Genomic DNA, 230686 nt, shown 5'->3' with positions numbered 1-230686 from the left:
CGCTGGCAAGCCAGCTCCTACAGGGTTTTCACCCGCCAACCAAGCCGCCGTCACCGCAGAAATGATCAAAGCTCGAACCGCAGCTCCGGCCAGATCGGCGACGTGCCGCGCTTCTGCGACTCGAGAATGGCCCGGCACAACGAGCACAGGCGCTGGTCCTGGAATACCCGGCGATCGACGTTCGACCAACGTGGCTGAGCCGGCAGCAGGCTGCCGCACAGCGTCCGGTCGGCCGAGCCGCCCAGCTCCAGTTGTCGGGTCACCAGGTGTACCCGCACTTCCTGGCAGGCGAACAGATCCAGCTGTTCGTCAGGCTCGATCAGTTGATAGGCATATAGTGACCAGGCAGAACGCGGCATCGGGGGCTCCAAATCGGGGGCGCCACCTTAGCCGAAAGCCTGCTCCTAGAAAAGTGTCATAACAGCGGTTTTAGCGTAGGCCAGACATTTTCCAGCAACTTGTCCTGGGCCCCGGGTGTCGGGTGTATGCCATCGGCCTGCATCAAGTCCGGATGACCGCCCACGCCCTCGAGGAAAAACGGCACCAGCGGGATTTTTTTCTCATCGGCCAGGTTGCTGTAAACCTCGGTGAAGGCCTTGGTGTATCGAGCGCCGTAATTGGGCGGCAATTGCATGCCGAGCAGCAGCACCTTGGCGCCCGCCTGCTGGGATTGCTGAATCATCGACGCAAGATTTTGTTGCAATTGTGATGGGAGCAAACCGCGCAGGCCGTCATTGCCCCCCAATTCAAGGATCACCAGATCAGGCTTATGCTCTGCAAGCAGCGCCGGCAGGCGCGCCTGGCCTCCGGCACTGGTGTCGCCATTGATGGACGCATTGACCACCTTATCGTCGAAACCTTCGCGCTTGAGCCGTTGCTCAAGCAGCGACACCCACCCTAACCGGGTATCCAGCCCGAAACCGGCGCTGATACTATCGCCAACGATCAGGACTGTACCCGCCGCTGCGTTCTGGGCCATGCACATCATGGCCAGGCCAGCACTCAAAAACCACACACGCATCGGATTCTCCATGGGCGCAAGCATTCTCACCGCGAAGAACCTCAGCAAAGTGGTCGCCAGCGCGGAAGGTGAACTGACTATCCTGCACGAACTCAGCCTGGAACTGAACAAGGGCGACAGCCTCGCCATCGTCGGCGCCTCCGGTTCCGGCAAATCCACCCTCCTCGGCCTGCTGGCCGGACTTGACCTGCCGAGCAGCGGCGAAGTCACCCTGGCTGGACAAGGCCTGAGCAACCTTGATGAAGACCAGCGCGCACGCATCCGTGCCGAGCATGTGGGCTTCGTCTTCCAGTCATTCCAGCTGCTCGACAGTCTCAACGCCCTGGAAAACGTCATGCTGCCGCTGGAGCTTGATGGCCGCCAGGATGCCCGCGTCCGCGCCACCGAGCTGTTACAGCGGGTCGGTCTTGGGCAACGCCTGACCCACTCGCCACGCCAGCTCTCCGGCGGTGAACAACAGCGCGTGGCGATTGCCCGCGCGTTTGCCGCCGAACCCGATGTGCTGTTCGCCGACGAGCCCACCGGCAACCTCGACAGTCATACCGGCGAGCGCATCAGCGACCTGCTGTTCGAACTCAACCAGGAGCGCGGCACGACCCTGGTGCTGGTGACCCATGATGAACGCCTGGCACACCGCTGCCGGCGCCTGATCCGTCTTGAAGCCGGCCTGCTGGTCGCCCCCCTGGAGCCTTGATGGCACGCCTGCCGCTGTTGCGCCTGTTCAGTCTCGCCATCCGCCAGTTGCTGCGCGACGCCCGCGCCGGTGAACTGCGCGTGTTGTTCTTCGCCCTGGTCGTGGCCGTGGCGGCGAGTACCGCCATCGGTTACTTCGGTTCCCGCCTGAATGGCGCGATGATGCTGCGCGCCACCGAGTTCCTCGGTGCTGACCTGCTGCTCGAAGGCAGTTCGCCGCCGCGACCCGAACAGATCAGAAGCGGCACCGAGTTGGGCCTGCAGCATGCGCAAGTGGTGGAGTTCTCCAGCGTCATCGCCACCGATAACGCCATCCAGCTCTCCAGCATCAAGGCGGCCGACGACGTCTACCCACTGCGCGGTGAACTGAAAAGCGCCCCTGCGCCTTTCGCCCCGGAAGAAATCGGCGGCGGGCCGAAACCCGGTGAGGCCTGGGTCGAGGCACGGTTGCTGACGGCGCTGGACTTGAAGATTGGCGACAGCATCGATGTCGGCATGAAAACCCTAAAGCTGGCGCGGGTGCTGACCTACGAGCCCGACCGCGCCGGCAACTTCTACAGCCTGACGCCGCGGGTATTGATCAATCTCAGTGACCTGCAGGCAACTGGCGTGGTGCAACCGGGCAGTCGGGTCAGCTACCGCGAACTCTGGCGCGGCGATGCCCCGGCGCTGGAAACCTATCGCCAATTGATCAAACCCGGCCTGGCAGCCAACCAGCGGATCCAGGATGCCCGCGATGGCAACCGGCAGATCGGCGGCGCCCTGGGCAAGGCCGAGCGCTACCTGAACATGGCCAGCCTGGTGGCAGTGCTGCTGGCCGGGGTGGCCGTGGCGTTGTCGGCGACCCGCTTCGCCACTCGCCGTTTCGACGCCAGCGCGCTGTTGCGTTGCCTTGGCCTGTCCCGTCGGGAAACCATGGTGCTGTTCAGCCTGCAACTGACCGTACTCGGCCTGCTCGCCAGCCTCAGTGGCGCCGTCATTGGCTGGCTGGCGCAGCTGGGACTGTTTGCCCTGCTGCATGACTTGCTGCCGAGCGACGTACCACCGGGCGGCCTGTTTCCGGCCATCGCCGGAATCGGCACCGGGCTGGTGGCCCTGGCTGGTTTTGCCCTGCCGCCGCTGGCCGCGCTGGGTCGGGTTCCACCCTTGCGCGTATTGCGCCGGGACCTGCTGCCGATTCCCTCCAGTACCTGGATGGTCTACGGCGCCGCGTTGGGCGCCCTCGGGCTGATCATGTGGCGCCTGAGCCTGGACCTGGTATTGACCTTCGCCCTGCTCGGCGGCGGCGTGGTCGCGGCACTGGTACTGGGCGGCCTGCTGTTGCTGTTGTTGAAAAGCCTGCGCCGCCTGCTGGCCCGTGCTTCCCTGCCGTGGCGCCTGGGGCTGGGCCAATTGCTGCGCCATCCGCTGGCAGCCGCGGGGCAGGCCCTGGCATTCGGCCTGATCCTGCTGTCGATGGCGTTGATCGCCCTGCTACGCGGCGAGTTGCTGGACACCTGGCAGAATCAGTTGCCGAAGAACGCACCGAACTACTTTGCCCTGAACATCCTGCCCGCGGACAAGCAGGCGTTCACCGACCGCCTGTTCTCGTTGTCGGCGCAATCGGCGCCACTGTATCCAGTGGTCCCGGGACGGCTGATCAGCATCAACGGCGAACCGGTGCAGCAAATCGTCACCAAGGAATCCGCGGGGGACCGGGCAATCCAGCGTGACCTGAGCCTGACCTGGGCGGCCGACCTGCCTGAGGGCAACACGATCACCGCAGGCAACTGGTGGCCTGCGCAACCGCCGGATGAAACCCCCGGCGTATCGGTGGAGGGCAAGGTTGCCGAAAGCCTGAAACTCAAGCTCGGCGACCATCTGGTGTTTACCGTGGGCGGGGCCAATCGCGAGGCGAAAGTCACCAGCCTGCGGGAGATCAACTGGGACAACTTCCAGCCGAACTTCTTCATGATCTTCCAGCCCGGCACCTTGAAGGATCTGCCGACCACCTACCTCACCAGCTTCTATCTGGCGGCGGGCCATGACCAGCAGATCGTCGACCTGTCGCGCAGTTTTCCGGCGGTGACGATCCTGCAGGTCGAGGCGTTGCTGGCGCAACTGCGCAGCATCCTCGCCCAGGTCACCCTGGCGGTGGAGTACGTGTTGCTGTTCGTCCTGGCGGCGGGCATGGCGGTGCTGTTCTCAGGCCTGCAAGCGACACTGGACGAACGCATCCGCCAGGGCGCACTGCTACGCGCGCTGGGGGCCGAACGGCAATTGCTGGTGAAGGCGCGACGAATCGAGTTCGGCTTGCTGGGTGCGGTCAGCGGCTTGCTGGCGGCGCTGGGCTCGGAAGTGGTGAGCCTGGTGCTCTACCGATACGCCTTTGACCTGCCCTGGCATCCGCATCCATGGCTACTGGTGCTGCCGTTGATCGGCGCCGTGCTGATCGGCGGCGCCGGCGTGTTCGGCACCCGGCGCGCCTTGAACGCCAGCCCCCTGACAGTCTTGCGCGAGGGTTGATAGACTCAGGCGCTCCTGATTCGAAGAAAAGTTGCCATGAGCCGTTATCGCCCTCCCCGTACTGCCGGCACCGCACTGATCACCCCCGAAGGTGAAGCGCGGATGCGCGCCGAGTTTCATGAACTGTGGCACGTACGCCGCCCCCAGGTGACGCAAGCGGTCAGTGAAGCGGCAGCCCAGGGCGATCGTTCGGAAAACGCCGAGTACACCTACGGCAAAAAGATGCTGCGCGAGATCGACAGCCGCGTGCGTTTCCTGACCAAACGCCTGGAGGCGCTCAAGGTGGTCAGTGAAAAACCCAGCGACCCGAACAAGGTTTACTTCGGCGCCTGGGTCACGATCGAGGACGAGGACGGCAAGGAGTCGCGCTATCGCATCATCGGGCCGGATGAGCTGGACTTGAAACAGGGCCTGATCAGCATCGACTCGCCATTGGCCCGCGCGCTGATCGGCAAGGCACTGGACGCCGAAGTACGGGTCCAGACACCGACGGGTGAGCAGTGTGTGTATATCGTGGCGATCGATTATCCGTAAGTTTCAGCGACGGGTAATCAAGCCTTGCCGGGCAACGCGGGTCAGTTGGCGGATCATTTCCGGGGCGTCTTCGACGCTTGGCGACTGAATCACTGCCAGGTCGAAACTGTCCGTGGCAAAGCGCGCCAGGGATTCACCGTCTTCGACAAACTGGATCAGGAAGGCGGCGGGCCCACCGGTACGCCGTGGCCAACCATCGAGGTAACGCAGGAGCGTCGGCTGATGTTTGCCGCCAAGCAGGATTTTTGGATTGCGCTGGGTGAGATGTGCCGTGATCGGCGCGGGACGTACAACGGGGCTTAGTGCATTCATCGTGTCGTGTCTCTGCCTCAAAAAGTCTGCATGGCAGGTGAGAGGCAACACCGAACCAGCGCTTTAGCGGTATTTCGAAGCTTGCTTCAAGCTTCTGTCGGCAACTGAATGAAGTCACCTGGCGCCCCGCAAGTAGCTGTTTAAATCGGCGCATGGGCAGCATCCTAGAGAAGCTGACCGGACAGTGTCAAGAATGACGCCCAACAAAAAAGGCTCGTCCAATCCAGCGACGAGCCTCGTTCCAAACCAGCCTGGCCCCTGACAGGCCCTGCATCAGAGGCGATCGCGAGCGATCCCGCTGCGAATTCGCAGGATATCGGCGAGCACCGCCAGGGCGATTTCCGCCGGAGTCTTGCTGCCAAGGTTGAGCCCGATAGGCGCATGGATCCGCGCCAGATCCGCCTCCCCCAGCCCACCAATACGCCGCAGCCGCTCGAAGCGCTTTTGCGAGGTCTGCAGGGAACCCATCACGCCGATGTAGAACGCGTCGGTGCGCACCGCTTCCATCATCGCCAGGTCATCGATGCGCGGATCGTGGGTCAGCGCCACCACCGCCGTGTCGCTGTGGCAGCCGCCGTCGGCGATAAACACCGACGGCAGTTGACGACGAATCTCCACGTTATCCAGCACCACGCCTTCGAGCACTTCGTCCCGCGGATCGCACAGAATCACCTCGAAGCCCAGGGTCACGGCAAACTCCGCACAGGCCTGCGCCACACTGGAATACCCGGCCAGCAACAGGCGCTGCGCCGCGCCGATGCGCAGCCTGACCCGATCGATCTCGCGTTCGACACGCACGCCCTGCTCGCGATCATCCAACAGGCTGCGCGCGCCGCTGGCCAGGTCGACTTCACGGATCAGCCGACGCCGGCCCAATAGCGCCGATTCCAGCTCCCGCAGATGCGCCTGCACCTCACAAACCGGCTCCAGCTTCTCCACCAGCACATCGAGCACGCCGCCGCAGGGCAGGCTGACCCGCGAGCGCGGGTCATCGCCTTCGCCGTAGCGCACGACGCAGACCGCTTGCTCGAATGCACCTTCGGCGACGCGCGCGAGGAAGTCCTCCTCGACACAGCCGCCGGACAGCGAGCCGATCCACTGCCCGCCGGCATTCACCGCCAGCAACGAACCCGGCGCGCGAGGCGCCGAGCCGTAGGTGGCCAGCACAGTGCACAGCCAGACACGCTGCCCGCCCGTCGACCACGCCAGCGCCCGCCGCACCACTTGCAGATCCAGATGCTGCATGTCAGTGCGCCTTGTGCTCGAGCGGCGGCGCATCGGCCCGCAGCTTCTGCACATCGCCCAAGGCCAGGTCACCCGGTTGACCGCCCCAACCCTGGCGCAGGTAATTCAACAGATTGGTCAGCTGCTCATCACTAAGCTTCTGCGCGAAACCCGGCATCGGCTGCATGTGTTCGAAGCCGGAGAATTTCTGCTCGCCAATGCCATCGTCGATCACCCGCACCAGGTTGCGCGGATCTTCCAGGCGCAAAGTGGTATTGCCGCGCATGGCCACGGCGATGTGCGGCTTGCCTTCGCCACCTGGCGCGTGGCAACCGGCGCAGACGTTCAGGTAGTCCTGACGGCCGCGCTGGGCACTGGCGCTGAGCTGGTCCAGCGGCACGTCGGTCAAGACTTTCGCCGCCGGTGGTTGATCACCGAGCAGGAAGGTCGCCATCGCCGACAGGTCCGGGTCGTTGAGGCCCTGGGTGCTGTTGTGGAACACCGGGAACATCTCGTTGAACATGGTGCCCTGGGCGCTCATGCCGTGCTTGAGGAACGAGCTCAGGTCCTGGTGATTCCAGCCACGGGCAGCCAGGTCAGTGGCCAGCAGGCTCGGCGCCAGATAACCGTTGAGAATGCCGCCGGTCATGCGCTTGTCCTGTTGCATCGCGCCAGGCAAGCCGCGCGGTGTGTGGCATTCGCCGCAGTGACCGAGCACGTCGACCATGTACTGGCCGCGCTTCCAGGCATCGCTCTTGCCTTCGGCCGGTTCCAGCTTCATGTCCTTGCCGTACATCATGTTCCAGCCCATCAGGCCCAGACGCACATTGAACGGAAAGCTCAGGCTGGTGATAGGCGCGGCGCGTTCGATCGGCGCGACGGTTTTCAGGTAGGCGTGGATCGCGTCGGAATCCTCACGCGGCATCAGGTGATACGAAGTATACGGCATCGCCGGGTACAGGTTGGCGCCGTCACGACGCTTGCCTTCGGTGAGTGCCGCGAAGAATTCGTCATCGTTGTACAGGCCGATGCCGTGTTCTTTGCTCGGGGTGATGTTGGTGCCGTAGATCGTGCCGAACGGCGAAACGATCGGCAGGCCACCTGCGTACGGCGCGCCACCCGGTGCGGTGTGGCAGGCCATGCAGTCGGCGGCGCGGGCCAGGTAAGCCCCACGAGCCACCTGGTCGTCCGCCTGCGCCAGCAACACAGGCGCAGCCAGGCCGACCGCCAGCGCCAGGCGGGTAAGAAGATGCTTCATGCTCAACCCTCCTTGACCAGGCCGAGATCGGTCAGCACGTTGCGCGTGGCGCTGTAGTAGCGCACGTATCCAGTGCAACGGCAGATGTGATGACCGAGGCTGTCCTCGATGACTTTTTCCAGCTGGCTCTTGACGATCGGCTGACGCTGCAACTTCTCAACCAGCACCGTCGCGGCATTCACGAAACCTGGCGCGCAGTAGCTGCACTGGAAGGCGAATTCATCGACGAAGCGCTGCTGGATCGGGTTCAGTTCGGTGACCTTGCCCTGCTCGTCACGGGTCGCATGCCCTTCGATCGTCCGCACTTTCTTGCCTTCGAAATAGTGCGCGCCGGTGATGCAGGTGCGCACTTCTTCGCTGGTGCCGTCGGGGTTGTCGACGATCACCACGCAGGCATGACAGATGCCCTGGCCGCAGCCCAGGCGCGAACCGGTGAGGTTCTTGTACTCGTGCAGGTAGTCGATCATCGGCAGGTCATCAGGGATGTCCACCGGGCCGACGGATTGACCGTTGAGGGTCAGTTGAAGCGGACGGTTAGCCATTGAGGGCCTCCTTGATGCGTGCAGAAGTGATAGGCAGGTCGCGAACGCGCTTGCCGATGGCGTGGGCCACGGCGTTGCCGATGGCGCCGACCACCGGGATCATCACCACCTCGGCGATGCCCTTGGACGGGTCGCTCGGCGACAATGGCGGGAGGATTTCCGCGGTTTGTTTCCACACCGCCACGTGCCGCGCCATCGGCAAGCGGTAACGGTTGAAGTTCCAGTCGCCCTCCCCCGGCCCGCCTTCGTACAGCGGCATTTCTTCCATCAAGGCATGCCCGATGCCCATGGCGATGCCGCCTTCGAGTTGGCCCTTGACCAGTTCCGGCACCAGCACGCGGCCGCACTCGACCCACGAGTGGTGATTGAGCACCGACACTTCGTGTGACCCCTTGTTGACCTTCACTTCCACCAGCGTCGCCACCGGGCTGTAGTAAGTCACCGCCGCGTTGTTCAACTGGGTCGCCGGGTAGGCGATGTTCTGCCGATCCAGCAAATGGAAACCGGCACTGCTCATCTGCGCTTTCTTCGCATTGGGCGCGCCGTCGCCGTACTTGACCGCCAGGCCATCGAGCGGCAGGCGTTCACGCACGCCATCGATGCTGTACTCGGCCTCGGCCCAGCTCCAGCGGTTGAAGCCATGCACCGTGGCACCGGTGACCAGGCCGCGTTCGTGGGCACGTTTGGCCAACACTTCGAAGGGCAGCGGTTCCATGCCGTTGGCGGTGAGTTTGCCGTCGACCCAATGGGCGTCTTCGCGGCGCACCACGTAAGGGTTGGCCTGACCGCCGTAGGGGCCTTGTCGCCAGATCTCCAGCGCCGCCGGCCACAAACCGTGGTTGAACAGCACGCGCGCCGCTTCACGGGTGGCGTGGCTGAAGTAGTAGGCGGAGTTGGTCGCCGACGACGCCGACGCGACCTTGCCGACCCAGCGCGGGTTACGCAGGAAGTTGTCCTGTTCGGCCTGGCTCATGATGTACGGGTTGCCGCCGCTGATCAGCTGCAGCTCTTTCCATTCGGTTTCGCCGGTCTTCACTTCGTGCGCCGGGCTGCCGAGGAAATCGGCCACCACCATCGCCTGGGAAGTGGACATGCCGGTACCGATTTCGATACCGATGTGGCGCAGGGTGATGCGACCATCAGCGGTGTATTCGATGCTGGCCATCGGCGCTTCGGAACCGGTGCCGAAGTCTTTCTGGCAGATGGCGAAACCGACGCCATACCAGTGGTCCGGGTCGGCCGCTTCGCGTTGCTGTTTGATCGCGTTGCGATTTTTCCAGACTTCGTTGACCGCGGCCTTGTCGAGAATTTCGTGCAGGCGCAAGGCACCGGCCGGGACCGCGCCCTGGGTGTTTTTCATGCCCGAACGCAGGGCGTTCTTGCGGCGCAATTCAATGGCATCGACGCCCAGGCGATCGGCGATTTCGTCGACCATCATCTCGGTCGACGCCATGCTCTGCAGGGTGCCGTAGCCACGCATCGACCCGGCTTCAACGGCACGCGAGTGATAGGCGGTGACCTGCAGGTCGTTCTGCGGCATGTAGTAGATCGACTGCGCCGCCGTGGCGCCTACTGCCGCCACCGACGGGCTGTAGTTGATCCGTCCGCCGCCGTCGACGCTCATCTCGGCGCGGAAGATCTTGAAGCTGTGATCGGTCTTGTCCACGGCCAACTGGTAGCGGATGTCGAACGGGTGACGCTTGATGCCGCTCTGGAACTGCTCGTAGCGGTCGTTGGCCAGGCGCACCGGCACACCGGCGCCGTACAACGCCGCCAAGGCTGCGTAGTAGACGAAAATGTTGTGGTCTTTCGAGCCGTAGCCAACGGTGTAACCGGGGTGCATGTTCAGGTTGGCCAGGCCGAAACGCGACGGCGCGATCATCTTCGCGGTCTCGGTCGCAGCTTCCAGCGGGCACTGGGTCGCCACCACAAAGTGCAGGGTCTTGGTCGCCGGGTCGTACCAGCCGTTGCCGTTGTCCGGCTCCATCGCCGCCGGCTCGATCGACGGGGTCTTGTAACGCTCGTCGAACACCAGCCAGTTGTCCGGCGGCGTATCGATCTGCTGCTTCATGCGGTCGGCATAGAAAAGACCGCGCTCGGTCAGGTTGCCGTGCAGGTTCGGCTGGGAATTCCACACCGGGCGACGGTTCTTCAGCATCGGGAACAGGATCGAGTCCTTGAGGCTGGCGAACTCGTCTTCGTCGGCCGAGGTCGGGCCGCCGACGCGCACGTAGCGGAAGCTGCCATAGGGGTCGCCTTCGTAATACGGCACTTGCGCACCGTAACGAATCGCCTTGTCATTGAATTTGAGTTTGTTCTTGGCCTGGCGGAAACGCTCGAAATCGTTCCAGATCAGGATCGCCACCGGGTGGCCGATGAACATCGGCACTTTGCCTTCAGGCAGCAACGGATCCGGCGCGTGCTCTTCCGGGAAAACAATACCGTCCTTGACCAGGTCGTCGGCGGTGACGATGCGGTCGGGCTGCAGGTCGGCGCCGAGCCACGACAGGTCATAGCCTGCGTAGATGCGGTCGGCCTTGATGGTTTTCAGCAGCATGGCGTGGCCTTGCTGCTGCGGCCAGCCCGGCATGTCCTTGGCACGGATGTCGCGGGCGAAGACCTTGCTGCCGCAGACCTTGGACAAGGCATCGTTACGAGCGCGCGCCTTGCCGTTGTTGCCCAGCCACTGCTCGGACGGCACGGTCACGCTATTTTCCATCAAGGCTGCCAGCGCCTGACTGCTGAGCGGTGCAAGCGTCACGCTCACACCCGCCACCAGCCCGCCCTGAAGGAACGAGCGCCGGGATATTTCACGGTTGGACATGGATCATCCTATGGGCGGTCATGGGGTCCGCCCTTCTGGTTATGTTCTGGAAATCTCGAGTCTTGCAGAAGCCCTTCTTGACGATGCAAAAGGCTGTGATGACAGTGCAAAGCTGACCGAAAGGTTAACTTTAAAGGTTTATGCGCTCGCGGAAAACAAAAAACTGACCAGGGAATCAAAAAACCGCGGCTTTTCGACGCAGCAGATCGATGAACAGGCCCAGCTCCCGACTGATGTGTTCGCCCTTGCGCAACAACATCCCGAACGGCGCCAATTGCACATCCAGCTCAACCGGCAACGCCACCACCAACCCCATTTTAAGATAGTCGCGCAATGCAGTTTCCGACAGGACCATGATCGCGTCGGTCAGTTGAATCAGCTGCTGCATGGAGTACACCGAACTGCACTCGATAATGTCCGCCGGCAGCGGCAAGGCCAGGCGCTGCAAGGCTTGATCCAGGCCGATGCGCGCCGGGCTGGTTTCTGGTTGCAGGATCCACGGCCAGCCGTTGACCAGTTCGGTCATTTCCAGTGTGTCTCGCCGGGCCAGCGGGTGGCCGGCGTGGACCACCACCAGCAGGCGCTCGTTGCCCAGTTGTTCGAACTCATAGTGCTCGCTGTCGGTGGCGGCATTGCGCCGGGCAATGGCCAGGTCGATGCGGCCCTGTTCCAGCAACTGGATCACCTGGTCGCTGGTGTCGCCCATGATGCGAATCCGCAACTGTGGGTTGAGCGCCTTGATCTCGGCAATCGAATCCATCACCAGGTCCGGTGCCGCGCCCATGATGGTGCCGATCGACAGATAGCCGTAACCGCCCTGTTGCCGCGCGATCAGGTCCTCGGCGCAGCGGTCAAGGCCACTGATGGCCGACTCGGCAAAACGAATCAACTCCTGACCCAGCGCGGTCGGGCGCATGCCCCGGGGTAACCGCTCGAACAGGTCGCAGCCAAACATGTCTTCAATTTCATGGAGCATGCGGGTGGCGGCCGGTTGCGACATGTTCAGGCTTTGCGAAGCGCGGTGCAGGTTCTGGCTGGAATTGAGCGTTACCAGCATGTGCAGGTGCTTGTAGCGCAGGCGGTTGAGCAGGCTGCGGGAGATGATGGGCGTGGTCATGAGGGGCCTTGTCATCGATACCCTGAGGGTATCAGTTGTTAGCTAGATTCGATTTGTAACGCATCGATCAGCAGCCGTACAGTCTTTCCCATAAGAACAAATGCCCTACCAAAGGAAAACCGCGATGAAGACTCTACCCGCGCCTCTGCTCGCCAAGATTTCCTGGCGGCTGCTCCCGTTTCTCCTGCTGATGTACATCATGGCCTTCCTCGACCGCGCCAACGTCGGGTTCGCCAAGCAAGCCTTCCAAGCCGATACCAACATCAGTGACGCCGCCTTCGCCTTCGGCGCCGGGGTGTTCTTCGTCGGTTACGCGCTGCTCGAAGTGCCGAGTAACCTGATCCTGCACCGCGTCGGCGCTCGTCTGTGGATGTGCCGCATCATGGTCACCTGGGGCCTGGTCTCCGCGGCCATGGTCTTCGCCCACACTGAAACCAGCTTCTACGTCCTGCGCTTCCTGCTGGGTGTGGCCGAAGCCGGATTCTTCCCCGGCGTGATCCTGTACCTCACCTACTGGTTCCCCAGCGCCGTGCGCGGCAAGGCCATGGGTTTCTTCTACTTCGGTGCGCCGCTGGCGTTCATCTTCGGCAGTCCGTTGTCGGGGCTGCTGCTGGAGCTGGACGGCTTTGCCGGTTTCCACGGCTGGCAGTGGCTATTCGCCGTTGAAGGCCTGATGGCCACGGCGGTGGGCATCTGGGCTTACTTTTACCTGGACAACCGCCCGGCGGACGCCAAGTGGCTGACGATCGAAGAACGCGAGCAAGTGCAGAGCCTGCTCGATCAGGAAGACAGCCACAAACAGAATCACGGGCGCAGCCTGCTCAACGTGCTCTGCCAGCCCTCGGTGCTGTACCTGTGCCTGATTTATTTGCTGATCCAGGCCAGCGTCTACGGCGTGGTGTTCTACCTGCCGACCCAGGTAGGCGGATTGCTCGGCACCAAGGTCGGGCTGATGGTCGGGCTGGTCACGGCGATCCCATGGATTTGCGCGCTGGTGGCGGCTTACCTGATTCCAGGCTACAGCGACCGCACCGGCGAACGCCGCCGCACCGCCAGCCTGACCCTGCTGATGGCCGCCGCCGGTATCGCCTGTTCGGTGACCTTCAGCAGTCCGTTCCTGGGCATCGTCGCCCTGTGCTTCGCCGCCTCCGGTTTCATCGCCGTGCAACCGGTGTTCTGGACCTTCCCTTCCAGTTACCTCGCCGGCAGCGCCGCGGCGGCCGGCATTGCCCTGATCAACTCATTCGGCGCCCTCGGCGGCTTCATCGCCCCGGTGCTGAAGAACTGGGCCGAAGGCGCCTTCCATTCTCCGGCAGCCGGCCTGTACCTGCTGTCCGCCACCACCGTCATCGCCGCGTTGCTGGTCCTGGGCGTGCGTTCGCCCGGCCATAAAGCTTCGAACAAACCGGCCACCGTTTAAACCTGACCGCCGTTAAAAAAAGGAATCACACCATGGGCATTCCAACCATCAAGCACGTCCGCGCTTTCACTCTGCGAGGCGGCGGCGCGGATTACCACGACCAGGCCGATGGCCACTGGATCGACGATCACATTGCCACGCCAATGAGCAAATACCCGGAGTACCGCCAAAGCCGCCGCACCTTCGGCATCAACGTGCTCGGCACCCTGGTGGTGGAGATTGAAGCCAGCGACGGCACGGTCGGTTTCGCGGTGACCACGGGCGGCGAACCGGCCGCCTACATCGTCGAGAAACACCTGGCACGATTCCTCGAAGGCGCGAAAGTCACCGACATCGAAAAGATCTGGGATCAGATGTACCAATCGACCCTGTACTACGGGCGCAAAGGCATCGTGATCAATACGATTTCCGGGGTCGACCTGGCGCTGTGGGACCTGCTCGGCAAGATCCGCCAGGAGCCGGTGCACCAGTTGCTCGGCGGCGCCGTGCGCGATGAATTGCAGTTCTACGCCACCGGCGCCCGCCCGGACCTGGCACAGAAAATGGGTTTCATCGGCGGCAAGATGCCGCTGCACCACGGGCCCGCCGAAGGCGAAGAAGGCCTGCGCAAGAACCTCGAAGAGCTGGCCGCCATGCGTGAGCGTGTCGGCCCGGACTTCTGGCTGATGCTCGATTGCTGGATGAGCCTGGACCTCAACTACGCCACCAAACTGGCGGTCGGCGCCCACGAACATGGCTTGAAGTGGATCGAAGAAGCCCTGCCGCCCGACGATTACTGGGGCTACGCGGCCCTGCGCAACAACGTGCCCAAAGGCATGCTGGTGACCACCGGCGAACATGAAGCCACCCGCTGGGGCTTCCGCATGCTGCTGGAGATGGGTTGCTGCGACATTATCCAGCCGGATGTCGGCTGGTGCGGCGGCCTCACCGAACTGGTGAAGATCTCGGCCCTGGCCGACGCCCACAACGCCCTGGTCATTCCCCACGGCTCGTCGGTGTACAGCTATCACTTCGTGGCCACCCGGCATAACAGCCCGTTCGCCGAATTCCTGATGATGGCGCCGAAAGCCGACGAGGTGGTGCCGATGTTCCATCCGCAATTGCTCGGCGAACCGGTACCGGTGAACGGCCGCATGCGCCTGTCGGCCCTCGACCAGCCAGGATTCGGCGTGACCCTCAACCCGGAATGCCAACTGCATCGGCCGTATAGCCGCTGAGCCAGGAGTTCGTGATGAACATGCCGCACAATGCTTTCAAGGCCGCCCTGAAAAAAACAGCGCCGCAATACGGCATCTGGGCCGGGTTCGCCACCGGCTACGCCGCCGAGATCGTCGCCACCACCGGTTATGACTGGATGCTGATCGACGGTGAGCACGCGCCGAACACAGTGCCCGGCGTACTCGCCCAATTGCAGGCCGTGGCGCCCTACCCCACAGCCCCCATCGTGCGCGCCGTGAATGGCGACACCAACCTGATCAAGCAGCTGCTGGATATCGGCGCGCAGACGCTGATGATCCCCATGGTCGAAACCGCCGAACAGGCCCAGGCCCTGGTCCGCGCCATGCGTTACCCACCCCATGGCATCCGTGGCGTCGGCGGCGGCCTGACCCGCGCCACGCGCTGGGACGGCGTGCCGGACTATCTGAACACCGCCCATGAACAGCTGTGCCTGATCGTGCAGGTGGAATCGCGGCTCGGCGTGGAAAACGTCGCCGCGATTGCCGCCGTCGAAGGTGTCGATGCGGTGTTTATCGGGCCGGCGGATCTGTCCATCGGTCTGGGCCACGCCGGCAATCCCGGTCATCCAGAAGTTCAGGAACGGATTCAACATGCGGTCAACGCGACACTGGCGGCCGGCAAGGCCTGCGGCATCCTCGCACCCAACGAAGAAGACGCGCGGCGTTATCAGGGCTGGGGCTGCCAGTTCATCGCAGTGGCGATCGATATCAGCCTGTTGCGCCAGAGCGCCATGGCCACTCTCGCCCGCTACCGCACACCGGCCACCGAACACGCACCGTCGCGTACCTACTGATCAGCCAAGGAGTCGTTCCATGTCATCCGTGCCTGTCTACGAAAACTTCATCAACGGCCAGTTCGTGGCCAGCGCTGCCCACATCGACGTGATCAACCCGGCCACCGGGGTCGCGCTGTCAAAAGTCCCGGCCTCGACCACCGACGACGTCGAACGCGCCCTCGAGGCTGCGCGCTCCGCGCAAAAGGACTGGTCGCGCAAACCGGCAAATGACCGCGCCGGCTACCTGCGGCGCATCGCCGCCAAACTGCGGGAAAACGTTGCGCACCTGGCGCGCACCATCACCCTGGAACAAGGCAAGATCAGCGGCCTGGCCGAAGTCGAAGTCAACTTCACCGCCGACTACCTCGACTACATGGCCGAGTGGGCACGGCGCATCGAAGGTGAAATCATCACCAGCGACCGCCAGAACGAAAACATCTTCCTGTTCCGCAAACCCCTGGGGGTGGTGGCCGGTATCCTGCCGTGGAATTTCCCGTTCTTCCTGATCGCCCGCAAGATGGCCCCGGCCCTGCTGACCGGCAACACCATCGTCATCAAACCGAGCGAAGAAACGCCGAACAACTGCTTCGAATTCGCCCGGCTCGTCGCTGAAACCGACCTGCCGCCCGGCGTGTTCAATGTGGTGTGCGGTGACGGCCAGGTTGGCGCGGCGCTCAGTGGGCACAAAGGCGTGGACATGATCAGCTTCACCGGCAGCGTCGCCACCGGCTCACGGATCATGGCCGCCGCCGCACCGAACATCACCAAGCTCAATCTGGAACTGGGTGGCAAGGCCCCGGCCATCGTGCTGGCGGATGCCGACCTCGACCTGGCGGTGAAGGCCATTCGCGATTCGCGGATCATCAACAGCGGCCAGGTGTGCAATTGCGCCGAGCGGGTGTATGTCGAACGCAAGGTGGCGGATCAATTCATCGACCGCATCGCCGCCGCCATGAATGCCACCCGTTATGGCGACCCGATTGCGCAACCTGACGTGGAGATGGGGCCGTTGATCAATCGCCAGGGTCTGGAGAGCGTCAACCGTAAAGTCCGCACGGCGTTGAGCCAGGGTGCCACCCTGATCAGCGGCGGGCAGATTGCCGACCTGCCGAACGGCTTTCATTTCCAGCCCACCGTCCTGGCCGGCTGCCGCGCCGACATGGAGATCATGCGCGAGGAGATCTTCGGCCCCGTGCTGCCGATCCAGATCGTCGATGACCTGGAAGAAGCCATCGCCCTGGCCAACGACTGCGACTATGGCCTGACCTCGTCGATCTACACCCGCGACCTGAGCAAGACCCTGCACGCCATGCGCGAGCTGGATTTTGGCGAAACCTACGTCAACCGCGAGAACTTCGAAGCGATGCAGGGGTTCCATGCCGGGGTGCGTAAATCGGGGATTGGCGGGGCGGATGGCAAGCATGGTTTGTATGAGTACACCCATACTCATGTGGTGTATCTGCAAGGCTGAATATCTGCGGTGTAGCTGATGCCGCCTTCGCGAGCAAGCCCGCTCCCACACTGGTTTTGTGTCGAACACACGATCAAATGTGTGCGGGCTTGCTCGCGAAGATGTCAGATCAGTCAACACAAGACCATCAGAAGTCCACAGTCGCCGACAGCAAATAGGTGCGCGGCGTCGACAGCGTCAACCCAGGCTCGCTGTCATCCGAAGCCCCCGCCGAACTCCAGTAGCGCTTGTCCGCCACGTTCTCGATATTGCCGCGCACCGTAATGGTTTTTTCATCAACCCTGAACGCATACCGCGCGCCCACATCGAAACGCTCCCAGGAATCGATTTCCTTGTTATTGGACTGGTCCAGATACTGCGAGCTGGAGTAGATGCCGCGACTGGTCAGGGTCAGGCCCTGGACGTTCGGCACGTCCCACTCGGCGCCAAGGTTGACGTTGTATTTCGGCGTGGCCGGCGCGCGGTTGCCGTCAAAGGTGCCATTGGTGGTATTGGTCAACTCGCTGTCGATGTACATCACCCCACCGAGCAGCCGGAAACCGTTGAGCGGCTCACCGAACACACTGACTTCCACACCGGTGTTTTCGCGCTTGCCGTTCGGGCCGAACACTCGCGTCGTGGCGTTGGTTTCATAGGCCGGCTGCTTGATCCGGAACACCGCGGTGGTGATGGCGAACGCACCCGCGTCATACTTGGCACCGACCTCGATCTGCCGACTGATGAACGGCGGGAAGATTTCGTCTTCGTTCACCGAGGTCGACGGGGCGATCTTGCCCTGGCTCAGGCCTTCCATGTAGTTGGCATACAACGAGAGTTTATCGGTGGCCTTGAACAGGATGCCGCCCGAGGGCGAAACCTTTTCTTCATCGTAACCCGTGTCGCCTTTGACATTATCCGTCCAGTCGTCAACCTGCACTCGCTGCCAGCGGGCGCCGATGGTCAGCAGTACCCGATCATCGAAGAACCCCAATGTGTCGGACAACGCCACGCTGCTGGAACGGTTCTCGGTATACACCTGCGAATCGAGGCGCGCAGGAGTGATGGGCGTCGGTGTTTGCACCGGGTTGTAGATGTTGCTCGGGGCAGCGGCATAACGGGCGCCGCCGTTTTCGAAGTCCATATAGAAATAGCTGGCAGCCAGGTTGACCTCATGGCTCACCGCACCGGTATGGAACCAGTTGCGCACCCCGGCGTTGGCCGTCCGAACATTTTCGTCACGGGTGAAGTCACGTGGCTGAACGCTGAAATCGCCCGCGTCATTGGTGACCGCTACGGCGTGCCGAAGGAAGTCATGATTACTTTTACGCGCGCCCGCACCAGCGTACACCATGACGGAATCACTGACATCGTACTCGCCGGTCACCGTACCGAAAGTGTCCTTGGTACGCGCCTTGCTCCACGACTGCGCATAGTTGTGGCGAACATCGCTGGCGTGCGGAACCTGAGCGTTGACGCCCACCTGCACACGCTCCTGCGGGGCGTCGGTGTCACGCTCGTTATGTCCGATGTCCGTCGAGAGCCGCAGGCGTTCACCGCTGAAATCCAGGCCCAGCACAGCCATCTCGCGGTCAACACTCTGGTGATCCCATTCGGTGTCGCCGGACTGCTTCACGCCGTTGAAACGAACACCGAACATGTCACCTTCACCAAAACGCCGACCGATATCCACCGCCCCGCCGACCTGGCTGTCGGAAGCATAGTTGCCGGTAAACGAAGTAATCGGCACGTCGGTGGCGCGCTTTGGCACTACGTTTATCCCGCCCCCCACGCTGCCCCGCGGCGAGATGCCATTGATCAGCTGGCTCGGGCCTTTGAGGATGTCGACGCGGTCGGCCATCTCCATGTCGATGGTGTACGTCGGCAGAATGCCGTACAGACCGTTGTAGGAGACATCACTGTTGAACAGGCTAAGTCCGCGAATGGTGAACTGCTCATACCGCCCACCCGCCGGGTTGGTGGCGCGAACCGAGGGATCGCTGGCGACGAGGTCGCCCAAGGTACGAGCTTGCAGGTTTTTCACCAACTCACTGGTGTAGGTGGTCTCGCTGAACGGCGTCTCCATGAAATCTTTCGAGCCCAACAAGCCTTGCGATCCACGGCGTGCGACCTGCCCGCCGACATACGGATCACCGTGCGCCGTGTCCGCCGTCGCGTAAATCGAGGTGGCACCCAGTTGCAGGCTGCTGCCCGAGGGCACGGGAATCAGGATGTACGCCTGCTCGCCCACCGGTTGCAATTGCAGGCCGGAATTTTGCAGCAGGCGCACGAAGCCCTCCTCAACCCCATAGTCACCGGAAAGTCCCGCACTGCTGCGACCGCTGACCAACGCCGGATCCACCGACAGGTTGACCCCGGCCAGGCCGGCGAACCGGGTCAGCGCATCGCTGAGGCTGCCGGCCGGCACCTGGTAACTGCGACGGGTGGCGTCTTCGGCCCAGGCATGGGTGATTAACATCGGGCTGACACTCAGGCTCAACAACAGGCTCAGGCGCAACAACGGGCGCAGACCGGACGACGCCGGGCGTGGACGGCAAGACTTTACGGCGGGCATTGAAAAGGCTCTCTTGTGCGTTCAGTTGCCTTGAATGACAAGCGAGTCGAAAAAAGGGGACAGGCTTCACGCAACTTTTTTGCGCGGCGTCAGCGTCACCCAGTAACGCGTACGCATTTGCACCTCCAGCGGCAGGCTGGCCGCGAGCAGCGCGAGGATGCGATCGGTGTCGTCCAGGCGGAAACTGCCGGTCACCCGCAGCGCTTCCAGCTCCGACGACCAACGCAGGACACCGGGCCGATAGCTGTCGAGTTCGCGCAGGAATTCTCCCAGTGGTTGATTGCTGGCCATCAGCACGCCTTCGCGCCAGCCGGGTTGCAACTCGTCAAAGGCCTGTATCGCGCTGACGCCTGTCACTTGCAGATTGACCTGCTGCCCCGCGCGCAGCGTCAGCGCCGCGCCCTGCAAGGGTTGCAACTGCACGGCACCGCCAAACACCGACACCCGGCATCCGCGGCTGTCCTGGCGCACGCAGGCTTCGCCTTGGCTGACGGTGACCTGACCGAACCGGGTCTGGATCATCAATGGCGATGCACCCGGCACCTTCAGCGACATCTCGCCCTCCACCAGCTTCACCCGACGATTCGGCAAATCCACATCGACGGCGCTGGCCGTATTGAGTTGCAGGACGCTGCCATCGGCCAGGCGTACTTGCTTGCGCTCGCCGGTGGCGGTGTGCAGGTCGGCACGCCAGACGTCCAGCGGCAATTGCCGGCTGATCAGCCAGGCTGTTGGCACCAGCGCCACCGCGCCCAAAGCGCGCTTGAGCATGACCCGTCGCGCCGGATCGGGGCGATCGAGGCTGCTCAGGGCCAGCGCTGGAGGCAGGTCGGCAAAGCGTTGGCGCAAGGCCTGGGCCTTTTGCCAGGCGAGTTCATGACTGCGGCAGCTGTCGCGCCAGCGTTGCAGGTTCGCCCGGTCCTGTTCGGTGGCACCTCCCGACTCGAGCAGTGCCAGCCACTGCGCAGCGGCCCGCACGGCCTGGCGAACATCGGGCGCCGGGCTGTTCACAGTTCCACCAACAGGCAATGCTCATAGGCTTGCGCCATGTAGCGTTTGATCGTGCGTTCCGACACCGACAAACGCTCGGCGATTTGCTGGTAGCTCAAGCCTTCGAGCTGGCTCCAGAGAAACGCCCGGCGCACCGCCGTGGGCAAGCCATCGAGCAGTTCGTCCAGTGCTTGCAGGGTTTCCAGCAGCAGCCAGCGCTGTTCCGGGGACGGCGCACATTCCTCGGGCAAGGTCGCCAAGGCACTCAGGTAGGCCTGCTCAAGACTGCGCCGCTGGTAGAAATTGCTCAGCAGGCGTTTGCCCACCGTCAGCAGATAGGCACGGGGCTCTTGCAGGTCGGCAATGCGCTGAGAGCTGGCGAGCAAACGCAAGAACGTATCCTGGCTCAGGTCCGCCGCATCGCAGGCGTTGCCCATGCGTCGCCTCAGCCAGCTCTCAAGCCAGCTACGGTGATCGCGGTACAGGTCGTGAAGGGTTTGCTCCCTCGCCATCGCTGCATCACTCATCTGAAAAAACCCTGTGCCAGGCGTTATCGTAAATGAGAGTGATTCTAATTAATGTCGCGATACAGCACCAAGTGCTTTATGCAGCGGATGCGCAGAAAGATTGGACGGCAAGCGTCATCGAGGAGAAAAAGGCATATTCCAGAAACAAAAAACCCCGGTCTTTCGACCAGGGTCTTTGCTATCGACTCGAAGTAAACCAATGGCTTTCTTCGTAGCTCCAAGGCGTTCAGTGGCCTCGGGGCAGATATGGCGCAGCGGACGGGACTCGAACCCGCGACCCCCGGCGTGACAGGCCGGTATTCTAACCGACTGAACTACCGCTGCGTATCGCTTTGAGCTTTCGCTCTTGTAACTCGTGTGATTGAAATCTTCGGTACTTTTCAGTCACCAAATCATTCAATCGCGAACCAGACCAAAATCTGCTTCGTAAATAATGGCGCAGCGGACGGGACTCGAACCCGCGACCCCCGGCGTGACAGGCCGGTATTCTAACCGACTGAACTACCGCTGCGCGTCGGTGCAGGCATTTCAGCCTACGGCTTGCTTTCGCAAGTTTCTCGGGAGTGGTGGGTGATGACGGGATCGAACCGCCGACATTCTGCTTGTAAGGCAGACGCTCTCCCAGCTGAGCTAATCACCCGTTTGCATCTCCGAGGCCGCGAAATTTACGCAGGTAGCGAACCTAAGTCAATAGCAGGATTGAAGTTTTTCTGAAAAAGACAAAATCCACATAAAACCTGTAGGAGCTGGCTTGCCAGCGATGGCGGCCTGCCAGCCAACCTGGGTGCTGAATGTTCCGACCCGATCGCGAGCAGGCTCGCTCATACAGTTGATCGGATCCGCCAGTGTCACTCGCTGTAGATCATCTTCTTGGTCATTCCGCCATCGACCACAAACTCCTGGCCAGTGACAAAACCTGCGTTCTTCGACAACAGCCAGGCCACCATCGCCGCCACATCCTCGACCGTCCCTACCCTGCCCGCCGGATGCTGGGCATGGTCGGCGTCGGTCAGCGGCTCGGCACGGCGTACCGAAGGGTCCCGCGCATCGATCCAGCCGGGGCTGACCGCATTGACCCGGATCTCCGGGCCAAGGCTGATCGCCAGCGCGTGAGTCAGGGCCAACAAACCGCCCTTGCTCGCCGCATAGGCCTCGGTGTCGGGTTCCGACTGCCCGGCGCGGGTCGAGGCCAGGTTGACGATCGCCCCGCTATGGGCCCGCAGGTACGGCGCACAGTGCTTGGCCAACAGCATCGGCCCACTGAGGTTCACCGCCAGCACCCGGTTCCAGTAAGCCAGGTCGAGGCTTTCCAGGGTGATGTTATGCGGATCGGCAACCGCCGCATTACACACCAGCGCATCCAGGCGCCCGAACTGCCCCAGCACCTCGGCAACACCCAGCGCCACCTGCCCTTCGTTCGACACGTCCATGGCGATGAACCAGGCGTTGTCGCCCAGTACCTTCGCCACTTTCGAACCACGCTCGCGATCCAGGTCCGTCAGCACCACTTGCCAGCCTTCGCTGATCAACCAGGCCGCAATTCCCAGGCCAATGCCCCGCGCTGCACCGGTCACCAGTGCAACGCGGCCATTGGATCCCGGTGGCGTCGACAACTCGATCACAAGGCAGCCAACCCGCGCGCCAGGTCGGCTTGCAGGTCTGCCACGTCTTCCAGGCCGACCGCAATGCGGATCAGGCTGTCACGAATGCCCGCGGCCTCACGTTCCTGCGGCGCCAGGCGGCCGTGGGAGGTAGTACTCGGGTGGGTGATGGTGGTCTTGCTGTCGCCCAGGTTGGCCGTGATCGAAATCAGGCGGGTCGCATCGATAAAGCGCCAGGCGCCCTCTTTGCCGCCCTTGACCTCGAAACTCACCACCGCACCGAAGCCCTTCTGCTGACGCAGGGCGAGCTCGTACTGCGGATGGCTCTTGAGACCGGCGTAATGGACTTTCTCGATGCCGTCCTGCTGCTCCAGCCACTCGGCCAGCTCCTGGGCGTTGGCGCAATGGGCCTTCATCCGCAGGTTGAGCGTTTCCAGGCCCTTGAGGAAGATCCAGGCGTTGAACGGGCTCAGGGTCGGCCCGGCGGTGCGCAGAAAGCCGACCACTTCTTTCATCTGCTCGCTGCGCCCGGCCACGACACCGCCCATGCAACGGCCCTGGCCGTCGATGAACTTGGTCGCCGAGTGCACGACGATGTCCGCACCCAGTTTCAGCGGCTGTTGCAGCGCCGGGGTGCAGAAGCAGTTGTCGACCACCAGCATCGCGCCCTTGGCGTGCGCGATGTTCGCCAGTTCGGCGATATCCACCAGCTCAGCCAGCGGGTTGGACGGTGATTCGACGAACAGCAGTTTGGTATTGGCCTTGATCGCCGCATCCCAGCCGGACAGGTCCGCCAGGGGCACGTAGTCGACTTCGACGCCGAAGCGCTTGAAGTACTTCTCGAACAGGCTGATGGTCGAGCCGAATACGCTGCGTGACACCAGTACGTGATCGCCAGCGCTGCACAGGCTCATCACCACCGCCATGATTGCGGCCATGCCGGTGGCGGTGGCCACGGCTTGCTCGGCGCTTTCCAGGGCGGCAATGCGCTCTTCGAAGGCGCGTACGGTCGGGTTGGTGTAGCGCGAGTAGACGTTGCCCGGCACTTCGCCGGCAAAACGCGCGGCGGCGTCGCCAGCGGTGCGGAATACATAGCTGGAAGTGAAGAACATCGGATCACCGTGTTCGCCTTCCGGCGTCCGGTGCTGACCGGCACGTACGGCCAGGGTATCGAACGCTACGCCTTCGAGGTCGCTGTCCAACCGACCGGCATCCCAATCCTGACTCATGCTGTCACTCCTTGCCTTATTCGGTAGTAGATACGAAACCGGCCCTGTAGGAGCGTGGCTTGCCCGCGAAGGGTCCTTTGGATACGCCAAAAGCTTCGCGGGCAAGCCTCGCTCCTACAAGGCCGGCTTTACTCAGTTGTTGTACAGATCGATGATCGCGCTGACCGCCTGGGTCTTGACCTTGGAGGCGTCGTTGCGTGCCTGCTCGATCTTGTTCAGGTATGCCTCGTCGACGTCGCCGGTAACGTACTTGCCGTCGAACACCGCGCAATCGAAGTTCTCGATCTTGATCTTGCCGCCACCGACCGCTTCGATCAAGTCAGGCAGGTCCTGATAGATCAGCCAGTCAGCGCCGATCAGGTCCGCAACGTCCTGGGTCGAACGGTTATGGGCGATCAGCTCGTGGGCGCTCGGCATGTCGATGCCGTAGACGTTCGGGAAACGCACGGCCGGGGCTGCGGAGCAGAAGTAGACGTTCTTGGCGCCCGCTTCGCGTGCCATCTGGATGATCTGCTTGCAGGTGGTACCGCGCACGATCGAGTCGTCCACCAGCATCACGTTCTTGCCGCGGAATTCCAACTCGATGGCATTGAGCTTCTGGCGCACGGATTTTTTCCGTGCAGCCTGGCCCGGCATGATGAAGGTCCGGCCGATGTAGCGGTTCTTCACGAAACCTTCGCGGAATTTCACGCCCAGGTGGTTCGCCAGCTCCAGGGCCGCGGTGCGGCTGGTGTCCGGGATCGGGATGACCACGTCGATGTCGTGATCAGGACGCTCGCGCAGGATCTTCTCGGCGAGCTTCTCACCCATGCGCAGGCGGGCCTTGTACACCGACACGCCATCGATGATGGAGTCCGGACGCGCCAGGTAGACGTGTTCGAAGATGCACGGAGTCAGGGACGGGTTGGTCGCGCACTGACGGGTGTGCAGCTTGCCGTCTTCAGTGATGTAGACCGCTTCGCCCGGCGCCAGGTCGCGGATCAGGGTGAAACCGAGCACGTCAAGGGACACGCTCTCGGAGGCGATCATGTACTCGACACCTTCGTCGGTGTGACGCTGGCCGAATACGATCGGACGGATGCCGTGCGGGTCGCGGAAACCGACGATACCGTAGCCGGTCACCATGGCCACTACCGCGTAGCCACCGACGCAACGGTTGTGCACGTCGGTGACGGCAGCAAACACGTCTTCTTCGGTTGGCTGCAGCTTGCCGCGCTGGGCCAGTTCGTGTGCGAACACGTTCAGCAGCACTTCCGAATCGGAGCTGGTGTTGACGTGGCGCAGGTCAGATTCGTAAATCTCCTTGGCCAGTTGTTCAACGTTGGTCAGGTTACCGTTGTGCGCCAGGGTGATGCCGTAAGGCGAGTTGACGTAAAACGGTTGAGCTTCGGCCGAGGTCGAGCTGCCCGCGGTCGGGTAGCGCACATGGCCAATGCCCATGTGGCCGACCAGGCGCTGCATGTGACGCTGCTGGAACACGTCACGCACCAGGCCGTTGTCCTTGCGCAGGAATAACCGGCCATCATGGCTGGTCACGATACCGGCAGCGTCCTGGCCGCGGTGCTGGAGGACGGTTAGCGCGTCATACAGCGCCTGATTGACGTTCGACTTACCGACGATACCGACGATGCCACACATGCGACGCAACCCCTACTTAATGGATCTGAACTGAACAACACTCACTGAGGCGTTTTGGCCATCGGCAAGAGCTGCTCCTTGAACGGTATATCAGCGGGTACGCTGATACCGCTGGCAAGCCACTGACTGCTCCACCCGAGAATCAGGTTCTTGGACCAGTCGGCGACCAATAAAAATCTTGGCACGAGTTGGGACTCTTTCCACCACCCGTCCTGCTGTACCGGCCCCAGGCTCAACAGCCCGACCGCCACGACCACCAGCAATACGCCACGCGCCGCGCCGAAGGCCATGCCGAGGAATCGATCGGTCCCGGACAACCCGGTGACGCGAACCAACTCGCCGATAAGATAATTGATCATTGCGCCCACGATCAGCGTGGCGACGAACATGATGGCACAGCCCGTTATTATACGAGCCGATGGGGTCTGGATGTATCCGGCGAGGTACTCGGACAATGAGCCACCAAACATCCAGGCAACGGCTCCTGCGATGATCCAGGTCACGAGCGACAGTGCTTCCTTGACGAAGCCGCGGCTCAGACTGATCAATGCGGAGATGGCGACGATTGCAACGATCGCCCAGTCAACCCAGGTAAATGGCACAGTGCAGCCTACAGACGGATAAGGCGGCGCATTTTAGCAGAGCCCATGCTTATCGGTAAGCTGCGATTGTCAGTGCATTTCAAATCGTGACGATAGATTTAGCCACGCTCTGGCTGAAAGCGCACGACAAACCCCTTGAGGTTCTGCTGACGGTTCAGCAAGTCACGCAGCCGATCGGCCTCTGCCCGCTCGATCAGCGGCCCGACAAACACCCGATTCTTGCCGTCGGCAGTGCGGATATAGGCATTGTAACCCTGGCTGCGCAGGGTTTTCTGCAGCTTTTCGGCGCTTTCACGGTTGGCCAGGCTGGCCAGTTGCACCGACCAACTGACCGACAGGCCGTTGGCGTCGATACGGCTTTGGCTGGTATCCGGCTTGCCCGGTGCGGCGCTGATCGGTTGCGACGGCGCCGTGGCGGGCTTGGCAGCCAGCGCCGGGACAGGTGCAGGTACCGGAGGCGGCGTGACCGGCTTGACGGCAGGTGCCGGAGCGGCAGGCGCAACCGGTGCAACCGGCGCTTCCTGCTGGGCGATTTCTTCGTCGCTCGGCACGGGTTCCTGCGGCAGGGCCTGGGGCTCAGGCACCACCACGGGCTCCACCTGCACTTGTGGCATCGCCGGCGCTTGCGGCGCGGCCGGGGCCTGGACCGTCACCTGGCGCTGTTCGTCCTGGCGGGAGAACAGCATCGGCAGGAAAATCACGGCCAGCGCCACCAGAACCAGGGCGCCGACCATGCGCTGCTTGTAAGCCTTATCCAGCAATGCCATTTGCCGCTTCCTCCGTGGAGCGCCGGGCCAGCCACTCGAGGGCCTCGGCAACACAATAGAATGATCCGAACAACACAATCTCGTCGTCGCTCGTCGCCTGCGCGCACTGCCCTTCCAGGGCGGCGGCCACGCTGTCATAGGCCGTCACCGCGGCACCGCGCTTGGCCAGCGCCTCACGCAAATCGGCCACCGGTCGCGCTCGAGGCGAATCCAGCGGTGCGACGGCCCAGTGCTCGACACTAGCACTCAATTCGCCAATAACACCATCCAGATCCTTGTCCGCCAGCAATCCGAACACCGCCAGGCGCTTGCCGACCGGTGGCTGGCTGGCCAGGCGACGGGCCAGGTACTCGGCGGCGTGGGGGTTGTGCCCCACATCCAGCAGCAGACTCAGGCGCTTGCCCTGCCAGTCGACCTGCCGGCGATCGAGGCGACCGACCATGCGCGTCGCCTGCAGCGCCTGGACAATCTGCGCCTGCTCCCAAGGCAAACCGAGCAGCAGATAGGCCTGCAGCGCCAGGGCGGCGTTTTCCATCGGCAGGTCGAGCAACGGCAGGTCGCGCAGCTCAACCGCACGCCCTTGAGCGTCAACACCACGCCATAACCAGCCGTGATCGGTCACACCCTGGTCAAAATCGCGTCCACGCAGGAAAAACGGGCAATTGAGCTCGCGCGCTTTGTCCAGCAGGGGTTGCGGGGGATTCAGGTCACCGCAGAGCGCAGGTGCGCCCTGGCGGAAGATGCCGGCTTTTTCGAAGGCCACGGACTCTCGGGTATCGCCCAGGTAATCCGCATGATCAACGCCAATGCTGGTAACCAGCGCCATGTCGGCGTCTACCACGTTGACCGTGTCCAGGCGCCCGCCCAGGCCGACTTCCAGCACCACGGCGTCGAGCCCGGACTGTTGAAACAGCCAGAACGCCGCCAGGGTGCCCATCTCGAAATAGGTCAGGGACGTGTCGCCGCGACCGGCTTCGACCGCCGCGAAAGCCCGGCACAGCTCGCCGTCAGTGGCTTCGACGCCATTGACCTTCACCCGCTCGTTGTAACGCAGCAGGTGCGGAGAACTGTAGACACCGACGCTCAGGCCCTGCGCTCGCAGCAATGAAGCCACGAACGCACAGGTCGAGCCTTTGCCATTGGTGCCGGTGACCGTGATCACCCGAGGCGCCGGCTTGCCCAGTCCCATGCGGGACGCTACCTGCTGCGAGCGCTCAAGGCCCATGTCGATGGCCGAAGGGTGCAACTGCTCAAGGTAGGCGAGCCACTCGCCAAGGGTACGCTCGGTCATATGTTGGCAGGTACCGGTGGAACCACGATTGGCTCGATGGGTGCAGCGACGAATTTCGGCGTCGGCAGGCCCATCATTTGCGCCAGCAGGTTACCCAGGCGCGGGCGCAGTTCCTGACGGTGAACGATCATGTCGATCGCACCGTGCTCCAGCAGGAACTCGCTGCGCTGGAAGCCTTCCGGCAGTTTTTCGCGCACGGTCTGCTCGATAACGCGCGGACCGGCAAAGCCGATCAGGGCTTTTGGCTCGCCGACAATTACGTCGCCCAGCATCGCCAGGCTGGCGGAAACACCGCCGTAGACCGGGTCGGTCAGCACGGAGATAAACGGAATGCCTTCTTCACGCAGACGCGCCAGGACCGCCGAGGTCTTGGCCATTTGCATCAGGGAGATCAGGGCTTCCTGCATCCGTGCGCCACCGGAGGCGGAGAAGCAGATCATCGGGCAGCGTTTTTCCAGCGCGTAGTTGGCGGCGCGCACGAAGCGCTCGCCGACGATGGCGCCCATCGAACCACCCATGAACGAGAATTCGAATGCCGACACCACCACAGGCATGCCCAGGAGGGTACCGCTCATCGAGATCAGCGCGTCTTTTTCGCCGGTCTGCTTCTGCGCCGCGGTCAGGCGGTCCTTGTACTTCTTGCCGTCGCGGAACTTCAGGCGGTCAACCGGCTCCAGGTCAGCACCCAGCTCGGTACGACCTTCGGCATCGAGGAAAATGTCGATGCGCGCGCGTGCGCCGATACGCATGTGGTGATTGCACTTGGGGCAAACGTCCAGGGTCTTTTCCAGCTCCGGACGATACAGCACAGCCTCGCAAGACGGGCATTTGTGCCAAAGACCTTCAGGCACCGAGCTCTTCTTGACCTCGGAACGCATGATCGAAGGGATCAGTTTGTCTACTAACCAGTTGCTCATGCTTTCTTTCTCCAGTACCGGCGGCCCGAACGCTCTGGTTCGCAGCCCCGCGTATGCCCTTGAGCTAAATTCATGTGTGCGGCGATGTTCGATGGATGCCGGGTCAGTGAAGCGTGACCTGCGTACAGCCCATCAATCCTCAGCCGTTTTGTACAGTGCAGTGGACGGCGGCAGTCTGCCAGCCGTCACATCAGGGTGCCACGGACTGCCTTGATGAACGCCTGAACCTTTGCGTGATCCTTGATACCCTTGCTCGCCTCTACCCCACCGCTGACATCCACGGCATAAGGACGAACCCGCGCCACCGCCTCGGCGACGTTTTGCGGAGTCAGGCCGCCCGCCAGGATGATCGGCTTGCTCAAGCCTTGCGGTATCAATGACCAGTCGAATGCCTGGCCGGTTCCACCGGGAACGCCTTCGACATAGGCATCGAGCAAAATACCGCTGGCACTCGGATAAGCGTCGCAAGCCGCCGCGATGTCGTCCCCCGCCTTGACCCGCAGCGCCTTGATGTACGGACGATGCCAGCCCTCGCAGTCCGCCGCGCTTTCATCGCCATGGAACTGCAACAGGTCCAGCGGCACCGCGTCGAGGATTTCTCCCAGCTCGCAACGGCTGGCGTTGACGAACAAGCCCACAGTGGTGACGAACGGCGGCAACGCCTTGATGATCGCGCGCGCCTGCTGGAACGTCACGTTCCGCGGGCTCTTGGCGTAGAACACAAAGCCGATGGCATCGGCCCCGGCCTCGACCGCCGCCAACGCATCCTCTATGCGGGTAATCCCGCAAATCTTGCTGCGAACGGCTGACATGTCGATAAATCCCCACGGCAAATCCGAGAAAGTCCCGGATGGTAACAAAAGCGCTCGAAGGCGTCAGCCGTCAAGTTCGCTGAAACCTGTGAGGAAATGTGGGCCGATATAACGCTCGGGCAACTGGAACTCGTCACGGTACTCGACCTGCACCAGATACAGGCCGAACGGGTGCGCCGTCACCCCGCCGGAACGGCGAATACGGCTCTCCAGCACTTCCTTCATCCACTCCACTGGACGCTCACCAGCACCGATGGTCATCAGCACCCCGGCAATGTTGCGCACCATGTGGTGCAGGAAGGCGCTGGCACGGATATCCAGCACGATCATCTTGCCGTGGCGCGTGACGCGCAGGTGATGAAGCTCCTTGATCGGCGACTTGGCCTGGCACTGGCCGGCACGGAAGGCACTGAAATCATGGGTGCCCACCAGATACCGGGCCGCCTCCGCCATGCGTTCGACATCCAGTGGGCGGTGGTTCCAGGTGATTTCTTCGTTCAGGTGCGCCGGACGGATCTGGTCGTTGTAGATCACGTAGCGATAGCGCCGGGCAATGGCCTTGAACCGGGCGTGAAAATGCGCCGGCATGACCTTGGCCCAACTGACGCTGACATCGTGGGGCAAATTGATATTGGCGCCCATGACCCAGGCCTTCATCGACCGCTCGACCTGCGTGTCGAAGTGCACCACTTGGCCACAGGCGTGCACGCCGGCATCGGTGCGCCCGGCGCAGAGCAGCGAAACGGGCGAGTCGGCCACCTTGGACAAGGCGTTTTCGAGGGTTTCCTGCACCGTGAGCACGCCAGAGGCCTGGCGCTGCCAGCCACGGTAACGCGAGCCCTTGTATTCAACGCCCAAGGCGATCCGGAAAAAGCCGTCGGCCGCCATTTCGGCGGCCGGGTTATCTATGTTTGCCAAGGAGTGACAGCCTGCTGATGTGCGCAAAGGGGGGCATTATAAGGCCGTAGGAGGAGGACGCCAGTACAACAGACGGGACTGTGGCGAATGGAATGGCCCCATCGCCAGCAGGCTGGCTCCCACAGGGGATGGGTGTCGCCGGCTTGAATGTGGGAGCCAGCCTGCTGGCGATAGCGGCACCACAGACACCATCACATCACCCGCAAACAAAAACGGCAGCCTCAATGGGCTGCCGTTCTGCTTGCAACAAATGACTCAAGCCAGACGCGCCAGCATCTCCCTGGCTTCGCTCTTCTGGCCGTCGTCACCTTCGGTCACCACCTCGTTGAGGATGTCGCGGGCGCCATCGTTGTCGCCCATGTCGATGTAGGCCTGGGCCAGGTCGAGCTTGGTGGCGACTTCGTCGGTGCCGGACAGGAAATCGAATTCCGGCTCATCATCCACGGTGGCCAGGGCGTCATCTACCGTGAAGCTCGGCTCGCTGATGCTCCGGGACAGGTCGTCCAGTTCGGCGCTGACGTCATCCAGCTCAGTGCTGAACGCCTGCGCAGGCGGCGTTTCGTCCATTTCATCGGCCAGCGACAAGTCGAAATCGGCCGGCAAGTCCAGATCGTCCAGGGCCACTTGTGGCACTTGCGGCGCTGGAGCGGCCGGCAGGTCCTTGACGTCTTCATCCAGGCTCAGCAGGAAATCGTCCTCGGCCAGGATCGCCGGCGAAGGCTCGCCACCGAGGTCCATGTCCAGGTCGAACTCCGACAGGTCATCAAGGTTTTCCTTGATTTCAGTCTGCTGCTGCAGGACCGACTCGAAACTCAGGTCATCGTCCTGCGGGAAGTCTTCCAGATCGGCCAGGGTTGCTTCCGGCTCCGGCTCCGGCTCCGGTGCTGGCTCCGGCGCTGGCGCAACCGTTACAGGCGTGACATTTTCCAGGTCATCCAGGCTCAGGTCGAAGGCGCTGTCGAAATCGTCATCGACCGCGGCCGGCGCCTGCGGCTCGTCGAGCAACAGGTCCTTGACGTACTGCGCGTCCAGCTCGGCTGCGGCGGCTGCAGCGGCAATACCGCCGACAGCGACCATGGCCATGGCCGGGAAACGGCTCTTGAGTTTTTCGACCTGGGCATAGTTGTCGCCATTGGCCACCAACTGCCGCTCCTGGACCACGAACGCGTCGCGGTCACCCTGCAAACCGTAGACTTCCATCAGCTTGAGGCGCAAATCGCTGCGTTGCGGCTCCTGCTTGACGCCCTCCTCCAGCAGCGCGGCAGCCTGATTCAGGCGACCGCCGTCGATGTGCGACTGCGCCCGACCCAGCACGTCATCGCAATGCTCGGCGGCGGGCGATACCAGCGGCGCGGCAATCGGCGGCGTGACCACGACCGGGGCAATCACCGGGGCAGGTTCTGGCGCTGGAGCAGGTGCCGTGGCCAGTTTCGGGGTCGGCGGCTCGACGTCCAGGTCCTCGAAGATGCCTTTAGACAGGTCAAGCTCGCTGGAGAACTCCTGCTCTTCGGCCAGGGCGCGGGCCATGCGCAGATGTTTCTCGGCTTCCTGCTGGGCTTTGCGGCGACGGGCCAGCAACAGCAGCAACAGCAGCACCACCACGGCCCCGCCACCCGCCAGCCCCAGCAGCCACGGATTGGTCAGCAGCTCATTGAACTTCTGATCGTCGGAGGCCGCAGGCGTCGGTTCGATCGGGGTTTCGGCGGGAGCCGGGGCCGCAGCCGCTTCAGGCGTCGCCGCAGCCGGGGCCGGCGTTTCGGCTGGGACGGAGGCCGGTGCTTCGACAGGCGTTGCCGCAGGATCGGTCGCCAGCTCAGCCGGGATCGCCGCGGCGGTCGCCGTCTCCGCTGGTGCGCCAGCCGCGCCTTCGGCCTGCAATTTGGCCAGCTGGTTGTTCTTCAGCTCGATGAGGCGTTGCAGCTTGTCCATCTGGCTTTGCAGATCGGTCATGCGGCTTTTCAGTTCAGCGCTGTCACGGCGCTTGGTATCGAGGCTTTCCTGGGTCACCGCCAGCTGGTTGTTCAAGGCCTTGGCGTCGCCCGCGGCGCCCTTGCCCCGGGCTTTACCGGACTCGGCGGAAACCAGGCTCAGCTTGTCCTGGGCGGCTTGCGCCGATGGTGCGTCACCGCGACCGCGATTGGTCGCATCGAGCTGCTGCTGGCCAGTACCGGGCTTGGCGACATAACGACGCCCCTGGCGCCAGGCGGTGTTTTGTGCAGCCACTTCGGCGACGGCCTTGGCTTGCGGCAAGTTCGTGGTTTGTGCCTGATCCGGCAGACGCAGCACCTGGCCGGTCTTGAGCCGGTTGATGTTGCCATCGATGAAGGCATCCGGGTTCAGGGCCTGGATGGCCAGCATGGTTTGCTGGATCGAACCGCCATTGCGCGCCTTCGCGGCGATTTCCCACAGGGTATCGCGCTTTGTGGTGGTGTATTCGGCCGGCTTGGTCGCACCGGTGACGGGCGTCGTACCGGTTTGAACTGGTGCAGACTGCGCAGCCGCGTCAGCGGTCTGCGGCGAGAATTTGGACGGATCGAGCAGCACGCTGTAATCGCGCAGCAGGCGACCGTTGGGCCACATCACCTGAACCAGGAATTTCACCATCGGTTCGGTCAGGGGCTTGCTGGAGGTCACGCGCAGGATGCTTTTACCGCTGGCGTTAAGCACCGGAGTAAAGGTCAGGTCGTTGAGAAACGCCTGGCGGTCAACACCGGCCTTGGCGAAATCTTCAGGCGAAGCCAGGCTCGGCACCACTTCGGCAGCGGTGAGTTCCTTGACGTCGAGCAACTCGATTTCCGCCACCAGCGGCTGGTTCAGCGTCGATTTCAGGGTCAGTTCCCCGAGCCCGAGGGCATGCGCCATACCGGAGGACAGCGCCGAGGCGGCCGCTATTGCTAACACCAGTTTGCGAACTTGAACCATAGCTTATCCTTAGTTTTTACATTCCTCGGCCAGCGAGGTAGATAGCCGCTGCCGTAAGGCATTGCGCGCGGGCGAAGGTCGCCGCGCGCGATCGTTTCATGCATGCCCTGCAATGCCCTGCAGGGTGGCTCGCCTTCGGCAATACGGCCAAGCATGGCGCTCGTTTGGAAGTATCTTTTACAGCAGGTCTTTTATCAACAACTCGGCCAGCTGCACAGCATTGAGGGCCGCGCCTTTGCGTACGTTATCTGACGTCAGCCACAGATTAAGTTCCGACGGTTCGTCGATCCCCAAGCGCACCCGACCAACGTAGACCACATCCTGCCCCACCGCGTCACCGACCGCTGTCGGGTAGTCACCGGCTTCCACCAGCTCAATACCGGGAGCATCTTCGAGCGCAGCGTTGACCTTTGCCAGGTCGATGTCGCTCGCGGACTGCAGGGTCACGCTATAGCTATCGCCAAAAAACACCGGGGCTTGAATGCAAGTCACGGAAATCTTCAAAGAAGGCAGCGCCATGACTTGACGCAGCTCACGCACCAGGCGCTTTTCCAGCACGGTATGGCCCTGCTCGTCCGGCTTGCCGACCTGGGCCAGCAGGTTGAATGCCATCTGCCGGTCAAAGAAGGTCGGCTCCAGAGGGCGCACATTCAGCAGTTCGGCGGTTTGCCGGGCCAGCTCGGTCACGGCTTCACGCCCCTGGGCAGACACCGCCAGGCTGGCGGTCAGGTTGATGCGCTGCAGATCGAGCAAACCCAGCAAGGGGGCGAGCACCACCGCCAAGGTGGTGGCCGACGGGCTCGGACTGCTGACCTGGAACGGCTTTTTCAGGCCGGCCAGCACTTGCGCATTCGCTTCCGGGACCACCTGGGGCGCCTGGTTGGCCGGCAAGGCGCCGGAGAGGTCGATCAGCGAGCAACCGGCGGCGGTGGCACGGGCGGCATAACTCAATGTCACGGCGGGACCGGCGGCAAAAAACACTAGCTGAACCTTGCTGAAATCGAACTCATCGACTTCGCGCACCCGCACGTTCTTGCCGCGATAGGGCACCGAACTGCCGGCGGATTCGCTGCTGGCCAGTAAATGCAGGGTGCCGATCGGGAAATCGCGCTCTTCGAGAATCTGCACCAGCGTTTCGCCGACAGTACCGGTGGCGCCGATCACGGCAATATCAATGGTCTGGCTCATGGGTTTTACCTCTGGCGAAACGGGGGGAGCGGCACTTTACCGGGTGGTGGATGTACAGGCAATTCGGGCGAGCCCTTCGGCGCCTGTTATGGCCCCTTCGCTGGCAAGCCAGCTCCTACAGGGATTGCGGCTGGCTTGCCAGCGATGGGGCCAGACCAGACAACCGAGAAACCCGGCATGAAAAAACCCGCGCCTCTTGCAAGGCGCGGGTTTTTTCATTGCCTCAACCGATCAACGCTCGAGCAGGATCCGCAGCATGCGACGCAGCGGTTCGGCCGCGCCCCACAGCAACTGGTCGCCAACGGTGAACGCGCCGACGAACTGCGAGCCCATGTTCAGCTTGCGCAGACGGCCTACCGGGATGTTCAGGGTGCCGGTGACCTTGTTCGGGCTCAGCTCCTGAATGCTGGTTTCGCGGTTGTTCGGCACCAGCTTGACCCAAGGGTTGTGCTGGCTGATCAGCCCTTCGATATCGGCGATCGGCACGTCCTTGTTCAGCTTGATGGTCAGCGCCTGGCTGTGGCAGCGCATGGCGCCGATGCGCACACAGATGCCATCCACCGGGATCGGACTCTTGAAGCGACCGAGGATCTTGTTGGTTTCGGCCTGGGCCTTCCACTCTTCGCGGCTCTGACCGTTCGGCAGCTCCTTGTCGATCCACGGGATCAGGCTGCCGGCCAGCGGTACACCGAAGTTTTCGGTCGGGTACGCGTCACTGCGCATGGCTTCGGCCACACGACGGTCGATGTCGAGGATCGCGCTGGCCGGATCGGCCAGTTGATCGGCGACAGCGGCATGGGTCGCGCCCATCTGCTTGATCAGCTCACGCATGTTCTGCGCGCCGGCACCGGATGCCGCCTGATAGGTCATGGCGCTCATCCACTCCACCAGGCCGGCCTCGAACAGACCACCCAGGCCCATCAGCATCAGGCTGACGGTGCAGTTGCCGCCGATGTAGTTCTTGGTACCCGCGTCCAGCTGCTGGTCGATGACCTTACGGTTGACCGGGTCCAGCACGATGACCGCGTCATCCTGCATGCGCAGGCTGGAAGCGGCGTCGATCCAGTAACCCTGCCAGCCGGCTTCGCGCAGTTTCGGGAACACTTCGCTGGTGTAGTCGCCACCCTGGCAGGTCAGGATCACGTCGAGGGTTTTCAGCTCTTCAATGCTGTAAGCGTCCTTGAGCGGAGCAATGTCCTTGCCCACGGACGGGCCTTGGCCACCGACATTGGAAGTGGTGAAAAACACCGGCTCGATAAGATCGAAATCCTGCTCTTCCAGCATCCGCTGCATGAGCACGGAACCGACCATACCGCGCCAACCGATCAGACCTACACGTTTCATCGCAACTACACCTTCTTGAAAAGTGGGCCGCTGCTTCCGGGGGTAAAAAGTGGCAGCGGGCCCGAGAGATTACAGATTCCGCAGCGCGGCGACTACTGCGTCGCCCATTTCCTGCGTACCGACTTTAGTGCAACCGGTCGACCAGATGTCACCGGTGCGCAAGCCCTGGTCCAGTACCAGGCTGACGGCTTTCTCGATGGCATCGGCCGCGGCCTGCTGGTTGAAGCTGTAGCGCAGCATCATCGAGACCGACAAAATGGTCGCCAACGGGTTGGCGATGCCTTTGCCCGCGATGTCCGGCGCCGAACCGTGGCACGGCTCGTACATGCCCTTGTTATTGGTGTCCAGGGACGCCGACGGCAGCATGCCGATGGAACCGGTGAGCATCGACGCCTGGTCGGACAGGATATCGCCAAACATGTTGTCGGTGACGATCACGTCGAACTGCTTCGGTGCGCGCACCAGTTGCATGGCGGCGTTGTCGACGTACATGTGGCTCAATTCGACCTGCGGGTAGTCCTTGGCCACTTCCTCGACGATTTCACGCCACAGCTGGCTGGAGGCCAGTACGTTGGCCTTGTCCACCGAGCAGAGCTTCTTGCCGCGGACCATGGCCATGTCGAAACCGACACGGGCGATGCGGCGGATTTCGCTTTCGCTGTACGGCAGGGTGTCGTAGGACTGACGCTCGCCGTTTTCCAGAGTGCGGGTGCCGCGTGGCGCGCCGAAGTAGATACCGCCGGTCAGCTCGCGAACGATCAGGATGTCCAGGCCGGCAACGATTTCCGGCTTCAGGCTGGAGGCATCGGCCAGTTGCGGGTACAGGATCGCCGGACGCAGGTTGCCGAACAGGCCCAGTTGCGCACGGATTTTCAGCAGGCCGCGCTCAGGGCGGATGTCACGCTCGATGGTGTCCCATTTCGGGCCGCCCACCGCGCCCAGCAGCACGGCGTCGGCGGCGCGGGCACGTTCCAGGGTTTCATCGGCCAAAGGCACGCCGTGCTTGTCGATGGCCGCGCCGCCGATTACGTCGTGGCTCAGTTCGAAGCCCAGGGCGAACTTGTCACTGGCCAATTCCAGCACCTTGACCGCTTCGGCCATGATTTCCGGGCCAATACCGTCACCTGGGAGAATCAGAATCTGCTTGCTCATGCGTTCCTCATGTCATCAGTCGGTGCGCCCTCAGGCGCACCCGGAAAATTCTATCGTTCAGCCATCAGGACCAGAACATCGGTACTGAACGAACCATCGGCTTCAATCTCAAAATATTCGCGTACTTCGTTGCCCATCGACTGCTGTAATTCGCGGATCGCCGCGCGCATCACCTGTGGCGTGCGCATGCGCTCGACCCAGGAGTTGTATTCCAGGCGCAGCCGCTGGCGGGTGGTGCTGCGGGTATGCAGCCCGGCCTCACTGACCTGGCGCAGCCACTCACCGGCGCTATAGTCGCGCACATGGCTGGTGTCGCGCAGCACTTCAACGCTTTGCAGGTAAGTGTCGAACAATGGACTGCCCGGTGACAACACATCGACGAATGCCGCGACACCGCCCGGCTTCAATACCCGCCGCACTTCCCGCAGGGCCAGGCCGAGATCGCTCCAGTGGTGCGCCGAATAACGGCTGAATACGAAGTCGAACTCGCCATCGGCGAACGGCAGGCGCTCGGCGGCGCCGTTGACCGTGGTGACGTTGTTCAAACCCCGATCGATGGCAGCGGTCGCCACCACATCGAGCATCTGCTGCGACAGGTCGTAGGCCACCACTTCCTTGACCAGCGAGGCGACGTGAAAACTCACGTGCCCGGCGCCGCAGCCCAGGTCCAGGACTCGCGCATCGCCCTGCCCGGCCAACTCAGCCTGTAGCAGCGCGAACTCAGTGCCTTGAGCATGTACGGCGCTGCTCAGGTAGGCCGAAGCCTGTTCACCGAATTGCTTCTGGACTACCTGGGTGTGCTGGGCGGTGCTGGTCATGGGGACTTCCTTTTGTGGGGTAGCCTTGTGGTGTTTGCCCGGCCCTCATCGCTGGCAAGCCAGCTCCTACAGGGATTTGCGGCGTACACAATACCTGTGGGAGCTGGCCTGCCGGCGATGGGGCCGGCTCGGCCTAAATCAATTCTTACGCGTCGCGAAACAACCACGGCTGGCTCGCCCGATGCTTGGCTTCAAACGCTGCAATCGCTTCATGGTCCTGCAAAGTCAGGCCGATATCGTCCAGGCCATTGAGCAGGCAGTGCTTGCGGAAGGCATCGATTTCAAAGTTCAAGACCTTGCCGTCCGGGCGGGTCACGGTCTGGGCCTGCAGATCGATCTGCAACTGGTAGCCCGGATTGGCCTCGACCTGCTGGAACAGCTCATCGACTTCGGCATCGCTCAAGATGATCGGCAGCAAGCCGTTCTTGAAGCTGTTGTTGAAGAAGATGTCGGCATAGCTCGGCGCGATGATGCTGCGAAAACCGTATTCTTCCAGCGCCCATGGCGCGTGCTCGCGGCTGGAGCCGCATCCGAAGTTCTCGCGGGCCAGCAGCACGCTGGCGCCTTGGTAACGCTCGGCGTTGAGGACGAAGTCCTGGTTCAGCGGGCGCTTGGAGTTGTCCTGATAAGGCTGGCCCACATCCAGGTAGCGCCACTCATCGAACAGGTTCGGGCCGAAACCGGTGCGCTTGATCGACTTCAGGAACTGCTTCGGGATGATCTGGTCGGTGTCGACGTTGGCACGATCCAGAGGCGCGACAAGTCCAGTGTGCTGGGTAAAAGCTTTCATGCTGCGCTCCTTTAGATCAATTCACGGACGTCGACGAAACGACCGTTCACAGCGGCGGCCGCGGCCATGGCCGGGCTGACGAGGTGGGTACGGCCACCAGCGCCCTGACGGCCTTCGAAGTTACGGTTCGAAGTGGAAGCGCAATGCTCGCCACTTTCCAAACGGTCCGGGTTCATCGCCAGGCACATCGAGCAACCCGGCTCGCGCCACTCAAAACCGGCTTCAAGGAAGATTTTGTCCAGACCTTCGGCTTCGGCCTGCGCCTTCACCAGGCCCGAGCCCGGTACCACGATCGCCTGCTTGATGGTCGAGGCCACTTTGCGGCCCTTGGCGATCACCGCCGCGGCGCGCAAGTCTTCGATCCGCGAGTTGGTGCAGGAGCCGATGAACACGCGATCAAGCTGAATGTCTGTGATCGCCTGATTGGCGGTCAAACCCATGTATTTCAAGGCGCGCACGATCGAATCGCGTTTGACCAGGTCCATTTCCTTCGCCGGGTCCGGCACGTTCTGATCCACCGCCAACACCATCTCAGGCGAAGTGCCCCAGCTGACTTGCGGCTTGATCTGGGTCGCGTCGAGCTCAACGATGGTGTCGAACTTGGCGTCTTTATCAGAAACCAGGTCTTTCCACGCCTCGACAGCCAGGTCCCATTCCGCGCCTTTCGGGGCGAATGGACGACCCTTCACGTAAGCCACGGTTTTTTCATCGGCGGCCACCAGGCCAACGCGGGCACCGGCCTCGATGGACATGTTGCAGATGGTCATGCGGCCTTCGACGGACAGGTCGCGAATCGCGCTGCCGGCAAACTCGATGGCGTGGCCGTTACCGCCAGCGGTGCCGATCTTGCCGATCACGGCGAGGACGATGTCCTTGGCGGTCACGCCGAACGGCAATTGGCCTTCGACCAACACCAGCATGTTCTTCATTTTCTTGGCGACCAGGCACTGGGTAGCGAGCACGTGCTCGACCTCGGAGGTGCCGATACCGTGGGCCAGGGCACCAAACGCGCCGTGGGTCGAAGTATGGGAGTCGCCGCAGACCACGGTCATGCCCGGCAAGGTTGCCCCCTGCTCCGGGCCGATGACGTGCACGATGCCTTGGCGGACGTCGTTCATCTTGAATTCGACGATGCCGTATTCATCGCAGTTATCGTCGAGGGTCTGGACCTGCAAACGCGAAACCTCGTCGGCAATGGCAGCGATGCCGCCCTTGCGCTCAGGGGTGGTCGGTACGTTGTGGTCCGGGGTCGCGATATTGGCATCGATGCGCCATGGCTTGCGCCCGGCCAGCCGCAGGCCTTCGAAGGCTTGTGGCGAGGTCACTTCATGGATGATGTGACGATCGATGTAGATCAGCGCGGAGCCATCGTCGCGCTGCTTGACCAAATGCGAATCCCAGAGCTTGTCGTAGAGCGTTTTGCCGGCCATCAGACGGTTTCCTCATCAGCTTCTTTCTATGCCCTGGGTCTTGAGCGATTCAATAACCCCTTGGCTTGTGAGGCTGATCCTATGGGGTTACATTAAATAACTCAAATTCATATTTTTTATGCTTTGGATAACCAACTGGAATACGAGTATGGACCTGGCCAACCTCAACGCTTTTATAGCCATCGCCGAGACGGGAAGCTTCTCCGGCGCGGGAGAACGGTTGCACCTGACTCAGCCGGCGATCAGCAAGCGCATCGCCGGGCTGGAGCAGCAACTGAAGGTGCGGCTATTCGATCGGCTGGGCCGTGAAGTCGGCCTGACCGAAGCCGGCCGCGCCCTGCTGCCCCGGGCCTACCAGATTTTGAATGTCCTCGATGATACGCGCCGCGCCCTGACCAACCTCACCGGGGAGGTGAGCGGTCGTCTGACCCTGGCCACCAGTCACCACATCGGCCTGCACCGTTTGCCGCCCTTATTAAGGGAGTTCACCCGACGCTATCCCGAGGTGGCGCTGGACATCCAGTTTCTCGACTCGGAAGTGGCCTACGAAGAAATCCTCCACGGAAGGGCCGAACTGGCGGTGATCACCCTGGCGCCGGAACCCCACGCCCTGGTCAAGGCGACGCCCGTGTGGGACGACCCGCTGGACTTCGTGGTCGCCCCCGAGCATTCGTTGCTCAACAATGGCAAGGTCAGCCTCGCGGACATCGCCCGCCACCCGGCGGTGTTTCCCGGCGGCAATACCTTTACCCACCACATCGTCCAGCGCCTGTTCGAAGCCCAGGGCCTGACACCGAATATCGCCATGAGCACCAATTACCTGGAAACCATCAAGATGATGGTGTCGATCGGCCTGGCCTGGAGTGTCCTGCCTCGCACCATGCTCGATGACCAGGTTGCGCGAATACCTTTGCCGGGCATACAACTGACTCGCCAGCTAGGCTATATCCTGCACACTGAAAGGACGCTATCGAATGCAGCACGGGCTTTCATGGCCTTGCTGGATGGCCAGATCGATCTGCCAGGGACTCAAGGCTAACTTGTGCTACTCCTATAGAGCCGCGAATTCCTGTACCCGAGACCCAATTCAGCCCAAGGCTTGCCAATGCCGAAATCTGTTGACCGTATTCCGCCGATGCCGCGCATCCAGGCGCTCGACCCAAAAAGCTCCGAACAGAGCTGGGAAAGTGCCTCGCAACTGCTGGCCGCGCTCAACGGCGCGCGCCTGGGTGCCTGGTATTGGGACATCGAGCGTGGGCAGATCAGCTGGTCCCGGGGCACCCAGGCGCTGTTCGGCTTCGATCCCCGGCAACCGTTGCCGGCCGACCTGGAATACCTTGATTTGTTGCCTGTGGAAGATCGGGCCAAGACCCTTCGCGCCTTCCATGCCGTGATCGGCGGCGCGCCGCTGGAGCAAGCGATGCACCATCGCGTTCGCTGGCCCGACGGCAGCCTGCACTGGCTGGAGATCAGCGGCAGCCTGCTGCCGGACAAGCACGGCCGCCCACGAATGATTGGCGTGATCCGCGAAATCACCCATCAACGCCAGCGCGAACAGGCGCTGAGCAGTTCGGAGAAACGATTCGCCACGCTGTTTCACCTGTGCCCGAACATGGTCCTGCTGACGCGCCAGGAAGACGGCCTGATCACCGAAGCCAACCAGTATTTCGAAAGCCTGTTCGGCTGGCCGGTCCAGGACGCGATCGGCCGGACCACGCTGGAACTGGGTCTGTGGGTGCACCCCGAACAACGTGCGCAACTGGTCAAGGCCACCAAGGCCAAGGGCGAACTGACCAGCATGGAGGTGCAGTTTCGCGCCAGCAACGGGCAGATCCACGATGGCATCCTCAGTGCGCAAAAAGTCGAACTCGAAGGCCAGCCTTATCTACTCAGCACCTTCCTCGACACCACCGAACGCAAGGCCGCCGAACACGCTCTCAAGGACAGCCAGGAGCGTCTCGACCTGGCCCTGGACTCGGCGCAACTGGGCACCTGGGACTGGCACATTCCCAGCGGCATGCTGTATGGCTCGGCCCGCGCCGCCCAGTTGCATGGCATGGAGGCCAAGCCTTTCCATGAATCCTTCGACGAGTTTTTCGAAGGCGTGCCCGGCGAAGAACGCAACAGCATGCGCGATGCCTACCGCAGCCTGCGTGAAGGCCCGGCCGGCAACTATCAGCTGACCTATCGAGTGCAACTGGCGGACGGCACTTCACGCTACCTGGAAAGCCGCGCCCGCCTCTACCGCGATGAAAACGGCGTGCCCTTGCGCATGGCCGGCACCCTGCTCGACATCACCGACCAGGTCGAGCGCGAACAGCGCCTGGTGGCCTCCGAAGAGAAATTCGCCACCCTGTTCCAGGTCAGCCCGGACCCGATCTGCGTGACACGCCAGGACACCGGGCAGTTCATCGAGATCAACTCCAGCTTCACCCAGACCTTCGGCTGGAGCGCCGCCGATGTGATCGGACGCAGCGCCGACGAAATCGGCCTGTGGGACGCCTCGGCAAAAAGCCTGCAGCGGATCGAACAGGTGATCCGCGAGCAAGGCCTGAACAATGTCGCGATCCTCGTCCAGCACAAGGACGGGCAGTCGCTGACCTGCGTGATTTCCAGCCGCCAGATCAGCGTCAGCGAGCAGCCGTGCGTCGTCACCACCTTGCGCGACATCACCCAACAGCAACGCTCGGAAGCGGCGCTCAAGGCCAGCGAAGAGAAGTTCGCCAAGGCCTTCCACTCCAGCCCCGACGCCATCACCATCACTGAACGCGATACCGGACGCTATCTGGAGGTCAACGACGGTTTCTGCCGCCTGACCGGCTACCGCGCCGACGAAGTGATCGGCCGTACGGTGTACCAGGTGGGAATCTGGGCCGAAGAGAAACAACGCTCGACGTTGCTGGCCGAACTGCAGATCAAGGGCCGGGTGCATCACCTGGAGATGCTCGGACGCAACAAGCGCGGCGAGTTGCTGACGGTCGAGGTCTCGGTAGAACCGATCACTCTCAACGAAACCGCGTGCCTGCTGTTGACCGCACGGGACGTCAGCCTGCTGAAAAACGCCGAGGCGCAGATCCGCCACCTGGCCTACCACGACCCCTTGACCAACTTGCCCAACCGCGCCCTGCTGATGGATCGCCTGAGCCAGCAAATTGCCCTGCTCAAACGCCACAACCTGCGCGGCGCCTTGATGTTCCTCGACCTCGACCACTTCAAGCACATCAACGATTCCCTCGGCCATCCGGTGGGCGATACGGTGCTGAAAATCATCACCGCGCGCCTGGAAGCCAGCGTGCGCATGGAAGACACCGTCGCGCGCCTGGGCGGTGATGAATTCGTGGTGTTGCTCAGCGGCCTCGAAGGCACGCGCAACGAGGTCAGCGATCAGGTCCGCGAGCTGGCCGATACCATTCGTGAGCTGCTGTCCGAGCCGATGTTCCTCGACGGCCAGCGCCTGCAGGTGACGCCGAGTATCGGCATTGCCTTGATTCCCGACCACGGCTCGACGCCGACGGACTTGCTCAAGCGCGCCGACATCGCTCTTTATCGGGCCAAGGATTCGGGGCGCAATACCGCGCAGATGTACCACAACACCATGCAGAAGGCCGCGAGCGAACGCCTGCGCATGGAAACCGACCTGCGCTTGGCGCTGTCGCGCGGTGAGTTTCGCGTGCATTACCAACCGCAGGTGGACGCCCGGGACAACCGCATCGTCGGTGCCGAAGCGCTGGTGCGCTGGAACCATCCGGAGCTCGGCGCACAGTCGCCCACCGAATTCATCAAGGTCCTGGAAGACAGCGGACTGATCCTCGAGGTCGGCACCTGGATCGTCGACGAAGCCTGCCAGGCCTTCAAGAAACTGATCGCCGATGGCCTGGTGGACCCATTGGAATTCAGCCTGTGCGTCAACATCAGCCCGCGCCAGTTCCGCCAGAACGACTTCGTCGAGCGCATCGAAAGCAGCCTCGCCACCTACGGCCTGCCCTGCTCGCTGCTGAAACTGGAAATCACCGAAGGCATCGTCATCCAGAACCTGGAAGACACCATCAACAAGATGCTGCGCCTGAAAAAGCTCGGCGTGAGCTTTGCCATGGATGATTTCGGCACCGGTTACTCCTCGCTGACCTACCTCAAGCGCCTGCCGGTCGACACCCTGAAAATCGACCAGTCATTCATCCGCGACGCCACCACCGACCCCAACGACGCCGAGATCATCCGCGCCATCGTCGCCATGGCACGCAGCCTGGAACTGAAGATCATCGCCGAAGGGGTGGAGACCCTGGAACAACTGGAGTTCCTGCAAGGCCTGGGCTGCCATCTCTACCAGGGTTACCTGCATAGCCGGCCGCTGCCGGTGGAGGATTTGCAGAAGCTCCTGTAGGAACGAACTCACTGGTTGAATACCCCTTTCCTACACGCATTCCGGAAACGTCCGATTTACGCCTGACTGCCTCATATAGAACCCTTGCGCTGCACTTTGCCCTGTCTCCAATCCTTCGGAGGCAGGCGCAATTTGATGGTCAACAGACAAGGAGTTGCAGCCATGGCCAAGGGGTATTTCATTCGCAAGGGCGACAAGACCAGTTGCGGTGGCGAGGTGCTGGACAGCGATACCCGCATCATGATGTTTGGCTTCGCCCACGCTCGCGAGGGGGATCCGGTTTCCTGTGGCAAGAACGACGAAACCTACAAGATTGTCGGTGGTATTTCGTCCTTTGACAGTCACGGTAGGCTGGCAGCTGGCTCGCTGGATAGCCGCAGCAGCTGTCCCTGCAAGGCCGGGCTTCACCCCTCGTTTACCAACATCAGCTATGAGTCCACACAGGATGCAGCGCCGCAAGCCGTGAGGAGCGACCCTCAACAGGAAGCCGCGCCGGTTGCGCCCAACCACCCGGTCGCGCCGCGACAAACCGCTTCCACTTCCTCAGCACGGGCGCCCACTCCGACGCTCAGCGAACGGCCGGGGACTATCTGTGAAAACCTTTGGCGTGGGTATCAGCAGCGGGTCGAAAACGTCGTGGCACCAGGCGGCAAACTGATTGCCGACCCGAAGGCGCGCAACAAGGCAATCAATGCCGCCTACGCCCAGTTGTGGCGCCTCGATCCGCGATTCCAGTGGGCAGGCCTTGCGGCCTTCGCCTCGAAACAGGTGGGCTGTGGATTGCTGCACGCGGCCGATACGCTTGAAAAGATGCAGGCGGAAGAGCACGCGATTCAGCAACTGAGGGACAGTGCCAGACAAGGACTGGGTGGGTTGTTCAGCAGCAGTGAGCGGGAAAAGCGCGCGAAAATTCGCGAGTTCGAGCAACGCCAGCACGAGTACGAACAGGCCAACCGCGACAACCCGGTGTGGGGCTTCACTCACTGGGGTGCCGACATGCCCTTGTCGTACTCGCAATGGATGTACAGATTTGTGTACGAGATGTTGGCCATGGGGAATACCACGCTGTTCCTGGATGTGTATCCGTTGCATGTGTTCTACAGGGAACGTGGGTTGGAGGCGCTGAAGGATTGCCTGCCTTCACGGAAAAACATCTATGGGAGTGGGCAGTATCCGGTGCTGTGGCCAGTCGGCGAGAAAACACTGAAGTTCGGGATTGACCATAAGGAAATCCTGCTAGCCTTTGAGGCGATAGAAGCGGGCAACATCGCCAAAAGCGTTGAACATTTGGCTTGGCACGAACAACAAAATATTCTGCAACCAGCGATGTACAACGACTGGCGATTCAGCTCATTGCTGTACAGCAATCATCTTTCCTACCTGAGCAGTATCCCGTCTGGCGCCGCCGAAGCCATCGAACTGACGTTGGCCAGTCAATGCCGCCGTATCGACGATGGACGTACCGTTGGTTTCAGCAACAGCCTCACTGCCAACCTGGCCGATATCAATCAGCGCATGCCCTTCGTGCTCAGAGCCGCAGATCAGTTTGATGATCTATTACGCAGCAACCAGCGCGGGCAGATTGAGCAGTCGATTAGGGATATCGCCTGGGGTGGAGGCGTGCGATGAGCCTGTTGCAACGCGTGGGGTGGAGGCGTGCGATGAGCCTGTTGCAACGCGTGGGCTGGCGTCGTGGTGCGTTGGCACTGGCGGTCGCGGCCCTCCTGACATTGACAGCGATCGAGGCCCTATCGGATGAGCCGGAAATTGCCCTGTTGATTGGCGAACCTTGGGAGGATATGCGCCGTCGCTCCAGTGCGGCCATTGATCCAGCCATTCCCGGACACTATTGGGGGCGGCAGGCCAAGTCTGATGCTCGCCTGCGCTTCGCACACCCTCAATACGGCTTTGTGACCCCATTGGCCCGTTTCTTTACCGTGAGTTTCGATGATGAGCGGGTCAGCAGTGTCCGCATGTCCCCACAAATCGAGCCGCTGCTGCTCGACGACACACTCAAGGTCGTGCTGGATCTACAGGAGCAATGGCGCAATGCTGGCTGGGTACCCATCAGGGTCAATGACTTCCCACCGTTCGCGGACATGCCGCATTGGCGTGCCCAATTACGCGATGCAAACAAAGGCGGCACATCCTACTGGCATGCAGGCACCCAGTATCAGGTGATGATGGTGGTCAATCGCTTCACGGATTACAGGCACCCCACCGAGGAGCGTTACCTCATCACGCTGTCATTGGCCACGCCATGGACGAATCCCTGACTCTTCCTCATCGCGACAAGATCACGCTTTCAGCATTAAACCCATGCACCAGACGTTGTCGCCAAATTCATCCCAAGATGCCATCTACACTCAGTAACCATATCGCCTCCCCCGAGACCTCTCCAACGTGCCCAGCATCTACCAGATCAAACCCGCCTTCCAAAACCTCCTGCGCCCCCTGGTCCGGCGCCTGTTCGACAAGGGCACCACCGCCAACCAGATCACCCTGATCGCGGGCATCGGCTCAATCCTGGTAGGCATGACCATCGCGGGCTTCGTGCATCACCCCTGGGTCTTTGTACTGGTACCCATCTGGATGATCGTGCGCATGGCGCTCAACGCCATCGACGGCATGCTGGCTCGGGAATTCAACCAGCAGTCCCGCTTGGGCGCCTATCTCAATGAGCTGTGCGACATCACCGCCGACTGCGCCCTGATCCTGCCCTTCGCCCTGCTGCCCGGCGTCAGCCTGTGGCTGGTGCTGCTGGTGGCGCTGCTCGCCTTGTTCAGCGAGTACAGCGGCGTGCTGGGGCCGATGGTCGGGGCTTCGCGGCGCTATGACGGGCCCATGGGCAAAAGTGACCGGGCTTTTGTATTGGGGGTCGTGGCCGCCGGGATCGTACCGGGCTGGGTCGGCCCATTCTGGATCAACGCGGTGTTCGCGATCATCGCGATGCTGCTGGTCTGCACCTTGGTCAACCGAGTCCGCCAGGGCCTCAGGGAAACACAAATCGACAGCTCTTCAGCCGAAGGAAATGGCAATGCGTGAAGCACAACAACAGCCATTCACTACCCACGACAGCGTGCAACTGTTCTACCGACACTGGCCCGGCACCCCGGAACCGGGAGAGCCGCGCAAGGCCGTGCTGCTGTTTCACCGCGGCCACGAACACTCCGGGCGCATTGCCCATCTGGTGGATGAACTGGATCTACCCGATTTTGATGTCTTCGCCTGGGATGCCAGGGGCCATGGCCTCTCACCGGGCGCCCGGGGCGACAGCCCCAGCTTCGCCACCAGCGTGCGCGACGTGCAGAGCTTCTGTGAGCACCTGAGCGCGACCTACCAGATCGACGAAGAGAATATCGCGGTGATTGCGCAAAGCGTCGGCGCGGTGATCGTGGCTACCTGGGCCCACGATTACGCGCCGCGAATACGAGCGCTGGTGCTGGCGTCCCCGGCGTTCAAGGTCAAGCTCTATATGCCGTTCGCCCGTCAGGGGCTGGCGTTGATGCGCCAGTGGCGCGGCAACTTTTTCGTCAACAGCTACGTCAAGGCGCGCTTTCTCAGCCATGACCCGCAGCGCGTCGCCAGCTACGACAGCGATCCGTTGATCACCAAGGCCATTTCAGTCAATGTCCTGCTCGGTCTCTACGAGGCTGCCGAGCGTGTAGTGGCCGATGCCCAAGCCATCACGATACCCACTCAGCTGTTGATCTCCGGTGCCGACTTCGTCGTGCATCGCCAACCCCAGGAACAGTTCTTCGAGCGCCTGGGCAGCCTGCGCAAGGAAAAACATGTGCTGCCGGGGTTCTTCCACGACACCCTGGGCGAAAAGAACCGTGGGCACGCCGTCGCCAGCGCACGGCGCTTCATCCTGCAGAATTTCGCCCAGCCCAGCGAACGCCCCAGCCTGCTGGCCGCCGATCGCCTGGGCCTGACCTGTGCCGAATCCGAATCACTGGCCGCGCCGCTGCCGCACAACTCCCTGCGCGATCTGTATTGGCGCATGACCCGCGCCAGCATGCGCCTGGGCAGCCAACTGTCGTCCGGGATCAAGCTGGGGTTCGACACCGGGTTCGATTCCGGCAGCACCCTGGACTACGTCTATCGCAACACCCCCACGGGCAAGTCGGGCGTCGGTCGCCTGATCGACCGCAATTACCTCGATTCCATCGGCTGGCGCGGCATTCGCCAACGCAAGCTGCACGTCGAAGAACTGCTGCGCCTGGCGATGCAACAGTTACGCGACCAGGGCCGCGAAGTGCGCATCGTCGACATCGCCGCCGGACACGGGCGCTACATTCTCGAAGCCTTGCAGGGCGTCAGTCCGCTACCCGAGTCGATCCTGTTGCGCGATTACAGCGACATCAACGTGCGCGACGGCAGCGCGCTGATCCGCGAGAAAGGCCTGGAGGGGATCGCACAATTCGTCAAGGGCGACGCCTTCGACCGTGCCGACCTGGCTGCGCTGCAACCCAAGCCGACCCTGGCGGTGGTCTCCGGACTGTACGAGCTGTTCGCCGACAACCAAATGGTCGCTGGTTCCCTCGCCGGCCTGGCCGAAGCCGTGGAGCCTGGCGGATACCTGGTCTACACCGGCCAACCCTGGCACCCGCAGCTGGAACTGATCGCCCGCGCCTTGACCAGCCACCGTGAAGGCCAGGCCTGGGTCATGCGCCGACGCACCCAGGTGGAAATGGACCAACTGGTGGAGGCCGCCGGCTTTCGCAAAGTCAGCATGCGCGTCGACCAGTGGGGCATTTTCAGCGTGGCGCTCGCGCAACGGGTGTCTTGATGTTGCGCAGCGCAACCACGGCACGCGAGCCCGGCCTGCTCAAACCAGCGGTGCTTTGGCTGCTGCTCCTGGCGCCGTTGTTCTTCGGCACCTACGGCTTCGCCACCTGGTTCACCACCCAGCGCGACGATGTCGGCAGCCTGGTGTTCGGCTGGGAACACCACATGCCGTTCTGGGCCTGGACCATCGTCCCGTACTGGTCCATCGACTTGCTGTACGGGCTGTCGCTGCTGCTACCCGACAGTCGCCAGGAACTCAAGCGCCACGCCTTGCGCCTGCTCACCGCGCAGCTCATTGCGGTCAGTTGTTTCCTGATCTGGCCGTTGCGCTTCACCTTCGCCCGGCCGGAACTGGACGGTATATTCGGCTGGCTGTTCGATGTCCTGGCAGGTTTCGACAAGCCGTTCAATCAGGCGCCATCGCTGCACATTGCGTTGCTGGTGATCCTGTGGACCTGCTATCACAGGCACTTGCAGGGCCTTTGGCGCGGATTGATGCATGCCTGGTTTGCCCTGATCGGAATCTCGGTGCTGACCACCTACCAGCACCACTTCATTGATCTGCCGACCGGTGCGCTGCTTGGCTGGCTGTGTGTGTGGCTGTGGCCTCTGGAGGGGCCCAGCCCGCTGCGGGGTGCCCGGCTGGCAAAGGGAAAAAAACCCTGGCAACTGACGCTGTATTACCTCGTGGGCGCTGCTGCTTTCGCGGTTCCGGCCTTTTGCTTCGGGGGCATCTGGCTGTGGCTGACCTGGCCGGCGTCGGCCTTGCTGCTGGTGGCGCTCAATTACTCCGTACTAGGCGCAGAAGGTTTTCAGAAGCGCGCTGATGGACGCCTGTCCCCTGCCGCACGCTGGCTGCTGGCACCCTATCTGGCTGCCGCCTGGCTGAACTCGCGCCTGTGGACGCGCAACAATCCGCAGCCGGACCAGGTGCTCGATGACGTCTGGCTCGGGCGCATACCGACTGGCCGGGAACTCAAAGACAGCCCCTTCAGCGCCGTGTTCGACCTGTGCGCCGAACTGTCGATTGATCCTGGCACCGTCGCCTATCGCACGCTGCCAGTCCTGGACTTGACCGCCCCCACCCCCTTGCAATGCCGGGAAGCCGCGCTGGCCATCGAAAGCCTGCGTCAGCACGGGCCGCTACTGGTCTGCTGCGCCCTGGGCTATTCGCGCAGCGCCACCGCCGTCGCCGCCTGGTTGTTGCACACCGGGCGGGCCAGCAGTGTCGCCGAAGCCTTTTTAGTGATCCAGCGCGCACGCCCGGGGATTGTCCTGGGGCCCTTGCACCGAGGGGCGCTGGAGCCGCTGGCGACCCACATGGAGAAGAACGGTGTCCATTGATATGCAACTGCAGGTGACAGCCAGTCTGTTACGTCGTGGCGACTTGCTGGATCGACTGTCCAACGGGCTTACCCTGTTGGGCGCCTTGTTCGGCCTGAGCCAGTCCCTCCTGGCCGACCAGGGGTTCTGGAGCGCGACCTGCAGCTGTGGGTTGTTAATCCTCGGCCTGGGGCAAAAATACTGGGCGGTGCGGGTGGCATTCGATGCCGATCTGTTCCAACACCTTGCCGAGCGAGCTGAAAATCTTCCCAAACACACCCTGTCCCTGGATCAAGCCCTGACAACGCTGAATCTGCAGCCCGCCGAGCATGGCGGGCGCCCCTGGAGCGAACGTATCACCGGCGCCCTGAAGCTGTTGCGCCGCCAGGCGCTGCTGGTCGCGGCACAGGTGCTGTTGACCCTGGTTTTCATCCTGGTCGGCCCCTGGCTGACCTTTGCTGGATAAGGAGCTCTCATGCTGGAACCCGTGGTTGCCACCCTCATCACCTCGGCCGCGCGCCTGCTCACCGGGGCACGCAGCCTCTGGCTCGGTTGTGCGCCGCAACCGGTACAGCGCATCTATTTCGCCAACCACAGCAGTCACGGCGATTTCGTGCTGTTGTGGGCCTCCCTGCCGCCAACCTTGCGCCGCATCACCCGCCCGGTGGCCGGTGCGGATTACTGGCTCAAGAGCCCCCTGCGTCGGTACATCATCAACCGGGTATTCAACGGCGTGCTGATTGACCGCGAGCGCAAGGAAAGCACCGACAATCCCTTGCAGCCGATGCTAGACGCCCTGGCACGCGGCGATTCGCTCATCCTCTTTCCGGAAGGCACACGCAACCCCGAAGACGGCCTGCTGCCCTTCAAGAGCGGGCTGTATCACCTGGCGAAACAATATCCCCAGGCGCAGGTGATCCCGGTGTGGATCGCCAACCTCAACCGCGTCATGCCCAAGGGGCGTGTGCTGCCGTTGCCGCTGTTATGCACCATCAGCTTTGGCGCCGCGCTGGCCATCGACGAAGACGAAAGCAAGGCGCAGTTCCTCGAGCGCAGTCGCGAAGCGCTGCTGAGCCTGGCCGGGGAGCATGCCTGACATGGACAGACAGACCTTGATGTTGTTTGCCGGGATTGGCGCGTTCCTGCTGCTGGCCTCGATCATCGGCCTGGTGCTCAAGCGCCGTACCCACGGCACCCCAAACCCGGTGATCGACAACCTCAACGCACGGATCAACGCCTGGTGGGTGATGGTACTGGTGATCGGGATCGCCTTCTGGCTCGGCACCGGCGCGGTGATCCTGCTGTTCTACACCGTGTCGTTCTACGCCCTGCGCGAATTCCTGACCCTCACGCCCACCCGCCGCAGCGACTACCCGGCATTGGTCGCGGCCTTCTACCTGGCGCTGCCGCTGCAGTACCTGTTGATCTACTACGACTGGTACGGACTGTTTTCGATCTTCATTCCGGTCTACGTGTTCTTGCTCCTGCCGATCCTGGCGTCCCTGGGCGGCGACAGCACGCACTTCCTCGAGCGGGCCTCGAAAGTCCAGTGGGGCCTGATGATCGCGGTGTTCTGCGTATCCCATGTACCCGCCCTGCTGACTTTGGACATCGCAGGTTTCGAGGGGCGAAACCTGCTGTTGATCGCCTATCTGGTGATCGTGGTGCAGATGTCGGATGTGCTGCAGTACGTGTGTGGCAAATTGTTCGGCAAACGCAAGATCGCCCCGAACCTGTCGCCGTCCAAGACCGTGGAAGGTTTTGTCGGCGGCATCCTGCTGGCCTCGCTGATTGGTTGCGCCTTGTGGTGGATCACGCCGTTCAGCGCCTGGCAGTCACTGCTCATCGCCCTGCTGATCAACCTGCTGGGCTTCGCCGGCGGCATCGTGATGTCGGCGATCAAGCGCGACCGGGGGGTGAAGGATTGGGGGCATATGATCGAAGGCCATGGCGGCATGCTCGACCGACTGGATTCGGTGTGTTTTGCGGCGCCGATCTTCTTTCATCTGGTTCGGTATGGGTGGACCTGATTGCATTGCCCCCAGCCACATGAGCGGACTAGCAACTCTGATAGTGGGCGAAAACTGAAAATGCGCCGATGCTTTAGGTCCAGCCTTACGGACTTTGATCGGAGCTCAGCCAATGCCCATATCACCTCGCCAGAATCTGCTGTGCAGTTACCGCTACGATGCGCTGGATCGATCGATAAGTTGGGCGCCAGTTCTGCAGGCCGATATTCAGCGTTTTTATTGCAAAGACCATTTGGTCACCGAATTTCAGGATGTGGCGAAACGCAGCATTTTTCAGTATGACGACCACGTGTTGGCGCAACGTCAGCAGATTGACGACAAGATCGACATCATTCTTCTGACAACCGACCTGCAAGGGTCGGTATTGAACACTCTCGACGCGCACCGAGTACATCCCATTGCCTACACGCCCTATGGCCATAGTTTCCTCGGTAATTGCTTGCTTAATCTACTCGGATTTAACGGCGAGCGACCGGATCTAGTGACTGGGCACTATCATTTGGGGCACGGGTATCGGCAGTTCAATCCGGTGCTTATGAGGTTCAACAGCCCAGACAGTTTGAGTCCGTTTGGGAAGGGAGGGTTGAATGCGTATGCGTATTGCGTTGGGGATCCAGTAAATCGAACCGATCCGACGGGGCATATTTCACAATTCGTGAAGAACGCACTTAAGAGCGGATCATTATCCAAATGGCCTCGACACGTATCACCCAAGAAAACGCAAGCACGTAGTGCCTATCAACAAACGCCTATTCTAAATATAAAAGAACACCCGACTCCTTTGAATCGACCATCAAATACGACTAGAAATGCTTCTGAACCACCGCCGCCACTAAAAACGGATATAAATATATTAGATTATGTTGGCACACATGGATCCACGGAAGCACACCGCAAGAGTTTGACAGCCGGGCTGCACTCCAATTTCATGAATAGCGCTGGCGGTCTCAGCAGTGGCCCAGGTTTCTATGTGTCCCCTACTAGAAGAACAGCAGTAGATTTTTCGGAGGCAGCGGCCAGTCACAACAATGGAACACCACGAGTTTATGAAGTATATGTCGATGGTTTTAGATCCATGATTCCTGGTCACCATTATCGGTTTGGCACAATGGGTGAGGGTGGTTTAATTTATAGATCGTTAAACGAAATGGAAATAGTTTTGCGCACACGTATTTATAGACGAATCTCAGTACATGCTAATGAAATCAGAGGTACCCAGGTACTTCCCAGAGCCTCCGAGGCACCGTTCTGAATTCTACCAATGATAGAAAAGGGTACAAAAAAACTGAGTACAGGGGACATATTTTTTCACAAAAAAGGGCGCCGGATGGCGCCCTTTTCCTGCTCTGGCTTAGTGTTGCAGAGCCGGTTTTTGCGTCCCGTTGATCGGGATGCGCTTGGCTTTCGCCTCTTCCGGAACCACCCGCAACAGGTCGATGCTCAACAGACCGTTGCGCAGGTCCGCGGCCTTGATCTCGATATGATCGGCCAGGCGGAACGACAGCTTGAACGCACGCTGGGCGATGCCCTGGTGCAGGAAGGTCACGCCTTCATTGGCGTCGCGCTTGCCACCACTGATGGTCAGCACACCCTTCTCGACTTGCAGGTCCAGGTCTTCTTCCTGGAAACCGGCCGCCGCCACGACGATGCGGTATTGGTCGTCACCGTGTTTCTCGACGTTGTAAGGTGGGTAGGTGCTGCCTGGCTCGTTGCGCAGGGCGGTTTCGAACAGATCGTTGAAACGGTCGAAGCCTACCGAGGAACGGAACAGTGGGGCCAGGGAAAATGCAGTACTCATGGTTCAAATCTCCTGAAAACAATCAGCAAGGTTTTTTGTCTCCGCGACCCGAGTTCGGCATCGCGTAACCCTTAGATAGGGACCGCTGATTGCATTTCAAGAGATTTTTTGAAGATTTTTTTCAGGCCGCTTCGGCCACCGGCAAACCCAACAGATGTGAAACCTGGTCCAGTTCGGTCTCCCGGCGCAGCACGCTGAACAACTCGACCGCCTCGGGATAATTGCGGGTCAGCATGGCCAGCCACTGCTTCAGGCGACCTGGCGATTGACGCGCGGTCATCTGCGCCTTGGCCTGCAACCAGAAATCCTGGATCAATGGCAACAGCTCGGCCCAGGTCATCTCGACGACCTCTTCACCGGCCTTGGCCGCGACAATCTGCCGGGCCAGGTCGGGGCGCGACACCAGGCCGCGGCCGAGCATGATGTCCTCCACGCCGCTGATTTCCCGGCAACGGCGCCAGTCTTCGACACTCCAGATATCGCCGTTGGCAAACACTGGCACCTTGACCACTTCCTGTACGCGTGGGATCCACTCCCAATGGGCAGGTGGCTTGTAGCCGTCGGTCTTGGTTCGTGCGTGGACCACGATATGCTCGGCGCCGCCTTCAGCCAGCGCCGTGGCGCACACCAGCGATCCGTCCGGGCTATCAAAACCCAGGCGCATCTTGGCCGTTACCGGAATGTGCGCCGGAACGGCGCGACGGACATGCTCGACGATCTGGTTGAGCAGCTCAGGCTCCTTGAGCAGCACAGCACCGCCCCGGGATTTGTTGACCGTCTTGGCCGGGCAGCCGAAATTGAGGTCGATCACCTCAGAGCCCAGCTCGCACGCCAGCGCGGCGTTTTCCGCCAGGCACACCGGATCGGAACCCAGCAGCTGTACGCGCAGCGGCACGCCGGAGGCAGTCCGGGCACCGTTGAGCAGCTCCGGGCCGAATTTATGGAAATAGGCAGGCGTGAGCAGTTGGTCGTTGACCCGAATGAACTCGGTCACGCACCAATCGATACCGCCCACCCGGGTCAGCACGTCGCGCAGGATATCGTCGACCAACCCCTCCATGGGTGCCAATGCAATTTGCATGAAAAACACACTCAACGAAAAACGTGCGGCAGTTTACTGGTTTCGGCGGAAATCTGCAGATTCCTTGTAGGAGCGAGCATGCTCGCGAAAAACCCGAGAGCGCCGCGGGGTGTCAGGCTGGTCGCGTCTTCGTTGACGACCATCGCGAGCATGCTCGCTCCTACAGGGGGTATCAGGCGGGGGCTTGCAGCGCCGGGCCATAACCTTCGATGAACTCGGCCGGCATGCGCTTGGGCTTGCCTGTGGACAACTCAATGCAGACGAAAGTGGTTTGCGCACGCAGCAGGGTTGAATTGTCGCTTGGGCGCTTCAACTGGAAATGACGGGTCATTCTCAGGCGCTGGTCCCAATCGACGATCCAGGTCGCCAATTGCAACTCGTCGCCTTCATAGGCGGCTGCCAGGTAATCGATCTCGTGGCGCACCACCGCCATCGCCCGGTCCAGCCGCCGATACTCGACCAGATCCAGGCCCAGGCGCTGGGAGTGACGCCACGCACAGCGTTCGAGCCAGGTCACGTACACCGCGTTATTGGCGTGCCCCAGCCCATCGATATCCTCGGCGCCCACTTGCAGATCAATGATAAATGGCGTTGCCCGATCCCAGCCCATGCCCCACTCCCCGATCAGATTGATTCGACCGAGGCAGTGTAACGGATGCTCAGGCCGATTGGCGCGATTGCAGGCTGCGACCGGCCAGCAGTGATAACACGCCATCAATCACCCGCGGGTCGGCCAGCACCCGCTGATGACCGCCCTCCTGCAGGCGCAGCAGGCGACTGTCGAACCAGGCTTCGTGGATCAGCTGCGATTCCTTGACAGGGACGTGGGTGTCGTCTTCGGCATGCACGATCAGGCCAGGCATGTCGAGTTGGTAGTGCGCGACGTCCAGCATCGAAGCGCGCATGCCGACGTCGGTCTCGACCTGACGGATGAACGCCGAACGGGCTTTCGGTGGCAACCCTACATAGCGGGCGAAACCGCGCAGTACCCCGAGAATCCGCGCCGGGGCGGCAATGCTGACCAGGGTTTCGGTGCGCAGGCCCAGTTGCACGGCAAGCATCGCACTGGCGCCGCCCATGGAGTGACCGATGACCGCTTGCAGCGGCGGCAACTCGGCGGCGGCTTCGAGCATGGCACGGGCGAACAGCACCACATTCGCCTCGCGCCCAGGGGAGCGACCATGGGCCGGGCCGTCCAGGGCGACCACCGAATAACCGGCATCGACCAGCGCCGTGATCAGGCTGGCGAACTGCGTGGGTCGACCCTCCCAGCCGTGCATCAGCAATACCGCTGGGCCCTGTCCCCAACGCAATGCCGACAGACCGAAGCGCAAGGTGATGCGTTCCGACTTCGCCAGCAGTGGCAGTTCCCAGTCACGGGGCGGGAAGTCGCGCGGCGTCATGAACGCCAGACGCATTTTGCTCGCCACCAGCTTCGGGGCGAACCAGCCCAAGGTGCCATTAACGCCACGAACCCACTTCAACGTGCTCATCGCATTCTCCCCAGGCCGCAGCCTTCAGATCAACGCACCGCCGACTTGGCCGCGCGCAGCAATCGATCGGATAAATCACCGGGGCCCAGCGCCCGTGCCAGCGCCAGGCCGCCCACCATCAAGGCCAGGTCGGCCAGGGTTTTGTCGGTGTCTTCAGGACTGGCCGCCAACTGCGCGACCATCAGCTCCATGTGTTCATTCAGAGCGATTCGAAACGCCTCGGGCAGGCGTCCAAGCTCACCGATCGAGGCCGGGATCGGGCACGCCGACTCGCTGGAATCGCGGTGTTTGCGCGACAGATAAAACGCAGCGACCAGGGTGCGTCGCTCTTCACCGGTCAAGTCGGCATCCATGTCGGCAATCAGGTCACGGCGGTGACCCAGCAACTGCTTGAACGCCTCAAGCATCATGGCGTCCTTGCTTTCGAAGTGCGCATAAAAGCCGCCGACCGTCAGGCCGGCTGCGCCCATCACTTCGCCAACGCTCGGCTCGGCCGGACCACGCTGAATAAGCGCGGCGCTGGCAGCCTTGAGGATGCGTTCGCGGGTTTGAGCTTTTTTATCGTTCATCGTTGCCTCCGAATATTACGACTAGAATATTATTCTCATAATAATTTTCTGCAAGTCGTGGATGTGACCGCTGGTCTGAAGAACAGTTTGAGAGGAAGAGGGAGATTTGGCCAAACGCCAGACAAACAAAAGGGCCATTCAATAATTGAATGACCCTTATAAAATCCCGCAGAGCGGGTAATCGTGGCGTCCCCTAGGGGACTCGAACCCCTGTTACCGCCGTGAAAGGGCGGTGTCCTAGGCCACTAGACGAAGGGGACACAAACCCTTCTATACAACTGATCAGTGCTGAGAGCTGATCGATTCAAGGCCGGTGTGGCCAGACCTTGAACTTGTAAAATTGGTGGAGCTAAGCGGGATCGAACCGCTGACCTCCTGCATGCCATGCAGGCGCTCTCCCAGCTGAGCTATAGCCCCGGATTTTTCGCCTCGCGGCGGAACGACATCTTGCAACATCGTTTCTGTAAAACTGGCGTCCCCTAGGGGACTCGAACCCCTGTTACCGCCGTGAAAGGGCGGTGTCCTAGGCCACTAGACGAAGGGGACGCAAACCCTTCTATACAACTGATCAACGCTGAGTGTTGATCGCTTCAAGGCCGGTGTGGCCAGACCTTGAAGTGTAAATTGGTGGAGCTAGACGGGATCGAACCGTCGACCTCTTGCATGCCATGCAAGCGCTCTCCCAGCTGAGCTATAGCCCCTCATCGTTGATGTCATCGCTGAGGACGGGGCGAATCTTAAGGGCGTATCGAAAGTCTGTCAAACTTATTTTTCAAAAAATTTAAAATTTTTTGCCGACATAACAACCACTTACCGCCCTCGCCCGTAAATCCGGGGGGTTTTCCCCTCTGTAGGAGCTGGCTTGCCAGCGAAGGCGGCCGCAAGATCGACGCAAGCTTCGAGGTCGCCTTCGCCGACAAGCCGGCTCCTACAAGGTCAGGTACGCGGGATCAGGCGATCGCGCCCAACAGCTTTTCCCACTCCTTGTTTTCTTTCTTCGACACGCCGCCCAGCAGGTCGATCGCCTGGCGCAGACGGAAACGGGTCAGGTCCGGCCCGAGGATTTCCATCGCATCGAGCACCGACACCGAACTCACCTGGCCGGTGATCGCGGCGAACATCAGCGGCATGGCATCACGCAGCTTCAGTTCCAGGGATTCGACCACCGCCTGGATGGTCGCGGTGATGTGGTCCTTCTCCCACTGGCGCAGGCTTTCGAGCTTCCACAGGATCAACTGCATCAACTGGCGGACCTGGTCACCCGACAGCTTCTTCGATTCGAACAGCTTGGCATCGGGATTCACGCCACCGGCAAAGAAGAACCCGGCCAGCGGTGCCACCTGGCTGAAGGTCTCGACGCGGCCCTGGACGTGCGGCGCGATCTTCATCATGTATTCGCTGTTGAACGCCCACTTCTGTACGCGCGCGGCGAATTCTTCCACCGGCAGGTCACGCAGCCACTGGCCGTTGAGCCATGACAGCTTCTCGATGTCGAAAATCGGCCCGCCGAGGGAGACGCGCTTGAGGTCGAAGTTGTCGACCATTTCCTGCAGCGAGAACTTCTCGCGCTCGTCCGGCATCGACCAGCCCATGCGACCCAGGTAGTTGAGCATGGCTTCGGGCATGAAGCCCATGCGCTCGTAGAAGGTCACCGACGTCGGGTTCTTGCGCTTGGACAGCTTGCTCTTGTCCGGGTTACGCAGCAGCGGCATGTAGCACAGCTCCGGTTGTTCCCAACCGAAGTATTCGTACAGGAGGATCAGTTTCGGTGCCGATGGCAGCCACTCTTCGCCGCGCAATACGTGGGTGATGCCCATCAGGTGGTCGTCGACCACGTTGGCCAGGAAGTACGTCGGCAGGCCATCGGTCTTCATCAGGACTTGCATGTCCATGCGGTCCCACGGGATTTCCACGTCGCCACGCAGCATGTCCGGCACCACGCAGACGCCTTCGCTCGGCACCTTCATGCGGATTACGTGGGGTTCGCCAGCGGCCAGGCGGCGCGCCACTTCTTCCTTGGACAGCAACAGCGCGCGGCCGTCGTAACGCGGGGTTTCGCCACGGGCCATTTGTTCGGCGCGCATCTGGTCCAGTTCTTCAGCGGTGCAGAAGCACGGGAAGGCATGGCCCATTTCGACCAGCTGCTGGCAATACTTCTGGTAGATATCGCCGCGCTCGCTTTGTCGGTACGGACCGTGCGGGCCGCCAACGTCCGGGCCTTCGCTCCAGTCGATGCCCAGCCAGCGCAGGGCGTCGAAAATCTGCTGTTCCGATTCGCGGGTCGAGCGCAGCTGGTCGGTGTCTTCGATCCGCAGGATGAACTCACCGCCGTGCTGCTTGGCAAAGCAGTAGTTGAACAATGCGATGTAAGCGGTACCTACGTGGGGGTCCCCGGTAGGCGATGGCGCGATGCGCGTGCGGACGGTGGTCATGGCAAGTCTCGACAAGAATAAAAGCGAAGATCAAAGCGAACTTCAAACAAGAGCCGAATGGTAACAGGCGACGTACGCCATGCTCCAGTGAACAGGGCATTTAAGCCAAGGTTGCGCCTACAACGCCCGTATGGCGTGGTGAATGGCCGAATATCAGCCGATGGCATTTACCGTTTATCGGCTGTATGCCAGATTCACCTGCTGATAACTTTCCTTACATATTCTCGACTACAGTTTGCCCCATGCCTGCCCAACTCAAGCGTCGCCTGTCCATCTTCCTGTTGATTGTCCTGCTGATCGCCGGGGGCTTTTTTGCCCATTGGTTTTTCAATGGACGCTTTTATGAAAGCACCGACAACGCCTATGTCCAGGGCGAGATCACCCGCGTGTCGAGCCAGCTGGGTGCGCGCATCGATCAGGTGCTGGTGCAGGACAACCAGCACGTCGAGAAAGGCCAGTTGCTGATCAGGCTCGAAGGCGACGATTTCCGCCTCGCCGTCGACCGCGCCAACGCGACCCTCGCCACCCGCCAGGCCGAACGTCTGCAAGCCCAGAGCAAACTGACCCAGCAGGCCAGCCTGATCGCCGCCAGCGACGCGCAAGTGGCGTCCAGCCAGGCGAGCCTGGGCCGCTCCCAGATCGACCTGACCCGCGCCGAGACCTTGCGCAAGCCCGGTTATGTCTCCGAAGAGCGCGTGACCACCCTCTCCGCCGACAACCACATCGCCCGCTCGCAACTGACCAAGGCCCAGGCGGATGCCCAGGGACAACGCCAGCAAGTCAACGCATTGACCGCTGAAATCAAACGTCTCGACGCGCAGATCGCCAATGCCAAGGCTGATTTGGCCCAGGCCGAGCTGAACCTCACCCGCAGTGAAATCCATGCGCCGATCAGCGGCCTGATCGGCCAACGTGCCGCCCGTGAAGGCCAGTACGTGCAGGCCGGCGCCTACCTGCTGTCGGTGGTGCCCGATGAAGACATCTGGATCCAGGCCAACTTCAAGGAAACCCAGATTGGCCACATGCAGCCCGGGCAGAAGGCCGAGCTGACCTTCGACGCCTACGGCGACACGCCGATCGAAGCGCGGGTCGACAGCCTGTTCGCCGCCTCTGGCGCACAGTTCAGCCTGTTGCCGCCGGACAATGCCACCGGCAACTTCACCAAAGTCGTGCAACGGATCCCGGTGAAACTGACTTTCGCCGCCGACAATCCGCTGCGCGGCAAGATCCGCCCGGGCATGTCGGTCACCGCCAAGGTGAACATCAAGGACGCACCGCAAGACGTCAGCGCCAAATTGAGCAGCAAAGACAACCCTGACGATGGCCGGTGATCAACTGATCCGCCCCGTCGGCGAGCCGACCCGGCGGGACTGGATCGCGGTGATGAGCGTGATGCTCGGCGCCTTCATGGCGGTGCTCGACATCCAGATCACCAACTCCTCGCTCAAGGATATCCAGGGCGCGCTGTCGGCAACCCTGGAAGAAGGTTCGTGGATTTCCACCTCGTACCTGGTGGCGGAAATCATCATGATCCCGCTCACCGCCTGGCTCGTGCAGTTATTGTCAGCGCGACGTTTGGCGGTGTGGGTATCCCTCGGTTTCCTCGTCGCCTCCTTGCTGTGCTCCATGGCCTGGAGCCTGGAGAGCATGATCGTCTTTCGCGCACTCCAGGGTTTTACCGGCGGCGCGCTGATTCCGCTGGCGTTCACCCTGACGCTGATCAAACTCCCGGAGCATCACCGTGCAAAAGGCATGGCCATGTTCGCCATGACCGCCACCTTCGCGCCCTCCATCGGCCCGACGCTGGGCGGCTGGCTGACGGAAAACTGGGGCTGGGAATACATCTTCTACATCAACATTCCGCCCGGCCTGATCATGATCGCCGGCCTGATGTACGGCCTGGAGAAGAAGGAAGCACACTGGGAACTGCTGAAAAGCACCGACTACGCCGGGATTGTGACCCTGGGCGTGGGCCTGGGCTGTTTGCAGGTGTTTCTCGAAGAAGGCCATCGCAAGGACTGGCTGGAGTCGGACCTGATCGTGACCTTGGGCAGCATCGCCCTGATCAGCCTGATCACCTTCGTGATCGTGCAGTTTTCCAAACCCAATCCGCTGATCAACCTCGGCATCCTGGGCAATCGCAACTTCGGCCTGTCGAGCATTTCCAGCATCGGGATGGGGGTTGGCCTCTACGGCTCGATCTACCTGTTGCCGTTGTATCTGGCGCAGATCCAGAACTACAACGCCCTGCAGATCGGCGAAGTGATCATGTGGATGGGCGTGCCGCAGCTGTTCCTGATTCCGCTGGTGCCCAAGCTGATGAAGTATGTCTCGCCCAAATGGCTGTGCACGGTGGGCTTCGGACTATTCGGGCTGGCGAGCTTTTCTTCGGGCGTGCTCAACCCGGACTTCGCCGGGCCGCAGTTCAATCAGATCCAGATCATTCGCGCGCTGGGCCAGCCGCTGATCATGGTCACCATTTCCCTGATCGCCACGGCGTACATCCTGCCCCAGGATGCGGGGTCGGCGTCGAGCCTGTTCAACATCCTGCGCAACCTCGGTGGCGCCATCGGCATCGCCCTGCTCGCCACGCTGCTGGATGCGCGGACCAAGACCTACTTCGATTATTTGCGCGAAGCGATAGTGCCGACCAATCCGCAGGTGGCGGAACGGATGGCGTCACTGACGGATCGGTTTGGCAGCGAGGCCGCAGCCCTGGGCAAGCTCAGTGAGATCGCTCACCAGCAGGCGTCGATCATGGCTTATAACGATGCCTTTCATTTTGTCGGGATAGCGCTGGGGATCAGCATGCTGGCGGTGTTGTTGACCCGCAAATTGCCGGCTGGACTCAAGGCTGGTGAAGCTCACTGAGACGCTGCAATCCCTGTAGGAGCTGGCTTGCCAGCGAAGGCGGCATCAGGGCCACCATCGATTCGCTGGCAAGCCAGCTCCTACAGGTCAACGGTGTCCCTGCTCTTTCAGACGGTGATCAACCGCTCGCGCAACTTGGCAATCTCGTCGCGCATCTGCGCCGCCGCTTCGAATTCCAGGTCACGCGCCAGCTGGTACATCTTCTCTTCCAATGCCTTGATGCGCTTGGCAATCTCGCCCGGCGAGCGCAATTGCGCTTCGTATTTGGCGTTCTCTTCGGCGGCCTTGGCCATGCCCTTGCGCTTCTTGCTGCGCGAACCCGGCACGGTGGCGCCTTCCATGATGTCGGCCACGTCCTTGAACACGCCCTTGGGCGTGATGCCGTTCGCCAGGTTGAAGGCGATCTGCTTGTCGCGGCGACGCTCAGTTTCACCGATCGCCCGCTCCATGGAGCCAGTGATCCGGTCGGCATACAGGATCGCCCGCCCATTGAGGTTACGCGCCGCCCGGCCAATGGTCTGGATCAGCGAGCGTTCGGAACGCAGGAAACCTTCCTTGTCGGCATCGAGGATCGCCACCAGCGACACCTCCGGCATGTCCAGGCCCTCGCGCAGCAGGTTGATCCCCACCAGCACATCGAAGGTGCCCAGGCGCAAGTCGCGGATGATTTCCACCCGCTCCACGGTGTCGATGTCCGAGTGCAGGTAGCGCACGCGCACGCCGTGATCGGCCAGGTAGTCCGTCAGGTCTTCGGCCATGCGCTTGGTCAGCGTCGTCACCAGCACCCTCTCTTCCAGGGCGACGCGCTTGGTGATTTCCGACAGCAAGTCGTCGACCTGGGTCAGTGCCGGACGGATCTCGATTTGCGGGTCCACCAACCCCGTCGGACGCACCACCATGTCAATGACGCGCCCGGCGTGCTCGGCTTCATAGTTGCCCGGCGTCGCCGAGACGAAAATCGTCTGCGGGCTGATGCTTTCCCACTCGTCGAAACGCATCGGCCGGTTGTCCAGCGCCGACGGCAGGCGGAAGCCATATTCCACCAGCGTCTCCTTGCGCGACCTGTCGCCTTTGTACATCGCGCCGACTTGCGGCACGCTGACGTGGGACTCGTCAATCACCAGCAAGGCATCGGCCGGCAGGTAATCGTACAGGGTCGGCGGCGGCGCCCCGGCTTCGCGACCCGACAGATAGCGCGAGTAGTTCTCGATGCCGTTGCAATAACCCAGCTCGAGAATCATCTCCAGGTCAAACCGGGTGCGCTGTTCCAGACGCTGGGCTTCCACCAGCTTGTTGTTGGAACGCAGGTATTCCAGGCGTTCCTGCAACTCGACCTTGATCCCTTCGACGGCACCCATCAGGGTTTCCCGGGGCGTCACGTAGTGGCTTTTCGGGTAGAAGGTGAAGCGCGGCAGCTTGCGGATGACTTCGCCGGTCAGCGGATCGAACGCCGACAGACTTTCCACTTCATCGTCGAAGAGTTCGATGCGGATCGCTTCGAAGTCCGATTCCGCCGGGTGGATATCAATCACGTCACCGCGCACACGGAAGGTCGCACGGGCAAATTCCATGTCGTTGCGGGTGTATTGCAGGTCGGCCAGGCGCCGCAGCAACTCACGCTGGTCGAGCTTGTCGCCGCGATCCACGTGCAACACCATCTTCAGATAGGTTTCCGGGCTGCCCAGGCCGTAGATGCACGACACCGTGGTGACGATGATCGCGTCCTTGCGCTCCAGCAATGCCTTGGTCGCAGAAAGGCGCATCTGTTCGATGTGATCGTTGATCGAGGCGTCTTTCTCGATGAAGGTGTCCGAAGAAGGCACGTAGGCTTCAGGCTGGTAGTAGTCGTAGTAGGAAACGAAGTACTCGACGGCGTTGTTCGGGAAAAACGCCTTGAACTCGCCGTACAACTGCGCGGCCAGGGTCTTGTTCGGCGCCAGCACCAGGGTCGGGCGCTGCACTTGGGCAATCACATTGGCGATACTGAAGGTCTTGCCCGAACCGGTCACACCGAGCAACGTCTGGTGCGCCAGCCCGGCTTCGATGCCCTCGACCATCAGGCGGATGGCTTCCGGTTGATCGCCGGCGGGCTCGAAACGGGTGACTAGCTGGAATTCAGACATGTAGAACCTCTGGGATCACTCTTGCCGGTAAAACCGACACGAACGAGAAAGACCACAAACGACCGATGTCGCCCGAGGAAAAAACTGGATTGCGCTCAATGTGGAGTCGATTGCCAGCGCTTTCAAGGCAAACGTCCTACAACGCGTAAAGACTTAGACGACGCCAATCGACTAACGGTCGAAAAATAATCGGAAAAACTTACCTCAAAAGCCGATTCGTCTGTCGCCATCACTCGCGGATGGCCTCTATACTAGCTCCCCGTTTGTGCACCGCTCTAGTGCATTCGGCTGGAGCGCGACACGTCCCTCCACTCTCCATTCAGAGCCGCCGCAAAAATGAGCCTGTTCTCCGCTGTCGAAATGGCACCACGCGATCCAATCCTGGGCCTCAACGAAGCATTCAACGCCGATACCCGTACCAACAAGGTCAACCTGGGCGTCGGTGTTTACTGCAACGAGGAGGGGAAAATTCCACTCCTGCGCGCCGTTGTCGAAGCCGAAACCATTCGCGTCGCTCAACACGCTTCCCGGGGCTACCTGCCAATCGACGGCATCGCCGCCTACGACCAGGCCGTGCAAAAACTGCTATTCGGCAATGATTCGCCGCTTATCGCCGCCGGCCGCGTCATCACCACCCAGGCCGTTGGCGGCACTGGCGCGCTGAAAATCGGTGCCGACTTCCTCAAGCAACTGCTGCCAAACGCCGTCGTGGCCATCAGCGACCCGAGCTGGGAAAACCACCGCGCGCTGTTCGAAACCGCCGGTTTCCCGGTGCAGAACTATCGCTACTATGATGCCGCGACCCATGACGTGAACCGCACCGGCCTGCTGGAAGACCTGAACGCCCTGCCGTCCGGCTCGATCATTGTCCTGCACGCCTGCTGCCACAACCCGACCGGTGTGGACCTGAGCCCGGCGGACTGGAACAACGTCCTGGAAGTGGTAAAAGCCAAAGGTCACGTGCCGTTCCTCGACATGGCATATCAAGGTTTCGGCGATGGCATCGACGAAGACGCCGCTGCCGTGCGCCTGTTCGCCGAGTCGGGCCTGACCTTCTTCGTCTCCAGCTCGTTCTCCAAATCGTTCTCGCTGTACGGCGAGCGCGTTGGCGCCTTGTCGATCGTCAGCGAATCGAAAGAAGAAAGCGCGCGCGTCCTGTCGCAGGTCAAACGCGTGATCCGCACCAACTACTCCAACCCGCCGACCCACGGCGCAAGCATCGTCGCTGCCGTGCTCAACAGCCCGGAACTGCGCGCCCAGTGGGAAGCCGAGCTGGCCGAAATGCGCCTGCGCATTCGTGGCATGCGTACGCAAATGGTCGACACCCTGGCGAAAAACGCGCCGCAGCGCGATTTCAGCTTCGTTGGCCGTCAGCGCGGCATGTTCTCCTACTCCGGCCTGTCCGTTGAACAAGTGCATCGCCTGCGCAACGAGTTCGGTATCTACGCCCTGGACACCGGCCGTATCTGCGTGGCTGCGTTGAACCAGAGCAACATCAAGGTTGTGACGGATGCGATCGTTCAGGTGATCTGACGTTCGCGTGGTACGAAAAACGGGAAGCCTTTGGGCTTCCCGTTTTTTATTTGTCGTAGATAATTCTCAAACCGCTAACCAGCCCCCCTAGACTGCACACATCTACCCTGTAGGAGCTGGCTTGCCAGCGAAGAGGTACCAACCGAAATGAATATTGCCCGTGATGGCCTCTTCGCCGGCAAGCCGGCTCCTACAGGTTGTGTCCCACCCGGATTTTCGAGAGCCCACATGAAAAACGATGACCTACGCGCCGACCGCGACGACCTGGATGACTTCATCCCCCGCACCCCGGCCAAACAACGCGGCAACAATCTGGTGATGCAAGTCGCTGCCGGCGTGTTTCTCGGCGGCCTGGCCCTGTGGCTGGTGCAACTGGGTGCCACGGCGCTCTACGCCAAACTGATGCTTGGCACCATTACTTTCGGCGGCTAGGCCAGTTCGCTCGCGCGCTGGCTGGCAGCGTCGTCATAAACGACATACAGTGATTCAGCGACCTGGCTCTTGATCGCCTTGGTGCTTTCAAGGCCCAGGACAAACCCCTCGGCCTTACCCCCCGCACGGTTCAACTCATCAGCGTTGCTGGCCTGAGTAATTGCATCGAACAGTTTTTCGGCGTGCGGGCCGACCCCCTTGGGCAGGCTGATTTGCGCGATGCTCATGGGAACACCCCGCTGATTCGAGGTTTCGTAACGGTCAAGCAAGTCATGGCGCGTACCTTATCGGCGAATGGCCGGCAGCGCGTGGAACCACTTCCGGGCCGCCATGTTAGCCCCCACAGGCGATTCCGGTAACCGCCAATCACCGATAAACCACCGTCCGTCCCCAGAAAACCCTCCCGCAGCAATCAAATGCTTGACTTCTCTTTTTGAATCAGTAACATAGACGCCATTCCGCGATAGCTCAGTTGGTAGAGCAAGTGACTGTTAATCACTGGGTCCCTGGTTCGAGTCCAGGTCGTGGAGCCAGACAGCAATATCAAAAAGCCCCTGAATCGAAAGATTCAGGGGCTTTTTTGTGCCCGATGGAAAAGTCAAAAGATCGCAGCCTGCGGCAGCTCCTTGGATTCATGTTCGTCCGACAATTACCGGATGGACGCGATTCCCTTGAGCTGCCGCAGGCTGCGATCTTTTGACCTTACGCTTTTAAACCGTCAGACATGCTCACCGCTTTTGGCATGCACCGCCCGTGGCTCGCCATGCCCGTGATCCACCTCAACCACCGGAATCTCCTTGCCATCACAGTCGTGCAACTTGCCGTCGCTGAAGTAATCCCCTTCGCGCAACGCCGCCAGGTCCTGGTAGCGCAACACCCGCTCGGTACCGGCCGCAAACACCGACTGCTGGTCGGAGTTACCAGCGGTGAGGTGGTTGAAGGTCAGGTTGAGCACGATGGCCATGATGGCGGAAGAGCTGATGCCCGAGTGGAAGATCGTCGCGAACCAGCTTGGGAAGTGATCGTAGAAGTTCGGCGCGGCAATCGGGATCATGCCGAAACCGATGGAGGTCGCGACAATGATCAGGTTGACGTTGTTGCGGTAATCAACCTTGGACAGCGTACGAATACCGCTGGCCGCGACGGTGCCGAACAGCACGATACCGGCCCCGCCGAGGACGGAGGTCGGCACGGCGGCGATGACGCGCCCCATGAACGGCAGCAGGCCGAGGATCACCAGGAACACGCCGCCGGTGGCTACCACATAACGGCTCTTGATACCGGTCACCGCCACCAGCCCGACGTTCTGGGCGAAGGCACTTTGGGTGAAGGAGCCGAAGATCGGCGCGATCATGCTCGACAGCATGTCCGCGCGCAGACCATTGCCAAGGCGCTTGGAGTCGACCTTGGTGTCGATGATTTCACCGACGGCCAGGATATCGGCTGACGTCTCCACCAGGGTCACCATGACCACGATGCACATCGACAGGATCGCCGCGAAGTGAAAGGTCGGCATGCCGAAGTGGAAAGGTGTCGGGAAACCAAACATTGGCCCCTGGCTGACGGACGAGAAATCCGCCATGCCGAGGAACACCGCGATGATCGTACCGATGACCATCGCCAACAGGATCGACAACCGGGAAATGGTAGCGCTGCCGATCTTGCTCAACATCAGCACCAGCACCAGCGTCACCGCAGCCAGGCCGATGTTGGCCATGCTGCCAAAGTCAGGCGCGTGACTGTTGCCCCCCATGGCCCAGCGTGCCGCCACCGGCATCAGCGTCAGGCCGATGGTGGTGATCACGATGCCCGTGACCAACGGCGGGAAGAACTTGGTAATTCGCGAGAACACCGGTGTGATCAGCAACCCGATCAAGGACGCCGCAATTACCGCCCCCAGGATCGACTGAAACCCGCCCTCGCCTCCACTGCTGACAATTGCCACCATGGTCGCGACGCCGGAAAACGACACACCCTGTACCAGCGGCAGCTGACAACCGAAAAACGGTAGACCCAGGGTTTGCAGCAACGTGGCCAACCCCCCCGCAAACAATGAAGCAGCAATCAACAATCCAATGTCCGCCGGCGAGAGGCCGGCCGCCTGACCAACGATCAAAGGCACCGCGACGATGCCACCGTACATGGTCAGAACATGTTGCAGGCCGTAAGCCATATTCGCGCCGATCCCGAGATTTTCATCTTCAGGCCGTTGGTGTGAAACATGGGGCGTTTTCATGTTAGGGGGTTCCCTGGTTTTTGTTATGAGCACACTGTATTCAATACTCAGGACAAATGTCTATAGAGTTGTATACAACTTGCCAGTCAGATTATGAACGGTCGTTCATGCAGACTGTGTGCCACCGCGCGCCACCTCGCAAAAAACCTTGAAATACATCCGTCCGGGCCCATTCTCCCGCGCCCACTAGTCTTTTGAATTCCTGGTGACCATCGGTAGTGATCGCTGCCTTCCATATACATATAAAGTATGCATAATGAAGCCATTCGAAATTCAGTATCACAAGGCGAAGAACGCGGCCAACAAACTCAAGCATCTGGGCATCAGCCTCGCAGAGACGGAGCCAGTCTTCCATGATGAACGCGCCCTGACGCTTGAGGACGATGACCATGATGAACAGCGCTGGATCACCATGGGGCTGGATGGCAAAGGGCGTTTGCTGGTCGTTGCGTACACCTACCGTGAGCCGAATTTCGTTCGAATCATTTCCGCGCGCCTCGCCAGCAAAAACGAGCGCCGCCAGTATCTGGAGGCTTAACCCATGAAAGACGAGTACGACTTCAGCCATGCCAGGCGCGGGGCAGTTGCCCCACCCAAAGGCAAGACCCGCATCACCATCATGCTCGACGATGTCGTCATCGAGGCGGCACGCGCGCTCGCGGAAAGCGAGGGTTATGGCTACCAGACCGCGATCAACAACACGCTGCGTCGGGCGTTGCTGAGCGAGCACGACAAGGCAAAGACCAGTACGGTGAAGCACCTGAAAAAGGGGATCACCAGCTCTGAGCTCAAAAGCCTGGAAAAGAAGCTTGCGCAAGCGCTCGACGAAATTCACCGGGTGATGGAGTCCGAAGCCCGGCCGTAGACAAGCACGAAAAAAGGGCAGAATTATCCAATCCGCCCCTTTTTTGTGTGCACGATGATCCGCCTATTGCGGCACTATCAATCGCTCAAGTGTGCGCATCAACGTCGCATGGGGCGGTACCCGAATCTCGAACTCACTTTCCAGGACGCCGATCAGCTCCTGCACATTGGCCACTTGCCGGCGTTCGCTGTCACGCCCCATTCGATGAATCGCAAAGTTGCCGTTATTGAGGGTACGGCGCCAGCCCTCCCCTGTCCGTGCCACCATCAGCTGCCGGGCAAAGGATGATTCGGGGTGGGTCGAGACATACCAGTTGCCAACGGCGTAATCGATGTCCTCCTGGCGTTGCAGGTCGAAGATGTACATCGGTCGCCATTCATCCGCGACCTTGGCGCGCAGGGTGTAGCCGTCGGCGTGCTGCTCGATGCGATACGACTCGTGAGGCGTCGACTGCTCCTCAAGGCTGTCGAGCAACAGCGGTGCGGTGGGCACCATGCCGCCGAAACCGACATCAGTGATATAGCGCACGCCATCGAGCGTCACCAGGCTCAAGCGGTGCGTGCGAGCGGTCCAGGCGCCCTCCGGCTGGCCCATCACCACGCGCCCGCTGATACCGCGCGCGTCGTAGCCAAGCGCCTGCAGCAAGGCCAGGAACAGATAATTGAGTTCGTAGCAGTAGCCGCCGCGTCCGTCCTGCAGGACCTTTTGCTCGATCGACGACATGTCGATGCGTACCGGCTCGCCCGACAGCGTGGTGAGGTTTTCAAACGCAAAGACGCCGGTGTGGCGCAGTTGAAGCAGGCGCAGGGTCTCAAGGGTCGGCGTCGGTGGGGCGTCGAAGCCCAGACGTTGCAGGTATGACGCAAGGTTTGTCAGACGTGGCTCGCTCATCGCTTGATCCTTATGCACGCAAGCTGCGGATTGCTCCGCCAGGGTTGCCATGTATAAAGGATGAAGGGCCACGACCGACAATTGATTTAGCCAATCGGCCAGCAAGACGATTCAACGGCGCTTGCGCGAGCCCAATTGTATCCAGGTGGGCGCATGGTCGCTGGCATGGGGTTCGTTGCGCACCCAGGCATCGACCCCGGCTTCTTCGAGATAAGGACTCAAGGCCGGGTTGAGCAACAGGTGATCGATGCGTAAGCCGGAATTCTTCTGCCAGTGCTGGCGAAAATAGTCCCAGAAGGTATAGACCCGTTCCTGCGGATACAGATGACGCACGGCATCGGTCCAGCCCTGGTCCAGCAGACGCTGATAACACTCGCGGCTCTCAGGTTGCAGCAAGGCATCCTTGAGCCAGGAACGCGGGTTATAGATATCGAGGTCGGTGGGCACCACATTGTAGTCACCCGCCAGCACCACCGGATGCTCGCTGCCCTGAAGAGATTGCGCGTAGCGTATCAGGCGCTCGAACCAGGCCAGTTTGTAGTCGAACTTCGGCCCCGGCTGCGGATTGCCGTTGGGCAAGTACAGGCATCCCACCAGCACCCCGTGGACGGCAGCTTCCAGATACCGGCTGTGACTATCGTCGTCATCGCCTGGCAGACCCCGGCGACTTTCCAACGGCTGCGCATCCCGCGCCAGAATCGCCACCCCGTTCCACGACGCCTGCCCCTGCCAGACCGCCCCGTAGCCGATAGCCTCCAGCTGCGCGGCGGGAAACGCACTGTCGACCGACTTCAATTCCTGCAGACAGGCGATGTCCGGTTGTTCGCGCTCAAGCCAGGCCAACAGGTTCGGCAGGCGCGCGCGCATGCCGTTGACGTTGAACGTCGCGATTCGCAACTTTTTCATGACCACCGTCCCGTTTGGATCTCTTGGCTGTGACCGCGCCGCCTGCGAGGTGTTCGGTCCACCTTAGCCTGTGCCACTCGTCATCCAGCTGGCACCAACCGCCCTGCCCTTCACACCAACTTCAGGTAACGACTCACCTTTTGGAGACGGACCATGATGAACACCAAAATCACTTCGCTGCTCCTCGCTGGATTGCTCTGCGCGGCCCCCTTGGTCACCTTCGCAGAATCCGGCGATGGCGCTGATGCGACAGGCACCAAATCCGGTGCCACCAGTGGCCCGGTCATGCCACCCGACAACACGCCAAGCTCGCCCTCGGGCGGCAACGCTGGTGACGGTGGAGCAACCGGCTCTTCGAGCGGGAGTGCGGGTGGCAGCAGCAGCTCGGGCGCCGGCGGGGGTACCGGGGCCGGTGGTGGGACCGGCGGGGCTGGCGGTGGGACAGGCAGCTGAACGCGAAAAGGCAGCCGATGGTGATTCAACATCGGCTGCCTTGATCGCCCGCGCTACATCTGCTTGATCGCCGGTGGATTCCACTTGCCGTTCAACGCCTCGGCCTTCGGACCGTACAAGCGCATGGTCAGGTTGAACGGTCCTTTGGGTGCCGGTAGCCAATTGGCTTCCAGCTCCTTGCCGGGGCTTTCGTTCTGGAAGTAGATATCCAGCGAACCATCGGCGTTGCTCTTGAAGGGCATCCAGCTGCTGACTGCGAAGCGGTTGAGCCCGTTGCCCACCTGGAAACCTTCGGGGTCGTACAGCGTGATCGACCAGAAGGCGTTCACCGGAGGCGCCTCGTCCTTGGGGAAATGCAGCACGTACTTGTGCGTGCCGTCGAGGGTCTTGCCGTTTTCATCGCCCATATTCAACGGATAAATCGCGTCTTCGGGCAAGTTGGCGCCGAGCCCCATCTGCGCCACGATTGCGCGTTTGAGGTAGTAGTTGCCGTAGACGCCCATGGTGTCGGTGTTCATCGACCAGCCGTTGACCACTCGAGCAAGGGTCGGCACCTTCCACGCCATCAGCGCTTGCGCGTCCTTGGGCGCCGTTTCAAGGGCAGCTTTGATTTCAGGGTCCAGCGCATTCATGTCGAACGACTTGCCTGGCTCGATGCCAATACGCTTGAGCTGCGCCAGTAGCGGCTGATCGGTGCTGTGGGCCGGATGTACCTTGAGCAGTTCGGCGGCATAGGCGAAGTAGTCGGCTGCCGAAAGGGTATCGACCTGGATTTTCGGTGGGGTCGTCATGTCCACGGCCGGGTCGATCTTGACAGTGACCGGCTCGGCGCCTTTGCCAAGGCGCGACAGCGGCGTCACGGTGTAGCCGGCCTGGATCTTGTGCACCGCCGCGTAGTCCACCGCGCCATCAGTCTTGGTGCGCCCGATGACCCAGACAAAGGGCGTCGGCGCCGGCAGGTGGCTGAGTCCCGCCGGCACGGTACCGATCCAGCCCGGCGGCGTCACCAGGAACTGCGCGGCATCGGTACCCGTTGTGCGCCATCCCGGCGAAGCGAATACGTCACTCCACATGTCGAGCATCGGCAGCAAGTAAAAGCGTCCAGCGGTGTCCGGGGCGGCGATGACCAGCGGTTCCTTGGTCAGGTCGAGCCAGGCGATGGAATACAAGGTGTCGAAATTCGCGCGCACCACCCCTTTGAAATTCGCCGGCGGGTACTCGGGCACACTCACGAACATGTTCATCGGGCCCTTGCCGAATTCCTTGCCCGGTTCGATGTTGGTGAATTGCTTGCGGGTGATGTCCATGGTCAACAGCGGGTAAAAATAAACGTAGGCATCCACGCCGATGGCGTGAGCTTCTTCGGCGCTGAGTTTCGCTTGCGCATGACTGACCAGCGGTAGGACTGCGCTGGACACAACGGTAAGGGCAATGGCGGTCAATGTTTGGGTTATCGACATGGTGGCGATCGTCCGTGCGATGGGGAGATCTGCCGGGAGCGGCAGAGCTATCGGAACTCTAGACGATCAATTGCCCCCGTTCTGACAGGCGGACAGTCGGGCAGCCGAACCCCGCATCAACGATCCGAGCGCATCAGCGCCTCGACCCCGCCCTCCATCGACAATACCGCCGAACGGTTTCTGCCCGAATGCTTGGCCTGGTACAGCGCAGCGTCCGCACGCTGGATGAATACTTCCATGCTGTCACGTCCGGTCGGCATGAACGAATAGCAGCCGAGGCTGACGGTCACGTATCCGGCAGGCGAACCGGTATGGCTGATGTTCTTGCCCATGACGCTGCGGCGAATTTGTTCGGCGAGGGTCATGGCACCGTGGATATCGGTGTCAGGCAGCAACACCGCAAACTCCTCTCCACCGTAACGTACTGCCAGATCGGCCTTGCGATGGCAGCAGCTTTTCACGGCACGCGCCACCTCGGCCAGACAGTGATCGCCCACCACGTGACCGTAGGTGTCGTTGTAGCGCTTGAAGAAATCGATATCGAGCATGATCAGGCTCAGCGGGCTGTTTTGCCGGGCGCCGCGGCCGAATTCGATATCGAGGGCCCGCTCGAACAGCCTCCGATTGGCCAGGCCGGTCAAGCTGTCGTGGGTGGCAATCAGCTCCAGCGCTTGCTGCGCCTTGCGTAAATCCGCCTCGACCTGCTCACCGACACGCACCTGGCGAATGAACACCCAGCCGATCAGCCCCACGCCCAGCATCACCAGCACGACAATGGCGCTGGAGCGAAACGCCGTGTCGTACCAATCCGCCAGAATCGAGTCCCGGGACGATGCCGCCGAGACCACCAGCGGGTAGGCCTCCAGTTGCCGATAGCCATACAGCCGGACAATGCCGTCCACCTCGGAGGCAAGCATCGCGTTGCCGGAAGTCGCCTGGGGCAGGAGGTTGCGGAAGATTTCCCCCTTGGCCAATGACGTACCGATCTGCGCCTGCACATAGGGTCGACGGGCCAGCAGCGTGCCATCGGTCAACGCCAGGAACATCGCGCCGTTGTCGTCGATACTGAAGCTTTTGAAGAACTGCTCGAAGTACGACATCTTGATCCCGGCCAGCAACACCCCCTGGAACTGGCCATTGCGGTCATTGACCCTCCTGGAGATCGGAATGATCCATTCGCCATTTTCCCGGCTGCGGATAGCCGGGCCGATGTGCGCCACGGTCGAGACGTTCTGCTGGTGAAACCTGAAGTATTCGCGATCTGCCACGCCATTGCCTCGCGGCAGTGCGGCAAATGAGGTGACGACCCACTGGCCCTTTTGGTCGAACAGCAGGATGCCGTGCAATTGATTGAGCGCCTGCACCCGCCGGACGAAGGTTTTCTGCAAGCGCGGACGCTGGGCCGGACCGAATCCGTCGACCTGGATCCAGTCCACCAGGCTGGTCAGCACCAGATCGGCTTGCATGAAGGTGTCTTCGGCCTGTTGTGCCATGGCCCGCGTCAGGTTCGACGAAGCCACCTGGGCCTGGCTCAGGTCGTGGCGCCGGGATTGTTCCAGTTGCAAATAAAGCAGGGCGCACAGGCACAGGCACACCGTGCCAATAAACCACACCGCAGCCTTGCGCAGCGGTATGCGTTTCAGGGCGACGCCGGGGGCGTGGTAAAGGTCATCAAGGCGTGTTGGCAAAAAGCGCTCCCTGAAAGGGTAAGGCATGAGCGACGCCCCATGCCCCCTGGTTCTGGGCGCCAAGTCTACGGTGTTACCAACGGGAAAAGGGCACCAGACGCCAAATGGTTGCCCTGCCCGCCTGGAAAGCATCAGGGGCATGACGCAGGACAACAGCCGCATCGCCGTCAAGCAGCTACGATGTGTCTTACACCACGTCAGGGAATTGAACATGAGCAAGGCAGACGAGCTCGCGGAAAAACTGAAACAGACCCGACCTACCAGCATTGATCAGGCCATCGACAGCTGGCCGGGCCAGGTCTACGAGCTGTATCACCGGATCGAGGCCTGGCTGCAGCCCCTTACCGAGGCCGGCCTGGTCCTGCGGCGCAACCCCACGCACGTATTCGAGAGCCACCCGTTGGGTGACACGTTCGACTATGCGATCGACCAATTGGTAATCAGCGCCAATCGCCACAGCCTCACGCTCGACCCGGTTGCGCGATTTACGGCGGATGGCGAGGGGCGTGTCGAAATTCACTGCCACGGCAACGAACTTGCCCTGTTGCGCACCGTGGACGAACACGGCGCAACACATTGGTGGCTGCAAGGGATCGAGCAAGCCGCGACGCGACCGGATGCGGTGGCGCTGACGGAAAACAATCTGCTGTCGGTGGTACAGGCAGGCCTGGTGCTCTGATCAGCGCAAAGGTGGAACCCGGATATCCCCGGCGCGGCATTGTGTCTTCACGCCTTTGCCGCAAGAGGCAAACCCCAGGTCCTTGTCCATGCAGACCCGAACCTCAGACAATTGCGGCCCGTTGCAGATCACCACAACGCCATCCGCCGGGATCCCCGGATTGCTCTCGCGAAACATCTTCGCGATGTCCGCGACTGCAAAATAATGCGTGGTGCTCAACGGTTGCAGTTGCTCGGGAATCCTGACCGCGCCCAGGGCCTTGTCGGAGGCCTCCAGGTATCCGTCGGCGCCCAGGCCGCTGCACGTGCCGTGCTTGGCCCATTCGTGCTCGAGCAACTTCCTTGACGGGAACAGCGTCAAGCCCTTGGCCCGCTCCTCTGGCGAGAGTTTCACCCTCGGCGCGCAAGACTTCGGCCAACCGCCCCGGGTGTATTGCGGCCAGAGGCCATGAAGCACAAAGCCATAACCTTTGCCGGAACATTGCGCGTCGTCAGCATGGGTCAAGCAATAGGTGGGTGACCAGGACAGCGCCAACAGGTAGTAATCGAACACCCCCGCCACAGACTCCGGCCCGCCATTTCGCGAATCCCGGGCACTGCTCGTGCCGACGCTGGCGAACGTCAACAGGATCAGCGCGAACACGGCGTAAAGTCTGTTCATCGGCACGCTCCCGCGCAGTGGCTTGACCGACGATGGGTCGATCAAAGGCCACTACTTTGGCATAGCCGCAAGCGCTTTCGCACCACGAGAGTGAGTCGAAATGATTAATGTCGCGTGATCCGTCAGAGCAACCTGTCGAGCTCTTGCAGCGTCATCCGCGGGATCAGCCGCGATGGAATTTTCGAGATGTCGGACAGGTTGTGGACCTGAAAATCCTCATTCACCACCCGCTGCGACAGGATCTTGAACGACGGCAGGATTCTCTTGTGAAAATGCTCGTCGAGCACACACGGAGAAACGAAACTGCCTGACTTTTCATAGAAGCGCCCCGTCTTCGGATCCAAGTCGACGCCCACCAGAAACACTCGGGTAAATCCCAGGTGGTAGGCAAGCTGCAAAGCCAGGTAGGCGACGGTACGGGCGTCAAAAAAACCACGTTTCAGATTCTTGCTGAAACCGAGTGTTTTGTTGCGGCCACTGCCGAGCCGGCGGCTCCTGACAAGGTCCTTGTCTGTCCTGAAAAACTCGCTCCACGAAAGCCTGGGTGCCCGGCTCAGCAGATACAGCTTGCCCTGAGGTTTTAACGACGTGTGCCAGATATGTTTTTCCCACAACGCAACCCGCTCGCTGATGCGCATGGCTTCGGTGAACAATTCCGGTTGTTGCTCGGAAAAGCCCTGATCCGTACAGACGTAGAAGTACGGCTTGATCCCCGTTCCGGTGAATTTCGAAATGGCACCATTCATGGTGATCATTGGAACGCCGGCATATTTGTGCAATGGGAAGTTTTTTGCCGATGCACCCGACGCCACGATGAACACGGGACCCGTTTGAGTGTTGCGACACTCATCCAGGTCATGCACCCGAAGCGAATCTGTGCTGTGTGTCATTTTTTTTTCGGCAACATCCATCGTCAATGACCCTGTCCCTGTTTATTGAGCAACTGTGACCCACTTCCATGTCGATAGTTTTCAACGGGTGAAACTTAGGTTTGGCCTCTCTAGAGGACGCCAGGGGCTACGACTTGTCTTGACCCGTTACCACCATTGGCGGCTCTGCACGCTGCAACTCCAGGGCGGGCAACTTGGACGGCTGGTTCAGGAGTCGCAGCACCGGGGAATCGTAACCGTAAACGTCGGGTTTGAACGTCACCCGTCCGTCGGTATTCAGGTCCACCGTCCAATAGGCCAACAGCACTGGCACCTTGACGGGAAGCTTGATGTTTTCAGTTCTGCCGTTGGCCAGTTGCTTTTGAATACCCGCCGAATTCCAGCGCACAGGGTCGTTGAACAGCAACTCGACCAACTGCAACGGATTCTCCACCCGGATGCAGCCTGAACTGGTGGCACGCACTGATTTGGCGAACAACTCGCGATGGGGGGTGTCGTGGAGGTAGATCGCATAGTCGTTGGGGAACCGGATGACCACCTGCCCGAGCGAGTTTTCCGGGCCGGCGTCCTGGCGCAGCGTGATGCCGCGCGCATTGGACCAGTCGACGGTCGACGGATCGAGCGTGTTGCCTTCGCGATCCAGGGCGCGAATCCGGTTGGCCGCGAGGTAGCCCGGATTCTGCTGGATCTTGGGCAGCATATCCTTGACCAGGATCGTCGGCGGGACGGTCCAGGTGGGGTTGAACGTGACGTAGGTGATTTCAGACTGGAACACCGGCGTGCTGCGAAACGGTTTGCCCACCTGCACCCGGGAACGCCAGACCGGCTGGCCGTCGCGGTACAGGGCGACTTTGTAGCCGGCGATATCGACGATGACAAAAGTGCCTTGCAGCTTATAGAGCAACCAGCGCGCCCGCTCCATGTTCACCCGCACCTGGTCGATTCGCGCCTCGACCGGCACATTCAGTGCCGCCAGCGTCGCCGCCCCCGCCACGCCATCGGCTCCGAGGTATTGTTCGAGCTGATACTTCTTCACCGCGGCAATGACGCTGTCGTCGTAATCGGTGCGCTTGGATTTGTGCGGGTCCAGGTAACCGGCCGCCACCAGGCGTGCGCGCAGTTGCCTGACCGCAGGATTGTCCATGCCGGGCTTGAGCGACTCGCCTTCGGCGACTTTCGGCCAGCCACCGGCGTCACGAATCCGGCGCAACTGCGCAAGGCTCTCGCGCAGGCTGCGATAAACCGCCTCCTGGGGCGGCGCCTGGGCGAACGCACGAGCAACGTCGTGATCATCCAGGGCGGTAAAGAAGCTGTTCATGTCCTCGCGGGGATCGATGCCATCGGGTTCGAAGTTCCAGTGAAAATCCAGCCGCGCCGGATCCACCTTGCCACGGCGCAACTGCAGCAGCGCCGTGATGTAGGTACGGGTGGCCGCGATGTCGAAAGACGCCGATTGCGCCGGTGTCGGCGCCGTGGCCTGCAGGGCCAGTTGCGCCTGGGCCAGCTCGCCCGCCCGGTAATCCTCGGGCACCAGGCCATCGGCCTGGGTGTCATCCAGGCCCTTGAGCAATTGGCTGACATCCCGCCCGTTGGTCCAGGCCGCGCGGAAATTGCGGTGCGAATAGAAATCCAGAACCACCCGGGCGACATCCACCCGTTGATGTTTGCGAGAGGTCAACAGTGGGGGGAACGATGATTGCAGAGGTTCGAGCTGCGCCTGGATGGCCTGACCAATGACGTCATCGGGCGCAGCACTGAGCACACTCACAGGCGCCGGAGATACCGGCACGATCGGCGAAGTTTCACCCATCGCAGTGCCGCTGATCAGACAGACCATAAAAAATACGCGGCTTATGACGAATAACCTTGTTAATTGACCCATGGATAATCCTTAATCGCCTGTAATCAAAGGGCTAGCGTCCAACTCACTGCTAGACTCGAAATATTCCTGAAGAGACATTTTTATGGCGCTACATCGCTTTGGCCTGACAGCCCTTTTGCTGACGTCGGCTATCCTCCCATCAGCCTACGCCGATTCGCTCGAAGTCGCGCTGGCCAAAGCTGCTCCAAACGCCAATGCCAAGGTCATTGCCCTGGCGGTTCGCGCAACACAGTGTACCCGCGCCCAAGGCGCAGTTCCGGCACAGAGACTAGCAGTGATCGATTATTCCCTGCCTTCGACCGAACAACGCCTGTGGGTGTTCGATCTGAAAAAACGCAAGCTGCTGTTCCACGAACTCGTCGCCCATGGCCGTAACAGCGGCGAAAACATGACCACCCAGTTTTCCAACCAGAATGAAAGTTTCGCCACCAGCCTGGGCCTGTATCGCACCCAACAGAGTTACGTCGGCAAGAACGGCTATTCCTTGCGCATGGAAGGCCTGGAGCCCGGCTTCAACGATAACGCCTTTGACCGCGCCATCGTCATTCACGGCGCGCCCTATGTCAGCCCGGTACTGGCTCGCGCGAACGGCCGGATCGGCAGGAGCCTCGGCTGCCCGGCGGTCCGGCCGGCCATCGCGCATCGCCTGATTGACTCGATGAAGGATGGACAGCTGCTGTTTTCCTACTATCCGGATCAGCGCTGGCTGAAGTCGTCTTCATACATCAATTGCGGCAGCGGTACAGTGGCCTCGTCGGATAAGCCCACTTCACGCCAATAAACCGCCCGCGCAAGCGGTTATCGGCCAAAGACGGGAACGACGTCAGGGAATTTGCGTCTGACACACGCTTATAATCCGCTGGTTCGCCCGCATTCGAGACCGGTATGACCGCTATCCATATCAAGTTCCCCTCCCTGACCCTCAAGGCCGGCGCCCGGGCACTGGCGCGCATTCGCCAGAACGGCTTGAGCGCCTCCGATGTCGGCACGCTGCCCGGAGCCGCTGGCGGTCCCAAGGCCCTGGGGATTCAGGGGCTGGACCTGGCCTTGTTCGGCGAATGGCTGCCGGCGGCACCGCGCGAGCGTTCGTTGATTGGCGCCTCGGTGGGTTCCTGGCGCTTTGCCAGTGCCTGCCTGCCGGATGCCGTCGAAGGCCTGCGGCGCCTCGGCCAGCTCTACACCGAGCAGAACTTCGCCAAAGGCGTGACCATGGCGCAGATCAGCGAAAGCTCCCGGCGCATGCTCGATAATCTGCTCGATGGCCGTGACGCGACCTTGCTCGACAACCCCCATTACCGCTTGAACATCATGGTGGTCAAAAGCCACGGCCTGCTCGCGGACGACCATCGTGGCCGCCTGGGCCTGGGCCTGTCGTCGGTGATCGCCGACAACCTGCGCGGTCGTGCGCGGCTGTCCCGGCACTTCGAGCGGCTGATCATCCACGATCCACGCCTCGCCCCGCCGGTCAATGCACTGAACGACTTCCCGTCACGCTTCGTCGCTCTGGACAGCGCCAATCTGCGCCAGGCCCTGCTCGCCTCGGGTTCGATCCCGATGGTGATGGAAGGCGTGCGTCATCTTCCTGGCGCCGGTGCGGGCACGTTCCGCGATGGAGGTTTGCTGGACTATCACCTGGACCTGCCCTACAGCGGCAACGACATCGTGCTCTATCCGCACTTCACCGACCGGGTAATTCCCGGCTGGTTCGACAAGACCCTGCCATGGCGTCGCGCCTGTCCCAAGCGCTTGCAGGACGTACTGCTGCTGGCGCCCTCGAAGGAATACCTGGCGCGCCTGCCCTACGGCAAATTGCCAGACCGCAATGACTTCAAGCGCTTCATGGGCGATGCCCCGAGCCGCCAGAAATACTGGCGCACGACCATGGATGAAAGTCGCCGCCTGGGTGACGAGTTTCTTGAGCTGGCGGCCAACGGTCGTCTCGCCGAGCGCTTGCTGACCCTTTAGTCAGGACAAGCTGTTAAACTCGCCACCTGCCCACATCGCCACGGCGATCGCCACCTGAACAGAGCTGAAACCACTGTGGAAATCTTCAAAGAATTTACCTTCGAATCCGCCCACCGCCTGCCCCACGTCCCGGACGGCCACAAGTGCGGCCGCCTGCACGGTCACTCGTTCAAAGTGGCGATTCACCTCAGTGGCGACCTCGATCCGCACACCGGCTGGATTCGTGACTTCTCGGAAATCAAGGCGATCTTCAAGCCGTTGTACGAGCGTCTGGACCACAACTACCTGAACGATATTCCTGGCCTGGAGAATCCGACCAGCGAAGTGCTGGCCAAATTCATCTGGGCTGAACTCAAGCCGCTGCTGCCGGAATTGAGTGCGATCCGGATTCACGAGACCTGCACCAGCGGGTGCATCTATCGCGGCGAGTGAGCCAATCGATCAAAAAAACCACCGAGACCGGTGGTTTTTTTATGCCTATGCTTTTTGCCTCGCATCCGCCAAGAGGACACGCAAATGACTGACTGGCCGCTGGCTCAGAGCTATCGTTTCAATGGACATTCCGTGCGTTACGCCGTGCGCGGCGATGGCCCGCCGCTGGTATTCGTGCATGGCACGCCCTTCTCTTCCCATGTATGGCACCGGATTGCGCCGCACTTCATCACCACACACCGGGTCCACTACTTCGACTTGTTGGGCTACGGGCAATCGGAAAAGGTCGATGGCGACGTGTCCCTGGGTGTGCAGAACCAGCTAATGGCGCAGTTGCTGGAACACTGGGGCCTGGATCGCCCGGACGTGGTGGCCCACGACTTCGGCGGGGCCACGGCCCTGCGCTGCCATTTGCTCAACGGCAAGGATTACCGCAGCCTGACGCTGATCGATCCGGTGGCGCTGACGCCCTGGGGTTCGCCGTTCGTGCAGCATGTACGCCAGCATGAAGCCGCCTTCAGCGGTGTGCCGGACTACATTCAGCAGGCCATCGTGCCGGCCTATATTCGAGGAGCAATCAAGCGCGACATTCCGGACGAAGAACTCGCACCGTATGTGCAACCGTGGCTGGGTGATCCGGGGCAAGCGGCGTTCTATCGACAGATAGCGCAAATGGACGAACGCTACACCCGCGAGGCCGAGGGGTTGTACCCGACGATTCGCTGCCCGGTGCAGATTCTCTGGGGCGAGGACGACCAGTGGATTCCCATCGAACGCGGGCGGGCCTTGCAGGGCATGATTCCGGGGGCGCAGTTTCATGCGGTGGCCAAGGCAGGGCATCTGGTGCAGGAGGATGCGCCTGAAGCCATCGTTGCGGCGTTGATGCGTTTTTTGCCGTTGAACATGACTGTCTGATAGCGCCCGCGAAAAGACCGCTGGCGGCATTTGCCGCTGCCGAGCTAACGTAGAGATATCGTCCCAACGGTTCTCTGAAAGGATCTGCCCGATGCACATCATCAACGCCCGGCTGCGCAACCAGGAAGGCCTGCATGAACTGCACCTGGAAAACGGCCTGATCAGCAACATCGCCCGGCAGACCGAAGCGCCGACCCTGGGCCCCGACGATCTGGACGCCGGTGGCAACCTGGTGGTGCCGCCCTTCGTCGAACCGCACATTCACCTCGACGCCACCCTGACTGCTGGCGAGCCGCGCTGGAACATGAGTGGCACGCTGTTCGAAGGCATCGAATGCTGGGGCGAGCGCAAGGTCACCATCACCGAAGAAGACACCAAGGTGCGCGCCAGGAAAACAATCCAGGCCCTTGCCGCCCACGGCATCCAGCACGTGCGCACCCACGTCGACGTCACCGACCCGCAGCTCACCGCGCTCAAGGCCATGCTCGAGGTGCGCGAAGAAAGCCGGCATCTGGTCGACATGCAGATCGTTGCATTCCCCCAGGAAGGCATCGAGTCGTACCGCAATGGCCGCGAGCTGATGCAAGAAGCCATCCAGATGGGGGCCGATGTGGTGGGCGGCATTCCGCATTTCGAGTACACCCGCGACCAGGGCGTCAGCTCGATAAAATTCCTCATGGACCTGGCCGAACGCACCGGTTGCCTGGTGGACGTGCATTGCGACGAAACCGACGACCCGCAGTCACGCTTCCTCGAAGTGCTGGCCGAAGAAGCCCGCAGCCGCGACATGGGTTCGCGGGTAACCGCCAGCCATACCACGGCCATGGGCTCGTATGACAACGCCTACTGCGCCAAGCTGTTTCGCCTGCTCGGGCATGCCGGGATCAGCTTCGTCTCCTGCCCCACCGAAAGCATTCACCTGCAAGGGCGTTTCGACAATTTCCCGAAACGCCGGGGCGTGACCCGGGTCAATGAGCTGCTGGAAGCTGGCATGAATGTATGTTTCGGCCAGGACTCGATCGTCGACCCCTGGTATCCGCTGGGCAACGGCAACATCCTGCGGGTACTCGAAGCCGGTCTGCACATCTGTCACATGCTCGGTTATCGCAACCTGCAAAACGCCCTGGACCTGGTCACCGTCAACAGCGCCAGGGCCATGGCGTTGGGTGAGCGCTACGGGCTTGAACCCGGACGGCCGGCGAACCTGCTGATCCTGTCCGCGGAGAACGATTACGAGGTCATTCGCAGCCAGGGCTTGCCGCTGTATTCGGTGCGTGGCGGCAAGGTGTTGATGAAGCGGACGATGCCGGTGGTGGAGTTCTTCGGCGAGCAGATCTGAAAGTTGCGGTGACTGGGCTGGCCCCTTCGCGGGCAAGCCCGCTCCTACAGGTTTTGTGTACGACAGAAAACCACTGTAGGAGCAGGCTTGCCTGCGAAGGCGATTTCGAATTCACCCCATCAACCGGGCCGTACCAAACAGGCTGACCCGACTCAGCTCCCCCTGCTCTTCTTCCAGCAAAATCGGCGCCGTACCACCGGGCATCGTCACCTTCACCTCGCCGGCGTCGACCCAACCTACCCGCCACGCCGCGCAAGCCACCGCCGAGGCGCTGGTGCCGGAAGACGCCGTCGGCCCTTCGCCCCGCTCGAACACCCGCGCAGTGATATGCCCTTCAGATTCACGCATCGCCCATTGCAAATTGATCCCCGCCGCACAAGGCTGCCCGGCCCCCGTGGGCATGGCGAAAGCGATACGCGTCAGCCCTTCGCCCAACGCTGGCTGGCGCATCTGCTCATTACTCGGCAAGGCCTCGGCGCTGTCCACCAGCGTTACGCAATGGGGGTTGCCGACCCGGGCGAACTGGCTGCGGGACCAGGCGCCATTGAGCGCCGACAATGGCCGCACGTGGCTGAGCTCACGGCCGTTCAACTGCGCTGTTTCAACGCCAACGGCGCTGACCGCCGACGGCCCGAAGCCAGGCTGTCCCAGGTCGAGCCAGAAACCTTGTACACCCTCGACCTGCGCGGATTTCACCGCTGTCTGCCCTGGTGAAGGCGTATCGGATTTGTCGTGATGCACCCTGAGCATGCAGGCTTCGTCGTCGGGAAAAAGGCCCTGGTCGCTCAACGCCTGGGAAAAAATCGTCAACCCATTGCCACTGCGCTCGGCCAAGGTGCCATCGGTGTTGACGATCAACAGATCAAAGGGTGGCGATGACTGAAAGGGCCCGACCAGCAAACCGTCGCTGCGATGTTCCTTGCTGCCCGGCGGTTGCGTGCCGGGCGCCCAGGCACAGCACGCCTCGATGGCCGCCAGCGCCCAGTCCTCGCGGGTTTGCGCGGCGTGGCCGGCCTGATCCGGCACCTCGATGCCCTGCTGACGCAGTGCCTCTGGTGCCACCACGCCGTAGATATTGCCCCTTGCATCGTACATCCGCGCCATCGCGCCCTCCCTGCTGGAAATTTGACTCTGGCACAACATATCGCGAAACACGGTCCGGCTGTGCAAGGATGTCAGCCTGTCGGCGTGCAGGACGCTACGGCCGCTGAACGAACCCTCGGGGCAAGATCATTGTCCCTTGCAGACGCGACGTTTTTTGCCAAGGATCGATATGACCAACCTCAACACCCGGACCTCATTCGTGCCAGGACGCCTGCAACAGATGTCCACGCGCATCGCCTTCTTCATCGCCGGTTTCGGCATCGCCGCGTGGGCGCCGCTGGTGCCCTATGCCAAGGCGCGGGCCGGGCTGGATGAGGGCACCCTGGGTCTGTTGCTACTGTGCCTGGGCGTCGGCTCGATACTGGCCATGCCCGTGGCCGGCATCCTGGCCTCGCGCTTCGGTTGTCGCAAGGTGGCGACCGGCGGCACCCTGTTGATCTGCGCGGCGCTGCCGCTGCTGGCCACGGTCTCGTCGATTCCGGCCTTGATTGGGGCCTTGTTCATGTTCGGCGCGGGCCTGGGCACCGTGGATTCGACGGTGAACCTGCAAGCGGTGATCGTCGAACGGGCCAGCGGCAAAAACATGATGTCGGGGTTTCACGGGCTGTTCAGCCTGGGCGGAATCGTCGGCGCGGCGGGCGTCAGCGCGCTGCTCGGCCTGGGGCTTGCGCCGCTGGGCGCGATGCTGGTGGTCATTGTCCTGCTGCTGGTTGCGCTGTTGAAGGCTGCACCGCACATGTTGCCCTATGGCAGCGAAAGTTCGGGGCCGGCGTTCGCCGTTCCCCACGGCATCGTGCTGTTCATCGGCGGGATGTGTTTCATCGTGTTCCTCGCCGAAGGGGCCGCGCTGGACTGGAGCGCGGTGTTCCTGGCGCAGGAACGCGGCATCGACAAGGCTTATGCCGGATTGGGCTACGCGGCATTTGCCTTGACCATGACGGTGGGCCGGTTGACCGGTGATTCAATCGTGCGTCGCCTGGGTGCGACCCGGGTGATTGTCTTCGGTGGGGTGACAGCGGCGGCCGGGCTGTCCCTGGCCACATTCGCCCCCAGCTGGGAAGCGGCGCTGGCGGGCTATGCACTGCTGGGCGTCGGCTGCTCGAACATCGTGCCGGTGCTGTACACCGCGGTGGGCAAGCAAACCGTGATGCCGGAAAGCATCGCCGTGCCGGCCATTACCACCCTGGGTTACGCGGGGATACTCGCCGGGCCTGCGGTGATCGGATTTGTCGCCCACGCCGCCAGCTTGAGTTTTGCCTTCGGGCTGATGGCGCTGTTGCTACTGGCGGTGGCGATTGGCGGGAAGGTGTTGAAGGTTTAAAAACTTCGCTGGCAAGCCAGCTCCTACAGGGTTTGCGCCGCCCTTGCAGGAGCTGGCTTGCCAGCGAATGCATCAGAACCCGACGCTGGCCTGCACAAAGAACGTGCGCGGCGTACCGACGTACATGCCCGCGTTGTTGTCGCTGGAGCGGGTGAAGTACTGCTTGTCGAAGATGTTTTTCACCCCGGCCCCAAGCTTCAGGTTCGATACCTGCGGGCCGAAATCGTAGCCCGCACGCGCGTTCCAGGTGACGTAGCCCGGAATGTCGCCGTACTGCCCATCCGCCGTGCCTTCGGTGATGTAGTTATTGCTGAAGCTGCCATCGGCGTTCACCGCCACGCCCGGCGAGCGTTGTTTGGACTGGGCAAAGGCATCGAGGTTGTAGGTCCAGCGATTGATGTCGTAACGCAGGCCGGCGGTCGCCACCTGGCGCGAGTAGAACGGCAGGTCCCGGCCCTTGAAGTCCGGAATCTCGCCTTCATACACAGCGCGGGTGTAGGTGTAGCCGGCGTTCGCGGTCAGGCCGGCCAGGCGCGGGTCGAGTGCCGCCATGTCGTAGTGCACCGAAGCCTCGATCCCCCGGTGCGTGGTGGCGCCGAGATTGGTCCAGCCGGCATCGTTGCTGATGTATTGCAGCTCTTTATCGAAATCGATGTAGAACAGCGTCACTTCACCGCCCCACACCTCATCGTTGTAGCGCGTACCGAGCTCGTAGGTCTTGGCCTTTTCCGGCTCCAGGCCATTGGCGGTGTCGTCACCCGTGCCGCCCTGACCGAGCTGGAAGTACTGCAGGCTGCCGAACGAGGTCTCGTAGTTGGCGAACAGTTTCCAGGCATCGGAGATGTGATACATCACGCTCAGGGCCGGCAGCGGCTCGTTGCTTTCGATACTGCGGTTCTTCTCCGGCACCGGCCTGCCGGCGGTGTCGAGCACCGGGCGGTCATGCCAGTCGGTGCTGATGTGTTCGAAACGGATGCCCGGGGTGACGGTCCAGTTGCCGACGTCGATCTTGTCGTCGATATACACCGAGTTGGCCTCAGTGCCACCGGTACGATCCTGATAGACGTGGCCGTCCGAACCCGGACGCACCACCGGCTCGTTGTTGACCAGTGCCAGGCGGCTGGCTTCTTCGTGCATGGCTTCTTTCAGGTAGCGATAACCGACGCTGACTTCCTGGGTGCTCGGGCCGACATCGAACACATGGGAGACCCGTGGTTCGATACCGAAGGTGTAGTAGGTGCGAGGGAACGAGCCGAGGGTTTTCTGATCGCGAGCGGCGATGTTGCTGCCACGAAAACTGTCGGTGTAGTAGGTCAGCACTTCGGCCTGGGTACGGTCGTCGAGTTGCCGAACCCACTTGAACGACACGTCCTTGCGCCGGCCGCTGAAGTTGTCGTGGTCGCGGTCGGACTGGAACGGATCGGCGTCGTACTGGGCCTGGGTCAGTCCGCCGGGCATGTCGGCGCTAGCGTCGTAATAGTGGAAATTGAGACTGAAATCATCCACATCGGTCGGCGCCCAGTGAGTCTTGAGGATTACGTCGTCGATGTCATTGCCATTGTTGCTTTTGCGATAACCGTTGCCGTTTACCGCGGAATACAGCAGCGCCACGCCCATGCCGTTGTCGGCGGTGCCGCCGGCGAACAGCGTATCGATGTGCTTCCAGCCACCATGCTGGGAGGTTTCCAGCGTGCTGCCGATTTCCGCCGAGGCTGTTTCCGGGATCGCCCGCGTCACGAAGTTGATCACCCCGCCGACGTTCTGTGGCCCGTAACGTACGGAGCCGGCGCCGCGCACCACGTCGATGCTGTCGAGGTTGCCCGAGGAAATCGGCGCCATGGACAACTGCGGCTGGCCATAGGGGGCAAAGGCCGCTGGCACGCCATCGATCAACACGGTTGAGCGTGGCGACAGGCGCGAGGTCAGTCCGCGCACGCCGACGTTCAACGAAATATCACTGCCACCGGTGCCGTTGGCCTCCTGCACTTGCACACCCGGCACGCGCTTCAAGACGTCGCCGACGTTCATCGCGCCTTGCTCGACCATGGCCTCGCGGCGAACCACGGTACGGGCGCCGGGGTGGTTCTGCACCACCGCGGCATCGGCATCACCAAGCCAGTCGCCCACCACCTTGATGTCGGTCACGCCAAGTTCCAGCGGGCCGTTTGCCGCGGAGGTCGGGGCTGGCAGCAGAGTCACCGAGCCTTCATCGATCTGGTATTGCAGGCCGCTGCCTTGCAGTAACTGGCGCAGCGCTTCTTCCGGCGCGATATTGCCTTCCACCGCCGGGGCCTGTTTGCCGGCCACCAGTTCAGGACTGAAAAAAACCTGCAGCGAGGTTTGCTGGCCCAGCTGGCTCAGCGCCTGCCCCAGGGGTTGCGCCGGGATGTGGATAGCGTCGGCCGCGAAGGCCTGGGGCAGCACCAGGTTGACCGCCAGTGCGAGGGCCAGCGGCAACCAGGGGGAATTGTTGTTTTTAGCGGTGGTCTTTTTCACGTCGAACGTAATCCTGAAGATCGCAAGAGTGTGCGCTTGTTAATGCAAACCAGTTGCAGTTGAACAGGAAGACGATGAACTCGAAAAAAACCTGAATTTTATTTTGAAATTATTTCCTGGCTGCCGTCGCCGAGGGTGCGCACGGCCACCGGAAGGATGCTCGGCAAGGCCTTGAGCAAGGCGTCGGTGTTGTCGGACTTGAACACGCTGGTCAGGCGCAGATTACCCACGGCGGCACTGCCGACCTTGAGCGGCCGCTCCCGATAGCGCGAGACTTGCTCGGCAACGTCGGCCAGGCTGGCGTTGTTGAACACCAATTTACCGCTGCGCCAGGCCGTTTGTTCGGCGGGATTGACCGCGTAGGCCGGCGCGACCTTGCCCGCGGCATCGACATGGCTGCCAAGACCGGCGGTCAGGCTGATGAAATCGTCGGCGGCGGCGTCGCGTCCCTGCACCTTAACCGTGCCCTGCTCCACCACCACCCGGGTGTCGCTGCTGCCCCGGCGCACATCGAAGCGGGTCCCAGTGACGGTGACCTTGCCACTGCCCGCCTCAACCACAAAGGGTCGGCTGCTGTCGTGTTCGACGCTGAACAGCGCTTCGCCTTCGCTCAACTCAATGGCCCTACGACCCTTTTCAAAGCGCACCTGAATGCGGCTGCGGCTATCCAGATCGACCGTCGAACCGTCGGGCAAGGCCACCTGGCGACGCTCGCCCAGCGCCGTGGAAAACTCCGCCGTGTAGGGAGCCGGTTGCTGCAAGACGCTGGACAGCCCCAGGCCGACGGCCACCGCCAGCACACTGGCGGCCACCGCGTAGCGCACCAGCGGGCGTCGCTTGCTACGACTCGGCGCTGGCTCGCACAACGCCTGCAGACGCGCCGCTGGCACCAGGTCGACAGCGCTCCACAGGCCCTGGAGCAATTCGAATTCGTTGCGGTGTTGAGGATGCTGGTTCAGCCAGCTGTCGAATTGGCGATACGCCTGGACATCAACCGCGGGTTCCTGCAAACGCACAAACCACCGCGCCGCTTCATCGCGAACCGCTGTTTGCCCGCACGCACAATCACGAGTATCCATCATGGAAGTTCCTGTTTGGCCGGGGATGAAAAAACGCTGCCGCTCATGGGTACAATCCGTCCAGGCGGTCACGCAGATGCCGCAGCGTGCGGATCATATACTTTTCCACCATGTTCTTGGACAGTCCCAGGCGTTCGGCGATTTCAGCCTGGGTCAGGCCTTCGATTTTCTGCCAGACAAACACCTTGCGGCAGTTGACCGGCAGCTCGGTGAGCGCCTGTTCGATGGAATCAGCCAACTGGATCGCTTGCATGAAATGCTCCGGGTCGCCGGATGACGACACACTGAGATCGATCGCCTCCGACTCCATGGCGCCCCGCCGATCCTCCCGCCGATAACCGTCCACCGCAATGTTGCGCGCCGTCTGGTGCAGATAGGCCCGGGGTTGCTGCACCGCCGCCGAATCCGACTCGAGCACCCGCACGAAGGTATCGTGGGCCAGGTCCTCGGCCTGCTGACGGTTTCTCAGGCGACGGGTCCAGGTGCCAACCAACTCTTCATAGTGCTCGAAAAAGCCGTGTCTGTGGGGCAGCTTGGGGGTCATTGCGGCGTGCTGTGGGTGCGAGGGCGTGAATAGTAATGCTTCCTATTAACCCAAGGCAACGGTTTGCGGCCGGGTGGACGAACGGTCGACTACCCACTACCGCTCGCTAGCCTTGGCGCCGCGAACGCCCGGCAGTTCCACACGCGCCACCAGCCCAGCGCCGCTGCGGTTGCGCAGCGTCAGTTCACCGCCCTGCTCACGCACGATCGCCCGCGCAGCGGACAGTCCCAGGCCCACGCCACCGGTATCGCGGTTACGTGAGGTCTCCAGGCGGTAGAAGGGATCGAACACTCGATCGAGGGCGGACTCGGGGATCCCGGGGCCTTCGTCACTGACCTCGATGCAAACCCTGCGCCCGTCCCCCGTCAGCTCGATGCCCGGTTTCTGGCCGTACTTCACGGCGTTTTCCAGCAAGTTGACGATCACGCGCTTGATCCCGAGCGGACGACCGTCGTACACCAGGTGGGCAGGACCGCTGAAGTCGACGACGATGCCCTGGTCGCGAAAATCGTCGACGATCGTTTGCAATAGTTCCGAAAGGTCGAAGGCGGTGCTGTGTTCCCGATGGCTTTCATCGCGGAAAAAACCCAGCGCCGCGTTGATCATCGTCTGCATTTCCTCGATGTCGCGGACCATTTTGCGCTGCTGCTCCAGGTCTTCCATGAATTCGCTGCGCAGACGCATCCGCGTCAGGGGGGCGCGCAAGTCGTGGGAGATCGCCGCGAGCATCTGCGTACGCTCGCCGAGAAAGTGGCGGATCTGTGCCTGCATGGTGTTGAAGGCAATGATTGCCTGGCGTATCTCATGCGGGCCTTCGATCTTGATCGGCGGCGCGCGCAGGTCATCACCAAAGCGCCGTGCGGCGCTGGCAAAACGTTGCAGCGGGTTGGCCAGTTGCCGTGTGGCAATCCAGGCGACCAGCAGGGTTGCCACCAGCCCCAGGGCGATGATGATCGGGATCCGGACATTGGCGTCGAGCCCCCAGCTGCGTTCCGGTGGGGTGAACGACAGCCAGCTGCCGTCGCGTAGCTGAACCAGGGCCACGTAGTGTGCCTGGGGGCTGTCGTCCGGCCAGTCGCCGGGGTTGAACACCTGGATGTCCCGGGGAACATCACCGAGCAACTCCTGCAGCGGCGAATGCTCGGTCCCCACCTGCGTACCACCCGCGGGCAGATGGAAGTCGGCCCGCCGTTCGTGCCAGGCCACCTCCAGCAGCGGATGGCTCGCCGCGCTCGCCAATGACGAGCGCAAGGGGACAGGCGCCGCCTCGATCACCCGGACATTCGCGGCGATTTGCTCCAGCAGGCCGGTGCGGTCGATCGGCGGGCGGCCCCAGGTACCGGCAAGCTGTATGAACAGACCATTGAGGGCCAGCGACGCGAGCATGGCCGCGACGATGGTCAGCGCAATCCGCGACCTGAGGGTATCGAGGCGTCGAATCACGAGCGGGTCACCCTGGCGCAGAACATATACCCGCCGTTACGCACCGTGCGAATGAGGTCCGGGCGCTTGCTGTCCGGCTCGATCTTGCGCCGCAGCCGACTGACCTGCACATCAATGCTGCGGTCGTAGGCCTCGTGGCCCTGGCCACGCGCCAGGTCGATCAGTTGCTCGCGGGTGAGAATGCGCTGCGGATGCTCGAGAAACACCAGCAGCAGATCGAACTCGCCAGCGGACAACGGAATCATCACGCCCTCGGGCGAGCGCAGTTCGCGGCAGGTGATATCCAGCTGCCAATCGGCGAACGTGATGATCGGTCGCGTCGTCTCGCGCCCCGGACTTTTCTCGCCGGCGCGACGCTGCACGGCGCGCAGTCGAGCGAGCAATTCCCGCGGATCGAAAGGTTTGGTCAGGTAATCGTCGGCGCCCAGTTCCAGGCCGACGATGCGGTCACTCAGTTCACCCATCGCGGTCAGCATGACAATCGCGATGTCCGTCTGCGCGCGTAATTTCTGGCACAGGCTCAGGCCACCTTCGCCGGGCAGCATCAGGTCAAGGATGATGATGTCCGGACGGTTTTTTTCGATCATCGCCCACATGGCCTCGCCATGGGTGGCCAGGTCCACCTCGTAGGCATGCTGGACAAAAAACTGCTTCAGCAGGGACAGGATTTCCACATCGTCGTCGACGATCAGCAGTCTGCTCACGTTCAGGGGATCCAGGGTCAAAAAAAGAGCGTATCTAAAACCATTCCGGGGCCAGGGTCATATATTTCAACCCGGAAACATTCCTGCCCGCCTGACATCAATCGGACATACGGTCGTTACCCTCCTGCGGCACCCTGCGCGCCTTCCAATTCATGAGGTCTTCCATGCAGGGATCGAACACCACCTACGCGACCGAGACCACCGATAGCGCTCATACGGTGATCCTCAACCAGCGCACCAGTGCGCCGGGGCACGACGAGCCGATTCTATTCCAGCAGGCGTGCCTGGGACTGACCGACGATCGGACCCACGTCGTGCTGCGCCGCTATTTCGAGCAATACAGCCCGAGCACCGGCACATGGGTGGAATACATCCACCGCGTTCCGATCGCCGAGTTTACCCAGTGGATCATGGCCAATGGCGATCTGCACATCGAATGCTCGGAAGACCCGCCAGGCTCCCCCCTCCACCCAGGAACTCCTTGATGAGAAAGCTCTTCTCGCTGCCCCTATTGGCCGCCGTAAGCATCGTCCTCTCGGCATGCAGCAGCAAAACCGTCGCGCCGGACAACTATTCAGGCTTTTTGAACGACTACAGCACCTTGACGGAGCACCAGTCGCCCTCAGGACAACCGGTGCTGAGCTGGGTCAACCCGAAGCTTGAGCTCGACCGCTACACCCAGGTCTACATCGAACCGACCCGCTACTACCCGCAGCCCAAGCCGAGCGAGCGCCTGCCACAGACCACCCTTGGCGACACCACCTGGTACTACGATGCGGTGCTCAAGCATGAGTTGGGCAAGGTCTTGACCGTGGTCTCCACTCCAGGCCCCAAAACCCTGATCGTGCGACCGGCAATCACGCGGGTGACGGCCAGCACCCAGGGCCTGCGCTATTATGAATGGCTACCAATCACGCTGGTTGCCGCAGGCGTCAGCACCGCCACCGGGATCCGTGACCAGGACAGTGAAATTGCCACTGAGGTCGCCTTTCTTGATGGCGGGACCAAAACCCTCGTCGCCACGGTAGTGCGCAAGGGCACGGGAATACCGCTGGAAAACGACAAGCAGGTCATCACCACGGCGAACGTCAAGGGCGTGCTCGATGGCTGGGCCAGCGACCTGCGCAATTCGTATGTGGCGATGCGCAAATAAAAGGCTGTAGGAGCGAGCTTGCTCGCGATGGTCGTTAACGATAGCGCTTGCTGACTGGCAAAACGCAGCGCTCTTGAGTTTATCGCGAGCAAGCTCGCTCCTACAGTGGGCTGCGCCTGCTTGCCAATTCGGATCATTGGGATTATTCAGGCAGGCAGTCAAAGCAATCTGGCAGGAATACAAAGGCAGGCATCGACTGGCTGTAGCAAAGTGCAACAATGCCAGTCACCGGCTTTTCCCCAGGAATGCACCCATGTCCAGCGCCAAAGTATCGCCCAAAAGATCACCGCTCGCCCGGCTCGCCCTGGCCATTTCCCTGAGCGCCCTCGGCCTGTCTTTGTGCATGAACAATGCACAGGCCCACGGTGGTCACGCCGAAATGGTGCCGCTGCAAGCGGGCCTCGAGGAGTTTGGTGCCTCCGTCAAATGGGACGACTACTCGAACCTGTTCACCATTGCCAAGGACGGGGTCTACCTCAAGGTCAAGCCGGACAGCAAAGTAGCCATGCTCAACGGCAAGCGCATGGAGCTGACGGTGCCAGTGGTGTTCAAGGGCAAGACGGCGTACATGCCCAAGGACTTCATCAACCAGGTCTTCCAGTCCGGCCTGGACACGACCTTCGTCGTCGAAACCCGCCCCAGCCCGCTCAACCCCCTGAGTGCGGCTGAAATCACCACGGCGGTGGACATCATCAAGCAATCGGAACACTACAAGCCAGGGTTTCGCTTCACTGAAGTCTCGGTCAAGGAACCGCCGAAGGATCAGGTGTGGAACTTCGTCTTCACCGGGCAAAACGTCACCCAGCCGCGCCAGGCCAACATCGTGGTGCTCGACGGCAAGCATGTGATCGAGGCGCTGGTGGACCTCGACAGCAAGACGCTCAACTCATGGAAGCCGATCGAAGGCGCCCACGGCATGGTGCTGCTGGATGATTTCGCCACGGTGCAAACCGCTGTCGAGACCAGCCCCGAATACGCCCAGGCCCTGGCCAAGCGCGGCATCAACGATGTGAAGAAGGTCGTCGCGACGCCGCTGACCGTCGGTTACTTCGACGGCAAGGACGGGCTGGCCCAGGACAAGCGCCTGCTGAAGATCGTCAGCTACCTCAACGTCGATGACGGCAACTATTGGGCGCACCCGATCGAAGGCCTGGTGGCGATCGTCGATCTGGAGCAGAAAAAACTCATCAAGATCGAAGACGACGCGCTGATTCCGGTGCCGATGAAACCCACACCCTACGACGGACGCGGGCGCAAGGGCGTGGCGGTCAAGCCGCTGGAAATCATCGAGCCCGAAGGCAAGAACTACACCATCACTGGCAACAGCATTCACTGGCAGAACTGGGATTTCCACGTTCGCCTCGACTCGCGAGTTGGCCCGATCCTGTCCACGGTCACCTATGACGACCAGGGCAAGAAGCGCAAGGTCATGTACGAAGGCTCCCTGGGCGGGATGATCGTGCCTTACGGCGACCCGGATGTCGGCTGGTACTTCAAGGCTTACCTCGACTCGGGCGACTACGGCATGGGCACCCTGACCTCGCCAATCGCCCGCGGCAAAGACGCCCCGGAGAACGCCGTGCTGCTGGACGCCACCATCGCCGACTACACCGGCGCACCGACCGCGATCCCGCGGGCCATGGCGGTGTTCGAACGCTACGCCGGGCCGGAATACAAACACCAGGAAATGGGCCAGCCCAACCTCAGCACCGAGCGGCGTGAACTGGTGGTGCGCTGGATCAGCACCGTCGGCAACTACGACTACATCTTCGACTGGGTCTTCCAGCAGAACGGCACCATCGGCATCGACGCCGGTGCCACCGGTATCGAAGCGGTCAAGGGCGTGAAGTCCAGGACCATGCACGAAGACACCGCCAAGGAAGACACGCGCTTCGGCACCCTGCTCGACCACAACATCGTCGGCACCACGCACCAGCACATCTATAACTTCCGCCTTGACATGGACGTGGACGGCGAGCAGAACTCCCTGGTGGAAGTGAACCCGGTGGTGCTACCGAACGACCGTGGCGGCCCGCGCACCAGCACCATGCAGACCGAAACTCGCGTGGTCAGCACCGAGCAGCAAGCGGCGCAGAAGTTCGACCCATCGACCGTGCGCCTGCTGACCAACTTCAGCAAGGAAAACAAGGTCGGCAACCCGGTGTCCTACCAGCTGATTCCCTATGCCGGTGGCACCCATCCGGTGGCCAAGGGCGCCAACTTCGGCACCGACGAATGGCTGTACCACCGCCTGAGCTTCATGGACAAGCAACTGTGGGTGACGCAATACAACCCGGAGGAAAAGTACCCGGAAGGCAAGTACCCGAACCGCTCGGACAAAGACTCGGGACTGGGACAATTCACCCAGGATAACCATTCGATCGAGAACACCGACGATGTGGTCTGGCTGACCACCGGCACCACCCACATCGCCCGGGCCGAAGAATGGCCGATCATGCCGACCGAATGGGTGCATGTGCTGCTCAAGCCGTGGAATTTCTTCGATGAAACGCCGACGCTGAACCTCAACTCACCGAAATAATGTAGGAGCGAGCTTGCTCGCGATGGGCGTCAACGATGACGCGGGCTGTCTGAATGCCCGCGTTGTCCTGACGTCCATCGCGAGCAAGCTCGCTCCTACAGGGTTATGCGTCTTCAGGCGTATTGCTTGCGATATTCCCCCGGCGCTATGCCGAAGCGCGATTTGAACGCCGTGGAAAAGTAGCTCGAATCGGAAAAACCCCAGGAATACCCCAGCACCGACAACTTCTCTTCCTTGCGCGATTGGCGCAGGGATTCGGCGCACAGGTCCAGCCGGCGGTTCTTGATGTAGCGCGCCACCACCAGGCCCTTCTTGGCGAACATCCGGTACAGGCCACGGGTCGACATGCCGACTTCCCGCGCCAGCCATTCCGGGCACAGTTCTTCGGAGCGGATATTCGCATCGATGAAATTCAGGGTCTTGCGGAAGGTTCGTTCGTGCAGGTCGGTGCAATCGTCGTTCTGGCTGATGGCCGGACGCAACAGACTGACGATTGCCTCCAAAGTCGCTTCGCTTTCCTGGCGGGTCAGGTGCTGCTGGCGGGTGGCGTCGAGGATCAGCCGATGCGAGAGCATGGCGATGGGCGACGACGCAGCGATGCGGTGGCCGCACTTGACCTGGTTGAAGCGCAGGGTCTGCTCGACCAGTTGATACGGCAGGATCAGCGACAACTGTCGGGAGTTTTCGCTGTAGGTGAAGTCACTGGGCCGCGCAGCATCTATCAAGGTGATGTCCCCGGCGGACAGTAGCACCCGGTCGTCACCCTGGGCCATGCCCGCGGAGCCATCGAGCTGGAAGACCGCAAAGTATTTGCCACCCTCGCCCGCCGCCACTTCCTGCGGCGTGCGGTAGAGCCGCGCCTGGCAGGCGTCGACGAAGCTGAGCTTGAGGGCATCGCTGTGGTATTCACGGATCTGGCCAGCAAACTCGCTGCCCAGGGGTTGTGCGTTGAAGGCGCCACAGATCTGGTTGATCTGATGGATCCACTGATCGAACCCATCCTGGCGCTGTGCGGTTGTAGAAATCATGTCAGGCCTCACGCAGGCTTATTTTTATTGTCTACGTCAATCAACAGGTTCTCCTGAACAGCGACTCTCCAGAGCGTCGACGGGTTATTTCAACCCGCCAAAGCGTCGATAAAAGCTCTCGCCCACATCCGGCAACGGACCGTCGGCGGTTTCCAGTGCACTGTTCAGCCATTCCTCGGCCTTGGCGTAGATCAAACGGTAAATGTTGCGGCACAACTGTCGGGCCGCGCGTCCTTCCCAATCGCCGGGCAACAGCTCGTCCGGCAGTTGCGGGTCACGCAGCAGCAGCTTGCGGTATTCGTGGATAAGCAGGATCCGCGCCAGGAAGCAGTCCGAAGGTTGCAGGTTTTCCTGCTCGCGAAGCGCTTGCCAGAGCGGCCGGAACAGCTGGATGAACTCGCTGTAATGGGTCGCCAGTTCCTCGATGTTCCAGCTCTCGCGCACCTGCAGGCGCAGGGCCTTGGAGGCGAGAACGTCCTGGGCGGTGGTTTCGAAGACGATGGTTTCTTCCTGGGCGCCGAGGTCGAGCAGCGTGGCGTTGACATCGGTGCGGTCACTGCGCGGACAGGCCAGTACCGCCGGCGAAATCGCACCAAAACCTTGCCATTCCAGCTCTTCGCGCACTTGTTTGCGCTTGTCCTGGGTCAGTTGCGACAGCATCACCAGGCACCAGGATCCGTCCCAGGCCGGCATTGTGGTGCTGTAGACCCGCTTGAACGCCTTGTCGAAACGCCGGCGACCAGTGCCGGTGAGGCTGTAGTAACTGCGCCGACCGACCTTTTCGGCGGTCAGCCAGCCTTCCTTGGTCAGGCGGAAAATCGAGGTGCGGATCAGCCGTTCGTTAATGCCGATCGGTTCGAGCAACTGGATCAGGCTGCCCAGCCAGACAGTCCCGCCGTGGGGTTCGATGGCGTCACCATAAAGGGTGATGATCAAGGAACTGGCGCGGATCGGCGTCTGCTCTTGAAAGCGGGTAATCAGATGGTTCAAGGGTGTCAGGGACGACATGGGCGTACCGAGCAAAAAAAGAAAAGGAATATACCGAAAGTCCGTCTGTTAATCGCAAATCCCTGTAGGAGCGAGCTTGCTCGCGATGGTGTGTCAGTCGACACCAAGGTAGCTGACACACCTTCGCGAGCAAGCTCGCTCCTACAACGGGCCTGCGTTCACAGGCTATTACCCTTGGGTCGATGACTGCTGTCGCTGATACGCGGCCGATCCGGCTCCGGCTCTGCCAACGGTTCACACACATGCATCTGCTCCAGGCACCGCCTGGCCAGTTGCTGATACTCGCGGGTGCCCGCCTGTTTCCACGCCACTTCCTGATCGCTGAGGGTGCGTTTGACGCTGGCCGGTGCGCCCATCACCAGTGACTGCCCGGGGCATTCGAAGCCGGCCTTGACAAAGGCCGCCGCCGAGACGAAGGAGCGCGGGCCGATGCGCGCGTTGTCCATCACCACCGCATTCATCCCCACCAGCGCATCGGCGCCGATCCGGCAACCGTGCAGCACCGCCCCGTGGCCGATGTGCCCGTTGCGTTCGACCACTGTGTCGCTGTCGGGGAAGCCGTGCATCACGCAGGTGTCCTGGATATTGGCGCCCTCCTCCAGCACGATCCGCCCGAAGTCACCGCGCAGGCTGGCCAGCGGCCCTACATAACAGTGGGGGCCGATGATCACGTCGCCGATCAACACGGCGGACGGATGCACATAGGCGCTCGGATCAACCACCGGGGTCAGGCCATCAAGGCTGTAGCAGGTCATGGCAGCTTCCTTCGCAAAGCGATGCAAATATTTACTTGTTTTGTATCATATCGCTTTTACATTCACAAAGACAAAAAAGCGTATCACTTGAACCAGGCCTTTCCGACGACCTGCACGGCGGCGCAAAAACAGCCATGAAACCCAATAAAATAAAGGACAAACCCACCATCCACGGCGATACAGCGTGGCAATGTCACAGCTGACAGAGCACCAATAAGACACATTAAATCAATTTTGTTATTGCATTTGCGTATCACGTTGCAGGTATACTCCAGCAAAACCGGCCCCTGCGGTCGATCCAATAACAAGCCGGCATCACCGCCGAGCGTTCACCGTGAGGGCATCCGCCATGCCTCAAACCCTTGCCGTCGAATTCATCGAGCCTGGCGTACGCCTGATTACCCTGCAGCGCCCGCAAGCGCTGAACGCCCTGAACACCCAATTGCTGGGCGAACTGGCTGACGAACTGAGCGTTGCCCAAGCCGACCCCGAAACCCGTGCCGTGGTCCTGACCGGTAGTCGCAAGGCCTTCGCCGCCGGTGCCGACATCAAGGAAATGGCCGAGCGCGACCTGGTCGGCATCCTCGACGACCCGCGCCAGGCCTCATGGCAGGCCATCACCCGCTTCAACAAACCGCTGATCGCCGCGGTCAACGGCTTCGCCCTTGGCGGCGGCTGCGAACTGGCGATGCACGCCGACATCATCGTGGCCGGTGAAGATGCCCGCTTCGGCCAGCCGGAAATCAATCTCGGGATCATGCCCGGCGCGGGTGGCACCCAACGCCTGCTGCGCGCCGTCGGCAAATCCATGGCCATGCAGATGGTCCTGACCGGCGAGCCGATCGACGCCCGCCAGGCCCAGCGCGCCGGCCTGGTCAGCGAAGTCACCCAGCCGGAATTCACCGTCGATCGTGCCCTGCAGATCGCTCGCAACATTGCTGGCAAGGCCCCGCTGGCTGTGCGCCTGGCCAAGGAAGCGCTGCTCAAGGCGATGGACACGGACCTCGCCAGCGGCCTGCGTTTCGAGCGTCACGCGTTCACCGTGCTGGCCGGCACCCGCGACCGCGACGAAGGCATCGCCGCCTTCCAGGAAAAACGCACGCCGACCTTCACCGGCCAGTAATCACCGAATTCGAGATCGCCAAGAGAGCGCCAAGACCATGAACTTCGAACACATCCTGTTTTCCATCGAGGCCGGCGTCGCCCTGCTCAGCCTCAATCGCCCGGATCAGCTCAACAGCTTCAACACCCAGATGCATGGCGAAGTGAAGGAAGCGCTCAAGCAAGTGCGGCAGAACCCCGACGTGCGCGTGCTGCTGCTGACCGGCGAAGGACGTGGCTTCTGCGCGGGCCAGGACCTCAGCGACCGCAATGTCGCGCCGGGCAGCGCCGTGCCGGACCTGGGCGAGTCGATCGAAAAGTTCTACAACCCGCTGATCCGTCAGTTGCGCGACCTGCCGATGCCGGTGATCTGCGCGGTCAACGGCGTGGCCGCCGGTGCCGGCGCGAACATTGCGCTGGCTTGCGACCTGGTGCTGGCAGCGCGTTCGGCCAGTTTCATCCAGGCGTTCTGCAAGATCGGCCTGATCCCCGATTCTGGTGGCACCTGGACCCTGCCGCGCCTGGTCGGCATGGCCCGGGCCAAGGCCCTGACAATGCTGGGCAATCGTCTGACCGCCGAACAAGCCGAGCAATGGGGCTTGATTTATCAATGCGTGGACGACGCGCAATTGCGCGATGAAGCACTGAAACTGGCCCGCCACCTGGCCACCCAGCCGACCTACGGCCTGGCCCTGATCAAGCGCAGCCTGAACGCCAGCCTGAGCAACAGCTTCGATGAACAGCTGGAGCTGGAGCGTGACCTGCAACGCCTGGCCGGGCGCAGCGAGGACTATCGCGAAGGCGTCGGCGCCTTCATGGAAAAACGCACCCCAAGCTTCAAGGGACGCTGAGTCATGACCGCACTGAACACTTCTGCACGTATCGCCGTAATCGGCGCCGGTGCCATGGGCGCCGGCATTGCCCAGGTCGCGGCGCAGGCCGGGCATCCGGTGCTGCTGCTGGACAATCGCCCCGGCGCTGCCGCCCAGGCCATTGGCGGCATCGATCGGCAACTGGGCAAACGGGTCGAGAACGGCAAACTGTCCGCCGAATCGCGCAGCGCGACGATTGCACGCCTGTACGCCGTGGAAGCGATCGAAGCCCTGGCCGATTGCGATCTGATCATCGAAGCCATCGTCGAGAACCTTGAGGTCAAGCGCGCGCTGTTCCGCCAGTTGGAAGAGATCTGCGGCAAGCACTGCATCCTGGCCAGCAACACCTCGTCGCTGTCGATCACCAGCATCGCCGCGCAACTCGATCACCCGCAACGCCTGCTCGGCCTGCACTTCTTCAACCCGGCGCCGGTCATGCCGCTGGTGGAAGTGGTCTGCGGCCTGGCCAGCGATCCGGCCTTGGCCGAGTGCCTGTACGACACCGCCAAGGCCTGGGGCAAGAAACCGGTGCACACCCGTTCCACCCCGGGTTTCATCGTCAACCGCGTGGCCCGGCCGTTCTATGCCGAGAGCCTGCGCATGCTCCAGGAAGGCGCCGCCGATTGCGCCACGCTGGATGCGCTGATGCGCGAGGCCGGTGGCTTTGCCATGGGTGCGTTCGAGCTGACCGACCTGATCGGCCATGACGTCAACCATGCCGTGACCTGCTCGGTGTTCGATGCCTATTACCAGGACACGCGTTTCCTGCCTTCGCTGATCCAGAAAGAGCTGGTGGACGGCGGGCGCCTGGGGCGTAAAAGCGGCCAGGGTTTCTACAGCTACGCCCAAGGGGCCGAGCGTCCGCCCGCTGCCGAGATCAGCAGTGATGCGGCCGTCGAAACGTGCATTGCCGAAGGCGACCTGGGCATTGTCCAAGGCTTGCTTGCACGTCTGCGCGAGCAAGGCGTCGACGTCATCCAGCGCGATGGTCGCGGCTTGCTGCGGGTCGGTGACGCGGTACTGGCCTTGAGCGACGGGCGCATGGCCTGTCAGCGCGCCAGGGAAGACGGGCTGCGCAACCTGATCCTGCTGGACCTGACCCTCGATTACACCAAGGCCCAACGCATCGCCATCAGCCATGCGGCAGGCATTGATCCGCTGGCCCTGGAACAAGGTATCGCCCTGCTGCAACGCGCCGGCTTCAAGGTCAGCCTGCTCAGCGACAGCCCGGCACTGGCCGTCCTGCGCACCGTCGCGATGCTGGCCAACGAGGCGGCCGATGCCCTGCTGCAAGGCGTGGCGTCGGCGGCTGACATCGACCTGGCGATGCGCGCCGGGGTCAATTATCCACAGGGGCCGCTGGCCTGGGCCGATGCCATTGGCCTGGCGCACATCCTGAACGTGCTGGAAAACCTGCAAGCCAGTTATGGCGAAGAACGCTACCGGCCGTCGCTACTGCTGCGCCGTCGCGTCGCCGAAGGGAGAACATTGCATGACTAACCACGAAGCGATGAACCTGGCCGTCAACTGTGCACAAACGCTGCTCCAGCGTGACGCCGCCAGCCAGGCGATGGGCATCCGTCTGCTGTCCGCGGCCCCCGGTTGCGCCCGAGTGGGCATGACGGTGCGTGCCGACATGGTGCAGGGCCACGGCACCTGCCACGGCGGCTATCTGTTTGCCTTGGCCGACTCGGCGTTCGCCTTTGCCTGCAACAGCTACAACGAAGCCACCGTGGCCATCGGCTGCAGCATCGACTACATCGCCCCGGCGCACCTGGGCGACACGCTGACTGCCGATTGCATCGAGCAAAGCCGCTCCGGTCGCACCGGCAACTACGACGTACGCATCGAAAACCAGCAGGGCCAGCTGATCGCCCTGTTCCACGGCAAATCCTACAAAGTGCGCGGCTCGGTGCTGGCGCAGGAGACCCCCAATGAATGACGCCCTGATCATCGACGCGGTGCGCACCCCGATCGGTCGCTACGCCGGAGTCCTGAGCAGCGTACGCGCCGACGACCTCGGCGCGGTGCCCCTGCGCGAACTGCTGCGCCGCCACCCGCAAGTGGACTGGAGCAGCGTGGACGATGTGATCTACGGCTGCGCCAACCAGGCCGGCGAAGACAACCGCAACGTCGCGCGCATGTCGGCGCTGCTGGCCGGTTTGCCGGTGAGCGTGCCGGGCACCACCCTCAACCGCCTGTGCGGTTCCGGGCTGGATGCCATCGGCACCGCCGCCCGGGCGATTCGCAGCGGCGAAACCGGGTTGATGCTGGTCGGTGGCGTCGAATCGATGTCCCGCGCGCCACTGGTGATGGGCAAGGCGGAGCAGGCGTTTTCCCGTGCAGCCGAGATTTTCGACACCACCATCGGCTGGCGTTTCGTCAATCCGCTGATGAAAAAGGCCTACGGCATCGATTCCATGCCGGAAACGGCAGAGAACGTCGCTGAACAGTTCAACATCTCCCGGGCTGACCAGGACGCCTTCGCCCTGCGCAGTCAGCAGCGCGCCGCTGCGGCCCAGGCCAATGGTCGCCTGGCCAAGGAAATCGTCGCGGTGGAAATTCCCCAGCGCAAAGGCCCGGCCAAAGTGGTCGAGCACGACGAGCATCCGCGCGGCGACACCACCCTTGAGCAACTGGCCAAACTGGGCACGCCGTTCCGTGAAGGCGGCAGCATCACCGCCGGCAACGCCTCCGGGGTCAACGACGGTGCCTGCGCACTGTTGCTGGCCAGCCCCGAAGTCGCCAAGCGCCACGGCCTGACCGCTCGTGGCCGGGTCGTGGCGATGGCCACTGCCGGTGTCGAACCACGCATCATGGGCATCGGCCCGGTACCGGCCACGCGCAAGGTATTGGAAGTGGCCAACCTGAGCCTGGCGGACATGGACGTGATCGAGCTCAACGAAGCCTTTGCCGCGCAGGGCCTGGCGGTACTGCGCGAATTGGGCTTGAGCGACACCGACCCACGGGTCAACCCCAACGGCGGCGCCATCGCCCTGGGTCACCCGTTGGGCATGAGCGGCGCACGCCTGGTCACCACCGCCCTGCATGAACTTGAGGAACGCAATGGCCGCTACGCCCTGTGCACCATGTGCATTGGCGTCGGCCAGGGGATCGCGCTGATCATCGAGCGTCTATCCCACTAAAGAATCGCGATTCCCAAGGAGCCGAGAGGTATCCTTGGGGCATGCACTCAAAGCCCTTGCGCAAAAGGGCTGGAACACAAAAACAATTCGAGTGAACACATGAACATGCCAATAGCCAATGCCGCCCTGGGCCCAATGCTGGACCCGCTGGAAACCGCCAGCATCGACGAGCTGCGCCAGCATCAGCTGGAGCGCCTGCGCTGGAGCCTGAACCACGCCTACAACAATGTGCCGTTGTATCGTCAGCGCTTCGATGCGCTGGGCGTGCACCCGGACGACATCAAGTCCCTCGACGACCTGGCGAAGTTCCCCTTCACCACCAAGTCCGACCTGCGCGACAACTACCCCTACGGCATGTTTGCCGTGCCGATGCATGACATCGTGCGCTTGCACGCGTCCAGCGGCACCACCGGCAAACCGACCGTCGTCGGCTACACCCAGAACGACATCGACACCTGGGCCAACGTGGTGGCGCGCTCGATCCGCGCGGCCGGTGGCCGGCGTGGCGACAAGGTGCACATCTCCTACGGCTACGGCCTGTTCACCGGCGGCCTCGGCGCGCACTACGGCGCCGAACGCCTGGGCTGCACGGTGATCCCGATGTCCGGCGGCCAGACCGAAAAACAAGTGCAGCTGATCAAGGATTTCCAGCCGGATATCATCATGGTCACGCCGTCCTACATGCTCAACATCGCCGACGAGATCGAGCGCCAGGGCATCGACCCGCACAAGCTGGCCCTGCGCCTGGGCATCTTCGGCGCCGAGCCATGGACTGCCGAACTGCGCAGCGCCATCGAAGCCCGCATGGGCATCACCGCCCTGGACATCTATGGCCTCTCGGAAATCATGGGCCCGGGCGTGGCGATGGAATGCGCCGAAACCAAGGACGGCCCGACCATCTGGGAAGACCACTTCTACCCGGAAATCATCGACCCGGTCACCGGCGAAGTGCTGCCGGACGGGCAGATGGGCGAACTGGTGTTCACCTCATTGAGCAAAGAAGCCCTGCCGATGATCCGCTATCGCACCCGCGACCTGACGCGCCTGCTGCCGGGCACCGCGCGGCCGATGCGGCGCATCGACAAGATCACCGGACGCAGCGACGACATGCTGATCATCCGCGGGGTCAACGTGTTCCCTACGCAGATCGAGGAGCAGGTGCTCAAAGTCAAACAGCTTGCCGAGTGCTACGAGATCCATCTGTATCGCAATGGCAACCTGGACAGCGTGGATGTGCATGTTGAATTGAAAGCTGAACATCAGCACCTGAGTGACGAACAGCAGAAGGCTGTTTGTGGTGAGTTGAGCAAGCACATCAAGACGTACATCGGGATCAGTTCGCGGATCGTGTTGCAGCCGTTCCACTCGATCAAGCGTTCCGAGGGCAAGGCTTGCCACGTAGTGGACAAACGCCCTAAAGCATGACTGCTGCACCCCTTATGGCCCCGCTTTTGCGGGGCTTTTTTTTGGGTTTTTTCATGAAAAACAGACACCCCTCTCTGTAGGAGCTGGCTTGCCAGCGAAGGCATCCGTCCAGTCGATAAATTTGCCAACTGAGCCACCGCTTTCGCTGGCAAGCCAGCTCCTACAGGGGAACGGTGTTTCATGAAGGACCGCTCAACCTGAAAGCGATACAAAAAATAAATACGACACGTCATTTTATGTTTGATATTAAATTCTGTATCGCTTATAAAGTTCTCCATGCCTTCAACAGATTCACGGCGGGAGACCCCCAATGTACGCACAGCTCGTAGAAACAGGCGTAAAGCGCATAAAAGACCTCTCGGAGATGTCCGAACAGGAACGCGCCTTCCAGGAAAAAATCGATTCAGAAATCAAGATCGAAGCGAAGAACTGGATGCCAGATGCCTACCGCCAGACCCTGATCCGGCAGATTTCCCAGCACGCCCACTCGGAAATCGTCGGCATGCTCCCGGAAGGCAACTGGGTCACCCGCGCGCCAAGCCTCAAACGCAAACTGCAGTTGATGGCCAAGATCCAGGACGAAGCCGGTCACGGCCTGTACCTTTACAGCGCCATGGAAACCCTGGGCGCCGACCGTGATGAAGAAATCGCCAAGCTGCACAGCGGCAAGGCCAAGTACTCGAGCATCTTCAATTACCCAACGCTGAACTGGGCCGACATGGGCGCGGTGGGCTGGCTGGTGGATGGTGCGGCGATCGTCAACCAGGTGGTGCTGCAGCGCACCTCCTACGGCCCCTACTCCCGGGCCATGGTGCGTATCTGCAAGGAAGAGAGCTTCCACCAGCGCCAGGGCTACGAAATCCTCCTGACCATGATGCGCCACGGTACGCAGGCGCAAAAAGACATGGTCCAGGACGCGATCAACCGCCTGTGGTGGCCATCGCTGATGATGTTCGGCCCGAGCGACGAACACTCGCCGAACAGCGCGCAATCCATGGCCTGGAAAATCAAGCGCCAGAGCAACGACGAACTGCGCCAGCGCTTCATCGACCAGACCATCCCGCAACTGGAACTGCTGGGCTGCACCTGCCCCGACCCGGACTTGAAGTGGAACGCCGAACGCGGTCACTACGACTTCGGTGAAATCCAGTGGAGCGAATTCTACGAAGTGCTCAAGGGTAACGGCCCGTGCAACACCGAACGCGTCGCCACCCGCCGCAAGGCGATTGAAGACGGCGCCTGGGTTCGCGAAGCCGCCGTCGCCCACGCCCGCAAAAAACAAAACAAGAACGCCGCCTGAGTCGGCCACCTGATGTGGAGTAACTGAAATGTCCGAGTGGACCCTCTTCGAAGTTTTCGTGCGCAGCAAGCACGGCCTCAACCACAAACACGTCGGCAGCGTACATGCCGCCGACACCACCATGGCCATCGAGAACGCGCGCGAGCTCTACACCCGTCGCAGCGAAGGCGTGAGCCTGTGGGTGGTGCCTTCGGCGTTGATCACCGCTTCGTCGCCGGATGAAAAAGACCCGCTGTTCGATCCGTCGGACGACAAGGTCTACCGCCACGCCAGCTTCTATGAGTTGCCGGCCGAAGTCGGGCACATGTGAGGTCGACCATGAACAATAAGACTGATCTGATCGAATACCTCCTGCGCCTCGGCGACAGCGCCCTGATCCAGGGCCAGCGCCTGTGCCAATGGTGTGGCAAGGCGCCGGCGCTGGAAGAGGAGCTGGCGCTGATGAACGTCGGCCTCGACCTGGTAGGCCAGGCGCGCAACTGGCTGGACTACGCCGCCGAACTGCTGGACGACGGCCGCGACGCCGATCACCTGGCATTTCGCCGCGACGAGCGCGCCTATCGCAACCTGCTGCTGGTGGAACAACCCAACGGCGACTTCGCGGTGACCATGCTCAAGCAGTTCCTCTATGACGCCTGGCATTTGCCGGTGCTGCAGGGTCTGAGCCAGTCCAGCGACGAGCGCATTGCCGGGATCGCCGCCAAGGCGGTGAAGGAAGTGACCTATCACCTGCGCCGCTCCGGCGAATGGATTGAGCGCATGGGCGACGGCACCGAGGAAAGCCACCAGCGCATGCTCGCGGCCATCCCCGAAGTCTGGCGTTTCACCGTGGAACTGATCGCCGCCGATGACAGCGAGCAGCGCCTGTGCGAAGCCGGCATCACCCCGGACATCGCCAGCGTCGCCGCCCAGTGGCAAGCCAAGGTCGACCAGATCTTCACCAGCGCCACCCTGCCCGTGCCCGCTGCGCCAAGCTATTTCTACCTGAACGCACGCAAGGGCCTGCACACCGAACACCTGGGCATCCTGCTGGCGGAAATGCAGTTCCTGCCCCGAGCGTACCCCGATGCAACCTGGTGAGCTGATCGCCAGCGACCTCGGCGCCCGGCCGGTTCAACCGACCGACCTGGCCGCCGCGTGGGCGATCCTGTGCGAAGTCATGGACCCGGAAGTGCCGGTGGTCAGCGTGGTGGACCTGGGCATCGTCCGCGACCTGGACTGGCAGGCTGGTCACTTGCACGTGGTGGTCACGCCGACCTATTCCGGCTGCCCGGCCACCGAAGTGATCGAGGGCGATATCCGCCAGGCCCTGGAACTCGCCGGATTCAAGGCGCCGCAACTTGAGCGCAAATTGACCCCGGCCTGGACCACCGACTGGATCAGCGACAGCGGCCGCGAACGCCTGCGCGCCTACGGCATCGCGCCGCCCGAGGGCAGTACCAGCAAGCGCAGCCTGCTCGGCGAGAGCCCGGTGATCCTTTGCCCGCAATGCGGCAGCGCCCACACCGAAGTGCTCAGCGAGTTTGGTTCAACCGCGTGCAAGGCGTTGTACCGCTGCGTCGATTGCCGGGAACCGTTCGACTATTTCAAGTGCATCTGAGCGGCGAATCGGCCGACCCAGCTGGAGAACAACAATGAGCAAATTTCATAGCCTGACCATCAAGGACGTGCGCACCGAGACCCGTGACGCGGTGTCCATCGCCTTCGAGATTCCGCAGGACCTGCAAGACAGCTTTCATTACACCCAGGGCCAGCACCTGGTGATGCGCACCCAACTGGACGGCGAAGAAGTGCGCCGCTCGTACTCGATCTGCACCGGCGTCAACGACGGCGAACTGCGCGTCGCCATCAAGCGTGTGGCGGGCGGGCGTTTTTCCGCGTTTGCCAACGAACAACTCAAGGCCGGGCACAGCCTGGAAGTGATGCCGCCCGCCGGGCATTTCAGCGTGGAACTCGATCCTGCTCGCCACGGCAACTACCTGGCCGTCGCGGCCGGCAGCGGCATCACGCCGATCCTGTCGATCATCAAGACCACCCTGCAAACCGAGCCCAACAGCCGCGTCACCCTGCTCTACGGCAATCGCTCCAGCTCCGGCGCACTGTTCCGCGAACAGCTTGAAGACCTGAAAAACCGCTACCTGCAGCGCTTGAACCTGATCTTCGTGTTCAGCCGCGAGCAGCAGGATGTCGACCTGTACAACGGCCGGATCAACGCCGAGAAATGCGAGCAACTGTTCAGCCGCTGGCTCGACGTCAAGGCCCTCGACGCCGCCTTCATCTGCGGCCCGCAGGAAATGACCGAGACCGTGCGCGATAGCCTCAAGGCCAAGGGCATGCAACCTGAGCGCATCCACTTCGAACTCTTCGCCGCTGCCGGCAGCCAGCAGAAACGCGAGGCCCGCGAGGCGGCGCGCCAGGTGGATGCGGCGGTCAGCCAGATCACCGTGATCAGCGACGGCCGCGCCCTGGCCTTCGACCTGCCGCGCAACAGCCAGAGCATCCTCGACGCCGGCAACGCCCAGGGCGCCGAACTGCCCTACTCGTGCAAGGCTGGCGTGTGCTCGACCTGCAAATGCAAAGTCATCGAAGGCGAAGTGGAAATGGACAGCAACCACGCCCTGGAAGACTACGAAGTAGCCGCCGGCTATGTGCTGTCGTGCCAGGCCTTCCCGATCAGCGACAAGGTGGTGCTGGATTTCGACCAGCTCTGAAACAACGCGAAACCCTGTAGGAGCTGGCTTGCCAGCGAAGAGGCCCTTGAGATCCCTGTATGTTTTCAGGCCGCCTTCGCTGGCAAGCCAGCTCCTACAGGGGTCAGTGATCGACCCGAATACACTGTTTCACCCAAAACAAAAACAACAAAGGAGCGCGCGTCATGACACCCCAGGAAGTAGAACTCATCCGCCAGCACCCCGACTTCATCCAGCTGGTACGCCGCAAGCAGGCGCTGTACTGGTCGCTGTCGCTGATCATGCTGGTGATCTATTTCGGCTTCGTCCTGCTGGTGGCGTTCTCCCCCGCAACCCTCGGCCAATCCCTGAGCGGCGGCGTGACTACCGTGGGCATGCTGGTGGGTGTGGTGATCGTGGTGCTGGCCTTTGCCTTGACCGGTTTCTATGTCTATCGCGCCAACAACGTGATCGACCCGCTGAATGAAAAACTCAAGCAGGAGTGCGCCCGATGAGCCGCCTTCTCGCGTTGTTCCTGCTGCCGTTGGCGTTGGTCACTGACCTTGCGGTGGCCGCCGAGGGCGCGTCCCGTCCATTGAACTGGAACGCCATCGGCATGTTCATGGTGTTCGTCCTGTTCACCCTCGGTGTGACGCGCTGGGCCGCGTTGCGCACCCGCTCGACCAGTGATTTCTACACCGCCGGTGGCGGTATGACCGGCTTGCAGAACGGTCTGGCGATTGCTGGCGACATGATTTCGGCAGCCTCCTTCCTCGGCATTTCCGCGATGATGTTCCTCAACGGCTACGACGGTTTGCTCTACGCCTTGGGCGTGTTGGCCGGCTGGCCGATCATCCTGTTCCTGATCGCCGAACGCCTGCGCAACCTCGGCAAATACACCTTTGCCGATGTGGTTTCCTATCGCCTGGAACAGACGCCCGTGCGCCTGACTTCGGCGTTCGGCACGCTGACCGTGGCGCTGATGTACCTGGTGGCGCAGATGGTCGGTGCCGGCAAGCTGATCGAATTGCTGTTCGGCATCGACTACCTCTATGCGGTGATGCTGGTCGGCGTGCTGATGGTGTTCTACGTCACCTTCGGCGGCATGCTCGCCACCACCTGGGTGCAGATCATCAAGGCAGTGATGCTGTTGTTCGGCACCAGTTTCATGGCGTTCATGGTGCTCAAGTATTTCGGTTTCAGTACCGAAGCGATGTTCGCCGGCGCCACCGCCGTGCATGCCAAGGGCAGCGCGATCATGGCCCCCGGCGGCTTGCTGTCCAACCCGATCGATGCGATTTCCCTGGGGATGGGCATGATCTTTGGCACCGCCGGCCTGCCGCACATCCTGATGCGTTTCTTTACCGTCAGCGATGCCAGGGAAGCGCGTAAAAGCGTGTTCTACGCCACCGGTTTCATCGGCTACTTCTACTTGCTGCTGATCATCGTCGGCTTCGGCGCAATCGTCATGGTCGGCACCGATCCAGCGTTCCGTGACACCAACGGCGCAATCATCGGCGGCGGCAACATGGTCGCCGTGCACCTGGCCCAGGCCGTGGGCGGCAACCTGTTCCTCGGCTTCATCTCGGCGGTCGCCTTCGCCACCATTCTGGCGGTGGTCGCCGGGCTGGCGCTGTCCGGCGCCTCGGCGGTGTCCCATGACCTGTATGCCTGCGTGATGCGCAAGGGCCAGGCCACGGAACAGCAGGAGATGCGCGTGTCGCGAATCGCCACCCTGTGCATTGGCGTGCTGGCGATCATCCTCGGCCTGCTGTTCGAATCGCAGAACATTGCTTTCCTGTCCGGCCTGGTGCTGGCCATCGCCGCGTCGGTGAATTTCCCGGTGCTGTTCCTTTCGATGTACTGGAAAGGCCTGACCACCCGTGGCGCGGTCATCGGCAGTCTGATGGGGCTGGTATCGGCCATTGTCCTGCTGGTGCTGAGCCCGGCGGTGTGGGTCAACGTGCTGCATCACGACAAGGCGCTGTTCCCCTACTCCAATCCGGCGCTGTTTTCCATGAGCCTGGCCTTTTTCAGCGCGTGGCTGTTTTCCGTCACTGACCGATCGTCCCGTGCAGCCCTTGAGCGCGGTCGTTACCTGGCGCAGTTCATTCGTTCCATGACCGGCATCGGCGCCTCGGGCGCCAGCCAGCACTGACCCTCAATTTGAAGGGCGCGGTTGCGGCCGCGCCAGACACTGACCAAACCTGGAGCAATCCTGATGTCCTCTTCACCTAAACTGCATGCCCCTACTCTGCAGAGCTTCATCGCCGGTCGCTGGATCGGTCAACAAGGCGCACAAGTGCTGCGCAGCGCACTCGACGGCCATGAAATCTTCCGTACCCACGAAGAGCGTCCGGACTTCGCCGAAGCCATCGAACACGGTCGCCGCCAAGGCGTCAGCGGCCTGATGGCGCTGGACTTCCAGCAACGCGCCCAGCGCCTCAAGGCCCTGGCCCTGTACCTGAGCGAACGCAAGGAACAGCTCTACGCGATTTCCCACCACAGCGGCGCGACCCGTGCCGACAGCTGGATCGACATCGAGGGCGGCAACAGCACCCTGTTCACCTACGCCAGCCTCGGCGCGCGCGAGCTGCCATCGGGTAACGTGGTCCACGAAGGCCCGGCGCTGCAACTGAGTAAAATGGGCACCTTCGCCGGCACCCATATCCTGGTGCCGCGCGGTGGCGTGGCCGTGCACATCAACGCCTTCAACTTCCCGATCTGGGGCATGCTGGAAAAATTCGCCCCGAGCTTCCTCGCCGGCATGCCATGCATCGTCAAACCGGCCAGCGCCACCAGCTATCTGACCGAAGCCGTGGTGCGCCTGATGGACGAATCCGGCCTGCTCCCGGCGGGCAGCCTGCAACTGATCATCGGCGGCACCGGCGACCTGCTCGACCGCCTGCAAGGCCAGGACGTGGTGACCTTCACCGGTTCCGCCGACACCGCGGCCAAGCTGCGGGTCAACCCGAACCTGATCCGCAACTCGGTGCCGTTCACCGCCGAAGCCGACTCGCTGAACTGCGCGATCCTCGCGCCGGACGTCACACCGGACGACGAAGAATTCGAGCTGTTCATCAAGGAAGTCGCCCGGGAAATGACCACCAAGGCCGGGCAGAAATGCACCGCCATCCGTCGCGCCATCGTCCCGGCCAAACACATCGACGCCGTTGCTACCCGCTTGCGTGATCGCCTGGCCAAAGTGGTGGTCGGTGACCCGTCGGTGGAAGGTGTGCGCATGGGCGCGCTGGCCTCCCACGACCAGCAGAAAGACGTGGCCGAACGTTTGGAAGCCCTGTTGCAGAGCAGCGACATGCTGTTCGGCGCCCGCGACGGCTTTGAACCGCGCGGTGAAAATGTCGATAAGGGCGCGTTCTTCGCCCCGACCCTGCTGCAAGCTCGCGACCCGCACGCCGAAGGCGGAGCCCACGACATCGAAGCGTTCGGTCCGGTCAGTACTTTGATGGCCTATGACGATCTCGACGAAGCATTGGCGCTGGCCGCACGCGGTAAAGGCAGCCTCGTGGCCAGCCTGATCACCAAAGATCCACAAATCGCCGCCAAAGCCGTTCCGGTCGCGGCAGCCTTGCACGGACGTCTGCTGGTTCTGGATCGCAACTGCGCCGGCGAATCCACCGGCCACGGCTCGCCACTGCCGCAACTCAAGCACGGCGGCCCGGGTCGTGCCGGCGGCGGTGAAGAACTCGGCGGCCTGCGCGCGGTGAAACACTACCTGCAACGCGCGGCGGTACAAGGTTCGCCAACCATGCTGGCTGCGGTCACAGGCGAATACGTGCGCGGCGCCAAGGTCATCGAAACCGAGGTGCATCCGTTCCGCCGCTACTTCCAGGACCTGCAGATCGGCGAATCGCTGCTGACTCACCGTCGTACCGTCACCGAGGCGGACCTGGTGAACTTCGGCTGCCTGTCGGGCGATCACTTCTACATGCACTTCGATGACATCGCCGCCAAGGAATCGCAGTTCGGCAAGCGCATCGCCCACGGTTACTTCGTGCTGTCGGCGGCCGCCGGGCTGTTCGTATCCCCTGGTGTCGGCCCGGTCCTGGCCAACTACGGCCTGGACACCCTGCGCTTCATCAACCCGGTGGGCATCGGCGACACCATCCAGGCGCGCCTGACCTGCAAACGCAAGATCGACCAGGGCAAGAAAAGCCCGCAAGGCATCCCGCAAGGGGTGGTGGCGTGGGATGTGGAAGTGACCAACCAGCTGGGTGAGCTGGTGGCCAGTTATGACATTCTGACGCTGGTGGTCAAACGCGAAGACTGACCTTGAACAGGGTTATTGGCTGACCAAATGTCTGTGGGCAACCACCAACCCTGTGGGAGCGGGCTTGCTCGCGAAGGCGGATTGACATTCAACATTACTGTTGCCTGATACACCGCATTCGCGAGCAAGCCCGCACACATTTGAACTCGCCGGCCCACAGGTCTGTGGTCAACCGCCAGAGCTACATTCTCCTTTCAAAAGTGCTGATGCTGGCATCAACACCGTACCCCACAGCCCAGCCGCACTGCCGCCACTGAAGATGAATTGCGGTCCGACACCCCGCGCAATCGCCTGTGTCCCAGCCGCGATGGCTACCCAAGGTGACGCGCCGCCTGGATGACCCAACATTGCATCCAGATCACCCAACCCCGTCTTCTTGGCTGGCATGGGGACCTTACTCAATACGCTCGCGACAGCGACAGCCCGTTGCGCGTCGATACCCACTCGCCAAACTCTCTCGATGGATGTCGATTCAAGCGGCACCCAATCAAGGGCCTGGCGCGTAGCGTAAAGCAGGTCATCGGAGGTGGATTTGCGCTCCTGCTCCGGGCGGTGAAGATAGGCTAGTGGCGCTAATGTGGTTTGTGTCATGCGGTTGCCAAACAACAAGCCGACGGCGGCTTCCGCCGTGCCTTCAGGTTGCTGTGGCGCAAACTGCACGGCCAACACCATCAGCATCGCCCGATCGTCAATAAGCTGGTCGAGCCACTGGTCCAGCGCAGCCAGACCGCTGCCATCGACAGAGGTAACGGGCTGACGAATACCGGATTCACGCCATGCCTGTCGCCAGACTCGGCGCCATTGGTCCTCGGGCAAACTGCTGTTGACGTCCAGCAACAAGGCCAGCGGCTGATTATCAGGCAACCGCGCCAAAGTGGGCGCCAGATCGGCGAGCGTCTGCGCCCATATACTCAGCAAATCCGCTTCCGGATTTTCATCCGCGTCGCAGGATAAACAACTATGGCGCAGTGTTGCTCCATCCATCCTGGACGCTTGTGACTGCATCGCCATCGTCCCACTCAACAGAGCTTCCAGTTGTATTGCAGGTGTATCCTCTGGTTTTCGAAGCGCAGTTTGCAAGCTCACTGCCAACACCTGCTGCGAGCGACGCCCCCGACGAAGCTTGCGGCTCATGTCTTCTTCGCGAGCTTCATCCCAACCATCGGCAGCACCTTGTTCGCCGACGTACAGCATCACTCGCACGAAACCCAGCACGCACCAAGCCAGGAGTGGAATGCTCAAGGCCTCACGCCATAAATCCGGAGGCCGCTCGCGTAGCGTTTCATCGCCGAACAACAGCGTCCCTCCTGTACCCAGCAAACAAAACAGCAACAACAGGCCGAGCCAAAGTAAAAATCGTGGTCGTTGAGGGCGCAAAGCTAGAGGAGGTATTTTATCCAGTCTGATTGGCATGATTTCACCTAACTCTCCAAAAAATTAATTGACTTGCACTGTGTCCATTTTGTGATTTTCTTTATTGTTGTTTGATATGAAATCCTACACCATCCACCCCACGAATCTTCCGCTAAAATTTTGTCCCCCTTAATTAAATACATCTTTGGTGCATACTGCAGCAACGGCTCCGAACCGCCATCATAAAGAAATGTTTTTTCCATAATGGAGCCGGTGATTACTTTGCTAGTAAGGATGGCGTGAAACAAAGGTGAACTTACCGCTTTCTCAATGCTTTTTTTGTCTTTATACGGATACACATACGTTGTTCTCCCTTGCTTATCCATATCATCTCCACCCAAATGAAAAAAACGAGTGAGCTTTTTATCCAGAAGTAGAGTATCCGCCTCCAATCTAAAAACACTAACATCGTAAATATCGCTTGCCGGATCCCACACCCTTGGAATCTCCATTCGATGTACGACGAATAAAAGGTCTTCTCCCCCCTCCCCAACGGGCAGAAAAAATGCGTCAGTGATTACTCCTTCCGTACCCAAGTATGGAAACTCGTAAACAAGCTTTGGGCTTTTAGATGGAACAACTGAATAAAGGGATATTCCATTCGGGTCTCGGGAATGCTTCTCTTCATTTTCCGTACTTGCCATAGTATAGACAAAACATGCCTTGGCCCCATGTATATCTAAAGAGCTATAGGCTTCCCGAAGACCAATGCCGCTACATTCTACATTGCCCGCAATAGCTGTCGACCCAAGCAAGCAGCCAATAAACAGCCCGGTTATTCTTATTAGCCACATAAGTTTCCCCTCACCTAAGTTTGCGCAAGCTCAATTATCCGTATTTGATATTTTTGTCTTGTTGAACTCTATCGTTTGTATGCCTTGATATGCATCATCTGTTAAGTAGTTTATGCCGGGAAGCTTGCAGTTTTTATTGAGAACCTTCTCATCTTGTTTTCTGGCGACAACTCTGTAGCCAAAGGATGTCAAATTCTCGAATGAATAAGTGTATTTGCCGTTTGTAAAACGCAGCGCGCTTCCAATAGTTTCAGGATTTACCGATGTGTAAATAGTAAATATTCCTTTTGGAGGAATTTTTTTTTCGGGGAACTGCATCTCTATTTCTGCCCGACCAGCACCGTAAGACGGTAGTCCATAGCGATACTGAACATAACCGCTGTCTGGTGATGAATTCGATTTTGCGCAGATTGAAGCAACTTTTCCAACGTAGCTATACTCATCCGTATTGGTATTAAATGCGCAGCTGATATAAATATTCTCGCCTTTTTCGCACATAGTTGAATTTATGTCTACGTATGGGTCTTTTGCCCAGCTCTTAACTTGTACGAGGGCTATTACAGCCAAGCAGATCGTCAATATTTTTTTCATTCCAAAACCTCATAACTCCAAAGTTTTCTAAAATGACTTCTTCTGTCAGAGTGGCTTTTGGTATGCTTATTTACAACGGCAGTTATTAAGTCAACAATCTCCGGAGCGCTGCCTTTGTCTGCCACCTCATACAGTTTATTACTTAGCCAGAAACTTGCAGCAGATCTGACTGCATATTTCATTTCAATTAACAACTCGGGGTTCGCAACGAAGTCAATCTTTTCGTTTGGCCAGTGCGTTGAGAATGCTGAGTGCCAACGTTGAAATGCGGTGTAATTGTGCAGTCCTGTCAACTGCTTCAGACCGCGGCCTCTATACTTCCATCCATCACCGCTTGAAATCCCTCGATTGCCGAGATCGGTGCGTCCCCCATATGCCCCGTTGGCGATAGCCTCATAATCGGATCGGGTCATAGGCAGGCCGCTTTCTTTGATTTTTCCTGCCTTGGTTTTGTACCCGTATCGCATTGCTTCTTCCGGGTTGTTCTTGAAATAACTGAATAGGTCGATCAACGCGCCGGCCTCATAGACAAACTTCTCATCTATCGATAAATCCTCACCTGTTTCTTGTTTTATCTGCGCAAAAAAGTGAGTTCTTCTCAGCGGAGTATCTAATTTGAAGAAGTCGATATTTCCATTTAGCTCGTCAGCGATTTTTTGCAAGTCGCCGTAACGGCTTTCACTGAGTTCCGGATAAATACGTTTCATAACCTCAAGGGTGAACTTAAATCGGTTGCAGCTAAAAATCCCCATCAACCCAATCGGGTGAAAGTGATACGCACTCCCCCAAGAAGGCAACCCCACCTGTTCCGCGACTTCCTTCCACCACCCCATCTCTGCAATCCGCTGCTTCTCCGCCAACCAGTTCAAGTGCGGCGTCGAGCCGCTATGGCCGAGCAAGTCATCCAATGCGTCCCATATCTTCGGCTGGTGAAACCACTCGCTTTCCTTGTACAGGATCATCTGCGAAATCGACTGCGCATGAGCCGGCAGTTCAAGAGCTGCCTGCAATTCAGTGGCTGTCAGCTTGCCATCGCGATTGCGATCGATGATCTCGTACAACCGGCTTTTCATCGGGCCCTTGTCGTCTTTTTCGGCAATGGGACGATAACGCTCGCGTTGTGCTTCGGTGAAACGGTCGACGGCGCTGAGAAAAGAGGCCATCAAGTGTTTGGGTCGGCTGTAGTCGATGATGACGTCGTAGCCTTCCCAAGCCCACGGACTGACCCAAGGCGTTACGCCTGGCTCTTCACAGACCCAGCCATCGAGAGGTTTGTTATTGGCGTCGTGCAGCAAATTTGCCAGGCGATACCAGGTGTGAGCCTCGCGCGTCGGGGTCGCGGGCACCTGGATTTTTCGGTCTGTTGGCAGATCATCGAGCAACTTCTTCGGGACCAGCAAGTCGGCAGCACTGAGTGGGCTGGAAGCACTCGCCATCTGTAGTTTCGCAGCGGTGTTATTGCTTTCAGGCGGCACTACGGGTGTGCCCTTGGCGAGTTTCAGCCAGGTTCGGTCTTTTTCCGGCAGGCGATCGGCCCAAACCCGACTGGCGTCGATGAACGCCTCGACGTCATCACCACTGAACGTTTCCAGGTGCAGCTTCTTTTCCGGCTGGCTCGCGCCACCGTCCTGATACAGGCCGACGTGACCGATCAAGTCTCCCGCCTTGATCGCGACGGGGGTGTCGAGGACTACGATCCGGTCCGTCGCCAGCGGTTCCAGTACGCTTTGCAGCGCAGCGAACTGTACCAACTGCGTGACCCGTTCCAGCTTGCAAAATTCCCCTTTACCGCTGACGGTGACGATCGTGCCTTTGGGCAACTCGCTGATTTCCTTGCTGTGCAGGCTGGCTTCCCGGCGCACCTTGAGTGCTCCCCTAGCCGTTTCGATGCGATGCTGGCCGTCCACCACCGATTGCAGGAACTGGGACGCGAGGTAGCCGCGCAGCGAGCCATCGGCGTTGCTCAGGCTGGTCGGGCCCATGCGATTTTCCAGGCGGCGGTACTCGCCGTCGCCGCTGATGATCACTTCGGCGCCGCGGGGCAAGAAGTCTGCGACCTTGTCGGACCAGGGGCGATAGTAAACGTACACGCCGCGTTGTTCGGGATCGTCAGGATGGGGATCGTTCGCCGTGGCCTTGACCCGATGCACTTCGGGCCAGAATCCCGGGCGCGCCAGGGTCGGATCTTCGTCATACTTCTCCCTATCCTGCAGGTGCATGTACAGGCTGTAGAAGATCAGGCTTGGGGGTGTCTCCTTGCTGTCCTGAATCGCGGGTGGCTGCAGGTGATGGCGGATCAGCACGAAGTTGCGCGAGAAGGGTTTTTCAACTTCTTCATTGTCGAAGTACGTCGTTGTCGGCGAGTACGTATCGATGCGGTAAGCCACCACTTCGCCGTCGGCCAGGCAGTGCATGCTGGATTGCTTCAGGCCCAAGGCGGTACCGCTGTCGAAATGTACGCCGCCGTGCCACAGGCCATTGCGGCCCAGAGGGTAGTAACCGGCGGCAGCGTTGGCCAGGTGGGTCAGTTGCTGCAATGGGTCGCGCGTGTCCTTGAACGGGTGGCACCAGTTTTTCAGCGGCGGCAAGTCGTCGGTTTTTGGGGCCGTCGTTGGGGATATGGGTTGGAGTTCGCGCGTTGACCCGACCGGGGGCATGGTCCTGGGGGTGGTTGAGTCGTAGTGACGTCCAAAAATCCAGTCGAGCAGCTTTGCCATGGCGTGTACGTTCCTTGTAACGGAAGGGAATCGGGCAGCGAAACTGTCAGCATCGGAGGGCCGGCAGACGCTTAGGCAGCAGAGGATTTTTGTAACCATCCGCGTGCCGACGCTCGCCAGCTTTTACGAAGTCGGTCGAGGTGGAAATAGGGCGTTTCTGATGGGTGCGTAGGACGCGTCTGAGCGCATGCAAGAAGGCCCTCACGTTACTTTGCGAAAGCCACAGCGCCGAAGAAAGAAGCATTGCCCAGGTCAAGCGCTGGGCGAACTGGCATTGAATCGGGCGCTGGATCGGATTGATCCGTCTAAATAGGATCGACCAGGGCAAGAAAAGCCCGCAAGGCATCCCGCAAGGGGTGGTGGCGTGGGATGTGGAAGTGACCAACCAGCTGGGTGAGCTGGTGGCCAGTTATGACATTCTGACGCTGGTAGTTAAGCGCGAAGATTGATCAGCTATCTGGTTGACCGCAGATCTTGCGGTCAACCACAGATCAAATGTGGGGGCGGACTAGCTCCCATAAAATTTCCTCGCTGTACCACACAGTCCTACTCATTTCGCGGAAAAACCGTCGGCAATCCAAGAAGTGTCTGACTGCGCAGCTGTATCCACTTGGATACAGTCGCGCAATGAATTATCTTGTCCGGATGTGGGTGCCGGATACCGGGTTTACTTCACGATACGCATGAGTGTCGTCATCGTCCTGCTCGCCGGGGGCGACAAATCATCACAAAACGCTGATATCAAACGTGCAAAAAAAATGGCAAAGGAGGTTTAACCGTGAGCCAGACCTTGACGACTTTCGACATGGCGACTCTGCTCGACAGCGATGAGGCCATCAGCGAATACCTGTCCCAGGTGCTAGCGGACGGTGACAATGAGGAATTTCTTCGTGCCGTCGGGTATGTGGTAAAGGCCCGTGGCATGACACAGGTAGCCAAAGATTCCGGAATGGGTCGCGAAAGTCTGTACAAGGCCTTCGCTCCAGGCGCAAAACCACGCTTTAATACGGTTTTGAAAGTGATTCACGCACTGGGTATCGATCTATACGCGCAGCCGGGTCATGTCATCAATCACTCGAACCCTTGAATGAATCACAGGGTTTGAGGTGGTTCGGGCCGCGTTCCGACGAGCTTTTGACTTTCAATGCCCGCGCAGCCACTCGATAAACAACGCAAACAACTCCGACTGCGACCCCACCTCCAGCTTCAAATACAGATTCTTGCGGTGCATGCGCACGGTTTCCGGGGAGATGTTCATCTGGCTGGCCGTGGATTTCACCGAGTGGCCCCGAAGCACCATGTGCGCCACTTCGCGCTCGCGCTCGGTGAGCAGGTCGCTACCGAAATGCTCGAACGCCAATTGCACCCGATGCTTGAGATCATCGCGCAGGCCTTGATCGTCATTGCCCTGGATCTCGCTACTGCGCTGCAGGCCACGCCGGCTGAACTCGCTGATGAATTCGCGCACCAGCGGTTCGACGGCGCGCAGCAGGTTCAACTGCTCGACGCCCAGGCATGCACCGCCAAAACCTTGAAACAGGCTCACGGAGATTTTCGTGTCATTGCCCGTATCGACGATGTAGTAGCTGTCTTCCGAACAGTTGGCCTTCAGGTAATAGGTCTTGTAATAGTCGCTGTCGAAGAAGTTGTCCGGCGCAATGTCCGCAAGGTGATAGAAGCCCTGCGCCAGTCCCTGCTCCACCGCCAGGCAGAACGGATCGAGCAGATAGCCCCCGGCGAAATAGCGCTCGAGAATCGAGACTTGGTACTCCTGCGCAATGCCGCGCTGATGCAGCAACTGCGGTGCACGGTCCTTGCGTTCCAGGCTGATCATCACCGACTCGATGGACACCAGTTGGCCCAGCGCCGACACCAGGTATTGCAATGCGTCAGGCTCATCGACATGGGCGAAGGCCTCGCGCATGCCCCCATGCCATTTATGCAATGCCCCGAAGGGCACCGCGATCAGCGTATCGTCGTTTGGTCTGCTCATGCCCCGCAGTCTAGCGGCTGGGCAAGTCCTTGGTAACAGCCTGGCCGACGAAATCATTGGCCGGCGTACTGTCCGCTCGCCTCAAGCTCGGCCGCCACTTCGAGAATGCACAGCCGCAGGATCTCGACGATTTCATCGACCTGGGTATAGGTGAGGATCAGCGGCGGCGACATCACGTTCAGGTGCATGATCGGCCGCACCAACAGGCCCCGGGCCTGGGCGCGTACATGAATTTTCTCGCCGATGTTGATTTCGTCAGCAAACAACGCCTTGGTGCGTTTGTCGGCGACGAACTCCACGCACGCCATCAGTTTCAGGCAGCGCACATCACCCACCAGGGGCAGATCGCGCAACGTCGCCAGGCGTTGTTCCAGATAGCCACCGACATCGTCGACGTGGGCCAGCAGGTTTTCCCGTTCGATGATCTCGATGTTTTTCAGCGCCGCCGTGCAGCACACCGGATGCCCGCTGTAGGTGAAGCCGTGGGTAAAGCAACGGCCCTTGCCTGGCTCGGCGATGACTTTCCAGATACGGTCGGAAAAGATGCACGCCCCCAGCGGCAGGTAAGCCGAGGTCAGGCCCTTGGCGGTGGTGATGATGTCGGGCTGCATGTCGAACACATCCAGGGAGGCGAAGAACTTGCCCAGGCGCCCGAACGACGTCACCACCTCGTCGGCCACGAACAGGATGTCGTAGCGCTGGCAGACTTCCCACATGCGCTTGAGGTAACCCTTCGGTGGAATGATCACCCCGCCCGAGCCCATCACCGGCTCGGCGAAGAAGCCGGCGACCTTGTCTGCGCCGATCGAGAGGATCTTGTCTTCGAACTCTTTGACCAGGAACTCGAGGAACTGCGCCTCGTCCATACCATCCGGCGCGCGGTAGGGGTTGGGATTGGACACGTGGTGGATCAGCGGGTTGGCGTAATCGAACTCCGGCACCCGGTCGGCGGCCTTGTTGCCGATCGACATGGTCAGCGTGGTGGAGCCGTGGTACGCGTTGAAACGGGCGATGACGTGCTTCTTTTCAGGCAGGCCACGGCAGTTCTGGTAGTACTGGATCAGCCGGTAAGCGGTGTCCACGGCGGTCGAGCCGCCGGTGGTCAGGAACACGTGGTCGAGGTCGCCCGGGGCCAGGCTGGCGAGTTTTTCACACAGCTCGATGGCGACGTTATTGGACATGTCGGAAAACGGGTTGGAATAAGCCAGTTGCCGCACCTGATCGGCGATGGCCTCGGCCATTTCCTCCCGACCCAAGCCAATGTTGGTGCACCACATGCCGCCCACGGCATCGAGAAAGCGATTGCCCTGGGTGTCGTAGATATAGGCGCCGTCGCCAGCGACGATGTTCAAGGAACCCTGTTCGGCATGCTCGTCGAACACGTGATAGCCGTGCATATGATGGGCCTTGTCGGCCTTGACCAGCCGGGACTCGTCCGCCGGGGAAAAAACGCTGCGTGTTGGCGTCGCCATAACAATAAACCTCTAACCGGATTGACTAACGATCGAACGAATCAGATGCCGCTTTTCACGGTGCTCCAGACCCGGGTCATGGCCCGCATGTCCTTGGCGTCCTGGGTCTTCTGCGGGAACAGCCGTTCGCGGGTGGCTTCATCGGGGTAAATCGCCGGGTTGTTGCGCACGTCGGCGTTCAACAGCGGCGTGGCTGCCGCGTTGCTGTTGGCGTAATGGATGTAGTCGGTGACGTCCGCCATCACCTGCGGCTGCATCAGGTATTCAAGGAACTTGTGGGCATTGGCGACATGGGGCGCGTCGGCCGGGATGTACATGTTGTCGAACCAGATCAACGAGCCTTCCTTGGGAATGAAATAGGACAGGTTGATGTTCAACTTGGCTTCTTCGGCGCGGGCCATGGCGGTGGCGTAGTCGCCGGACCAGGTCATGGCCATGCATACGTCGCCGTTGGGCAGGCTGGTCAGGTAGTTGACCGAGTCGAATTTGCGGATGTACGGCCGCACCGACAACAGCAATTCCTGCGCTGCCTTCAGGTCCTCAGGCTTGGCGCTACGTGGATCGCGACCGAGGTACTTGAGGGCCAGGGGGATCACTTCCGTGGGCGCATCGACCAGGGTCACACCGCAGTCGGCGAAGCGCGAGACGATCTTCGGATCGAAAATCATCGCCAGCGAGCCGATCGGCGCATCCGGCATGCGCTCCTTGATCTTGTCGACGTTGTAGGTGATGCCGTTGCTGCCCCAGGTATAAGGCGCAGAGTAGGTCGGGCCCGGGTCGAACCCTTGCAGGTCGTGCAGGACTTTCGGGTCCAGGTTGCTCCAGCCCGGCAGCAGCTTTTTATCCAGTGGCTGGAACACCTTGGCCTGGATCAGCGGCGGCGCGAGGGACGCATTGAGCACGATCAGGTCGTACCCGGAGTGACCGGTGAGCAACTTGGCCTGCACCGTTTCATAGGCATCGAAGGTGTCGTAGATCACCTTGATACCGGTGGCCTTCTCGAAATCGGCCAGGGTTTTCTCGCCGATGTAGTCCGCCCAGTTATATAGCCGCAGCGTATTGCTGTCGTTCACCTCGCCAGCGTGGGCACTCAGGGTCAGGGGTACAACAAACAGACTGGAAATCACCTTAAGCAGTGTCTTGCCCATAGCAAATGCACCTTATCAAGCGAGTTCGGCTCTGGATGAGCGGATGACCCTACTATTGGTGGATTAGCCCGACGGCACCATACCCCGAATGGGTGTGTGGGCCGCTTTGACGGCACGATATGGCAAAAAGCATCAGGTCGGTTGACCCGTTTTGTCATAGCTGCGGGGCTAACCTGACGCTTAAAGTGGCCGTCGAACCGACTCTGCAAGAGCCAGCAATGACCGACCTGATCAAGCAAGACCATCGCGATGGCGTGCTGACACTGACCATCGATCGCCCGGACAAGCTCAATGCCCTGACCAACGGCATGTACACGCGCTTGGCCGACCTGCTGTTTGCGGCTGACGAGAACGACGAAATCCGCGTAGTCATCGTGACCGGTGGCCCGAATTGCTTTACCAGTGGCAACGACCTGGTGGACTTCCTGCAAGATCCGCCGACGCACCTGGACAGCCCGGCCTTCCGCCTGATGCGCGCCGTGACCCACCTGCAAAAGCCGTTGATTGCGGCGGTGTGCGGCGCTGCCATCGGCATCGGCACCACCCTGCTGCTGCATTGCGACCAGGTGCTGGTGACCCGCAACGCCAAGCTGCGCACGCCGTTCGTCAACCTGGGCCTGTGCCCCGAGTTCGGCGCCAGCCTGCTGCTGCCACGGCGCCTGGGCCACGCCCGCGCCGCGAGTTTGCTACTGTTGGGCGACAGCCTCGATGGCAGCGAAGCGGTGGCCTGGGGCCTGGCCAACGCTGTCTTCGATGACGGCGAACAATGCCTGGCCGCGGCGGCCAGGATCGCCCAGCGCTTTCTGGCGATGCCCCCGCAAGCCTTGCGCGAGTCCCGGCAACTGATGACGCAGGCCGGCATGGCCGAACTGCAAGCCACCCTGCGCGAAGAAAATTTGCTGTTCATTCAGCGGCTGAACACCGCTGAGGCGAAAACCGCCTTGAACGCCCTGCTCAATCGCAGTACAGATAAGAATCCACCGAAAGGAACACAGCCATGAACACTCCGGAAATTTTCGTCGTCAGCGCCGCCCGTACCGCCATTGGCACCTTCGGCGGTGCCCTCAAGGACGTGCCACCGGCCGAGCTCGCGACCACCGCCGTGAAAGCCGCCCTGGAACGGGCCGCCGTCGATCCAGCGCTGGTCGGCCATCTGGTGATGGGCCACGTGATCCCGACCGAAACCCGTGACGCCTACATCTCCCGGGTCGCCGCGATGAACGCCGGCATCCCGAAAGAAACCCCGGCCTACAACGTCAACCGCCTCTGCGGCTCCGGCCTGCAAGCAATCATCAGCGCGGCTCAGACCTTGATGCTGGGCGATGCCGACATCGCCGTCGGCGCCGGTGCCGAATCCATGAGCCGCGGGCCCTACCTGCTGCCATCCGCCCGTTGGGGCGCGCGCATGGGCAATGTCCAGGCCGTCGACTACATGCTGGGCATCCTGCATGACCCGTTCCACAACATCCACATGGGCATCACTGCGGAAAACGTCGCTGAACACAACGGCATCACCCGCGAAATGCAGGATGCCCTGGCTTTCGAAGACCAGAAACGCGCCGCCCATGCGATTGCCAACGGCTACTTCGTTGATCAGATCGCGACCGTGGAAATCGCGGATCGCAAGGGCACCAAACTGTTCAGCGTCGACGAACACCCACGCGCCACGTCCCTGGAGCAGTTGGCTGCAATGAAGCCAGCCTTCAAGAAGGACGGCTCGGTCACCGCCGGCAACGCCTCCGGCCTGAACGACGGTGCTGCCGCCCTGGTGATGGCCACCGGCGCTGCAGTACAGGTCAACAACCTGCGCCCACTCGCCCGCCTGGTCAGCTACGCCCACGCCGGCGTCGAACCGACACTGATGGGCCTGGGCCCGATCCCGGCCACCCGCCTGGCACTCAAGCGCGCCGGCCTGACCGTCGCCGACATGGACGTGGTCGAAGCCAACATCGCGTTCGCCGCGCAAGCCTGCGCAGTCAGCCAGGAACTGGATCTGGACCCGGCCAAGGTCAACCCGAACGGCTCGGGCATCGCCCTGGGTCACCCGGTAGGCGCGACCGGCGCCATCATCGCCACCAAGGCCATCCACGAACTGCACCGCACTGGCGGCCGTTACGCCCTGGTGACCATGTGCATCGGCGGCGGCCAGGGCATCGCGGCGATCTTCGAACGCGCCTGACCCCTACCCTGCAGGACCTGTAGGACCTGTAGGACCTGTAGGAGCTGTCGAGTGAAACGAGGCTGCGATCTTTTGATCTTGAAAATCAAAAGATCGCAGCCGGCGGCAGCTCCACCCATCCCATCTCCCCTTGATGTTTTTGCCTGGCAACTGGTCGCTTTTCGTCAATCCGTCCCCCTTCGTGCCCCCTAGATTAGGACCCAGAACACGAAGCCGTGCCGTGCGGCCAGTCAGCGAGGAGATCATCCCCATGCAAAGTTTTCAGAACCGCAAGCAGCAGAGCCCTGTCGACGGTTGGGATCATCAGGACCCGGAAGAAGCCTTTACCCTGCCCTCGCGTTACTTCTACGACGAGACTCTGTTCAAGGCCGAGCGCGACAACATCTTCATGCACGCCTGGCATGTGGCCGGCCACGTCAGCGAGTTCGCCGAGCCGGGGCAGTACGTGGTGACGGATCTGTTCGACCAGAGCGTGGTGGTGGCGAAAAATCGTCAGGGGCAAATTCATGCGTTCCACAACGTTTGCCAGCATCGCGGCAATCGCCTGCTCGAAGAACGGCGCGGCACCACCGGTGGCGTGGTGCGTTGCGCCTATCACTCGTGGTGCTACGAAATGGACGGCAGCCTGCGCAGCGCGCCCCGTTGCGAAAAGATGAAAAACTTCGAGTTGCAGCAGTTCAACATCCCGCAGATCCGTACCGAAGAATTGGGCGGCTTCATCTACTTCAACCTCGACCCGGCCGCACCTTCGCTGCGCGACCTGTGCCCCGGTGCCGATGAGGAAATGCGCCGGGTATTTCCAGACCTGGCCAACATGCGCTTGATCGAAGAGCAGGACGTGATCGTACCGGCCAACTGGAAAGTGATCATGGACAACTCGATCGAAGGCTATCACTTCAAGCTGTCGGGCCCCTGCCACATCGACCTGGCCAGACTCATCGACTTCAAGGGCTATCAGTTGAGCAAACGCGACAATTGGTGGACCTACATCGCCCCGGCCAACCTCACCGTGACCGAAGCCTATGGCGTGCCACTGCGCAAAGACCTCAACCCGCATGAATGCTTCTTCAACATCGGCATGTGGCCGAACAATACCTTCTACACCTTCCCGTTCTCGGAGTTCCTGGGCTCGTTCATCATGATTCCGCTGGACGCCGAGCGCTCGTTGCTGCGCTTTGGTTACTACTCCAACAATGCCGAAACCGCGGCGGTCAGCCAGGCGTGCATGAAGTGGATGAACGAGGACCTGGGACCTGAAGACATCGCGCTGAACATCTCGGTGCAAAAAGGCCTGCATTCGCTGGGCTACGACCAGGGCCGCTACATGATCGATGCCCAGCGCAGCAATGAAAGCGAGCACCTGGTGCATCACTTTCATCGGTTGGTGTTCAACGGGATTCATAAATCGTCGTCGATCTGAAACGCGGTCCCACAGGGTTTTGGGTCATGACCTTTTCATTGATGGAGCACAACGAACCATGGACAACCATGCGTTTGATTACCTGATTGTGGGCGCGGGATCAGCCGGCTGCGTGCTGGCCAACCGCTTGAGCGAAGATCCGGCGGTGCAAATCCTGCTGCTGGAGGCCGGACCTGCGGACAAGAGCTGGACCATCGACATGCCGTCCGCCGTCGGGATCGTGGTCGGTGGCACGCGCTACAACTGGAGCTACACCTCCGAGCCGGAACCGTATCTGGACGGCCGTCGGATCGGCACGCCGCGCGGCCGGACCCTCGGTGGTTCGTCGTCGATCAACGGCATGGTCTACATCCGCGGCCATGCCCGGGATTACGACGGCTGGGCCGAGCAAGGCTGCACAGGCTGGCGTTACCAGGAGGTGCTGCCCTACTTTAAACGCGCACAAACCCATGCGGATGGCGGGGATGATTACCGTGGGGCGGCGGGTCATCTGCATGTCACTCCCGGCGACACCCAGACGCCATTGTGTGCGGCGTTTCTGGCAGCCGGTGCCGAGGCCGGCTACGGCTTGAGCAGCGACTTGAACGGTTATCGCCAGGAAGCCTTCGGTCCCGTGGATCGCACCACCCGCGGCGGACGGCGCTGGAGTACGTCGCGCGGCTATCTGCGCGAGGCGCTGGCGCGTGGCAATGTGCGGGTGGCCACCGATGCGTTGGCGTTGCGTATCCTGTTCGACGGTCAGCGCGCCATCGGCATCGAATATGAACAGAACGGTGAAGTCCATCAGGTCCACGCCCGGCGTGAATTGTTGCTGACGGCTGGGGCGATCAATTCGCCACAGTTGTTGTTGCTCTCAGGCGTGGGGCCGGCGGCGGAACTGCGCGACTTGGGCATCAGGGTCAAGCATGACCTGCCCGGTGTCGGCCGGCGGCTCAACGACCACCCGGACACGGTCGTGCAATACCTGTGCAAGAAACCGGTGTCGCTCTACCCCTGGACCACCGCACCGGGCAAATGGTGGATCGGTGCCCGCTGGTTCGTCACCCACGATGGCTTGGCGGCCAGCAACCATTTCGAAGCCGGGGCGTTTATCCGCTCCCGGGCCGGGGTCGAACATCCCGACCTGCAACTGACTTTCATGCCGCTGGCGGTGAAACCCGGCAGTGTCGACCTGGTGCCGGCCCACGCCTTCCAGATTCACATCGACCTGATGCGCCCCACCAGCCTGGGCAGCGTCACGCTGAACAGCGCCGACCCCAGGCAGCCGCCGCGCATCCTGTTCAATTACCTGGAAACCGAGCAGGATCGCGCCGACATGCGCGCCGCTGCGCGACTGGTGCGCGAGATCATCAACCAACCGGCGATGGCCGCGTTCAAGGGCGAAGAACGGGTGCCCGGCCCCCACGCCCAGAGCGACGAAGCGCTGGATGCCTGGGCCCGGCAAGTCACGGAAACCGGCTACCATGCCAGCGGTACCTGCAAGATGGGGCCGATCGGCGACCCGCAAGCGGTGGTCGATCCGCAGTTGCGGGTACATGGCCTCGAAGGTTTACGCGTGGTGGACGCTTCGATCATGCCGACTATTGTCAGTGGCAATACCAACGCGCCGACGGTGATGATCGCGGAAAAGGCCAGTGACATGATTCGCGGCAGGCCATCACTTCCAGGCAGCGATGCACCCGTATGGATTCACCCGCAATGGCAGACGCAGCAACGATAGAGGGTCCGCATGAACGATCAGGCACCTGACAACGCTACGCAAACCCGCTTCACCTGGCAGCGCGGCGAGGTTGCGCCGTTGCGGGTCGCGGTGTTGCTGTTGCCATCGTTTTCCAACTTCGGCCTGGCCGCCGTACTGGAACCGCTGGCCATTGCCAACTGGCTGACCCAGCGCACGTTATTCCAGTGGTCGCTGCTGTCGCTGGACGGCGAACCGGTGCAGGCCAGCAACGGGCTGACCACCGTCGCCAGCGACGGCTTGAAGGCCGATCAAGGGTTCGATGTGTGCCTGGTGATCGCCAGTTTCGATGTGCACAAACACAGCCGCAATCTGGCGCTCAAGAGCTGGCTGCGCAAACAGGCGCTGTTCGGTGCGGTGCTGATGGGGGTGGAAACCGGCACCGAATTGCTGGCGGCTGCCGGGGTACTCGACGGTTATGAAGCGGCGGTGCATTGGGACAATTTGCAGGGGTTCCAGGAAAGCTATCCACGGGTCCATGCAAAGCCGCAGCTGTATACCCTGGAACGCCAGCGCATGACCTGTGCGGGCGCCACCACCACCCTGGACATGCTGCTCGGCTGGATCGGCCAGAGCATCGACAGCGATCTGGCACGGGAAATCGGCCTGCACTTGTTGATGGGCCAGGTGCGTGCACCTGCAGACAACCAGCTCGACGGCGGCCTGACCAACACCGGCCTGTATGGCAACAAGATTCGCCGCGCCATTGCGTTGATGGAGCAAGCGCTGGAGGAACCGCTGGAGTGCGAAGCGATTGCAACCCAGGTCGGGCTGTCGCGACGGCAACTGGAGCGGCAATTCAAGCATCAGACCGGCCTCTCGCCGCTCAAGTACTACATCACGCTACGGCTGGCCAGGGCCCATAGCCTGCTGCAACAGACGCGCCTGAGTGTCGCGCAAGTGGCAGCCTGCTCGGGGTTTGGCTCGCTGGAACATTTCTCCCGCACCTACCGCGCCCGCTTCGGCTGCCCGCCCAGCGAAGACCGCAGTCAGATCTGGGCCGCCCCGGTGATGCGCCAGCCGCTGCGCAAGGAGCAGCGGCCGGTCGAGGCGGACTGATTTCACAGGCGATAACCCGGCTCCTCCTCGTCGAGAATCGCCATCAGCGCATCGAAATGCTTGTCGGCAAAGCCCGGATAATCGAGCCATTGGCGGCAGGTCTTGCGCGCAATGTCAGCACTGGCGATGCGCAACTCGCGGCCGGTGGACAGCGCGGTGATGTAGGTCTCGCAGGCCCGTTCGAAGTAATACAGGTCGTCGAACGCCTGGGCGATGCTCGGCGCCGCCACCAGCAGGCCATGGTTGCCCATCAACAGAATCGGTTTGTCCCCCAGCAAGCGACTGACCCGCTGCGCCTCATCCCCCAGGCCCATGCCGTCGAAACCGTCGTCAATGACCATGCGCTCGAAAAAGCGCATGCAGTTCTGTTCGATCGGCGGCAGCCGCGAGTCTTTCAAACAGGCCAGTGCCGTCGCGTACTTCGAATGGGTGTGCAGGATGCAACGGGCGTGGGGCTGGTTGCGGTGCAAGGCGCTGTGCAAGGCCCACGCGGTGATGTCCGGGGCATCCGGGCGATCGAGGCTGGCGGGGTCATCGGCATTGACCCGCAGCAAGTCGCTGGCCTTGATTTGCGAGAAGTGTTTGCCATAAGGATTGATCAAGAACTCACGACCGTCCGCCGACACCGCCACGCTGAAATGATTGGCGATGGACTCATGCAGGTTCAGCCGTGCGGCCCAGCGGAACGCGCAGGCCAGGCGCACTCTCAATTGTTCAACAGATTGATTCATCCCGTGCTCCCAGAGGTTGATCGGTTGCCTGGCAGTGTAGAGAGTCGCCGTGACTGCACTTGACGGGGAACGGCATGCCTTGCCGTTATTCAACGGCACCTGACCCGAGAGAAAACGGCGTGGTTATGCCGCGTTTGATCAAGAGCGACCTTGCGCTGGCCGCCATAGTGAGCAGCACGACCCACTTGGCTGGAGAGGCATATGCTGCAGATTCGTTTGTTCATCGCGGGTGATTGGCAGGCGTCGCACACGGCCCGTTACCGCGACGTGATCAACCCGGCGAACGAGGAAGTCCTGGCGCAGGTAGCCGTTGCCGGACCGCTGGATGCACAATCGGCAATCAGTGCCGCGCGCCAGGCTTTTGATCAAGGGCCATGGCCAACCATGCCGGTCACCGAACGCGCTCGACTGTTGCAGCGCATCGCCGGACTGATCGAGCAGGACGCCGAACACCTGGCGCGCCTGGAAACCCTCAATGCCGGCAAAACCCTGGGAGAAAGCCTCGCTGACATCGGCAACGTGACGGCGACGTTCCGCTACTACGCAGCCTTGCTGGAAAGCGAGAGCGCCAGCGTCAACAGCCACGCGCCGGCCCATGTCATCAGCTTCAACCAGCGTGAACCGGTGGGTGTGTGCGCCTTGATCGCACCGTGGAATTACCCGTTGCTGCAAGCCGTGTGGAAAATCGCCCCGGCCCTGGCCGCCGGCAACACCGTGGTATTCAAACCCAGCAGTCTGACGCCGATGACGGCCCATCGCTTGACGGCACTGCTGGCGCAAGCTGGCTTACCCAAAGGAGTATTCAACCTGCTGTGCGGTCCCGGCGATGTCGGTGAGTTGCTCGCCGCCAGCGATGCGGTGGATCTGGTTTCACTCACGGGTGGCGCGGGTGCCGGCGGCAAAGTGATGCGCGCCGCCACGGGTAATTTCAAGCGCGTGGCGCTGGAGCTGGGCGGCAAGAATTCGAACATCGTGTTCGCCGATGCCGATTTCGAGGTAGCGCTGGATCAGGCGTTGAACGCGGTGTTTTTCAATGCCGGGCAGATCTGCTCCGCAGGCTCGCGACTGTTGGTCGAGGACAGCCTCCATGACCGGTTTGTCGAGGCGTTGCAGCAGCGGATCGTAAAGATTCGCCTGGGCAATGGCCTCGATCAGTCGACGCAAATGGGCCCGCTGATCAGCGCCGGCCAGCGCGACCAGATCCTGACGATGATCGCCGGCGCCGTAGAGCAGGGCGCGACGTTGCTGGCAGGCGGGACGATTGCGGAACAATTCGAACGCGGTTTCTGGTTGCGTCCCACCCTGCTCACCAATGTCACCGCCGACATGCGCATCGCCCGGGAAGAAATCTTCGGCCCGGTCATTACCGTCGAGCGCTTCAGCGGCGAAACCCACGCCCTGCAACTGGCCAATGACACACCTTACGGCCTGGCCGCCGGCGTCTGGACCCGGGACATCGGCAAGGCTTATCGCATGGCCAAGCGGCTGCGGGTCGGCACCCTGTGGATCAACGACTACAACGCCGCCTTCCCCCAGGCGCCGTGGGGCGGCTACAAGTCCAGCGGCATCGGTCGCGAACTGTCGCGCGCCGGGCTCGATGAGTTCACCGAGCTCAAGCACATCTACCTCAATACCGAACCAGCGGCGCTGAACTGGTTCGGGATCGATCAGCCCTGACCGGGCCGGATCAACGCGTTAAAGCAGGTTTTGCCGCCTCTACAACAACAAGAAGACCCACACCCAAACCGCTGCCGACGTTTACCTTCGAGGAGTTGATCCATGAAAGCCTTGCTCTTGCTTGCATCCATCAGTTTGCCCCTGCTCGCCCAGGCAGCGGAACCAGAGTCCTGCGCCACGGTGCGCTTCTCCGATGTCGGCTGGACCGACATCAGCGTCACCACGGCCGTCGCCAGCGAAGTCCTGGAATCGCTCGGCTACAAAACCAAAACCACGCTGTTGTCGATTCCGGTGACCTACCGCGCCTTGTCCTCGGGCAAGGAGCTGGATGTGTTCCTCGGCAACTGGATGCCCACCACCGAAAACGACATCAAACCCTACCGCGACGCCGGCACCGTGGAGACGGTGCGCGCCAACCTGCACGGCGCCAAGTACACCCTGGCGGTGCCCGATTATGTGTACGACGCCGGGCTGCACGACTTCGCCGACATCGCCAGGTTCAAGGACAAGCTCAACGGCCAGCTTTACGGCATCGAACCGGGCAACGACGGCAATCGATTGATCCAGAGCATGATCAACAAGAACGCCTTCGGCCTGAAGGACTTCAAGATCGTCGAATCCAGCGAAGCGGCGATGCTCTCGCAACTCAAGCGTGCCACGCGCAAGCACGAATGGATGGTGTTCCTTGGCTGGGAACCGCACCCGATGAACACCCGCAATAACATGAAGTACCTCAGCGGCGGCGACGAGTACTTCGGAGCCAACTTCGGCCAAGCCACGGTCTACACCAACGTGCGCAAAGACTACCTCAAGGAATGCAGCAACGTCGGCAAACTGCTGCAGAACATGGAGTTCAGCCTGGCCATGGAGAACCAGTTGATGGATGCGGTGTTGAACCAGAACCAGAAGCCACGGGCAGCGGCCAAGGCATGGTTGAAGGCCAATCCGGCGGTGCTGGAGGCCTGGCTTTCCGGGGTAAGCAGCCGCGATGGACAAGACGGGTTGAAGGTCGTGAGTAATCGGTTGGTCAGTCAGTAATCGTTGACTCGAAACATCTCTGTCGTTTGAAAGGCCGTCATCGCGGGCAAGCCCGCTCCCACAGGGATCTATGTCGTTAGCAGAATATCCGTTCAACACATAAACCTGTGGGAGCGGGCTTGCCCGCGAATGCGCCAGATCAACCACCACAACTTCAACGATCCTGAGCGAAGCATCCACCTGACGACCGGCAGGGAAAATAAATTGCCAGCAAATATGACATGCGTCATATTACGTACGTAATTAAGTGCCGTTTCCTACAGGAAGTCTCCATGACCAGCATGCCCACCGTTGAACCTGACCTGGCTGCCCCGGTGACCACCGCCAAACCGTCCCTGCGCAAACGCCTGCTCCTGCCGACCCTGGGCATAGCGGCACTGGTTTTGGCCGGTGTGTACACCGCGCATTGGTGGACCGCCGGCCGTTTCATCGAGGAAACCGACGACGCCTACATCGGCGGCGACGTGACGGTGATCGGCCCGAAAGTGGCGGGTTACATCGAAGCAGTGCTGGTGACCGACAACCAACCGGTCAAGGCCGGCGATGTGCTTGTGCGTCTCGATTCGCGGGACTACCGCGCCAACCTGGCCAAGGCCGAAGGCGCGGTGGCGGCTGAAGAAGCCCTGCTCGCCAACCTCGACGCCACCGAACAACTGCAACAGGCCGTGATCGGCCAGGCCCGCGCCGGCATCGATGCCGCCGGTGCCGAAACCGCCCGCTCGCGCGATGACGATGCACGCTACAAAAAACTGGTGAGCACCAACGCCGTCTCGGTGGAAAGCGCGCAACGGGCCAACGCCACGTTCAAGACTGCCCAGGCCCAAAGCAACCGCGCCCAGGCAGAGTTGCTGGCGGCGCAGCGGCAGTTGAACGTGATCGCCACGCAGAAACAACAGGCCCGCGCCGCTCTGATTCAGGCGCGGGCCGAGCGCGACCTGGCGCAGTTGAACGTTGGCTATACCGAATTGAAAGCCCCGGTGGATGGCGTGATCGGCAACCGCCGCGCCCGAACAGGCGCGTATGCCCAGGCCGGTTCGCAACTGCTGTCGGTAGTACCGGCCAGCGGCCTGTGGGTCGATGCCAACTTCAAGGAAGACCAACTGGCGCACATGGTTCCTGGGCAACGGGTGACCATCCGCGCCGACGTGCTCTCGGGCCAGGAATTCCATGGTCATCTGGACAGCCTGGCGCCGGCCAGTGGTTCGCAGTTCAGCGTATTGCCGCCGGAAAACGCCACGGGCAACTTCACCAAGATCGTCCAGCGGGTGCCGGTGCGCATCCATCTCGACCCGGCCGACAGCGTGCTTGGCCACCTGCGCCCCGGCCTGTCGGTCACCGCCGAAGTGGATACGCGCAAACCGCCTGAAACACCAGCCGTGGCCAGCGCGCCATGAGCCGCACCCTCGCCGCCCCGGCCCAACCGTTCGATGCCGCGAGCTTGGCGACGGCGACCAAGGTGTTCGCCTTCGCCAGCATGTGCATCGGCATGTTCATTGCGCTGCTGGATATCCAGATCGTCTCGGCGTCGCTGCGTGACATTGGCGGCGGGCTCTCCGCCGGCACCGACGAAACCGCCTGGGTGCAAACCAGCTACCTGATCGCCGAAATCATCGTGATACCCCTCTCCGGCTGGCTGTCCCGGGTGTTTTCCACACGCTGGTTGTTCTGCGCCTCGGCGGTGGGTTTTACCCTGACCAGCCTGCTCTGCGGTGCGGCCTGGAACATCCAGAGCATGATCGCCTTCCGCGCCCTGCAAGGCTTTCTCGGCGGCTCGATGATCCCACTGGTGTTCACCACGGCGTTCGTTTTCTTCACCGGCAAGCAACGGGTGATCGCCGCAGCAACCATCGGTGCGGTGGCGTCCCTGGCCCCTACCCTGGGGCCGGTGATCGGTGGCTGGATCACCGATATCTCGTCCTGGCACTGGTTGTTCTACATCAACCTGGTGCCGGGGATATTCGTCGCCGTGGCCGTGCCGATGCTGGTCAAGATCGACCAGCCGGAACTGTCACTGCTCAAGGGCGCCGACTACATAAGCATGGTGTTCCTCGCGCTGTTCCTCGGCTGCCTGGAATACACCCTCGAAGAAGGCCCGCGCTGGAACTGGTTCAGCGACCGCACGATCCTGACCACGGCATGGATCAGCGGCCTCGCGGGCCTGGCGTTCATCGGCCGCACCTTGCACGTGGCCAACCCGATCGTCGACCTGCGTGCCCTGAAAGACCGCAACTTCGCCCTCGGCTGTTTCTTCTCCTTCGTCACCGGCATCGGCCTGTTCGCGACCATTTACCTGACACCGCTGTTCCTCGGCCGGGTCCGGGGTTATGGCGCGCTGGACATTGGCCTGGCGGTTTTCTCCACTGGCGTGTTCCAGATCATGGCGATTCCGCTGTACGCCTTCCTGGCCAACCGCGTCGACCTGCGCTGGATCATGATGACCGGCCTTGGCCTGTTCGCCCTGTCGATGTGGGATTTCAGCCCGATCACCCATGACTGGGGGGCCAGGGAATTGATGCTGCCGCAAGCCTTGCGCGGGATAGCCCAGCAATTGGCGGTGCCGCCCGCCGTGACCTTGACCCTCGGCGGCCTGGCGCCGGCGCGACTCAAGCATGCTTCGGGGTTGTTCAACCTGATGCGCAACCTCGGCGGGGCCATCGGCATCGCCGCGTGCGCGACCATCCTCAATGACCGCACCAACCTGCATTTCACAAGGTTGGCGGAGAACCTCAACAGCACCAACGAAGCGCTCAACCAGTGGCTGTCCCAGGTCGGCAACAACTTCGCCGCCCTGGGCCAGAGCGGCGATGTCGGTGTGACGGCCAGCCTGCGTCAGCTCTGGCTGCTGACCTACCGCGAAGCGCAGACACAAACCTACGGAGATGCATTCCTGATGATCATGGTCTGCTTCATCGTCGCCACGGCAATGGTGCCCTTGATGCGCAAAGTGCAACCACCGGCTGCGCCAAGTGCCGATGCCCATTGAGGCTCGGCACGGGCCTGGGACGAAAATTCAGACCTGAGGCGTCTTGCGAAAGCCCACCGCCAGACGATTCCAGCCGTTGATGGTGTTGATCGCCACGGTCAGGTCGACCATTTCCTTGGGTGAGAACTGGGCGCTGACCACTTCATAGTCTTCATCCGGCGCGTGGGTCAGGCTCAGTTGAGTCAGCGTTTCGGTCCAGAGCAGCGCGGCGCGTTCGCGATCGGTGAAGAATGGCGCCTCGCGCCAGGCCGTCACGGCGAACAGACGGCGTGGGGTTTCGCCGTCCTTGATCGCGTCGGCGGTGTGCATGTCGATGCAGAAGGCGCAGCCGTTGATTTGCGAAGAGCGCAGCTTGACCAATTCGAGCAGATTCTTTTCCAACCCCAGTTTGGAAACAGCGGTTTCCAGGGCGATCATGGCCTTGAGGGCGTCAGGGGAAGCGGTGTAGAAATCGATACGCTGTTGCATGGCATGTTCCTGGGCAAGTGGGTGTGGCACTAAGTTAGTCCCCGGGCCGTCGCACATAAATAGCCAATCCTGCAGAAGTCGAGGAGGCCAATGGCCCCTCGCATCCATCAAACCCGACTACGCAACCACTGCAAAAACCCTTTTTTCGGCACAACCACGGGCACATCCGCGATCAGCGACTGTGCCTTGTTCAGGCGGAACTCCATCAAGGATTTCATCGCATCGTTGATGTCCTGGCGGGCATCCAGGCAGGGCTTCAAATATTGCTTTTCGATGCGATAAAGCGTGCAAGCGGTTTTCGCGGCGAATTGGGCGGGCAACGCGCTGTCGGTCAGGATACCGGCCTCGCCGATCACTTCCCCCGGCCCCATGCGCCCGGATTCGATGGGTATACCGTTGCGGTGCAGCGTGACCGAAACCACCCCGGACTCGATGATGAACAGATGATCGCTGATCTCTCCCGCCTCCAGGATCGTCTCGCCGGTGCGGAAGGTTTGCAGGGCCATGTTCTGGCTGAAGGTTTCTTTCTCTTCGTGACGCAGGGTGGAGAACAGCGGGGAGCTGTCGAGCAACGCCCGTGGCCGTGTGATGTCGCTCGACGGGTTGGGTTCGACGCTTGACAGCAGATGGATCCCGGATGCCCGCAAATGCCGGTACGCCAGGTCGAACAGTTGATTGCGTGCCGAGCGTTTTTCGCTCATGGAGGCGACGAATCCGCTGATTTCATATTCGTTGCCAGCAGCGCTGGAGCTTTTGAGCGCGACTTTGGGGCCGGGTGAAGTCAGCATGTTCCGGCAGCCCTGCATCGCTCGTTCAAGTGCATCGATCACGGTCTGCGGACGGACATGGGGGCTGACCTGCAGGCTGATCGATAGGCCGAACATATCGCTGGGCCGGCTGAAGTTGGTGATCTTGGCCTTGGCCGCCAGCGAGTTGGGAATCACGATCATGCTGCCCTGGGAGGTCTGCAATCGCGTGGCCCGCCAGTCGATATCGATGACCCGGCCTTCGGTGCCGTCGATGGCGATCCAGTCATCCAGTTGATAGGGTTTGGTGGTGTTGAGCACGATCCCGGAAAACACGTCGCTGAGGGTGCTTTGCAAGGCCAGGCCGACGATGATCGCCAGGGCGCCGGAGGTGGCCAATACGCCCTTGACCGGCAGGTCGAGCACATAAGCCAGAGCGGCGATCACCGCAATCAGGAAAATCAGTGCGCCGAGCAGGTCCTGGAGCAAGCGCCCCGTGTGCCCGACCCGCTGCATCATGGCCGCGCCGATCAGCACCGTCAGGGTCCGCGCGCCGAACAGCCACCAGCCGATCTGCAACCCGGTGGCCGCCAGGTGCAGCGGCACGTTGTCCTCCCAGGGCGGGGGCTGCAGCGGGTTCAGGCCTTCATTGAACAGCAGCACGCTGTACAGCGAAAAAATCACCAGCCGCACGAGCAACTTCCAGTTGTGGCCGCGGGTTCCGATCAGGCGCCACAACGCCAGGTCGATGACGATCAGGACCATGGCGCAAATCAACGGGTGTTCGGTGAGCAATGACAGCATCAAGCAGCTCCGGCACAGGACAATGAGCAAAAGATCTCACGGATTGGCCAGAGTGTAGGAGCAATTGATGCCTTCGGAACACCACAAACTACTGTGGGAGCGGGCTTGCTCGCGAATGCAGTGCATCAGGCGATATTGATGTGCCTGACACACCGCCTTCGCGAGCAAGCCCGCTCCCACAGGGGTATGAGTGTTGCCCGTTTATTTGCTGTTGGTCAGGGTGCTGTAGCTGGTCATCAGGTTGCGATAGTCCGGGATATGGTTGGAGAACAGCGTGCCCAGGCCTTCGATATCGTTGCGCCAGTCGCGGTGCAGCTCACAGGCCAGGCCGAACCAGGTCATCAATTGCGCACCGGAGGCCGACATGCGGTCCCAGGCCGAATGACGGGTCAGTTCATTGAAGGTGCCGGATGCGTCAGTCACCACGAATACGTCAAAGCCTTCGGCCAGGGCCGACAGCGCCGGGAACGCCACGCACACTTCAGTGACCACGCCGGCAATGATCAGTTGTTTCTTGCCGGTGGCCTTGATCGCCTTGACGAAGTCTTCGTTGTCCCAGGCATTGATCTGGCCAGGACGCGCGATGTAGGGAGCATCCGGAAACAACGCCTTGAGCTCGGGCACCAGCGGGCCGTTGGGGCCGGTTTCGAAACTGGTGGTGAGGATGGTCGGCAGCTTGAAGTACTTGGCCAGGTCGGCAAGGGCCAGCACGTTGTTCTTGAACCGGTCCGGTTCGATGTCGCGCACCAGCGACAGCAGGCCTGTCTGATGATCCACCAACAGAACGGCGGCGTTGTCCTTGTCGAGACGTTTGTAGGAAGTTGTCATGGCAGTAGTCCTCGCGTGTTATCGATGCCGAAAAAATCGGCGTGGGTGTCCCGGTTAGCGCTGGGAATCCAGCGTTTCATGTTCGTTCGCCACTTGTTGAGCCTTGAGATAGCTCTCGATCAACAATTGATAATGCGGCATGGCCTGGGCGTAGACAGCGGCCCACTGCTCGGCGTCCGGACGGTTCCACGAGCCTTGCAGCTCTGAGAGCGTAGCCATGATGTCGATCGGCACCACCCCGGCCTGGGCCAGACGGGCAACTGTCAGATCAGTGGCCAACTTGGAGTGGTTGCCCGAGGCATCGACCACGGCAAACACTTTGTAGCCTTCATGCACCGCGGCGATGGACGGAAACGCCAGGCACACGCTGGTCAGGGTGCCGGCGATCACCAGGGTTTTCTTGCCGGTGGCTTTGACCGCCGCGTGAAACTCTGGATTGTCCCAGGCATTGATTTCGCCCTTGCGCGCCACGTATTGGGCATGCGGCGCGGCCTCGTGGATTTCCGGAATCAGCGGCCCGTTCGGCCCTTGCGGCACGGACGCGGTGGTGATCACCGGCATCTTCAGCAAGGTGGCCGCCTTGGCCAGGGCAATGGCGTTGGCGCGCAGTTGCGGTACATCCATGTCCTTGACGATCTGGAACAGTCCACTCTGGTGATCAATCAACAGCATGGCGCTGTCATTGGCGTCGATCGTCGGTTTCTGGCCATTGAAGTTGGCCGCATTGACGGTGTTCATCAGTGTTTCCTCTTTTTGACAGGCAACAGCCATCCCTGGCCTTGGAACCGGCCTACTCATCCTGTGTAGAGCGGGTTGTTGTAGCGAACCGGATTAACCGTGCATCCGGCCGAAGCGACCGGACTGGAAGTCGGCGAACGCCTGGTGAATTTCCTGCTCGGTGTTCATCACGAACGGGCCGTGACCGACGATCGGTTCGTCGATCGGCTCGCCGCTGAGCAGCAGCACCACCGCGTCCTCGCTGGCTTGGAGGGTCATCTGATCGCCCTTGCGGTCGAACAAGGCCAACTGCCCTTGACGCACCGACTCCAGGCCGTTGACCTCGATCGTGCCGCGCAACACCACCAGTGCGGTGTTGCGTCCTTCATGCAGATCCAGCGTGAGCAATTTGCCGACATTCAGCCGCAGGTCCCAAACGTCGATGGGGGTAAAGGTGCGCGATGGCCCTTTGTGGCCTTGGAATTCACCGGCGATCAAGCGCAAGGTGCCGGCGTTGTTCTTCAAGGCAATGCTCGGGATGTCGCCATCGAGAATGGTCTGGTAACCGGCGTCGGCCATCTTGTCCTTGGCTGGCAGGTTGACCCACAACTGGACCATTTCCAGGGTGCCGCCGCTCTTGGCAAAACCTTCGGAGTGAAACTCTTCATGGAGAATCCCCGAGGCCGCGGTCATCCATTGCACGTCGCCGGGCCCGATCTTGCCGCCACTGCCGGTGGAGTCGCGATGTTCCAGTTCGCCCTTGTAAACGATAGTCACGGTTTCGAAACCCCGGTGCGGATGCTGACCAACGCCACGTCGAGCGGTGGTCGGGGTGAATTCAGCGGGGCCTGCGTGATCGAGCAGCAGGAACGGGCTGATGTGCTTGCCCAGGTTGTCGTAGGAAAACAGCGTGCGAACCGGAAAACCGTCGCCGACCCAATGGGCCCGTGGGCTGGTGTAGATACCGATGATGTTTTTCATGGTGTCTCCTGAAGAGGTGAGTGAAGCCATGGACAGAGCTTAAAACCGCGACCTTTGTTGCGCTAGACTGCAAAAATCAGCTTTAGCGTTCTATCTGGAGAACGATGGTGGAAGACCTCAACACCCTCTACTACTTCACCCAAGTGGTGGAACATCAGGGTTTCGCAGCGGCCGGTCGGGCACTGGACATGCCCAAGTCGAAGCTCAGCCGACGCATTGCCGAACTTGAAGAACGCCTCGGCGTACGCTTGCTGCATCGCAGCAGTCGGCATTGTTCGCTGACGGAAATCGGCCAGGCGTATTACCAGCGTTGCCTGGCGATGCGGGTGGAGGCGGAAAGCGCCGCCGAGCTGATCGAACGAAACCGCTCCGAGCCCCAGGGCGTGGTGCGCGTCAGTTGTCCGACGGCGTTGCTCAACACCTGGGTCGGGCCGATGCTGACCCGCTATTTACTCAAATATCCGCTGGTGGAGTTGTTCATCGAGAGCACCAACCGCCGGGTCGACCTGATCCACGAAGGATTGGACATCGCCTTGCGCGTGCGTTTTCCACCGTTGGAAGACACCGACATGGTGATGAAGGTGCTGGGCAACAGCACCCAGAGCGTGGTTGGCAGCCCGGCCTTTTTGTCACGCCTGTCAACGCCCGCCTCCCCGGCCGACCTCAGTGGTTTGCCGAGTCTGCACTGGGGGGCGGCGCAACGGGAGTACCAGTGGGAATTGTTCGGTGCCGATGGCAGCAGCGCGGTGATCAGGCACGCGCCGCGAATGGTCACCGATGACCTGTTGGCCTTGCGTCACGCGGCGGTGGCTGGCATCGGGATTGTCCACCTGCCCAGTGTGGTGGTGCGGGATGAGATCAAAGCCGGCCAGTTGATCGAACTGGTGCCGGGCTGGGCGCCCAGGAGTGGCGTCATCCACGCGATCTTTCCGTCGCGCCGTGGCCTGCTGCCGTCGGTGCGCAGCTTGATCGACTTTCTGGGTGAGGAGTTCAGCCGCAGCGACATCGCCTGAAGACAGCGGCCGCGATCTTTTGATCTTTGACCTGCGGTAAACATTGCTTTGCCCATCCAGCGGTTTTTCTCACGGATGCAGGCGCGGATACTCGCGGCCATTCCCACTGCAACCTCTGGAGTCATTCATGTCTATCCCCGCTTTCGGCCTGGGTACGTTTCGCTTGCAAGGCCAGGTGGTCATCGATTCGGTGAGCAGCGCCCTGGACCTGGGTTACCGGGTCATCGACACCGCGCAGATCTACGAAAACGAAGCCGAAGTCGGCCAGGCCATCGTCGCCAGCGGCGTTGCCCGTGAAGACCTGTTCATCACCAGCAAGATCTGGGTCGCCAACTTCGCCGGGGATCGTCTGATCGACAGCCTCAAGGAAAGCCTGCGCAAACTGCAGACCGACTACCTGGACCTGACCCTGATCCACTGGCCGTCGCCGGAAGACCAGGTGCCGGTCGAAGCATTCATGGGCGCCCTGCTCGAGGCCAAGCGTCTGGGCCTGACCCGCCGGATCGGTGTCTCCAACTTCACCGTCGACCTGATGAAACAGGCGATTGCCGCGGTCGGCGTCGAGAACATCGTCACCAACCAGATCGAACTGCACCCCTACCTGCAAAACCGCCAGGTCGTCGAGTTCGCACAAAGCCAGGGTATCCAGATCACCTCGTACATGACCCTGGCCTACGGCGAAGTGCTCAAGGACCCGGTCATTACGCAGATCGCCGAGCGTCTTCAAGCGACCCCGGCACAAGTCACCCTGGCCTGGGCCATGCAACTGGGCTATGCGGTGATTCCTTCATCGACCAAGCGCGCCAACCTCGCCAGCAACCTCAAGGCCAGCGCCATCACCTTGAGCGATGCCGACATGGCAGCGATCGCCAGCCTGGATCGCGGCCATCGCCTGACCAGCCCCAAAGGCCTGGCGCCGGCCTGGGATTAATCCGCCGGGTTCAAGCCTCAGCCTCGCTCAAGACTGTGGTCCAGGCGCGTCATGGCGTGGTGCAGCTGATCGACGGCGGCGTCGATCAGTGAGGCATCGCCCTCGCCACAGGCACGCTCCAGTTGTTCGCAACAGGCCACCAGCGCCTGCGCCCGGACCATCTGCGCGCCACCCTTGATGCGGTGCGCCAGGTCCTTCAAGCCGTGGTAATTACCACTGGCATGTTCTTGCAGCAGACGTTCGCGATCATCACGGTTGGTCACGGCCAGGTCATGCAACAGTTGAATGATCAGTTCATTGTCGGTCCCGGTGAAGCGTTGCAACCCGCTTAAATCGATTTCAGAGCTGGAAGACGCTTCGCTCAGGCCTGGGGATTCGCTGGAGAATCTCGTGGCCAACCAGGCGCTCAGGTCGACCAGTCGAATGGGCTTGAACAGACAATCGTCCATGCCCGCTTCGATACAACGAATTTTCTCCTCGGGTTGCGCGTTGGCGGTGAAGCCCAGGATCACCGTCGGCGGCCCCACCTGGAAGCGCTCCTCATCGCGGATCGCACCCGCCAGTTCATAACCGCTGACCACCGGCATATTGCAGTCGGTGACGACCAGATCGCAGGCATGCTCTCGCCATTGCTCGAACCCTTGCTGGCCATCTTCTGCGAGCAGCACCTGATGCCCCAGGCAGCTCAGTTGCCGCGACAGCAGCAACCGGTTGGCCGGGTAATCGTCCACCACCAGAATCGTCAGCGGCCGGGTCCTTGCCGGCGATTCGCTCGACGCCATTTCAGTGGCGGGCAACGGCTGCAATGCCAGCAATTCAATATCGATGTCCAAACGGGTACCGCGCCCCAGGACGCTGACGAGCTGCAAGCGCCCTCCCATCATTTCGCACAGCGTGCGGCTGATCACCAGCCCCAGGCCGGAACCCTGTCGGCTTGATGCCTGGCGGTTGCCGGCCTGCACGAACGGGCTGAACAGGCGTTGCTGGTCAAAAGCGCTGATACCGCTGCCGCTGTCCTCGATACACACACTCACCGCCAGACGGTCCAGCGGTGCGGGCACGACCCGCACCCGCAGGCTGACCTCGCCTTTATGGGTGAACTTGATGGCATTGCTCAGCAGATTTGACAGCACCTGTTTGAAACGCGTGGGGTCGATCAACACATCGCGGTCGCTGTGCTCGTCCAGTTCAACCCGCCACTGCAGGTTCTTCTGCCGGGCCAGGCCTTCGAAAACCCGGCACACCGACAGCACCAGCGCCTGCAGATTGGCCCGCTCCGGCATCAGCGACAAATGCCCGGACTCGATGCGGGCAATGTCCAGGATGTCACCAATCAAGGCCAGCAACTGTTGCCCGGCATTTGACGCCACCTCGATGGCCCCGCGGTCGGTAACCCCCTCATCAGCGCTTTTCAGCGCCAGTTCAAGCATGCCGATCAGGGCATTCATCGGCGTGCGGATCTCATGGCTCATGGTCGCCAGGAACGTGGTCTTGGCCCGGTTGGCGTCGTCGGCGGCGTCCTTGGCCTCCTGCAATCGAGCCAGCCATTGCTGGCGCTGGCGAATCTGCCGACGCTGCCAGGCGATCCAGGCCAGGGCCAGCAAGAGCAAGGCACCGGCCGCCGCGAACGCCTGGAAAATGCTCTGGCGATGGCGCAGCCAATAACTCTGCTCCACCATCAAGTCATTGCGCCAAGGCAGTATCAGTTCGTCGATTTCTTCCGGGGGGATACTGAGCAAGGCCTTGTCCAGGATCGAATGCAACTCGATGGCGTCGCGACCGGTGGCCAGGGTACTGCGCGCGGGGTCGATGCCCACCGTGCTGGTGATCTGGAGGCGATCACGGTATTGCCGGGAGATCAGGTAACGGGCACTGATCAACGAGTTGATGGCACCTTGTGCCTTGCCTTGGGCGACCATTTCCATGGCATCGGCCGACAAGGGCGCATCCACAAACCGGATCAACGGGAAGTGTTGGCGAACGAACTCGCCTGCGATATTGCCCTGGGTCAGCGCCAGGGTTTGCCCGGCCAGATCGTCCAGGGTCCTGGGACTGTCCGGCGCCAGGCGCGTCACCAGCACCGATGGGCTGGTCAGGAACGCCCGGGTAAACAGCAGGTCTTCCTCACGCAAGGCACTCAGGCCAATACCCGCCAGCACATCGACCTCGCCACCCTTGATCGCTTGCACCATCTGCGCCACTGACGGCATCGCGCGAACATCGAACTGCAAGCCGGTGCGCAAACTGATTTTCGCCAGCACATCGACACCGATGCCGCGAAACCTGCCTTCACTGTCCACGAACGTAATCGGCGGGATGTTCTCGTTGATCGCCACCCTCACTCGTGGGTTCCGGTCGAGCCAGCGCTGCTCGGCCACGCTCAATTGCAGGGACTGCGTGCCCGGCATGGACACCCCGCTCGCTCCCCAGCGGCGCAGGATGTTCATCTGTTCATTGGCCGTTATCAAAGCCAGGGCCTTGTCGACAATGCGCAGCAGCGCCGGGTTGTCGCGGGTCATGGCAAAGGCGAAGCGCCCGGATTCCAGGGGCGAGAAATCCGCCAGCTGGACATTGTTCAGGTAGTTTTTGCTGATCAGGTAATGGGCGCTGATCGCATCGCCCAGGTACACGTCCGCCTGGCCGAAGGCGACGGCCCCGACCGCCGCCAGTGTCGAGGGGAACAGCTGAACCTGGGCTTCGGGATAGAACCTTCGCACGTTTTGTTCAGGCAAGTAGTGGTAGAGCATTGCCAGACGCTTGCCGGCCAGCGTCGGGTCCAGTACCTCTGATGAATCAACGCGGGTCACCAATACCGGCTGATCCACCGCATAGGCGCGGGACATTTGTAATTGCGGGTCCTGGGACTCGTAGCTGTTGGACGTTCCCAGCAGGTCCGCCGCGCCTTGCTTGACAGCTAGAACGGCGTCTTCGCGGGATGGATAGCGCCGGACGTCGATCTCCACCTGCAGCAGCTGTCGGAGCAGATCGACGTAGTCGGCCGTCACCCCCTCGAGCGCATGATCGGTGGTGATGTCAAAAGGTGGATAATCCGGGGCCGAAACGGCGAGCACCAGCCGGGCTTTTTGCTGCAACCAGCGCGAATCCGCGGCCGACAACCGCAGCACTTGACCTTCCACGCTGGAACGGCCCAGCAAGGTCAATGTTTGCGGCTGCGCACAGACACTCGATACCCCAAGGCAAAGGGCCAACAGCAGGTATCGAATGGCGTTCATTCAGATCAAGTGATGACGTTGGGCAAGATCTCGCAGGTGTACCGACGACTCCACGTTGAGCTTTTCAGTCAAACGGGTTTTGTAGGTACTGACGGTCTTGTGGCTCAGGTGCATGATTTCGGCGATTGCCTTGTTGCTCGTGCCCCGGGCCAGATGCTGGAAAATCGACAACTCGCGATCCGAAAGCCTGTCGATCATCTGTTTTTCACTGCGTTGCGCCTGGCTCAGGGACACTGAGCTGTTGGGCAACCGGGTGAAATAGGTGTAGCCGGCCATCACGGCGTGCACGGCTTTGTGCAAATGCTGCAGATCGTTGGTCTTGGCAACGTAGGCCACGGCACCGGCGCGCATGCATCGGTCCTGGAAAAAGCCCGGCTCCTGGGCGGTGAACACCACCACCCGGCAGTGCACCTCGTCTGCCTGGATCCTTGCCAGTACATCCAGGCCGTCGAGCGACGGCAGGTTGAGGTCCAGCACTACCAGTTCAGGTTTATGCTCGCGGATCATCGGCAAGACTTCGTTACCGCAAGCCGCTTCGTGGATGCGCTTGTAGCCCTCCAGTTTGAGTACGATTTTGACCGCACCGCGAATCACCGGATGATCGTCCACAACCAACGCTGACTTCATGGCAACTCCCTATGCATAAACACGACATTCGGACACGGACGGTCCATGGGCAAGAACCCGGGTTGGACACAGTAGCTGCGCATAGACTCTTGCATGTAAAACCCGATCGAACTACCTGACAGAAATGACAGTTGCGACGAACGGTAGGGGTCGATCGATGATCGCCATCAACCGCTGGATCGTCACCAAATCTGGCAGCAAGGCATGGCTCACTTGAACTTTTTTCCGTTCACAGGCCGCTATCGGGCGCAGTTGCGCACCCTTTGCGTGGAATATCAGTGCGTGCGCCACCTGCCGGTTGTCGAGACAAAAATCCAGAAGGTCGAGCTTGCCTTCGGCCATGCCCGCATTGATGACCAGCAGATCGAAGGGCTCGCAACCATACTCGACCAGGTTCAAGAGTTCTTCGAGGCTTTGCACAGGCGCCACCCGAAAATAATCGAGCTGGTTGAACAGCCGCTCGATTTTCATCCGGTTGAAGTGTTGTGGGTCAGCGATCAGGATGCGTAAGGACTTGTTGGGCAACGTGCCCCCCCGGGTCAGATTAGTGAGGGGGGAAGGCTACGGAAGTCCCGGGTCGCGTTCTGTAGGAAAAATCCGAAATACCGCCCGCTTAGTCCGACGCTGGTGATTTCCTGCGCCAGCGAGGAAATCACCCTCTGCTATTGCCAACCAAACCGACGAATATAGAACCCTTTCACCGCCTGGGTCAGGCCCATGTACGCCAGCAGGATGACCGGCAGGAACAGGAAATACAGCGATGGCAACGCCTGCAGCTTGAAGTAGTGCGCCAGCGGCCCCATCGGCAGGAAAATCCCCACGGCCATGATGACCAAGGTCATCACCATCAGCGGCATCGCCGCGCGGCTTTGCAGGAACGGGATCTTCGGCGTACGGATCAGGTGCACGACCAATGTCTGGGTCAGCAATCCGACCACGAACCAGCCGGACTGGAACAAGGTCTGGTGTTCCGGGGTATTGGCGTCGAACACGTACCACATCAGCGCGAAGGTGCTGATGTCGAAGATCGAGCTGATCGGCCCGAAAAACAGCATGAACCGCCCGACATCCGCCGGCTGCCAGCGCTGCGGCTGCCTGAGCATTTGCTCATCGACGTTATCGAACGCAATGGCGGTCTGCGAAATGTCATAGAGCAGGTTCTGCACCAACAGGTGCATCGGCAGCATCGGCAGGAACGGAATGAACGCGCTGGCCACCAGCACCGAGAAGACGTTGCCGAAGTTGGAACTGGCGGTCATCTTGATGTACTTGAGCATGTTGGCGAAGGTCCGCCGTCCCTCCAGCACGCCCTCCTCCAGCACCATCAGGCTTTTTTCCAGGAGGATGATGTCTGCCGCTTCCTTGGCGATGTCCACGGCGCTGTCCACTGAAATGCCGATATCGGCGGTGCGCAGGGCCGCAGCGTCGTTGATGCCGTCGCCCATGAAACCGACCACATGGCCATTGCCCTTGAGCAGGCGCACAATGCGTTCCTTGTGCGACGGCGTCAGTCTGGCGAAGACGTTCGTGTGCTCCACGACTACCGCCAGTTCGGCGTCGCTCATGCGTTCGACATCGTTGCCCAGCAGCAGGCCTTGTTGCTCCAGGCCGACTTCGCGGCAGATTTTCGCCGTCACCAGTTCGTTATCGCCGGTGAGCACTTTTACCGCTACGCCATGGGCCGCCAGCGCCTTGAGGGCCGGGGCCGTGCTTTCTTTCGGCGGATCGAGGAACGCGACGTAACCGATCAGCGTCAGCGCCTGTTCATCAACCAGACTGTAGGTGCCTGCCCCCTCGAGCATCGGCCGTGCCGCTACCGCCACGACGCGCAAGCCCTCGGCGTTGAAGGTGGCCGTGACCTGACGAATGCGCGCCAGCAACTCTTCGCTCAAGGCTTCATTGACTGCGCCGTGACGCACCCGCGAGCAAACCGACAGCACTTCCTCCACCGCGCCTTTGCAGATCAGCAGAGGCGGTTGATCACCCGCGTCGACCACCACCGACATGCGCCGTCGGGTGAAGTCGAACGGGATTTCGTCGACCTTGCGAAACGCCGTGCCGACCTTCAGTTGCCGGTGAATTTCCACGTGTTCGAGCACTGCCACATCCAGCAGGTTTTTCAGCCCGGTCTGGTAGTAGCTGTTGAGGTAAGCCATTTCCAGTACGTCATCGCTGTCATTGCCCCAGACGTCGATACTGCGTGCCAGGAAGATCCTGTCCTGAGTCAGGGTGCCGGTCTTGTCGGTGCACAGCACATCCATGGCGCCGAAGTTCTGGATGGCGTCCAGGCGCTTGACGATGACTTTTTTGCGCGACAGAAACACCGCGCCCTTGGCCAGTGTCGAGGTCACGATCATCGGCAACATTTCCGGGGTCAGGCCGACGGCAATCGACAGGGCGAACAGCAGTGCCTGAGTCCAGTCGCCCTTGGTGAAGCCATTGATGAACAACACCAGCGGTGCCATGACGAACATGAAGCGGATCAATAACCAGCTGACTTTGTTGACCCCGGTCTGGAACGAGGTCGGTGCGCGGTCGGTGGCACCAACGCGCTGGGCCAGGGCACCGAAATAGGTGCTGTTGCCGGTGGTGAGGGTCAGCGCCATGGCCGTACCGGACACCACGTTGGTGCCCATGAACAGAATGTTGTCGAGGTCCAATGGGTTGACGGTGTCGCAGCCCTGCTGACGCGGGAATTTTTCCACCGGCATCGATTCACCGGTCATGGCCGCCTGGCTGACGAACAGGTCCTTGGCACTGAGTACCCGGCAATCGGCGGGAATCATGTCGCCGGCCGACAACAAAATCAGGTCCCCCGGCACCAGTTGCCTGATCGGTAATTCCAGGCGCTGCGCACTGTTGTTCTCCGGGTCTCGACGCAGCACTGTCGCGGTGTTGCTGACCATCGCCTGGAGCGCATCAGCGGCCTGGTTGGCTTTGCTTTCCTGCCAGAAGCGCAACAGGGTCGATAGCACCACCATGGAAAAAATCACGCTGGCAGCCTTCAGGTCTTCGGTCAGCCAGGAGATGACCGCCAGCAACGTCAGCAGCAGGTTGAACGGGTTCCTGTAGCAATGCCAGAGGTGCGTCCACCACGGCAGCGGCTGTTCATGCTCGACTTCGTTGAGCCCCCATTGCCCGCGCAATGCCTGGGCTTCAAGTTCGCTCAAGCCGTCGGTGTGGCTGCCCAGGGCGTCCAGTAAGCGGCCGCTGTCGCTGGACGCGGCGCGGACCAGGGTTTGCGCCAGGGTCGGCGGCACCTCACGACTGACCGTGGTGTCGGTGAAGTTTTCCAGCAGCGCCAGGCGACGGAAGTGTCGGGCGATGTGGCGGGTGCGCAGGAATCCGGCGAAGAATTCCTTGAGCAGGGTCAGGGTCATGGCAGCTCCCCCAGATCAGCCTCGTTTCTGCAGAGTAAACGCAGCGTTTAAGGACGTTGGGGGAATCGCGGGGTTCTTCAGGGAGGGTTCAGGAATCAAACGTTGTGGGGTTCTTCAGGGCCTCATCGCCAGCAGGCTGGCTCCCACAGTAGCCCTGCGAACACAGGTCAAATGTGGGAGCCAGCCTGCTGGCGATGGCGGCCTCACAGCCGCCAAATGTCTCAGCTGGCAGCCGCCAACAACAGATCCACCACCGAACGATGCCCACGGTTCTTGCCGTGGTCATACAACGACCCTGCGATCTCATCCGCCCGAATCGGCAGGATCGACAACAGCGTATCGCTCAAGCCATGGCTGGCCTGGCAGAAGCCCTGCATATAGATGCCGGCCTTGCAGCGTTCATCGGTGATCAACTTGTAGTTGCGGTCCACCTCGAAATCACCCAGGTACTGTTCCAGTGGAGCCAGCAGCTTGCGGTGCATCTGCCGCTCGTAACCGGTGGCCAATACCACGGCGTCGTAGTGGCGGACCGTGACTTCGCCTGTGGCATTGTTGCGCACCGCCAGTTCGATGCCACGCTCGGTGGCGCTGGCTTTTTCGATAGTGGTCAGGGTTCGGAACGCATGGCGAGCGATGCCCGAGACTTTCTGCCGGTAGAAAATCCCGTAGATGCGTTCGATCAGGTCGATGTCCACCACCGAATAGTTGGTGTTGTGGTATTCGTTGACCAGGCGCTCACGCTCGCTGCTCTCCTGCTGGAACACCAGGTCGGTGAACTCCGGCGAGAACACTTCGTTGACGAACGGGCTGTCGTCCGCCGGTTTCAGCGCCGAACCGCGCAGGATCATGTCGACCTGCACCGACGGGAAACTGTCGTTGAGGTCGATGAAGGCTTCCGCCGCGCTCTGCCCGCCGCCGATGATCGCGATGCTCATCGGCTGGTTGTTCACGCACGGCTGCTTGGCCATCTGCGCCAGGTATTGCGAATGGTGGAACACGCGCTGGTCGCCCTTGAGCGCCTTGAACGCCTCGGGAATACGCGGCGTGCCGCCCGCGCTGACCACCACCGAACGGGTGGTGCGCACATGTTGGTGCCCCGTGCTGTCGCGGGAAATTACCCGCAGCGCTTCGACCTGCTGGTTGTGCAGCACCGGTTCGATGGTCAGGACTTCTTCGCCATAACGGCTCTGTTTCTCGAATTGCGCAGCTACCCAGCGCAGGTAGTCGTTGTACTCCATGCGGCACGGATAGAAGGTGCCCAGGTTGATGAAGTCCACCAGGCGCCCATGAGCCTTGAGGTAATTGACGAACGAATAAGGGCTGGTCGGGTTGCGCAGGGTCACCAGGTCCTTGAGGAAGGAAATCTGCAGCTCGCTCTGGGTCGACAGGGTGTTTCCATGCCAGCTGTAGTTGGCTTGCTTGTCGAGAAACAGTACATCCAGCTCGCCCTGGGTCGGCCCGCGCTCTTGCAGGGCGATGGCCAGCGCCAGGTTCGAAGGGCCGAAACCAACGCCGATCAGGTCGTGAACGATGGGCGATGCAATTGCCTGTGTCATTTCCAGTGTCCTCTGGATAAGCCCCCGAGCGGCGGGGAGATAAGCCTAAGTGACCTGACCGGCCTTGAGCAGGACAGCAGGTCGTCTGTTGATTAGGAACGAGGACAGTGAAATAAAATTTAACAAGAACGGATGGATGCGAAGATCAATGGGCATCCCATTGGCGCATCCGCACCCGGCAATGCTTCATGGCATTGACGATGTGTTTTTCGACCAAGGCCTTGGAAATGCCCAGGTGTTCAGCGATCTGCGGGTGTGACAGGCCTTCGATCTTGCGCAGCAGGAAACTCTCGCGGCACAGGCGCGGCAATTCCGCCAACGCGCGCTGGAGCATGTCCAGGCGCTGGCCGTGATCGAGGCTGCTGAGGGGCGACGGGCTGAAATAACGCTCTTCGTTGTCGAGCACCTCCAGTGACTCGACCTGGCGCAACGCATTGCGCCGATGATCGTCGATCACCAGGTTCAAGGCCGTGCGATACAGGAATGCCCGGGGCTGCTCGATCGGCGTGTCGCTGGAGCGCTCCAGGACTCGCAGATAAGCGTCATGCACCACATCTTCGGCGACCTGGCGGTTGCCGAGCTTGGCGTTCAGGAAACACACCAGCTCTCGATAGTAGTTTTCCAACATGACTCCCGTCCGCACGGGTGCGGTTTCTGTCCTTGAGCCCGCTACTCGACCACAAAAGCAGGCAGTGGCACGATAGTGGCAGTTTGAGGTGCGTAATTTATAGTAATTCTCATATAGATTTAAAGTATTGCTTTGGCTTGCCCGACAAATAGTCATGGCCTACACGTGTAACGCCATATGTCCGGAGCTAAATTCCCCGCGGCTGTCCTCGTCTACAAGGACAGCTCCATGTCCCTGCCGGCTCCACGGCAGTGTTCAACTGCTTTGGAACCCTGCATGAAACGTCCCCGTCACACCCGACGCGCCCTGCTTGTAGCACTCAGCCTGATCCCCGTTATCGCCGTTGCGGCCTGGCAGTTCATCCCGCCAGGGCGCGACCAGTTCGCCACCGTGCAGGTCACCCGCGCCGACATCGAAAGCAGTGTCACGGCATTGGGAACCCTGCAACCCAGGCGTTATGTCGACGTCGGCGCCCAGGCATCGGGGCAGATTCAAAAGATCCATGTGGAAGTTGGTGACGTGGTCAAGGAAGGCCAGTTGCTAGTGGAAATCGACCCTTCCACGCAACAGGCCAAACTCGATGCCGGGCGCTTCTCCATCGAAAACCTCAAGGCGCAGCTCCAGGAGCAACGGGCGCAACACGACCTCGCCCAGCAGAAATACCAGCGCCAGCAGAACCTCAAGGCCGGCAACGCCACCCGCGAAGAAGACGTTCAGACCGCCCTGGCCGAACTGCGCGCCACCCAGGCGCGCATCGACATGTTCCAGGCGCAGATTCGCCAGGCCCAGGCCAGCCTGCGCAGCGACCAGGCCGAGCTTGGCTACACGCGGATCTACGCGCCGATGTCCGGCACCGTGGTCGCACTCGATGCCCGGGAAGGCCAGACCCTCAACGCCCAGCAGCAGACCCCGCTGATCCTGCGCATTGCCAAGCTGTCGCCGATGACCGTGTGGGCCGAGGTTTCCGAAGCTGACATCGGCCACGTCAAACCCGGCATGAACGCCTGGTTCACCACCCTCAGCGGCGGCAACCGACGCTGGAAAAGCACCGTGCGGCAGATCCTGCCCGTGCCGCCCAAACCCCTGGACCAGACCAGTCAGGGCGGCGGCAGCCCCGCCAGTTCGAGCAAAAGCGGCAGCGCGCGGGTGGTGCTGTACACCGTGCTGCTGGACGTCGACAACGCCGACAACGCGCTGATGGCGGAAATGACCACCCAGGTATTTTTCGTCGCAGACCAGGCGCAGAACGTGCTGACCGCACCGATCGCCGCCCTGCAGGCCGGCGCGCAAGCCGACAGCCAGACCGCGCAAGTGGTGGCAAAAAACGGCAGCATCGAACAGCGCAACGTGCGCACCGGCATCAGCGACCGCCTGCGGGTGCAGATCCTCGACGGCCTGCAGGAGGGTGATCACCTGTTGATCGGCCCGGCCGACGGGAGTGGCGGTTGAATGCAGACGCCCCTGATCTGCCTTTCGGACATCCGTAAAGCCTACGGCGGTGGCGACGCCCCTGAAGTCCACGTGTTGCGCGGCATCGACCTGTCGATCCATGCCGGCGAGTTCGTGGCGATCGTCGGCGCCTCCGGTTCCGGCAAGTCGACACTGATGAACATCCTCGGCTGCCTCGACCGCCCGACCTCGGGCGAATACCGTTTCGCCGGAGAGAATGTCGCCGGCCTGGACAGCGATGAACTGGCCTGGCTGCGCCGCGAAGCCTTTGGGTTCGTGTTCCAGGGTTACCACCTGATCCCGTCGGGCTCGGCCCAGGAAAACGTCGAGATGCCGGCGATCTATGCCGGCACTCCAGCGCCCGAACGCCATGCCCGCGCCGCGGCCCTGCTTGAACGCCTGGGCCTCGCCACGCGCACCGGCAATCGCCCGCATCAACTTTCTGGCGGCCAGCAGCAAAGAGTGTCCATCGCCCGCGCCTTGATGAACGGCGGCCACATCATCCTCGCCGACGAACCCACCGGCGCCCTCGACAGCCACAGCGGCAAGGAAGTCATGGCGCTGCTCGACGAGCTGGCGAGCCAGGGCCACGTGGTGATCCTGATCACCCACGACCGCGAAGTGGCAGCGCGGGCCAAGCGCATCATCGAGATCCGCGACGGCCTGATCATCAGCGACAGCGCCCGGGACAACCCCGCCGCGCAAACCTCGGCCAATCCCGGTGCGTTGCAGGCCGTGGACCTGCGCAAACGCCTGACTGAAGGCGCGCAAGCCAACGGCGCCTGGAAAGGCGAACTGGTCGACGCGGTGCAAGCCGCCTGGCGGGTGATGTGGATCAACAAGTTCCGCACCGCGCTGACCCTGCTGGGGATCATCATCGGCGTGGCGTCGGTGGTGGTAATGCTGGCAGTCGGCGAAGGCAGCAAGCGCCAGGTCATGGCCCAGATGGGCGCGTTCGGCTCCAATATCATTTATCTCAGCGGCTCTTCCCCTAACCCGCGAACGCCGCTGGGTATCGTCACCCTGGACGAAGTCAAGGCGGTGGCGAGCCTGCCCCAGGTGATGCGCATCATGCCGGTCAACGGCCAGGAAGCCGGGGTGCGTTTCGGCAACCTCGACCACCTGAGCTACGTCGGCGGCAACGACACCAACTTCCCGGCGATCTTCAACTGGCCGGTGGTCGAAGGCAGCTACTTCACCGAGGCCGATGAACAAAACGCCGCGGCGGTCGCGGTGATCGGCCACAAGGTGCGGACCAAACTGCTCAAGGACGTGGCCAATCCCATCGGCCAGTACATCCTGATCGAAAACGTGCCGTTCCAGGTGGTCGGCGTGCTGGCGGAAAAAGGTGCCAGCTCCGGCGACTCCGACAGCGACGATCGCATCGCCATCCCCTACTCCGCCGCCAGTGTCAGGCTGTTCGGCACCCACAACCCGGAATACATCGCCATTGCCGCGGCCGATGCGCGCAAGGTCAAGGAGACCGAACACGCCATCGAGCAATTGATGCTGCGCCTGCACAACGGCAAGAAGGATTTCGAGCTGACCAACAACGCAGCGATGATCCAGGCTGAAGCGCGTACGCAAAATACCCTGTCGCTGATGCTCGGTTCGATTGCCGCGATTTCGCTGCTGGTGGGTGGCATCGGCGTAATGAACATCATGCTCATGACCGTGCGCGAGCGCACCCGCGAGATCGGCATCCGCATGGCCACCGGCGCCCGCCAGCGGGACATCCTGCGCCAGTTCCTCACCGAAGCGGTGATGCTCTCGGTGGTCGGCGGCCTGGCCGGGATCGCCCTGGCACTGATCGTCGGCGGCGTGCTGATCCTCAGCGAAGTCGCGGTCGCGTTCTCCTTGATAGCGGTGCTGGGCGCGTTCGGCTGCGCCCTGGTCACCGGTGTTGTCTTCGGCTTCATGCCGGCCCGCAAAGCTGCCCGACTCGACCCGGTCACGGCCCTTACCAGTGAATGATCTCTCGATGAAGCCGCCACTCAGCCTATTGGCCCTCTGTTTGTTGCTCGCTGGCTGCGGCAGCCCCGCCCAGCGCCCGGACAGCGGCATAACGCCGCCCGCCGCCTGGCAATCGCCGCACACCGCCGGCGCCACCCGCGACAATCAGCAATGGTGGAACCGCTTCGGCAGCCCGCAACTGGGTCGCCTGATCGAACAGGCTCGGGCTGGCAGCTACGACCTGGCCGCCGCCATCGCCCGGGTGCGCCAGGCACAGGCGCAAACGGTGGTCGCCGCGGGCTCGCAACTGCCGGAGGTGAAAGCCGCGCTCAACGCCAACCGACAGAAACTACTGCGCGGCGATGGCTACAGCCAACTGGATGCGGACAGCGACAACAGCGCCGTCGATTACTTCAACGCCAGCCTCAGTGCCAGCTACGAAATCGATTTCTGGGGCGGCCAACGCGCCTCCCGTGACAGCGCGCAATTCGCCTTGCAAGCCAGCGAGTTCGATCAGGCGACGGTGGAGCTGACGTTGCTCAGCGGCGTCGCCAACACTTATGCGCAAGCCTTGTCGTTGCAGGAGCAGAGTCGCATTGCCGAGCTGAACCTGGCCAACGCGCAGAACGTCTTGAAACTGGTGCAGACCCGCTTCGACTCAGGCTCCGCGACCGCGTTGGAACTGGCCCAGCAAAAAAGCCTGGTAGCGGCGCAACAGCGGCAACTGCCGCTGGTGCAACAACAGGCCACCGACGCACAGATCAGCCTCGCCACCCTGCTCGGCCGCCCGGTGCAGGAACTGGCGCTGGGCCAGGAACACTTCGATCAGCTGTCCTGGCCCGCCATCGACGCTGGCGTGCCCAGTGAATTACTCAGCCGCCGCCCGGACATCGCCCGGGCCGAAGCGCAACTGGCCGCCGCCCAGGCCGACGTCACCGTCGCCCGCGCCGCGATGTTGCCGACCGTGACCCTGAGCGCGGAAATTGGCTCTGGCGCCGACCGTGCCCACGACATCCTGCGCAGCCCGTTCTACAACCTCACCGCTGGGCTGCTGGCACCGGTGTTCAACAACGGGCGCCTGGGCGCCCAACGCGACAAGGCTTTGGGCCGCCAGGAAGAACTGCTGGAGACCTATCGCGGGGCGATCATCAATGGTTTCGCCGATGTGGAAAAAGCCCTCAACAGCATTCGTAGGCTGGATGAGCAGCGGCAGTGGCAAAGCGAGGAACTGAGCCAGGCGCAGACCGCGTTCGACATTGCGCAGAGCCGTTATGAGGCAGGGGCCGAGGATTTGCTGACGGTGCTGGAGACCCAGCGTACGCTGTATGCGGCGCAGGATTTGAATGTGCAGCTGCGGCTGTCGCGGATGCAGGCGAGTATTGCGTTGTACAAGGCGCTTGGGGGTGGGTGGCAGGCCTTGTGATCGTGATATTTGCGCAATACCTGTAGGAGCTGGCTTGCCAGCGAAGAGGCCGGCACATCCAATATCAATATCTCCTGTCTGGCCGCCTTCGCTGGCAAGCCAGCTCCTTAGGTTTTTTGTGTGCCGCATGGTTGGGGTGCGGTTAACTCGAAACCGTCTTGGCCTTCAGATTGCGCGCATACCAAGGCCGCTGCGGGACCTTGCGGAACAGATCCGCGAGCTTCTTTTCATCCTCGCCAAAGGTAATGCGCAACGCCAGCTTCATGGTCTCCGGGTCCATCTCCACCGACTTACCCGCCTGCAACCCCGGCGTGGTGCTACAACCATGGGTACCCGGCCCCAGCCACGGGTCATCGATCTCGACCCAACGCCCCGCCGCGAACCACTGCACGCCATTGACCTCAAGCCGACTCACCTGCCCCGGATGAAAACGCTCATGGGCGCGGAACCAGTCTTCCAGGCGATCGTCGATCCAGCCGTGGAAATGCCAGAATACCGGGTTCACATGGGACGAGAACGGATCGCCGAGGAAGTCGTTTTCCGGCGCATACCAGCGCGCGGAAAAGTCCGCCGGATCCCGGGCGAACGGCACCGGCTGGCCGTTGGACGGATCGCGCGGCACCGAGGCCCAACGCATGTGCAGCCAGTCGTGCAGGCCCAATTCGACCTCTGAGCCGAACTGCCCCAGGGTCAGCTTCGACAGGTAGCGCGGGTCGCGGTACTGCGACTCCCAGACCTGGAAATTGCTGTGGTAGGTTTCGGCGGTCTTGATGTCGCTGACCCATTGCGAATACTCGTCATCGTCTTCGGCCAGCCAGGTCGGCGGCAGCGCCGTACCGTCGTGGTTGTCGAAATAATGGGCGAAGCCGATGCGGTCCCGGGCCAGCTCCGGTTGCGGCAAGGGAAACTGCGTCCAGGACGGCAAGTCCATCATCGACCGCGCCGTGCCGAGCATGTGCCGGTGCATGAAGAAAAAGTCCACCCCCGAGCCGTTGCGATCCTTGCGCTTGCCCCGGGCGTCACGCTCCTTGTCCCGCGGCCCGGGCTGCCAACCGATGCCGCGCAAGGCGTTGCGCTTGTCTTCGGGCAGGGTGTGCCACTTGTCCCGGGACGCATGCCAGAGCTGGTGGAACAACCGATGTTCCTGGGACGTCAGCCAGGCCAGCAGCGGTGGATTCAGACCGGTTCGCTCGCGGGCTTCGGGGAATACCTTCTTGACCGCGACGAAGCGATTGTCCTGGGCTGTCAGCATCAAGGGACGATCCAGATCCAGCACGCGCCCACTGAGGCTACCGCTGCCGGCATTGCCGAATCCGGCCCAGACTTCATCCAGCGCCATGCTGAATTCGTAGTCACAGCTGCCACCGGCGCTGAGCAAGCGCCAACTCAACTGCGCCGGCTTGACCCCGGCCACATCACCCAGTACCCGATAGCGCGGCGCGTCGCTGGAACGCAAACGCTCGGCGGTGTCGAGAAAGCCAATCAGGCCACGACCCTTGTGGCCGATGTCGAGAAACAGCTCCAGCCCGTCCCGGGGCAAGCCTTCAAGCCCTGCATCGCGACCTTCGAAACGGATCTGCCAGACACCGCGCAGCGTATCCGCCAGGCGTTGGCCAGCGACATCCGCCACATCGAACGACGCCTCGCCGGGGGTGATCGTCGGGTCCGGCTTCGTCCATTCGCGATGCCCATAAAAAGCCGCGGGCACGGCAGCGCCGGTCAGCGCCAGGCCTGCCATGAACCATCGTCGAGAAATCGTCATTGCCCTACCTGTGTCAGCCATGAAGCAGGCTTTATCCAAGCTAGAACGTTTGTTGCCTCGGAGAATTTAAGAGCTTCGCTGCGATGCGGCGTCCCGACAAGCCAGCTCCTACAAAGGATGCAGTCTACTGTAGGAGCTGGCTTGCCAGCGAAGGGGCCCGCGCCAACACTAAATTTTCCGTTCGATCACTCGTTCCCCCCAGATAGCAAAGGCCCCCGCGCCTGCACCTCGAAGGCGAACCTGACTGAGACGGCAATGACAAAACCACGTTCGAAAAAGGCTCTTTTCATCGGCCTGCCGCTGGCCCTGGCGATCAGCGCGGGTGCAGGCTTTGCGGCCTGGGACTACTGGTTCAAGGACAATCCCGGCTACCCGGTCAAGGTGATGAAGCAGGCCGATCAACTGCATGAGCGCCTTCTCTCGTTCGACAGCCATATCACCATCCCCATGGACTTCGGCACCGCCGGCAATGAAGCCGACAAGGACGGCAGCGGCCAGTTCGACCTGGTCAAGAGCGGGCGCGGACGCCTGTCCGGCGCGGCCCTGACGATTTTCGGCTGGCCGGAAATCTGGAACGGCGCCAACGCGCCGCACCGCCCCACCGCCGGGTTCATCGAAGAGGCACGCTTCGAACAGGAAACCCGCTACAAAATCATCAGCGCCCTGGTGCGTGACTTCCCCAATCAGGCCGCCATCGCCTACACCCCCGACGATTTCCGCCGCCTGCATGGCGAAGGCAAGTTCGCGATCTTCATGAGCATGCTCAACGCCTACCCGCTGGGCAACGACCTCAATGCCCTGGACCAATGGGCGGCGCGGGGCATGCGCATGTTCGGCTTCAGTTATGTGGGCAACAACGCCTGGGCCGATTCGTCCAGGCCATTGCCGTTCTTCAACGATTCGCGGGATGCCCTCGGCGGACTCTCGGACATCGGCAAGCAGGCCGTGCACCGTCTCAACGACCTCGGCGTGATCATCGATGTGTCGCAGATGTCGACCAAGGCCCTGGAGCAAGTGGCCCGCTTGAGCCGCACGCCGATGGTGGCCTCGCACTCCGCCCCGCGCGCCCTGGTGGACATCCCGCGCAACCTCAGCGACCACGAAATGCAGTTGATCAAGGACAGCGGCGGCGTGGTGCAGATTGTCGGTTTCCCGACCTACATCCGCCCGCTGAGCCAGGCCACCCAGGACAAACTCAACGCCCTGCGTGCGCGTTTCGACCTGCAGCCACTGCAAGGCCTGGAGATGGCGTTGATGCCGGGCGATCCGATCATCACCGTGTGGTCTGAACAACGGTTCGGCGAATACGCCAGCCAGCTCTACGCCATCGTCGACGAAGAACCCAAGGCCACCCTCAAGGACTACGGCGACGCGATCGACTACGCGGTGAAGAAAATCGGCATCGATCATGTCGGCATCAGTTCCGACTTCAACGATGGCGGCGGCCTGGATGGCTGGAAGGACGTCAGCGAGGCGCGCAACGTGACCGCCGAGCTGATCAGTCGCGGCTACAGCGAGGCCGATATCGCCAAGCTCTGGGGCGGCAACTTCCTGCGGGTCTGGGACCAGGTAGAGAAATCCGCCCGCCCCGTCGCCAAAAACTGATGCCTCTTTTGCCAAGCGAAGCCCGAGCCATGACCAACCGTCGTTTATTCCTCAAGCAGGCCGGCCTACTCGCCGCCGGCCTGCCCCTGGCTGCTGGCGTGAACCTGCCAGCTTTGGCCGGCAATCCACAGCCCTTGCCCAAGGGCAAATGGGCGCAATTGCGCTCGCTGTTCAATCAGGACCCGGACTACCTGCATTTCGCCAATTTCCTCGTCACCTCGCACCCCACGCCGGTGCGCAACGCGATCGACATGCACCGCGCCAACATCGACCGCAACCCTGGCCGGGCCATGGACTGGGACCTGCAGGAAACCGAGAAACGCGAGCACAACGTGCGGGTCTGGGCCGGACGTTACCTCAATGCCAAACCTGGGCAGATCGCGCTGACCGGCAGCACCACCGAAGGCCTGGCGATGATCTACGGCGGCATTCATGTGCGCCCGGACCAGGAAATCCTGGTCAGCGAACACGAACATTACTCCACCAACTACACCCTGGAGTTCCGTCAGCAACGCCAGGGCACCAAGGTGCGCAAGCTCAAGCTGTTCGACAACAGCCGCGACATTTCCGTGGATGAAGTGCTCGACTCGATCGCCAAGGGCATCCGCCCCGAAACCCGCGTGCTGGGCATGACCTGGGTGCAATCGGGCAGCGGCGTGAAACTGCCGATCGGCGAAATCGGCAAGCTGGTCGAAGAGCAGAACCGCAAGCGCGACGAGAAAGACCAGATCCTGTATGTGGTCGACGGGGTGCACGGTTTTGGCGTCGAGGACCTCGAGTTTCCCGACATGCACTGCGACTTCTTCATCGCCGGCACCCACAAATGGATGTTCGGCCCCCGGGGTACCGGGATCATCTGCGCCCGTTCCGCCGAGGTCAGGGACGTCACGCCGATCATTCCGACCTTCAGCGAATCCACCGACTTCGCGACCATCATGACCCCGGGCGGCTATCACAGCTTCGAACATCGCTGGGCCGCGGACGAAGCGTTCAAGCTGCACCTGGACCTGGGCAAGGCCGAGGTCCAGGCGCGCATTCATGAGCTCAACAGCTATGCCAAGAACCGCCTGCTGGAACAGCCGCGGATCGAACTGGTCACGCCAAGAAGCCTGCAACTGTCCGCCGGTTTCACCTTCTTCCGCATCAAGGACCAGGACTGCGAAAAAGTCGCCAGCCAACTGATGCAAAGCCGCGTGGTCTGCGACTCGGTGGACCGCGACGTCGGCCCGGTGATCCGCATCGCGCCCGGGCTGCTCAACAACGAACACGAAATCGACCGCTTCATGGGGTTGCTCAACAAAACGGCCTGACGCTGCCTGCAACCCTGTAATGCCTGGCACCGACCGCTTTTGTAGGAGCCCGGCTTGCCGGCGAAGGCGCCCTTGAGATCGCCTTCGCCGGCAAGCCGGGCTCCTACAGGTACCGGTTTCGCCTCCGTTTTTCTTTGATCGAGATGACTCATGAACAGTGATCTGCTGTCTCCCCTCAAGGCTCTGGCCCTGACCGCCCTCATGGCCGGCCTGCTACCGTCCGCCGCGCAGGCCGCCACTGCCCCGCCACCGGGCAAGGTATTCAAGGACTGCAAGAACTGCCCCGAAATGGTCGTGCTGCCCGCCGGAACCTTCACCATGGGCACCCCCGATGACGAAGTCGGCCGCGAGCCCGATGAAGGTCCGATGCACGACGTCACGTTCGCCAAGCCATTCGCCATGAGCCGCTTCCAGATCACCGCCGGTGAGTGGGGCAGCTATGTGAAGGAAAGCGGCGTGACCATCGCCAACGGCGATACCCGCCCCGGCCGCGAGTGCGTCGCCAGCAAGCCGCGCTACCCGCAGAGCCCGCGACAACCTGCGGTGTGCATGAACTTCGATGACGTAAAGAACTACGTCGCCTGGCTGTCGAAGAAGACCGGGCAGAAGTACAGCATGGTCAGCGAGGCCCAGCGTGAATACGCCGCACGCGGCGACACCAAAGGCCCGTTCCCCTTCCCGTTCGATGAAGGCAAGGGATACAGCATCGCCAAGCACGCCAACACCTACGGCCCGGCCGACGGCTACAGCTACAGCTCGCCGGTGGGCAGCTACCCACCGAACGCCTTCGGCATGTACGACATGCACGGCAACGTCTATGAATGGGTCGAGGATTGCGAACACCCGAACTACGTCGGCGCCCCCACCGACGGCAGCGCCTGGCTGGAAGCCAACTGCGAAGCCGTGCGCATCCGCGGCAACGACTGGGGTGAAGCCCCGGTGTTCTCCCGCTCAGGCAACCGCAACAGCCAGTACCCGCAGGAGCGCGGCGACTGGATGGGCTTTCGCGTAGTGCGCGAGCTCTAAGGCGCACCACTTTCCCCCTGTGGGAGCCAGCCTGCTGGCGATGACGACTTTTCAGTCAATAAAGATGTCGACTGACCGTCCGCCATCGCCAGCAGGCTGGCTCCCACAGGGTATTGTGGTGTCAGCAGCCCCGCCGCCAGTCGGCGCCTGTCTAAATTAACCCCTCGACCAGACGTTCTACTGGGTATCTGCCTTCCGACCCAAGGAACCGTCTTCCATGACCCAGCCCACCCGCGGCGCCATCGGCGAACTGTTCGCCCTGCTCAAACCCTTTCGACTCATTGTCGCCGCGTCCATTTTCCTGGGCATGGTCGGCGGCCTGAGCGTCACGGTGTTGCTGGCGACCATCAACAATGCCCTGCATTCGGACAGCGGCCTGACCCAGGGCGTGGTCGCGCTGTTCGCCGGCCTGTGCCTGCTGGCGCTGGCCAGTTCGATCTGTTCGGACATCGGCACCAACTACGTCGGCCAGCACATCATCGCCAAGCTGCGCAAACAGCTGGGCGAGAAAGTGCTGTCGGCGCCGATCGAACAGATCGAGCGTTATCGCAGCCATCGCCTGATCCCGGTGCTGACCCACGACGTCGACACCATCAGCGACTTCGCCTTCGCCTTCGCACCGCTGGCGATTTCCGTCACCGTGACCCTGGGTTGCATGGGCTACCTGGCGATCCTGTCGTGGCCGATGTTCCTGATCATGGTCGCCGCGATCCTCATCGGCACCGCCATCCAGGCCTATGCCCAGAGCAAGGGCGTGCAAGGTTTCATGGCCGCCCGCGAGGCTGAAGACGAGCTGCAGAAGCACTACAACGCGATTGCCGAAGGCGCCAAGGAACTGCGCATTCACCGCCCGCGCCGCCAGCGCATGTTCACCGCAGGCATCAAGGGCACCGCCGAATTCATCTGCAATACCCAGGTGCGTTCGATCAACACCTTCGTCATCGCCAAGACCTTCGGCTCGATGCTGTTCTTCGTGGTCATCGGCCTGGCCCTGGCCCTGCAAACCTTCTGGCCGAGCGCCGACAAGACCGTGATGAGCGGCTTCGTGCTGGTGCTGCTGTACATGAAAGGCCCGCTGGAGCACTTGATCAGCACCCTGCCGATCGTCAGCCGCGCGCAGATCGCCTTCCGCCGCATCGCTGAACTGTCCGAACAATTTTCCACCCCCGAAGCCCATTTGCTGCTCAGCGACCAGGGCCAGGTCAAACAGGCCGTGCATGAACTGCAACTGGCGGACGTGCGCTACGCCTTCCCGTCGGTCGACGGTGCCGCGCCGTTCCAGCTGGGCCCGGTCAACCTGTCGATCAAGCAGGGCGACATCACCTTCATCGTCGGCGAGAACGGCTGCGGCAAGACCACCCTGATCAAGTTGCTGCTGGGCCTGTACACCCCGCAACAGGGGCAGATCCGGGTCAACGGCGAGGCGATCGATGCACAGAACCGCGACGACTATCGCCAGCTGTTCACCACCATCTTTGCCGACTACTACCTGTTCGACGACGTGGTCCAGGGCGATACGCACATCCCCGAAGACGCCAACAAGTACCTGCAGCGCCTGGAGATCGCGCACAAGGTCAGCGTCAAGGACGGCAACTTCACCACCACCGACCTGTCCACCGGCCAGCGCAAGCGCCTGGCGCTGGTCAATGCCTGGCTGGAAGAGCGTCCGGTGCTGGTGTTCGACGAGTGGGCGGCCGACCAGGACCCGACCTTCCGCAGGATTTTCTACACCGAGCTGCTGCCGGACCTCAAGCGCCTGGGCAAGACCATCATCGTGATCTCCCACGATGACCGTTACTTCGATGTCGCCGACCAACTGGTGCGCATGGAAAGCGGACGGGTCGTCACCGAGCTGACAACCGCCTGATCAAGACTGGCTCCCACAGGTTTTTGCGCAGGTTTCAACCTTCGAAAAATTATTTTTCCGGTTTCTTTCCGGTTTCCTGTCAGTGCTCCGTCTTAATAATCATTCCCATTAACAAAAACTTCACAAAACACTTTTTCAGGAGCACAGGCAAGTAATGCGATCTCTTCCACGCCGCACACCTCTCGCGCTGGCCGTACAGCGCCCGTCACTGCATAAAACCCTGTTGACCAGCGTGCTGCTGACCGCCACCTTGCTGGGGAGCTCGATGGCCAATGCGGCACCTGTGAAAGTCAGTATTTCGGTTCAGCCGCTGTCCAGCGCCCTGACCCAACTGGGCATGCAGACCAACCTGCAGATCCTCTACAGCCCGGATCAGGTGGCCGGTATCAAGTCCCGTGCGGTGTCCGGTTCGCTGGAGCCTTCCGCGGCCCTGGCCGAGATGCTCAAGGGCACCGGCATTTCGTTCCAGATCAACGGCAACAGCGTGACGCTGGTATCCGGCGGCTCGTCGAGCCTGCAACTGGGCGCCACCACCATTTCCGGCCAGGCCCTGGGCCTGACCACCGAAGGCACCGACTCCTACACCACGGGTGCGACCACCACCGCCACCAAGCTGCCGTTGACCATTCGCGAAACGCCGCAATCGGTGACCGTGGTAACCCGTCAGCAGATGGACGACCGCGGCGTGACCAGCGTCGCCGACGCGCTGCGCAACACCCCGGGTATCACCACCCAGAAATACGACAGCGACCGTACCGAGTTTTCCGCCCGAGGCTTTGCCATCACCAACTTTCAGTACGATGGCGTCAACCTTCCCTACGACGGCGTCTACGGTGAAAACCCCAACAACAGCGATGACGCTGCCAGTCTCGATCACATCGAAGTCATCAAGGGCGCGACGGGCCTGATGACCGGCGCCGGCGACCCGGCGGCCACGGTCAACCTGATCCGCAAGAAACCGACCAAGGAATTCAAGGCCTCGGTCAGCGCCACTGCCGGTTATTGGGACAACTACCGTACCGAAGGCGACGTCTCCGGCTCGTTGAACGATACCGGCAGCGTGCGCGGTCGCTTCGTTGGCGCCCTGCAGGACAAAGATTCGTACATCGACCACTACAGCCAGAAGAAAGACCTGTACTACGGCGTCCTCGAAGCCGACCTGACCGACGACACCCTGCTGACCCTGGGCGTCGACAAGTCCAGCGCCACCCCGCGCGGCAGTTCCTGGACCGGTAACACGGTTTACTACGCCGACGGCGGCAAAACCGACTTCTCCCGCGGCTTCAACCCGGGCGCCGACTGGAGCCGTCGTGACTTCGACAGCACCACCTACTTCGCAAACCTGGAACAAGCGCTGGCCAACGACTGGAAACTCAAGGTCAGCCTCGACCAGAAAACCACCGATCACGATACCCAACTGGCCTCGGCCAGCGGCGGTTACCCGGACCGCGACACCGGCGAAGGCATGTTCTTTTACCAGGGGCACTGGGAAGGCCATCGCGTGCAGAACACCGCTGACGTGAACGTCTCCGGCCCTTTCAGCCTGGGCGGCCGCGAACATGAACTGGTGGCGGGTTTCATGACCTCCCACTCCCGTCAGACTGGCGCAAACTATGGTACCCCCACCGACTCCGATGGACTGGTACCGGGCAACATCTTTGACTGGAAAGGCCATATCGCGAAACCGGACTTTCCGAAAAACGGCAAGTACGAACGCACCCAAAGCCAGAACGGCGCTTACCTGGCCACCCGCCTGCGCCCGACCGACGACCTGTCGTTCATCCTTGGCGGCCGCGTCAGTACCTACAAGTACAACGAGGATTACACCTACTACCCGGGCGCCGGCCTCGCCGACACCCACGCCAGCTACAAGGAACACGGCGTCGTCACGCCATACGCCGGTGTAGTCTATGACCTGAACGATACCTACTCGGCCTACGCCAGCTACACCAGCATCTACCAGCCACAGATCTACAAGGACGCCAGCGGCAAGACCCTGGACCCGGTTGAGGGCGACAGCTACGAGACCGGCCTGAAAGCGGCCTACTTCGAAGGCAAGCTGAATGCCAACCTGGCCTTCTTCCGCATCGAGCAGGACAACGTCGCCCAGTACGTCACCACCGACACCACCACCGGCCAGGACGTCTACAAACCCACCTCCGGCGCCACCACCAACGGCGTGGAATTGGAAATGGCCGGCGAACTGGCCCAGGACTGGAACGTATCGGCCGGCTACACCTATGCCCGTACCCGCGACAAGGATCACCAGCGCATCTACGGCTTCCCGCTGGCCACCAGCAAACCTGAACATGTGGTGCGCACCTTCACCACCTACCGCCTGCCCGGCGCACTGGACCAGGTCACCATCGGCGGCGGCGTCAGCTGGCAGAGCGCGTTCTACGGCCAGAGCTTCAGCCCTACCGACGGCAGCACCTCGCTCAAGCAAGGTGGCTACACCCTCGTCGACCTGATGACCCGGTATGAATACGACGATCACCTGAGCTTCACCGTCAACGCCAACAACGTCTTCGACAAACGCTACCTGACCGGCCTTGGTAACTTCGGCACCACCTTCTACGGCGAACCGCGCAACATGCAGGTCACCGCGAAGTACGACTTCTGAGTCTCTTAAGCTGAATTGAAAAATGCCCGCCTCTCACGATGCGGGCATTTTTATTAAAATCAAAAGATCTTCTATCCCGCCGGATCAATCCGATCCAACGCCCGATTCACCGCCAGCTCTCCGAGCATAATCACCTGGGCAATCCCCAACAGCGAATTGCGGCCAGTCCCCTGCATATGATCCGCCAGATCCAAAGCCATGACATTGGCCGAAGCCAGCGACTCACAGGCGTGGGCCAGCAGGGTTTCGACATCGAGTTCAGGGTTGACGATGAACATGCTGCAGAGTTTGCGTGGGGTGGCGTTGATGTCGGCGGCTGAGGGGATGGGGTCATTTGAGTCGGAATTTTCTGACGAGGATGTCGGATCGGTGTCCGGCGGATTAGGTGTCACCTTGAACATGAGGGTGTTTTCTCCAGAGAGAGCCACGACCATCTCGCTACTACACGAAAGGGTGGTAGCTGTGCGCAAGTTAGTAGACCGGTAAAGTCACCCAAAACCCGGCGCGCCCGAGGGCGCCATGCGCACAGCCACCATCAAGTGCAGGCATATGCCTGACTGAATGACACCTGTACAACCGAGGATAACTAGCCGGGCTACTAAACCCGATCACTGACAATCAGTGACCCGATCCACTTTCAAACACGTTCACGAAACCCTTGTAGGAGCTGGCTTGCCAGCGAAAGCGGCGTATCAGCAACATTGATGTCGACTGACACAACGCCATCGCTGGCAAGCCAGCTCCTACAGGTGGGTTGCGGTGTCTGTAGGAAATCGGCAACTCACAATCGCGAACGCACCCACCCCGCCACTTCCCCATGAATCCCTGAAACCTCCCCCAACAACCCCGCCATCCGCAAGAAGTCGTGAGTCATACCCGGCTGCTCCAGCAACGTCACCTCATTCCCCGCCGCCCGCAACCGCTCGGCATACGCCAGCCCTTCGTCACGCAACGGGTCATAACCGGCCAGGTACACCAGCGCCGGGGCCACGCCCGACAGGTCTTCGGCCAGCAGCGGCGAGCAGCGCCAGTCGGCCAGGTCTTGGGGGGTGCGGGCGTAGTGGGTGTAGAACCAGTCAAGGGTCGGGGTTTCCAGCAGGTAACCCTCGGCGAAATCCCGGTGTGAGGCGCGGTGGGTGGTGGCGTCGGTAACGGGGTATACCAGCAGTTGTGCCTTGGGTTTCAATGCCAGTTCCTGTGGCTCTCTAACGGCGATGATCGACAGCACCGTGGCCAGTGTCGCGCCGACGCTGTCGCCGGCCAGAGCCACCCGGGTGGCGTCCAGGCCGCGGGTTGCGCCTTCGCGCATTAGCCAGTTGCCGGCGTCGCAGGCGTCCTGTACCGGGGTCGGGAAGCGCCATTCTGGGGCCAGGCGATAATCCACGGTCAGCACGGCGAAACCGCCCTGGGCCGCCAGGCGACGGCACAGGGCGTCGTGGGAGTCGAGGCTGCCGACCACGTAGCCGCCGCCGTGGAAATAGAGCATCACTGGTTGCAGGGCTTCGACGGTTTGGCCGTTGCGATACAGGCGTGCGGCGAGGCTGTGGCCGTCGCGGGCGGGGATGGTGAAGTTGTCGCAAGCGATGTTGTCCAGCGGTACATCGAGGAAGCCGGAAGATGCTTCGAAGTCAATCCGCGCCTGTTGCGGGGTCTGTTCGTGCATCGGGCGACTTTTGCCGGTCAGGCGGCCGAACTCGGCGAGTTCGAGGAAAGCTTCAAGTTCTGGCAGTACGGCCATGGGGCGGATCCTTTGCGCAAGAAGGTAGATGTAATCAACGCGGTCCCCTGTAGGAGCTGGCTTGCCAGCGATGGATTCGAATACGCCGCGTGTATCCAGAAAGCACGCGTTATCGTTCGCGACCATCGCTGGCAAGCCAGCTCCTACAGGGGGGGCGGTGTTATCAGGCGGTGGTTGGCGTGCGCTCCAATAGGTGTTTGAGGTTGTCGAGCAATTCGTCGCTGCGTAGCAGCTCGTAGTGCCCGCCGGCCAACAGGCGGTCGACGCCGTGATGGCCGACCTGGGCTTCGAACACCCGGCGTTCGTCATCGCGCCCGGCCACCCACCAGCGATGCGCCGAAACCTGTACCTTCGGCAGTTGCCGCTGCGACAGCGCAAGCTGTTTGAGCGACGAACCGGTGGCGAAGAGCTGCGTCAGTTCACTCGCGCCCAACGCCGCGTGGCCATTGGCGCCGTGCATGGCTGCTTCGATCACCGCGGCGGCGCCTTCGCGTTCGTTCAGGCCTGGGGTTTTCGAGGCAATCAAGGCCTGTGCTTCTACAGACGGTTGGCCGAGGACAAACTTCAGGAAGTCCACCAGATCCTCGCGCCAGTCCCCCGCTTGCGCCGTACCCGCTACATAACTGTCGACTAGCCCGGCGAACGCCACCGTCTGCCCTTGCGACTCCAATTCATGGGCGACCAGTTGCGTCAACGCGCCACCCAAGGACCAACCCAGCAAGTAATACGGCCCTTCAGGCTGTTGCGCGCGAATCCTCTGCGCATAGGCCTGAGCCATCGAAGAAAGCGACTCGTCCTGCCATAACGGATCAAGCAACATCCGGCATTGCAGGCCGTACACTGTGCGCCGGCCTTCCAGGCGACGGGCCAGCGGCTCGTAGTCGAACACCGTGCCGAAACCGGCGTGCAGGCAGAACAGCGCCGGCACGCTGGCGACCCGGCCATTGAGCGCCAGCAGCGGGTCGGGGGCGGCCGTGGACTCGGCGGCCTGATAGCCGCTGAGTTCGGCGATGCAGGGTTTCTGCATCAGGTCGCGCAGTTTCAGTTCGAAGCCCAGCTGCGGCTGGCTGCGTACCCGCGAGATGACCTTGAGCACCTGTAATGAGTCGCCGCCGAGTTCAAAGAAGTTGTCGTCGATGCCCACTTGCGGCACGCCCAACACCTCCTGCCAGATCGTCGCCAGCGCGCTTTCCAGAGCATTGCGCGGCGCGCGGTAACCGCCCAGCGCCCATTCCGGCACGGGCAGTGCGCGACGGTCGAGCTTGCCGTTGGCCGACAGCGCGAAGCGCTCCAGCACCAGGATTCGCGCGGGCACCATGTAATCCGGCAGCTGTGCTTGCAGCTCGGCCTTCAAGCGACGATCCAAACCGGCAGCAGTGGTCGCCACCACATAACCGACCAGTTGCTTGCCGGTTGGCGTGTCGTGCACCACCACCGCGGCATCCTGCACACCGACGCAGTCACGCAGACGGGCTTCGATTTCCCCCAGTTCGATACGGAATCCGCGGATCTTCACTTGCTGGTCGAGCCGCCCGAGGTAGTCGATCAAGCCGCACTCGCGCTGGCGCACCAGGTCGCCGGTGCGGTACATGCGGCCACCGGCCTCGAACGGATCGGGAATGAAGCGCTCGGCGCTCATGCCCGGCCGCTGGTGATAACCGCGCGCCAGGCATTCACCACCCAGGTACAACTCGCCGCTGACACCGACCGGCAACGGATTGAGGTCGGCGTCGAGAATGTACAAACCACGACCGGCAACACCACGGCCAATCGGCGCGTAGGCCGCCTCGCAAGTTTCGCTGGCCTCGGCACGCCACAGCAACGGCGTGACCACGGTTTCGGTCGGGCCGTAGCCGTTGACCAGGCGCTGCGGGCGCAAGGTGCGCTTGACCTGTTCGAAGCTGGCATCCGGCACCGCATCGCCGCCAAAGCAGTACACCTCGACCGCCGGCGGATTGCCCAGGCGCTCGGCCACTTCGGCCATCTGTTGCAGGTACGCCGGCGGGAAGCAGGCGACGGTGACGCTGTGGCGATGCAACACCTCCAGGGTGTGTTCCGGGGTCCACAGGTTGTCCTCGCGGATCACCAGGCTGCCGCCGGCCAACAGCACACTCAGCCAGCGTTCCTGGGCACCGTCGAAAGCAAACGACATGAAGTGCAGTTCGCGGCTGCGTGGCGCCAGTTCATAGAGGTCGATGATGCCGCGGCAATGCCGGGCAATCGGTCCACGTTCCACCGCCACGCCCTTGGGCTGGCCGGTGGAGCCGGAGGTGTAGATCAGGTATGCCAGGTGACCCGGCAGCGGGTTGGAAACCGGGCACGCGATGCTGTCGACGACGTTCACCTGATCGAGCACCAGCCGTGCCGGGCTGTCGGCCAACGCCAGGCGCTCACCCAGATCGCTGTCGCAAATCAGCAGGCTGGCCGCCGAATCGCTGAGCATGTACGCCAGTCGCTCGGCCGGATAAGACAGGTCCAGCGGCAGATAGGCCGCACCAGCCTTGAGCACCGCAAGGAACGCGACGATGGTGCGCTCGGAACGCGGCAGCGCCACCGCCACCATGCTTTCCGCAACGATGCCGCGCGCGATCAGTTGCTGCGCCAGGCCGTTGGCCTGTGCGTCGAGATCGGCATAGCTGACCTCCCGATCCTCACAGATCAAGGCCACTTTCTGCGGCTGACTGCGCACATGCTGATTGAAGCTGTGCAGCAGATCGGCGTTGTCGCTGGACGCTTGCGGCAGGCTCAAACGCGCTTCGGGCAAACCGATGTTGCCGAGCAGGCAATCGGCGTCTTCAGGCAAGGTGCGCAACAACCCTTCGAGTTGCGCACGAATGCGCTCGACTTCCTGTTCACTGAAGCGATCACGCAAGTACAAGTATTCGACTTCCAGGCCTTCGTCATTGGCGCTGACCATCAAGTCCATCGGGAAGTTGGTGACGCCGCCGCTGCCGACTTCGGCAAAGCGCAGCTCGCCTTCCTCGCCACCGCGCAAGGCACGGTCCACCGGATGGTTTTCGAACACGATGATGCTGTCGAACAGGCCCTGGCCACCCTGCCCGGCCCAGCGCTGGACGTCGGACAGCGGCGTGTGTTCATAGTCGCGCACGGCCAGGTTGTAATCCTGCAGCTCGCGCAACCACTCGCCCAGCGGCTGTTGCGGGTCGAGGGTCTGGATCACTGGCAAGGTGTTGATGAACAGGCCGAGCATGTCCTGGGCACCGGCCAGCCCCGTCGGCCGCCCCGCCACCGTGGCACCGAACGCCACGCTGCGTTGGCCGCTGTGACGTTGCAGCAGCAACAGCCAGGCGCCTTGCACCAGGGTGTTGAGGGTCACGCGCTGGCGCTTGGCGAAGCTGTGTAACTTGCGCGTCGCCTGGGCGTCGAGGTCGCTGTACATCACGCCGTGGCCGGAGCCTGACGCACCCGATGCCGTGGCCAGGATGGTCGGCGCCTCGAGCGACGCCAGGCGCTCACGCCAGAAGCCTTCGGCCTGTGCCTCGTCCTGGCGTTGCAGCCAGGCGATGTAGTCGGCGTAACGCCCGGTCAGCGCCGGCAGGCTGTCGTGATGGTACAGGCGCAGCATTTCGCCCAGCAGGCGCGAAGCACTCCAGCCGTCCAGCAGCAGGTGATGGTAGATCCAGACCATCTGGTAGCGATCTTCGCCCAGGCGCACCAGCACAAAGCGCATCAGCGGAGGGCAGCTCAGGTCGAAACCCTTGGCCTGTTCGGCGGCCGCCAGTTCGCTCAGGGCCTGCTCGGTGTCGCTACGATCGCGCCAGTCGAGTTCTTCGATCGGCAATTCGACGCTGGCGAACACCGCCTGCAGCGGATCGGCCAAGCCATCGCGCCAGCGGAAGGCGGCGCGCAGCACTTCATGACGCTCGATCAAGGCTTGCCAGGCAGCGCGGAATCGCGGCACCTGCAAACCATCCACCGCCACGCTCAACTGGTTGACGTAGGGGTTGAGCTGCGGTGATTCGAGGCAATGGAACAGCATGCCTTGCTGCATCGGCGACAATGGATACAGGTCTTGCAGCCCTTCACGAGCCGTCACATCAATGTGCGGTACGAGAGCGAAAGCCTCGACGGTCGGCGCTTCGACCAGCGCAGTTTCACGACGGCTCGCCACCGCAGCCAGTGCACGAATGGTCTGCTGCTCGAACAACTGCTTGGGACTGAACACCAGCCCACGCTGCCCGGCACGGCTCACCGCCTGCAACGAGATGATCGAGTCACCGCCCAGTTCGAAGAAGTTTTCCGTGACGCCCACCGAGTCCAGGCCCAGCAACTCCTGCCAGATCTCCACCAGCAGTGCTTCGGCCGGTGACGCGGCGGCCACCTGATCCTGCTGCTGCCGAGTGGCTTCAGGTGCTGGCAGGCCCTGACGGTCGAGCTTGCCGTTCGGCGTCAGCGGCAAGGCCGCGAGGCACATCAGGTGCGCCGGCAACATGTGCGCCGGCAGACGGCTGCGCAGGTGCCCGGTCAGCGCCTCATGCAGGTCCTGCTCATCGGCCAGCGGATCGCGGGGCACCACGTAGCCGACCAGTTGACGGCTCACCGGACCTTCGCGGTCGATGACGAAGGCTTCACGCACGCCTTCGTGTTCCATCAGGCAGGCTTCGATTTCGCCGAGTTCGATGCGGAAGCCGCGAATCTTCACTTGCTGGTCGATACGGCCGAGGTATTCGACCACACCATCGGCGCGGAACCGCGCCAGGTCGCCACTGCGGTACAGGCGCGCCCCCGGCACGAAGGGGTCCGGCACGAAACGCTCGGCGGTGAGGTCGGGACGCTGGTGATAACCCCGGGCAACGCCCTCGCCGCCCAGGTACAACTCGCCCGCCACGCCGACCGGCAACGGTTGCAGGCCGCCGTCGAGGATGTAGGCACTGCGGTTGCCCACCGGCCGGCCAATCGGCATGAACGCCGAGTCGAATTCGGTATCCGGATAAGCCAGCCAGATCAGCGGCGTGATCACCGTTTCGGTCGGGCCATAGCCGTTGATCAAGCGCTTGGGTTGCAGGACTTGCTGAACCTCGTCGAAGGCATGCTTGGCCATCCCTTCACCGCACGGGGTGTAGGAGCGGATCGGCAGATCGCGCCCGGCTTCGCCCATGAAATCGGCGATCTGCCCTAGGTAGGTCGGGGTAAAGCAGGCGATGGTGATGCCGTGCTTTTCAATCTCGGCGCAGGTGCGCTCCACGCTCCACAACTCGTCGTCGCGGGGCATCACCGCCGAGCCGAACACCAGCGGCGTCAGCCAGCGCTCGTGGGCGCCGTCGAAGCTGATCGAGGCGAATTGCAGTTCGCGGTCGTCCGGGGTCATGCCGTACAGCTCACCGATCGACAGGCAATGCATGGCCAGCGGACCGTGGGCCACGCTGACGCCTTTAGGCCGGCCAGTGGAGCCCGAGGTGTAGATCAGGTAGGCGAGGTTTTCGCCACAGGTCAAGTTGACCGGGTTGCTCTCGGCCACGCCCTCCAGCGCTTGGCGGTCGATTTCCAGCACCGCCAGGCCTTCGGGCAATGGCAGTTTTTCCCGCAGCCAGGATTGGCTGATCAGCAGCGAAATGCCGCTGTCGTCCATCAGGTAGCGCAGGCGCTCCGCCGGGTAGGCCGGGTCCAGCGGCACGTAGGCGCCGCCGGCCTTGAGGATCGCCAGCAGGCCGATGATCATCTCTGGCGAACGTTGCATGGCCAGGCCGACCCGCACTTCCGGGCCGATGCCGCGCCCGCGCAAGTGGTGCGCCAGGCGGTTGGCGCGGCGGTTGAGCTGGTCGAAGCTCAGCTCCAGCTCGTTGAAGATCAATGCCGTAGCGTCTGGTCGGATAACGGCTTGGGCCTCAATCAGTTGATGCACGCACAGCGGGTTTTCCTGCGCGGTGAACGGCGGGTTCCACTCCAACAATTGCTGGGTGCGCTCTGGCGCGGTCAGCAGGTCCAGCTCACTCAAGGCCGCCTGCGGCGTCGCCACCATGGCCGCCAGCAGCGCGGCCAGGTGCTCGCTCATGCGCGCAATGGCTGTACTGCTGAAATGGCTGCACTGATAACTCCAGTTCAGGCTCAGCTGGCTTTCGGCGGTGGCCGCCAGGGTCAGCGGGAAGTTGGTGCGCTCGTGGTTCTGCGGTATCGAGAAGCTCAACCCGGCCGGTGCGCCCTGCTGCAAGGCTTCGGCCACCGGGAAGTTTTCGAACACCAGCAGACTGTCGAACAGCGGCTCGCCGGCACGCCCGGCCCAACGCTGAATGTCACCCAAGGCGGTGAATTCGTGCTCGCGCAGCTCGAGGTTTTGCGCCTGCAAACGGTTCAACCATTGCTCGACGCTTTCGAGGGCATCCGGGCTGCTGATCACCGGCAAGGTGTTGATGAACAGGCCGAGCTGGCTTTCGGCCCCCGGCAGATCCACCGGGCGACCGGCCACGGTGGCGCCGAACGCCACGCTGCGTTGGCCGCTGTAGCGTTGCAACAGCAGTGCCCAGGCACCCTGAACCAAGGTATTGAGGGTCACTTTTTGCTGCCGGGCAAAGTCGCTGAAGCGCTGGCTGGTGGCGACGTCGAAGGTCTGGCGGTGGTCGGCAAAGCCTGCGTGCGCCTTGCTGTCGACATTGGCGAGGCTCTGGGCCAACAGCGTCGGGTTGTCGAAGGATGCCAGTTGTTCGCGCCAGAACAGTTCGTCAGCTTGCGCATCCTGGCGTTGCAGCCAGCCAATGTAGTCAGCGAATCGCCCGGTCGGCGCCTGGACCTCTTGCCCCGCATAACGCTGCAGCACTTCGCTCAACAGCAGCGAGTTGCTCCAGCCATCGAGCAACAGGTGATGGTGGGTGTAGATCAGTTGCTGACTCTCGTCGTCCAGGCGCACCAGGGTCAGGCGCATCAGCGGCGCGCGGGTCGAATCCAGTTGCAGGCGTTCGCTGTCGATCAGTTGCGCCAGCGCCTCGGCTTGATTGTCGCGACCACGCCAGTCGAGGCAGGTCAGCGGCAATTGCAGGTGACGGTGGACCAGCTGCACCGGTGCCTCGAAACCTTGCGGGAAGTGGAAGCTGCTGCGCAGGATCGCGTGGCTGTCGAGCACCGCTTGCCAGGCGCGGCCCAGGCGTTCGGCATCGAGACCGCGAGCCTCGACGCTGAGCTGGTTCACGTAGGCGCCGGAATCCGACTCGTACAGGCTGTGGAACAACAAACCGGCCTGCATCGGCGACAGCGGATACACGTCTTCGATTTGCGCCGGCGGCACTGGCAGGCCATCGAGTTGCGCCTGGGTCAGGCGGGCCAGCGGGAAGTCCGCCGGGGTCACACCACCAGCGCCAGGGATCAGGCAATGCTCGATCAGCGCCAGGAGTTCAGCGCGAAAATCAGCAGCCAGGGCTTCGATCTCGCCCAGGTCGAAGCATTCGCGGCTGAAGGTCCAGTCGAGTTTCAGTTCACCGCCATACACCTGACCGTCCACCGACAGCCAGTTCGGCAAGGGTGCGTCCGCCGATTGCGCAGCGCCGCTGGATTCGCGAGCCGGGGTGAACAGCGCGTCCTCGGCAAAGCTCTGGTCGAACTGACCGAGGTAGTTGAAGGTCACCCGTGCTTGCGGCAATGCAGCCAAAGCCGCTTGAGCCGTGGCATCGCCCATGTAGCGCAACAGGCCGTAGCCCAGGCCTTTGCCGGGGATGTCCCGCAGTTGCTGCTTGATCGCCTTGATCGAGTCGCCGAGGTCGGCAGCCGGCGTCAGGCGCACCGGGAACAGGCTCGAGAACCAGCCGACGGTGCGGGTCAGGTCGATGTCGTCGAACAGCTCTTCGCGGCCATGGCCTTCGAGTTGGATCAACGCCGATTCGTGGCCAGTCCAGCGGCTGAGGGTGCGAGCCAGAGCAGTCAGCAGCAGATCGTTGACCTGGGTGCGGTAGATCGCCGGCGCCTGTTGCAACAGCTGACGGGTTTGTTCGCGGTCCAGACCGATGCTCACGCCCTGGCGCAGATGCCCGGCCTGGCTTGCTTGCGTGTTGGCAGCGGGCAGCGAATCGCTGGCGCCAGTCAGTTGAGCCTGCCACCAGTTCAGTTCGTCTGCAGCGGTTTCGGAGCGTGCGTAGGCGTCGAGTTTTTCCGCCCAAGCCTGGAAGGCGCTGGTCTTCGGCGGCAGTTCTGCACCTTGATACGCGGCCTGCAAGTCTTCCAGCAGCACGCGCCAGGAAACACCGTCTACCGCCAAATGGTGGATTACCAACAACAAGCGTTGCGAGCCATCGGCCTGGGCGATCAACGCCACGCGCAGCAGCGGCCCGTCCTGCAGACTGAGGCTGCGCTGGGCTTCGTCGCACACCGATTCGAGCGACGCATCGCTGGCGACGCGGGCGGTCCAGAGCATGTCGATGACATCGGCACTGTCGGCTCCGACATAGCGCGCCGACCATTGGCCGTCGACCTGGCTGAAACGCAAGCGCAGGGCATCGTGTTGCTTGAGAACCCGTTGCAGGGCGCCTTGCAGGCGCGGCAGTTCGAGGGTTGCGCGCGGCGTCAGCAACACCGCCTGGTTCCAGTGGGCGCGCTGTGGGATCGGTTCTTCGAAGAACCAGCGCTGGATCGGCGTGAGGGTTTGCACGCCGTCCACCGGCCCTTGCTGCGCCACGGGGGCTGCCTGTTCTTTCACGACTGAGGCCAGCGCTTGCAGGGTCTGCTGCTGGAACAGGTCGCGCGGTTGCAGGCTCAGGCCGGCACGGCGGGCGCGGCTGACCACCTGGATCGAAATGATCGAATCGCCGCCCAGTTCGAAGAAGTTGTCCTGGCGCCCGACCTGCTCCACGCCCAGCACGTCCTGCCAGATCTGCGCCAGCACGCGCTCGTGTTCGCTGCGTGACGCTTCGAATGTGCGCTGGCTGACCGGCGCGGTCGGTGCCGGCAGGCGCTTGCGCTCGAGTTTGCCGTTGGGGCTCAGGGGCATGTATTCGATCAGCACGGTCTGCGCCGGCACCATGTAGTCCGGCAGGCTGACGAGCAGATGGCTTTTCAGGGCTTCGCGCCAGGCGCCTTGCTGCTCGGCATCGGTGCCAACCAGCGCGCGGTCCTGCGGCACGACGTATGCGACCAGTTGCTTGCCGCTCGTGCCGTCGAGGGCCAGCACCACGGCTTCCTGCACCTCGGCATGTTCTTGCAGGCGCGCTTCGATTTCCCCCAGTTCGATGCGCAAGCCGCGAATCTTCACCTGGTGATCGATCCGGCCGCAGTAGTCGATGGCGCCATCGGCGCGGTAACGTGCCAGGTCGCCGGTGCGGTACAGGCGCTCGCCGCTGCCGAACGGGTCGACCACAAAACGCTCGGCGGTCAACGCGCCACGGCGGTGATAACCCCGGGCCAGGCCGACGCCGCCGAGGTACAACTCACCCACCGCGCCCAGCGACAGCGGTTGCAGTTCGCTGTCGAGGATATAGGTGCGCAGGTTGGCGATCGGCCGGCCGATCGGCACGCTGTCTCGCCCCTCCTCCACACAGGTCCAGTGGGTCACGTCGATGGCCGCTTCGGTCGGGCCATACAGGTTGTACAGGTTGGCTTGCGGCAGGCTGCGCAGGGTCTGGCGTTGCAGCTCCATCGGCAGCGCTTCACCGCTGCAGATGATGCGGGTCAGGGTCGTGCAGGCCAGCGCTTCGTCGGCAGCAATGAACGCCGAGAGCATCGACGGCACGAAGTGCAGCGTGGTGATCGCCTGCTCGACGATCAGCGCGGCCAGGCGTTGCGGATCACGATGCTCACCGGGTGCGGCGATCACCAGGGTGGCGCCTTTCATCAGCGGCCAGAAAAACTCCCACACCGACACGTCGAAACTGAACGGGGTTTTCTGCAGCACGCGGTCCGAGGGCTGCAAATCGTAGGCGGCCTGCATCCACTCGATACGGTTGTGCAGCGCCACGTGGCGGTTACCGGCGCCCTTGGGTTTGCCGGTGGAACCGGACGTGTAGATCATGTAGGCGAGGTTTTCCGCCACGGCCAGGTTCGGCAGATCGCTGCCCGGCAGCTCGCTCAGCCAATCAGCATCGCCGTGCAGGCACAAGGTGCGCACGGTGTCCGGCGTCGGCAATTGCGCCAGCAGGTGTTCCTGGGTCAGCAGCAGTGTTATGCCGCTGTCTTCGATCATGTAGCCCAAACGATCGAGGGGGTATTCCGGGTCCAGCGGCACGTAGGCACCGCCGGCCTTGAGGATCGCCAGCAGGCCCACGACCATTTCCAGCGAACGGTCGCAGGCGATGCCGACGATCACTTCCGGGCCGACACCCTGGGCGCGCAAGTGGTGGGCCAGGCGGTTGGCGCGCAGGTTCAGCTCGGCGTAGCTCAAGGACTGGCCCAGGAACACCAGCGCCGTCGCTTGAGGATTTTCAACCACGCGTTCTTCGAAATGCCGCTGTACGCAGACTTCGCCCGGATAGACCTGAGCGGTGTCGTTGAGGTCGTCGAGGATGCGCAGGCGCTCGTCGGCCTCCAGCAACGGCAATTCGGCGAGCGGGGTTTGCGGGTTCGCCAGCACCCCGGCCAGCAGGTTGCGCCAATGCCGGGCCAGGTGCTCGATGCGCTCGGCGTCGAACAGGTCGGTGGCGTAGGTCAGGCTGGCGAACAGTTTGTCGCCCTGTTCCTGGGTGTCCAGTTGCAGATCGAATTGGGTGGTGTGCGCCGTAGCGTTCAGCGCCTCGACACGAAGGCCGGCCAGCAAGCCGCTGACGGCGGCGGGTTTGGCCTGCTGGTGGTTGAACATCACCTGGAACAACGGGCTGTGGCTCAGGCTGCGTTCACCTTGCAGCGCTTGCACCAGTCGCTCGAATGGCAGGTCCTGGTAATCCTGGGCATCCAGGGCAAAGGCCCGGGTCTGGTCGAGCAACTCAGTAAACGGCAGTCGCCCGTCGAGTTCGGCGCGCATCACCTGGGTATTGACGAAGAAGCCGATCAGGCCACGGGTCTCGGCGCGATTGCGGTTGCCGATCGGCACGCCAATGCGCAAGTCGGTCTGACCGCTGTAGCGATAGAGCAAGGCCTGGAAACTGGCCAGCAACAGCATGAACGGCGTGACGCCGCGCTGTTTGGCCAGGGTCATCAGGCCGGCTGCGAGTGTGGCGTCCAGGGCGAAATCCAGGCGTGCACCGCGCTGGCTCGGTTGTGCTGGACGCGGGCGATCGGTCGGCAATTCCAGCAGCGGCTGTTCGCTGCCGAGTTTTTCACGCCACCAGTTCAGTTGACGCTCCAGCTCACCGGCTTCCATCCAGCGTCGCTGCCACGCGGCGTAGTCCGAATACTCGATCGGCAGCGCTTGCAGCTGCGCGCTCCGCCCCTGGCAATGAGCGGCGTACAGGCGGGAAAACTCTTCCACCAACACGCCCATCGACCAGCCATCGGTGACGATGTGGTGCAGGGTCAGCACCAGCACATGGTCATCAAAAGCCAGCTGCAACAGACTGACGCGCAACAGCGGGCCGTGTTGCAAATCGAACGGTCGGGCGATTTCCTGCTCGACTTTTTGCATCGCTGATGCGAAGCGCTGGGCCTCGGGCTCGCCGCTCAGGTCGTGCTGCTCGATAGGGAGCGTGGTGAACGTGGCCAAGGTCTGCAGCACCTGGCCGTCATCCTCGACGAATCGGCTGCGCAGGCTCTGGTGCCGTTCCAGCAATGCATCGAAACTCTGTTGCAACGCCGCGACATTCAGCGGCCCCTGCAAACGCAGGGCCGCGGGAATGTTGTAGGCGCTGCTCTGCGGGTCGAGCTGCCAGAGAAACCATTGGCGCTGCTGCGCATAGGACATTTCGAACGTCGCTTGCGGGCCGGCACCGGGCGGGATCGGCAGTTGGCCGAAGCTCACGCCCTGCTCCTGCATTTTGCTCAGAAACTCGCGGCGCTTGTCGGCAGGCAGGCCAGCGAAGCGGGTGGCGATACGCGAGGCGGTGCTGTGTTCCATCAGTTGATCTCCATCTCGTCCAGCAGCGACTCAAGCGCATCCAGACGGGCATCGTTGTCAGTCGGGGCTTGTTGCCCGGCAGTGGCGGCATAAGCCTGAAGGTCGTTGCTTTCGAACAGCACGCGCAGCGGCAGCTCGATGCCCAGCTCCAGTTCCACACGGGCACTGGCCTGGGCGGCGAGCAGCGAATGCCCGCCCAATTCAAAGAAGTTGTCGCGCCGGCCGATCTGCGCCACGCCCAGCACCTCGGCCCAGATCGCCGCCAGTTGCTGTTCGAGCTCGCCCTCGGGGGCTTCGAAAGTTCGCTGCCAGTGCTCGGCATCCGGCAGCGGCAAAGCCTTGCGGTCGAGCTTGCCGTTGCTGGTCAGCGGCAAGGCATCGAGCAATAGCCAGTGGCTGGGCACCATGTACTCCGGCAGGTCGACCTTGAGCGCGGCGCGCAGGTTGTCGCGCCAGGCGATCGGGTCGTGTGGGGTTTGCTCGGCCACCAGGTAGGCGCAAAGCTGCGGTCCGCCGTCACCGGCATGCACGCTCAGCACCGCCTGGCGCACGCCCGGTTGCGCCAACAGAGCGGCTTCGATCTCGCCCAGTTCGATGCGGAACCCGCGGATCTTCACCTGCTGGTCGATGCGGCCGAGGTAATCGATGCTGCCGTCGGCACGCTGGCGCGCCAGGTCGCCGCTGCGATACAGGCGCTGCGCGGCGTCGAACGGGCTCGGCACAAAGCGCTCGGCGGTGAGGCCGAAACGCCCGTGGTAACCGCGCGCCAGGCCGGCGCCGGCGATGTACAACTCGCCCGCCACGCCCACCGGCACCGGTTGCAACTGGCTGTCGAGCAGGTACCAGCGCAGGTCGCGGATCGGCAGGCCGATCGGGCTCTGGGCCTTGCCGTCGACGTCGGCCAGGCGGATCGCGCGGTAGGTCACGTGCACGGTGGTTTCGGTGATGCCGTACATGTTGACCAGCGTTGGCTGTTGGTCGCCGAAGCGTTCGAACCAGGGACGCAGGCTGGCCACTTCCAGGGCTTCGCCACCGAAAATCACCTGGCGCAACGCCAGGTGGCGCGGGCTGGCGCAGGCGATTGGCAACAACTGGCGAAAGGCCGTCGGGGTCTGGTTCAACACCGTCACCCCTTCGTCGCAGAGCAGGCGGTGGAACTCCTGCGGCTCGCGGCTGATGTAATACGGCACGATCACCAGGCGCCCGCCAGTGCACAGTGAACCGAACAACTCCCACACCGAGAAATCGAAGGCATAGGAGTGGAACAGGGTCCAGACATCGTCCGCGCCGAAGTTGAATTCGGCAGCGGTGGCCGTGAGCAAGCGTGCGACGTTGCCATGGCTGAGCAAGGCGCCCTTTGGACGGCCGGTGGAGCCGGAGGTGTAGATCACGTAGGCGAGATTGTCCGGGGTCGCCAATGGCGCCAGGTTATCGGCGCTGTAGGCGTCCAGTTGCAACGCTGCAAGGTCCAGGACTTGCACGCCTTCGCGGGCGGGCAAGCCGTCGATCAGGTGTGCCTGTGTCAACAGCAGCGCGATGCCGCTGTCATCGATCATGTAGCTCAGGCGCTCAGCCGGATATTGCGGGTCCAGCGGCACGTAGGCGCCACCGGCCTTGAGAATCGCCAGCAAGCCGACCACCAGCGGCATCGCCCGCTCGGTGGCGATACCCACCCGCATTTCGGGGCCGACACCCTGCTCGCGCAGTTTGCGCGCCAGGCGGTTGGCCTGGGCGTTGAGCGCCGCGTAGCTCAGTTGCTCGCCTTCACAGGACAGTGCGATGGCGTCCGGCTGTTGCGCGGCCTGGGCTTCGAACAGCTGATGCAAGGTTGGCGAAGGTGGTTGTGCCTGGAACGCCGGGTTCCAGTGCTGGATCAAAGCGTCGTATTGCGGCGCTTGCAGCAACGGCAGCTCAGCGACGCGCTGCTGCGGATCGGCAACTACCGCGCGCAACAGGTTCAGCCACTGCTCGGCGAAGCGTTGCATCGAGGCCTCGTCGTACAGGTCGGTGGCGTAGCTCAGGCTGGCATCCAGGGTGTCGCCCTGCTCCTGTGTATCGAGCACGAGATCGAATTGCGCAGTGTGTTGCTGCCACTGCAAGCGTTCAACCTGCAGGTCCGCGACGACGCGCTCGACGCTCGCGCCCATCTGTTGCTGATGGTTGTAGAGCACCTGGAACAACGGGCTGTGGTTGAGGCTGCGATCCGGCTGCAGGGCATCCACCAATTGCTCGAACGGCAAGTCCTGATGCGCCTGGGCGTCCAGCGCGACCTGCTTGACCTGTTGCAGCAAGGTGCTGAACGGCTGCTGCCCATCGATCTCGGCACGCAGCACCTGGGTATTGATGAAGAAGCCGATCAGGCCTTCGGTTTCCAGGCGCGAACGCCCGGCACTCGGCACGCCGACGCTGATGCCCGACTGCCCGCTCTGGCGGTGCAGCAAGGTCTGGAAACTCGCCAGCAACAGCATGAACAAGGTCACTTGCTGCTCCTGCGCACGCTGGCGCAAACCAACGAGCAGTTGGCGATCAACGTTCAGCATCAGGCTGGCCCCACGCTCGCTGCGGCGGGCAGGACGCGTCAGCTCGCTCGGCAATTGCAGAGGTGCTTGAGTGCAATCCAGTTGCTCGCGCCACCACGCCAGTTGTCGCGCGCCCTCGCCGGCCTGCAGCCAGTCGCGTTGCCAACGGGCGTAATCGCTGTAGCTCACCGGCAGGCTCGGCAGGTTTGCCGCATGGCCTTGGACAGCCGCGTGATACAACGCGCTGAATTCATCGACCATCACCTGCATCGACCAGCCATCGGCGGCGATGTGGTGCACGGTGAGCACCAGCACATGTTCCTCGGCGCTGACCTGCAGCAGCGACGCGCGCCACAGCGGACCATTGCGCAGGTCGAACGGTCGGGCGATTTCTTCGGCAACGGCGGCGTCGACCGACGACTCATCGAGATGCCGTTCGCTGAGCTGCAACGCCAGTTCGGCGTGAACCAGCGGACGGGCCTGCTGACCGTCCTGTTCGAAGGTGGTGCGCAGGGTTTCGTGTCGGGCCTGCAATTGTAGGAAGGCCTGGCGCAGCGCCTTGCGGTTCAGCGAGCCCTTGAGGCGCAGGGCCGCCGGAATGTTGTAGGCACTGCTCTGCGGGTCCAGTTGCCAGAGAATCCACTGGCGCTGTTGGGCGTAGGACAGAATCCGCGGTTGGTCATCCGCAGTTCGTTGCAGTTGTGGCTGAACGCTGGTGTCGGCAAGCGTCGCACGCTCGGCAAATTCCGCCAGGTTCGTGGCGCAGAACAGGCTGCTCACCGACAGTTCGATGTTCAGTTGCTGACGCACCCGCGAGATCACTTGCAGCACCAGCAACGAATGGCCGCCCAACTCGAAGAAGTTGTCGTCGCGGCCCACTTGTTCGACCTGCAATACGTCTTGCCAGATCTGCGCCAGTTGCATTTCCAGCCCTTGAGCCGGAGCGACGAATGCACGTTGTGCAGCGCCGGCCTCAGCACGCGGCAAGGCCTTGCGGTCGAGTTTGCCGTTGTTGTTGAGCGGCAATTTCGCCAGCAGGATCAGATGGCTCGGCACCATGTATTCCGGCAGCGACTGGCGCATGACGGCCCTGAGAGATTCCAGATAATCGGACTCGCAAGCCACCGTGCGGCTGGCGACGACGTACGCCACCAGTTGCGTGCCATCCTGGGCGATGACCGCCGCTTCACGCACCTCGTCCCGGGCTTGCAGGCAGGCTTCGATCTCGCCCATCTCGATGCGAAACCCGCGAATCTTCACCTGATGGTCGATACGCCCGACGTATTCCAGATCGCCCCTGGCGTTGTAGCGCGCCAGGTCGCCGCTGCGGTAAAGGCGTGCGCCCGGTTCGCGGGAGAACGGGTCCGGGAGGAATCGTTCGGCGGTCAGCGCCGGACGGTCGAAATAACTTTGCGCCAGGCAGGCCGGCGCGCCGATGCACAACTCGCCGACGCCGTCGGCTGGCAGCAATTGGCCGGCCGCATCCAGCACATAGAGCGCACGACCGGCGATGGCGCGACCGATCGGGATGCCGAATGCATCGCTGGCATCCTCCAAACGGCACTCGTGCACGCTGGACACCACCGTCGCTTCGGTCGGCCCGTAGGTGTTGAGCAGGCGCACATGGCCCAGGCCGGCCTGATGCCACAGGCGCAGGCCTTCCACCGACATGGCTTCGCCGCCGACGTGCACCTGGCGCAAAGCACCGAGGTTGCGCACCGCACCGCCGGCACATTCACCGGCCAGCAGGAACCAGTAGGCGGCCGGCAAGTCGGCCACGGTCACGCCCTGATCGACGATTTGTGTGGCCAGTTGGCCGGCGTCCCACAGGTCATCGCCACGCATGATCAACGCCGCGCCGACGCACAGTGCGGGGAAGCATTGCTCGACGAAACCGTCGAAGCTGAAGGTGGCGAATTGCAGTACGCGATCTTCTTTCGTCAACCTCGAATAATCGGCGGCGGTTAGGCAGAACTCGCGTAAAGCGTCGTGGGCGATGGCCACGCCTTTGGGTTGGCCGGTGGAGCCGGAGGTGTAGATGATGTAGGCCAGGTCTGCGGCGACGGCGTGGTTCTGCGGATTGCCTTGTGGATAACCGGCGCTGTCGTCGAGGCGCAGGCGTACCAGCCCCGTCGCCAACGGCAGGTCTTCCAGCAAGCCGGACTCACACAGCAGCACGTCGAGACGACTGTCTTCGATCATGTAGGCCAGGCGTTCAGCGGGGTATTTCGGGTCCAGCGGCACATAGGCCGCGCCGCTCTTGAGCACCGCCAGCAGGCTGACGATCAGTTGCGGACCACGACGCAGTGCCAGGCCGACACGCTTGCCGGGGCCGGCACCATTGTCGATCAGGCGATGGGCCAGGCGGTTGGCCTGGGCATTGAGTTGAACGTAGCTTAGGGTCTGACCGTCGACCTGCAACGCCAGCGCATCCGGAGTCGCGGCGGCTTGAGCGGCGATCCGTTCGTGGACCAGCAGCGTTGTGGATAACTCAACCGAGGCCGGCTGGCTGATGGCGAGTACCGCGTTTTTGTCTTCGGCATCGAGCAGTTCCAGTGCACCCAGTGCCGCGTCCGGCGACGCCACCAATTGCGTCAGCAGATGCTGCAAATTGGCCGACAACTGAGCCACCTGTGCGGCACTGAAACGCGCCGCGTCATAGCTGAAATCCAGGCTCAGGGCTTCACCCAGTTCGATGCCCAGGGTCAGCGGATAATGGGTGCGCTCGTGGTTGTGCAGGTTGGCGAACGACAACCCGGCCGGCGCGCCCTGCTTCAGCGCTTGGGCGACGGGGAAGTTTTCGAACACCAGCAGGCTGTCGAACAGCGCCGAGCCTTGCTGCCCCGCCCAGCCCTGAATGTCATACAGCGGCACATGCTCGAACTCGCGCATGGCCAGGTTCAGGCCTTGCAACTCGCCGAGCCACTGGCTGACGGTCTGATCCGGTTTCATCGAGCAAACCAGCGGCAGCGTGTTGATGAACAGCCCGAGTTGCTCCTCGATCCCCGGCAGCGGTGCCGAACGCCCGGCCACGGTGGCGCCGAACACCACGCAATCCTGGCCGGTGTAACGCTGCAGCAACAGGCTCCACGCCGCTTGAAGCACGGTGTTGAGGGTGACTTTCTGCTGCCGGGCGAACTCGGCCAGGCGCTGGGTCGTGCGGCCGTCGAGTGCTACGCGATGCTCCTCGCTGCCCTCGGCGCCGACCGGTGGACGCAGGGCTTCAGCCAGCAGGGTGGGTGCTTGCAGCGGTGCCAGTGCAGCCTTCCAGAACTGCTCGCCAACGACCGGCGATTGCTGCTGCAACCAGCCCAGGTAATCGCGGTATTGCCCCGTCGGCGCCGGCAGCGCTTGCCCGGCGGCGTAGTGCTGGATGACTTCGGCGAGCAACTGCGCGTTGCTCCAACCGTCCATCAGCATGTGATGGCTGGTGTAGATCAGGTGCCAGGCGTCAGTGCCGGTACGCACCAGCTTCAAGCGCAACAGCGGCGCCGTGCCCAGCTCGAAACCTTGAGCGAGTTCGGCATCGGCCAGCGCGTCGGTATCGGTCGCTTCCAGCACCTGCAGCGGCAACGCGACCTGACGGGCAATCGCCTGATGCGCCACGTCCAGGCCTTGCCAGTGGAAGCTGCTGCGCAGGATGTCGTGCCGCTCGAGCGCGGCCTGCCAGGACCGGGTGAAGCGTTCGCTGTCCAGGCCGCCGATGTCCAGGCGCAGCTGGCTGATATAGGCGCCGACTTGCGGCTCGTACAAGGAGTGGAAAAGCATGCCCTGCTGCATCGGCGACAGCGGGTACAGGTCTTCGAGCGCCGCAACATTGATCGGCAAAACATCGAGCTGCGCCTGATCAATCTGCGCCAACGGGAAGTCCGATGGCGTGGCTTGTGCCATTTCAAGCGCACAGCAGTGATCGATCAGAGCGTTGAGCTGCAGCGCGTAGTCGTCGGCCAGACCCTGGATGGTCGCGGTGTCGAACATCTCGCGGCTGAAACCCCAGCTCAGGGACAGCTCGCCGCCATAGACCTGGCCTTCGACCACCAACCAGTTGCCCAGCGTTGCCGCCGGGTCCTGCGCGATACCGTTGCCTTCGATGGAAGGAGTGAACAGCGCGCCTTCATCGAACTGACGGTCGAACTGCCCCAGGTAGTTGAAGGTGATGCGCGGTTGCGCCAGCGCCGCCAGTTCAGCGCGTACTTCAGGCGTGCCGAGGTAACGCAGCGCGCCATAGCCCAGGCCTTTGTCCGGGACGTTGCGCAGTTGCTCCTTGATCGATTTGATGGAGGCGCCGAGGTCGGCCGCGGGCTTCAGGTTTACCGGGAACAGGCTGGTGAACCAGCCGACGCTGCGGGTCAGGTCGATGTCGTCGAACAGGTCTTCGCGGCCATGGCCTTCGAGCTGGATCAGCGTGCTGCCCTGCCCGCTCCAGCGGCAAACGGTGCGGGCCAGTGCGGTCAGCAGCAGGTCGTTGACCTGGGTGCGGTAGGCCGCCGGGGCCTGTTGCAGCAGCTTGCGGGTTTGTTCGGTGTCGAGCTTGAGTTCGAGTTTTTCTTCGAAACGGTTTTCCAGCGCGCCGTTCGGGCGCTCGCACGGAAGGTCTTTTGGCGCGTGTTGCAGTTGGGCCTGCCAGTGGCCGAGGCTGTGTTCGAAGGCTGGCAGATGATCCTGCAAGCGCGCGACCCAGCGCTGATAGGTGCTGGTTTTCGCCAGCGCGCTGCCGCCGTTGTAGAAATGCTGCAGATCTTCCAGCAGCACGCGCCAGGACACGCCGTCCACCGCCAGGTGGTGGATCACCAGCAGCAAACGTTCAGAGCCGTCGGCCATCGCCACCAAGAGTGCGCGCAGCAACGGGCCATTGTGCAGGTCGAGACTGCGCTGGGCTGCGTCGCACAAGGCATTGAGCTGCTCGACCGATTGCGCCTGACGCTGCCACAGCACCGACTCCGTGGTCGGGGCTGTGTAGGTTTGCTGCCAAGCGTTTTCTGCCTGTGCATAACGCAGGCGCAGGCTGTCGTGCTGGGTCAGCAATTGTTCCAGGGCGCGATCCAGCGCGTCGACGTTCAACGGCTCACGCGGAATCAGCAACAGCGATTGGTTCCAGTGCTGACGCTCGGGGATGTCTTGTTCGAAGAACCATTGCTGCACCGGCGCCAGTGCCACGGCGCCAACCGCCGGAGCCTGGTCGATCTGCGTGTGCTCGCCAGTGCGTGCCGCCTGGGCCAGGCTGCGGATGGTCTGGTGCTGGAACAGGTCCTTGGGGCTGAGGACGATACCGGCCTGGCGCGCGCGGCTGACCACTTGCATCGAGACGATGGAGTCGCCGCCCAGTTCGAAGAAGTTGTCTTCCAGGCCGACGTTGTCGATGGCGAGCACGTCCTGCCAGATCGCGGCGAGGGATTTTTCCAGTTCGCTGCGTGGCGCGACGTGTTCGCGTTGCTGTTGACTGCCGTCCACCGCTGGCAAGGCCTTGCGGTCGAGCTTGCCGTTGGGGGTCAGTGGCAGTTGCCCGAGGAACAGCAGGAACGCCGGGACCATGTAGTCCGGCAGGTACTGGCGCAGCGCGGCTTTCAGGGATTCACGCAGGGTCGCTTGCGCGTCACTGTCGCCGAGCAACGCCGAATCGTTGGGCACGATGTAGGCCACCAATTGCTGACCGTTGGCGCCGTCCTGGGCCAGCACCGCCAGTTCGCGCACCGCGTCCTGCTGCAACAGCCGCGCTTCGATTTCCCCCAGCTCGATGCGAAAGCCACGGACCTTGACCTGATGGTCGATACGACCGACGTATTGCAGGGCGCCATCGGCCTGATAGCGGGTCAGGTCTGCGGTGCGGTATAGGCGTTCGCCGGTGCTGGAGAACGGGTTGGGCACATATTTTTCGGCGGTCAGGCTCGGCCGTGCGAGGTAACCACGGGTAATGCCCGCACCGCTCAGGTACAGCTCGGCGGATACGCCCTGTGGCACCGGTTGCAGTTCGGCATCGAGCAGATAGCTGGCGGTGTGCTTGAGCGGGCGACCGATATTGGCGCGGCCACCGGCTTCGCGGCGGGTCCAGGTGGAATAGGTGGTGTCTTCCGACGGGCCATACAGATCGTAGACATGCTCGACGGTCGGCTGCTGGTAGAGAGCCTCCACCAGGCTTTGCTTGAGCGGCTCACCTGCCAGGTTGATGATGCGCACGCTCGCCGGGATCTGCCCGTCGCGTTGCAGTGCGTTGATCGCCGACGGCACGGTGTTGATCAGGCGTACCTGATCCCGCGCCGGCAGTTGCGGCAACTCCAGGGCGTTGCGGGCGATGATCAGCGAGCCACCGTTGGCCAGGGTGACGAACAGCTCCCACACCGACAGGTCGAAGCACACCGACGTCGAGGCCAGCACGCCTTGAATGTCATCGCGGCTGTACACCGATCCGGACCAGTCGATCAGCGCCAGCACGTTGCGATGGGCAATCGCCACGCCCTTGGGCTTGCCGGTGGAACCGGAGGTGTAGATCACGTAGGCCAGGTTGTCCGGGGTGACGCGGATGACCGGGGCGTGGTTCGGGTAATCGGCCAGAGCCGTGGCGATACCCTCCATCAAAAACACGTGGGTGTCGGTCGACACGCTCAGGGTCTGGGCCACGTCTTTTTCAGTCAGCAGCACCAACGCGCGGCTGTCTTCGAGCATGTAGGCGACACGCTCGGCCGGGTAATCCGGGTCCAGCGGTACGTAGGCGCCTCCGGCCTTGAGCACCGCCAGCAAAGCCACCAGCAGTTGCTCGGAACGCTGCATGGCCACGCCGACCCGCACTTCCGGGCCGACGCCGAGCTCGATCAGCTTGTGGGCCAGGCGATTGGCTTGCTGGTCGAGTTCGCGGTAGGTCAGTCGCTTGTCCGCAAAGGTCACGGCCAATGCATCAGGGCTCGCATCCACTTGCTGGCTGATCAACTGGTGAATGCACAGATCTTGCGCGAAGCTTTCATCAGCACGATTCCAATCGTGGACGATGCGCTGGTATTCGGCCTGCTCCAGCAGCGGCAAATCACCGATGCGCTGCTGCGAATCGCTGACCATGCCTTGCAGCAAGCGCGTCCAGTGCTGCGCCATGCGCGCGATGGTCGCGGCGTCGAACAGGTCGTTGGCGTAGGTCAGCGCGGCGTGAAGCTTGCCACCCTTTTCATAGGTGTCCAGGGTCAGGTCGAACTGGGTGGTGCGCCCTTGCCACTCGATCATGCCCAGCGCCAGGCCCGACGCCGTGGTCACCGTGGAGATATCCGCGACCTGCGGCTGATGGTTGTACATCACCTGGAACAGCGGCGTGTGGCTGAGGCTGCGTTCCAGTTTCAGGGCTTCAACGAGGCGCTCGAACGGCAGGTCCTGATGGGCCTGGGCGCCCAGCGCGGTTTCCTTGGTGCGGCGCAGCAGTTCGTCGACCCGGGTCTGGCCGTCCAGTTGCGTGCGCAGCACCTGGGTGTTGACGAAGAAGCCGATCAGCCCTTCGATTTCGGCGCGGTTGCGGTTGGCGATCGGCACGCCGACGCGCAGGTCGGTCTGCCCGGTGTAGCGGTGCAGCAGCACGTTGAAGGCGCCAAGCAGCAGCATGAACAAGGTGATGTTGTGTTTCTGCGCGGTGGCCCGCAGTTGCTCGGCCAGTTGCCCTTCCACGGCGAATTCGTAGCGGGTGCCGCGGTAGCTCGGCATCGCCGGGCGCGGGTGATCGGTGGGCAGCTCCAGCACCGGATGCTCGTCGCCCAATTGCGCCTGCCAGTAGTCGAGCTGACGCGCCTGTTCGCCCGCCTCCAGCCAGCGACGTTGCCATAAGGCGTAGTCGCTGTACTGGATCGGCAAAGGTGCCAGTTGCGGCTGTGCGCCGGCATCGAAGGCGTCATAGCAGCGGATGAACTCGTCGATCAGCACGTTCATCGACCAGCCGTCGGACACGATGTGGTGCAGGGTCAGCAGCAGGACGTGTTCCTGTTCGGCGAGCTTGAGCAAGGTGACGCGCAGCAAAGGACCGGTGCCCAGATCGAACGGCAGCACCGATTGCTGCTCGGCAGCCTCGGCCACGGCCTGCTCGCGCTCGGTGGCCGGCAATGCAGTGAAATCCACCTGTGCGATCACCAGCGGTGCCGTGGCCGGCACTTGCAGCAAGCTGTCGTCGGCCTGAGGGGCGAATACCGTGCGCAAGGTTTCGTGACGCGCCACCAGGCTGGCGAATGCCTGTTCCAGCGCCGCCAGGTTCAAACAACCGGTCAGGCGCACCGCCCCCGGCAAGTTATAGGCGCCGCTTTGCGGGTCCAGCCGCCAGAGAAACCACATGCGTTGCTGGGCATACGACAGCGCCTGGCGATCCTCGGCAAGGGCCCCGGCAGGAATCGGAAACCGGGCGAAATCCACGCCCTCCTTGTGCAAGGCCGCAAGGAACAGCTGGCGCTTTTCCAGGGGCAACCCGATAAACCGGCGAGCAAGTTTCAAGGAGTCTTCAGCATTCATTTCTCAGCATCCGGATCAGTAGGCAGGAAGCACAAAGGCACGTCGTCCCTATAAAACGAATGCAGACAGGAAAAATTAGCGAATGAGAACAACTATCAGAAGAGAGGAGATGCGCAGGGGAAGACACCCCTTGTAGGAGCTGGCTTGCCAGCGAAGGACTCAAAAGCGCCGTGTTTATCCAGCAAACACGCGCCCTCGTTAACGACCATCGCTGGCAAGCCAGCTCCTACAGGATCTGCGGGGTCAAGCGCTGGTAGCCATGGCGTGCCGACGATGATGAACTTCAAGCTGATCCTTGATCACCTTGAGTACCTTGGCTTCATGCTCATGGATGAAGAAATGCCCACCCGCCAGCATGTCCACGGAAAAGCTGCCGTGGGTTTCCTTGCGCCAGCCGATCAGCTGCTCGCTGGTAGCGCGGTCTGCCTTGCCACCGAGCACATGCACCGGGCATTTGAGCAAGGGGCGTTGCAGCGGCTCGAAGCGCCCGCACAACTGGAAGTCGGCGCGCAGGATCGGCAGTGTCAGGCTCATCAGCTCTTGGTTGGCCAGGACTTCTTCGCTGGTGCCGTTGAGGCTGCGCAACTGCTCGATCAACTCGGCATCGGTTTTCGGTTCGGCAAATCCGCGGTCGTAATCCTCGCGCAGGGTCGGCGCGGCGGTGCCCGAGGCGAACAAGGCCACCGGTTCCGGACAGCCAAGCGAGCGAAAGGCGTGGGCCATTTCGCAGGCGAGCAGCGCGCCCAGGCTATGGCCGAACAAGGCATACGGCGCCTTGAGGGTGGATTTTTGTTCCTGCGCCAATTGCAGCGCCAGACGGCGCATGTCGGTGTGCAATGGTTCGCCGAAGCGCGCACCCCGCCCCGGCAGCTCCACCGGTTGCAGCGTGATCCACTCCGGCAGCTTGCGCCGCCAGCGGCTATAGACCATGGCGCTCGCCCCGGAATAGGGCAGGCACAGCAATGTCAGCGGGGTCACCGGGCTTACCTCGAAAGTTATCTGTAAAGAGAACGAACGAGCGCCGAAAAGAATTAGCCGATGAATCCCCACTGTAGGAGCGAGCTTGCTCGCGAAGGTGTGTCAGGCGACATGACTGTGTCTGACACTCCTTCGCGAGCAAGCTCGCTCCTACAGTTAATGTTTTATTTCAGGTGGCGATAGCTTTGGATCGCGGAAGCGAGGACGACAACCCCCGCCGCAATCGCCAGCCAGAACCCGCTCCTCGCCCCGAACGCATCCACCAGCCATCCCGACCCCGCCGCGCCGATCGCCACGCCGATGCTTAGCCCGGTGACCAGCCAGGTCAGGCCTTCGGTGAGTTTGGCCGGCGGCACGATCTGCTCCACCAGGGCCATGGCGACAATCAACGTCGGCGCAAAGAACAGCCCGGCGACGAACACCGCCAGGGATAAACCGAGAATGTTCACCGCCAGCAGCAACGGCAACGTCGTCACCGCGGTCGCCACCCCGCCGTAGAGAAACAAGCGCGGCAGCGGCACTTTCGAGCGCAACGCGCCGAACGCCAATCCGGCCAGGCACGAACCGATCGCATACACCGACAACACGATACTCGCCGCGGCTGGCTGGCCCTGCTGCTGGGCGAAGGCCACGCTGACCACGTCCACCACCCCGACGATGGTGCCCATGGCGACCATCAGCAGCATCAGCCACTGAATGTCGCGGGAACGGATGATGGAGCTTTGATGGTGTTGCTCATGGGGATGCACCGGCGGCTCGGTACTGCGTTGCAACACGAAAGCCGTGACCCCGACCGCCAGCATCAGTAACGCCGCCAACGGTCCGGCCTCGGGGAACGCCACTACACATAACCCCACCGACAACGGTGGCCCGACAATAAAGCAGACTTCGTCCAGCACCGATTCCAGGGCATAGGCAGTTTGCAATTGCGGCTGGCCGCGATACAACTCGGTCCAGCGCGCCCGGACCATCGCCGACATGCTTGGCATGCAGCCGGCGATCGCGGCGAACACAAACAACGTCCACTGTGGCGCCTGCAAACGGGTGCAGAGCAGCACCATCAACAGCGCCCCGCCCCCGACCAGCGCCGACACCGGCAAGATCCGGCGCTGACCAAAACGGTCCACCAGGCGCGACACCTGCGGTGCACAGAACGCCGTGGCCAGGGCAAAGGTCGCCGCCACGGCGCCGGCCAAACCGTATCCACCCTGCAACTGCGAGAGCATGGTGATCAGGCCGATGCCGGTCATGGAAATCGGCATGCGCGCGATCATGCCGGCCAGCACGAAGGCGCCGCTGCCGGGGGCTTTGAACAGTTCGCGGTAGGGGTTTGCCATGGGTGTGGGGTCTCGACAAGGGCCTGCAAGTTGCCATAAACGCTGGTTGAGGGGAAAGCAACCAATTGTTGGTTGAATGTGAAGGCCCCATCGCCAGCAGGCTGGCTCCCAGGCCTGATATACACCCATCCAATGTGGGAGCCAGCCTGCTGGCGATAGGGCCAGAACAGTCAGCGCAAAATGAACTCCAGCCCGCCAAAGCCAGTCAGCTATTTAGGCCCTCAGCTCCCGGATTCCCAATGCCCGACCAAGAACGCCAAAGCCCCATCGACGCCCACGGCATCATCGGCGACATGCGCAGCGCTGCGCTGGTCAACGACAAGGGCAGCGTGGATTTTTTCTGCTGGCCGGAATTCGACAGCCCGTCGATTTTCTGTGCGCTGCTGGACACGCCCGAAGCCGGGATTTTCCAGCTGTCCCCGGACCTGCCGGACGCGCGCCGCGAGCAAATCTACCTGCCCGACACCAACGTCCTGCAAACCCGTTGGCTCAGCGATCGCGCCGTGGTGGAAATCACCGACCTGCTGCCCATCGGCGACTCCGAAGACAGCCTGCCCGTGCTGATGCGCCGGGTCCGGGTGGTCAGCGGCCAAGCCACGTTTCACCTGCGCTGCGCCGTGCGCCATGACTACGCGCGCGCCCGCACCCTCGCCCGCCTGGATAAGCAGGACGTGATCTTCGAAGCCACCGATCAGCCATCCCTGCGCCTGGCGGCGGATCAGGTCTTGTCCATCGAAGGCCAGGCCGCGGTTGCCGAATTCATCCTCAAACAGGACCAGACCGCCGAGTTCCTGTTGGGCGCCATCGACGACCCGCGCTTCAAGGAAGGGGCGGCCACGCTGTGCCTGGAACGCACGCTGAAGTTCTGGCGCGACTGGATCGGCCAGTCCAACTATCGCGGCCGCTGGCGGGAAATGGTCAACCGCTCGGCCCTGGCGATGAAGCTGCTGACTTCGCGCAAACACGGCGCGATCCTCGCTGCGGCGACCTTCGGCCTGCCGGAAGTCACCGGCGGTGAACGCAACTGGGACTACCGCTACACCTGGATCCGCGACGCCTCGTTCACCGTCTACGCCTTCATGCGCCTGGGTTTCACCGAAGAAGCCAACGCCTACATGCGCTGGTTGCGCGGGCGGGTCAGCGATTGCCGGGGCCAACCGATGAAACTCAATATCCTCTATGGCATCGACGGCCGTCAGGAATTGCCGGAAGTCGAACTCACGCACCTGTCCGGCCACGGCGGTGCCACGCCGGTGCGCATCGGCAACCTGGCCTACGCCCAGGTCCAGCTCGACATCTTCGGCGAGCTGATGGACGCGGTGTACCTGGTCAACAAATACGGCGAGGCCATTTCCCACGAGGGCTGGAAGCACACTGTGGAAGTGGTCGACCAGGTCTGCGAAACCTGGCAGCAGGAGGACGTCGGGATCTGGGAAATGCGCGGCGAACAGCACCACTTCCTGCACTCGCGACTGATGTGCTGGGTCGCCCTGGACCGGGCGATCCGTCTCGCCTCGAAACGCTCGTTGCCCGCACCGTTCGCCCGTTGGGACCAGACACGCCAGGCCATCTATTCGGACATCTGGGACAACTTCTGGAACGAAGAACGCGGGCACTTCGTGCAGCACATTGGCGGCACCGGCCTCGACGGCTCGATGCTGCTGATGCCGCTGGTGCGTTTCGTCAGCGCCAAGGACCCGCGCTGGCTCGCGACCCTCGACGCCATCGAGAAAAACCTGGTGCGCGACGGCATGGTCTACCGCTACCACAATGACGACAACCACATCGACGGCCTGCCTGGCACCGAAGGCGCCTTCGCCGCCTGCTCCTTCTGGTACGTCGAATGCCTGGCCCGCGCCGGCCGGGTGGAAAAGGCGCATCTGGAATTCGAACAACTGCTCAGGTACGCCAACCCGCTGGGGCTGTACGCCGAAGAATTCGACAGCCACGCGCGGCACATGGGTAACACCCCGCAGGCACTGACGCACTTGGCGTTGATCAGTGCGGCGTGTTTTCTGGACAGGAAATTGAGTGGTGAAAAGAGTGTTTGGCAGCCGTGAAACCGAGTCGCCGACCTGCTTTTTTGTAGGAGCCCGGCTTGCCGGCGAAGGCGTACTGAAGAGCGCCTTCGCCGGCAAGCCGGCTCCTACAGCTCAGCGTTGACGCAAAACCGCTCGCGATAAGCCTGCGGTGTCACCCCCATGGCCCTCAGGAAACTGCGGCGCAGGGTTTCTTCGCTGCCGAATCCGCATTGCACGGCGACACGCTTGATCGGCACGCCGGTATCGCTGAGCAGGCGCCGTGCGGTTTCGACCCGGATCAGCTCGATGGCCCGGGCCGGTGTCTGGCCGGTGTCGGCGCGGTAGTGGCGCACGAAGCTGCGTTCGCTCATGCCGGCCTGCAGGGCCAGGGTCGGGATGCCGAGGTCTTTGCTGAGGTTTTCACTGATCCAGGCATGAAGTTCGTCGAAGCGGTTGCCTTCTTTCTGCAAAGACAGGGTCACGCTGAATTGCGACTGTCCGCCAGGACGTTTCAGGAACACCACCAGTTGCCGGGCGACCTCCAGGGCCATGGTCCGACCGAGGTCGGCTTCGACCATCGCCAGCGCCAGGTCGATGCCGGCAGTGACGCCGGCGGAGGTCCAGACCGGGCCGTCGTTGATGAAGATCGGATTGGGTTCGACCCGCAATTGCGGGTGTTGCTGCGCCAATTGCTCGCACCGGGTCCAGTGGGTGACCACGCGCCGGCCATCGAGCCAGCCGCTGGCCGCCAGCAGGAACGCCCCGGTGCACACCGACGCCACCCGCCGGCACTGCGCCGCGTGTTCGCGCACCCAGCTGACCAGCGACGAATCCTGCGCCGCCGCATAGACACCCCAGCCCCCGGCGATGATCAGGGTGTCGCTGCCTTGCCCGGGCAAAGGCTCGGCCAGCAACGCCAGGCCCGCCGATGACATCACCGCCCCGCCACCGCTGGATATCACCGACGGCGCATAAGGGGGCGGCGAACCCTGCTGGCGGGCGATGTCGTTGGCCGACGCAAACACCTGCAACGGCCCGGTGACATCGAGCACCTGCACATTGGCGAACGCGAGCACGTGAATGGTTTTCGGCATGTTGGCGTAATTCGTGGGGTTATTGGCGTGTACGCCAAATCCTAGGCGCCTACAGTGAAGGCGTCCACCCACTCCAGGAGAAAAACACCATGACCTTACAGATCGGTTTTCTGTTGTTTCCACAGGTGCAGCAACTCGACCTCACCGGCCCCTATGACGTGCTGGCCTCGTTGCCGGACGTGAAGGTGCATCTGATCTGGAAGGACCTGATGCCCATCACCGCCAGCACCGGCCTGATGCTCAAGCCGACCGTGACCTTCGACGATTGCCCGGCGCTGGATGTGATCTGTGTGCCCGGTGGCAGCGGTGTCGGGCCGTTGATGGAAGATGAGCAAACCCTGGCGTTCATCAAGGCCCAGGCTGCCAACGCGCGGTACGTGACGTCGGTCTGCACCGGTGCGCTGGTGCTGGGTGCGGCGGGACTGCTCAAGGGCAAACGCGCCACCACCCATTGGGCGTATCACGAATTGCTGGCGCCGCTGGGAGCAATTGCGGTGAAGGACCGGGTGGTGCGCGACGGCAATCTGCTGACCGGTGGCGGGATTACCGCCGGCATCGATTTCGCCCTGACCCTGGCCGCAGAGCTGTACGGTCAGGACACCGCCGAGCTGGTGCAATTGCAGCTGGAATATGCGCCTGCGCCGCCATTTCAGGCCGGTAGCCCGGAAACGGCGCCCGCCAGGGTACTGGAGGAAGCTCATAACCGCGCCGCCGCTTCATTGCAACTGCGGGCGCAAATCACTGAGCGTGCGGCGGCGAAACTCGACCGGCAATGAACTACTGGCTGTGCGAACCCGTGTTCACGCAGCCCGTATTTTTCTAACGCCCATAAAAAAACCCGCCGAAGCGGGTTCTTCCAAGACCATTACAACTCCCTGTCGTCAGCATCCCTTGCAAATGGCCGATCATCCATGATCCTGAGCACTCCCTGTGCATCAGTGGATGGGGCCAGAATACGCAGCGGATCCAATTTGTAACAGACGACATAGTTGTTTCCGCGTGTAAGACATTCGCTATAGCAGCCCTGCCGAAACCCTTGGACAGGTTATAACCAAGTATCCAGGGTACCGTCACTCACCCGCACGCTCCCGGGCCTTGGCGTTTTCGGCGAGGAATTGCTCGAGTCGGTTCAATTGCTCCTCCCAGCCACGGCTGTCCATGTAATACGCCTCCTTCTGGCGTATGTCGGGAATGTGCGCGAAACCTGACTCGGACACCTTGAGCAAGGTGCCGTCTTCATAATCTTGCAGTTCAAACTTGACCAGCGTGGTGGGCTCCTGGGAGTAGTCGATCTTCGGGTTCACCGCGTAGGGGTGCCAGCGAAAGGAGAACAATTGCTGCGGCTCGACCCGCTCGACCAGCACGTTCCACAGCACATGTTCATAACCGGGATACGTAACCTGCCCCTGCGTCCACTCGCCGGCAATGAAACGCCTGCCTTCGAGCGCAACGCCAAACCACTGACCGAACGCCTCGGCATCGACCAAGGCGCGCCATACATGGGAGCGCGGCGACTTGAGCGTGATTTTGCGTTCAAAACTGTTGGGTACTGGTTTCATACGTCACCTCCTGTAATGAACAACAGTAGGCCTCTAAGACCACATGTCCAGCCCGAAAGTTGTATCAGGCAGGCGTCAGTTGTCGAAATCGCCGTCTTTGCATCGTTACACTGGCGTAAATCCCCCTGTTACAGCGAGCCTATTGCATGTATTCACGCTTTCTCCTGGCACTCACGCCTTTGCTGATAATCACCCAGGCCCAGGCCGTGGACTGTGACAACGCCAGCGACCAGGCCACGATGAACCAATGTGCCGCGCAACAGCATGCGGCGGTGGACAAGGAGTTGAATGCGCTTTACCAGCAGATCACCACGCGTTTGAAGGGCAACCCCGATAGCAAGAAACTGCTGGTGGGCGCACAGCGTTCGTGGATTGCGTTTCGCGATGCCGAGTGCAAGTTTTCGGCGTCCGGGGTGGAGGGTGGGAGTGTTTATCCGCTGATCCATGGCAATTGCGTGACGCAATTGACCAGGGCGCGGGTGGAGACGTTCAAGACTTACCTGAAGTGCCAGGAGGGGGATATGGGGTGTCCGGTGCCGGGGGTCTGATTTTGCGCTGTTTTTAAGGGCCTCATCGCTGGCAAGCCAGCTCCTACAGTGGTTTTGTGTCGTTCACAAAATCCCTGTAGAGCTGGCTTGCCAGCGATGGCGTCAGTGATTACCGCACAAAAATCTGCGCCGTGGTGATCGCCATGTCCCCACCCGGCAACTTGATGCTGCCCACCTGTTTCAAGCTGTCGGCATCGAAGATCGCCACATCGTTGAACGTCCCGGCCAGGTAGATCTTGCTCCCGGCCTTGTTGAAGGAAATGCAGTAGTAGGAGTGATCGAGCGTCGCCGCCTGGAGCATTTTCTTTTCCTTGATGTCGTACTTGGCCAGGCGGTTGAGCACGCCGAACATCAGGTTGGGGTCTTTCGGCGAGCGCATGCCGCTGAAGTAGATTTCCGTCAGGGGCCCGAAGTCGGTGGTTTCGGTCTTGCCGGTCTTCAGGTCGACACTGAACAGGCCGTACAGGTATTCGGCGGTGGCCGGGTCCTGCTTCTTGTCCTTGAATTTCGCCGCGGTGTAGAGCAGCGAGAAATCATGCCGGTAGGTCTGCTGGTTCCACACGTAGAGCACGTCCGGCGCGCTGTAGTTGGGGCGCTTCCAGTGTCGGCTGGGGATCAGCACTTCGAACTTGCCGGTCTGCACATTGACCTTGTAGACATCCGCCCCGGCCACGTACAGCGTGCCGTCGTCACCGCTCTGCATGATGGTCAGCTGGCGTGGCGCCGGGAAACTGCGCACCGGCTTGGCATCCATGCCGGCGTCGGTCTTGTACACGTCGAGCCGCGGCTGCTGCACTTCGTAGCGGTCGTTCATCATCAACGTCGGGTTGGCGATGGTGAACAATTCCTTGCCATCATGGCTGAGGGTGAAGGCGAACATCGATTTGGCCTTCTCACCCGGCTTCTGGGTGATGCTGGCGTGGAACACCTGCTTGCAGTTGTCCAGCTCGACGCCGTAGACATCCGCGTAGTGGTTGTTCAGCACGTAGGCGGTCTTGCGGTCCGGCGACAATTGCACGGTGCCGGGACCGAAGGCGTCCGGCAGCTTGCAGGTCTTGTACAGGGTGTCGGTGGCCAGGTCGATCACGTGCAGGTTGTTCGGGTAATTGGTGGTCAACATGTATTCGTGACCGTCTTGCAACGCAGTGTTTTCATCGGCCATGACCGTGAGCGAAGCGGCGCTCAGGACGGCGAAAGCGGCCAGGCCGCAGGCTTTGATGCTGTGCATGCTGGAATCCTTCTTCTTGTCAGATCACTTGTCTTTCGGGAAGACAGTGCCGAGGTTGCGCCAGTTGTCGTTGGACGCCTGGGCATCCTTGTTCCAGTCCGGGTAGGTGCTCATCATGTCCGGCACCTGGGCCGGCCACCAGCAAGGGTCGGAGCAGCCATACAGGTCGGCCTCCATCGGCTGGCACAGCGACGACACACCGCCAAACGCATCGATCTCCCAGCCCGGGTCGGTGGTCGAGGCGCAGCCCGCCACCGAGCTCATGGCCACCACTTCTTCGATGCGGTTTTCATCCGCGGCCTGATCCAGCTTCAACGCCTTGTTATTGATTGCCTTGAGATGTTTCATATCAGTGAGCCTTGCGCGGAGTGATGTAGCTGCTGATGAACGCAGGGTTGTGAGCCATGATCCGGGTGTAGACCTCGATGCCGAAGTCGACCCAGTCACGCATCAGTTCGCAGTAGTGATAGGTCGGGTGGGTCGGGTCGCCGTAGCGGGCGTAGCTCTCGTGGTAGCAGCCACCGGAGCACAGGTTGCGGATCTGGCAGTCTTCGCAGCCGGTGTTGGTGCGATCCAGGCGTTGCGAGAGGAAGTCGTTCAACTCCACCTGTTTCACGCCGCTGTGGACGTTGCCGAAGGTCGGCAGGCTCGAACCGGTAAAGCGGTGGCACAGGTTCAATTCGCCCTTGTGATCGACCGCCAGCATCTTCAGGCCTGCGCCGCACGGCAGGGCTTTCTTGTGGCCTTCGTGGATGTCGGTGATCAGTTGGTGCAGGTTGGAGAAACCGATGTTGCGATGCTCCAGCGCCGCTTCCAGATAACGCCGACCGAGGCGTTTCATGCTGGCGAAGACTTCGATCAGCTCGTCGCTGGTGAGGTTGAAGCTGCTGATATCGCCCGACGTCACCGGGGCGAAGCCGACTTCGGCGAAACCCAGCTCGTTGAACAGGTGATCCCAGATGGTCTCGACGTCGGTGACGCCTGTGGTCAGGGTCACCCGCGCGCCCACCGGACGGCTGTTGTAGCGCGACAGCAGCATCTGGGCCTTGCGCCGTACCACGTCGTAGGTGCCCTGCCCGCCCACGGTGATGCGGTTGCGGTCGTGCACGGTTTTCGGCCCGTCGATGCTGACCGACAGCCCGAAGCGGTGGGCATTGAGGTAGTCCACGGTGTCTTCGGTGAGCAGCGTGGCATTGGTGGTCATGACGAACTCGACGAACTTGCCCGCCTCGCGAAAACGCTTCTCACAGTAATCGACCATGTACTCGATCAGCTTGCGATTGCTCAGCGGTTCGCCGCCGAAGAACACAACCGTAAACCGCTCTTCGTCCGGGGATTCGCGCAACAGCATTTCCACCGAGGCGATCGCCGTCTCGACGTCCATTTTCTTGCCGGCCGAGGGCTTGTCGAGGTCTTCCTTGTAGCAGTAGGTGCAGCTCAGGTTGCAGCCGGTGTTGACGTTGAGCACTACGGTGTTGATCGCGGTGCGCTCGACGCGTTTGGCGGCGATGTCCGGGGTCAGCGGCGAGCCGTCGCTGACCAGTTCCAGGGCCATCAACTCGCGCAGGGTCTCGGTGATTTCCTCGCCGTTGAAGCGCGCGGCGAGGCGCTGGATCAGGTCGTCCGACGAACAGCCCGGGCCGCGCAAGGTATCGATGATGGTCCCGGTCAGCTCATCGCTGGCGAACAGCGAACTGCTGGGGATGTGAAACAGCATGCGGTCGGCATCCACCAGCACTTCGTGCAGGTTGCGTTCGACCAGATTCAATATTGCGCCCATGGCAAACCTCCTGTGCAAGCCCCGGTTGCGGGGCCTGCGATCATTCCGAAAAAGTGTCTGAAACCTTTGCCTTCAGGCAACTCATGGAATGGGTGGATTGTTCCAGCGTTGCACGGTCACGATCATGTGGCCTTCTCCGGTCAGGGATTTCCCTGCGTCGTCGACGGCGGCGATCACCTTGAGGTTGCCGGCATTGTTGGTGGACATTTTGCGCGCCGGGTTCGGCCCGGCATCGCCTGGGGTGAACACGCCGCTGTCGGCGTGCATGGTGCCGGCGAACTTGACGTCTTCGTCTTCCTTGGCGCGGTCGTCGAAGGCCTCGACCTTCCATTGTGCCGGGAACACGCCGATGCGATACGGCTTGCCATCGGCGCCCTTGCCCCAGGCTTCGGCATCGAAACGACCCTGGACTTTCGGCGTCGAACCACCGCCCTCGCCGATCCGCGCCACCGAGAACTCCGGCACCACCTTGACCTCGGCGATCTTGCTGTACACCGACAGGCTCGGGCCTTTCAGCGTACCGACGCTGACCGCGCGCAGGCCTGGCTGGGCATTGGCGGCGGCCTTGAGCTTGACCTTGATCTGCTGCGGGCTCTGCGAGACGACTTCGACCACTTCCACGCCTTTGCCGAAATTTGGCTTGCCGGTGAGGCCGCTGCCGATCAGGGTGACTTCGGTTTCGCTGCCGGCCTTCACATAACCCGGTTGCACTGCCAGCAATCGTTGGGAGTCCTGCTTGGCGGCGACGAAGTCCAGGCCACGCTCATCATGCTCGGCCTCGAACATCCGGCCCTGCATCGCATTGCCCTGGGCGGCGAACACCTGGCGCATGGTCACGCCGTCGATGGTGACGTTGCCGCGCCATTCGTAGCCGGTGTAGAGAATCGCGCTGCCATCACCGTTGAACGGCGTGCCATCGGCGTATTGGCCCTTGACGCTGACCTTGAAGGTGTCGCTGCCGTCGGCGGATACGCTCATCACACCGGCCAGTTCGCCTTTACCCGGCAAGTGACCGCTGAAGCTCCAGTCACCCACCAGTGCCTCGCTTTTCGGCGCGCTGCCCAGCCATTTTTTCCAGGCCGGGTTGTCCAGCGGATAGCGCTTGGCCAGCAGCGGCACCATCTCTTTACGGGCCAGGTCGAACCAGTCGCGGTCGCGGGACATCGCCTGGTATTCCAGCGACGGCCACTGGCCAAGGTGGAAGTTCACCAGGCGCTCCCATTCCTGGGCGGGACGGCGTTGCAGGGCCACCCGCGCACCGGAGTGGCAGCGGCCGCACATCTGGCTGGTCTGGTCGTCGAACTGCTCGACGGTGTTGAGCCGGCGCTCCATGGCATAACGCACGCCGTCGGTCTCGCTCGGCGCCAGGCCCTGGGTGTCGGCCAGGTACTTGACCAGCGTGCGGCGGTCTTCATCGCTGATCTGCAGACCGTGCATGGTCTGCATCCGCGCGATGCTCATCAGCCAGCCTTCCGGCGTCTTGCGCTGATGACTGATGCGGCTCAGGGCGTTATCGGCTTCGGGAGTGTGACAACCCTGGCAGGTTTCCTTGAGGATGGTCTGGGCGTCGCGGGCTGCCAGGCTGTGAGGCGAATGCAGCGCTATGCAAGCCGCTACGGCCAGCAGGCTGGCACTCAGGCCTGATCGGAGTTTTCTCTTCATCAACGTCGAACCTCGCACGGTGCTTTCTTATTTTTGTGGCTTATCGTTTTTTGGGTTTCTGCCGCCGGCGGTGAGCCGCTGACGGGGGCAGGAGAAACGTCTGCGATGAGCAATACACGGAGCGTGCCAGTCTGTGAATATCCAGCTAAATCAATTACTTGTTGGTAAAGAACAGGGTTTTTCCAGGGGCGTCATCCGCGTTACACGTTTAAATTCGCGACAACTGTTTCACTCTGAGACAAGCATAGCCCTCTGTAGGAGCTGGCTTGCCAGCGAAGGCGGCCTGAAAATGAAAGGTGATCTCAAGGGCCTCTTCGCTGGCAAGCCAGCTCCTACGGGGCGTGGTGTTTCTGGTGTCTCACGCAGTCGCAATCTGCGACGTTTGTCGACGTCATGGCGATCCGGGAAACAGCTGCCAAACCCGTCAAATCAGGCTCTTGTTGCAAAAAACCACAACTGGCACAGCCATTGCGAAAGACCTCGCCACACGAACAAGACGAGGTTTCATCATGTCGCTTCCCAACCTGCTTCCCGCCACTTCGGCCTTCATCCAGCGCGCCCCGCGCATGCTCATCGGTGGTGACTGGGTCGAGGCCGCCGATGGCCAGACCATGCCCCTGCACAACCCGGCCACCGGCGAAGTGCTGTGCGTGGTCCCTCGCGCCACGCCGGAAGATGTCGACCGCGCGGTCCTCGCCGCCCGCCAGGCATTCGATGATTCGGCCTGGACCCGCACCCGCCCACGGGAGCGGCAGAACCTGTTGTGGAAACTGGCTGACCTGATGCAGCGCGATGCCGAGCTGCTGGCGCAACTGGAATGCCTGAACAACGGCAAGAGCGCGGCAGTGGCGCAGGTGATGGACGTGCAGCTGGCCATCGATTTCCTGCGCTACATGGCCGGATGGGCGACCAAGATCGAAGGCTCCACGGTCGACGTGTCGGCGCCGCTGATGCCCCACGACCAGTTCCACAGTTTCATCCGCCGCGAAGCGGTGGGCGTGGTCGGCGCCATCGTCGCCTGGAACTTCCCGCTGCTGCTGGCCTGCTGGAAACTCGGCCCGGCCCTGGCCACCGGCTGCACCGTGGTGCTCAAACCTGCCGACGAAACCCCGCTCACCGCGCTGAAACTCGCCGAACTCGTGCTGGAAGCGGGTTACCCCGAGGGCGTGTTCAACGTGGTCACCGGCACCGGCATCACCGCAGGCTCCGCCCTGACCCACAACCCGCTGGTGGACAAGCTGACCTTCACCGGCTCGACCGCCGTGGGCAAGCAGATCGGCAAGATCGCCATGGATTCCATGACCCGGGTGACCCTGGAACTGGGCGGCAAATCGCCGACCATCGTCATGGCTGATGCCGACCTGAAAACCGCCGCTGCCGGTGCCGCCAGCGCGATTTTCTTCAACCAGGGCCAAGTCTGCTGCGCAGGTTCGCGCCTGTATGTGCAGCGCAAGCATTTCGACAACGTGGTGGCGGACATCGCCGGCATCGCCAACGCCATGAAACTCGGCAATGGCCTGGACCCGAGCGTCGACATGGGCCCGTTGATCTCGGCGCGTCAGCAGGAGCGTGTCTACGGCTACATCGAAAAGGGCCGCGAAAGCGGCGCGACCATCGCCTGCGGTGGCGAACAGTTCGGCCCGGGCTTTTTCGTCAAGCCGACGGTGATCGTCGACGTCGATCAGAAGCACTCGCTGGTGCAGGAAGAAATCTTTGGCCCGGTGCTGGTGGCGATTCCCTTCGACGACGAAGCCGATGCGCTGCGCATGGCCAATGACAGCCCTTATGGACTGGGCGCGAGCATCTGGTCCAATGACCTGGCGGCGGTGCACCGGATGATTCCGCGGATCAAGTCCGGCTCAGTGTGGGTCAACTGCCACAGCGCCCTGGATCCGGCGTTGCCCTTTGGTGGCTACAAGATGTCGGGGGTCGGGCGCGAGATGGGGTATGCGGCGATCGAGCATTACACCGAGTTGAAGTCTGTGTTGATCAAGCTGTAGTTGGCGGCGCCCTCACGGACGCCATCGCCAGCAGGCTAGCTCCCACAAGGGATTTGTGATCGACACAAAACTACTGTGGGAGCCAGCCTGCTGGCGATGGGGCCAGACCAGTCAATGCAAAGTTCACGGCTTGTATCCCTGCGCTAATAACCAACTCCTGACCATCCGCCCCTGGTCAACTGTCAACCCCGCCAACACCCGCTCCGCAGGCTCACTCCACAACCGCCGCACCAACGGCGCCAACTCCACCCCCTGCACATGCCAGATCCCCAACGGCTGATCCGCCGTGATCACCACCTCGGCCTCATCGACAAAGCCATCCTTCAACACCGGCGCCCGCTCAATGCGCAGCGCAGTGAAGTCGGCCTCGGCATGGGCCACCTCGGCATCCGGCCATTGCCGCCGCGCCTGCCAGAATGGCTGGTCAAGCCAGCGCTGCTCATCGGCATAAAAATCCCGGCCGATGCGCGCGAAGCGCAAAAACAACTGTTCCACCCGCTGCTGATGAAACCGCTGGGCCAGGGCCGCCCGCTCAGGTTTGCGCAACAACGTGTTGATCACCGTCGGCGCCTGCAACGCCGAGGACAGGGATTGAAAGATACCGTTGCCCGAGAGCGGGTCGACCGCCATCGCCGCGTCGCCGACCCGAATCCAGTGCCCGCCGCACACCTGCGGGCTGAGGATTGCGGTGCTGCTGCGGGCATGCAGCTGCAGATCGACCTCGGGCTCGGCGCCGAAAAATGCCCGGGCCACTGCCGATGCCCGCCGCCGTTGCCGGCAGTATTCAAGCAACGCCGACTTGCCCGGCAACCCGGCACTGGCCACGTCCAGCGTCCATTGCCAGTAGCATTGACCGTCGTCCCGTCGCGCCATCCAGGCCCAGCCATCCTCAAGGCTTTCCACGGCGCTGGCGGTCGTGCCTGGTGTGCCTTGCCAACGATTGAGCAGGCTGACCGTCTCCGGCCCGCGCAGGCCTTTGCCCTGGGCCGGCGCCTGACGCCCACGCGCCTCCACGAGAAAATCCGCGACCAGTGCTTCGCGCCCTTCGACCTGGATCTGATGCCCTGCAGACGATGACAACACACCGAGCACCCGACCTTCGATCAGGTCCACACCCGCGTCGCGCAAGTCTTCGCGCAAGCCCCGATCGAAGGCCGGGCGGTCGAGCAGGAATTCGATATTCTGCGCATGCTGCTGGCCGTTCCAGTTCACCTGACGTTGCGAAGGCAGTGTCGCCTGGGCCAGGGCCTGATGCAGGCCGGCGCCGCGCAAGGCTTCCAGCACCCGCACGGAAACCCCTTCCAGCGCGGCAAAACGGCGCCACTCGCAGACCAGCGTCACCGGATATCCCAGGCGGCGCAATCCCAGCGCCACAGCCGCACCGGCAGGACCCGCGCCCAACACCACAATCGCTCTCATGGGCCGCTACGCCGTTCAGGGCCACGGTAATGGGCGTTATCGCGCAGCCACTGGATGATCTGTTCGTTGCTCGCCCCGGGCTGCTCGACCAGGAAACCGGCAATATGCCCGCTCAACGCCGCACAGCCGAGGCTGGCCCCCGACTGTCCGGGATAGGTGCCGTGCACGCAGGCGCCGAAATCCGCCTGGGCACTGTCGAGCCATGACCATTGCAGTTCGGCGCAGCGTGCATCGCCGGTCACCCGCAGCACCTGGGGATAATTGGCCGGAAACACGCCTTCACCCTGGGCCGGACTGGACGCGCACAGCAGCACGCCCCGCGCCACCGCCGTCGCGCAGGCATTGCGCAACAGGCTGCGATCCTGGCGCAAACCCAGGCTCAAATTGATCACGCGAACGTCCTGCGCCACCAGCCAGTCGATGGCCGTGGCGATCTGCAAGGCGCTGGTCACCCCGCGCTGGTCGAACACTTGCGCCACGCAAAACAGCGCCGAGGGGGCGCGCCGGCCGATGGCTTCGATCACCGCGCTGCCATGGCCCAGCGGATCGTCACGCAGGTCGCTTTCGGCAAGCCCGTCTTCCACCAGGGAAAAACACCGGCCGGCGACTACTTGCACCCGTTGCGCCGCCGAGTGACCGCTGTCCACCACGCCAATGCGCAGCTCTTGTTTTTCATGTAGCTCAGGCTTCATGCAGCACCGTTTTCGACACCAGCACGCCGTCGAGCAATTCAAAGCGCAGATCGGCATCGGCCAGGGTTGAAGGACGATGGCTGATGAGGATGCGCGTACGCCCGGCAAACAGCCGGTCGATGGCTTCGATCACCTCGCGCTCGGTGGCTTCGTCCACCGCCGACGTGGCTTCGTCGAGCACCAGGATCAACGGGTCCTGCAACAAGGCGCGGGCAATGGCGATGCGCTGTTTCTGCCCGCCGGACAACTGCTGGCCGCGCTCCCCCAGTGGGCTGTCGAGGCCCTCGGGCAAGGACGCGATCAGGCTGTCGAGTTGCGCCAGCCGCGCCACTTCGGCGATTGCTTCACGGCTGGCGTCCGGCACGGCGTAGGCCAGGTTGTCGGCCAGGCTGCCGCGAAACAGCACGATGTCCTGGCTGACCACGGCAATGCGTCGACGCAACTGGAACAGGTCCAGCTCGCGCAGATCCACTTCACCGAGCAACACCCGCCCCGACTGTGGATCGTGATGGCGTTGCAGCAGGTCGATCAGCGTGGATTTACCGACGCCAGAGCCGCCACTCAGGGCGACTTTCAACCCATAGGGAATGCACGCTTCGATGCCGCGCAAGGTCGTCGTCCGACCGGGATGACTGAAGTGCACATCGTCGAATCGCAGATCGCCGGAAGTCGGCATCGGCTGGGGCGCAACGGGAGTGAGCACCGTGGGTTGTTCGCCGCGCAGTTCCATCACCCGCCCGAGGCTGACGGTCATGCGCTGCACCGCCACATACAGCCCGAGCAGGCTCTGCACCGGTCCCACGGCCATGCCCAGGTAGGTGGAAAAGGCGATCAGAGCGCCCAGCTGCCAGGTGCCCTGCACCACCCAATAACCGCCAATCAGGAACGCACAGGCGCGCGACAGTGAAGTCAGGGTGCCCGGCACGGCCTGGGTGAAAAACTCGGTGACCTGCAGGCGCAGCAACTGGCTCATGTAGCCCTGGCCCAGACGCTCGAGTCGTTGCGCTTCGCGCTGCTGCTGGCCGGCAGACTGGATGAACTTCATCACCGGCAGCGTCTCGACCATGAACGACGACATGTCCGCCGAGCGTTCGCGCAACTGCCGCACATCGCGCTCGACCTTGCGCCGCATCCAGCGCAGCCAGAGCACGTCGAGGGGAATCAGCACCAGCGCCAGCAGCGACAGTTTCCACGACAGGGTCAGCAGCATCGCCACGGCCACCACCAGGCCGATCACGCTGGACACCGCCGAGAACAACGAATCCACGGCAAAGCGCTGGATCTCCGCCACGTCGCCATCCAGGCGCGACATCAGGTCGCCGATGCGCCGCTGGCCGTAAAAGCTCGGCGACAGGGTCTGCAAGTGCCGATACAGGTCATCGCGCAGGGCAAACAGCATGCGTCCGGACAGGCGCGTATGCAGGTACCGATTGATCCCGGACAACGCCGTACCCAGCAAGCCGGCGACGATCATCAGCCCGGCGATCAGCACCAGCATCGGGAAGTTGCGCGCCAGCAGGCCATCGTCGATCAGCAGCTTGGTCAGCCACGGCTGCACCAGCACCAACGCCGAGGCGCAGACTGACAGGCCCAGCAGCCCACCGATCGCCAGCCGGTGCGGCCGTACGAAGCTGTACAGCCAGCGCAACGCGGCTTGCAGGGCCTCGGGATTCTGGCTGTCGATCAGCCGCACGATCAGGCGCTGCATCACGAGCGCAACTGCTTGAGCTTGCGATACAGGGTCGCGCGGCTGATACCCAGGGCGTCGGCCGCGGCCGAGACGTTGCCCTGGTGGCTGTCCAGGGACTGGCGGATCATCTCCAGTTCGTTTTCGCGGATACTGCCGGCCTGGGGCCGCTCGCTGGCGTTGAGGTCGTCGAGCATGCTGTCGGGCAAGTGGTCGAGGGTGAGCACCGTGTCCCCCGGTTCGCGCATGGCCAGCGCAGTGCGCAGGACCATCTCCAGCTGGCGGATGTTGCCCGGCCAGTGATAGCCCTCGAGCAAACGGTTCAAGTCGTCGTGCAGGACCACGTTAGGCGCGTCGAGCCGGGCCAGTAGTCGGCCGACCAGTGCGCTGAAATCCTCGCGTTCGCGCAGCGCCGGGAGCATCACGCTGATGCCGTTGACCCGGTAGAACAGGTCCTCGCGAAAGTGCTTGTCTTCCACCAGGCGCTTGAGGTCGCGGTGGGTGGCGCAAATCAGCGCGACATCGATGTCCTGCTCTTCGCCGGCGCCCAGTGGCGCCACCTTGCGGTCCTGCAACACGCGCAGCAGCCGGGCCTGCAAGGCCAGCGGCATGTCGCCGATTTCATCGAGGAACAAGGTGCCGCCGTGGGCCTGCTGCAGGCGTCCGACCATGCCGCCCCGGCGCGAACCGGTGAACGCGCCCTCGCGGTAGCCGAACAGTTCGGACTCGATCAGGCCTTCGGGGATCGCCGCGCAATTGACCGCGACGAACGGTTTATCGCAGCGGCTGCCGGCCATGTGCAGGGCGCGGGCGATGACTTCCTTGCCGGTACCGGTTTCACCCAGCAGCAACACCGGCAACTGGTTGGCCAGGCCTTGGCGGGCCATGCGCAAGGCACGGGCGTAACGGGCATTGCTGCCAGCCAGGGATTCCAGGTCGGGTTGATTTTTTGCCGGTTTGGCGACGGTACGCGGCGGGCTGCCGACGTTGATCGAGCGTTGCGGCGCGCGCAGGGTCTTGTAGAAGAACTCGCCCTTGGCGGTCTGCAGGCTGCCGACGCCGCCCTGGTGCAGGCGTGCCAGCAATTGCAGGCCATCGACCCCGAGGAACTCTTCGCAGCGCCGACCGACCAGCGCCGCACGTTCGGCATGCAATAACTGACAGGCCTGGGCGCTGACCGCGAGGATCTGCCCGCCCAGGCTCACCGCCAACAGGCCCTGCCACGGCGATTCTAGGTACTGGCGGCGACTGTGGAAGGCCAGGACGATTTCGTCCGGATAGCTGGCGTTGAACACCCGGCTCTCGATCTGGCTGACGGCCATGGCCAGCAGCGCGGTGCTGTCGTGGGCACGGCCCAGCGGCCCTTCGCGGGTCAGGTCGAGCACGCCGAGGATATCGCCCTGGGGGCAATGGATCGGCACCGAGGTGCAGGAAAAATCACTGAGGCGATCCAGGTAGTGTTCGCCGCAATCGATCAGGGTAGGCCGGGCTTCGACCAGTGCGGTGCCGAGGGCGTTGGTGCCGCGCGCGGCTTCGCTCCAGCAGGCGCCGAGGGTGATGTCCTGCAGGCCACTGCCCTTGAGGCGGTCTGCGCGGCCTTCGACGGCGAGAATGGTGGCGTCGGAATTGGCGAGGATGATCAGCCCTTCCTTGCCCTGGCGCTCGGCCAGGTAATCGATCGCCGGCAACGCGGCATCGATCAGCAGGCGATTGCTCGCCAGCAGCAGGTCAACGCTGGCGCTCGATTCCAGCGCCAGCTCATGCTTGGCATTGAAATGCACGCCATGGCTGAGGCTGCGCCGCCAGGAGGCATCGATTTCCGCGCGCAGGACGCCGTCCGGGACTTCGCCTTCCAGGTGCAGTTTTTCCCGGGCCAGCCGGGCTTCACGATGCAGTTTGGGGGAGTTTGTTTTTATTAGCGTCATCAAGCGCTCCGGGTCGTCCGCCCTGCGCCTTTTTGTAGAGGCGCCCTCCCGCAATCTTTACGTTAACGTAAGGGCTCTGGCAAGTGCCTTACGGCGCTTGTGTTCCGGCAGGTGGGACCAAGTCATCGTTCTTCGCGAGCAAGCCCGCATTGGACCGAGTTCCTTCAGAAAGAGCGCGATCAAATGTGGGAGCGGGCTTGCTCGCGAAAGCGATCGACCAGACGCCATCAAACTCAGAGCTGCCAAACCTCAGGACTCACAAAAAACGCCTTGGCATTATCCTCCAGACTCTCCAGGTGATACCCCCCCTCCTGCACAATCAGACACGGCAACCCAAGGCTGCGAATCCGCTCGCCGAGCACGGCAAACCCTTCCCGGGTTACCGCCACCTTGCTCTGTGGATCCAGCTCGAAAATATCGAACCCCAACGACAACACCAGCACCTGGGCACCGAAGTCCGTCACCGCCTCCAGTGCTACATCCAGTTGCTCGAGGAAGTGCGCCTCGCTGGCACCATGGGCCATCGGCAAGTTGAGGTTGTAGCCCTCGCCCGCCCCGACGCCACGCTCATCGGCAAAACCTGCGACCCCCGGATAGAAGTTGGTCGGATCGCCATGCACCGAGACATACAGCACGTCATCGCGATCGTAGAAAATCTCTTGAATGCCCTGGCCGTGGTGCATGTCGGTGTCCAGCACCGCCACCCGTGCAAAGCCGCCACGCAACACCTGGGCAGCCACCGCAGCGTTGTTCACATAACAGAAACCGCCCGCCGCTTCGGCCCGGGCATGGTGACCCGGTGGACGGCACAAGGCATAGGCGGCCGGCTCGCCGTCGAGCAAGGCCTGGGCACCGGCGACTGCGCTTTGCGCCGACCAATAGGCCGAACGCCAGGTCTGCTCGCCCACCGGGCAACTGCCGTCGGCCAGGTAGCGCGCGGCTTGGGCGAGCACCCCGCGCAAGGCGTTGGGCTCGCGCACGAAGATGTTCGACATCACCTCGTCGCCCCAATCCTCGGGGATTTCCTTCCAGCGCTGGTGGGCTTCCTGGAGGAACGCCAGGTAGGGCGCGCCGTGTACTGCCAGCAGCGGATCGAGCCCGGCATCATCGGGTTGTTCGACCTTGAAACCCAAGGCCTGTGATGCCTGCACCAGGCGCTGGGCGCGCTCGGGCACTTCCTGGGGGGTGCGCATCTGGCCACGGGAGTAGTAGCTGCGTGGATGGTGGAGCAATTGTTCGGGGTGGAAAAAACTGCGCATGGGATAAATTCCTGTCAGCGATCTTCAATCAGGGCGAGTACTTCTGTAGGAGCAAGCTTGCTCGCGATGAGGCCCGCACATTCAATATTGATGGCGACTGATCTACCGCTATCGCGAGCAAGCTTGCTCCTACAGGGGACTGCGTTTACTCAGCGATTTGCGCGCGGGTCAGTACGGCGTTGAGCAGCACATCCGTGCCCTGGCGCACATCTTCGGGCAACACGTCTTCCGCTTCGTTATGGCTCAAGCCACCGACACAGGGGATGAACACCATGGCCGTCGGGCAGAACCGCGCCAGGTGGATCGCGTCATGCCCGGCGCCGCTGACGATCGATTGCTGGGCGTAGCCCAGGCCATCCACGGCCTGCTGCACCGCCGCCACGCATTCGGCGTCGAACGGCGTGGCCGGGCTGATCCAGTGGGGCGTGATCGTCAGTTGCAAGCCGCGACCGTCGGCAATCGCCTGCAGTCGCGCACGAACCTGTTGCTCCATGGCCTCGATCGCTTCGTCGCGGTGATGACGCAGGTCGACCGTAAAGTTCACCAGCCCCGGAATGGTGTTGCGCGAGGACTTGTTGATGCTCAGCTCGCCCACCGTGGTCAGGCCTTCGGGGGCGAAATCGGCAGCCAGGCCTTCGATGGCCTGGATCATCCGCGCCACGCCGTACAAAGCGTCCTTGCGCAATGGCATCGGCGTCGTACCGGCGTGGGCGGCCATGCCTTCGACGCGCACGTCGAGCCAGCGGATCGCCTGGCCGCCGCTGACCACGCCGATGCTTTTCGCGTTGTCTTCGAGGATCGGCCCTTGTTCGATATGCGCTTCAAAGTACGCATCCACCGCGCCGCCCAACGGACGTTCGCCCGCGTAGCCCGTGCGTTGCAGCTCATCGGCGACGCTGATGCCATCGGCATCGCGCACTGCCAGCGCCGCGTCCAGCGGCATGATGCCGGTGAACACCGCCGAGCCGAACATCGCTGGGGTGAAGCGTGCGCCTTCTTCGTTGGTCCACACCGCCACTTCCAGTGGCTTGCGGGTCTGGATGCCGAGGTCATTGAGGCAACGCACCACTTCCAGGCCGGCGAGCACGCCGTATACGCCATCGAACCGACCGCCTTCGGGCTGGGTGTCGAGGTGGCTGCCCATCATCACCGGCGCGGCTTCAGGATCGGTGCCGGCGCGGCGGGCAAACAGGTTGCCGATGGCATCCACGCTCAGGGTCATGCCGGCTTCACGGCACCAGTGGGCAAACAGTTCGCGACCGGCCTTGTCTTCGTCGCTCAGGGCCAGGCGGCAGCTGCCGCCACGGGCGGTGGCACCGATTTCGGCCATCGCCATCAGACTCGCCCAGAGGCGTTCGCCATTAATCTTCAACATAAATCACTCCAGGAAAATGCAAAACGACGCTTTGTAGGAGCCGGCTTGCCGGCGAAGAGGCCTTCAAGACATGCATCGATCTTTCGACCGTCTTCGCCGGCAAGCCGGCTCCTACAGTTCGGTTCGGCGTCAGGCGTTGGCCATTTCCACGCGTTCAGCGCTGGCATGGCGACGGGCAAGGGACAGGACACAGATCAAGGACGTTGCGGCGATCAGGCTGTAGAACACCGCCATCGGCCACCATTGGCCGGCGAACTTGTGCGCCAGCATCGTGCCGATCAGCGGCGTCAGGCCACCGGCCACGGCCCCGCAAATCTGGTACGCCAGGGAGATCGCGGTGTAGCGCACCCGGGTCTCGAACATGCCGCTGACGTAGCCGGCGATCACCGCATAGAACGACGCCATGCACACCACCGCCAGGGCAATGCCGAGGATGATCAGCGGCGCCTGGGCCGAGCTCACCAACACGAACATCGGGTAAGGCGAGGCCATGGCCAGCAGCGACGCCAGGCACAGGAAGCGGGTCGCGCCGATCTTCTCGGCGACCCACGCCGCCAGGGGTTGAATGCAGAACTGGATGATCGCGACGACGAACAGGCACTCCAGGATCAACGAGCGCGGCAGCTCAAGTTGCTGGGTGGTGTAGGCGATCATGAAGGTGTTGGTGAAATACACCCCGGCGATCCCCAGCGTGTTGGCGCCGATGCACAGCAGCAATGGACGCCAAGCGGTGCGCAGCACTTCCATGACCGGTGCCTGTTCCTTGCGTTTGTTTTTGCTGGCCTGCTCGCGGCTGGCGAGAAACTCCGGCGACTCGTTCACACCCAGGCGAATCGCCAGGCCCACCAGCAACAACAGCGAACTGGCGAGGAACGGCAAGCGCCAGCCCCAGCTCATCAAGTCGTCTTCCGGCAAACGGGTGACCGCGCTGAAGGCCAGCAGCGACAGGATCAACCCCGCCGGGCTGCCCAGTTGCGCGAACGAGGCGAAGAAATTGCGTCGACCCTTGGGCGCATGCTCGCCGGCCATCAACACCGCCCCGCCCCACTCGCCACCAACGGCAATGCCCTGGACGATGCGCAGCAGAATCAGCAGCACCGGAGCAGCGGCGCCGATCTGCGCGTAAGTCGGCAGCAAACCGATGCACACCGTGACCACGCCCATCATCAGCAAGGTGATGATCAGCGATTTCTTGCGGCCAATGCGGTCACCGATATGCCCGAAGACAATCCCGCCCAACGGCCGCGCAAAGAAACCCACGGCAAAGGTGCCGAACGCGGCCATGGTGCTGAACAGTTTGTCGTCGGAGGGGAAGAACAGCGCACCGAACACCAGCGCGGCGGCGGTGGCGTAGATGTAAAAGTCGTACCACTCGATCATGGTGCCGATAAAGGCTGCGGCAGCCGCACGGCGCGGCTGGGACGAAGCGGGAGGCTTCATGGGGGCGGACTCCTTTGTTTATATTTTTGGCAGGAGATAAACGAACAATCAACGGCGCTCTGGCGGCGCCGGTCTGGGGATGATTTTTCGTCCGCGGGCGATGATTAGTCAATTTTCTATTTATTATTCAAATTATTACTACAGCTTATAATAAGAGCACCGGCCAAAAAAAATCGCAGCCTGCGCCAGGACCTACAGGTTTACGCGATCCCCTGTAGATGCCGTCTTGAACCTCACCGGGCAAGCGCAAGTTTCGGTCGTTGCTTGCGGGTTCACTGAAAACAGGGAGCTGGGTTTTCGCGGCGTGGCCTTGATATCGGCAGTTGTGGGGAAGTGAAAATCGAGGGCGTGTTCGGCGGCTTCGTTGAGTTTGGTTGAGTCGGGTTCATACGGGGATCCCGGATCGGTGTTCGGCGGATTGGGTGAAGGCTTCTTCATATGCTGAGTTTTCCTATGATGTGCCAACCCCTCTTGCGACTAAACGAAAGGGGAGGCAACTGCACGCAGGTTAGTCGACCGGCAAACTCAGCAAACCGGCGCGCTCGAAAGCGCCCTGCGTACAGCTACCATCAAGTACAGGCAATGAAAGACCTGCATGACAGATGCACGCACAACTGAGTCAACGCGAGCGACTAAACCCGATCACTGATGGGCAGTGACACGAATCAAGTTACCGAGCGACCCCAAGGCGCACAAGCCGGCGGATTCTGGAGTATCCGTAGGCAATGGCGCAAGAAATTGTGGCTTTCATCCAGTAACTGCAAAGGTTGTTAAACAAGCTGCCCGAAAGTTGTTTAACGACCTCGATCACTCAACCTCTCCCCCACCCACCCCGCTGCATCACCTCAACAATAATCGGCACCGGCGTCATCAAATGGCTACGCATCATGCCGCTCGCCCGAGCGGCATCCCGCGCCAAAATCGCCTCAACCAACGCCGCATGCTCCTGACGCTTCAACGCCAGCGCTTCCTCGGAGAACACCGTTTGCGTCAACCACAAATGCCTATAGCGCTCGGCCTGGTCGAACAGGTAGGTGCGCGCCTGCAGTAGATGCCGGGAGCCGCAGCCCGCGGCGATGGCGCTGTGGAAAGCCTTGTGGCGTTCGTCCCAGACGTCGAGCACTTTTTCGCGAGTGGTGACGTCCATGACTTTGGACAGGGTGTGGGACTGGGCGAGGATCTGGGCTTCCCAGGCGTCGTCGCCGCGTTCGATGGCCAGGCCGACGATCATGGCTTCGAGGTTGGCGCGGGCGTCGTAGATGTCCTGCATTTCGGCCAGGGACATGGGCGCGACCCGGTAGCCTTTCTGGCTGATGACCACCACCAGGTGTTCGGCCACCAGCTGTGACAGTGCTTCGCGCAGCGGGCCGACCCCCAGGTCGTAGCGCTCCTTGAGCCCGCTCATGAGCAGTTTCTCTCCGGGCTTGAAGGTGCCGCGGATGATGTCCAGCTTGAGCCGCTCATACCCGCTGAACGCAGAGTTGAGCCTGGGGGTGGGGCTGTCCAAGGTGCTGCTCCAAACGTGCCAAACCCCCATCATACCCAAACATCTATCGGACGGAAAACAATCGACGAATATCGATTTTGTCGCTTATTTATAAAAATGTAGACATTTTTATATTGTGGCGATATTTTCCCTCTTGCCAGATCCAGACACACCGCTGGAAGGCGCCATTCATTCCCTTCTGCCCCGGAGTTGCCATGAACGCCTTTACGCAAATTCAGGACCTTGTGTTGCCACTGCCATCGCAAATCAAGGGTTTTACCCTTTCCCCTTCCAGCCAGTCGCCGCGTCTGCTTGAGCTGAAATTCGCCAGGGAAACGGTCGACGCGTTCATCGAGGCGGTGGCGCAATGGCCGGTCCAGGCCCTGGAGTACAAGTCGTTCCTGCGCTTTCGGGTCGCGCAGATTCTTGATGAGTTGTGTGAAGGCACCCTGCGCCCGGTGTTGATCAACACCATCCTCGATCGCGCCACCGGCGGCATGCTGGTCACGCCTGAAGGGCTGGACGACGTGTCCCAGGCCGATGACATGGTCAAGTTCTCCTCGGCGGTGGCCCACCTGATCGGCCGCTCCAACTTCGATGCCATGAGCGGGCAGTTCTACGCGCGCTTTGTGGTGGTCAACAGCGACAGCTCCGACAGCTACCTGCGCCAGCCCCACCGGGTGATGGAACTGCACAACGACGGCACCTTCGTCCAGGAGCGTACCGACTACGTGATGATGATGAAGATCGACGAGCAGAACATGGAGGGTGGCAACTCCCTGCTCTTGCACCTGGATGACTGGGAAGACCTGCAGCATTACTACCGCCATCCGCTGGCCCGCCGTGAAATGCGCTTCACCGCACCACCGAGCAAGAACGTGCGCGAAGACGTGTTCCACGCGGTGTTCGACAACGACGCCGCAGGCCGTCCGACCATGCGCTACATTGACCAGTTCGTGCAGCCCAGGGATTTCGAGGAAGGCATCTGGCTGAACGCGATGAGCGAATCCCTGGAAGGCAGCTCGCGCAAACTCTCGGTACCGGTGCCGGTCGGCAGCTTCGTGCTGGTCAACAATATGTTCTGGCTGCACGGTCGCGACCGCTTCACCGCCCACCAGGGCCTGCGTCGCGAGCTGATGCGCCAGCGTGGCTACATCAGCTACCAGAAAACCCTGTACCAGCGCGGCCAGTAAGGTCTGCCAGGCGAGACGGTGCTACCCATAAAAACCTAATCCAGGCGGTGCGAGCGAATGGCAGTGTACGACTTCATCATCATCGGCGGCGGCATCGTGGGCATGTCCACGGCCATGCAATTGGCGCAGGTTTACCCGGACGCCAAGATCCTCCTGCTGGAGAAAGAGTCCGGCCTGGCCCGGCACCAGACAGGCCACAACAGTGGCGTGATCCACGCCGGCGTCTACTACACCCCGGGCAGCCTCAAGGCGCGTTTCTGCCTGGAGGGCAACAAGGCCACCAAGGCCTTCTGCAAAAAACACGGCATCCCGTATGACGAATGCGGCAAGCTGCTGGTGGCCACCAACGAGCTGGAAATGGAGCGCATGCGCGCGCTGTGGGAACGCACCGCCGCCAATGGCATCAAGCGTGACTGGCTGACGGCCGCCGAACTGCGCGAGCGCGAGCCGAACATCGTCGGCCTGGGCGGCATCTTCGTGCCGTCCAGCGGCATCGTGAACTACGCCCAGGTCACCGAGGCCATGGGCCGCGAGTTCGAGGCCGCCGGGGGCGAGATCCGCTACAACAGCGAAGTGGTCGCCATCGACGAGCGTGCGGACGAGGTGGTGGTGCACGGCAAAGACCAGGAGCACCGCGGGCGTTTCCTGATCACCTGTTCGGGGCTGATGGCCGACCGCGTCGTGCGCATGCTCGGGGTCACGCCGAATTTCATCATCTGCCCGTTCCGTGGCGAGTACTACCTGCTGCCCAAGCAGCACAACCAGATCGTCAACCACCTGATCTATCCGATCCCGGACCCGTCCATGCCGTTCCTCGGCGTGCACCTGACGCGCATGATCGACGGCACCGTCACCGTGGGCCCCAACGCGGTGCTGGCGATGAAACGCGAAGGCTATCGCAAGACCGATTTCTCGCTGTCGGACATGGTCGAGACCCTGACCACCCCGGGCATTCTCAAGGTGCTGAAGAACAACCTGCGCCCGGGCCTGATCGAGATGAAAAACTCGCTGTTCAAGGGCGGTTACCTCAAGCAGGTGCAGAAGTACTGTCCAGGCATCGAAAAAAGCGACCTCACCCCCTACCCCGCCGGCGTCCGCGCCCAGGCGGTGTCGCTGGACGGCAAGCTGATCGACGACTTCCTGTTCGTCAACACCGCGCGCAGCTTCAGCGTCTGCAATGCCCCGTCGCCTGCCGCGACCTCCGCCATCCCGATCGGCGCCTACATCGTCGACAAGGTCCGCGAGCAGCTGGCAAGCACCGGCGCCAGTTTCGTCAAACCCGCCAACTCGACCCGGCCCGCCCCTGGGGCGGCCTGCGTCGCCACCCGATAAGAGGAATCAAGCGTGCAACTCAAGGATCCGCAACTGTTCCGCCAGCAAGCCTATATCGACGGTGCCTGGGTCGATGCCGACAACGGCCAGACCCTCAAGGTCAACAACCCGGCCACCGGGGAGATCATCGGCAGCGTGCCGAAGATGGGCGCCACTGAGACCCGGCGCGCCATCGAAGCCGCCGACAAGGCCTTGCCGGCCTGGCGTGCCCTGACCGCCAAGGAGCGCGCCAACAAACTGCGCAAGTGGTTCGAGCTGATGCTGGCCAACCAGGAAGACCTGGCCCGCCTGATGACCCTCGAACAGGGCAAGCCGCTGAGCGAATCCCGTGGCGAAATCGCTTACGCCGCCTCCTTCCTGGAGTGGTTCGGTGAGGAAGCCAAGCGCGTCTATGGCGACATCATTCCGGGTCATCAGGTCGACAAGCGCCTGATGGTGCTCAAGCAACCGATCGGTGTCACCGCGGCCATCACGCCGTGGAACTTCCCATCGGCGATGATCACCCGCAAGGCCGGCCCGGCCTTGGCCGCCGGTTGCACCATGGTCCTCAAGCCGGCTTCGCAAACGCCCTACTCGGCCCTGGCCCTGGCGGAACTGGCCGAGCGCGCCGGCATTCCCAAAGGCGTGTTCAGCGTGGTCACCGGCAGTGCCGGCGAAGTCGGCGCCGAGCTGACCGGCAACCCGCTGGTGCGCAAGCTGAGCTTCACCGGCTCCACCGAAATCGGTCGCCAGCTGATGGTCGAGTGCGCCAAGGACATCAAGAAGGTCTCGCTGGAACTGGGTGGCAATGCACCCTTCATCGTCTTCGACGACGCTGACCTCGACGCCGCTGTCGAAGGCGCGCTGGTCTCAAAGTATCGCAACAACGGCCAGACCTGCGTCTGCGCCAACCGCCTGTACATCCAGGACGGTGTCTACGACGCATTCGTCGATAAACTCACCGCGGCCGTGGCCCGGTTGAACATCGGCAACGGCCTGGAAAACGGCGTCACCACCGGCCCCCTGATCGACGCCAAGGCCATGGCCAAGGTCCAGGAGCACATTGACGATGCGGTCAGCAAAGGCGCGCGCGTGGTCGCCGGTGGCAAGCCGCACGCCCTGGGCGGGACCTTCTTCGAGCCGACGGTGCTGGTGGATGTACCGCGCAATGCCGCCGTCGCCCGGGAGGAAACCTTCGGCCCGCTGGCACCGCTGTTCCGCTTCCAGGATGAGGCCGATGTGATCGCCATGGCCAACGACACCGAGTTCGGCCTGGCCTCTTATTTCTATGCCCGCGACCTGAGCCGGGTGTTCCGGGTCGGTGAAGCGCTGGAGTACGGCATCGTCGGCGTCAACACCGGGATCATCTCCAACGAAGTGGCGCCGTTCGGTGGCATCAAGGCCTCGGGCCTGGGTCGCGAAGGGTCCAAGTACGGCATCGAGGACTACCTGGAAATCAAGTACCTGTGCATCGGAATCTGAGTCTCCAGGCCGGGTAACACCTGACGCCCCGCTTGCGAGGCGTCGCTGTTTTCACGGGTTCGGCTCGGTCAACAGCGCGTGAAGCATGCGCGCGATCATCCTCGGCGTGTCGTCTTCAGTGAGGTAGCCGGGTTTTTCCAGGAGCATGGCCCGTGGCAGTACCGACCAGGTCTGGTACACCAGGAACTCGGCCTTTTCCCGGTTCTTCACCGTGATTTCACTGGTAAAGCGCTTCATCAAGGCCGAACTCGCCGTGGCGGTCCACAGTTGCTTGGCCTTGACCACGTCCAGGCGCACCAGCTCGTCATAGTGGGTGGAGCGCACGCTGAAGGCCGGGTCAAAGAGGGTTTTCTTGTGGTGGGCGGCGAACACGGCGCGCAAGGCCAACAGAATCCCGTCCATCAGGCTGGTGCCCGGCGGCAGCGCCATGATGTCGGCGTACAGGCCGATGCGCGCTTCGGTGCGGTAATCATCGAATATCGCCGCGATCAACGACTCCATCGTCGGGAAATACTCGTAGATCGAGCTGATCGCCACCCCGGAGTCTTCGGCCAGGCGCATGGCGCTCAAGGCTTCGCGCCCCTCGCTTTCGAGAATCTGCCGACCGGCCTGCTTCACGGCCGTGACCAGCGCGATCGAGCGCGCCTGTCGCGGTTCCTTGCGGGGCTGGGCCGGGATATCGACCTGCACGCCCGGCTTGTCTGAGGTGGGTTTGATCATGCTGTGCGCTCCAGAATGCTGCTGTTTGCCACCGCGGCAGAACCGCCAGGCAGCATTCTGGAGTATGACCTGGCCGGCGCGCTTAGTCAGCGAGCCGGGCGAGTGCGCGACGCACCGTGGGCGGGATGGGCACCGAGCGGTTGCTGGCGCGGTCGACGTACACATAGACGACATGGGCCGCGGCGCACGCCAGCTGTTCATCGTTGCGAAACAGCGCCAGCTCGTAGCGGGCGCTGCTGGTGCCCAGGCGGGATATTTTCATGCCGACCGTGATCACGTCAGGGAAGCCCATGGACGCAAAGTAGTCGCACCCCGAATTGGCGATCAAGCCGATCACCGGGCTGCTGGCGATGTCCAGGGTGCCCTGTTCGACCAGGAACGCCGTGATCGCCGACTCGCAATAGGAGTAATAGACCACGTTGTTCACATGCCCATAGGCGTCATTGTCACCAAAGCGCGTCGGCACCTGGCTGAAATGGCGGAAATCGTCCCGGCACGGGCGCTTGGCCTTATGGCTCATAGGATCTCCCGGTAGATCGCGCGCACATCGGCCAGGCCCAGCTCCCGGGGATTATTGCCGAGCAGACGCTGCTGCTTCATCGCATCGAGCGCCAGCGCCTCGATGTCGGACTCGGCGATGCCCAGGTCGCGCAAGCGGGTCGCCAGGCCCAGTTCACCGGCCAGGGAGCCGAGGTAGTTGGCCAGGGTCGAGGCTTTTTCCATGTCACTACCCTGGACGCCAGGCAGGACGATATCGGCCAGTTGCGCATAGAGCGGCGCCACCGTCTCGAGGTTGAAGCGCATCACCGGGCCCAGCACCAAGGCATTGGACAGGCCGTGGGGGATATGGAAACGGGCGCCGAGGGGATACGCCAGGGCGTGCACCGCCGCCACCGGCGCGTTGGCGAAGGCCATGCCCGCCAGGCAGGCACCGAGCAACATGTTTTCCCGCGCCTGCAGGTTGGTACCGTCGACGCTGGCCTGGAACAGGCTGCCGGACAACAGGCGCAGCGCCTCGCGGGCCAGGCAATCGGAAATCGGGTTCTTCAGGTTCTTGGTGGTATAGGCTTCGATGGCATGGACCATGGCATCGATACCGGTCGCTGCCGTGACGTGCGCTGGCAGGCCAAGGGTCAGCTCGGCGTCGAGCACCGCCAGGTCGGGCAACAGCATCGGCGAGTAGACCACGTTCTTCTCACCGGCACCGGTGGTCACCACCGACACCGAGGTCACTTCCGAACCGGTCCCTGCGGTGGTCGGCACCAGGATCAGCGGCAGGCGCGGGCCGTTGGCCTGGTTGATGCCATACACCTGGGTCAAGGACTCGCCACTACGCGCCAGCAGTGCGGCCAGCTTGGCGGCGTCCAGCGAACTGCCGCCACCGAGCCCCACCACGCAATCGGCGTCGCAGTCTTTGGCGGCATCCACCGCGGCCAGGATCACCGACTCCGGCGGGTCGGCCTGGACCTGGGAAAACACGCTGACGGCGATCTCCTGGCTTTCGAGGCCTTTGAGCACCGCCTCCAGCAGTCCGGCGGCAATAACCCCGGCATCGGTCACCAGCAGCACCGACTTGCAGCCCCTGGCACGAACATGTTCGGCGAGCCGGGTCGAGGCTCCGCGTTCGATGATCATTGATGGCGTGGTCTGAAATACCATTTTCAACATGGAAGCCTCACGAATAGGTGAAATGCATTGGGTTTTTCTGACGATTGCAAAGCACAGGCGCCCCTCATGAACAGCGGTCTGAGTGGCAGCCCAGTGCCCCGTCGACAGGGCTGGGAGAGACCGAGTGTATGCCAGCAAACCGGCGGTTCCCGACTGAAATCCGCTCCCCTGCGCCGAATCCGGAATGACCTCCACGGACACCTCGAAACATCCTATTTTCTCCTTGTTTTTCAATGGCTTGATCAATACGGCCAAATGCCCGAATCCGGAACAAAACCCGGATCTTCCTCCCCATACTTGAGCCACACCCTCCCCCCGGCCTCGCCGGTTCCCCACTAGTCGAGTAGCGAGCCAGACAATGCCCACTGCACAACTGTCGATAGAACAAAAAACCCAGCTACTGCTGAACAACCCGGCAGAATTGGTCAACTATTCCCAGCACGCCTGGAACCATTTGCCCCGCGCCGAAATCGACGCGCTGCAAATCAATGCCCTCAAGCAACGCTTCGCCGAACTGCGCGAGCGCATCCCGGTCCTCAAGAAGCTCGCCGACGCCCAGGGCGTGGACACGATCGAGCAGCTCGACGACGTGGTGCCGCTGCTGTTCGAACACACCGTCTACAAGTCCTACCCGCCTTCGCTGCTGGAAAAACGCAGCTTCGCCCAGATCAACAAATGGCTGGGCAAACTGGTGACGCCGGAGGTGGCCGAAGCCATCGCCGCGGTCAATGTCAGCGATTGCCAGGGCCTGGATGACTGGTTCGAGACCATGGACGAAGGCGTGCCGCAACTGCGCATCAGCCACACCTCGGGCACGTCCGGCACCCTGTCGTTCCTGCCCCAGGGCGTGCACGAGTGGGACAAGTTCGCGCAACTGCGCAAGATGATGGTGTGGAACATGGAGGGCCCGGACACCCCGCAGCCCAACCTGCACACGATCTACCCGTACTACCGCAAGGGCTACCTGAGCCATGTGCGCGTCCACGCGGCGATGATTCCGGCGCTGTTGCCCCACGAATCGCATTTCCATGCGGCCTACCCGACCACCCTCAGCACAGACGTGCTGCATCTGGGCGCCAAGCTGCGCGCGGCACAGGCCAAGGGTACCCTCGATCGCCTGGTGATCAGCCCGGAACTGCTGGAGAAGAAAAAGGCGTTCGACCAGTTGCAGGCCGAGATGCCCCAGCACCTGGCAACCTTCTTCGATCACATGTCGACCCGGCTCAAGGGCCAGCGTGTGTACATCGGCGCCACCTGGAACCTGCTGCACAGCATGGCCAAGGCCGGCCTTGAGCGCGGCCTGGAAGGGATCTTCCACCCTGAGTCGTTCGTGCACACCGCCGGTGGCGGCAAGGGTGTGGTGCAACCCGAAGGCTGGCGCGAAGACGTGCTGCGCTTCACCGGTGCCAAGACCCTCAACGAATCCTATGCCATGTCCGAGATCGTCGGCGGCGCCCATGCCGTTTGTGAAGAGGGGCACTTCCACTTCGCCCCCACCGTCATCCCTTACCTGCTCGACCCGGAGACCAGCAAGCCGCTGCCGCGCCATGGCCGCGTGACCGGGCGTGCCGCCTTCTTCGACCTCGGCGCGGAAATCCGTTGGGGCGGCTTCATCACCGGCGACGAGATCACCGTCGAATGGGACAAGCCCTGCGCCTGTGGCCGGCCGAGTTGCTACGTGGTCGGGCCGATCCAGCGCTACAGCGAACTCAATGGCGGCGACGACAAGATCACCTGTGCCGCCACCGAAGACTCCCATCGCCAGGCGATGGATTTCCTGAACACATTAGAGGGCTAACCCCATGAGCAAACCCATTGCGCCAATGATCATCCGCGGCAAGGTCATCACCGACAACCTGATCGACGTCGGCGGTCGTGGCGGCGACCTGATCTTCCAGACCCCGGATGCGCACAAGTACATCGACCAACTGCCGCTGGGTAACCCGGCGAAGCTGGCCGACCTGTACACGCTCACGTTCAAGGACATCCTCGACTACTGCGAAGCCCTCGGTGAACGCCTGGAATTCCACCAGAACCCCTACCTGCAGGAAGCTTGCGAGCTGTCGTACCTGACGGCGCCGGTCACCCCGAGCATGGTCAAGGGCAGCTACATGGGGCTGCGCCACATGCTCACCCGTGAGTCCGTCACCGAACAGGTGGAGAACTCGGTGGGCGTCAAGTACCTGGAAGGCTGGGTCAAGCAGCGCTTGATCGACGGCACCGAGCTGGACGTGCGCTGCTTCGGCGCCCGCACCCTGCATATCGTCGCCGGCAACGCGACCGGCTTGTCGCTGCTGACCATCCTGCGCAACATGGTGCTGCGCAGCGACGCGATCATCAAGGCGCCGTCCAACGACCCATTCACGGCCCTGGCCATCGCCCGCACCATGGTCGAGATGGCGCCGGACCACCCGCTGACCAAACACCTGAGCGTCGCCTACTGGAAAGGGGGCGACCAGGCGTTCGAAGAGCGTCTGTACCAGCCGCAGAACCTGGAGAAGATCGTTGCCTGGGGCGGCTTCAATTCGATGAAGCACGTCACCCGCTACATCCAGCCGGGCCTGGAACTCATCTCCCTCGACCCGAAACGCAGCGCCAGCATCATCGGCAAGGGCGCTTTCGACAGTGAAGGAACCATGCGCGAGGCCGCCCTGCGCCTGGCCAGCGACATCGGCGCGCTGAACCAGAAAGCCTGCGTGTGCGCCCGGGTGGTCTACGTGCAGAGCGGCACCGACGAGGCCGGCCTGGCCAACCTCAACACCTTTGGCCGCTATGTCTACGACGCCATGCAGACCCTGCCCAACACCCTCAGCACCGTGCCCAAGCGCTACGACCAGGGCCTCAAGGCCGAAGTCGACGCGCTGCGCCTGGACGATGAGTGGTACCAGGTGATCGGCGGCCAGGACGGCGAAGGCGCGGTCATCTGCTCGCAGATTCCGGAGTCGGTGTCCTTCGCCGCCCGGCTCGACGACCGCACCGCCAACCTGGTGCCGGTCGACGACCTGCACGAGATGATGGACGCCGTGGACGCCTACACCCAGACCGTCGGCGTCTATCCGGAAAGCATCAAGGACGACCTCAAGGACATCCTGCCGCTGTATGGCGCGCAGCGCATCGTTTCCCTGGGCTACGCGGCAGGGCTGAAATGGGCCGGTCCCCAGGACTCCATCGAGCCGCTGCGACGCATGGGCAAGTGGATCGTCAACCAGATCGCCACGCCGGAAATGACCCCGGCGCCGTGGTTGCGCCCGTCCATCTGACGCCTCCTGTCCCCCCGGCCCTGGCCGGGGGGACGCATCGATTTCTACAGGACTCATCCATGACTACTTGCCTGGGATTTGCCGCCCATGAGGCCCACTCCGCCCTCGCGCCGTTTCGTTTCGAGCGCCGAGCCCTGCGCGACGATGACGTCGCCATCCATATCGCCTATTGCGGTGTCTGCCATTCCGATGCCCATCAAGTGCACAACGACTGGAACAACACGGTCTATCCCATCGTGCCCGGTCACGAGATCGTCGGCCATGTGACCGCCGTCGGCCGTAATGTCAGCCGTTTCAAGGTCGGCGACCGGGTTGCCGTCGGTTGCCAGGTTGACAGCTGCCTGCAATGCGCCCCTTGCGCAGACCATCAGGAACAACTCTGCGTCCAGGGTCCGACGCCGACCTACAACGGCAAGGACCGTCACACCGGTGAGGTCACCTACGGCGGTTACTCCGAACATATCGTCGTGCGTGAGCAGTTCGTCCTGCGCATGCCCGACAGCCTCGATCCGCGTTTCGCCGCGCCGCTGCTATGCGCCGGCATCACCGTGTGGAACCCGATGCGCCGCTACGGCGTGGGCCAGGGTTCGAAAGTCGCGGTGGTCGGTCTCGGCGGGCTGGGCCATATGGCGGTGAAGCTGGCCGTGGCGCTCGGTGCCGAGGTAACCGTGATCACCACTTCACCGGGCAAGGCTGACGACGCCCGCGCCCTGGGTGCCAATCACGTGCTGCTGTCCAACGATGCTGCGGCCATGTCGGCGGCGGCCAATGGCTTCGAATTCATCATCGACACCATTCCCAGCCGGCACAACGTCAACCCCTACCTGATGCTGCTGGGTCGCGACGGCGTGCTGGTGCTGGTCGGGGCCATCGAACCCCTGGAACCGATTCATGGTGGTTTGCTGATCCGCAACAACCGCAGCATCGCCGGCTCGCTCATCGGCGGTATCCAGGCAATCCAGGAACTGCTGGATTTCTGCGCCGAACACCAGGTGCTGCCGAGCTGCGAAATGATTGACATCAAGGACATCAACAGGGCCTTCGACCGTCTGCAAAACAACGACGTGAAGTACCGCTTCGTGATCGACATGACCAGCCTGCGTGACGTCGTCCTGTAATACAGCCCCACGCTGCGGTGCGCATCACCGCAGCGTCTTCTTGAGGCAATATACTCGCGGTGGGCGCGGCCATCGTTGACCAACAACTCGCGCCTCTGCCCTCACACGGACTGACTCGAGGATCCTCATGAAAGCCATTCAACTGCTACATCCTGCTGGCCTGGATAATCTGCGCCTGGTCGACATGCCCGCTCCCGGTGCGCCCGCCGCAGGCGAGATCCAGGTGCGCATCCACGCCAGCTCGCTCAACTATCACGACCTCGGCGTCGTCACCGGCCATGCCCGTGCGCAAGAGGGTCGCATCCCCATGTCCGACGGCGCCGGCGTCGTCACCTCCGTGGGCGAAGGCGTAACGGAATTCGCCGTGGGCGACCACGTGGTGTCGTGCTTCTTCCCCCACTGGCAATCGGGTCGCGCCGTGCCCACCACCTTCCAGACCGTGCCCGGCGATGGTGTGGACGGCTTTGCCCGCGAACTGATCAACCTGCCCACCGAGGCCTTCACGCTGGCGCCCAAGGGTTACTCCCATGAAGAAGCCGCCACGCTGACCACGGCCGGCCTGACCGCCTGGCGTGCACTGGTGGTGGACGGTCGCATCCAGGCGGGCGACACCGTGCTGGTGCTGGGTACCGGTGGCGTGTCGATAGCGGCCCTGCAAATGGCCAGGTCCATGGGCGCACGGGTGATTGCCACGACTTCGTCCGAGGCCAAGAAAGAGCGCCTGCTGGCACTGGGGGCCGATGAGGTCATCAACTACAAGGACCAACCGGAATGGGGTGATGCGGTGCTGGCTGCCACTGAAGGTCGCGGTGCCGACATCGTGGTCGAAGTGGGTGGCCCGGGCACGCTGCCGCAGTCAATCCGCGCCTGCGCGGCCGGCGGTCACATTGCGCTGATCGGCGTGCTCACCGGCATCAGCGGCAGCGTTCCGACCCTGGAATTGATGCGCAAGCAGCAGACCCTGCGCGGCCTGATCGTTGGCAGCCGCGAGCATCAGCAGGACATGGTGCGTGCGCTGGAAAACTTCGACTGGCGTCCGGTCATCGACAGCCGCTATCCGCTGGAGCAGATCGCCGAGGCCTTTGCCCACCAGATCAGCGCCAGTCACTTTGGCAAGATTTGCCTGCAGTATTGATCGGGGTAATGGCTGCACTGCGAGATGCACCCGATTACTGTAGGAGCTGGCTTGCCAGCGATGGCGGCCTGACAGCCGACTCTTTTTTCGGCGTACATATCCATTTCTTCGGTAACGGCCACTTATGGTTTCGCCCTTACCTGTAGGAGCGAGCTTGCTCGCGATGGAGGTCAACGATGACGCGGGGAGCCTGACACCCCGCGGTGCTCTCGGGTTTTTCGCGAGCAAGCTCGCTCCTACAGGGCCCGCCGCGCTCGGCCTC

General features: G+C 62.0%; 178 protein-coding genes, 8 tRNA genes and 2 pseudogenes. 83 read left to right on the top strand and 105 right to left on the bottom strand.

Translation table 11 applies throughout. The features are described 5' to 3' along the window. Positions 1-65: 65 nt before the first annotated feature. The gene (locus ACYP2Q_RS22335; protein ID WP_008055299.1) at positions 66-359 is read right to left on the bottom strand and encodes a hypothetical protein; all 294 of its coding nucleotides are present in this window, start codon (positions 357-359) and stop codon (positions 66-68) included. 56 nt (positions 360-415) lie between these two features. Next, a complete protein-coding gene (locus ACYP2Q_RS22330; RefSeq protein ID WP_459732497.1) occupies positions 416-1021 on the bottom strand; it encodes an arylesterase in 606 nt (201 codons plus the stop codon). 10 nt (positions 1022-1031) lie between these two features. Here ACYP2Q_RS22330 and ACYP2Q_RS22325 point away from each other — a divergent pair, with 10 nt between their 5' ends. From ACYP2Q_RS22325 to greB, 3 genes are read left to right on the top strand one after another with little or no spacing between them, the layout of a single operon-like run. Beyond that, on the top strand, positions 1032-1715 hold the full coding sequence (locus ACYP2Q_RS22325) for an ABC transporter ATP-binding protein (RefSeq protein WP_459732496.1): 684 nt from the start codon (positions 1032-1034) through the stop codon (positions 1713-1715). Further along, entirely contained in the window at positions 1715-4219 is a 2505-nt protein-coding gene (locus ACYP2Q_RS22320; RefSeq protein WP_459732494.1) for an ABC transporter permease, read from the top strand. The genes ACYP2Q_RS22325 and ACYP2Q_RS22320 overlap by 1 nt, the downstream gene beginning before the upstream one ends. Positions 4220-4255: 36 nt before the next feature. After that, complete coding sequence (gene greB, locus ACYP2Q_RS22315; protein WP_459732493.1) at positions 4256-4753, top strand: transcription elongation factor GreB; 498 nt, start codon at positions 4256-4258, stop codon at positions 4751-4753. 3 nt (positions 4754-4756) lie between these two features. Here greB and ACYP2Q_RS22310 read toward each other — a convergent pair whose 3' ends face one another. The 6 genes from ACYP2Q_RS22310 to ACYP2Q_RS22285 form a co-directional block, all read right to left on the bottom strand. Then, positions 4757-5065 (bottom strand): class I SAM-dependent methyltransferase, encoded by a 309-nt coding sequence (locus tag ACYP2Q_RS22310; protein WP_459732491.1) that lies wholly within the window; start codon positions 5063-5065, stop codon positions 4757-4759. Positions 5066-5338: 273 nt separating this feature from the next. Further along, positions 5339-6310: an XdhC family protein gene (locus ACYP2Q_RS22305; RefSeq protein WP_459732490.1), complete on the bottom strand. Its 972-nt coding sequence runs from the start codon at positions 6308-6310 to the stop codon at positions 5339-5341. Position 6311: 1 nt separating this feature from the next. Then, a complete protein-coding gene (locus tag ACYP2Q_RS22300; RefSeq protein ID WP_459732489.1) occupies positions 6312-7547 on the bottom strand; it encodes a c-type cytochrome in 1236 nt (411 codons plus the stop codon). A gap of 2 nt (positions 7548-7549) precedes the next feature. Then, a complete protein-coding gene (locus ACYP2Q_RS22295; RefSeq protein ID WP_007982256.1) occupies positions 7550-8089 on the bottom strand; it encodes a (2Fe-2S)-binding protein in 540 nt (179 codons plus the stop codon). Then, positions 8082-10913 carry a xanthine dehydrogenase family protein molybdopterin-binding subunit gene (locus ACYP2Q_RS22290; protein ID WP_459732488.1) on the bottom strand — a complete coding sequence of 944 codons (2832 nt, stop codon included), beginning with the start codon at positions 10911-10913 and terminating at the stop codon, positions 8082-8084. Before ACYP2Q_RS22290 ends, ACYP2Q_RS22295 begins: the two co-directional genes overlap by 8 nt. Positions 10914-11088: 175 nt before the next feature. Next, entirely contained in the window at positions 11089-12030 is a 942-nt protein-coding gene (locus ACYP2Q_RS22285) for a LysR family transcriptional regulator (RefSeq protein ID WP_459732487.1), read from the bottom strand. Positions 12031-12154: 124 nt separating this feature from the next. On the opposite strand from ACYP2Q_RS22285, the gene ACYP2Q_RS22280 reads away from it, so the two are divergent. The 4 genes from ACYP2Q_RS22280 to aldA are packed head-to-tail and all read left to right on the top strand — an operon-like array spanning position 12155 to position 16935. Next, positions 12155-13450 (top strand): MFS transporter, encoded by a 1296-nt coding sequence (locus ACYP2Q_RS22280; protein WP_459732486.1) that lies wholly within the window; start codon positions 12155-12157, stop codon positions 13448-13450. Positions 13451-13482: 32 nt separating this feature from the next. After that, the gene (gene rhmD / locus ACYP2Q_RS22275) at positions 13483-14667 is read left to right on the top strand and encodes an L-rhamnonate dehydratase (protein WP_459732484.1); all 1185 of its coding nucleotides are present in this window, start codon (positions 13483-13485) and stop codon (positions 14665-14667) included. A 14-nt stretch (positions 14668-14681) separates the two neighbouring features. After that, the gene (locus ACYP2Q_RS22270; protein WP_459732483.1) at positions 14682-15482 is read left to right on the top strand and encodes an aldolase/citrate lyase family protein; all 801 of its coding nucleotides are present in this window, start codon (positions 14682-14684) and stop codon (positions 15480-15482) included. A 19-nt stretch (positions 15483-15501) separates the two neighbouring features. Beyond that, entirely contained in the window at positions 15502-16935 is a 1434-nt protein-coding gene (gene aldA, locus ACYP2Q_RS22265; RefSeq protein ID WP_459732482.1) for an aldehyde dehydrogenase, read from the top strand. Between the two features lie 127 nt (positions 16936-17062). Here aldA and ACYP2Q_RS22260 read toward each other — a convergent pair whose 3' ends face one another. The 22 genes from ACYP2Q_RS22260 to leuC form a co-directional block, all read right to left on the bottom strand. After that, positions 17063-19486 (bottom strand): TonB-dependent siderophore receptor, encoded by a 2424-nt coding sequence (locus ACYP2Q_RS22260; RefSeq protein WP_459732481.1) that lies wholly within the window; start codon positions 19484-19486, stop codon positions 17063-17065. A 66-nt stretch (positions 19487-19552) separates the two neighbouring features. Next, complete coding sequence (locus ACYP2Q_RS22255) at positions 19553-20497, bottom strand: FecR domain-containing protein (RefSeq protein WP_459732480.1); 945 nt, start codon at positions 20495-20497, stop codon at positions 19553-19555. Next, complete coding sequence (locus tag ACYP2Q_RS22250) at positions 20494-21003, bottom strand: sigma-70 family RNA polymerase sigma factor (RefSeq protein ID WP_459732479.1); 510 nt, start codon at positions 21001-21003, stop codon at positions 20494-20496. Before ACYP2Q_RS22250 ends, ACYP2Q_RS22255 begins: the two co-directional genes overlap by 4 nt. 247 nt (positions 21004-21250) lie before the next feature. Next, a tRNA-Asp gene (locus ACYP2Q_RS22245) sits at positions 21251-21327 on the bottom strand. A gap of 110 nt (positions 21328-21437) precedes the next feature. Continuing rightward, positions 21438-21514: transfer RNA gene (locus ACYP2Q_RS22240), tRNA-Asp, on the bottom strand. 53 nt (positions 21515-21567) lie between these two features. Beyond that, positions 21568-21643, bottom strand: a tRNA-Val gene (locus ACYP2Q_RS22235). 208 nt (positions 21644-21851) lie between these two features. After that, positions 21852-22625, bottom strand: coding sequence for an SDR family oxidoreductase (locus ACYP2Q_RS22230; protein ID WP_272602968.1), 774 nt, complete (start codon positions 22623-22625; stop codon positions 21852-21854). After that, on the bottom strand, positions 22622-23833 hold the full coding sequence (locus ACYP2Q_RS22225) for an O-succinylhomoserine sulfhydrylase (protein WP_323606833.1): 1212 nt from the start codon (positions 23831-23833) through the stop codon (positions 22622-22624). The genes ACYP2Q_RS22230 and ACYP2Q_RS22225 overlap by 4 nt, the downstream gene beginning before the upstream one ends. 132 nt (positions 23834-23965) lie before the next feature. Then, positions 23966-25471 carry an amidophosphoribosyltransferase gene (purF, locus tag ACYP2Q_RS22220; protein WP_274075413.1) on the bottom strand — a complete coding sequence of 502 codons (1506 nt, stop codon included), beginning with the start codon at positions 25469-25471 and terminating at the stop codon, positions 23966-23968. A gap of 41 nt (positions 25472-25512) precedes the next feature. After that, positions 25513-26073 carry a CvpA family protein gene (locus ACYP2Q_RS22215; RefSeq protein ID WP_274075414.1) on the bottom strand — a complete coding sequence of 187 codons (561 nt, stop codon included), beginning with the start codon at positions 26071-26073 and terminating at the stop codon, positions 25513-25515. Between the two features lie 98 nt (positions 26074-26171). Then, on the bottom strand, positions 26172-26840 hold the full coding sequence (locus ACYP2Q_RS22210) for an SPOR domain-containing protein (RefSeq protein ID WP_459732478.1): 669 nt from the start codon (positions 26838-26840) through the stop codon (positions 26172-26174). Then, a complete protein-coding gene (folC, locus tag ACYP2Q_RS22205; RefSeq protein WP_459732477.1) occupies positions 26824-28131 on the bottom strand; it encodes a bifunctional tetrahydrofolate synthase/dihydrofolate synthase in 1308 nt (435 codons plus the stop codon). Before folC ends, ACYP2Q_RS22210 begins: the two co-directional genes overlap by 17 nt. Then, positions 28128-29048, bottom strand: coding sequence for an acetyl-CoA carboxylase, carboxyltransferase subunit beta (gene accD / locus ACYP2Q_RS22200; RefSeq protein ID WP_459732476.1), 921 nt, complete (start codon positions 29046-29048; stop codon positions 28128-28130). Before accD ends, folC begins: the two co-directional genes overlap by 4 nt. 185 nt (positions 29049-29233) lie before the next feature. Then, positions 29234-29860 (bottom strand): phosphoribosylanthranilate isomerase, encoded by a 627-nt coding sequence (locus ACYP2Q_RS22195; RefSeq protein ID WP_459732475.1) that lies wholly within the window; start codon positions 29858-29860, stop codon positions 29234-29236. A 63-nt stretch (positions 29861-29923) separates the two neighbouring features. Beyond that, positions 29924-30748 carry a tRNA pseudouridine(38-40) synthase TruA gene (gene truA / locus ACYP2Q_RS22190; protein WP_033039317.1) on the bottom strand — a complete coding sequence of 275 codons (825 nt, stop codon included), beginning with the start codon at positions 30746-30748 and terminating at the stop codon, positions 29924-29926. A gap of 285 nt (positions 30749-31033) precedes the next feature. Then, positions 31034-33700 carry a FimV/HubP family polar landmark protein gene (locus ACYP2Q_RS22185; protein WP_459732474.1) on the bottom strand — a complete coding sequence of 889 codons (2667 nt, stop codon included), beginning with the start codon at positions 33698-33700 and terminating at the stop codon, positions 31034-31036. Between the two features lie 177 nt (positions 33701-33877). Then, positions 33878-34888, bottom strand: a complete 1011-nt coding sequence (locus tag ACYP2Q_RS22180; RefSeq protein ID WP_459732472.1) for an aspartate-semialdehyde dehydrogenase — start codon at positions 34886-34888, stop codon at positions 33878-33880. A gap of 231 nt (positions 34889-35119) precedes the next feature. Then, positions 35120-36232, bottom strand: coding sequence for an aspartate-semialdehyde dehydrogenase (asd, locus tag ACYP2Q_RS22175; RefSeq protein WP_057715575.1), 1113 nt, complete (start codon positions 36230-36232; stop codon positions 35120-35122). A 69-nt stretch (positions 36233-36301) separates the two neighbouring features. Further along, a complete protein-coding gene (gene leuB, locus ACYP2Q_RS22170; RefSeq protein ID WP_459732470.1) occupies positions 36302-37384 on the bottom strand; it encodes a 3-isopropylmalate dehydrogenase in 1083 nt (360 codons plus the stop codon). A 50-nt stretch (positions 37385-37434) separates the two neighbouring features. Continuing rightward, positions 37435-38202 carry a class I SAM-dependent methyltransferase gene (locus tag ACYP2Q_RS22165; protein ID WP_459732468.1) on the bottom strand — a complete coding sequence of 256 codons (768 nt, stop codon included), beginning with the start codon at positions 38200-38202 and terminating at the stop codon, positions 37435-37437. Positions 38203-38347: 145 nt separating this feature from the next. Then, positions 38348-38992 carry a 3-isopropylmalate dehydratase small subunit gene (gene leuD / locus ACYP2Q_RS22160; protein ID WP_459732466.1) on the bottom strand — a complete coding sequence of 215 codons (645 nt, stop codon included), beginning with the start codon at positions 38990-38992 and terminating at the stop codon, positions 38348-38350. A gap of 11 nt (positions 38993-39003) precedes the next feature. After that, on the bottom strand, positions 39004-40422 hold the full coding sequence (leuC, locus tag ACYP2Q_RS22155; RefSeq protein ID WP_459732465.1) for a 3-isopropylmalate dehydratase large subunit: 1419 nt from the start codon (positions 40420-40422) through the stop codon (positions 39004-39006). Positions 40423-40570: 148 nt separating this feature from the next. Between leuC and ACYP2Q_RS22150 the strand changes: the two genes are divergently transcribed. The 10 genes from ACYP2Q_RS22150 to ACYP2Q_RS22105 all read left to right on the top strand — a co-directional run bounded on the left by ACYP2Q_RS22150 (position 40571) and on the right by ACYP2Q_RS22105 (position 52947). Next, positions 40571-41461 carry a LysR family transcriptional regulator gene (locus ACYP2Q_RS22150; protein ID WP_414919448.1) on the top strand — a complete coding sequence of 297 codons (891 nt, stop codon included), beginning with the start codon at positions 40571-40573 and terminating at the stop codon, positions 41459-41461. Positions 41462-41527: 66 nt separating this feature from the next. Continuing rightward, positions 41528-44803 carry a PAS domain S-box protein gene (locus ACYP2Q_RS22145; RefSeq protein ID WP_459732464.1) on the top strand — a complete coding sequence of 1092 codons (3276 nt, stop codon included), beginning with the start codon at positions 41528-41530 and terminating at the stop codon, positions 44801-44803. A gap of 162 nt (positions 44804-44965) precedes the next feature. Further along, a complete protein-coding gene (locus ACYP2Q_RS22140) occupies positions 44966-46432 on the top strand; it encodes a PAAR domain-containing protein (RefSeq protein WP_459732462.1) in 1467 nt (488 codons plus the stop codon). 32 nt (positions 46433-46464) lie between these two features. Then, positions 46465-47079, top strand: a complete 615-nt coding sequence (locus tag ACYP2Q_RS22135) for a hypothetical protein (protein WP_459732461.1) — start codon at positions 46465-46467, stop codon at positions 47077-47079. Between the two features lie 127 nt (positions 47080-47206). Next, positions 47207-47848: a CDP-alcohol phosphatidyltransferase family protein gene (locus ACYP2Q_RS22130; RefSeq protein ID WP_459732460.1), complete on the top strand. Its 642-nt coding sequence runs from the start codon at positions 47207-47209 to the stop codon at positions 47846-47848. Next, positions 47841-49595, top strand: a complete 1755-nt coding sequence (locus ACYP2Q_RS22125; RefSeq protein WP_459732458.1) for a bifunctional alpha/beta hydrolase/class I SAM-dependent methyltransferase — start codon at positions 47841-47843, stop codon at positions 49593-49595. The genes ACYP2Q_RS22130 and ACYP2Q_RS22125 overlap by 8 nt, the downstream gene beginning before the upstream one ends. Beyond that, positions 49595-50938 carry a phosphatase PAP2/dual specificity phosphatase family protein gene (locus ACYP2Q_RS22120; protein WP_459732457.1) on the top strand — a complete coding sequence of 448 codons (1344 nt, stop codon included), beginning with the start codon at positions 49595-49597 and terminating at the stop codon, positions 50936-50938. Before ACYP2Q_RS22125 ends, ACYP2Q_RS22120 begins: the two co-directional genes overlap by 1 nt. After that, positions 50928-51383, top strand: a complete 456-nt coding sequence (locus tag ACYP2Q_RS22115; protein WP_459732456.1) for a hypothetical protein — start codon at positions 50928-50930, stop codon at positions 51381-51383. Before ACYP2Q_RS22120 ends, ACYP2Q_RS22115 begins: the two co-directional genes overlap by 11 nt. 9 nt (positions 51384-51392) lie before the next feature. Continuing rightward, positions 51393-52013: a lysophospholipid acyltransferase family protein gene (locus ACYP2Q_RS22110; RefSeq protein WP_459732455.1), complete on the top strand. Its 621-nt coding sequence runs from the start codon at positions 51393-51395 to the stop codon at positions 52011-52013. A gap of 1 nt (position 52014) precedes the next feature. Beyond that, complete coding sequence (locus tag ACYP2Q_RS22105) at positions 52015-52947, top strand: phosphatidate cytidylyltransferase (RefSeq protein WP_459732454.1); 933 nt, start codon at positions 52015-52017, stop codon at positions 52945-52947. A 121-nt stretch (positions 52948-53068) separates the two neighbouring features. Here ACYP2Q_RS22105 and ACYP2Q_RS22100 read toward each other — a convergent pair whose 3' ends face one another. Further along, entirely contained in the window at positions 53069-53332 is a 264-nt protein-coding gene (locus ACYP2Q_RS22100; RefSeq protein ID WP_459732544.1) for a hypothetical protein, read from the bottom strand. Between ACYP2Q_RS22100 and ACYP2Q_RS22095 the strand changes: the two genes are divergently transcribed. Further along, entirely contained in the window at positions 53237-54199 is a 963-nt protein-coding gene (locus ACYP2Q_RS22095; protein ID WP_459732541.1) for an RHS repeat-associated core domain-containing protein, read from the top strand. The two genes, ACYP2Q_RS22100 and ACYP2Q_RS22095, sit on opposite strands and share 96 nt — an antisense overlap. A 99-nt stretch (positions 54200-54298) precedes the next feature. Here ACYP2Q_RS22095 and ACYP2Q_RS22090 read toward each other — a convergent pair whose 3' ends face one another. From ACYP2Q_RS22090 to gltX, 11 genes are all read right to left on the bottom strand, one after another. Beyond that, positions 54299-54745, bottom strand: coding sequence for an Hsp20 family protein (locus ACYP2Q_RS22090; protein WP_046817890.1), 447 nt, complete (start codon positions 54743-54745; stop codon positions 54299-54301). 121 nt (positions 54746-54866) lie between these two features. Beyond that, positions 54867-55826, bottom strand: coding sequence for a tRNA dihydrouridine synthase (locus tag ACYP2Q_RS22085; RefSeq protein WP_459732453.1), 960 nt, complete (start codon positions 55824-55826; stop codon positions 54867-54869). Between the two features lie 11 nt (positions 55827-55837). Continuing rightward, positions 55838-55978 carry a hypothetical protein gene (locus ACYP2Q_RS22080; protein WP_459732452.1) on the bottom strand — a complete coding sequence of 47 codons (141 nt, stop codon included), beginning with the start codon at positions 55976-55978 and terminating at the stop codon, positions 55838-55840. A 20-nt stretch (positions 55979-55998) separates the two neighbouring features. Further along, positions 55999-56436: an acyl-CoA thioesterase gene (locus ACYP2Q_RS22075; protein WP_459732451.1), complete on the bottom strand. Its 438-nt coding sequence runs from the start codon at positions 56434-56436 to the stop codon at positions 55999-56001. Between the two features lie 49 nt (positions 56437-56485). After that, complete coding sequence (locus ACYP2Q_RS22070) at positions 56486-57319, bottom strand: alpha/beta fold hydrolase (protein WP_459732450.1); 834 nt, start codon at positions 57317-57319, stop codon at positions 56486-56488. Between the two features lie 29 nt (positions 57320-57348). Then, complete coding sequence (locus ACYP2Q_RS22065; RefSeq protein ID WP_459732449.1) at positions 57349-57888, bottom strand: TetR/AcrR family transcriptional regulator; 540 nt, start codon at positions 57886-57888, stop codon at positions 57349-57351. Positions 57889-58072: 184 nt separating this feature from the next. Continuing rightward, positions 58073-58148: transfer RNA gene (locus ACYP2Q_RS22060), tRNA-Glu, on the bottom strand. 81 nt (positions 58149-58229) lie between these two features. Next, a tRNA-Ala gene (locus ACYP2Q_RS22055) sits at positions 58230-58305 on the bottom strand. Positions 58306-58358: 53 nt separating this feature from the next. Then, positions 58359-58434: transfer RNA gene (locus tag ACYP2Q_RS22050), tRNA-Glu, on the bottom strand. A 79-nt stretch (positions 58435-58513) separates the two neighbouring features. Next, positions 58514-58589: transfer RNA gene (locus ACYP2Q_RS22045), tRNA-Ala, on the bottom strand. A gap of 249 nt (positions 58590-58838) precedes the next feature. Next, entirely contained in the window at positions 58839-60320 is a 1482-nt protein-coding gene (gene gltX, locus ACYP2Q_RS22040; RefSeq protein ID WP_459732448.1) for a glutamate--tRNA ligase, read from the bottom strand. Between the two features lie 242 nt (positions 60321-60562). On the opposite strand from gltX, the gene ACYP2Q_RS22035 reads away from it, so the two are divergent. After that, positions 60563-61651: an HlyD family secretion protein gene (locus ACYP2Q_RS22035; RefSeq protein ID WP_459732447.1), complete on the top strand. Its 1089-nt coding sequence runs from the start codon at positions 60563-60565 to the stop codon at positions 61649-61651. Beyond that, on the top strand, positions 61641-63191 hold the full coding sequence (locus ACYP2Q_RS22030) for an MDR family MFS transporter (protein ID WP_459732446.1): 1551 nt from the start codon (positions 61641-61643) through the stop codon (positions 63189-63191). The genes ACYP2Q_RS22035 and ACYP2Q_RS22030 overlap by 11 nt, the downstream gene beginning before the upstream one ends. Before the next feature lie 107 nt (positions 63192-63298). On the opposite strand, the gene uvrB is transcribed toward ACYP2Q_RS22030, so the two are convergent. Then, the gene (uvrB, locus tag ACYP2Q_RS22025; protein ID WP_459732445.1) at positions 63299-65314 is read right to left on the bottom strand and encodes an excinuclease ABC subunit UvrB; all 2016 of its coding nucleotides are present in this window, start codon (positions 65312-65314) and stop codon (positions 63299-63301) included. Positions 65315-65650: 336 nt separating this feature from the next. On the opposite strand from uvrB, the gene ACYP2Q_RS22020 reads away from it, so the two are divergent. After that, complete coding sequence (locus ACYP2Q_RS22020; protein WP_459732444.1) at positions 65651-66847, top strand: amino acid aminotransferase; 1197 nt, start codon at positions 65651-65653, stop codon at positions 66845-66847. Positions 66848-67075: 228 nt separating this feature from the next. Then, positions 67076-67279, top strand: coding sequence for a hypothetical protein (locus tag ACYP2Q_RS22015; protein ID WP_111282164.1), 204 nt, complete (start codon positions 67076-67078; stop codon positions 67277-67279). Here the strand turns inward: ACYP2Q_RS22015 and ACYP2Q_RS22010 are convergent. Beyond that, the gene (locus tag ACYP2Q_RS22010; protein ID WP_459732443.1) at positions 67276-67506 is read right to left on the bottom strand and encodes a hypothetical protein; all 231 of its coding nucleotides are present in this window, start codon (positions 67504-67506) and stop codon (positions 67276-67278) included. The two genes, ACYP2Q_RS22015 and ACYP2Q_RS22010, sit on opposite strands and share 4 nt — an antisense overlap. 230 nt (positions 67507-67736) lie before the next feature. Here ACYP2Q_RS22010 and ACYP2Q_RS22005 point away from each other — a divergent pair. Then, positions 67737-67812: transfer RNA gene (locus tag ACYP2Q_RS22005), tRNA-Asn, on the top strand. A gap of 185 nt (positions 67813-67997) precedes the next feature. Here the strand turns inward: ACYP2Q_RS22005 and ACYP2Q_RS22000 are convergent. Further along, positions 67998-69515: a nucleobase:cation symporter-2 family protein gene (locus tag ACYP2Q_RS22000; RefSeq protein WP_459732442.1), complete on the bottom strand. Its 1518-nt coding sequence runs from the start codon at positions 69513-69515 to the stop codon at positions 67998-68000. Between the two features lie 256 nt (positions 69516-69771). Between ACYP2Q_RS22000 and ACYP2Q_RS21995 the strand changes: the two genes are divergently transcribed. Further along, the gene (locus ACYP2Q_RS21995) at positions 69772-70053 is read left to right on the top strand and encodes a BrnT family toxin (RefSeq protein ID WP_459732441.1); all 282 of its coding nucleotides are present in this window, start codon (positions 69772-69774) and stop codon (positions 70051-70053) included. Positions 70054-70056: 3 nt separating this feature from the next. Beyond that, entirely contained in the window at positions 70057-70380 is a 324-nt protein-coding gene (locus tag ACYP2Q_RS21990) for a BrnA antitoxin family protein (RefSeq protein WP_459732440.1), read from the top strand. A 63-nt stretch (positions 70381-70443) separates the two neighbouring features. Here the strand turns inward: ACYP2Q_RS21990 and ACYP2Q_RS21985 are convergent, their stop codons facing one another. Continuing rightward, the gene (locus tag ACYP2Q_RS21985) at positions 70444-71271 is read right to left on the bottom strand and encodes an arylamine N-acetyltransferase family protein (RefSeq protein WP_459732439.1); all 828 of its coding nucleotides are present in this window, start codon (positions 71269-71271) and stop codon (positions 70444-70446) included. 111 nt (positions 71272-71382) lie between these two features. Then, positions 71383-72177 (bottom strand): exodeoxyribonuclease III, encoded by a 795-nt coding sequence (locus ACYP2Q_RS21980; RefSeq protein WP_459732438.1) that lies wholly within the window; start codon positions 72175-72177, stop codon positions 71383-71385. 153 nt (positions 72178-72330) lie between these two features. Here ACYP2Q_RS21980 and ACYP2Q_RS21975 point away from each other — a divergent pair, with 153 nt between their 5' ends. Then, positions 72331-72630, top strand: a complete 300-nt coding sequence (locus ACYP2Q_RS21975; RefSeq protein WP_459732437.1) for a hypothetical protein — start codon at positions 72331-72333, stop codon at positions 72628-72630. Between the two features lie 53 nt (positions 72631-72683). On the opposite strand, the gene ACYP2Q_RS21970 is transcribed toward ACYP2Q_RS21975, so the two are convergent. Beyond that, the gene (locus tag ACYP2Q_RS21970) at positions 72684-74090 is read right to left on the bottom strand and encodes a DUF1254 domain-containing protein (RefSeq protein WP_459732436.1); all 1407 of its coding nucleotides are present in this window, start codon (positions 74088-74090) and stop codon (positions 72684-72686) included. A 116-nt stretch (positions 74091-74206) separates the two neighbouring features. Then, positions 74207-75805, bottom strand: coding sequence for a sensor domain-containing diguanylate cyclase (locus ACYP2Q_RS21965; RefSeq protein ID WP_459732435.1), 1599 nt, complete (start codon positions 75803-75805; stop codon positions 74207-74209). 184 nt (positions 75806-75989) lie between these two features. Here ACYP2Q_RS21965 and ACYP2Q_RS21960 point away from each other — a divergent pair, with 184 nt between their 5' ends. Next, complete coding sequence (locus ACYP2Q_RS21960) at positions 75990-76457, top strand: hypothetical protein (protein WP_459732434.1); 468 nt, start codon at positions 75990-75992, stop codon at positions 76455-76457. On the opposite strand, the gene ACYP2Q_RS21955 is transcribed toward ACYP2Q_RS21960, so the two are convergent. The 3 genes from ACYP2Q_RS21955 to ACYP2Q_RS21945 all read right to left on the bottom strand — a co-directional run bounded on the left by ACYP2Q_RS21955 (position 76458) and on the right by ACYP2Q_RS21945 (position 79889). Next, complete coding sequence (locus ACYP2Q_RS21955; RefSeq protein ID WP_459732433.1) at positions 76458-77117, bottom strand: ribonuclease T2 family protein; 660 nt, start codon at positions 77115-77117, stop codon at positions 76458-76460. It abuts the gene before it with no gap. 122 nt (positions 77118-77239) lie between these two features. Continuing rightward, positions 77240-78028, bottom strand: a complete 789-nt coding sequence (locus ACYP2Q_RS21950) for a lipopolysaccharide biosynthesis protein (protein ID WP_459732432.1) — start codon at positions 78026-78028, stop codon at positions 77240-77242. Between the two features lie 106 nt (positions 78029-78134). Further along, complete coding sequence (locus ACYP2Q_RS21945) at positions 78135-79889, bottom strand: L,D-transpeptidase family protein (protein WP_459732430.1); 1755 nt, start codon at positions 79887-79889, stop codon at positions 78135-78137. Positions 79890-79971: 82 nt separating this feature from the next. On the opposite strand from ACYP2Q_RS21945, the gene ACYP2Q_RS21940 reads away from it, so the two are divergent. From ACYP2Q_RS21940 to codA, 5 genes are all read left to right on the top strand, one after another. Beyond that, positions 79972-80670, top strand: a complete 699-nt coding sequence (locus tag ACYP2Q_RS21940) for a murein L,D-transpeptidase catalytic domain family protein (RefSeq protein WP_459732428.1) — start codon at positions 79972-79974, stop codon at positions 80668-80670. 104 nt (positions 80671-80774) lie between these two features. Beyond that, entirely contained in the window at positions 80775-81854 is a 1080-nt protein-coding gene (locus ACYP2Q_RS21935; protein ID WP_459732427.1) for a patatin-like phospholipase domain-containing protein, read from the top strand. Between the two features lie 75 nt (positions 81855-81929). Continuing rightward, positions 81930-82286 carry a 6-carboxytetrahydropterin synthase QueD gene (queD, locus tag ACYP2Q_RS21930; RefSeq protein ID WP_008056290.1) on the top strand — a complete coding sequence of 119 codons (357 nt, stop codon included), beginning with the start codon at positions 81930-81932 and terminating at the stop codon, positions 82284-82286. 84 nt (positions 82287-82370) lie between these two features. Continuing rightward, positions 82371-83201 (top strand): alpha/beta fold hydrolase, encoded by an 831-nt coding sequence (locus ACYP2Q_RS21925; RefSeq protein ID WP_459732426.1) that lies wholly within the window; start codon positions 82371-82373, stop codon positions 83199-83201. A gap of 91 nt (positions 83202-83292) precedes the next feature. Continuing rightward, a complete protein-coding gene (gene codA, locus ACYP2Q_RS21920) occupies positions 83293-84540 on the top strand; it encodes a cytosine deaminase (protein ID WP_459732424.1) in 1248 nt (415 codons plus the stop codon). Positions 84541-84651: 111 nt separating this feature from the next. On the opposite strand, the gene ACYP2Q_RS21915 is transcribed toward codA, so the two are convergent. Next, positions 84652-85644 (bottom strand): diaminopimelate epimerase, encoded by a 993-nt coding sequence (locus tag ACYP2Q_RS21915; RefSeq protein ID WP_459732423.1) that lies wholly within the window; start codon positions 85642-85644, stop codon positions 84652-84654. A gap of 169 nt (positions 85645-85813) precedes the next feature. On the opposite strand from ACYP2Q_RS21915, the gene ACYP2Q_RS21910 reads away from it, so the two are divergent. Continuing rightward, positions 85814-86965 (top strand): MFS transporter, encoded by a 1152-nt coding sequence (locus ACYP2Q_RS21910; protein WP_459732422.1) that lies wholly within the window; start codon positions 85814-85816, stop codon positions 86963-86965. A gap of 72 nt (positions 86966-87037) precedes the next feature. On the opposite strand, the gene ACYP2Q_RS21905 is transcribed toward ACYP2Q_RS21910, so the two are convergent. The 5 genes from ACYP2Q_RS21905 to ACYP2Q_RS21885 all read right to left on the bottom strand — a co-directional run bounded on the left by ACYP2Q_RS21905 (position 87038) and on the right by ACYP2Q_RS21885 (position 93231). Then, positions 87038-89461 (bottom strand): TonB-dependent siderophore receptor, encoded by a 2424-nt coding sequence (locus ACYP2Q_RS21905; protein ID WP_459732421.1) that lies wholly within the window; start codon positions 89459-89461, stop codon positions 87038-87040. Between the two features lie 98 nt (positions 89462-89559). Continuing rightward, positions 89560-90543 (bottom strand): FecR family protein, encoded by a 984-nt coding sequence (locus ACYP2Q_RS21900; RefSeq protein ID WP_459732419.1) that lies wholly within the window; start codon positions 90541-90543, stop codon positions 89560-89562. Positions 90544-90583: 40 nt separating this feature from the next. Beyond that, positions 90584-91084, bottom strand: a complete 501-nt coding sequence (locus ACYP2Q_RS21895) for a sigma-70 family RNA polymerase sigma factor (RefSeq protein WP_459732418.1) — start codon at positions 91082-91084, stop codon at positions 90584-90586. A 96-nt stretch (positions 91085-91180) separates the two neighbouring features. Continuing rightward, on the bottom strand, positions 91181-92527 hold the full coding sequence (locus ACYP2Q_RS21890; protein ID WP_459732417.1) for an ATP-binding protein: 1347 nt from the start codon (positions 92525-92527) through the stop codon (positions 91181-91183). Continuing rightward, positions 92524-93231, bottom strand: coding sequence for a response regulator (locus ACYP2Q_RS21885; RefSeq protein WP_459732416.1), 708 nt, complete (start codon positions 93229-93231; stop codon positions 92524-92526). Before ACYP2Q_RS21885 ends, ACYP2Q_RS21890 begins: the two co-directional genes overlap by 4 nt. 164 nt (positions 93232-93395) lie before the next feature. Here ACYP2Q_RS21885 and ACYP2Q_RS21880 point away from each other — a divergent pair, with 164 nt between their 5' ends. From ACYP2Q_RS21880 to tynA, 3 genes are all read left to right on the top strand, one after another. After that, complete coding sequence (locus ACYP2Q_RS21880; protein ID WP_459732415.1) at positions 93396-93716, top strand: hypothetical protein; 321 nt, start codon at positions 93396-93398, stop codon at positions 93714-93716. Further along, on the top strand, positions 93716-94384 hold the full coding sequence (locus tag ACYP2Q_RS21875) for a DUF3313 domain-containing protein (protein WP_459732414.1): 669 nt from the start codon (positions 93716-93718) through the stop codon (positions 94382-94384). Before ACYP2Q_RS21880 ends, ACYP2Q_RS21875 begins: the two co-directional genes overlap by 1 nt. Positions 94385-94637: 253 nt before the next feature. Continuing rightward, on the top strand, positions 94638-96926 hold the full coding sequence (tynA, locus tag ACYP2Q_RS21870) for a primary-amine oxidase (RefSeq protein WP_459732413.1): 2289 nt from the start codon (positions 94638-94640) through the stop codon (positions 96924-96926). Between the two features lie 113 nt (positions 96927-97039). On the opposite strand, the gene feaR is transcribed toward tynA, so the two are convergent. From feaR to paaY, 3 genes are all read right to left on the bottom strand, one after another. Then, on the bottom strand, positions 97040-97954 hold the full coding sequence (gene feaR / locus ACYP2Q_RS21865) for a transcriptional regulator FeaR (RefSeq protein ID WP_459732412.1): 915 nt from the start codon (positions 97952-97954) through the stop codon (positions 97040-97042). A gap of 84 nt (positions 97955-98038) precedes the next feature. Continuing rightward, positions 98039-98962, bottom strand: a complete 924-nt coding sequence (gene paaX, locus ACYP2Q_RS21860) for a phenylacetic acid degradation operon negative regulatory protein PaaX (RefSeq protein WP_459732411.1) — start codon at positions 98960-98962, stop codon at positions 98039-98041. Positions 98963-99120: 158 nt separating this feature from the next. Beyond that, a complete protein-coding gene (paaY, locus tag ACYP2Q_RS21855) occupies positions 99121-99717 on the bottom strand; it encodes a phenylacetic acid degradation protein PaaY (protein ID WP_459732410.1) in 597 nt (198 codons plus the stop codon). A 349-nt stretch (positions 99718-100066) separates the two neighbouring features. Here paaY and paaF point away from each other — a divergent pair, with 349 nt between their 5' ends. The 14 genes from paaF to paaZ all read left to right on the top strand — a co-directional run bounded on the left by paaF (position 100067) and on the right by paaZ (position 114521). Then, complete coding sequence (gene paaF / locus ACYP2Q_RS21850; RefSeq protein WP_459732409.1) at positions 100067-100840, top strand: 2,3-dehydroadipyl-CoA hydratase PaaF; 774 nt, start codon at positions 100067-100069, stop codon at positions 100838-100840. Between the two features lie 37 nt (positions 100841-100877). Next, positions 100878-101669, top strand: coding sequence for a 2-(1,2-epoxy-1,2-dihydrophenyl)acetyl-CoA isomerase PaaG (gene paaG, locus ACYP2Q_RS21845; protein ID WP_459732407.1), 792 nt, complete (start codon positions 100878-100880; stop codon positions 101667-101669). Positions 101670-101672: 3 nt separating this feature from the next. Further along, complete coding sequence (paaH, locus tag ACYP2Q_RS21840) at positions 101673-103190, top strand: 3-hydroxyacyl-CoA dehydrogenase PaaH (protein WP_459732406.1); 1518 nt, start codon at positions 101673-101675, stop codon at positions 103188-103190. Beyond that, positions 103183-103632, top strand: a complete 450-nt coding sequence (gene paaI / locus ACYP2Q_RS21835; RefSeq protein ID WP_459732404.1) for a hydroxyphenylacetyl-CoA thioesterase PaaI — start codon at positions 103183-103185, stop codon at positions 103630-103632. The genes paaH and paaI overlap by 8 nt, the downstream gene beginning before the upstream one ends. After that, entirely contained in the window at positions 103625-104836 is a 1212-nt protein-coding gene (gene pcaF, locus ACYP2Q_RS21830; RefSeq protein WP_459732403.1) for a 3-oxoadipyl-CoA thiolase, read from the top strand. The genes paaI and pcaF overlap by 8 nt, the downstream gene beginning before the upstream one ends. A gap of 99 nt (positions 104837-104935) precedes the next feature. Next, the gene (gene paaK / locus ACYP2Q_RS21825; RefSeq protein ID WP_459732401.1) at positions 104936-106261 is read left to right on the top strand and encodes a phenylacetate--CoA ligase PaaK; all 1326 of its coding nucleotides are present in this window, start codon (positions 104936-104938) and stop codon (positions 106259-106261) included. A gap of 310 nt (positions 106262-106571) precedes the next feature. Next, positions 106572-107561, top strand: coding sequence for a 1,2-phenylacetyl-CoA epoxidase subunit PaaA (gene paaA / locus ACYP2Q_RS21820; protein ID WP_414919469.1), 990 nt, complete (start codon positions 106572-106574; stop codon positions 107559-107561). A 28-nt stretch (positions 107562-107589) separates the two neighbouring features. Further along, positions 107590-107871: a 1,2-phenylacetyl-CoA epoxidase subunit PaaB gene (gene paaB, locus ACYP2Q_RS21815; RefSeq protein ID WP_007943393.1), complete on the top strand. Its 282-nt coding sequence runs from the start codon at positions 107590-107592 to the stop codon at positions 107869-107871. Between the two features lie 8 nt (positions 107872-107879). Further along, complete coding sequence (gene paaC, locus ACYP2Q_RS21810) at positions 107880-108641, top strand: 1,2-phenylacetyl-CoA epoxidase subunit PaaC (protein ID WP_459732399.1); 762 nt, start codon at positions 107880-107882, stop codon at positions 108639-108641. Further along, complete coding sequence (paaD, locus tag ACYP2Q_RS21805) at positions 108628-109161, top strand: 1,2-phenylacetyl-CoA epoxidase subunit PaaD (RefSeq protein WP_459732398.1); 534 nt, start codon at positions 108628-108630, stop codon at positions 109159-109161. Before paaC ends, paaD begins: the two co-directional genes overlap by 14 nt. Positions 109162-109195: 34 nt before the next feature. Beyond that, positions 109196-110272: a 1,2-phenylacetyl-CoA epoxidase subunit PaaE gene (gene paaE / locus ACYP2Q_RS21800; RefSeq protein WP_459732397.1), complete on the top strand. Its 1077-nt coding sequence runs from the start codon at positions 109196-109198 to the stop codon at positions 110270-110272. Between the two features lie 164 nt (positions 110273-110436). Beyond that, positions 110437-110745: a DUF485 domain-containing protein gene (locus ACYP2Q_RS21795; RefSeq protein WP_459732396.1), complete on the top strand. Its 309-nt coding sequence runs from the start codon at positions 110437-110439 to the stop codon at positions 110743-110745. Continuing rightward, positions 110742-112388, top strand: a complete 1647-nt coding sequence (locus ACYP2Q_RS21790) for a cation acetate symporter (RefSeq protein WP_459732394.1) — start codon at positions 110742-110744, stop codon at positions 112386-112388. The genes ACYP2Q_RS21795 and ACYP2Q_RS21790 overlap by 4 nt, the downstream gene beginning before the upstream one ends. 63 nt (positions 112389-112451) lie before the next feature. Next, positions 112452-114521 carry a phenylacetic acid degradation bifunctional protein PaaZ gene (gene paaZ / locus ACYP2Q_RS21785; RefSeq protein ID WP_459732393.1) on the top strand — a complete coding sequence of 690 codons (2070 nt, stop codon included), beginning with the start codon at positions 112452-112454 and terminating at the stop codon, positions 114519-114521. 168 nt (positions 114522-114689) lie between these two features. On the opposite strand, the gene ACYP2Q_RS21780 is transcribed toward paaZ, so the two are convergent. From ACYP2Q_RS21780 to ACYP2Q_RS21765, 4 genes are read right to left on the bottom strand one after another with little or no spacing between them, the layout of a single operon-like run. Next, positions 114690-115934: a hypothetical protein gene (locus ACYP2Q_RS21780; protein WP_459732392.1), complete on the bottom strand. Its 1245-nt coding sequence runs from the start codon at positions 115932-115934 to the stop codon at positions 114690-114692. 8 nt (positions 115935-115942) lie between these two features. Then, a complete protein-coding gene (locus ACYP2Q_RS21775) occupies positions 115943-116728 on the bottom strand; it encodes a hypothetical protein (RefSeq protein WP_459732391.1) in 786 nt (261 codons plus the stop codon). Between the two features lie 30 nt (positions 116729-116758). Then, positions 116759-117319: a hypothetical protein gene (locus ACYP2Q_RS21770; RefSeq protein ID WP_459732390.1), complete on the bottom strand. Its 561-nt coding sequence runs from the start codon at positions 117317-117319 to the stop codon at positions 116759-116761. Beyond that, a complete protein-coding gene (locus ACYP2Q_RS21765; protein WP_459732389.1) occupies positions 117316-120036 on the bottom strand; it encodes a glycoside hydrolase family 19 protein in 2721 nt (906 codons plus the stop codon). The genes ACYP2Q_RS21770 and ACYP2Q_RS21765 overlap by 4 nt, the downstream gene beginning before the upstream one ends. Positions 120037-120332: 296 nt before the next feature. Between ACYP2Q_RS21765 and ACYP2Q_RS21760 the strand changes: the two genes are divergently transcribed. The 3 genes and pseudogenes from ACYP2Q_RS21760 (at position 120333) to ACYP2Q_RS21750 (ending at position 121123) form a co-directional block, all read left to right on the top strand. Beyond that, complete coding sequence (locus ACYP2Q_RS21760; protein ID WP_459732543.1) at positions 120333-120485, top strand: hypothetical protein; 153 nt, start codon at positions 120333-120335, stop codon at positions 120483-120485. 195 nt (positions 120486-120680) lie between these two features. Then, positions 120681-120812 (top strand): annotated as a pseudogene (locus ACYP2Q_RS21755) (type II toxin-antitoxin system RelE/ParE family toxin); the annotation flags it as partial. A gap of 2 nt (positions 120813-120814) precedes the next feature. After that, positions 120815-121123 (top strand): addiction module antidote protein, encoded by a 309-nt coding sequence (locus ACYP2Q_RS21750; protein ID WP_459732388.1) that lies wholly within the window; start codon positions 120815-120817, stop codon positions 121121-121123. 54 nt (positions 121124-121177) lie between these two features. Here the strand turns inward: ACYP2Q_RS21750 and ACYP2Q_RS21745 are convergent, their stop codons facing one another. From ACYP2Q_RS21745 to ACYP2Q_RS21735, 3 genes are read right to left on the bottom strand one after another with little or no spacing between them, the layout of a single operon-like run. Continuing rightward, positions 121178-122086, bottom strand: coding sequence for a LuxR C-terminal-related transcriptional regulator (locus tag ACYP2Q_RS21745; protein ID WP_459732387.1), 909 nt, complete (start codon positions 122084-122086; stop codon positions 121178-121180). Continuing rightward, positions 122083-123501: an aminotransferase gene (locus tag ACYP2Q_RS21740; RefSeq protein WP_459732386.1), complete on the bottom strand. Its 1419-nt coding sequence runs from the start codon at positions 123499-123501 to the stop codon at positions 122083-122085. Before ACYP2Q_RS21740 ends, ACYP2Q_RS21745 begins: the two co-directional genes overlap by 4 nt. Before the next feature lie 41 nt (positions 123502-123542). Beyond that, the gene (locus tag ACYP2Q_RS21735; RefSeq protein ID WP_459732384.1) at positions 123543-124649 is read right to left on the bottom strand and encodes a polyamine ABC transporter substrate-binding protein; all 1107 of its coding nucleotides are present in this window, start codon (positions 124647-124649) and stop codon (positions 123543-123545) included. A gap of 218 nt (positions 124650-124867) precedes the next feature. On the opposite strand from ACYP2Q_RS21735, the gene ACYP2Q_RS21730 reads away from it, so the two are divergent. From ACYP2Q_RS21730 to ACYP2Q_RS21710, 5 genes are all read left to right on the top strand, one after another. After that, complete coding sequence (locus ACYP2Q_RS21730; protein ID WP_459732383.1) at positions 124868-125650, top strand: enoyl-CoA hydratase-related protein; 783 nt, start codon at positions 124868-124870, stop codon at positions 125648-125650. Beyond that, on the top strand, positions 125647-126828 hold the full coding sequence (locus tag ACYP2Q_RS21725) for an acetyl-CoA C-acyltransferase family protein (protein ID WP_459732381.1): 1182 nt from the start codon (positions 125647-125649) through the stop codon (positions 126826-126828). Before ACYP2Q_RS21730 ends, ACYP2Q_RS21725 begins: the two co-directional genes overlap by 4 nt. 250 nt (positions 126829-127078) lie before the next feature. Further along, positions 127079-128248 (top strand): aromatic ring-hydroxylating oxygenase subunit alpha, encoded by a 1170-nt coding sequence (locus ACYP2Q_RS21720; protein WP_459732380.1) that lies wholly within the window; start codon positions 127079-127081, stop codon positions 128246-128248. A gap of 58 nt (positions 128249-128306) precedes the next feature. Continuing rightward, positions 128307-129968 carry a choline dehydrogenase gene (locus ACYP2Q_RS21715; protein WP_459732379.1) on the top strand — a complete coding sequence of 554 codons (1662 nt, stop codon included), beginning with the start codon at positions 128307-128309 and terminating at the stop codon, positions 129966-129968. A gap of 9 nt (positions 129969-129977) precedes the next feature. Then, positions 129978-131045 (top strand): GlxA family transcriptional regulator, encoded by a 1068-nt coding sequence (locus ACYP2Q_RS21710; RefSeq protein WP_459732378.1) that lies wholly within the window; start codon positions 129978-129980, stop codon positions 131043-131045. Between the two features lie 2 nt (positions 131046-131047). On the opposite strand, the gene ACYP2Q_RS21705 is transcribed toward ACYP2Q_RS21710, so the two are convergent. Then, a complete protein-coding gene (locus ACYP2Q_RS21705) occupies positions 131048-131776 on the bottom strand; it encodes a class II aldolase and adducin N-terminal domain-containing protein (protein ID WP_459732377.1) in 729 nt (242 codons plus the stop codon). 201 nt (positions 131777-131977) lie between these two features. On the opposite strand from ACYP2Q_RS21705, the gene ACYP2Q_RS21700 reads away from it, so the two are divergent. The 4 genes from ACYP2Q_RS21700 (at position 131978) to ACYP2Q_RS21685 (ending at position 137474) form a co-directional block, all read left to right on the top strand. After that, positions 131978-133453 carry an aldehyde dehydrogenase family protein gene (locus ACYP2Q_RS21700; protein ID WP_459732376.1) on the top strand — a complete coding sequence of 492 codons (1476 nt, stop codon included), beginning with the start codon at positions 131978-131980 and terminating at the stop codon, positions 133451-133453. Positions 133454-133555: 102 nt separating this feature from the next. Beyond that, the gene (locus tag ACYP2Q_RS21695; RefSeq protein WP_459732375.1) at positions 133556-134491 is read left to right on the top strand and encodes a choline ABC transporter substrate-binding protein; all 936 of its coding nucleotides are present in this window, start codon (positions 133556-133558) and stop codon (positions 134489-134491) included. 272 nt (positions 134492-134763) lie between these two features. Continuing rightward, positions 134764-135885: an HlyD family secretion protein gene (locus ACYP2Q_RS21690; protein WP_459732374.1), complete on the top strand. Its 1122-nt coding sequence runs from the start codon at positions 134764-134766 to the stop codon at positions 135883-135885. Further along, positions 135882-137474: a DHA2 family efflux MFS transporter permease subunit gene (locus tag ACYP2Q_RS21685; RefSeq protein WP_459732372.1), complete on the top strand. Its 1593-nt coding sequence runs from the start codon at positions 135882-135884 to the stop codon at positions 137472-137474. Before ACYP2Q_RS21690 ends, ACYP2Q_RS21685 begins: the two co-directional genes overlap by 4 nt. 27 nt (positions 137475-137501) lie before the next feature. On the opposite strand, the gene ACYP2Q_RS21680 is transcribed toward ACYP2Q_RS21685, so the two are convergent. The 5 genes from ACYP2Q_RS21680 to ACYP2Q_RS21660 form a co-directional block, all read right to left on the bottom strand. Then, complete coding sequence (locus ACYP2Q_RS21680; RefSeq protein WP_459732371.1) at positions 137502-137942, bottom strand: carboxymuconolactone decarboxylase family protein; 441 nt, start codon at positions 137940-137942, stop codon at positions 137502-137504. Positions 137943-138049: 107 nt separating this feature from the next. Next, positions 138050-139492, bottom strand: coding sequence for a mechanosensitive ion channel domain-containing protein (locus tag ACYP2Q_RS21675; RefSeq protein ID WP_459732370.1), 1443 nt, complete (start codon positions 139490-139492; stop codon positions 138050-138052). Between the two features lie 201 nt (positions 139493-139693). Continuing rightward, positions 139694-140320 (bottom strand): isochorismate family cysteine hydrolase YcaC, encoded by a 627-nt coding sequence (gene ycaC, locus ACYP2Q_RS21670; RefSeq protein WP_459732369.1) that lies wholly within the window; start codon positions 140318-140320, stop codon positions 139694-139696. Between the two features lie 54 nt (positions 140321-140374). Further along, entirely contained in the window at positions 140375-141058 is a 684-nt protein-coding gene (locus ACYP2Q_RS21665; protein ID WP_459732368.1) for an isochorismatase family protein, read from the bottom strand. A gap of 93 nt (positions 141059-141151) precedes the next feature. Next, positions 141152-142018 carry a pirin family protein gene (locus tag ACYP2Q_RS21660; RefSeq protein WP_459732367.1) on the bottom strand — a complete coding sequence of 289 codons (867 nt, stop codon included), beginning with the start codon at positions 142016-142018 and terminating at the stop codon, positions 141152-141154. A 104-nt stretch (positions 142019-142122) separates the two neighbouring features. Here ACYP2Q_RS21660 and ACYP2Q_RS21655 point away from each other — a divergent pair, with 104 nt between their 5' ends. Then, entirely contained in the window at positions 142123-143031 is a 909-nt protein-coding gene (locus tag ACYP2Q_RS21655; RefSeq protein WP_459732366.1) for a LysR family transcriptional regulator, read from the top strand. Between the two features lie 127 nt (positions 143032-143158). Further along, the gene (gene dkgB, locus ACYP2Q_RS21650) at positions 143159-143962 is read left to right on the top strand and encodes a 2,5-didehydrogluconate reductase DkgB (protein WP_459732365.1); all 804 of its coding nucleotides are present in this window, start codon (positions 143159-143161) and stop codon (positions 143960-143962) included. 17 nt (positions 143963-143979) lie between these two features. On the opposite strand, the gene ACYP2Q_RS21645 is transcribed toward dkgB, so the two are convergent. From ACYP2Q_RS21645 to ACYP2Q_RS21620, 6 genes are all read right to left on the bottom strand, one after another. Further along, positions 143980-147195 carry a transporter substrate-binding domain-containing protein gene (locus tag ACYP2Q_RS21645; protein WP_459732364.1) on the bottom strand — a complete coding sequence of 1072 codons (3216 nt, stop codon included), beginning with the start codon at positions 147193-147195 and terminating at the stop codon, positions 143980-143982. Continuing rightward, positions 147196-147822, bottom strand: a complete 627-nt coding sequence (locus ACYP2Q_RS21640) for a response regulator (protein ID WP_459732363.1) — start codon at positions 147820-147822, stop codon at positions 147196-147198. Positions 147823-147933: 111 nt separating this feature from the next. Beyond that, a complete protein-coding gene (locus ACYP2Q_RS21635; RefSeq protein WP_459732362.1) occupies positions 147934-148347 on the bottom strand; it encodes an ANTAR domain-containing protein in 414 nt (137 codons plus the stop codon). A 137-nt stretch (positions 148348-148484) separates the two neighbouring features. Continuing rightward, a complete protein-coding gene (mgtA, locus tag ACYP2Q_RS21630) occupies positions 148485-151202 on the bottom strand; it encodes a magnesium-translocating P-type ATPase (protein ID WP_459732361.1) in 2718 nt (905 codons plus the stop codon). A 221-nt stretch (positions 151203-151423) separates the two neighbouring features. Beyond that, entirely contained in the window at positions 151424-152758 is a 1335-nt protein-coding gene (locus ACYP2Q_RS21625) for a lysine N(6)-hydroxylase/L-ornithine N(5)-oxygenase family protein (RefSeq protein WP_459732360.1), read from the bottom strand. A gap of 145 nt (positions 152759-152903) precedes the next feature. Further along, positions 152904-153386: a sigma-70 family RNA polymerase sigma factor gene (locus ACYP2Q_RS21620; protein ID WP_008056197.1), complete on the bottom strand. Its 483-nt coding sequence runs from the start codon at positions 153384-153386 to the stop codon at positions 152904-152906. 276 nt (positions 153387-153662) lie between these two features. Here ACYP2Q_RS21620 and ACYP2Q_RS21615 point away from each other — a divergent pair, with 276 nt between their 5' ends. From ACYP2Q_RS21615 to ACYP2Q_RS21605, 3 genes are read left to right on the top strand one after another with little or no spacing between them, the layout of a single operon-like run. Next, positions 153663-154835, top strand: a complete 1173-nt coding sequence (locus tag ACYP2Q_RS21615; protein ID WP_459732359.1) for an efflux RND transporter periplasmic adaptor subunit — start codon at positions 153663-153665, stop codon at positions 154833-154835. Next, positions 154836-156809 (top strand): MacB family efflux pump subunit, encoded by a 1974-nt coding sequence (locus ACYP2Q_RS21610; RefSeq protein ID WP_459732358.1) that lies wholly within the window; start codon positions 154836-154838, stop codon positions 156807-156809. 7 nt (positions 156810-156816) lie between these two features. Then, entirely contained in the window at positions 156817-158211 is a 1395-nt protein-coding gene (locus ACYP2Q_RS21605) for an efflux transporter outer membrane subunit (RefSeq protein WP_459732357.1), read from the top strand. 142 nt (positions 158212-158353) lie between these two features. On the opposite strand, the gene pvdP is transcribed toward ACYP2Q_RS21605, so the two are convergent. After that, on the bottom strand, positions 158354-159973 hold the full coding sequence (gene pvdP, locus ACYP2Q_RS21600) for a pyoverdine maturation tyrosinase PvdP (RefSeq protein ID WP_459732356.1): 1620 nt from the start codon (positions 159971-159973) through the stop codon (positions 158354-158356). Between the two features lie 255 nt (positions 159974-160228). Here pvdP and pvdM point away from each other — a divergent pair, with 255 nt between their 5' ends. From pvdM to ACYP2Q_RS21575, 5 genes are all read left to right on the top strand, one after another. Beyond that, entirely contained in the window at positions 160229-161578 is a 1350-nt protein-coding gene (pvdM, locus tag ACYP2Q_RS21595; protein ID WP_459732355.1) for a pyoverdine-tailoring dipeptidase-like protein PvdM, read from the top strand. Between the two features lie 29 nt (positions 161579-161607). Beyond that, entirely contained in the window at positions 161608-162888 is a 1281-nt protein-coding gene (gene pvdN, locus ACYP2Q_RS21590) for a pyoverdine-tailoring periplasmic protein PvdN (protein ID WP_459732354.1), read from the top strand. 150 nt (positions 162889-163038) lie between these two features. Then, positions 163039-163914, top strand: coding sequence for a dihydropyoverdine dehydrogenase (gene pvdO / locus ACYP2Q_RS21585; protein WP_459732353.1), 876 nt, complete (start codon positions 163039-163041; stop codon positions 163912-163914). Positions 163915-164131: 217 nt separating this feature from the next. After that, the gene (locus ACYP2Q_RS21580; RefSeq protein ID WP_459732352.1) at positions 164132-165781 is read left to right on the top strand and encodes a cyclic peptide export ABC transporter; all 1650 of its coding nucleotides are present in this window, start codon (positions 164132-164134) and stop codon (positions 165779-165781) included. A 154-nt stretch (positions 165782-165935) separates the two neighbouring features. After that, complete coding sequence (locus tag ACYP2Q_RS21575; RefSeq protein ID WP_459732351.1) at positions 165936-168404, top strand: TonB-dependent siderophore receptor; 2469 nt, start codon at positions 165936-165938, stop codon at positions 168402-168404. A gap of 71 nt (positions 168405-168475) precedes the next feature. On the opposite strand, the gene ACYP2Q_RS21570 is transcribed toward ACYP2Q_RS21575, so the two are convergent. The 6 genes from ACYP2Q_RS21570 to ACYP2Q_RS21545 form a co-directional block, all read right to left on the bottom strand. After that, positions 168476-168805: a DUF6124 family protein gene (locus ACYP2Q_RS21570; protein WP_459732350.1), complete on the bottom strand. Its 330-nt coding sequence runs from the start codon at positions 168803-168805 to the stop codon at positions 168476-168478. Between the two features lie 380 nt (positions 168806-169185). Beyond that, positions 169186-170142 (bottom strand): alpha/beta hydrolase, encoded by a 957-nt coding sequence (locus ACYP2Q_RS21565; RefSeq protein ID WP_459732349.1) that lies wholly within the window; start codon positions 170140-170142, stop codon positions 169186-169188. Between the two features lie 163 nt (positions 170143-170305). Then, the gene (locus ACYP2Q_RS21560; protein WP_459732348.1) at positions 170306-182062 is read right to left on the bottom strand and encodes a non-ribosomal peptide synthase/polyketide synthase; all 11757 of its coding nucleotides are present in this window, start codon (positions 182060-182062) and stop codon (positions 170306-170308) included. Next, on the bottom strand, positions 182062-193047 hold the full coding sequence (locus ACYP2Q_RS21555) for an amino acid adenylation domain-containing protein (RefSeq protein WP_459732347.1): 10986 nt from the start codon (positions 193045-193047) through the stop codon (positions 182062-182064). The genes ACYP2Q_RS21560 and ACYP2Q_RS21555 overlap by 1 nt, the downstream gene beginning before the upstream one ends. A gap of 243 nt (positions 193048-193290) precedes the next feature. After that, the gene (locus tag ACYP2Q_RS21550) at positions 193291-194025 is read right to left on the bottom strand and encodes a thioesterase II family protein (protein WP_459732346.1); all 735 of its coding nucleotides are present in this window, start codon (positions 194023-194025) and stop codon (positions 193291-193293) included. A gap of 164 nt (positions 194026-194189) precedes the next feature. Continuing rightward, positions 194190-195362 (bottom strand): MFS transporter, encoded by a 1173-nt coding sequence (locus ACYP2Q_RS21545; protein WP_459732345.1) that lies wholly within the window; start codon positions 195360-195362, stop codon positions 194190-194192. A 239-nt stretch (positions 195363-195601) separates the two neighbouring features. Here ACYP2Q_RS21545 and ACYP2Q_RS21540 point away from each other — a divergent pair, with 239 nt between their 5' ends. Next, positions 195602-197422, top strand: coding sequence for a glycoside hydrolase family 15 protein (locus ACYP2Q_RS21540; RefSeq protein WP_459732344.1), 1821 nt, complete (start codon positions 195602-195604; stop codon positions 197420-197422). 86 nt (positions 197423-197508) lie between these two features. Here the strand turns inward: ACYP2Q_RS21540 and ACYP2Q_RS21535 are convergent, their stop codons facing one another. Continuing rightward, entirely contained in the window at positions 197509-198477 is a 969-nt protein-coding gene (locus ACYP2Q_RS21535) for a GlxA family transcriptional regulator (protein ID WP_459732343.1), read from the bottom strand. 89 nt (positions 198478-198566) lie between these two features. Here ACYP2Q_RS21535 and inhA point away from each other — a divergent pair, with 89 nt between their 5' ends. Continuing rightward, positions 198567-199253: an isonitrile hydratase gene (gene inhA, locus ACYP2Q_RS21530; protein ID WP_459732342.1), complete on the top strand. Its 687-nt coding sequence runs from the start codon at positions 198567-198569 to the stop codon at positions 199251-199253. A gap of 294 nt (positions 199254-199547) precedes the next feature. Here the strand turns inward: inhA and ACYP2Q_RS21525 are convergent, their stop codons facing one another. Beyond that, positions 199548-200036, bottom strand: a complete 489-nt coding sequence (locus tag ACYP2Q_RS21525; RefSeq protein ID WP_459732341.1) for an SRPBCC family protein — start codon at positions 200034-200036, stop codon at positions 199548-199550. Positions 200037-200182: 146 nt separating this feature from the next. Here ACYP2Q_RS21525 and ACYP2Q_RS21520 point away from each other — a divergent pair, with 146 nt between their 5' ends. After that, positions 200183-200584, top strand: a complete 402-nt coding sequence (locus ACYP2Q_RS21520) for a lysozyme inhibitor LprI family protein (protein WP_459732340.1) — start codon at positions 200183-200185, stop codon at positions 200582-200584. Between the two features lie 109 nt (positions 200585-200693). On the opposite strand, the gene peaD is transcribed toward ACYP2Q_RS21520, so the two are convergent. The 4 genes from peaD to peaA form a co-directional block, all read right to left on the bottom strand. After that, entirely contained in the window at positions 200694-201812 is a 1119-nt protein-coding gene (gene peaD / locus ACYP2Q_RS21515) for a quinohemoprotein amine dehydrogenase subunit beta (protein ID WP_459732339.1), read from the bottom strand. Between the two features lie 24 nt (positions 201813-201836). Further along, positions 201837-202160, bottom strand: a complete 324-nt coding sequence (qhpC, locus tag ACYP2Q_RS21510; protein ID WP_008016081.1) for a quinohemoprotein amine dehydrogenase subunit gamma — start codon at positions 202158-202160, stop codon at positions 201837-201839. A 1-nt stretch (position 202161) separates the two neighbouring features. Beyond that, positions 202162-203592, bottom strand: a complete 1431-nt coding sequence (gene peaB / locus ACYP2Q_RS21505; RefSeq protein ID WP_459732338.1) for a quinohemoprotein amine dehydrogenase maturation protein — start codon at positions 203590-203592, stop codon at positions 202162-202164. An 81-nt stretch (positions 203593-203673) separates the two neighbouring features. Continuing rightward, the gene (peaA, locus tag ACYP2Q_RS21500) at positions 203674-205254 is read right to left on the bottom strand and encodes a quinohemoprotein amine dehydrogenase subunit alpha (RefSeq protein ID WP_459732337.1); all 1581 of its coding nucleotides are present in this window, start codon (positions 205252-205254) and stop codon (positions 203674-203676) included. Positions 205255-205763: 509 nt separating this feature from the next. Here peaA and ACYP2Q_RS21495 point away from each other — a divergent pair. Further along, complete coding sequence (locus tag ACYP2Q_RS21495; RefSeq protein ID WP_459732336.1) at positions 205764-207254, top strand: aldehyde dehydrogenase family protein; 1491 nt, start codon at positions 205764-205766, stop codon at positions 207252-207254. Between the two features lie 123 nt (positions 207255-207377). Here the strand turns inward: ACYP2Q_RS21495 and qhpG are convergent, their stop codons facing one another. The 9 genes and pseudogenes from qhpG to csiR all read right to left on the bottom strand — a co-directional run bounded on the left by qhpG (position 207378) and on the right by csiR (position 218558). Next, entirely contained in the window at positions 207378-208673 is a 1296-nt protein-coding gene (gene qhpG / locus ACYP2Q_RS21490) for a flavin-dependent monooxygenase QhpG (protein WP_459732335.1), read from the bottom strand. Then, on the bottom strand, positions 208670-209365 hold the full coding sequence (gene qhpE / locus ACYP2Q_RS21485) for a subtilisin-like serine protease QhpE (protein WP_459732334.1): 696 nt from the start codon (positions 209363-209365) through the stop codon (positions 208670-208672). The genes qhpG and qhpE overlap by 4 nt, the downstream gene beginning before the upstream one ends. Then, positions 209355-211073: an ABC transporter ATP-binding protein gene (locus ACYP2Q_RS21480; RefSeq protein WP_459732333.1), complete on the bottom strand. Its 1719-nt coding sequence runs from the start codon at positions 211071-211073 to the stop codon at positions 209355-209357. The genes qhpE and ACYP2Q_RS21480 overlap by 11 nt, the downstream gene beginning before the upstream one ends. Continuing rightward, a complete protein-coding gene (locus ACYP2Q_RS21475) occupies positions 211073-212977 on the bottom strand; it encodes a sigma-54-dependent Fis family transcriptional regulator (protein ID WP_459732332.1) in 1905 nt (634 codons plus the stop codon). Before ACYP2Q_RS21475 ends, ACYP2Q_RS21480 begins: the two co-directional genes overlap by 1 nt. A gap of 233 nt (positions 212978-213210) precedes the next feature. Beyond that, the gene (locus ACYP2Q_RS21470; RefSeq protein ID WP_459732331.1) at positions 213211-214236 is read right to left on the bottom strand and encodes a histone deacetylase family protein; all 1026 of its coding nucleotides are present in this window, start codon (positions 214234-214236) and stop codon (positions 213211-213213) included. 145 nt (positions 214237-214381) lie between these two features. Next, positions 214382-215611, bottom strand: coding sequence for a Zn-dependent hydrolase (locus ACYP2Q_RS21465; protein WP_459732330.1), 1230 nt, complete (start codon positions 215609-215611; stop codon positions 214382-214384). 129 nt (positions 215612-215740) lie between these two features. After that, entirely contained in the window at positions 215741-217051 is a 1311-nt protein-coding gene (locus ACYP2Q_RS21460; RefSeq protein WP_459732329.1) for an MFS transporter, read from the bottom strand. A 243-nt stretch (positions 217052-217294) separates the two neighbouring features. Further along, positions 217295-217489 (bottom strand): annotated as a pseudogene (locus tag ACYP2Q_RS21455) (DUF6124 family protein); the annotation flags it as partial. Between the two features lie 373 nt (positions 217490-217862). Further along, positions 217863-218558, bottom strand: a complete 696-nt coding sequence (gene csiR / locus ACYP2Q_RS21450) for a DNA-binding transcriptional regulator CsiR (RefSeq protein WP_459732328.1) — start codon at positions 218556-218558, stop codon at positions 217863-217865. A 194-nt stretch (positions 218559-218752) separates the two neighbouring features. Between csiR and glaH the strand changes: the two genes are divergently transcribed. The 3 genes from glaH (at position 218753) to gabD (ending at position 222523) form a co-directional block, all read left to right on the top strand. Beyond that, the gene (glaH, locus tag ACYP2Q_RS21445; protein ID WP_459732327.1) at positions 218753-219730 is read left to right on the top strand and encodes a glutarate dioxygenase GlaH; all 978 of its coding nucleotides are present in this window, start codon (positions 218753-218755) and stop codon (positions 219728-219730) included. A 63-nt stretch (positions 219731-219793) separates the two neighbouring features. Further along, entirely contained in the window at positions 219794-221062 is a 1269-nt protein-coding gene (gene lhgO / locus ACYP2Q_RS21440; protein WP_459732540.1) for an L-2-hydroxyglutarate oxidase, read from the top strand. Positions 221063-221074: 12 nt separating this feature from the next. Continuing rightward, positions 221075-222523 (top strand): NADP-dependent succinate-semialdehyde dehydrogenase, encoded by a 1449-nt coding sequence (gene gabD / locus ACYP2Q_RS21435; protein ID WP_459732326.1) that lies wholly within the window; start codon positions 221075-221077, stop codon positions 222521-222523. 51 nt (positions 222524-222574) lie between these two features. Here the strand turns inward: gabD and ACYP2Q_RS21430 are convergent, their stop codons facing one another. From ACYP2Q_RS21430 to ACYP2Q_RS21420, 3 genes are all read right to left on the bottom strand, one after another. Continuing rightward, a complete protein-coding gene (locus ACYP2Q_RS21430; RefSeq protein WP_459732325.1) occupies positions 222575-223243 on the bottom strand; it encodes a TetR/AcrR family transcriptional regulator in 669 nt (222 codons plus the stop codon). Between the two features lie 82 nt (positions 223244-223325). Then, complete coding sequence (locus ACYP2Q_RS21425) at positions 223326-223763, bottom strand: acyl-CoA thioesterase (protein ID WP_459732324.1); 438 nt, start codon at positions 223761-223763, stop codon at positions 223326-223328. Next, positions 223760-224911, bottom strand: coding sequence for an iron-containing alcohol dehydrogenase (locus ACYP2Q_RS21420; RefSeq protein ID WP_459732323.1), 1152 nt, complete (start codon positions 224909-224911; stop codon positions 223760-223762). Before ACYP2Q_RS21420 ends, ACYP2Q_RS21425 begins: the two co-directional genes overlap by 4 nt. Before the next feature lie 358 nt (positions 224912-225269). Here ACYP2Q_RS21420 and ACYP2Q_RS21415 point away from each other — a divergent pair, with 358 nt between their 5' ends. The 4 genes from ACYP2Q_RS21415 (at position 225270) to ACYP2Q_RS21400 (ending at position 230424) form a co-directional block, all read left to right on the top strand. After that, positions 225270-226709, top strand: coding sequence for a phenylacetate--CoA ligase family protein (locus ACYP2Q_RS21415; RefSeq protein ID WP_459732322.1), 1440 nt, complete (start codon positions 225270-225272; stop codon positions 226707-226709). Positions 226710-226713: 4 nt separating this feature from the next. Beyond that, the gene (locus ACYP2Q_RS21410) at positions 226714-228171 is read left to right on the top strand and encodes an acyl-CoA reductase (RefSeq protein ID WP_459732320.1); all 1458 of its coding nucleotides are present in this window, start codon (positions 226714-226716) and stop codon (positions 228169-228171) included. A gap of 59 nt (positions 228172-228230) precedes the next feature. Then, complete coding sequence (locus ACYP2Q_RS21405; RefSeq protein WP_459732319.1) at positions 228231-229289, top strand: NAD(P)-dependent alcohol dehydrogenase; 1059 nt, start codon at positions 228231-228233, stop codon at positions 229287-229289. 127 nt (positions 229290-229416) lie between these two features. Continuing rightward, entirely contained in the window at positions 229417-230424 is a 1008-nt protein-coding gene (locus tag ACYP2Q_RS21400) for a zinc-dependent alcohol dehydrogenase family protein (RefSeq protein WP_459732318.1), read from the top strand. Positions 230425-230686 lie beyond the last annotated feature (262 nt).

This window comes from Pseudomonas sp. MHK4, from assembly GCF_054600775.1.
Note: the sequence above shows the minus strand (reverse complement) of the source record. Positions and strands in the feature narration are given on the sequence as shown.

What these genes read in the sequence shown, in the direction of transcription:
- ACYP2Q_RS21935 (WP_459732427.1), top strand. Translation starts at nt 80,775, where the DNA reads ATGACCGCTATCCATATCAAGTTCCCCTCCCTGACCCTCAAGGCCGGC.
- dkgB (WP_459732365.1), top strand. Translation starts at nt 143,159, where the DNA reads ATGTCTATCCCCGCTTTCGGCCTGGGTACGTTTCGCTTGCAAGGCCAG.
- ACYP2Q_RS22320 (WP_459732494.1), top strand. Translation starts at nt 1,715, where the DNA reads ATGGCACGCCTGCCGCTGTTGCGCCTGTTCAGTCTCGCCATCCGCCAG.
- paaY (WP_459732410.1), bottom strand. Translation starts at nt 99,717, where the DNA reads ATGACCTGCTACAGCCTTGATGGCCTGACCCCGGTGGTTGATCCGAGC.
- ACYP2Q_RS21955 (WP_459732433.1), bottom strand. Translation starts at nt 77,117, where the DNA reads ATGAACAGACTTTACGCCGTGTTCGCGCTGATCCTGTTGACGTTCGCC.
- ACYP2Q_RS21705 (WP_459732377.1), bottom strand. Translation starts at nt 131,776, where the DNA reads ATGAATCAATCTGTTGAACAATTGAGAGTGCGCCTGGCCTGCGCGTTC.
- paaX (WP_459732411.1), bottom strand. Translation starts at nt 98,962, where the DNA reads ATGTCGTCCCTGACACCCTTGAACCATCTGATTACCCGCTTTCAAGAG.
- aldA (WP_459732482.1), top strand. Translation starts at nt 15,502, where the DNA reads ATGTCATCCGTGCCTGTCTACGAAAACTTCATCAACGGCCAGTTCGTG.
- paaE (WP_459732397.1), top strand. Translation starts at nt 109,196, where the DNA reads ATGAGCAAATTTCATAGCCTGACCATCAAGGACGTGCGCACCGAGACC.
- ACYP2Q_RS22295 (WP_007982256.1), bottom strand. Translation starts at nt 8,089, where the DNA reads ATGGCTAACCGTCCGCTTCAACTGACCCTCAACGGTCAATCCGTCGGC.
- paaF (WP_459732409.1), top strand. Translation starts at nt 100,067, where the DNA reads ATGCCTCAAACCCTTGCCGTCGAATTCATCGAGCCTGGCGTACGCCTG.
- ACYP2Q_RS21715 (WP_459732379.1), top strand. Translation starts at nt 128,307, where the DNA reads ATGGACAACCATGCGTTTGATTACCTGATTGTGGGCGCGGGATCAGCC.
- pvdN (WP_459732354.1), top strand. Translation starts at nt 161,608, where the DNA reads ATGACCAACCGTCGTTTATTCCTCAAGCAGGCCGGCCTACTCGCCGCC.
- ACYP2Q_RS21780 (WP_459732392.1), bottom strand. Translation starts at nt 115,934, where the DNA reads ATGCCAATCAGACTGGATAAAATACCTCCTCTAGCTTTGCGCCCTCAA.
- ACYP2Q_RS21655 (WP_459732366.1), top strand. Translation starts at nt 142,123, where the DNA reads ATGGTGGAAGACCTCAACACCCTCTACTACTTCACCCAAGTGGTGGAA.
- ACYP2Q_RS21400 (WP_459732318.1), top strand. Translation starts at nt 229,417, where the DNA reads ATGAAAGCCATTCAACTGCTACATCCTGCTGGCCTGGATAATCTGCGC.
- tynA (WP_459732413.1), top strand. Translation starts at nt 94,638, where the DNA reads ATGTCCAGCGCCAAAGTATCGCCCAAAAGATCACCGCTCGCCCGGCTC.
- ACYP2Q_RS21975 (WP_459732437.1), top strand. Translation starts at nt 72,331, where the DNA reads ATGATGAACACCAAAATCACTTCGCTGCTCCTCGCTGGATTGCTCTGC.
- peaD (WP_459732339.1), bottom strand. Translation starts at nt 201,812, where the DNA reads ATGCACAGCATCAAAGCCTGCGGCCTGGCCGCTTTCGCCGTCCTGAGC.
- ACYP2Q_RS21970 (WP_459732436.1), bottom strand. Translation starts at nt 74,090, where the DNA reads ATGTCGATAACCCAAACATTGACCGCCATTGCCCTTACCGTTGTGTCC.
- ACYP2Q_RS22075 (WP_459732451.1), bottom strand. Translation starts at nt 56,436, where the DNA reads ATGGGCTGGGATCGGGCAACGCCATTTATCATTGATCTGCAAGTGGGC.
- ACYP2Q_RS21730 (WP_459732383.1), top strand. Translation starts at nt 124,868, where the DNA reads ATGACCGACCTGATCAAGCAAGACCATCGCGATGGCGTGCTGACACTG.
- ACYP2Q_RS22335 (WP_008055299.1), bottom strand. Translation starts at nt 359, where the DNA reads ATGCCGCGTTCTGCCTGGTCACTATATGCCTATCAACTGATCGAGCCT.
- ACYP2Q_RS22180 (WP_459732472.1), bottom strand. Translation starts at nt 34,888, where the DNA reads ATGAGCCAGACCATTGATATTGCCGTGATCGGCGCCACCGGTACTGTC.
- leuD (WP_459732466.1), bottom strand. Translation starts at nt 38,992, where the DNA reads ATGAAAGCTTTTACCCAGCACACTGGACTTGTCGCGCCTCTGGATCGT.
- ACYP2Q_RS22105 (WP_459732454.1), top strand. Translation starts at nt 52,015, where the DNA reads ATGGACAGACAGACCTTGATGTTGTTTGCCGGGATTGGCGCGTTCCTG.
- ACYP2Q_RS22070 (WP_459732450.1), bottom strand. Translation starts at nt 57,319, where the DNA reads ATGAGCACGTTGAAGTGGGTTCGTGGCGTTAATGGCACCTTGGGCTGG.
- ACYP2Q_RS22000 (WP_459732442.1), bottom strand. Translation starts at nt 69,515, where the DNA reads ATGAAAACGCCCCATGTTTCACACCAACGGCCTGAAGATGAAAATCTC.
- ACYP2Q_RS22250 (WP_459732479.1), bottom strand. Translation starts at nt 21,003, where the DNA reads ATGAGTGATGCAGCGATGGCGAGGGAGCAAACCCTTCACGACCTGTAC.
- ACYP2Q_RS21895 (WP_459732418.1), bottom strand. Translation starts at nt 91,084, where the DNA reads ATGACCCCCAAGCTGCCCCACAGACACGGCTTTTTCGAGCACTATGAA.
- ACYP2Q_RS21615 (WP_459732359.1), top strand. Translation starts at nt 153,663, where the DNA reads ATGAAACGTCCCCGTCACACCCGACGCGCCCTGCTTGTAGCACTCAGC.
- peaA (WP_459732337.1), bottom strand. Translation starts at nt 205,254, where the DNA reads ATGAAGAGAAAACTCCGATCAGGCCTGAGTGCCAGCCTGCTGGCCGTA.
- ACYP2Q_RS21545 (WP_459732345.1), bottom strand. Translation starts at nt 195,362, where the DNA reads ATGGCAAACCCCTACCGCGAACTGTTCAAAGCCCCCGGCAGCGGCGCC.
- ACYP2Q_RS22150 (WP_414919448.1), top strand. Translation starts at nt 40,571, where the DNA reads ATGGACCTGGCCAACCTCAACGCTTTTATAGCCATCGCCGAGACGGGA.
- ACYP2Q_RS21575 (WP_459732351.1), top strand. Translation starts at nt 165,936, where the DNA reads ATGCGATCTCTTCCACGCCGCACACCTCTCGCGCTGGCCGTACAGCGC.
- ACYP2Q_RS22015 (WP_111282164.1), top strand. Translation starts at nt 67,076, where the DNA reads ATGAAAAACGATGACCTACGCGCCGACCGCGACGACCTGGATGACTTC.
- paaA (WP_414919469.1), top strand. Translation starts at nt 106,572, where the DNA reads ATGTACGCACAGCTCGTAGAAACAGGCGTAAAGCGCATAAAAGACCTC.
- ACYP2Q_RS22225 (WP_323606833.1), bottom strand. Translation starts at nt 23,833, where the DNA reads ATGAGTCAGGATTGGGATGCCGGTCGGTTGGACAGCGACCTCGAAGGC.
- ACYP2Q_RS21945 (WP_459732430.1), bottom strand. Translation starts at nt 79,889, where the DNA reads ATGGGTCAATTAACAAGGTTATTCGTCATAAGCCGCGTATTTTTTATG.
- ACYP2Q_RS22290 (WP_459732488.1), bottom strand. Translation starts at nt 10,913, where the DNA reads ATGTCCAACCGTGAAATATCCCGGCGCTCGTTCCTTCAGGGCGGGCTG.
- ACYP2Q_RS21475 (WP_459732332.1), bottom strand. Translation starts at nt 212,977, where the DNA reads ATGACGCTAATAAAAACAAACTCCCCCAAACTGCATCGTGAAGCCCGG.
- ACYP2Q_RS22010 (WP_459732443.1), bottom strand. Translation starts at nt 67,506, where the DNA reads ATGAGCATCGCGCAAATCAGCCTGCCCAAGGGGGTCGGCCCGCACGCC.
- ACYP2Q_RS22030 (WP_459732446.1), top strand. Translation starts at nt 61,641, where the DNA reads ATGGCCGGTGATCAACTGATCCGCCCCGTCGGCGAGCCGACCCGGCGG.
- paaI (WP_459732404.1), top strand. Translation starts at nt 103,183, where the DNA reads ATGACTAACCACGAAGCGATGAACCTGGCCGTCAACTGTGCACAAACG.
- qhpC (WP_008016081.1), bottom strand. Translation starts at nt 202,160, where the DNA reads ATGAAACATCTCAAGGCAATCAATAACAAGGCGTTGAAGCTGGATCAG.
- ACYP2Q_RS21720 (WP_459732380.1), top strand. Translation starts at nt 127,079, where the DNA reads ATGCAAAGTTTTCAGAACCGCAAGCAGCAGAGCCCTGTCGACGGTTGG.
- folC (WP_459732477.1), bottom strand. Translation starts at nt 28,131, where the DNA reads ATGACCGAGCGTACCCTTGGCGAGTGGCTCGCCTACCTTGAGCAGTTG.
- ACYP2Q_RS21875 (WP_459732414.1), top strand. Translation starts at nt 93,716, where the DNA reads ATGAGAAAGCTCTTCTCGCTGCCCCTATTGGCCGCCGTAAGCATCGTC.
- ACYP2Q_RS21495 (WP_459732336.1), top strand. Translation starts at nt 205,764, where the DNA reads ATGTCGCTTCCCAACCTGCTTCCCGCCACTTCGGCCTTCATCCAGCGC.
- truA (WP_033039317.1), bottom strand. Translation starts at nt 30,748, where the DNA reads ATGGCGGCCGACGGCTTTTTCCGGATCGCCTTGGGCGTTGAATACAAG.
- ACYP2Q_RS21690 (WP_459732374.1), top strand. Translation starts at nt 134,764, where the DNA reads ATGACCAGCATGCCCACCGTTGAACCTGACCTGGCTGCCCCGGTGACC.
- ACYP2Q_RS22140 (WP_459732462.1), top strand. Translation starts at nt 44,966, where the DNA reads ATGGCCAAGGGGTATTTCATTCGCAAGGGCGACAAGACCAGTTGCGGT.
- ACYP2Q_RS21745 (WP_459732387.1), bottom strand. Translation starts at nt 122,086, where the DNA reads ATGATTTCGTCGGCCAGGCTGTTACCAAGGACTTGCCCAGCCGCTAGA.
- ACYP2Q_RS21660 (WP_459732367.1), bottom strand. Translation starts at nt 142,018, where the DNA reads ATGAAAAACATCATCGGTATCTACACCAGCCCACGGGCCCATTGGGTC.
- ACYP2Q_RS21665 (WP_459732368.1), bottom strand. Translation starts at nt 141,058, where the DNA reads ATGAACACCGTCAATGCGGCCAACTTCAATGGCCAGAAACCGACGATC.
- ACYP2Q_RS21675 (WP_459732370.1), bottom strand. Translation starts at nt 139,492, where the DNA reads ATGCTGTCATTGCTCACCGAACACCCGTTGATTTGCGCCATGGTCCTG.
- ACYP2Q_RS21915 (WP_459732423.1), bottom strand. Translation starts at nt 85,644, where the DNA reads ATGGCGCGGATGTACGATGCAAGGGGCAATATCTACGGCGTGGTGGCA.
- pvdO (WP_459732353.1), top strand. Translation starts at nt 163,039, where the DNA reads ATGAACAGTGATCTGCTGTCTCCCCTCAAGGCTCTGGCCCTGACCGCC.
- ACYP2Q_RS21735 (WP_459732384.1), bottom strand. Translation starts at nt 124,649, where the DNA reads ATGGGCAAGACACTGCTTAAGGTGATTTCCAGTCTGTTTGTTGTACCC.
- ACYP2Q_RS21415 (WP_459732322.1), top strand. Translation starts at nt 225,270, where the DNA reads ATGCCCACTGCACAACTGTCGATAGAACAAAAAACCCAGCTACTGCTG.
- inhA (WP_459732342.1), top strand. Translation starts at nt 198,567, where the DNA reads ATGACCTTACAGATCGGTTTTCTGTTGTTTCCACAGGTGCAGCAACTC.
- paaC (WP_459732399.1), top strand. Translation starts at nt 107,880, where the DNA reads ATGAACAATAAGACTGATCTGATCGAATACCTCCTGCGCCTCGGCGAC.
- ACYP2Q_RS21430 (WP_459732325.1), bottom strand. Translation starts at nt 223,243, where the DNA reads ATGATCAAACCCACCTCAGACAAGCCGGGCGTGCAGGTCGATATCCCG.
- ACYP2Q_RS21410 (WP_459732320.1), top strand. Translation starts at nt 226,714, where the DNA reads ATGAGCAAACCCATTGCGCCAATGATCATCCGCGGCAAGGTCATCACC.
- ACYP2Q_RS22210 (WP_459732478.1), bottom strand. Translation starts at nt 26,840, where the DNA reads ATGGCATTGCTGGATAAGGCTTACAAGCAGCGCATGGTCGGCGCCCTG.
- ACYP2Q_RS22270 (WP_459732483.1), top strand. Translation starts at nt 14,682, where the DNA reads ATGAACATGCCGCACAATGCTTTCAAGGCCGCCCTGAAAAAAACAGCG.
- paaB (WP_007943393.1), top strand. Translation starts at nt 107,590, where the DNA reads ATGTCCGAGTGGACCCTCTTCGAAGTTTTCGTGCGCAGCAAGCACGGC.
- paaD (WP_459732398.1), top strand. Translation starts at nt 108,628, where the DNA reads ATGCAACCTGGTGAGCTGATCGCCAGCGACCTCGGCGCCCGGCCGGTT.
- leuC (WP_459732465.1), bottom strand. Translation starts at nt 40,422, where the DNA reads ATGGCCGGCAAAACGCTCTACGACAAGCTCTGGGATTCGCATTTGGTC.
- ACYP2Q_RS22135 (WP_459732461.1), top strand. Translation starts at nt 46,465, where the DNA reads ATGAGCCTGTTGCAACGCGTGGGCTGGCGTCGTGGTGCGTTGGCACTG.
- ACYP2Q_RS21900 (WP_459732419.1), bottom strand. Translation starts at nt 90,543, where the DNA reads ATGATGGATACTCGTGATTGTGCGTGCGGGCAAACAGCGGTTCGCGAT.
- ACYP2Q_RS22165 (WP_459732468.1), bottom strand. Translation starts at nt 38,202, where the DNA reads ATGACCAGCACCGCCCAGCACACCCAGGTAGTCCAGAAGCAATTCGGT.
- leuB (WP_459732470.1), bottom strand. Translation starts at nt 37,384, where the DNA reads ATGAGCAAGCAGATTCTGATTCTCCCAGGTGACGGTATTGGCCCGGAA.
- ACYP2Q_RS22020 (WP_459732444.1), top strand. Translation starts at nt 65,651, where the DNA reads ATGAGCCTGTTCTCCGCTGTCGAAATGGCACCACGCGATCCAATCCTG.
- asd (WP_057715575.1), bottom strand. Translation starts at nt 36,232, where the DNA reads ATGAAACGTGTAGGTCTGATCGGTTGGCGCGGTATGGTCGGTTCCGTG.
- ACYP2Q_RS22080 (WP_459732452.1), bottom strand. Translation starts at nt 55,978, where the DNA reads ATGCTCGCGATGGTCGTCAACGAAGACGCGACCAGCCTGACACCCCGC.
- ACYP2Q_RS21880 (WP_459732415.1), top strand. Translation starts at nt 93,396, where the DNA reads ATGCAGGGATCGAACACCACCTACGCGACCGAGACCACCGATAGCGCT.
- ACYP2Q_RS21625 (WP_459732360.1), bottom strand. Translation starts at nt 152,758, where the DNA reads ATGACACAGGCAATTGCATCGCCCATCGTTCACGACCTGATCGGCGTT.
- paaK (WP_459732401.1), top strand. Translation starts at nt 104,936, where the DNA reads ATGAACATGCCAATAGCCAATGCCGCCCTGGGCCCAATGCTGGACCCG.
- glaH (WP_459732327.1), top strand. Translation starts at nt 218,753, where the DNA reads ATGAACGCCTTTACGCAAATTCAGGACCTTGTGTTGCCACTGCCATCG.
- ACYP2Q_RS21940 (WP_459732428.1), top strand. Translation starts at nt 79,972, where the DNA reads ATGGCGCTACATCGCTTTGGCCTGACAGCCCTTTTGCTGACGTCGGCT.
- pvdP (WP_459732356.1), bottom strand. Translation starts at nt 159,973, where the DNA reads ATGACGATTTCTCGACGATGGTTCATGGCAGGCCTGGCGCTGACCGGC.
- ACYP2Q_RS21465 (WP_459732330.1), bottom strand. Translation starts at nt 215,611, where the DNA reads ATGTTGAAGATTAATGGCGAACGCCTCTGGGCGAGTCTGATGGCGATG.
- ACYP2Q_RS21685 (WP_459732372.1), top strand. Translation starts at nt 135,882, where the DNA reads ATGAGCCGCACCCTCGCCGCCCCGGCCCAACCGTTCGATGCCGCGAGC.
- ACYP2Q_RS22125 (WP_459732458.1), top strand. Translation starts at nt 47,841, where the DNA reads ATGCGTGAAGCACAACAACAGCCATTCACTACCCACGACAGCGTGCAA.
- ACYP2Q_RS21560 (WP_459732348.1), bottom strand. Translation starts at nt 182,062, where the DNA reads ATGGAACACAGCACCGCCTCGCGTATCGCCACCCGCTTCGCTGGCCTG.
- ACYP2Q_RS21925 (WP_459732426.1), top strand. Translation starts at nt 82,371, where the DNA reads ATGACTGACTGGCCGCTGGCTCAGAGCTATCGTTTCAATGGACATTCC.
- ACYP2Q_RS22260 (WP_459732481.1), bottom strand. Translation starts at nt 19,486, where the DNA reads ATGCCCGCCGTAAAGTCTTGCCGTCCACGCCCGGCGTCGTCCGGTCTG.
- ACYP2Q_RS22065 (WP_459732449.1), bottom strand. Translation starts at nt 57,888, where the DNA reads ATGAACGATAAAAAAGCTCAAACCCGCGAACGCATCCTCAAGGCTGCC.
- ACYP2Q_RS21610 (WP_459732358.1), top strand. Translation starts at nt 154,836, where the DNA reads ATGCAGACGCCCCTGATCTGCCTTTCGGACATCCGTAAAGCCTACGGC.
- ACYP2Q_RS21570 (WP_459732350.1), bottom strand. Translation starts at nt 168,805, where the DNA reads ATGTTCAAGGTGACACCTAATCCGCCGGACACCGATCCGACATCCTCG.
- ACYP2Q_RS22195 (WP_459732475.1), bottom strand. Translation starts at nt 29,860, where the DNA reads ATGTCAGCCGTTCGCAGCAAGATTTGCGGGATTACCCGCATAGAGGAT.
- ACYP2Q_RS21985 (WP_459732439.1), bottom strand. Translation starts at nt 71,271, where the DNA reads ATGAGCGAGCCACGTCTGACAAACCTTGCGTCATACCTGCAACGTCTG.
- accD (WP_459732476.1), bottom strand. Translation starts at nt 29,048, where the DNA reads ATGAGCAACTGGTTAGTAGACAAACTGATCCCTTCGATCATGCGTTCC.
- ACYP2Q_RS21605 (WP_459732357.1), top strand. Translation starts at nt 156,817, where the DNA reads ATGAAGCCGCCACTCAGCCTATTGGCCCTCTGTTTGTTGCTCGCTGGC.
- uvrB (WP_459732445.1), bottom strand. Translation starts at nt 65,314, where the DNA reads ATGTCTGAATTCCAGCTAGTCACCCGTTTCGAGCCCGCCGGCGATCAA.
- ACYP2Q_RS22035 (WP_459732447.1), top strand. Translation starts at nt 60,563, where the DNA reads ATGCCTGCCCAACTCAAGCGTCGCCTGTCCATCTTCCTGTTGATTGTC.
- ACYP2Q_RS22300 (WP_459732489.1), bottom strand. Translation starts at nt 7,547, where the DNA reads ATGAAGCATCTTCTTACCCGCCTGGCGCTGGCGGTCGGCCTGGCTGCG.
- ACYP2Q_RS22120 (WP_459732457.1), top strand. Translation starts at nt 49,595, where the DNA reads ATGTTGCGCAGCGCAACCACGGCACGCGAGCCCGGCCTGCTCAAACCA.
- ACYP2Q_RS21425 (WP_459732324.1), bottom strand. Translation starts at nt 223,763, where the DNA reads ATGAGCCATAAGGCCAAGCGCCCGTGCCGGGACGATTTCCGCCATTTC.
- ACYP2Q_RS21910 (WP_459732422.1), top strand. Translation starts at nt 85,814, where the DNA reads ATGACCAACCTCAACACCCGGACCTCATTCGTGCCAGGACGCCTGCAA.
- ACYP2Q_RS21640 (WP_459732363.1), bottom strand. Translation starts at nt 147,822, where the DNA reads ATGAAGTCAGCGTTGGTTGTGGACGATCATCCGGTGATTCGCGGTGCG.
- ACYP2Q_RS22185 (WP_459732474.1), bottom strand. Translation starts at nt 33,700, where the DNA reads ATGGTTCAAGTTCGCAAACTGGTGTTAGCAATAGCGGCCGCCTCGGCG.
- ACYP2Q_RS21700 (WP_459732376.1), top strand. Translation starts at nt 131,978, where the DNA reads ATGCTGCAGATTCGTTTGTTCATCGCGGGTGATTGGCAGGCGTCGCAC.
- ACYP2Q_RS21645 (WP_459732364.1), bottom strand. Translation starts at nt 147,195, where the DNA reads ATGAACGCCATTCGATACCTGCTGTTGGCCCTTTGCCTTGGGGTATCG.
- ACYP2Q_RS21995 (WP_459732441.1), top strand. Translation starts at nt 69,772, where the DNA reads ATGAAGCCATTCGAAATTCAGTATCACAAGGCGAAGAACGCGGCCAAC.
- codA (WP_459732424.1), top strand. Translation starts at nt 83,293, where the DNA reads ATGCACATCATCAACGCCCGGCTGCGCAACCAGGAAGGCCTGCATGAA.
- ACYP2Q_RS21620 (WP_008056197.1), bottom strand. Translation starts at nt 153,386, where the DNA reads ATGTTGGAAAACTACTATCGAGAGCTGGTGTGTTTCCTGAACGCCAAG.
- gltX (WP_459732448.1), bottom strand. Translation starts at nt 60,320, where the DNA reads ATGACCACCGTCCGCACGCGCATCGCGCCATCGCCTACCGGGGACCCC.
- ACYP2Q_RS22305 (WP_459732490.1), bottom strand. Translation starts at nt 6,310, where the DNA reads ATGCAGCATCTGGATCTGCAAGTGGTGCGGCGGGCGCTGGCGTGGTCG.
- ACYP2Q_RS21555 (WP_459732347.1), bottom strand. Translation starts at nt 193,047, where the DNA reads ATGAATGCTGAAGACTCCTTGAAACTTGCTCGCCGGTTTATCGGGTTG.
- ACYP2Q_RS21965 (WP_459732435.1), bottom strand. Translation starts at nt 75,805, where the DNA reads ATGCCTTACCCTTTCAGGGAGCGCTTTTTGCCAACACGCCTTGATGAC.
- ACYP2Q_RS21480 (WP_459732333.1), bottom strand. Translation starts at nt 211,073, where the DNA reads ATGCAGCGCCTGATCGTGCGGCTGATCGACAGCCAGAATCCCGAGGCC.
- ACYP2Q_RS21950 (WP_459732432.1), bottom strand. Translation starts at nt 78,028, where the DNA reads ATGGATGTTGCCGAAAAAAAAATGACACACAGCACAGATTCGCTTCGG.
- ACYP2Q_RS21960 (WP_459732434.1), top strand. Translation starts at nt 75,990, where the DNA reads ATGAGCAAGGCAGACGAGCTCGCGGAAAAACTGAAACAGACCCGACCT.
- paaH (WP_459732406.1), top strand. Translation starts at nt 101,673, where the DNA reads ATGACCGCACTGAACACTTCTGCACGTATCGCCGTAATCGGCGCCGGT.
- mgtA (WP_459732361.1), bottom strand. Translation starts at nt 151,202, where the DNA reads ATGACCCTGACCCTGCTCAAGGAATTCTTCGCCGGATTCCTGCGCACC.
- ACYP2Q_RS21980 (WP_459732438.1), bottom strand. Translation starts at nt 72,177, where the DNA reads ATGAAAAAGTTGCGAATCGCGACGTTCAACGTCAACGGCATGCGCGCG.
- ACYP2Q_RS22330 (WP_459732497.1), bottom strand. Translation starts at nt 1,021, where the DNA reads ATGCGTGTGTGGTTTTTGAGTGCTGGCCTGGCCATGATGTGCATGGCC.
- ACYP2Q_RS21470 (WP_459732331.1), bottom strand. Translation starts at nt 214,236, where the DNA reads ATGCGCAGTTTTTTCCACCCCGAACAATTGCTCCACCATCCACGCAGC.
- ACYP2Q_RS21520 (WP_459732340.1), top strand. Translation starts at nt 200,183, where the DNA reads ATGTATTCACGCTTTCTCCTGGCACTCACGCCTTTGCTGATAATCACC.
- ACYP2Q_RS21725 (WP_459732381.1), top strand. Translation starts at nt 125,647, where the DNA reads ATGAACACTCCGGAAATTTTCGTCGTCAGCGCCGCCCGTACCGCCATT.
- ACYP2Q_RS21790 (WP_459732394.1), top strand. Translation starts at nt 110,742, where the DNA reads ATGAGCCGCCTTCTCGCGTTGTTCCTGCTGCCGTTGGCGTTGGTCACT.
- qhpE (WP_459732334.1), bottom strand. Translation starts at nt 209,365, where the DNA reads ATGAAGCCTGAGCTACATGAAAAACAAGAGCTGCGCATTGGCGTGGTG.
- ACYP2Q_RS21460 (WP_459732329.1), bottom strand. Translation starts at nt 217,051, where the DNA reads ATGAAGCCTCCCGCTTCGTCCCAGCCGCGCCGTGCGGCTGCCGCAGCC.
- pvdM (WP_459732355.1), top strand. Translation starts at nt 160,229, where the DNA reads ATGACAAAACCACGTTCGAAAAAGGCTCTTTTCATCGGCCTGCCGCTG.
- rhmD (WP_459732484.1), top strand. Translation starts at nt 13,483, where the DNA reads ATGGGCATTCCAACCATCAAGCACGTCCGCGCTTTCACTCTGCGAGGC.
- ACYP2Q_RS21770 (WP_459732390.1), bottom strand. Translation starts at nt 117,319, where the DNA reads ATGAAAAAAATATTGACGATCTGCTTGGCTGTAATAGCCCTCGTACAA.
- paaG (WP_459732407.1), top strand. Translation starts at nt 100,878, where the DNA reads ATGAACTTCGAACACATCCTGTTTTCCATCGAGGCCGGCGTCGCCCTG.
- ACYP2Q_RS21680 (WP_459732371.1), bottom strand. Translation starts at nt 137,942, where the DNA reads ATGCAACAGCGTATCGATTTCTACACCGCTTCCCCTGACGCCCTCAAG.
- ACYP2Q_RS21795 (WP_459732396.1), top strand. Translation starts at nt 110,437, where the DNA reads ATGACACCCCAGGAAGTAGAACTCATCCGCCAGCACCCCGACTTCATC.
- ACYP2Q_RS22325 (WP_459732496.1), top strand. Translation starts at nt 1,032, where the DNA reads ATGGGCGCAAGCATTCTCACCGCGAAGAACCTCAGCAAAGTGGTCGCC.
- ACYP2Q_RS21765 (WP_459732389.1), bottom strand. Translation starts at nt 120,036, where the DNA reads ATGGCAAAGCTGCTCGACTGGATTTTTGGACGTCACTACGACTCAACC.
- ACYP2Q_RS22090 (WP_046817890.1), bottom strand. Translation starts at nt 54,745, where the DNA reads ATGAGTACTGCATTTTCCCTGGCCCCACTGTTCCGTTCCTCGGTAGGC.
- paaZ (WP_459732393.1), top strand. Translation starts at nt 112,452, where the DNA reads ATGTCCTCTTCACCTAAACTGCATGCCCCTACTCTGCAGAGCTTCATC.
- ACYP2Q_RS22280 (WP_459732486.1), top strand. Translation starts at nt 12,155, where the DNA reads ATGAAGACTCTACCCGCGCCTCTGCTCGCCAAGATTTCCTGGCGGCTG.
- ycaC (WP_459732369.1), bottom strand. Translation starts at nt 140,320, where the DNA reads ATGACAACTTCCTACAAACGTCTCGACAAGGACAACGCCGCCGTTCTG.
- ACYP2Q_RS21535 (WP_459732343.1), bottom strand. Translation starts at nt 198,477, where the DNA reads ATGCCGAAAACCATTCACGTGCTCGCGTTCGCCAATGTGCAGGTGCTC.
- ACYP2Q_RS21775 (WP_459732391.1), bottom strand. Translation starts at nt 116,728, where the DNA reads ATGTGGCTAATAAGAATAACCGGGCTGTTTATTGGCTGCTTGCTTGGG.
- qhpG (WP_459732335.1), bottom strand. Translation starts at nt 208,673, where the DNA reads ATGAGAGCGATTGTGGTGTTGGGCGCGGGTCCTGCCGGTGCGGCTGTG.
- peaB (WP_459732338.1), bottom strand. Translation starts at nt 203,592, where the DNA reads ATGGGCGCAATATTGAATCTGGTCGAACGCAACCTGCACGAAGTGCTG.
- ACYP2Q_RS22085 (WP_459732453.1), bottom strand. Translation starts at nt 55,826, where the DNA reads ATGCAAATTGCATTGGCACCCATGGAGGGGTTGGTCGACGATATCCTG.
- ACYP2Q_RS21580 (WP_459732352.1), top strand. Translation starts at nt 164,132, where the DNA reads ATGACCCAGCCCACCCGCGGCGCCATCGGCGAACTGTTCGCCCTGCTC.
- ACYP2Q_RS21525 (WP_459732341.1), bottom strand. Translation starts at nt 200,036, where the DNA reads ATGAAACCAGTACCCAACAGTTTTGAACGCAAAATCACGCTCAAGTCG.
- purF (WP_274075413.1), bottom strand. Translation starts at nt 25,471, where the DNA reads ATGTGTGGCATCGTCGGTATCGTCGGTAAGTCGAACGTCAATCAGGCG.
- ACYP2Q_RS21695 (WP_459732375.1), top strand. Translation starts at nt 133,556, where the DNA reads ATGAAAGCCTTGCTCTTGCTTGCATCCATCAGTTTGCCCCTGCTCGCC.
- ACYP2Q_RS21405 (WP_459732319.1), top strand. Translation starts at nt 228,231, where the DNA reads ATGACTACTTGCCTGGGATTTGCCGCCCATGAGGCCCACTCCGCCCTC.
- ACYP2Q_RS22310 (WP_459732491.1), bottom strand. Translation starts at nt 5,065, where the DNA reads ATGAATGCACTAAGCCCCGTTGTACGTCCCGCGCCGATCACGGCACAT.
- ACYP2Q_RS21990 (WP_459732440.1), top strand. Translation starts at nt 70,057, where the DNA reads ATGAAAGACGAGTACGACTTCAGCCATGCCAGGCGCGGGGCAGTTGCC.
- ACYP2Q_RS22285 (WP_459732487.1), bottom strand. Translation starts at nt 12,030, where the DNA reads ATGACCACGCCCATCATCTCCCGCAGCCTGCTCAACCGCCTGCGCTAC.
- ACYP2Q_RS21710 (WP_459732378.1), top strand. Translation starts at nt 129,978, where the DNA reads ATGAACGATCAGGCACCTGACAACGCTACGCAAACCCGCTTCACCTGG.
- ACYP2Q_RS21565 (WP_459732349.1), bottom strand. Translation starts at nt 170,142, where the DNA reads ATGGCCGTACTGCCAGAACTTGAAGCTTTCCTCGAACTCGCCGAGTTC.
- ACYP2Q_RS22145 (WP_459732464.1), top strand. Translation starts at nt 41,528, where the DNA reads ATGCCGAAATCTGTTGACCGTATTCCGCCGATGCCGCGCATCCAGGCG.
- greB (WP_459732493.1), top strand. Translation starts at nt 4,256, where the DNA reads ATGAGCCGTTATCGCCCTCCCCGTACTGCCGGCACCGCACTGATCACC.
- pcaF (WP_459732403.1), top strand. Translation starts at nt 103,625, where the DNA reads ATGAATGACGCCCTGATCATCGACGCGGTGCGCACCCCGATCGGTCGC.
- feaR (WP_459732412.1), bottom strand. Translation starts at nt 97,954, where the DNA reads ATGATTTCTACAACCGCACAGCGCCAGGATGGGTTCGATCAGTGGATC.
- ACYP2Q_RS21540 (WP_459732344.1), top strand. Translation starts at nt 195,602, where the DNA reads ATGCCCGACCAAGAACGCCAAAGCCCCATCGACGCCCACGGCATCATC.
- ACYP2Q_RS21420 (WP_459732323.1), bottom strand. Translation starts at nt 224,911, where the DNA reads ATGTTGAAAATGGTATTTCAGACCACGCCATCAATGATCATCGAACGC.
- ACYP2Q_RS21740 (WP_459732386.1), bottom strand. Translation starts at nt 123,501, where the DNA reads ATGGCGACGCCAACACGCAGCGTTTTTTCCCCGGCGGACGAGTCCCGG.
- ACYP2Q_RS22110 (WP_459732455.1), top strand. Translation starts at nt 51,393, where the DNA reads ATGCTGGAACCCGTGGTTGCCACCCTCATCACCTCGGCCGCGCGCCTG.